Below are 224846 nucleotides of genomic sequence, written 5' to 3' on the forward strand. Positions count from 1 at the left end.
AATCGTCTGTTGCTTGACAATAGTCCCCGAAGATTCGTTTTTCGAACTAATCTTGTAAAAAGCAGCGATTTCAAGAGCGTTCAGATTCGACGGTTTTGGCGACGGTATTTTTTCAATGATATTTATTTTTACTTCACGATATCAATCGGTTACATGGCCTGTCGATAATCGAGTGGGAGTGAGATTGCGGATGTTCAGCCGCTTTCCACCGTCCTGGCGCTAAGGCTCCGTTCAGGCCGTGGGCGATATTCCACGCGCCTGCCCAAATCCCGCCGCATTGATGCGCTTATGGCGGGCAGCGCGTTCGCCTGCTAGGCAACCCGCGCCTTATTCGAGGACAACCGCCGTGTCGCAATCCCCCATGCTTTCGCCCGACAGCGCCGACGACGCCCGGCTGCCCTTCTGGAAACGGTCGCATTACCTCGACCGGATGGACCTCAAGCAGCTGTCGGTCGCCTATTTCCAGCACTACACGATCATGGCCTATCTGGCGCTGACCGCGCTGTGCGTGGCGGCGTGGTTCGCCTATCCGGCCGCTGCGCTGGCGACGGCGGGATCGGTGCTGGCGGGCGTGGTGATCTACCCGCTGGTGTGGCACCTGCTGCACCAGTACGTGCTGCACGGACGCTGGATGTGGCGGTGGAAGGTGCTGGCCCCCACGTGGAAGCGCATCCATTACGATCACCACCAGGATCCCAACCATCTCGAGGTGCTGTTCGGCGCGCTGCACACCACGCTGCCCACGATCGCGCTGGCGACGCTGCCGGTCGGCTGGCTGATCGGCGGAGCCGGCGGGGCCGCCGCCGCGTTCGCCACCGGGCTGCTGACCACCTGCTATTACGAGTACATGCACTGCATCCAGCACCTGGCGTTCAAGCCCAAGTGGAAGTGGGTGCAGACGATGAAGCAGCGCCACGTCGAGCATCACTATTTCGACGAGGACGGCAATTTCGGCATCACCAACTATTTCTGGGACCGCGTGCTGGGCACGTATTACGAGAAGAAGGATCGGCCCAAGCGGTCGGCCACGGTGTTCAACCTGGGCTATGACGAAGAGGTCGCCAAGCGCTGGCCGTGGGTGAAGGAGCTTTCGGGCGGTATCGCCTCGGGCCACCCGCGCCGCCGCGCAATGGGCAAGGAAGCCGCTGGCGAACCGTCGCGCCATCCTGGCGCGGGAGCCTGACGGCGTGGTCACGGGGGGCAACGGTGCGGCCAGTGTCACGATCTCACCGGTCACGATTTCGCCGGTCGTCGGCAAGGGCGATCTCGCCGCGTTCATCGATATCGCCTTTCGGCTGAACGCGAGCGATCCCGCCTGGGTCCCGCCACTGCGCGCCGAGGTGAAGGAACTGCTCACCCCGGGCAAGAACCCGTTTTTCGAGCATGCCGACGTGCAACTGTTTCTGGCGCGGCGCGGCGCCGTGGTCGTCGGGCGGATTTCCGCGCATATCGATCATCTGGCGATCGCCATGCCGCCCGAACAGGGCATGGGTCCGGGCACCGGCAACTGGGGCATGCTCGAGGCCGAGGACCGCGAGGTGTCCGACGCGCTGATCGCGGTGGCGGAAGACTGGTTGCGACAGAAGGGCATGACCCGCGTGCTGGCGCCGCTCAGCATGTCGATCTGGGACGAGCCGGGCCTGCTGATCAAGGGCCACGATCACAGCCCGATGGTCATGATGGGGCATCACCTGCCGCATTACCAGGACTGGATCGAGGGCGAGGGCTATGCCCCGGCCAAGCTGCTGCTGACCTACGATCTCGACATCACCAAGCCGTTCCCGCCGCTGATCCAGCGCATCGTCGCCTCGGGCGAGAAGAACGCCAAGATCAAGGTGCGCCGCGTCGACCTGAAGAACTTCGACGCCGAGGCATCGACGATCCTGCACATCCTCAACGATGCCTGGGCCGATAACTGGGGCTTCGTGCCGATCACCGACAGCGAGATCGCCTATGTCGGCAAGAAGCTGAAACCGCTGGTGCGCGAGGATCTGGTGATGATCGCCGAGCTGGAGGGCGAGCCGGTGGCATTCATGATGACACTGCCCGATGCCAACCAGCCGATCAAGGCGATCAAGGGCAAGCTGTTTCCGTTCGGCTTCATCAAGCTGTTGTGGTGGCTGCGCAAGCCGACCGATGCCGCGGTGCGCGTGCCGCTGATGGGCGTGGTCAAGCGGCTGCAATCATCACGGCTGGCCAGTCAGCTGGCCTTCATGATGATCGAGTACATCAAGCGCGAAACGATCGCCAACTACAACGGAAAGCGGGCCGAGATCGGCTGGATCCTGGACGACAACCAGGGAATGGTCGCGATTGCCGATGCCATCGGCAGCAAGATCAACCGCGAGTACATGATCTACGAAAAACCGCTCTAGCCATCAGGCCGGACGCGGGAACCGTCCGGACCGCGTCGACGTTTCCGGTTTGATTTTTCTGGCATTTTGCCAGTGCCGGGAGCGATTGCGACTATGGCGACGCGACACAAGCCAGCAACGACCCCCTCGCTCGGCCGCGCGCTGATCGTCGAGGACGATGCCCTGCTGGCCATGACCATCGCCGATGCGCTGACCGATGGCGGCGCCACCAAGGCGGTGATCTGCCCCAGCGTGGCTGCGGCGCTGGGCGAGCTGGAACGGCTGCGCCCTGATGTGCTGGTGCTGGACGTTCACCTGGCCGATCGCGACGATGGCTGGACCCTGGCCGAGCTGGTCATCCAGCTTAGCCCCAAGCCGCCGATCATCGTGTTTTCGACCGGCTCGCCCGAGAATATCCCCGCCGCCGTCGCGGGGATGGGGCACGTGCTGGTCAAGCCGTTCCTGCCCGAGACGCTGGTCACGCTGGTGCGCGAACAGCAGCACCGGCCGGGCCTGTTTGCCCGCCTGCGCGGCAAGCTTTGAGACGCCGCGCGGCAGGCGCTGGAGCCCGATGACGTTGGCATGGCCGATCGTGGTCGAGCGTGCGAGGGACGCGCGCCAAAAAAAAGGCCTCCGCCGAGAAACTCGGAGGAGGCCTTTCGGGATCGTATCACCAGCCGCTTGGACGGGAGGGGGGGTCTCGGCGGTGACATGACAACAATGTTCCGCCCGGACTGCGGTTCCCGGGTCGGTGAAAATTTTTTCGATGCCGCGGAAAAATGCTCAGATGAATACGCGAGGCCGCAATTGCGGGGCTTCGGCCTGGGCAAAATCGCGCGCGGCGGCGATGTCGGGAATGCGGATTTCGTTGGGCGTCCACGCGATGAGGCCGGATCGCCGCAACGTTTGCAGGCTGCGATTGGTGTGGACCAGGCTCAGCCCCAGCATGTCGGCGATCTGCGTCTGCGTGATCGGCAGTGCCAGCACGCCGTCGGTCGCCATGCCGGTATCCATGCCGCGCTGGACCAAAAATACCGCCAGGTTGGCGATGCGTTCGCGCGCGTTGCGCTGGCCAAGCGACACGAGATGATCCTCCAGCGCCGCTTCTTCCTGCGCCGCCAGCCACGTAAGCTCGAACGACAGGCGCGGCAGCGTCGTCGCGAGTTCGAAAAATCGCTCGCGCTGGAACACGCACAGCCTGGCCGGGATCACGGCTTCCACCCCGTGGGCGACTTCCTCGTCGAACGCGCCCTGCAGGCCGACGAGATCGCCCGGAAACATGAAGTTCAGGATCTGGCGGCGTCCGTCCTCGAGCAGGCGGTAGCGCATCAGCACGCCGGCCAGGATCGTGTAGAGATGATCGCTGCGCCGCCCCTGCACCAGCAACTGCCCGCCGCGTTCCAGCTGGACCTCGCCCTGCTTGAACACCTCCATGAACGATATCTGGTCGGGATCGAGCGGTCGCAGCCCCTCGCACCCCAGCAGCGGGCATTGACTGCATGGTGTCGCCGCCGCAGCAGACCCGCTTCCCCTCATCTTCAATTTCCCTCGTGTCGCAATCCCCGGCGACTGCCCACACGAAAACGATTGTCGGCGCTATGTCAAATGTTGGCGAAGTGTGGTCTGCCATCCGCTAGGCGGCGGAACGGGGCTGCGCGGAAGGGACTTCACATGAACCATATTGGAAGACCGACCGTGCTCGTGCTCGAGGACAGCGTGCTGATCGCGATGGCGATCGAGGCGGCCATCGTCGAGCGCGGATTTCAGGTGGTGATGGCGGGAAGCCTTGCCGCTGCGCGCGAACGCCTGGCCGGGATGGTTCCGGCGGCTGCCGTGCTCGATCTCGACCTGCCCGACGGCACTTCGGTGGACCTGGGCCGCGAACTGCACGCCAGGGGCTGCATCGTCGCCATCGCGTCGGGGCATGACGGCGATGCGGCGCCGGCCGAGATCGGCTTTGCGCGCCACTTTTCCAAGCCGACCAACGCCGAAACCCTGGCAGCGTGGGTGGTCGAGGCGCTGGCCTGACAAACAACGGGCTCGCATGGCGGGCCTTGCATGATAGCGACACGATTGCATTTGGTTCGGGAACCGATTGCAGACTACATGCGTTTTGGTCCGCGTTGAGGGTCCTTGAAGGGGTTTAAATGTCGCTTGGCGCAAAGGTTGCAGTCAATCTCCCGTATCTTCGTCGTTATGCCCGCGCCCTTACCGGCAGCCAGGCGACCGGCGATGCGTTCGTTCGTGCCACGCTCGAGGCCGCCCTGGCGGACGAAAGCCTGCGCGATCTCATCGGCAAGGGCCGCTCGGAACTGTATCACGCGTTCAACCGCGTGTGGGCCAGCGCGTTCGTCGATACGTCGGATCATTCGGGCCTGCCCGACAGCGATTCGCACGAAGCCGCGGCAAATTCCCGCCTGTCGCAGATCACGCCGGTCAACCGGCAGGCGTTGCTGCTGACCACGCTGGAGGATTTCACGGTCGATGAGGCGGCGTTCATCATGGACCGCGACCCGGTCGAGGTTGCCGGGCTGGTGCAGGACGCCATCGCCGAGATCGATCGCGAATCGACCACCACCGTGCTGATCATCGAGGACGAGCCGCTGATCTCGATGCAGCTTGAGGACCTGGTCCGCTCGCTGGGTCACGAAGTCTGCGGCATGGCGGCCACGCGCAGCCAGGCGCGCGAGATCGTCGCGCAGCAGACGCCGGGGCTGGTGCTGGCCGATATCCAGCTGGCCGACGGCAGTTCGGGTCTCGACGCGGTGGACGACATCCTCAAGATCGAGTCCGTGCCGGTCATCTTCATCACCGCGTACCCTGAGCGGCTGCTGACCGGCGACCGGCCCGAGCCGACGTATCTGATCACCAAGCCGTTCCAGGAATCGACGGTGCGCGCGGCGATCAGCCAGGCCTTGTTCTTCGGATCGAGCCGCCCGCTGGACTGATTGCCGGCTTGCCGTGATACCAAAAGGGCCGCGATCGGATCGCGGCCCTTTTTCGTTCCGGTCCGTCGTGCGTCCCCCGGCTACTTGCCCGGCCGCAACGAGAAGCTGGACGGCTGGCGCACCGGAATGATCAGGCTGCAGCGCACGCCGCCTTCCTCGAAATGCAGGTCGACCGGGTTGCGCAGTTCGTGCGCGACGATCTTTTCAATGAGGTCGGTGCCGAAGCCGCGCTTGCGCGCCACCGACAGGTCGATCACCGGACCGTTGAGTTCGATCCATTCGATCCGCGCCAGATCCTGCGTGATCGGCCGCCAGCGGACGATGACCTTGCCTTCCAGCACGCTGAGCGCGCCATACTTGGCAGCGTTGGTCGCCAGTTCGTGGATCGCCAGGCCCAGCGACAGCGCATCGTTCGGCGCCAGTTCCACCGCCGGCCCATCGAGTTCGAGGTCGCGATCGGTATCGAGCGCATACGGCGCCATTTCCGCCTCGATCACCGCGCGGATCGGCGTGGTGCCCCATTCGGACTGGGTGAGCAGGTCGTGCGTGGCCGACAGCGCCCTGATCCGCCCTTCCAGGCTGTCGGCAAAGCTCTGCAGGTCGTTGGATCGGCGGCGAGTGAGCGCAATGATCGACAGCACGTTGGCGATCGTGTTCTTGACCCGGTGGTTCAGTTCGCGCGTCAGCGAATTGCGGATCGAGGATTGCTGCTCGAACCAGTTCAGCGCCAGCCGGTCTTCCGCGGCCTGTTGCGCCACCAGCCGCGCCAGCACCAGCAGCAGCGTGGCCACGAGCAGTCCGAACAACAGCGTCACCACCGACAGCATGCTGAGCGTGGGCGACGGTGGGGCCTCTACTTCGAGCAGCCAGCTACGGTGGGCCAGGTCGATCTCGCGCTTCACGATCTTGCCCGAATGGGCGCTGAGCGGCAGTTCGGCCATCAGGTTGCCGGGCGCGGCGCTCTGATCGTAAAGCCGGATGCCCACGCCGTCGAGCCGATCGGCGTCGATCGAGGACCGGAGGAAACGTTCGGCGTTGAACGGACTGTAGACGAAGCCCTTGATGTCCCTGCTGGCTGGGTTGGCGTTCGCAGAGTTGGTGTTCATCGCATAGACCGGCATGAAGATCAGGAACCCGGGCGCCCCGCTGGTCTTGCCTTCCTGTACCAGCGTCACTTTGCCCGATGCCGTGGGCCTGCCGTCGCGAAGCGCCTGCAGCATTGCATCGCGGCGGACCGGTTCGGAAAACAGGTTGTAGCCCAGCGCGCGCCGGTTGCGGGGGGTATCTGGCTGGATATAGACCACCGGCACGGCATAGGCGTGGTCTGCCGCCGGCCCGGGATGGACGGTGAAGTCCTTCATACCCATCGTGCGCATCGCGCCTTCCAGCATCGGGATATCGCGCCGCTCCACGCGCATCGCCCAGCCGATCCCTTCGGCGCCGAGCAGATTGCCATCGAGCCGCAGCTGGCCGACGAACGTCTGGAACAGCGGCGCCGCGACAACCTGCTGGGTGGCGAACAGCGCCGCACCCGATCGCAGGTACGTGGCATTGGCAGTGGCGCGCCGTTCCAGCGACGAGGCGATCGACTGCGCGGTCTGGCCAAGCTGGGCACTGGCGCGCTGCGCCTCGGCGCGCTCGATCGCAAACACGCTGAGCAGCGTGACCAGCATGGTGAGCACGAAAATGCCCACTGGCAACGCGCGCGGATAGCGTTCGTACCAGCGTGGCGCATGGTCCTGCGGTGCAAAGAGCGAGTCCATCGCGGCGTGCCCTCCCCCCGCTTGATCGTCGACGTGCCTGGAAATCGCGCCCCGGGCGCCAATTGCCGATTGTGATTGGCTTTTTCAGGAACTCAATAGCGTTGTTTTCGTTCCACACCTGAAATGCGCCGGTTCTGGCGTGCGATCTCGCACATCGTCCGGCGACGCAATGAATGGTTATCGCTTCGCGAATTGGCTTGCGCCGCGCTGTCGATCCCGCAATCCGGGTGGATTGTGATCGGGGCGCGATTGGACGGGAACTCATGGGGGAAGGCAAATCGAAGCGGATGGCCAAGGATAAAAGGAAAAGCCCCGTGGTAAAGCAAGGCCAGGACACTGGCGCCCCGAACGCGCCCGAATGGGCCGCCGGCTTGCGGCGACTCTACGATGCGGTGGTGGAAGAACCGCTGCCCGACAGTTTCTCGCAATTGCTGGAGCAGTTGGACCGGAACGGCGAAAGCTGATGGCCGATGCCCCCGGCCCTTCGGCCTCCGTCGCTTTCAAGCGTGAGCTGACGCAAGTCATCCCGCATCTGCGCGCGTTTGCGCGCGGACTGTGCGGTCGCCCCGACATGGCGGACGATCTCGTGCAGGAAACGCTGCTCAAAGCCTGGGCCGCGCAAGAGCGGTTCGAGCCTGGCACGAGCATGCGCGCATGGACCTTCGTGATCCTGCGCAACGCCTACCTCACCGACATGCGCCGCAACCGCTTTCGCGCCGATTATGACGAGACGGTGGCCGAACGCATCCTGGTCGCCCCGGCGGCGCAGGAAGGACCGCTGCACTTGTCCGACATGCACCGCGCGTTGCTCACCCTGCCGCCCGAACGGCGCGAGGCGCTGTTGCTGGTGGGTGCCGGCGGGTTCAGCTACGAAGAGGCCGCGCAGATCTGCCAGTGCGCCGTCGGCACGATCAAGAGCCGCGTCGGTCGCGCCCGCGCCGCGCTGACCGCGATGATGGACAGCGGCGCGCTGCCCCGGCGCAGCACCGAGGATGCCGTGGCGCACGACGCGATCATGGACGAACTCGACTCCACGGTTCAGGCCGGGTCGGAATAAGCACGGTCCGGCGGCACGGCGCCGCTGCGCCGGAACTGTTGCCTGCCGCCGCCGTTGCCAGGACAGACCCTGATGGAGTTATGCCATGAGCACCGATCCCAAGACCGCCGAAAAGGGCGAAGGCAACTACAAGGCCACGCGCGATTACAACGAGCGGACCGAGCATTTCCTCGATGAAAACGGCAACAAGGTCGAAAGTCTTGCCAAAGACGCCGCCAAGGCGCTCGACGGCAAGGAAGGCGACGAACTGCGCAAGGCCGAAAGCGAAGGCAAGTCGCACGCCAAGTCCTGAACGCGCCCACAGACCCGCCATCCGGCAATGCGCTGGCGTGGCCTCGCGCTGCCGCAAACCGACCTTGCACGACGGCAGGGGGCTTGATCCCCTGCCGGCTCGCCGCCACAACGGCCAACCCTGGCAGCTGCGAGCATAGCGATGGACCAAGTCAGCACGGAACCGGCCAGCCGGCATGATGATCCGGCCAGCCGGGATGCGGGCGACGGTACCGCTTCGATTGCCGTTCCGCCCGAACCGGGCACCGATCCGCAGTCCCGGCTGATCTCCGCGCTGGTCCTGATGCTGGGCTTCGCGCTGTTTCTGGCGATGCCGTTCGTGCTGTCGGTGGGATCGGTCGTATTCCTGCCCCCGGTGACGGCGGTGATCTTCACGATCGTGCTTTCGCCACTGGCCGATCGGTTCATCCGGATCGGATTGCCGAATGTCCTTGCATCGTTCGTGGCGGTGATGGTCATGATCGGGGTGGTGGTGATCGCGCTCTCGCTGATCCTGCAACCGGCCTACGACATGGTCGATCAGTTCCCCTCGCTGGTCCAGCAAGTGGGCAACCGCTTTGTCGAACTGCGCACCAGCTTTACCTGGATCAACGACATCAACCGCCAGATCGCGCGGTTTTCCGGCCACACCGCGCACGAAGTCGTGCTGGCGTCGCCATCGGTGATCGAACAGGTCGCGTTCGCGACCCCCACGGTGGTGCTCGAAGCGCTGCTGACGCTGCTGATGACGTTCTTCATGATCGAATCGCGCATCCGCATGAAACGGCGTTTGCTGCTCGACCGGCACAGCTTCGGCGCCAGCCTGCGCGTGGCCCGCGTGATGCGCGACGTGCAGGATCGCGTCGCCTCGTACATCCTGACCGTGGCGCAGATCAATCTGGTGGTCGGCGTGATCGTGGCGCTGGGTGCGTGGGCGTTCGGGCTCACCGCTCCGATCATGTGGGGCGGACTGGCGTTCGCGCTCAACTTCCTGCCCTATCTTGGGCCACTGACCATGCTGGGCTTGCTCGGCATGATCGGGCTGGGCACGGCGCAATCGGTGTTGGTCGGACTGCTGCCGATGCTGGCCTTTCTGGGGCTGCATGCCATCGAATCGAACGCGGTCACGCCGTCGATCCTGGGCGCGCGGTTCACCGTGAACCCGGTCGCGATCCTGCTGGCGATCAGTTATTTCTCGTGGATCTGGGGCGTAGTTGGGGCGCTGCTGTCGGTGCCGATCCTGATCACCCTGACCGCCCTGTTCGAGCATCTCGCCCGCCCCAACATCATCGGCTTCCTGTTCGGCGAAGCGCTGTTCGAACCGCCGGCACAGTCGTTCGAAAACGAGTTCCAGTCGGGCTTTTAGCGTTCTGACACGTGCGGCACCGGCCCACGTCGGACCGATGCCGCATCGCTCAAATAGGCAATCGTTCAGGCAGGATACGTCCAGGCGGAACCGCGCGCCATGTTTTCGGCCGCAAAGTCCCACGCCAGATGCTGCGCGATGACCGCCTTCAGATAATCGGGTCGCAAGTTCTTGTGGTCGAGATAATAGGCGTGCTCCCACAAGTCGATCACCAGCAGCGGGTTGGCGTCACCCGTGGCGAACGTGGCCGCATCGTGCGTCTGTTCGACCGCCAGCTTGGCACCGTGCGCCACCAGCCACACCCAGCCCGAGGCGAAGTGATCCGCGCCTTGCGTCGCGATTTCGGTGTGCAGCGCCTCGAGCGAGCCGAACGAGGCGTCGATCGCGGTGGCGAGATCGCCCGACGGAGCCTGCACCTTGGGCGACAGGCTCATCCAGTAGAACCCGTGGTTCCATGCTTGCGCAGCGTTGTTGAACAGCTTCCTGTCGTCCTTGGCCTTGGCTGCGGCGATGATCTGTTCGAGGCTGGCATCGGCGAGGTCGCCGCCTGCGATCGCGGCGGTGGTCTTGTCGACATAAGCCTTGTGATGCTTGCCGTGATGGGTGCGCAGCGTCTCGGTGGAGATGGCCGGGGCCAGCGCGTCTTCGGCATAGGGCAATGGAAGAAGTTTGATCGGCATGGGTTTTCCAACTAGATGAGGGGTTCCTCGAGCAAACGGTCAGACAGGGCGTTGGTTGCAAGGCGTGGCCGCATTGGTCGCACCACGAGCACAGGTGATGCGGATGGCATTGGAGATGGCGATCGCCGTCGATATCGAAAGCAGCGAATTCGTCCGCACCATCGGGCCGCTTTCGGGTACGCTGATGGCATCGATGCTCGACCAGTCGAGCGACTGCGTGAAAATCCTCGACGCGGACGGTCGGCTGACCTTCATGAACCGCCAGGGCCGCTGCAGCCTGGAGATCGACGATTTCTGCGCGGTCGCCGGCCAGCGCTGGGACACGATCTGGCCCGAAGAAGCTCGTCCGCAGGTCAACGCCGCGATCGTGGACGCCCAGGCGGGCAAACAAAGCCGGTTCGAGGCATTCTGCCCCAGCGCCAAGGGCAGCGCCCGCTGGTGGGACGTGTCGGTCTCGCCGGTGTCGGGGCCCGACGGCACATTGTCTGCGATCATCTCGATCTCGCGCGATGTCACCGACCGGCACGTGGCCGATGAGGCCATGGCCACAATGGCGCAGGAAATGCGCCATCGCCTGCGCAACGCCTACGCCATTGCCGGCGCGATCACGCTGGCCAGCGGGCGCGAGGAGCCCGAACACGCCGACTTCGCCCGGTCGCTGGCGCAACGGTTTGCCACGCTGGCGATCGCGCAGTCCAAGCTGATCGACGGCGGCGGCGCGGAATCGCTGGGCGAACTGATCGAGGCGCTGGTCCAGCCGTTCGACCATGGTCGCGGCCTGTTCACGATCGCCCCGATCGCACCGCTGACGCTGACCGAGCAGGACGCGCGGCTGGTGGCACTGGTCGTGGCCGAACTGTGCACCAACAGCCTCAAGCACGGCGCGCTGGGCCAGGACCGCGCGATCGCGATTGCCGTGACGTGCGAACCCACCGCCACACCCGACCACACCCGCATCGCGATCGACTGGCGCGAGGCGCTGCAGGGCGAAACGCAGGAAAGCGTCCAAGGCAGCGGCCAGGGCCTGATGAAGCGGATGGCCATGGCGCACGGCGGCAGCTTCCAGCTGACGTTCGGCCCCGATGTGCTGCACGCGCGGCTGGAACTGGCCGAGCACTGACCCGCATCGGGCGCAAGGCCTCAATCGGGAGCTGAAATCCCCCGATCGACCGCCGCCGTAACCGCCACGTCCATCGTCACGTTGCCCAGCGTGCGCATCAGGTCGGGCAGGATTTCGACCGCCACCAGCAACGCCAGCGGCCCGACCGGAACGCCCATCGCCAGCGCGATCGGGCCGATCGACGAGACGAAGCTGATCGCGCCCGGCAGGCTGACCGCGCCCAGCGTGGTCAGCGTCGCCACGGCGAACCCTGCAAACAGCGTGCCGGGCGTCAGCGGCACGCCGAACCATTTGGCGACGTAGATCGCCACCGCCAGATTCATCGCCGGGCCGGTGGCGCGGAACAGCGCGACCGCCAGCGGCAGCACGAAGTCGGCGGTCGTTTCGCGCAAGCCCAGCTTGCGGCAGGTCGCCAGCATCGCCGGAAGTGTCGCCAGCGAGGACTGCGTCGACAGCGCCAGTGCCTGCGCCGGCAACATCGCGCGGGCGAATTCGGGCAGCGAGCGCCGCCCGCCCAGCACCGCCACGACATACGCCGCGACCAGCACCACGGTGCCGACCAGCGTCACCACCAGCACATAATGCGCCAGTGCGCCGATGGCCGCCGCGCCGCTTTTGGCCGCAACCGACAGGCTGAGCGCGAACACGCCGACCGGGGCCGCTGCCAGCACCCAGCCGATCACCACCAGCATCGCGCCTGCCATCGCTTCGAAAAACAGCGAAAGTGCTACACGCTGGGCAGTGACCAATCGCGTGGTTGCCAGCGCAAACACCGATACGAACAGGATCAGCGGCAACATCGCATCGCCCGCCGCCGCCGCGATCACGTTGCTGGGCACGATCGAGCGGAGGAATTCGGACAGCCCCGGCACCGTGGTGGCCGCGCCTTGCGCCAGCCCGCCGCGCAGCGCCTCTGCCGCCGTGCCCGGGATCGGCACCAGCGCAATCAGCATCGGGGTGCCGATCAGCGCCATCGCGGCGCCGCCCGCCAGCAGCGCAAAGAACCAGCCCAGGCAGCGCCGCGCCAGTGCTCCGGCCCGCGCCGCCGCCACGGTCTGGACAATCCCGGTGAACAGCAGTGCGGCGACCAGCGGCACGATCGTGGCCTGCAGCGCCTGCAGCCACAGCGCGCCGACCGGCCCCGCCACGGCCAGCACCGGCGCCAGCGTGGCGGGCGCAGCGAACGCCAGTGCCAGCCCGATACTTAGCCCCGCCACAAGCGCCCCCAGCGTCCAGCCCGCCGGCACTTGCGCGATCGCCGGCAGCGGAGATGCGGCAGGTGCAGCCGGATCGGACGAAAATGGCGGATCGTTAATCGGTTGGTTCATCTGGCGGTGACTTTAATGGTGTAGGGCGCCATGGCAATGTAGGACCGGCATCAACGTCGGAACACTGCATCGGGTTTCGCAACAGGGACGAGAGCTTTCAGCATGGCGCGCAAATTCTTCGGCACCGATGGCATCCGCGGCCGCACCAACGCCGGCGTGATGACCGCCGCCACCGCGATGAAAGTCGGGCAGGCTGCGGGCACCTATTTCCTGCGCGGCAACCACCGCCACCGCGTGGTGATCGGCAAGGACACCCGGCTTTCGGGCTACATGATGGAAAGCGCGATGGTGGCCGGGTTCACCAGCGTGGGGATGGACGTGGTGCTGCTGGGGCCGATGCCCACGCCCGCCGTTGCGATGCTCACCCGCTCGATGCGCGCGGACCTTGGCGTGATGATCTCGGCCAGCCACAACCCGTTCGAGGACAACGGCATCAAGCTGTTCGGCCCGGACGGGTACAAGCTGTCCGACAAGGACGAACTGGCGATCGAGGCGCTGCTGGGCGAAGAGCTGGATCTGGTCGATGCCAGCGAGATCGGCCGCGCGCGGCGGATCGACGATGCGCGCGGGCGCTACATCCACGCGGTCAAGGCCTCGCTGCCCGACGACATCCGGCTCGACGGGCTGCGGCTGGTGGTCGACTGCGCCAACGGCGCCGCCTATCACGTCACCCCGTCGGCGCTGTGGGAACTGGGCGCCGAAGTGATCACGCTGGGGGTCGAGCCCAATGGCAAGAACATCAACCTCAACGTCGGATCGACGCACCTGAACGCGATCAAGGCCAAAGTGCTGGAAACGCGCGCCGACATCGGCATCGCGCTGGATGGCGACGCCGACCGGCTGATCGTGGTCGATGAAAAGGGCCAGACGGTCGATGGCGACCAGATCATGGCGCTCATCGGCAGCCAGCTGGCCGCGCGCGGTGAACTCCGCGGCGGCGGCGTGGTGGCCACGGTGATGTCGAACCTGGGGCTGGAACGCTTCCTCAACGGCCAGGGCCTGGACCTTGTGCGCAGCGCGGTGGGCGATCGCTACGTGCTCGAGAAAATGCGCAGCGGCGGCTACAATGTCGGCGGCGAACAGTCGGGCCACATGATCCTGACCGACCACGCCACCACTGGCGACGGCACGATTGCCGCGCTGCAGGTGCTGGCCGCGCTGGTCACCGCGAAAAAGCCGGCGAGCGAGTTGCTCCACTTGTTCGATGCGGTGCCGCAACTGCTCAAGAACGTTCGCTTCTCGGGCGGAAAGCCGCTGGAGGCCGACAGCGTCAAGAAAGTCATCGCCGATGCCGAAGGTGCGCTTGCCGGGCGGGGCCGCCTGGTGATCCGTCCTTCGGGCACCGAACCCGTCATCCGCGTGATGGCCGAAGGCGACGATGCCGCCGAAGTGCAGCAGGTGGTCGACACGATCTGCGACGCCGTGCGCAAAGCCGCGTAAGATGCTCGAGATGCGCCCCGACTGCGAGCGCTGCGGCACCGATCTTCCGGCCGAAGTCGCGGGTGCGTTCATCTGCTCGTTCGAATGCACGTTCTGCGCAAGTTGCGCCGATGCGCTGGACGAACGCTGCCCCAACTGCGGCGGTGAGCTGCTCGACCGGCCGACGCGCGCCAAACCGCTTCACGCGAAGTTTCCGCCGTCCACTGTTCGGCACCACAAAGCCGGGCTCAACACGGACGGATGACCTTCCCGCCGCGCATCCTCTCGATCGCCGGGTCCGACAGTTCGGGCGGCGCGGGCATCCAGGCCGACATCAAGACCGTCACCATGCTGGGCGGCTATGCGATGACCGCGATCACCGCGCTGACCGCGCAGGACAGCACCGGCGTCCACGCCATCGAACCGGTGTCCCCGGCGATGGTCGTGGCGCAGATCGATGCCTGCGTCGGCGACATCGGGGTCGATGCGATCAAGATCGGCATGCTGGGGTCGGCCGCGATCGCCATGGCGGTGATCGAGCGGCTGGACCGGCTGGCGGTGCCGGTGGTGTTCGATCCGGTGATGATTGCCACCAGCGGCGCGGCGCTGGCGGACGCCGACACTGTGACAGCGTTCGAACGCCTGATGCAGCTCGCCACGCTGACCACGCCCAACGTCGCCGAACTCGCCGCGCTGGGCGGGGCCGAGGCGATGGAGGCGCGCGGCATCGCATTCCTGGCCAAAGGCGGCGATGCGCCGGGCGACCGGATCGAGGACCGGCTTTACGTTCCGCACGAAGGCTGGCGCACGTTTGCCGCACAGCGCATAGACACGCGCCACACCCACGGCACCGGCTGCACGCTGTCGAGCGCGATTGCCTTCGGGCTGGCGCGCGGCTTCGCGTTGCCCGAAGCGGTCGACCGCGGGCGTGCGTTCGTGCGGTCGGCGTTGCGGGCCGCACCCGGCTTTGGCGCCGGACACGGCCCGATGGGCCACGCGCAAGCGCGCGGAACGGCGTGAGGTTGCGATCCCCCGCACGCTTCAACGCATTTCCTAATCCAGCGTCGTCTGCACCGCACCAGCCAGTGCCGGCGGCACTTGTTCGGTGAGCACGTCCACCGTCTCGCTCTTGCCGCCGACCGAGCGGGTCAGGCGATAAAACAGGTTGGCGTTGACCGGCTTTTTCGCCGCGAACAGGCGATCGACTGCGGCCCGATCGCCTTCCGAAAGTGACGACCACGCCACCTGGCCACGCATGTGAACGTGTCCGCCGGGGCTGCCTGCCCCGACGAACCCGCCCATCTGCTCGATTGTAACGTCGGACATCGCGGCACCTTCTTGAACAGGCCGTTGCAGGGGCGCCGCTTCGTGTCCGCCGCTACAGGCCGACAGAAGTCCAAGCGCTATCGACGGCGGTATGGATCGAAGCATCATTGGGATACATGCTCGTGGCAAGCGACCGCGTCCTTGCGGCGAATTGCGACATGGTCATGTTGGGACTGGGGCCGAAGCCGGTCAAGGCCTTGTACCAGACGTGCCCGGCCTTTTCCCAGCTGTGCCCGCCGATCTTCTTGGCTGCCCGGGTGAACGCCAGGTTGGGCACGCCGCTGGAATAGTGCGGATCGAGGTTGCCGATGCCGGGGTAATAGTGATCGGGCTGCGGCGCCAGCGCGTGCGTATCCTTGGGATTGGCCATGTTGCGCAGGCATGTGTACCCTTTCTGCTTGGACATCGGCCCCATGATGTCGGCCCCGATCAGCCAGTCGGCGGTCAGCACGGTCTGGCTCTTTTCCCACTGGCGGAACATCGAGCCGAACACGTCGGACATGCTTTCATTCAATCCGCCGGCCTCACCGCTGTAGTTGAGCGCCAGGCTGTGCTGGGTGACGCCGTGGGTCAGTTCGTGGCCGATCACATCATCGCCCAGCGTGAAATCGACGAACACCTGCCCGTCGCCATCGCCATACGTCATCTGCGTGCCGTTCCAGAACGCGTTGTTGTACTTCACGCCGTAGTGGACCGACGAGATCAGCGTCATGTGATGCCCGTCGATCGAGTCGCGCTTGAAAACGTTCCAGTAGAACTTCGCGACCGATTCTTCCTCGACGTAGGCGCGCTTGATCGTGGCGTCGGCCGATGTGCCGGGGTTTGCCACCGGCGTGCCGGGCAATGTCGTGCCGGTATGGCAATCGAACACCTGGCCGGCGGGAAGGCGGTGCGGGCGGGGGATTGGGATCGGCGGAATCGGAAACGGCAGGCTGATCGTGGACAGCGTCAGCGCCGCGTTCTGGTCGCGCACCGCGCGCGTCTTCTGGCTGATCTCCACCGAGTGATGGAAGCTCTGGCGAAGTTCGGCGGACAGATCGGGATCCGCAGCGAAGCGCTTGAGCACATCGTCCGGGATGATGAAGCAAGTGCAGGTCATGGAAGGTCCCCTCCGGGAGCATCAATTTGACATGGATCAAGAACAGACCTTGAAAGGTTCATGTTCCGGTTGCGAATGCGACCCACTTTCCGGATCAGACTGTCAAGTCAAAACCGGTATCTTTTGGTTAACGCGGCCTTAATGGTATTGTCTATTGCTTGATGATTACACCGATTCTTTGGGAGTCAATTGTACGTATTCGACACGCCAATTGTGCGCCGCATCACGGCGGGCAGAATTTCCCAACGATTGCAATATGTCTTCAGACGATGCGGGTGCACACGACCGATCGCGGGCACGACCAGCCGTGCCGCACGCGCGATAAAAATTCACCAAATCCACCTCCCCAAAGAGACGTGGCGCATTCGGTCCGGTTTGAAAGCTATCTGGTGGCGGCGGCGCGAGCGTGCGAGTCGCGGTCGCGCTGCCCGGCTGCTGCCTCCGTCAGCAATCGAGGTCGTAGAACTCGACGATGCGATCCCAGGCCTGTTCGGCGGTTTCGACCAAGGTGAACAGGTTCACGTCCTCGGCGTTGATCACGCCTTCCTCGGCCAGCGCGGTGAAGTTGACCACGCGCGACCAGAAATCGCCGCCGAACAACAGGATCGGAATCGGCTTCATCTTGCCGGTCTGGATCAGCGTGAGCAGCTCGAAGAATTCGTCGAACGTGCCGAACCCGCCGGGGAACACCGCCACCGCGCGCGCGCGCAGCAGGAAGTGCATCTTGCGCAGCGCGAAATAGTGGAACTGGAACGACAGGTGCGGCGTGACGAAGCTGTTCGGCGCCTGTTCGTGCGGCAACACGATGTTGAGCCCGATCGATTCGGCGCCCGCCTCGGCCGCACCGCGATTGGCGGCTTCCATGATCGAAGGCCCGCCGCCCGAACACACCACGAACTGGCGCATGTCGTTTTCGACCACGGCGCACTCGCTGGCGATCGTCGCCAGCTTGCGCGCTTCCTCGTAATATTTCGACTTGGCGACCAGCCGCTCGACTACCGCCTTGCGCTCGGGCGTGGTCGCAGTCGCCAGCGCCGCCTCGACCTGCTCGGGCGCGGGGATGCGCGCGGAACCGTACATCACCAGCGTCGATCCGATATGCGCTTCATCGAGCAGCATCTCGGGTTTCATCAATTCCAGCTGGAACCGCACCGGGCGCAGTTCCTCGCGCAGCAGGAATTCGGTGTCGCGAAACGCTAGGCGGTACGCCGGATCCTGCTGCTGCGGCGTGGTTCGGGCGTGCGCCTCGACAAAGCCGGCTTCCTGCTCGGCCTTGTAGAACTTGCGGCGCGTGAGTTCCTTGTCGGTCATTCGGGCTCGGTCATCTGGAAAAATTCATCCGCTCGGCAAGTGTAAGATAACGCCTCGTCGAACTTTCGTTCCCATGGCCGGTGGATGGTGTCAATTCAGTCAGGCCGACCATCAACAACCATAGCGGTCTTCAAAAATACATAAAATACAAAAACATGCATTTACGCATGAGTATTGTCGCGTCGATAGTATGTGTAACAATTTAACCACCTTTTATAGCTATCAATCGAAGATCAAAATAAATTGATCGTCGCCATAACGGGGGAGGCGAACCAACGGAGACTTAAGATGACCGAGCGTAAGTTACTGATATTGGCAACTTTTGCCTCATCGCTGTGCCTCAGCGGGGTCGCTCAAGCTGCTGCGACCCGCTCTGCCGATCACCTGCCCGCGCTGGCTGCCCCGGCCAAGATTGCGACCGACCATGACAAGGACGAACACGGTCGCGGCCACGACAACGGCCATGGCGACGAACACGGGCACGACCACGATCATGACAACGATCACGGCCATGGCCATGGTCACCACGACAGCCCCGGCGGCTGAACGGCTGGCATGCGCCGGACTGCCCCGGATCATGCCACACTTCCTCTAGATCAATCGTACCAACGGGCACTGCAAGGGCGACCTTGCGGTGCCCGATCACGTTCGGCACGGCATCGGCGCCATCTTGCAGAAGGTTGTTTGGCGACCGTGCGAATTGTTCGAAAAAAATGCGACCGTGACCGCGGTCACGCGCAAGCGGCGCGGATCGGGCCCACTCCTGTGGCTGTCGAGGGGATGCCTCGGCAGACCAAATCCAGGAGAAAACCCATGACCAAGCTCTCATTCGCCCGCCCCGCCCTGATCATCGCCACCGCCATGATCGCCAGCATCAGCGTACCGGTCGCCGCACAAAGCGCCGACGCGGTCGAGCACACCCAGGTCCAGGTCAAGTTCGACGGCGTCGATGTTTCCTCGGACGCCGGTGTCGCCACCTTGCGCGGCAAGATCCGCCGCGCTGCGGAACAGGCCTGCCGCCCCGATGGCAACACCCCGCAGGAAATCCGGCTGAACAAGTCCTGCCTGCGGACCTCGATCGCCCAGGGTGACGCGCAGATCGACGCGATGCACCGCCAGGCGCTGGCCAACAACGGTGAAGCCCGCTCGCTTGCGGCCAATACGTCGCCCGCATCGCCCACCACGCGCTGACCCATGGGCGCGCTGACGGAACGCGCGCCACCTGCCAGCAGCAAGGGCGGGAAAGCCCATCGGCCACCACCGATGCGGACTTTCCCGCCCGCTGCCGTCACGGCACCAGGCCAGTCCTGCCCGGTCGCAGGGCAACCTTGAACCACGCGCAAGGGTTTGAATGATGTCCGCAATTCCTGCATACCTACCGGCCATGAACCACAGCGGGCAGGTCCCCACGCTTGCGAAGATTGTCACGGCCGCGCGGGCCGGCAGCCTCGATCACGCGTCTGCGCTGTTCCGTGCCGGTGGGTATGACCGCGCGATGGACGATCCCGCCGCGCTGGCGGTGGCCGGCCGGCTGGCCAAGGATCGCGCCCTGCGCGCCCCGCCTGCCGATCGCGCGGCGCTGATGCATCAGGCGGCGCAGGCTTATGCCCGTGCCTTCGCGATCGACCCGCAGCCTTACACCCGGATCAACGAAGCGACGCTGACGCTGCTGGCGGGCGACGGCGCGCGGGGTCAGGCGCTCGCGCGCGACCTGCTCGACTGGCTCGACAGCGGCGTACCGTTTGCCGAAACCCCCTACTGGCTGGCCGCCACCCGCGCCGAAGCCCACCTGCTGCTGGACGATCGCCCGCAAGCCGAAGCGAACCTGGCGCGCGCCGTGGCGCTTGCGGCCGACAGCCGGGAAGACCAGGCCACGACCGTGCGCCAGCTGTGCCTGATCCTGACGCAGGCCGGCGCGGACAGCGCATGGCTCGATCCCTACCGCCCCCCGCGCGCGCTCAACTACGCCGGGCATCTCGGCGTGGCCGAGGCGCAGATCGCGTCGCTGGCCGGGCGCGTGCGCGATGTGCTGGTGGACCATGCGATCGGCGCGGGGTTCGGCGCGCTGGCAGCGGGCGCCGACCTCGTCATCGCCGGGGCGCTGCTCGACCATGGCGCCGAACTGCACGTGGTGCTGCCCACCGCGCCCGCCACGTTCATCGAACAATCGGTCGCGCCTTACGGCCCGCACTGGCTCGCCCAGTTCGAGCGCGCCAGCGCCGAAGCCGCCAGTCTGCGCTGGGTCTCCAGCGTTTCAGGCGCGTACGAGCCGCTCGCCACCAATCTGTCCGCCGATGTCGCGATGGGGGCGTCGGTGCTCCACGCGCGGCGCATGGCGAGCGAGGCGGTGCAGCTGCTGGTGATCGACGACGGCGATGGGCCGTATGGCCGGGGCCGCGACACCGCCTATCTCGGCGAACGCTGGCGCGGCGGCCCGCCCCCCGACCCCATGCGCCATGATCGCCATCGCCAGCAGGTGTGCCTGGTCGCTCCGCGCAGCGCGGCGGTCGCGCCCTCGGGCGCCAAGCCGCCCGAGGGCCGCGCCGACCGCTGCCTCACCGCGATGCTGCACATCGCCTTCGAAGGGCTCGACCAGTTGGACGATGCCGGCTTTGCCCAAGCGCTAGACACGGTGATCGCGCCGTTCCGCGAGGCTGCCGACCGCATCCTGCCCCGGCCCGACGTGGTGCTGCCCAGCGGCAATGCGCGGATCGTCGCGTTCTTCGACCCCGATGCGGCATGGCAGTACGCCGCCGCCCTGCTCGCGCTGCCCGAAGCGGCGGGGCTGGTGCGGATCGCGGGCCATTACGGACTGGCGCACTGGCTGGGCGAGCCGCGCGCGCTGGTCGGCACCAGCGTATCCGCGCTGGCCGCGCTGGCCCCGGCGGCGCTGCCCGGCGTGGTCACCGCGACCGAGACACTGGCATCCGCGATCTTCGTCAACCAGGCCGATGCCGTCCATGCCGAGGAAATCGGCGAATGGCGCGGCGACCGGCTGTTTGCGCTGACGCCCGATGTCGGCACCCTGGCCGGGCAAGACGCCGAAGCGTCATGTCAGTAGATGAGATCTTCCAGCCGGTGCGGGGCGACCACCACCAAGGCCTCGCCGTCGCGGCGGATGATCCCGCGCTTTTCAAGGCCGCTGATCGTGCGCGAAACGGTTTCGCGGGTGCTGCCCACGGTGAGCGCCAGCCGGGCGAGCACCGGTGCCGGGGCGATCGTCATGGCGGAACCGGCCTTCGCCTGTCGCAGCAGTTCGGCGCAGATGCGCCCTTTGACCGAGAGTGTCGCACCCTCGGCCAGCCGCCGCTGCGCCGCATCGAGCCGCGCGACGAGGATGCGCGAGACCGCCAGCGCGACGCACGAATAGTTGCTCATCAGCCCCAGGAAATCGGGATTGGCGAACGCGCCCACGCGCGACAGGCGGACGGCGGTGACATCGTGCGCGGAGATCGCCTCGCCGAACAGCCCGCGCTCGCCGAACAGGTCGCCGTCGCGATAGTCCTCGATCACGCTCATCCGGCCTTCGAGGGCGAACGCCATCATCCGCGCGTGCCCCTCGATCACGAGGTAGACGTGCGCGGACGGGTCTTCGCTGTGGACGATGGCGGCGCGCGGCGGATGGTCGCGGATATGCGCCTTGTGGCCGATCAGTTCGGCCAGATCGTCGGTGCAGGCGAACGTGCGCGCCATGATCGCCTGGTCGGTGGGCGCCGGGGCCGTCGCTGCGGGCTGGATCATCGCCGGTTTCTCCGGGCCTTGCGCGCTGCGGCGCGGGCCTTGCGGGGCTGGCGTACCGCCGGCGCCGGCGCGCTGCAAGCGGGCGTGCTGCTGGCCATGCCAGTGAGCGCCGCCGCCGCGCCGCCGCGTCCGATCGTGGCGCCCCCGGTGGGCGGTTCCTATGGCGTCGATGCCGTCCGCGTGCGCCCGGTGCCGCAATCGACCACGCTGACGGGTGAGGTTTCGGGCTGGTCGAACGACGATGCCTTTGTCGCGGCGGCGGACAGCGACCAGCGGCGGCTGGTGATCTGGGACGTGACCAGTGGCCACCTCGTCAACCAGATCGCGCTTCCCCGCCCCACGGAGAGCCTGGCGGTCGGCTACGAGCGGCTGACGTTCCTGCCCGACGGCCTGCACATCCGCATCGAAGGCACCGCCGGGCTGGCGGAACGGCGCTTTGCGATCATGGTCGACATCGCCAAATCGCGGGCCACGATGGAAGACGCCGCGCCCGCTGCGCTGCCGGCAGGCGCTCAGGCAACCGACCTTTCCACGCCGCGCGCACATCATTCGGCACGGTGGTTCGCCAATGACCCGGGTGAACGCGCAGGCGGCCCCGCCGCGCCCTATATCACCGACCGGCCACCCTCTGCGGCCCCGGGCAAGGTGCTGGTCCGGCTGACGAGCAAGCCGCGCACCGGCCTGCTGTCGTCCGCGCTGTCGCCCGATGGCCACACGTTTGCGATGATAGGCGATGTCCGGCCTGCGCCCGATCCCGCGCGACCGGACCGCGCCACGGTGCGGATCGTGTTCTTCGATCTGCTGGCCGAGCGGTTCGCCGGATCGGCGACGATCGCATCGGCCAACGCCCAGAATTACAACCGCGTCGCCTGGATCGACGCCGGCCACGTGCTGCTGTCGCGCGACAGCCTGACACTCACGCGCGCCAGCATGAACACCGCCGACGATGCTGCCGATGACAACCTGCCCCCCGAACTGGTGATCGACGTGGCGACCGGAAAGCTTGCGGCACCGCCGCTGGCGCCGCACTGCAGCGTGGTGCCGCTCGGCAACATGGTGTTCGTCGGCGCGACCCCGGCCGATTGCGGCAGCGGCGCGGACAAGCCCGGCGGGCTCGAACGGTTCGATCCGGCCAGCGGCTGGCGGCCGTTCGCGACGGCAGTGCCCAAGGACGGCGTGGCGCGCATCGTCGTCTCACCCGATGCGATGCGGATCGGCGTGGTCACCGGGCTGGGGCACCTGCACCAGACCGTGCTGGTGCTCGATGCCGCGAGCGGTGCGATCCTGGCGAGCCACCCGTTTCCCGCGATCGCACTGGCCGCCGACGTCGCCTTTGCCGACCGGGCCGACCGGCTGGTGATCGCGGTGGGCGGCAAGCTGTTCCGCTGGGAGCCGGCCAAGGGGCCGCCGGTTCCTATGACGGGAGCCGGAGCGGCCGGCACGGCCGCGCCCGAAGTTGGAGAGGGCGAGGGGTTGTTCGATGCCATCGCGGGGGCTTTCGCGATCGCCGCCGTGGGCGATACGCTGTATCAGTTCGACGGCACGTCGGCGACGCATCGCTTCAGTCTGGCCACCGGCGCGCCGCAGCCCGATCTGCGCACCGGGCTGATCAACGGCCTCGGGCGGCTGGGATCGACCGGGCTGGTGTGGACGACCGACGGGCAGGAGATCAAGACGTGGTCGCCGCAGTCGGGCGAGATCGTGCTGCGCACCTTCCTGTTCGACGGCGATCACTTCCTCGCCACCACGCAGGAAGGCCGCTACGATACCGATCTCGGCCCCGATACCGACGAGTTCCGCTGGCTGGTATCCGATCACCCGCTGAGGCCGCTGCCCGCGCAGACGTTCATGCGGCTGTACTACGAGCCCCGGCTGTCGTCGCGCGTCATCGCCTGCACCGTCGCGCAAAGCTGCGACAGCGCCTTCGCCCCGATCGCAGGGATCGAAACGATCAACCGCGTGCTGCCCGAGATCGCCGCGCTGACGGTGACGCAAGGCCCCGCGCCAGGCATCGCGCACGTTGCCGTTACCGCGCGGCCGGTGGCGGAAGCAGGGCAGTCCTCCGGCCTTTACGACCTGCGGCTGTTCCTCAACGGGCGGATGGTCGCGCAAGGGCCCGCTGGTGCCGATCCGGCGAGCGGCTCGATCGAGGACTGGCGGCGGATCAATGCGCTGCCGCTGGGGCCTGACGGGCTGGCGCACGCCAGCTTCGACGTGCCGGTGCCGCTGCTGCCGCCTGCCACGCAGCGCTTTTCCGCCTATGTGTTCAACGCCGATCGGGTGAAGAGCGACACCGTCAGCGCGCCGGTGCCGGTCAGGGACATCCCGCCGCGCCAGCGCCACGCCTACGTCATCGCGGTGGGCATCGACAATTACGACGAGGCGCGGTTCCGCCTGAATTTCGCGGTGTCCGACGCGCGGTTGCTGGCCGAACGGCTGGGCGGCATCCGCGGCGGCTACGAAGTCGATCCGCTGGTCATGGCCGGCACGCCCGCCACGTCTGGCGGCGGTGCGGGCAAACGCGTGCGCGTGACGCGCGAGGCGCTGGGGCTGGTGTTCGGGCTGCTCGCGGGCAAGGACGTGGACAAGGCGCGCGTCCGGCTGGCGGCGCTGGGCTTCGATGCCGCGCACATCGCGCCGGTCGGCCCCGACGACCTCGTCATCGTCACGTGGTCAGGCCACGGCTGGACCAGCGCGGATGCACAGTTCTACCTCGTGCCGAGCGAGGGCAACTGGCCGTCGGGCGCCGCGCTGCCCGACGCCGGCACGCTCATTTCGGCCGACGATCTTACCCGCTGGCTGACCCCGATCAACGCGCGCGAGATCGCCATGGTGATCGATGCCTGCCATTCGGCGGCGAGCGTCGAGGCGCCGGGGTTCAAGCCCGGCCCGATGGGCGATCGCGGGCTGGGGCAGCTGGCGTATGACAAGGGCATTCGCATCCTCGCCGCCAGCCAGGCGAGCGACGTGGCGCTGGAGGATGCGCGGCTCAAGCAGGGCCTGCTGACCTACACGCTGGCGCGGCAGGGGCTGAGCGACAGCGGCGGCGCGGCCGATCTCGACCACGACGGCATCATCACGCTCGACGAATGGCTCGAATATGCGGTGGCGGCGCTGCCGGTGCTGAGCGAGCAGGTCGCGCGCGGGCAGGTTCCGGGCGGCGAAGTGATCACGCGCAGCCTGTTCATCACCGGCGTCAAACCCCCACCGCTGCGCCCGCAAGTGCCATCGCTGTTCGATTTCAACGCCAACCCCAGCGGCGTCGTGCTCAAGGTGGTGGCGCCATGATCCGCGCCCGCCTCCTTGCCGCCGGGCTGGCACTGGCAACGCTGGCCTGCGCAGCGCCCGCACACGCCGAGGTGCGCGCGGTGTTCGTGGGCATCGACACCTACAAGTATTCCGCAGTCCAGGAACCGGGCGACGAATTCAGCAACCTGCAGGGCGCGGTCAACGACGCGGTGCGGATGAAGGCCACGCTCAACAAGGCGTACCAGTACGGCTTCGAGGATGCCCCGAGCGGCACCTGCCCGCCAGCCGGCGTCCCGCAGCAGCGCGCCATCACGCTGCTCAACCAGTGCGCCACGCGCCACGCGATCCTCTCGGCGATCGCGCTGCAGACCAAAGCGGCACACGCCGGTGATACCCTGATCCTGTACCTTGCCGGGCACGGCGGGCGGCTGCTCGACATGGATTCGGACCAGCCCGGCTCGCAGCCATCGGGGCGCAACAGCACGTTCCTGCCCTACGATGCGCGCAATCCCGGCGACGTGGCGCAAGCCGACATCCTCGACATCGAGCTGGGCGACCTGATCGACGCGGCGCTGGCACGCGGGATCGACATCGTCACCATCGAGGATTCGTGCAATTCGGGTACCGGCACGCGCGATCTGGGACCGGACGAGCGCAACCGCTCGGCCCCCGACGTTCGCGGTCACCACGATGTGCAGCTGGCCGATCGTGGATCGTTGCCGGGTCCCGCAGTGGTGCGCGGCCGGGCGGTGGCGCTGGCCGCGTCGGAGGACGACGAGGAATCGCTCGAAGGGCCTTACGACGAGCGGAACCGCGTGGGCGGGGTGTTCACCACCGCGCTGGTGGCGGCGATCGCACAGCAGCCGGGCGGCACGTTCATCGACTTGATGACCGCAGTGCGCAACCAGGTGACGCTGGGCGGGCATCCGGACCAGCATCCGCAGGCGGAAGGCGAGATGAGCGCGGGCCTTACGCCGGCCGGACTGGGCACGCCCGCCGGCACCGCGCACGTGATCGACGCGACGTCGGACGGCACCGGGCTGACCCTGCCGACCGATGGCGCGGCCTCCGGGATGACTGCCGGATCGCAACTGGCGCTTTATGCCACGGCGCGCGCGGCGCTCGACCCCGCCGCCATGCCGCTGGCGACGGCCACGATCCGCACGGTCCAACCCTACCGCTCGGTGCTGGCGCTCGATGCCCAGCCCGCGCGACCGCTGCCGCCGCAACTGTACGCGCGCGAGACGCAGCATGTGTTCACCCGGCCGCAGATCGCGCTGAGGCTCGATGGGCGGCTGGAAACCCTTGCCGCCGCGGCCGACCGCGCGCGGATCGAGAAGGTCCTGAGCCAAGGCGGGCTCGCGCGGATCGGCGAGCCGGCACAAGTCGTGCTGGCGGTGCAGCCGTCGGATGGCGTCGCCAGCCTGCTCGATCGCACCGGCGGGCTGGTTGCGCCGCTGGGCCGGACCACCGCGCCCGATTTCGCGACACGGCTGGGCGCGGCGCTGGCGAAGCTGGCGCGGGTGGACGACCTCATCACCCGGCCGACAGGCCGCCCCGGCACGATCGCGCTGTGCCTGTCGCAACACGATATCGACCCGGCCGACTGCAGCCCGGCGAAACAACAGGCCAGCACCCGCGTGACGCTCGCGCCTTCCACCCCGGCGCATCTGGTGCTGGTGAACCTCGACACCGTGCCGCATTTTCTTGCGGTGCTGGCGATCGGTGCGGACAATTCCATCCGGGTGGTGGTTCCCCGGCGCGGCGGCCACGATATCGCGCTGGCGCAGAACAACCCGCTGGCGCAGACGATCCGGCTGGGTGCCGGGGGCACCGGCTGCCGCTATCTCGCGATCGCGAGCGACCACCCGCTGGACACTGCCGCACTGGTCCAGGACGGCACCCTACCCGGCGCCGACCCGGCAGCGTGCGGCGGCTCGGTCGAGCGCGGCGCCTCGCTGCGGGCCACCGGCGCGGCCGACGCCGCAACCCCCTCGGCGGCAGGGGATTTCTGGGCCATGATCGCGGTCGATGTCCGGGTCGCCACCACGAAAGGGCAGCAACGATGAACCGACCCCTGTTTCGTGGCATCCTGTCTCGCAGCGTCCTGTTGCTGGCGTCGGCCTTCGTGCTGGTCGCCGCGCAGGACGTGCCAGCGTCCCCGCCCGTGCCGCAGCCCGCCGACGATGCCTTGGCCACGCCGCCCTACATCGAGGACCAGGTCGGCCCGGAACCGCCAAGGGAACCCGCACCACCGATCGAACAGGCTGACCCTGCTGACACGCCGGACCAGCCGTCGTCCGATGCCGAGGCCCAGATCGGCGATACCCCACCGCTCCACCCACGGCCGCTTGTTCACCGCGTCGTCGGCGGACGGCGCGCGCCGTATCACAGCACGCCGTGGCAAGTGCAGCTGTTCGGCACCGCCGGCTATTCCCCGAAAGAAATCGCCGACGACGCGGCGCTGCCGGTCGCCAACGTCAACAAGATGTTCCTCGACAAGCGGGACGACTGGGATCGCGAACACCGCTGCGGCGGCGCGCTGCTGTCCGACGGCTGGGTGCTGACAGCCGCGCATTGCCTGTACTACAAGGGCGCAGACGGCCACATGATCGCCGACGACTTCTGGATAACGATCCGCCAGGCGCGACTGGGCACGCAGGATCTCACTTACGGCGGCGAAATCCGCGAAATCCGCTATGCCGTAATCCACAGCGGCTATGCCGGATACGAAAGTTCCGACCACCGGAACGACATTGCCCTGCTGCGGCTGTCACCCCCGCCAAAGCCGGGTCCGCACGATCCGAACGTGTTCGAGGCAGCAATCGACCTGCCCCGGGCGGACTATGTGCCACCTGACAACGCCCCGCTTGCGGTCACCGGCTGGGGGCGCACCGTGGCGCAGGCCAGCACCGGGCTGGGCATCGGCAACCTTTCAGTCCGCGCGATGGCTACCGCCACCACGTACAATCCGATGTCGTCGCTGCTCAAGAAGCTGTTGCTGAATTCGGTTCCGCTCGAGCAATGTGCACAGACGATGGGTTACGACCGGGCGAAGCTCGACACATCGATCTGCGCCATCGCCCAGCCCGACAAGCACGGCAATCTGCAGGACCAGTGCGGGGGCGACAGCGGCGGACCGCTCACCCGCACCAGGGGAACGGGCAAGGTCAAGCACTATGAACTGGTCGGGCTGGTGTCGTGGGGCCGGGGCTGCGCCCAGCGCAACCCGGCCGGAGTGCCCTATCCCGGCGTGTTCACCGCGGTGGCGCCCTATGTCGGCTGGATCGCCCAGGCACAGGCCTGGGCCGACAAGCAGGGCACCGCGATCGACAGCCACGTGAAATCCTTCCCCGAACCGCAAGCCATTGGAGCGCGCCATCGCTGAGCCCCTGCCTCCTTCCGCCGTTCCGTCTGCGCCCCCTGCTCCGCCCGACGCGCCGCAGCGCTCGGTGTTCGTCAGCTATGCGCGCGCCGACCGGCCGCGCGTGCAGCGCCTGATCGAAGCGATCGAGGGTGCGGGCATCGAAGTGTGGTGGGACGGGCTGATCGAGGGTGGCGAGGCGTTCGCCAGGACGATCGAGGCGCGGCTCGACAGCGTCGATGCGGTGCTGGCGGTGTGGTCCGCCGCGTCGATCGGATCGGACTGGGTGCGCGACGAAGCCGCGCATGGCCGCGATCGCCAGCGGTTCGTGGCGGTGGCGCTCGACGGCAGCATTCCGCCGCTGGGCTTTCGCCAGTACCACGCGGTCAACCTGGCCGGCTGGAACGGGCAGGCCGACGCGGCGGAACTGGCGGCGGTGCTGCGCGCGATCGACCTGGCCGCGCAAGGGCAGCGACCGGCAGGATCAGCAGGGAGCAACGCGGCCGGATCGGGCGCGCGCAAGCCCGTGCTGGTCTCGCGCCGCGCGGCGCTGGTCGGTGGCGGCGCGGCGGTGGTGGCGCTGGGCGGCGGGCTGGCGGCATGGCATCCGTGGTCGGGCACCGCGCTGGCCGACAGCATTGCGGTGCTGCCGTTCCGCAACCTCAGCGGCGATCCGCAGCAGGGGTATTTCTCCGACGGGCTGGCCGAGGAAATCCGCGCCCGGCTGGCGAGCGATGCGCATCTCGCGGTCGCCGCCCCAACGTCGTCCAACTTGTTCCGCGACAGCGCAGAGGACGCGCGCGTGGTGGCGCGCAAGCTGGGCGTGACCTACCTGCTCGAAGGTGCGGTCCGCCGGGAGGGCGAGATGGTGCGGATCAACGCCTCGCTGATCGAAGGCGCACGCGGCCTGACCCACTGGTCGCAAAGCTTCGACCGCGCGCTCAAGGATGTGTTCGCAATCGAGAGCGAGGTTGCGGGCACGGTCGCCGACCAGTTGGCCAGCAGCATGGGCGCCCGGACATCCGGCGGCGAAACCCCGCCCGCCGAAGTCGGCGGCACGACCGACGTCGCCGCGCACGATCTCTACCTTCAGGCCAAGGCGCTCTACGATCTCGACAAGGACGGTGACACCTATCGCCAGGCCGAAGCGATGATCGAGCGCGCGATCACCGCCGATCCGGGCTATGCCAAGGCCTATCTGCTCCAGGCCAACATCCTCATCCTGATCCGCAACGGCTACGTCGCGAACATGGCGGAAGTATCGGCGCTGTTCGTGCGCGCGCTGGCAGCGGTGCGCAAGGCGTTGGAACTGGCCCCCAAACTGTCGGCGGCGCACGTTACGCTGGCTTATGAGATGCTGGCCTACCAGCTCGACTTCCGCGTTGCGATGCCCGGGTACGAGCAAGGCTATGCGCTCAACCGCAACGATCCCGAAATCGCGCTCTTTTACGCCAACTTCATGTACAAGGCGGGGCGGTTCGACGACGCGCAACCGGCGATCAAGCTGGCGCAGGAGCGCGACCCGCTCAACCCCGCCGTGTTCCGCATCCATGCGATGATGTGCAGCTTCATGCGGCAGTTCGATGCGGCCAGGGCGCTGTTCGAACAGTCGCTCGCGCTCAATCCCAAGATCATCCTCGCGCATGTCGGGCTGGGTGACCTGCACCTTGCTGGGGGACGTTTCGCCGACGCACGCGCCGAATACCTCAAAGAGCCCGAAAACGAATTCCGCGTTGCCGGGCTCGCTTCGGCGGCAGCGCGGATCGGTGACCGCGCGGGCAGCGACGCGGCGCTGGCGAAGCTGGTCCGCGAATTCGGCGACCCGGCGATGTTCCAGCAGGCGCAAGTCCACGCCCAGCGCGGCGAAATCGACGTGGCGCTGGCGAAGCTGGAACGCGCGTATGTCCTTAAAGACTCAGGCTTGCTTTTGGCGCTGGGGGACATCAAGCTGGACCCGCTGCGGCAGCGGCCCGAATTCGGGCGGTTGCTGGCCCGGATGGGGCTGTCTGCAGCAGCCCAAAGGGGGACAAGACCATGACCAGAACTGCCACGATTTCCGCCGCACTCCTTGCCGGTGCCGCATTGCTCGCACTCGGCGGCTGCAAGAAGACCGACGACACCGTTCCTGCGGCGACCGACACCGCGACCGAAGCGGCCGCCGCAATGGCCAGCGAATCCGCGATGGCGAGCGATGCTGCACCTGCTCCTGCCGCCAGCGAATCCGAAGGCGACAACCACGGCAGCAGCGGCGGCACGGGCAAGTAAAAGATAGCGCCGGGCGACAGCGTCCGGCGCGGTCTTCTACCCCGGCAGCACCAGCGGGCGCGCGTGGTAGGCGTGCGTCCAGCTGGCCAGATCCTCAGTCAGCAGTGCGGTCGCGCGGCGGGTGCGGGTGAGCAGCGTGTCGAAATCGGGCGGATCGCTGGCGATCGCGGCGTGCAGCGCGCCCAGTTGCACTTCCATCGCGTGGCCGCGTTCGGCCACGCCCGCAAAATCGCCCTGCATGCGGATGCCGTAGATCGCCGCACCCAGCGCCGGGAACGCCGCCGTGGCGATGGTGACGTACAGCGCGGCGGTGTGCGCGGATTCGCCGGGGATCTCGCCGCCCACCACGTGCAATGCCGCCTCGACCGCCAGAAACCCGATGCACACCAGCGCGGTGCCGACGAACAGGATCGACCCGGCGCGGTGCAGCCGGTGATCGAGCCGGTGCATCGTCTGCGCCTCGCGCCGGAAATAGCCGCGCTGATCGGCCACCATCGCCAGCAGTTCGGACCGCACCGAGCCGAGCCACGCGTCGTCGGCGGTGCGGTTGGGCAGCCCGATACGCCGCGCCAGCACGCACGCCTCCGCCTGCACGCCGCGCGATGTTCCTGCCCCGTGCGCGCGCAAATCCAGATTGCCGAGCCGGGTGGCGATGGCCAGGCAGCGCAGCCGTTCGGCCAACTGGCGCTGCTCGATCCAGCGGCGGTGCCAGCCCAGCCGGTTGCCGAAGTGGGTGATCGCCAGGATCGCACCGATCAAACCCAGCTCGGTGGCCAGCAGCAACGGCTTGAACGCGATCGGCAGCACCAGCCCGCTCAGCGAGACCAGCACCGCCATGGCGGCAAAGCCGAAGTTGGCGACGTAAGCGCCGCGAAACACCCCGGCCGCCTCGCTCGCCTGCCGGTCGGCGCGGATGAAGCGCGCGGCCAGCGCGTCATGGCGCAAGTCGGCATCGGCGCCGGCATTGCCGCTGCCTGACCCCTTGGCCCGCGTCACGCCCAGCAGTGCGGCGTACGGCAGCCCCAGCAACCGGGCGAGGCGCGGCCGCAACGGCGCTTCCTCCAGACCGGGCGCCCGGCCGTCGATCCCGGCGAGCGCGGCCAGCACCGGGCCCAGTTGGTCGATCGACGCACGCGCCACGGTATCGACGGTTTCCTCGCCCAGATCGTGCGCGTTGAGACCGCTCCACAGCAGCATTTCGGGCGCCAGCCCGCGCGGATCGAGGTGGATCACCGGAATATCCGCGCCCACCGCCTCGGCGATGATCTGCGATGTGCCGCCGCGCCCGCGCGCGGGGCCGCCGTCCCAGATGCCCACCATGACGTCGCACTGGGCCAGCACGACGCGGCCCGCACGTTCGTAAGCCAGCGTGTCCGCCTCCTCGCCCTCGCGGCTGCAGTTGAGCGCGAACACGCGGTGCGCGGCGGCCAGTTCGGCATCGAACCGATCGCGTGGTTCGCCGGCCGGGAAATCATCGGCATAGATCGCGGCGGGAAACGGCAGCACCGCCTCGAACCGCCAGCCCCGCGCCATCGCGCAGCGCGCGGCGATGCTGTCGGCGCCCTCGGCCAGGCATGTGACGATTTCGATCTGCGGATGCTCGCCCGATGCCGCATTGCACAGAGCATGCCCGATTGCATCGAACAGCGCCCCCACCCGCGCCTCGAGCACCGCCAGATCCACCCCGTCGAGCCGCGCCTGGCGATGGCCGGTCACGCCGATACGGATATGTCGCGAATGTCCCATACGGCTCCGTGCGTGATCGAGAAGTTCCGACCCTAGCGGAACTGCCCGACCCAGCGCGAGCGGGAAAGCGCGAAATTGGCAGGATGGCCGGACCCGACCTGGTTCGCATCCGGCAAAAGGGGCCGGGCGTCAGCCGCCGGCGGGCACGCTCAGAACCGAAAGGAGAACCGTGTTGGCGGTGCTGTCTTCCTGCCGATGAAGATATGCGTCAGCGCCAGCAACTCCTCCCGACTGAACCCCTGAACCGACAGCCGCGCGTACAGATCGTCACTCAACACGGCGGGATCTTCCAGTTCCAGGTCGTTTCGAATGATTTCGATATCGTCGAGCGTGCGGCAGGCGTTGAGATAGCTCAGTGAAGGCCGCTTGTTGAACATCCCGTCGTGAAGCCAGTACCGGATTTCCGCTTCATGCGGAAAAGCACATGCTGCGTTGCCCTCGCGCCGACGGCGGTTGAACTCGATGATTTCGGCGGGCCGGTAAAGCAGGTGGGCCCATGGCAAGTCGTGGAACGCTTCGCCCCAGTGCGGTCCGTAACGCGAATTCCACAGCGGCGCGGAAGCGGAATAGACGATGCCGCCGGGTCTACACACACGCGCCATTTCTCGGAACGCCGAGTAGATATTCTGGACATGCTCAAGCGTGGCGTAGGCGAACACCAGATCGAACCGGTCCGTTTCGAACGGAAGCTCCTCCACCGAAGCGCAGACGTATGATGTCGATGGATGACGATAATCGACGCCGATCTCGTCGAGCAAATCGACGCCAACGACGCTTGCCGCGCCCGAATCCACGAAAATCCTGCAGTCCTCACCGCGATTGCAACCCACAACCAGCACATTCAGGATGCTTAGAGGCGCGTGCGACATCGCGACGTTGACGTGAAACCCTTTGAAGTCGCCAGCCTTGCCCAGCTCGATGGCCCAGGCCATCCGATTGTCCCGCAAGGTTTCTTCTTGTTGCATGCTGCCCGGGGACAACGGCCGAGGCGCCAAAGATATCCCAGATGAATCCGCCCCGGCATGTCGCCGCGCACCCGGACGGCAACACGTGCCGCGCAGGCCACCGCACAACAGATCGCGACGTTCACGGCAGGCGTGGACAGTAGCATCTGTTTCAGGAGAAATTTGGATGCCCCGCGAGGATTCGAACCTCGATTGACGGAGTCAGAGTCCGTAGTCTTACCGTTAGACGACAGGGCAGCCGGAGCGCGGTCCTCTAAGTCCGGGCCCGGCGCGAGTCAAGCAAGCGCGAGCCCTTAAACCACCCCTGCCCTTGCGGGTCATCGCGCGCACGGCTAGCATGGCGGCAAGTCCCCGGCACGCATGTCGCAATCCGGGAAAACATAAGCGAAGTAATTTCATGGCGGATTTCGAACCGCCGGATCGGGAGCGGAAGGCGGGAACCGTCGGGGCCAAGGACCAACCGCGGCCTTCGTCGCAACGCTCCGCACATGCGGCCCCGCCTTTCGCGCGATCCGGACACGCAGGAACGACCGATGGCGCCGGGCAGGCGACGTCCGCCGCTTGGCAAAAGCCCGTGCCGTTCCACCGCCAGGCCTATGCCGCGATCGATCTGGGCACCAACAACTGCCGCCTGCTGATCGCGCGTCCATCGGGCGAGAACTTCGTGGTGATCGATGCGTTCAGCCGCGTGGTGCGGCTGGGCGAAGGGCTGAGCCAGACCGGGTTGCTGTCCGAAGCGGCGATGGATCGCGCGCTGGGTGCGCTGCAGATCTGCGCCGACAAGCTGCGCAAACGCCAGGTCCACCTCGCCCGGTCGGTCGCCACCGAGGCCTGCCGCCGCGCCCACAACGGGGCCGCCTTCATCGATCGCGTCTATGCCGAAACCGGCATCCGGCTCGACATCATCACCGCGCAGGAAGAAGCGCGGCTGGCGGTGCTGGGCTGTCACATCCTGCTGGAACACGGCGAAGGGCCGGCGATGATCTTCGACATCGGCGGCGGCTCGACCGAACTGGTGCTGATCGAATCGGACGGCCCGGTCCCGCGCATCGTCGATTGGCAGAGCGTGCCGTGGGGCGTCGTTTCGCTGACCGAGAGCATCGGCGACATCGCCGATACTCCCGATGCGCGTGCCGCCGCCTATGCCGAGATGCGCCGCCGGGTGGATGAAAGCTTTGCCCCGCTGATCGAGCGCATCGCGCCGCGCCGCGCGATGGCGGTGGAGGACGGCGACGTGCGCCTGCTGGGCACCAGCGGCACCGTGACCACGCTGGCCAGCCTGCACCTGGAACTGCCGCATTACGATCGCAGCGCGGTCGATGGCCTGATCGTGCCCGCCGACGCGATGCGCGCGATCAGCCGCAGCCTGGGCGTGATGAGCACCGCCGAACGCATCGCGCTGCCATGCATCGGGCGCGAGCGTGCCGACCTGGTGGTGGCGGGTTGCGCCATCCTCGAATCGATTCTCGACATCTGGCCCGCGCACCGCCTGGGCATTGCCGATCGCGGCATCCGCGAGGGCATCCTGCGCAGCATGATGGCGGCCGGTGGCGAAGCCGAACGCAGCCGCGCGGCGCTGCGCAACTTGCGCAAGAACCTGTGACAGCCGCGGCACCGTGCGATTTGCGCGACAAAGCCTGCGAAACGCGTAAGACGCCGATCATGAGCATGACGCGATGAGCCGGTCCGGGCGCGATCCCAACGAGAAACTGCGCACCGGGAAAGGTCGCACGAACTCGTCTGCCCGCTGGCTGCAGCGCCAGCTGTCAGACCCGTATGTCCGCCAGGCCAAGGCCGATGGCTATCGCAGCCGCGCCGCCTACAAGCTGGCCGAACTCGACGATCGCTTTGCCCTGATCAAAAAGGCCAGCCGCGTGGTCGATCTGGGCATCGCGCCCGGCGGGTGGAGCCAGGTGGTGCGCCAGCGCAATCCGCGCGCGGGCGTGGTCGGCATCGACCTGTTGCCGACCGATCCGATCGAGGGCGTGACCATCTTCCAGATGGACTTCATGGCCGACGCGGCACCGGCGGCGCTGGAAAGCGCGCTCGACGGGGCGCCCGATCTGATACTGTCGGACATGGCCGCCAACACCGTGGGCCACAAGCAGACCGACCATTTGCGCACGATGGGGCTGGTCGAAACCGCCGCCGACTTCGCGATCGCAACGCTGGAACCCGGCGGCGCATTCGTCGCCAAAGTGCTGGCAGGTGGCACCGACACCGCGCTGCTAGGCCTGCTGAAACGGCATTTCACCGTGGTCAAGCACGCCAAGCCGCCAGCCAGCCGCAAGGATTCGTCCGAATGGTACGTGATTGCGCAAGGCTTCAAGGGGCGCGACTAGCGCATCGCGCGGCACAGGGTCAGCCCGCAAGCTCGGGCGATCGGGCCAGCGCCAGCAGCGCGCGGCCCAGCGCAGCGATTTCGTCCCCGCTCCGCGACCCGGCAAAGAACGAGGCGGAGAGGCAGAACCGCCCGCCCGGTCGATCGGGCAGCGCGATGCCCACCGAACAGACGCCGGCATGGCCCAGCCCATCGTCTATGGCAAAGCCATCGCGGTCCGCCCGCGCCACTTGTGCAAGGTAGTCGGCCAGCGCCAGCGGTTGCTGCCAGCGCACGGCGGCAAAGCGGCGCGCCAGTTCATCGGGCGGCAGCGCGTCGGCGGCGGCGAGCGCGCGCCCGGTGGCCCCGCCGCCCAGCGGCTGGCGCTGGCCCTCGACCATGTGGATGCGGGTGGCGGCATCGCTTTCGCCCAGCGCGACCAGCGCCAGCCGCTCACCGGGTACAGCCCGCCACAAGCCGGTCGCCGCTTCGTGCTGTGCCGCGAACGCGCGCAATGCCGGGCGCGTACGCATCACCATCCGGTCCACGCCTTGCGCCAGCACCCCCAGCGCCGCCCAGTCTTCGGCCAACCGATAGCGCTTGCCAGCGGGATCGCGCGCGATGGCACCTTCGGCCTCCAGCGTGCGCAGCAGGTTGAGGCAGCTGCTCGGGCTCAACCCCTGCGCGCGGCCGATATCGGACAGCGTAAGGCCGTCGGCGCGGTCGGCCCGCCGATCGGCGAGCAGGCGCAGAATCGCAAAGCCTTGCGACAGCGAGCGGACGGGACCGGACATCGCGCAACGATAGTTTTCACTATGTTGAAAAGCAATTCCCCATGTTGAAACCGGACTTGCCCAACGCTACCGCTGCGCGCAACGTCGCCGCAAGGTGAGTCGCCGCACGCTGCGGCAACCGGGAGAGAATGGACGATGGCTGGCATGCTCGAAGGCAAAGTGGTCGCGATCACCGGGGCGGGGCGCGGGATCGGGCGCGAGCTTGCGCTGCTGTGCGCAGCCGAAGGCGCGGCGGTGATCGTCAACGATCCGGGCGTGGCGCAGGAAGGCGACGGCGCCGATGCCGGCCCCGCGCAGACTACCGCCGACGACATCGTCGCAGCGGGCGGCACGGCCCACGCCAACCTTGCCAATGTCGCCGATCCCAAGGCGGCCGCCAGCATCATCGAGGATGCGGTGCAGCGGTTCGCGCGGATCGACGCGGTGATCAACAACGCCGGGATCCTGCGCGACACGATCTGGCACAAGATGAGCCACGAGGACTGGACGGCGGTGATCGACGTCAACCTGACCGGTCCGTACAATGTCTCGAAAGCGGCGACGCCTTATTTCCGCGAGCAGAAATCGGGCAGCTTCATACACTTCACCTCGACCAGCGGGCTGATCGGCAACATCGGCCAGGCCAACTATTCGGCGGCCAAGCTCGGCCTGGTCGCGCTGTCGCAGTCGATCGCGCTCGACATGGCGCGCGTCGGCGTGCGCTCCAACTGTATTGCGCCGTTCGCGTGGAGCCGGATGACCGCCTCGATCCCCGCCGACACGCCCGAGGCGCAGGCCCGCGTCGCCGCGATCAAGGCGATGAGCGCGGACAAGATCGCGCCGCTGGCGGTCTATCTCGCCTCCGATGCCTCGGCCGATGTCACCAACCAGGTGTTCGGCGTGCGCAAGAACGAGATCATGCTGTTTTCCAAGCCGCGCCCGATCAAGTCGATGATCAAGCTGGAAGGCTGGACCGCGCAGGCCATCGCCGACGAGGCGATCCCGGCGCTGCGCCCACTGTTCGCGAAGCCCGACGAAGTCAGCCGCGACGTGTTTCCCTACGATCCGGTTTGAGGGCGCGAGCATGACGACTGCGAATCCGGGCATGGACGCCGACATCTTCGAGCAGTTCCTCGACCAGCTCCAACGCTATGTCCGCGAACGCCTGATCCCGGCGGAGCCCGAGGTGATCGCCGCCGACCGCATCCCCGACACGATCCTTGATGAAATGCGCGACATGGGCCTGTTCGGGCTGACCATGCCCGAGGAATACGGTGGGTCGGGCATGAACATCGCGCAATATGTCGAGACGATCCGCGTGCTCAGCTATGCCCTGCCCGCCTACCGCTCGATCACCTCGATCAACCTCGGCATGGTCTGTTCGGCGATCAAGCATGCGGGCACCGAGGAGCAGCGCCGCGAATGGCTGCCCCGGCTGGCGACGGGCGAGATCGCCAGCTTCGGGCTGACCGAGCCGGGATCGGGATCGGATTCCGCCGCGATGCAGACCACCGCCGTCCGCAGCGGCAATGGCTATGTGCTCAACGGCACCAAGCGTTACATCACCAACGCGCCGTTTGCGCGCGTCGCGCTGATCATGGCGCGGACCGAGAAGGACGCGCTGCCGCGCAACGGCCACATCAGCGCATTCATCGTGCCAATGGACACGCCGGGCATTGCGGTGGGCAAGTCCGACCGCAAGATGGGCCAGGCGGGCAGCCACATCGCCGACATCGTAATGGACGACGTCCACATCCCCGGCGACGCGCTGCTTGGCGGGGTCGAGGGCAAGGGCTTCCAGACCGCGATGCAAAGCCTCGACAACGGGCGGCTCTCGGTCGGCGCGGCGAGCGCGGGCTATGCGCGGCGCATCCTCGACACCGCCACGCGCTATGCGACGGAGCGGAAGGCGTTTGGCGAGCCGATCGCGCAATTCCAGCTGATCCAGGCGATGCTGGCCGACAGCGAGGCCGAAATCTACGCCGCCGAATGCATGCTGGCCGACGCCAGCCGCCGTGCCGACGCGGGCGAGAAAGTGCTGATGAAGGCGGCGGCGGCCAAGATGTTCGCGTCGGAAATGTGCGGGCGCGTGGCCGATCGCTGCGTGCAGATCCACGGCGGCGCGGGCTATCTGGCGGAATACGAGGCCGAGCGGTTTTTCCGCGATAGCCGCATCTACCGCATCTACGAAGGCACCACCCAGATCCTGCAACTGGTGATCGCCAAGGCCATGCTGCGCGACTTCGCCGCCGGGGCAGCGTGATCGGAACAGATCAACCAGCCTCCGCTCGTGGTGAGCCTGTCGAAACCGCTCGTGGTGGGCCTGTCGAACCACGTACGCGCCGTCTGCCGGGCAGGACCATGAGGCGATCCTTCGACAGGCTCAGGATGAGCGGAGTTTGAGGATATGCGGAGTATGAGAAGGACCATGCCATGACTCTGAGACGCGCCGCCATCGTCGCGCCGTTGCGCACCGCCGTGGGCAAGTTCGGCGGTGCGCTCGCCCCGCTGAACGCCGCGCAATTGGGCGCGGTGGTGTTGCAGGCGCTGGTCGAGCGCACGAAGATCGATCCCGCCCGTGTCGACGACGTGGTGTTTGCGCAAGGCTATGGCAGCGGCGAGGCGCCGTGCATCGCGCACTGGTCGTGGCTTGCCGCCGGTCTGCCGATCGAGGTGCCCGGCTACCAGCTCGAGCGCCGCTGCGGATCGGGGCTGCAGGCGATCGTCAACGCCGCGATGATGGTGCAGACCGGCGCCAGCGACGTGGTCGTGGCCGGCGGCGTGGAGAGCATGTCCAACGTCGAGCATTACACCACCGACATCCGCAAGGGCGTGCGCGCGGGCAACCTGACGCTGCACGACCGGCTGACGCGCGGGCGGCTGATGTCGCAGCCGGTCGAACGCTTCGGCGTGATTTCGGGCATGATCGAGACCGCCGAGAATCTGGCCAGGGACTATGGCATCACCCGCGAGGCGTGCGACGCCTATGCCGTGCGCAGCCACCAGCGCGCCAGCGCCGCGTGGGACCAGGGCCTGTTCGCCGACGAGCTGGTCGCGGTGCCGGTACCGCAGAAGCGGGGCGAGCCGGTGCTGTTCGATCGCGACGAAGGCTATCGCACCGACGCGACGATGGCGAGCCTTGGCGCGCTGCGCCCGCTCGAAGGCGGGGTGGTGACGGCGGGCAACGCCAGCCAGCAGAACGACGCCGCCGCCGCCTGCCTGGTGGTGGCCGAGGACAAGCTGGAGGAATTGGGGCTAGAGCCGATCGCATGGTTCCATTCGTGGGCGGCGGCGGGTTGCGATCCCAGCCGCATGGGCATCGGCCCGGTCCCGGCGGTCGAGCGGCTGTTCGCGCGCAATGGCCTCGGCTGGTCGGACATCGATCTGGTCGAACTGAACGAGGCGTTCGCGCCGCAAGTGCTGGCGGTGCTGAAAGGCTGGGGCTGGAGCGACGACGACAGCCGCCACGCCATGCTCAACGTCAACGGATCGGGCATCTCGCTCGGCCATCCGATTGGCGCCACGGGTGGCCGCATCCTCGCCAACCTGACGCGCGAATTGTGCCGGCGCGGCGGGCGTTATGGCCTGGAAACGATGTGCATCGGCGGCGGCCAGGGCATCGCGGCGGTGTTCGAGAGGGCGTGAGGCGCGAAATTTCACGACCTCGGAAGCGGTGCGTTCCTACGTCGTAACGCGGCCGAACAGCTGCTGCAGCGAAGCCGCCATCCACGATGCGTCCACGTGCGCGAAATCGGCCGAGATCGGCCCGCCTTGGCTGAGCTTGTAGGGGCTGCGGTCGATTTCGTCGGCGGTCAGCACCGCGTGGCCGCTGTCGAGCGAGATGGCGATCGCGACGACGCGCATGCCATGCACTTTCAGGACGAACCGCTTGATATCGCTGGCCGAACGCTCTTCCGCCAGTTCGAATTCCTCGCGATCCTCCAGCGCGGCATGCGCGAAGGCCACCAGCTGCGCCAGCATCGGGCCTTCGTTGCGCGACCAGCGCAGCCGCTCGAACTGCGCCTGATCGACAACTTGCGAAAGCCGGTCGCATGCCAGATCGAGGTTTGTCTGGTTCACATCGTGTCTCCGGTTCCGCGGCGCCACGTCCACGGACCGGACGGGTGCCGGCCACCGCGCCATAGCGCGCGACATGCTAACAACTCGCCCTCGAGGCAACGGCCCGTCCCGCACGCGCCATCAGTCGTCGGGCAGCGGCCAGCTGACGCGCTTCATCTCGAAGCTGTCGGAATTGCGCACATACATGCCCGCGCCGTGCTGGCGGCCGATCAGCTTCATCGCCGGGGTATCGATGCGCGGCGGCCTGCCCGCTGCGCCGGGGATCAGAAACGCATCGTCGATGTGCATCGCCACGATCTCGCCCAGCACCACCGTGCTGCGTGGGCCGGCATCGATGATCTGCCAGGTGCGGCATTCGAAGCTGACCGGCGCCGAGGCGATTCGCGGTGGCGTGATCAGCAGCGAGGGCAGTGTCGCGATTCGCGCCAGTTCCAGTTCGTCGATGCCCGGCGGGGCATCGATCGCGGTCAGGTTCATGGCTTCCCCATCGGCCTCGCCCACCAGCGCGATGGTGAATTCGCCGGTCTCGCGGATCAGGCGGGCGGTATCCTTGGCGTCGCCGGTTGCGTGATTGGCCATCAGCCCCAGCACAATCAGCGGCGGATCATCACCCAACGCGTTGAAAAAGCTGAACGGCGCGCAGTTGCGCGTACCATCCTTGCCTTGTGTCACCACCCACGCGATCGGGCGCGGGGTGACCGTGTTGACGATCAGGCGATATCGTTCGGACGGGGTGAGGTCGGCCATGGTATAGTCCATGCCAACGATGGCTAGAGGCCCTGCATCGAACGGGCAAGGGCCGCGCAAGAGCAAGCACGGTTGCGCGAAAGCGGTTACAACTGTAACCGGTGCACCATAGCAGGAGTCAATGCGATGCGCGTCGGAACCGTCCGGGAAATCAAGAACCACGAATATCGCGTCGGCCTCACCCCCGAAAGCGCGCGCGAACTGGTCGTGCATGGTCACCAGGTATGGGTCGAGACCGGCGCCGGGCTGGGCATCGGCGCGGCGGACAGCGATTACGAAAGCGCCGGTGCCACGATCCAGCCCGACGCGAAAACCGTGTTCGATGGCTGCGAGATGGTGGTCAAGGTCAAGGAACCGCAGGCGGGCGAGCGCGCGATGCTGCGCGAGGGGCAGGTGCTGTACACCTACCTCCACCTTGCTCCCGATCCCGAGCAGACCGCCGACCTGATCAGGTCTGGCGTGACCGCGATTGCCTACGAGACCGTATCGGGGCCGGGCAATTCACTGCCGCTGCTGAAGCCGATGAGCCAGGTCGCCGGGCGCATGTCGATCCAGGCGGGCGCGACCGCGCTGGAGAAAGCGCACGGCGGGCGCGGCGTGCTGCTGGGCGGCGTGCCGGGCGTGATGCCGGGCCGCGTCATGGTCATCGGCGGCGGCGTGGTCGGGTTCAACGCGGCACAGATGGCGGTGGGCCTCGGTGCCGACACCACCATCCTCGACCGCGATCCCGAAGTGCTCGAAAAGCTCGGCATCCATTTCGAAAGCCGCGCCAAGACGCGCTTTTCCAACCGCGCCAACATCCAGCAGATGCTGTGCGAGGCGGACCTCGTGATCGGCGCGGTGCTGGTCCCCGGCGCCGCCGCACCCAAGCTGGTCACGCGCGAGATGCTGGGCTGCATGAAGCCCGGCGCGGTGCTCGTCGACGTCGCGATCGATCAGGGCGGCTGTTTCGAAACCAGCCACGCCACCACCCATGCCGATCCGACATACGTGGTCGACGGCGTGGTCCACTACTGCGTGGCCAACATGCCCGGCGCGGTCGCGCGCACCAGCACGTATGCGCTCAACAACGTGACCCTGCCCCACGCCCTGCGCATCGCCGATCTCGGCTGGAAGGCCGCGCTGAAGGCCAACCCGCACCTCGCCGACGGGCTCAACGTCTCGGGCGGCAAGGTGACGTATCAGGCCGTGGCGAGCGAGTTGGCGTATGACTACGTGCCGGTGGCCAACGTGCTGGGGTGAAAACGCTGCGTCCCCGCGCAGCTATGGCATAAACGGCGCCGCCACATCCTTCGGCACGCGCAGGATCCGCCCCGTCGCCCGGTCGATCAGCGCCCAGGTCGTGCGCGCCGAGACGATGATCTTGCCCGCGCCATTGGTGAAATCCACGCGCCGGTCGAACCGCGCGCCGCTGGGGGCATCGGGGATGAAGGTTTCGGCGACCACACTTTCGCCCGGACCGATGTTGCCGCGATAGTCGATCTCGTGACGCGTCACGACCCAGACGTAGGCAGCCTTGTGCGCCGCGCTCGCCACCGCATCCCAGTGCGCCACCGCGATGTCCTGCACCCATTGCAGCCACACCGCGTTGTTGACGTGGCCAAGCTCGTCAATGTGCTCGCGCCGTGCGGTGAAGGTCAGCGCGTGGCGGTTGCTCACCCGCCAACCCCCAGCTGCCACAGGATGAACGCGAACTCCTCGGCGGTTTCACGCAGGCTTTCGAACCGGCCCGACTTGCCGCCGTGGCCCGCGCCCATGATCGTCTTCAGCAGCAGCTCGTTATCGTCGGTCTTCTGCTCGCGCAGCTTGGCGACCCATTTCGCCGGCTCCCAGTAGGTCACGCGCGGGTCGTTGAGACCGGCGGTGACCAGCGTCGGCGGATAGGCCTGCGCAGTGACGTTGTCGTACGGGCTGTAGCTGCGGATCAGCTCGAACGCGGCCTTGTCCTCGATCGGGTTGCCCCATTCGGGCCACTCGCCCGGGGTCAGCGGCAGCGTCTCGTCGAGCATCGTCGCCAGCACATCGACGAACGGCACGTGCGCCACCACCGCGCCCCACAGCGCCGGGTCCGAATTCATCACCGCGCCCATCAGCTCGCCGCCCGCCGATCCGCCCGCGATGGCGATGCGGCCGGGCGCGGTATAGCCTTGCCCGATCAGCGCATTGGCCGCGTCAACAAAGTCGGTGAAGGTGTTGGTGCGGCGTTCCAGCTTGCCCGCCTTGTACCACGCGCGCCCCAGGTCATCGCCGCCACGGATATGCGCGATGGCATAGACGAACCCGCGATCGACCAGCGAAAGCCGCGTGGTCGAGAAGCCCGGCGGGATGGCGATGCCATAGGCGCCGTAGCCGTAAAGGTAGAGCGGGGCCGATCCATCGCGCGGGGTATCCTTGCGCATGACCACGCTGACCGGAACCCTGGTGCCGTCGCGCGCGGCGATTTCGAGCCGCTCGGTCACATACAGGCTCTCGTCGTAGCCCGACGGGATCTCCTGCACCTTGAGCGTTTCGAGCCGCCGGTCGAGCACGTGGTAGTCATAGACTGTAGCCGGGCTGACCATCGATTCGTACGAGAGCCGCAGCTTGTCGACCGCCCATTCGGGATTGTCGCCAAGGCCCGCGTCATAGCTCGCCTCGGGAAACGCGATCGGCTCGAACCGGTCGGGATCGCCGTACCAGCGCAGCTCGATCTGATCGAGCCCGCCGCGTCGCCCCTCGACCACGTAGAAGTCGCGGAACAGTTCGAACCCGGTGAGGTAGAACGCGTCGGTGCCTTCGACCAGCGTGGTCCAGTTTGCCGGATCGGCCAGCGATGCGGTGGCGAGGCGGAAGTTTTCGTGTGTGTCGTTGGCGTGGACATACAGCGTCGTGTCGCCGCCGTGTTCGTCCTCCCAGATGTCGACATCGTACTCCACGCCCGGCGCGCGCGGCTTGACCAGGATCGGTTCGGCGAGCGGATCGGCGGTGGGCCCCAGCCGCACTTCGCTGGTCTCGTGGTCGCTCGTGCCGATGATCAGCCAGCGCTCGTTGGCCGACAGCGCGGCGCCCACACGGAAGCCTTCGTCGTCCTCATGGTAAAGCTCAACGTCGCTTGAGGTCGGTGTGCCGAGCCAGTGCAGCCGGGCGTTATCGGTGCGCCATTGCTCGTTGGCGAGGCTGTAAACCAGTCCGGTGTCCTGCTTGACCCAGATCAGGCCCGACAGCGTGCCGGGGATTTCATCGGGCAGCATTTCGCCGGTGGCGATGATCTTGACCCGCGCGGTGAAGCGTTCCGAGCCGTTGTCATCGACCGACCACGCCAGCATGGTCCCGTCCGAGGACACGGACATCGCGCCGACGCGGAAATAGTCATGGCCCTCGGCGAGCGCGACTTCGTCGAGGATCAGCTCATCGGCGCTGCCATCATCCGATGAACCCACCGGGCGGCGCCACCACTTCTTGTACTCGGCGGCTTCCTCGAACTCGATCCAGTACAGCCAGTCGCCGTCCTTCTGCGGCACCGACTTGTCGGCTTCCTTGATCCGCCCGCGCATTTCGGTGAACAGCGTATCGACCAGCGGCTTCTGCGCCGCCATGCGCGCCTCGAACCATGCGTTTTCGGCGTTCAGGTGGGCCAGGATCGCCGGGTCGGTGACCTCGGGATAGCCCGGATCGCGCAGCCACGCGTAATCGTCCGTCACGGTCAGCCCATGGTGCGTGACGCTGGTGGACTTCTTTTGAGCGACGGGGGGGGCAGTCGGTGCGACCGGGAGCGATGCAGTGGTGGTAAGAGCCATCGACCGCATCTATGATCCCACCATGGCACCCGCAACCCGGAACCCGCAATCATGCTGATGAACACCCACGAAGCGCGGCTCGATGCCTTGCGCAAGGAACTCACCCGACAGGGCCTCGACGGCTTCGTCGTCCCCATCTCCGACGAACACATGAGCGAATACGTCGGCGGCTATGCGCAACGGCTGGCGTGGCTGACCGGCTTTGGCGGATCGGCGGGCACCGCCGTGGTGCTGAAGGACGCCAACGCCAGCCCCGGCGCGGCGATGTTCGTCGATGGGCGCTACACGCTACAGGTCCGCGATCAGGTCGATGGGCGGCTTTACGCCTACGAATCGGTGCCGCAGACCAGCATCGCCAAATGGTTGGGCGACCATGCCCCCGACGGCGCGCGGATCGGTTACGACGCGTGGCTGCACTCCAAGGGCTGGGCGCAAGGCGTTGCCGCCGCGCTGAGGGCCAAGGGCGGCGAGCTTGTCGCGGTTGAGGCCAACCCGGTCGATGCGGTGTGGCAGGATCGCCCGATGCCCTCCACCGCGCCCGCCGTGGTCCATGCCGACGAACACGCCGGCGCCTCCAGCCAGCAGAAGCGTGGCGACGTGGGCGAATGGCTCGCCGCCGAAAAGCTCGACGCGGCGGTGATCTCGGCGCTCGATTCGGTGGCGTGGCTGCTCAACATCCGCGGCGCCGATGTCGATCGCACGCCGGTTGCGCTGTCCTATGTCATCGCCAATGCCGATGGCACCGCCGACTTGTTCATCGCGGAGGAGAAAGTGACCCCGGGCTTGCGCGCGCACCTTGGCAACGCGGTGCGCATCCACCCGCGCGAGGCGTTCGTGCCCGGACTGCAGGCGCTGGCGGGCAAGCGCATCGCGGTCGATCCCGATCGCGCGGTGGCGGCGATATTTGCCGCGCTGGAAGGTGCGGGCGCGGTCACGGTGCCGTTGCGCGATCCCACCGTACTGCCCAAGGCGCTGAAGAACCCGGTCGAGCAGGCCGGCCACCGCGCCGCGCAGGCGCGCGACGGGGCGGCCGTCTCGCGCTTCCTGCGCTGGCTGGGCGAAACCGCTCCGAACGGCACCCAGACCGAACTCAGCGCCGCCGCCCGGCTGATGGGCGAGCGTGAGAAGGGCGGACGCTTGCGCGACCTGTCGTTCGACACGATCTCGGGCGCGGGGCCCAACGCGGCGATCCCGCACTATCGCGTGGACGAGGACAGCAACCTGCCGATCGCGCCGAACAGCGTCTACCTCGTCGATTCGGGCGGGCAGTACGCCGATGGCACCACCGACATCACGCGCACCGTGTGGATCGGCCCCGGTGCGCCGCCCGCCGAAGTGCAGGACCGCTTTACCCGCGTGCTCAAGGGCCACATCGCGCTGGCGCTGGCCGTGTTTCCGAAGGGCACCACCGGCAGCCAGCTCGACAGCTTTGCGCGCCAATTCCTGTGGTCCGCCGGGCTCGATTACGCGCATGGCACCGGCCACGGCGTGGGCAGCTTCCTGTCGGTCCACGAAGGCCCGCAGCGCATCGCCAAATCGGCGGGCGGGCAGGCGGGCACCGAGCAGGAGCTGATGGCCGGCATGATCCTGTCGAACGAGCCGGGCTATTACAAGGCGGGCGCATACGGCATCCGCATCGAGAATCTGGTGCTGGTCGAACCGCGCGCAATCGCGGGCGCGGAGGGCGAGTTCTTCGGCTTCGAAACGCTCACCAACGTACCGATCGACCGCAACCTGGTGGCGCTCGACCTGCTCACCCAGCCCGAGTGTGACTGGTGGAATGCCTACCATGCGCGGGTGCGCGAAATCCTCGAGCCGCAGCTGGAAGGCGCCGACAGGGCGTGGCTGCTGGCGCAATGCGCGCCCTTGTAGCACCACCGTTGTTCCTGTAATGTTCCAACTCACGAGTCGAAGGGAAAGACCATGATCGGTTACGTTACGCTGGGCACCAGCGACCTGCCCCGCGCCGCGAAGTTCTATGACGCCATCGCGGCCGAGATGGGCACGGCGCGGATGATGGACTATCCCACCTCGATCGCGTGGGGCACGCCCGGCGGCGGCGCGGGCATCGGCCTGACCAAGCCGTTCGACGGACAGCCCGCCAGCGTGGGCAACGGGGTGATGGTGGCGCTGGAAGCCAGTGACAAGGCGCAGGTCCACCGGCTCTACGACATCGCCATGGCGAACGGCGGCAGCGACGAAGGCGCGCCCGGCCCGCGCGGCGAGGCGGACGAGAATGGCATGGGGTTTTACGCTGCATACTTCCGCGACCCCGATGGCAACAAGCTCAATGCCTTTGTGATGGGGCCTTTGTGATGGGGCCTGTGTGAAGAGGTGACCGCAATGACCGTGCATTCGCTCGAAACCCACCCGATCCATCTCGGCCTTGGCGCCAAGGCGGTGGCGGAACCGGCATTCACCGGCATGGAATGGTATGGCGGCTACATCGATCGCCACGGGGTCGATGGTGCGGAAGGCCGCCTGGTCGGCATGCACACGTTTACCGAGGACTGGGACAGCTGGGAAATGCACCCGTCGGGCGACGAGGTCGTGCTGTGCCTGAGCGGGCGGATGGTGCTCCACCAGGAACACGCCGACGGCACCACCGCCACGGTCGCGATCGGGCCGGGCGAATATGCGATCAACCCGCCGGGTACGTGGCACACGGCCGACATCGCGGGCGAAACCAACGGGCTGTTCATCACCGCAGGCATGGGCACGCAGCATCGCCCGCGCTGACTGCGTCGGCTCGCCGCGACAAATTAAGACAAAGATCCGGCCAGCCGACATACTCGCGCGACAACCTGATCCTATATGCGTGTGCAGAAGCCGCGGCGCGTGACTTCCCCCGGCAAGGGTATTCCCCCCGTCCCTTGCATCCACGCGGCCGCGGCTTCATCCTGTGTATCTGGAGAGTCCTGCCATGAAGAAGATCACTCTGGCCCTGTCGGTTGCCGCGCTCGCGCTCGGCGCCGGGGCCGTTTATGCCGCGCCCGCGATGATGGGCGACGGCACCGTCACCTGGGCCGAAGCCAAGGCCAAGTCCGACGCCATGTTCGACAAGCTCGACGTCAACCACGACGGCGTGATCAACCAGGCCGACCGCGACGCCACGATGGGCGAAATGTTCGACAAGATCGACACCGACCACAACGGCGCAATCTCACGCGACGAGTTCATGGCGATGCACCGCGGCATGGGCGAGCATGGTATGGGCGAACATGGCGGGGGCGGTCACGAAATGGGCGATGCAGACGGCGACCAAGCCGGCATGGGCGGCATGCACGGCGATCGCCACGGCGGTCACGGCAAGGGCCATGGCGGTCATGGCATGGGCGGACGCGGTATGGGCATGATGATGCTGCACATGGCCGATGCCAACCACGACGGTCAGGTCACCCGCGCCGAGTACGATGTGGCGGTCAAGACGATGTTCGATCGCGCCGACACCAACCACGACGGCAAGGTCACCCGCGAGGAGCGCGAAGCCGCGCACGCCGCGATGCAGCAGCGCATGGACCAGCGTCGCGGTGCCGCCGATGGCGACGACATGGCGCCCCCGCCCCCGCCTTCATCTGAACCCTCGGGCAACTGACGCATGGCGACGGAACGCAGCCCCGAACCGTCGCAACTGCGGGTCCTGCTCGTCGATGACGAGCCGGCCCTGCGCGAGCCCTTGGCGGACTATCTGGTCCGCCAGGGGTTTGCCGTAACGCAGGCCGCCACCGCCGCCGAGGCGCGCAGCCGGCTGACCGAGGCCGGGTTCGACCTTGCGCTGCTCGACATCATGATGCCGGGCGAGGACGGACTGTCGCTGTGCCGCCACCTGGTCGAGGCGCGGCAACTGCCGGTGATTTTCCTGACCGCGCGCGGCGAAGCGACCGACCGCATCGTCGGCCTCGAAATCGGTGCCGACGATTACGTGGTCAAGCCGTTCGACCCGCGCGAACTGGTTGCGCGCATCCGCAGCGTGCTCCGCCGGGCGGGGCGCCAGCCGAGCGATCCCGACGACGCCATCGTATATGAATTCGAAGGCTGGAAACTCGATCCGCTCAAGCGCCGGCTGAGCGACCACGAGGGCGCGGTCGTGGCGATTTCGTCCGCCGAGTTTCGCCTGCTGATGGCGCTGCTCGACCATCCGCGCCAGGTGCTCGACCGCGACCGCCTGCTCGATATGGTGCAGGGCCGCGAGGCGCACCTGTTCGACCGCGCGATCGACAACCAGATCAGCCGCCTGCGCCGCAAGATCGAGGTCGACAGCCGCAACCCGCAGCTGATCCAGACGGTGTGGGGCGGCGGCTACATGCTCGCCGCCGAAGTGCGCAAACTGGCCGTCACCGGCTGATGGCGCAACCACCGACGGTGCCCGGCGCCAGTCCCCCTGCCGGATCCCGCCCGCGCTTCTGGCCGCGCAGCCTGCAGGGGCAGATTCTGCTGGCGATCGCGCTGGCGCTGCTGGTGGCGCAAGGGCTGTCCGCCGCGCTGATCTGGCGCGCGCAGCACGAGCGGCGCGAGGCCGCGCTGGTCAGTTCCGCCGCGTTCCGCCTGCTCGGCGGCGACAAGCCGGATGGCGACGGGCCCAATCCGGATCGGCCCAATTCGGATCGGCCGGATTCTGATCGCGACGCGCAACCGGCACCGGCCGCCGACGCGCCCCCACCACCCCCGCATGCGGGGGTACGCGACGACGATCGCCCACGCTTCATGCGCGTGCAGATCGAGCCGGTATCGCCTGCGCAACCCGGCGAACGCCACCTTTCGGGCGTGGAAGCCGCACTGGCACAAGTGCTGGCCGACCAGGGCGTGCGCGCAGGTGCGGTCGTGGTGGTCGAACGCGCGCCGCTCGCCGACCGTTTCGCGCGCGCCTGGATCGCGCGCCACCACCGGCGGCTGGTCGGCGTGGACCACCCGATGCCCGATCGCGTGGTGATAGCGGGCTACCAGCGCACGGACGGCCAATGGGTGTCGGCGCGGGTGTTCGCGCCGGGCGGCGAGCGCCAGTTCTTCCGCTCGCTGCTGCTGCAGACGCTGCTTCTTTATGCCGTGCTGTTCGGCGCGGTCGCGCTGATCCTGCGCCACATCGCGCGGCCGCTGGCGGCGCTGACCGTGCGCGTCGAGCAGTTCGCGCGCGCGCGCAATGCCGATGGCCAGCTCGAACCGACCGGCCCCGACGACATCCGCCGCCTAATCACCGCGCACAACGCGATGGAAGGGCGCATCGCCGCGCTGCTCGATGAAAAGGACGTGATGCTCGGCGCGATCGGCCACGACCTGAAGACGCCGTTGGCCGCGCTGCGGGTACGGATCGAGGCGGTCGACGACGATGCCGAGCGCGGCAAGATGGCCGCCGGGATCGAGGACATCAACCGCTCGCTCGACGACATCCTCAGCCTTGCCCGCGTCGGCCGCCCGTCCGATCCGCTCGAAACGACCGAGCTGTCGGCGCTGGTCGGCGCGGTGGTCGAGGAGTTCGAGGACATGGGCGAGGACGTGACGCTGGGCGATACCCAGCGCATCGTCCTGCCGCTGCGCGCGACATGGCTGCGCCGCGCGATGCGCAACCTGGTGTCCAATGCGCTGCGTTATGGCCAGCGCGCGCGGGTAACCCTGCAGCGCGAAGGCAAAGCGGCGGTGCTGCGGATCGAAGATGACGGTCCCGGCATTCCCGAGGCGGACGTCGCGCGGATGCTGGAACCGTTCACGCGGATGGAGCCGTCGCGCAACAGCGTGACCGGCGGATCGGGCCTGGGCCTGACGCTGGCGCGCGCGATCGCCGAACAGCACGGCGGCAGCCTGCAGCTTGCCAACCGCCGCAACGCCGACGGCAGCGTCGCGGGGCTGGTGGCGACGCTGCGGTTGCCGTTGAATTAATGCAGTTGTGATGCCCCGCGAAGGCGGGGTACTTATAGTGTGTGAACACTGTTCGCTTGAGCGCCTGAGGTCCCCGCCTTCGCGGGGACGCACATTCCCCTCTTCTACTTCACCGCCACCAGCGCCTTGGAAAACTCCGCGCCGCGTGCCTGCTTGAGCACGCCGCAGTCGCGCACGCGCTCGATCGTGCGTTCGAGTTCGAGTTCGCCCGTCTTGCCCGCGAACTTGGGGCGCAGTTCCTGTTCCATCTCGTCGGCACGCGCGGCAGAGCAGAAGCCGCTGAGCAGGCCGGGCAGGCGTGAGGCGAAGAAGATCCCGCCGCTGCCGCCGAGCAGTTCGGGCAGGTGGCGCTTCATCCACTGATAGCCCTGCTCGCGCGTTTCGGAGGTGGTGATCACGTCGCTGATCAGGCCCAGCCGCTCGCTGGCGCGCAGGCGATCGTCCTTGAAGCCGTCGAGCAGCCAGGTCGCGGTGTCGGCGTCGCCGCTGCTGCCGATGGCGCCCAGCGCATTGGGGCGGAACAGCGGATCCTGCGACGCCAGCGCCTTGTCCATCAGCGCCTTGGCGGCGGGCAGCTTGCCGGCCTGCACGTACGAAGAGAACCCGGGGTTGTAGTACGCGCGGTCGAGCGCGTTGGCGTCACCGCCCAGCCACGCGGCGGCGGCGGCCGCCAGCTTGGCGCGCAGCGCCGGGTCCTTGGCCTCCGATGCCAGGCGATTGACCACTGTGGCGCGGCGCTTGGATTTTTCGGGGGTGTCGGCGGCATAGGCGCCGCTGCGCGGATCGAAGCCGAGGCTGGCCAGTTGCGGCGCGAACAGCCGGTCCATCAGCCGCGCATACGCCAGCTTGGCGGGCGCATCGATCACGTCGCGATAGGCCAGCGCCTCGAGCAGGCCGGTGGCGTTGTCCTGCGCATAGCTGTCTGGGTTGGCGACGAGCGCGCGGCTGGCGGCAATCACTTGCATCGGGGTGGCGCGCCCGGCGTAGAAGCTGCCGATCAGGCTGTCGGCCAGCGCCATCGCCTCGCTGCCCGGCAGGGTCGCGGCGCCAGCGATCAGCGCGTCCCACTGCGCGGGCGGCAGTTCGAAGCGATAGTATCCCGTGCCGCCGGCGTTGGGCATGATCGGGCCCTTGCCCGCAAACGTCACGGTGGCGGTTTCGCCGGTCATCAGCTGGCACTGGCGCATCGCGGCTTGCCGCACGCACAGCGGGATGCCCCAGCGCGTCTGCGGCGCGTCGGTGCCGAGCCGGGCGTAGCGGCTTTGCGTGACGGTCCACTGGCCGGGCTTGCCCTTTGCCGGGCTGAACGTGACGAGCGGCACGCCCTGCTGGTCGGTGAAGCTCTGCATTGCCGGGATGATGCGCGCGTCGCCCGCCGCATCCGCCATCGCGGCAAAGAATTCGCCACTGGTGGCGTTGCCGTACTTGTGTGCGGCCATGTACTTGCGCACGCCGTCGCGGAACGTGGTGTCGCCCATGTAGGCCGCGATCATCGCCACGACCTGCCCGCCCTTGCCATAGGTGATGCCGTCGAACGCCGCGTCGATCTGCGCGTTGCGATCGATCTTCTGGTGGATCGGCCGCCCGGCGAGCAGCGCATCGGTGCCCATCGCGTTGAAGCCTTCCTCCACCGCGCCCGCGCCGATGGTCAGGTCGGGCCGCCATTCGTTGCCGATGCGGAAGCCCATCCAGTTGGCGAAGCTTTCGTTCAGCCAGATGTCCTCCCACCACGCCGGGGTCACCAGATCGCCGAACCACTGGTGCGACAGTTCGTGCGCCACGACCATGCCGAACACGCGCTTCTGGCTGGTCGAGGCGGTGTCATCCATTACCAGGATCGGATCGGCGTAAAGGTCCGCGCCCGCATTCTCCATCGCCCCGGGCATCACCGGCGAGGTGATCTGGTCGAGCTTGGGATAGGGAAACGGCTGGCCGAAATAGGCTTCGAGATGCTGGACGATGCCCTTGGTGCCGTCGAGCGCGAACGCCAGCTTGTCGGCATTCTCCTTGGTCGAGACCACCCGGATCGGCAGCGGCGTGGCGCGCTGCGGGGTGGCGGGCACGGTGCCTTCCAACGTGGCGAACGGCCCGACCATCATCGCCACCAGGTACGTCGGCAGCGGCAGCGTGGGGGCGAAGCGGTGCACGGTGAACGCGCCGTCCTGATCGGTGCCGGTCTCGGGCGCGTTGTTGATCGCTTTCAGCCCCGCAGGCGTGCGCAGCGTGACGGTGAACGGGGTCTTGAAACCGGGCTGGTCGAACCCGGGGAACGCGGCGCGCGCGTCGATCGATTCGAACTGGGTCCAGCTGTACCAGTCGTCACCCACCTTGATCCGGTACATGCCCGAAGGCCCGTCGTTGAACGGTGCGTCGTAATCGAACGCGAACTTCACCGGGCCGGCGGGCAGCGCATCGGGGAACGTGGCCAGCGCGACGCCGGTGACATCGACTTGCGCGAAGCTGCCGGTCCAGATCTTGCCGCCGGCGGTGGCGGTGACCCTGGAAACCTTCAGATCCTTGCCGTGCAGCCAGACGTAGCGGCTGGGCGCCTTCAGCGCGGCGTCGACTTCGGCATGGCCCGAAAAACGCTCCTTGGCCGGATCGACGGTCAGGTCGAGCCGGTAGGCCGAGGGCACCACCGCATCGCTCAGCCGGCCGAGCGGCACTGCGCCGGCTTCGGCGGGGGGCGTGACGGTTTGCGCCAACGCGGGGCTGGCGATCAGGGTCGAGGCAAAGGCTGTCGCAGCAAGGAGCAGGTTGCGCATGAAGGACTTTCGTTGACGAACGGAAACGATGCGCGGGGGATGCCCGGCAATCGTTTCGTTCGCAACTTCATTCGACCAAGGCGCGATGGGGTTCGATGAACGGCGATCGCCCTCCAGATCCGCTCGTCCTGAGCTTGTCGAAGGGCGTGCTGTTGCCCGATCCCATCGCGTTGGGCAGCGTCCTTCGACAGGCTCAGGACGAGCGGCAAGGGGTAGGCAGCCCCTACCGCCTACCGCAGCAGCCCGCCCAACAGCCCGCGCGCAAACCGGCCCAGCGCCGCGCCGCCCAGCGCGGTGCCGAGCGATCCGGCGACCGAGCTGGCCGCCGAGCCCAGCGGAGAGGCGCGCGATTTGCGCCCGGTCAGTTCGGCGGCGACGACCGCGCCCGCCGAGGACGCGATCGCGCCCATCGCAGCGCGGCCCATCTTGCCCCACATCGTCGGCGTGGCGCGGGCCTGCGCGCGTTGGGCGTCGGTGCCTTCGGTTTCGACGGTCTGCGCGGCGGCGGCGGCATCGACGGTTTTCTGCGCGAGCACTTCGGACGCGGATTCGCGGTTCACTGCGGTATCGTACTTGCCCGCAAACGGGCTGATCGACTGGATGATCGCGCGCTCCTTGTCGGTCACCGGCCCCAGCCGCGAGCGTGGCGGCGCGATCAGCGTGCGCTGCACCACGGTGGGCGCGCCCTCGTCGTCGAGCATCGAGACCAGCGCCTCACCCACTTTCAGCTCGGTGATCGCTTCCTCGACGTTCAGATCCTTGTTGATGCGGAAGGTTTCGGCGGCGGCGCGGATCGCCTTCTGGTCGCGCGGGGTGAACGCGCGCAACGCGTGCTGCACGCGGTTGCCCAGCTGCCCGGCGATCTTTTCAGGAATGTCGATCGGGTTCTGGCTGATAAAATAGACGCCCACGCCTTTCGAGCGGACCAGCCGCACGACCTGCTCGACTTTGTCGAACAGCGCCTGCGGCGCATCGTCGAACAGCAGGTGCGCCTCGTCGAAGAAGAACACCAGCTTGGGCTTGTCGGGATCGCCCACCTCGGGCAGCGCCTCGAACAGTTCGGACAGCAGCCACAGCAGGAACGTCGCGTACAGCTTGGGACTCTGCATCAGCTTTTCGGCGGCGAGGATGTTGATATATCCCTTGCCGGTATCGTCGAGCTTGAGGAAGTCGTTGATCTCGAACGCGGGTTCACCGAAAAACTTGTCCGCGCCCTGGCTTTCGAACGACAGCAGCTGGCGCTGGATCGTGCCGACGCTGGCCTTGGAAATGTTGCCGTACTTGGTCGCCAGCTCGCTCGCCTTGTCACCGCAGGTCATCAGCACCGCCTGCAGATCGGCCAGATCGAGCAGCAGCAGCGCGTTGTCGTCGGCATAGCGGAACGCGACGTTGAGCACGCCTTCCTGCGTCTCGTTCAGGCCCATCAGCCGCGACAGCAGCAGCGGCCCCATCTCGCTGATCGTGGTACGGATCGGATGCCCGGCCTCGCCATACAGATCCCAGAAGATCGCCGGATTGTCGCGATAGGCATAGTCGGTGATGCCGAGGTCTTTCGCGCGCTGCTCGAGCGAATCGGCGTGCTTGAAATCGTGGCTGCCCGCCATCGCAATGCCCGAAAGATCGCCCTTCACGTCGGACAGGAACACCGGCACGCCATCGGCGGAAAACTGTTCGGCGATGGTCTGCAGCGTCACCGTCTTGCCGGTGCCGGTCGCGCCCGCGACCAGCCCGTGGCGGTTGGCCTTGCCCAGCCGCAGCGTCTGCTTTTCGCCGTTCGACGCCTGCCCGATGTAGATATCGTCCATGATGATCCCTGTATGCGGTTGCGCGCGTGCCTGATGTTCGGGATCGAGGTCCCAAGCGTCATGCGTTCAACCCGGTCCGCTCGTCCTGAGGAGCCGCTGAGCTTGTCGAAGCGGTGTCTCGAAGGACCCGCCAGTCGAGCGGGGCGGTGGTTCGAGACGGGTCTTCGCCAAGCTCAGCCCCTCCTCACCATGAGCGGGTGGGCCTGTTGTCTTAGTCGCTGCTCTAGGGACTCGCTCCGCCCCGCGCCATGGGTTTTTGCATCCGGAGCGGGGGGGCGCTAGAAGCCGCCGCGTCCGATGCCCGCACCCTTCATCCTGTTAGACGACGCCCGCCCCCCTCGATCCGGCAAGGACGGTGCCAGCGAAGCGCGGCTTTACCGCGATCCGCTGGAGATCGTCATCGCGCGCCGCCCGGACGAGGTCGGCCCCGCGCTCGACCGGCTGACCGGCACCGGGTACTGGGCGGGCACGATCGCCTACGAGGCCGGGCTGGCGCTGGAACCCCGGCTGACGCCGCTGGCCCCTGCGCGCACCGGCGCGACCGGGCCGTTGCTGTGGTTCGCGCGCTTTGCCGGGTACGAAGCGATGGCCAGCGCCGACGTGCCCGCGTGGTTGGCTCGCCAGGCGCCCGAGACACATGGGACTCAGGCGCCCGCCCGGCTCGGCCCGCTCGACCCGCAGATTTCGCCGGGCGGATACGGCGCCGCGTTCGCCACGCTGGCGCAGGCGATCCGCGACGGCGACATCTACCAGGCCAACCTGACGTTTCCGCTCGGCGGCAGCTTTTCAGGCGATCCGCTGGCGCTGTACGCCGCGATCCGCGCCGATGCGGGCGCGGGCTATGGCGGGGTGGTGTGGGACGGATCGCACTGGCACCTCAGTTTCTCGCCCGAGCTGTTCTTCGCGCTGAAGGACCGCGTCGCCACCGTCCGCCCGATGAAGGGCACCGCCCCGCGCGGCCGCGACGCGGGTGAGGATACGATGTTGCGTGACGGCCTGTCCGCCAGCACCAAGGACCGCGCCGAAAACCTGATGATCGTGGACCTGATGCGCAACGACCTGAGCCGCGTGGCCGTGCCGGGCAGCGTGCGGGTGGAGGCGCCGTTCGCGGTGGAGAGCTATCCCACCGTCCACCAGATGACGAGCACGGTCCGCGCCCGGCTGTGCGATGGTCAGGATGCGCGATCGTTGCTGCGCGCGATTTTCCCGTGCGGATCGATCACCGGCGCGCCCAAGATCCGCGCGATGGAATTGATCGATGCGGTGGAACGCGATGCGCGCGGCGTCTACTGCGGCGCGATCGGGCGGATCGATCCTGCCGCCCCCGTTGGCCTCGATGCCGACGGCACTGGTGACGCCGCGTTCAATGTGGCAATCCGCACCTTGCGCCTCGATCCCAAGGGGGGACGCGCGACGATGGGGGTGGGGTCGGCGGTGGTCGCCGATTCCGAACACATCGGCGAATGGCGCGAATGCGTGGTGAAGGGGAATTTCTTGCGCCTGTCTGCCGGCTCCGCCGACCTGATCGAAACGATGGCGTTCGATCCCGCGCGCGGCGTGCCGCTGCTCGAACGGCATCTCGACCGGATGAAGGCCAGCGCGACCGAACTCGGTTTCGCGTTCGACCGCCATGCCATCAAGAACGCGATCCAGGCGCTGTGCTTCGAATGCGATGCGCCGTCGAAACTGCGGCTGGTGCTGGCCAGGAGCGGCGCGCACGCGCTCGAAGTTGCGCCGCTGCCGCCCGCGTTCGACCGGGCTGCCACATGCGCGGTGCTGCCGGTGCCGGTGGCGAGCGGCGACTGGCGGTTGCGCCACAAGTGCTCGGATCGCGGGTTTTACGAAGACGCGCTGGCCGCCGCGCGCGGTGCCGGCGCGGACGAGGCGCTGCTGTTGCGCGACGACGGGCTGGTGACCGAAGGCAGCTTCACCTCGCTGTTTATCGAGCGCTGCGGCGTACTGGCGACCCCGCCCCTCGCGCTGGGCCTGCTGCCCGGCGTGCTGCGCGCCTCGCTGATCGACGAAGGCCGCGCGGTGGAAGGCGAAGTGCGGCTGGACGATCTGGCTGGCGGCTTCTTCATCGGCAATGCCTTGCGCGGGCTGATCCCGGCGCGGCTGCTCGGCGCATGAGCGCGGACCGGCTGTCCGCCGCGCTGGAACGGATCGCGCCGTCGCGCACCACCGCGATGACCGACCGCGCGATCGCGTTGCGCGCCGAAGGGCGTGACATCATCTCGCTGTCGGTGGGCGAGCCCGATTTCGCCACACCGCCGCACGTCGTCGCCGCTGCCAAGGCTGCGCTCGATGCGGGCGACACCAAGTACACCGCCGTGGGCGGCACCGCCCGGTTGAAAACCGCCGCCGCGCTGCATTTCGCGCGCGACCTCGGCATCGTCGCGCCCCCATCGCAGATCACGGTCAGCGCGGGCGGCAAACAGGCGATCTTCCACGCGCTGCTCGCCACGCTCGATCCCGGCGACGAAGTGCTGATCCCGTCGCCGTGGTGGGTCAGCTATCCCGAGATCGTGCGCTTTGCCGGGGCAGTGGTGTTCGCGCTGCCGACCGACGCCGCTGGCGGTTTCCGCATCACCGCTGCGGAGCTCGAAGCCGCGATCACCCCCAACACGCGCTGGCTGCTGCTCAACAGCCCGGGCAACCCGACCGGCGCGACCTATCCGGCAGACGAACTGCGCGCGCTGGGCGAAGTGCTGCTGCGCCATCCGCGCGTGCTGGTGATGAGCGACGATATCTACGCGCCGTTGCGTTACGGCGCCGGGGCGCACGCCACGCTGGCGGTCGAATGTCCGGCGCTGGCAGACCGCGTGCTGACCATCTCGGGCGTGTCCAAAAGCCACGCGATGACCGGTTTCCGCATCGGCGTCGCGACCGGCCCCGAATGGCTGATCGCGGCGATGGAGCGGCTGCAGTCGCACTCCTCGGGCAATGCCTGCTCGATCAGCCAGGCCGCCGCGGCCGCAGCGTTCGAAGGCCCGCAGGACTTCCTGCGCGACTGGCGCGAACGCTTCCGCGCGCGGCGCGACATGGTCGTGAGCGCGATCAACGCCATCCCCGGCCTGTCCACCCCAGTGCCCGACGGCGCGTTCTACTGCATGGTCGATGCCGCACCGCTGATGGCGCGGTTCGGCGATGACGAGACGCTGGCGCTGCACTTGCTCGACCATGGCGTGGCGGTCGTCTCCGCGTCATCGTTCGGCGGGCGCAACGGGTTCCGCATCAGTTTCGCCGCCGACGAGGCCCGGTTGGCCGAGGCGCTCCGCCGCATTGAAAAGGCCGTTTCCTGATGTACCACAGTCGCCCGATGCACGACGGCGGCCTCGCCGACCGGATCCTGTTCGAAGACGGCGAGGCGCTGGTGATCGACAAACCCGCCGGCCTCGCGGTCGATCGCCCGCGCGCCGGGGGCGTCAGCCTCGACGATTATGCGCCCTCGCTGCGGCTGGGCTTCCAGCGCGATCCGGTGGCGGTGCACCGGCTCGACCGCGACACCTCGGGCTGTCTGCTGCTGGCGCGCAACCCCAAGGCGCTGAAACGCTTCGCCGCCGCGTTCGAGGCGCGCGAGGTGGACAAGCGCTATCTTGGCGTGGTCGCCGGGCTGCTCGAGGCGGATGAGGGCACGATCGCGCTGTCGCTGTCCAAGATCAGCAGCGCCGATGAGGGCTGGCGGATGATCGCGGCGAAAAAGGGCAAGCCGTCGGTCACCCACTGGCGCAAGCTGGCGGTGATCGGCGAACGCACGCTGGTCGAATTCCGGCCCGAGACCGGGCGCACCCACCAGATCCGCATCCACGCGCTGGCCGGGCTGGGCGCGCCGCTGCTCGGCGATCCGATCTACGGCAGCGGCGAAGGTGCATCGCGCACGATGCTCCACGCCGCCGGGCTGACCGTGCGGCGCGGCGAGAAACCGCCGATCGAGGCGGTGGCGCCGCTGCCGGCCGACTTTCTGGCGCTGGGCTTTACCGATCCGGATGCGGCCGGCTCACCCGAAGCGGTCGCTCCAGCCGATGTTGCCGCCCCTTCCGATGGCTGACGATACGCTGGTCCCGCGCGCGATCGCGCTGGCGAGCGAAAGCTTCATCGCCTCGGCCGGTCCCGGCGGGCAGAACGTCAACAAGGTGGCGACCGCGGTGCAGCTGCGGCTGGACGTGTTCGCGCTGCGCCTGCCGCCCGAAGTGTTCCACCGGCTGAAGGGTCTTGCGGGCAGCCGGATGACGGCGGGCGGCGAACTGATCTTCACCGCGCGCCGGTTCCGCACGCAGGAAGCCAACCGCACCGATGCCCGCGCCCGGCTCGCCGAAATGCTGGAAGACGCGCAGAACCTGCCGGTCAAGCGCGCCAAATCGCGCCTCAACCGCGTGGGCAAGGCCGCGCGGCTCGACGGCAAGAAGAAGCGCGGCGTGGTCAAGGCCGGACGGGGGAAAGTCAGCTTCGACTGAACGGCGGTAGAAGGAAGGACGATCCTTCGACAGGCTCGGATGAGCGGGATTGTTTGATATCCGCACTCTGAACCCCACCCACTCACAAGGGCTGGCCATCCTTGTCGCGATAGATGTCGCGGCGGCCGACGTGGTTGGCGGGGCCGACGAAGCCGTCCGCCTCCATTCGTTCCACCCATTTCGATGCGGTGTTGTAGCCCACGCCCATCTGGCGCTGGATCCAGCTGGCCGAGGCTTTCTGGCTTTCGAACACCAGCTGGCACACCTGCCGGTACTTGCGCTCGTCCGGGTTGTCGGACGCGGTCGCGTCGAGATCGTCGAAGCCGAAGCCGCCGTCCTCGGGTTCCTCGGTGACCGAATCGACGTATTCGGGGCTGCCCTGGCTGCGCCAGTGATCGGCCACGCGTTCGACTTCCTCGTCGCTCACGAACGGGCCGTGGACGCGCTTGATCGGGTCGGTGGCGGGCTTGTACAGCATGTCGCCCTTGCCCAGCAGCTGTTCGGCGCCCTGTTCGCCCAGGATGGTGCGGCTGTCGATGCGACTGGTCACGGCAAAGCTGATGCGCGTGGGCAGGTTGGCCTTGATCACACCGGTGATGACATCGACCGACGGGCGCTGCGTGGCCATGATCAGGTGGATGCCCGCCGCGCGGCTTTTCTGGCTCAGCCGCTGGATCAGCACCTCGATTTCCTTGCCGACGGTGACCATGAGATCGGCGAGTTCGTCGACGATCACCACGATCTGCGGAAGCACCTGGAAATCGAGCTGCTGTTCCTCGAACATTTCCTCGCCGCTGTCGGGATCGAAACCTACCTGGATGCGGCGGCCCAGCGGCTTGCCCTTGGATGCGGCGGCGCGGATCTTCTCGTTGAAGCCCGAGATGTTGCGCACGCCGATGCTGCTCATCATGCGATAGCGGCGCTCCATTTCCTCCACCGCCCACTTCAGCGCGCGCACCGCCTTGGCCGGTTCGGTGACCACGGGCGAAAGCAGGTGCGGAATGTCGTCGTAGCTTTTCAGCTCGAGCACTTTGGGATCGACCAGGATCAGGCGGCACTGCGCCGGCGTCAGACGGTACAGCAGCGACAGCAGGATGCAGTTGAGCCCCACCGACTTGCCCGATCCGGTGGTGCCCGCGACCAGCAAGTGGGGCATGGCCGCCAGATCGGCGACAATCGGCTCGCCCGAAATATCCTGCCCCAGAATGATCGGCAGCAGCGCGCGCGAATTGACGAACGTGTCGCAGGCCACGATCTCGCGGAACGAGACCATCTGGCGGTCGGCATTGGGCAGTTCGATGCCCATCACCGTGCGCCCCGGGATCGACGAGACACGCGCCGAGATCGCGCTCATGTTGCGGGCGATATCGTCGGCCAGCCCGATCACGCGGCTGGCCTTGATCCCCGGCGCGGGTTCCAGTTCGTACATCGTCACCACCGGGCCGGTGCGCACGGCGGTGATTTCACCCTTCACGTTGAAATCGTCGAGCACGTTCTCGAGCAGGCGCGCGTTGCGCTCCAGCGCCAGCTTGTCGATCTTCTTGATCGACCCGGCGGGCACTTCGTTGAGGATGTCGAGGCCGGGCAGTTCGTACTTGTCGAACAGGTCGCCCTGCTTGCTGCGCGCGTTGAGCTGCGCCGGCGACGGCGGGCGCGAGGGATCGGTGATTTCGGTGGTCTTGCGCGGGATCGCCTCGACCACGGGTTCGGGCTTCGCCGCCCTGGGCGCACGCAGCTTGCGGCCCGCGTCGGCCACGAACGGCAGGGCGCTTTTTTCGCCGCCTTCGCGTGGCGCACGGCGCAGCGAGAGCGGCAGCGCCATCAGCCCGGCCCAGTCGAACGCGAACACCCGGCCAACCGAGACCAGCCCACCGGCGAGGCACACCAGCGCCAGCGCCAGGATCGCCCAGCCTTGCGCCGCGTGGGGCAGCAGCCGCGTCATGCCATGGACCGCCGCCGCGCCGAGCAGCCCGGCCAGGCCGCCCAGCCCGGCGGGCAGCGTGCCGCCGGGTCCCGTGAACGTCAGCGACAGCGTGGTGCCGATCAGCGCCATCGCGAACAGCAGCAGCAGAGTAGGCCGCCACCAGCGCGTGGGCGGGGCGAGGTCTTCCTCCGCATCGATATCGGCGTCGATCGTGTCGCCCGCCGCGTCCCACAGGCGCTTGGCGAAAACATAGATCAGCGGCAGCAGCAGCACCGCGCAGAACCCGAACAGGAACAGCGCACGCTCAGCCGCCCACGCGCCGGGCAGGCCCATCCAGTTGGCGACCGTGCCGCCCGCCGCCGTGCTGACCGAGGGGTCGGTCTGGCTGTAAGTCGCCAGCGCGATGCCCAGAAACAGCATCGCCGCGAACAGCACCGCGCCGCCCGCCAGCTCAAGGCTGCGCTTCAGCCCGCGCCGCAGCACCGCGCGCCAGTCCGCGTTCGGTCCGCGCGCCGTGCCCTTCGCTGGTGTGATCGCCCGAGATGCCATGAACCCTACCCTTCGCGGCCCATCATGCGCCACGAGGGGAGTCACCGTCAAGAATCCATGGGAATCCGGCGAGTCCCGATACGACGAACCGATCAGGACAGCCCGTCGATCGCCGCAAAACCGTGGCATTGGAGCCGGGCAGCGCGGCGCGCGGTCATGCCGCCCAGCGCGATCACCGGGCGCCGCGACAGGCGCGCCAGCAGCTGGAACCGCAACGGCCCCAGCACGCGCCCGCCGGGATGGCTGCGCGTGGCGTGGACCGGCGAGAGCAGCACCGCGTCGGCACCGGCGGCGCGGCGCAACTCGCGGGGCCCGTGCGCCGTAGCCAGCCGCAGCCCGCCTGTCCGCCGCCCCAGCGTCGTCGCATCGCCATAAGCCCCATCGGCGCCCCACCGCTTGGCGAGCGCAGCAGAACCCGCCAGCACCAGCACCAATCCCCGCGTCCGACCCAGCTTGCGCAACGCCGCGAACCGCGCTGCCCGCGCCGCCGGATCGAGGTGATAGTGGCGGAAAATCACCCCGCTGCCGCGCGGCAGGCGGCGGATCGCGCGCGCCAGCACCGCATCGTTGCGCGCATCGCTCAGCAGCCACACGCGGGGAACGGCGGCGTTTCCAGACAGGCTATGGCGCTTCGACACGGCCCCGCTATAGCAGCGCGCCATGCCAGTAACACCACCCGGAACAGACCCCGCAACCGCCGCCGCCAGGCTCGTCAATGTCCGCGCGCGCATCGCCCACGCCGCCGCCATCGCCCGGCGCGAAGCCGGTGACATAACGCTCGTCGCGGTGTCCAAAACGCACCCGGCCGAGGCGATTGCGCCGCTGATCGCCGCCGGACAGCGCGTGTTCGGCGAGAACCGCGTGCAGGAAGCACAGGCCAAATGGCCCGAATTGCGCGACCGGCACCCCGACATCGCACTGCATCTGGTTGGCCAGCTGCAATCGAACAAAGCGGACGAGGCGGTGGCGCTGTTCGACTGCATCCATTCGCTCGACCGCCCCAGCCTGCTGACCGCGCTCGCCCGCGCGATGGACAAGGCCGGCCGCCGCGTGCCGTGCTTCGTGCAGGTCAACATCGGCGCCGAGGACCAGAAGGGCGGTTGCGCGATCGCCGACCTGCCCGCGCTGCTGACACAGGCGCGCGGCGCGGACCTGCCGCTCGCCGGGCTGATGTGCGTGCCGCCCGCCGGGATCGAACCCGCCCCGTTCTTCGCGCTGCTCGACAAGCTGGCGGTGGACCATGGCCTCACCGGCGCTGGCCTGAGCATGGGCATGAGCGACGATTTCGAAACCGCGATCCTGATGGGCGCCACCCATGTGCGCGTGGGCAGCGCGCTGTTCGGGGCGCGGGGGTGAAGTGTGCGGGAATGGCGTTGAAGACCAGCGGTCCCCGGTCAAGCCCGGGACGACGCGGGAACGGATGTATCGTCGAGGTTTCGTCGTCCCGGACCTGATCGGGGACGACGTTATCCAACCGCTACCCGATCAAACCACGTGCCGCTTCAGTTCGTCGCCCGACAGCGTCACGACATGCAGCAGGTTCGTCGCCCCAGGCGTACCGAACGGCACGCCAGCCAGCGCGATCAGGCGCGATCCGGCGGCCCCAAAGCCGTGGCGCAGCGCCATGCGCTTGCCCTTGCCGATCATCTCCTCGAAGCTGCCGATGTCGCGCGTCTGCACTGCAAAGGCGCCCCACAGCAGACCAACCCGGCGCGCGGTGCGCAGCGACGGGGTGAGCACCAGCATCGGCACCGCCGGCCGTTCGCGCGCCACGCGCCGCGCGGTCGATCCAGATCCGGTGAACACGATGATGCCCGAGATCGGCAGCGTTTCGGCGATGCTGGCGCACGCCTGGCTCAGCGCGTCGGCGGTGGTCGCGTCGGGGGTCATCTCGGTGAAGTGGATGCGCGCGGCATAGCCGGGGTCGCGCTCCACCTGGCTGGCGATGCGGTGCATGATCGTCACCGCTTCTTCCGGCCAGGCGCCAGCGGCGGTTTCGGCCGAGAGCATTACCGCGTCGGCGCCGTCATACACCGCGTTGGCGACGTCGGACACTTCGGCGCGGGTCGGCGCGGGGCTTTCGATCATCGATTCGAGCATCTGGGTGGCGACGACCACCGGCTTGCCCTGCCGCCGCGCCGATTCGACGATGCGCTTCTGCAGCGGCGGGACTTCTTCGGGGTTGAGTTCCACGCCGAGATCGCCACGCGCGACCATGATACCGTCGCTTAGCTCGATGATCTCGTCCAGCCGGGTGATCGCGGCAGGCTTTTCGATCTTGGCCATCAGCGCGGGGCCGTTGACCGTGGGGCCACCCATCAACCGCCGCGCTTCGGCCACGTCCTCGGGCCGCTGCACGAACGACAGCGCGATCCAGTCGGCGCCATGCTCGATCGCGAAGGTCAGGTCGCGGCGGTCCTTCTCGGTCAGCGCGGGCACCGGCACCACCGCATCGGGCACGTTCACGCCCTTGCGATCGGAAATCACCCCGCCCACTTCGGCGCTGCACAGGATTTCGTTATCGTCGGCGCGAATCACGCGCAGCCGCAGCTTGCCGTCGTCGATCAGCAGGCGCTGGCCCTTGTGCAGCACGCCGAACAGTTCGGGATGCGGCAGGCACACGCGCGTCTCGTCGCCGGGCTCGGGGTTGCGATCGAGCGTGAAGTGACCCGAATGGCGGATCACCGCGCGCCCGTCCCTGAACGTGCCGACGCGCAGTTTCGGCCCCTGCAGGTCGCACAGGATCGTGATCGGGCGGCCGATCAGCTTTTCCAGCGCGCGGATCGAGGCGATCGTCTCGGCATGGGTGGCGTGATCGCCGTGGCTCATGTTGACGCGGAACGCATCGACTCCGGCGCGATAGAGCCGCTCGAGCATTTCGGGCGAACGGCTCGCCGGGCCGACGGTTGCCAGAATCTTGACCTTGCGGCCGCGAAGATCGACTTTGGCCACGACCGGCTCCCTTGCTGTAACGCGCGGGGCTATGGCTCATCAGGCCGCAAAACCCAAGGACCACGTACCATGGATACGAATTCGCCAGAAACGCCCGAAGCCCTTGGCGATCCGCTCGACACGCTGCCCGATGCGGTCGCTGCCGCCGCGTTCCGTCGGCTGGTGCGCCACTTGCGCCACCGCCACGATGCGCAGAACATCGACCTGATGGGGCTGGCGGGCTTCTGCCGCAACTGCCTGGCCGACTGGATTATCGATGCCGGCGCCGGGCTGGATAAAGCTTCGGCCCGGGAGGTTATCCACGGGCTGCCCGCCGCGACATGGAAGGCGCGCTACCAGACCGACGCCACGCCCGAACAGCTGGCGCGGATGGAAGCGAGTGTGAAGCTGAACGCTGCGGAATGATCGTCGTCCCGGGCTCGACCCGGCACCGCCGGCCAGATCGACGCGACCTCCAGTCCGAATGCCACCGGTCCCGGATCAGGTCCGGGACGACGATGGCGGGGCCGGGAAGACGGGGCCGGGACAAGCTCGACCGCCATTCTATCCACAGCCCGCCGCTTCCCCGTGCCGGTCCGCGCCGCTATCAGCCCGGCCAACCGATTCACCTGCATCCTACGGAGAGCCACCGATGGCCGAAACCACCGACGACCGCCTGCGCCTGCTGATCGAGCGGGTCGAACGCCTCGAGGAAGAAAAGCGCGGCATCGCCGACGACATCAAGGACGTCTATGCGGAGGCCAAGGCGGTGGGTTACGACGCCAAGATCATGCGCCAGATCGTGCGCCTGCGCAAAATGAAGCCCGACGATCGCCGCGAAATGGAAACGATTCTCGATCTTTACAAAGCCGCGCTGGGGCTGGGCTGATCCGCGTCATTCTTACATAAGCGAAGCGCCGGGGAACCCGCCGGGGGTTCCCCGGTTCGTCTCATGTATCTGATTTTACATGGGACCAGGCCGATGAGCAGCGAGACCGCCACCGTTATCGCACCGATCCACGAAGATGGACTGCCCGGCAGTGAAGCGACGCTCGATCCCCAGCCCGAATGGCAACCGCGCTATCCCGGTTCGGGGCGGCTGGCGGGCAAGGTGGCGATCGTCACCGGGGCGGACAGCGGCATCGGCCGCGCGGTGGCGGTGCTCTACGCGCGCGAGGGCGCATCGGTCGCGATCGCCTATCTCAACGAGCACGAAGACGCCCGGCGCACCCGCCTGGCCTGCGAGGTCGAGGGCGCGGCAGTGGTCGGCTTTGCCGGCGACCTTGGCGATCCCGAAGTCGCGCAGGCGCTGGTCGACCGGGTGGTGGGCGAATGGGGCCGCCTCGACATCGTGGTCAACATCGCGGGCGAACAGCACCCCGACAAGGACATCCGCGACATCACCCCGCAGCAGCTGCAGCGCACGTTCCAGACCAACATCTTCTCGATGTTCTACGTGGTGCAGGCAGCGCGCGACCATCTCAAGTCGGGCGCCGTGATCGTCAACTGCACCTCGGTGACGATGTACCAGGGCGAGCCCGAGCTGCTCGACTATTCCAGCACCAAGGGCGCGATCACCGCGTTCACGCGCTCGCTGTCGGAAAACCTCGTCAAGGACGGCATCCGCGTCAATGCGGTGGCGCCGGGGCCGATCTGGACTCCGCTCAATCCCTCGGGCGGGGCCAGCCCGGAAAAGCTGGCCCACTTCGGCGAGAAGACGCCGATGGGCCGCCCCGGCCAGCCCAACGAAGTCGCGCCGGCGTTCCTGTTTCTGGCCTGCAGCGATTCGAGCTATATGTCGGGTCAGGTGCTGCATCCCAACGGGGGCACCATCGTCAACGGCTGAGCGCGCATGCTGTTTGCCGGAGCGCGGCGGGTGGCAGCGGTTGCCTTTAGACTGCGCGAAGGTGTAAGGGCGCGCCACTTTACCGCACCTTATTTCAAAAGCAGAAGCGCGAGCCATGGCAGGCCATTCCAAATTCAAGAACATCATGCACCGCAAGGGCGCGCAGGACAAAAAGCGCGCGGGGCTGTTTTCCAAGCTCAGCCGCGAAATCACCGTCGCGGCCAAGATGGGCATGCCCGATCCGGACTTTAACCCGCGGCTGCGTGCGGCCGTCAACGCCGCCAAGGCGCAGTCGGTGCCCAAGGACAACATCCAGCGCGCGATCGACAAGGCATCCAAGGGCGACGCCGAGAACTACGAGGAAGTGCGCTACGAGGGCTATGGCCCGGGCGGCGTGGCGATCATCGTCGAGGCGCTGACCGACAACCGCAACCGCACCGCCACCAACGTGCGCACAGCGTTTTCCAAGAACGGCGGCAATCTGGGCGCCAGCGGCGCGGTCAGCCACGGCTTCGATCGGCTGGGCCTGATCGAATACGGCGCCAAGGCGGGTGACGAGGAAAAAGTGCTCGAAGCCGCGATCGAAGCTGGTGCCGACGATGTCGAGAGCGACGACGACGGCCATGCGATCTGGACCAGCATCGACGTGCTCCACCCGGTCAGCCGCGAACTGGAAAAGACGCTGGGTGAGGCCGAAGCGGTCAAGCTGGCGTGGCGGCCCGGCCTCAAGGTCGACGTCAGCGAAGCCGACGCCGCCACGCTGTTCAAGCTGATCGACGTGCTCGAGGAAGACGACGACGTGCAGACCGTGTGGGGCAACTACGAAGTCAGCGACGCGGTGCTGGAGACGCTGGGCTGATCATCATCGGCCTCGATCCCGGCCTCGGCTGCACCGGCTGGGGGGTCATCGCCAAATCGGGCAACCGTCTCAGCCACATCGCCAACGGCCAGGTCAAGACCGACCCCGCGCAACCGCTGGCCGAGCGGCTGGTGGTGCTCGACCGCGAGCTGACCGACGTGATCCTGGCCCATCGCCCCGATGCCGGCGCGGTCGAGGAAGTCTTCGTCAACTCCAACGCGCAGTCCACATTAAAGCTGGGGCAGGCGCGCGGCGTGTGCCTGCTCGCGCTCGCCCGCGCCGGGCTGCCCGTGGCCGAATACGCCACGCGGCTGGTCAAGAAGGCGCTGGTCGGCACCGGCGCGGCCGAAAAGGCGCAAGTCCAGGCGATGCTCAAGGTGCTGTTGCCCGGCGTGAAGCTGGCGGGGGCGGACGCGGCCGATGCGCTGGCGGTGGCTATCACCCACGCGCACGTGGGGCGATAACCAACTGCGTCCCCGCGCAGGCGGGGACCTAGGGCCAACATGCACTTGATCCGCATGAGGTCCCCGCCTTCGCGGGGACGCACGAAACCGGCTTTCGCATATGGAATGGTTGTGCCAAGGAACAAAGCATGATCGCCAAGCTTTCCGGCCTGCTCGATGAAACCGGCGCCGACTGGGCGGTGATCGACGTGGCGGGCGTGGGCTACCTCGTCCACTGCTCGGCCAAGACGCTCGCTGCTCTCGGCATCCGGGGCGAGGGTTGCACCGTCTACACCGAGCTTCAGGTCTCCGAAAACGACATGCGCCTGATCGGCTTCGCCAGCGGAGCGGAGCGCGACTGGTTTCGCCTGCTAACGGGCGTGCAGGGCGTGGGCAGCAAGGTCGCGCTGGCGATCCTCTCGGCGCTGTCGGGCGAGGAACTGCAACGCGCCTGCGCGGGCGGCGATGCGGCGATGGTCGCGCGCGCCAACGGTGTCGGCCCCAAACTCGCCAGCCGCATCGTCAACGAACTGAAGGACAAGGCCGGCGGCATGGCCAGCTTCCCCGGCGCCCCCCCCGGAGCGCTGGCGCCCCCGCCCGGCTCGGCCAGCGCGGATGCGGTCTCGGCCCTGCAGAACCTGGGGTTCAAGCCCGCCATCGCCAGCGCTGCGGTGGCGCGCGCGGTGGAAGAACTGGGCGACGGAGCGGAGCTGGACGCGCTGGTGAGGGTTGCGTTGAAGAGGGCGGCGGGGTGAGCGCAACTACCTCGCCCCATCGTCATCCTGAACTCGTTTCAGGATCCATTTCTCGGTTTGCCCGGAGCAAGCGGAGGCAAGCCCAGCCCCATCGCAAGGTCCGCCCAATGCGGATTCCCCTCGTTGATCAGGTTGATCTTCCATGGACGATGCCAGTTCTTGAGCTGCTTCTCACGGACGATGGCGTGCTCCATCGTTGCATGGAACTCAAAGTGAACAAGGCAATAAGTCCGGTTGCGAGAGGAAAAGCCCGGCAAAGCCCCGGTCCGGTGCTGCCACATTCGCGCCGGGAGGTTGGACGTCACGCCGATGTACAGCGTGCCGTAAGTGCCGCTGGCGAGGATGTAGCTGCACGGAACGCGCTCTTGCCGCATGTGCCCGAGCTTGCGGTGAAATGGACCCTGAAACAAGTTCAGGGTGACGAAGATGGGATGGGTTTGGAGGTATCTGCACGCCTCCTCTCCCCCATCCGCCAACCGGACGACGCCGACGCGGCGTTGCGGTCCAAGACGCTCGCCGGGTTCGTCGGCCAGTCGGCGACGGCACGGTCAGGCACCTTGGCCGCAACCCAGACAACGCGTATGGTGACGCAATGACCGACCTCAGCTTATCGCTTCCCGACGACCTTGCCGGTCAGTTCAAGTCGCGCCTCGCCGATGGACATTACGCGAGCGCGAGCGATTACCTGCTCGCACTGATCCGCCGCGATCTTGAGGAAGCCGCCGATACGGCGTGGGTGCGCGAAAAGATCGCGGAAGGCGAGGCTTCGGGATACATCGATCGCGACGCGCGGGACGTCCTGAGGGAAATCGCCGCCGAGCGCCGCGCCCGGCGTGGCTGAAGTTGTCCTGAGCCGGGCAGCGGCGGCCGATCTGGTGGACATCGGTGAATATGGCGAAGCGCATTTCGGTGGAGCCGCTGCGGATGCTTACCAGGATGATGTGGATCGCTGCATGGCGCTGCTTGCAAGTCATCCCTACAGCGGCGAAGCGAAGCCGGGTTGGGGCAAGGAATTTCGCGGCCTTGTCTGCAACCGGCACAGGATAGTGTATCGGGTTGATGGACAGACCGTGCGCATCTCTCGCATCCTGCACCATTCGCGCGAAGTTTCCCGGCACCTCCCCAAATGACCGAACCCCTCCTCTCCCCCATCCGCCAGCCGGACGACGCTGACGCCGCGTTGCGGCCCAAGACGCTCGCCGAATTCGTCGGGCAGGAGGCGGCGCGGGACAACTTGCGGGTGTTCATCGAAAGCGCGAAATCGCGTGGCGAGGCGATGGACCATGTGTTGTTCTTCGGCCCGCCGGGGCTGGGCAAGACCACGCTGGCGCAGATCGTCGCGCGCGAACTGGGCGTGGGCTTTCGCGCCACCAGCGGCCCGGTCATCGCCAAGTCGGGCGATCTGGCCGCGCTGCTCACCAACCTTGAGCCCGGCGACGTGCTGTTCATCGACGAGATCCACCGCCTGAACCCGGTGGTCGAGGAAGTGCTGTATCCGGCGATGGAGGACCGCGCGCTCGACCTCATCATCGGCGAGGGGCCGTCGGCGCGGTCGGTGCGGATCGATCTGCCGCCGTTCACGCTGGTCGGCGCGACCACGCGGCAGGGGCTGCTGACCACCCCGTTGCGCGACCGTTTCGGCATCCCGGTGCGGCTGAATTTCTATACGATACCCGAGCTTGAACGTGTGGTGGCGCGCGGGGCGACATTGCTGGGCGTGGCGATGGAGCCCGACGGCGCACGCGAGATCGCGCGGCGTGCGCGCGGCACCCCGCGCGTGGCCGGGCGGCTGCTGCGCCGCGTGCGCGACTTCGCGCATGTCGCGGGCGATGGTGTGGTCACGCGCGCAATCGCCGATGCCGCGCTGACCCGGCTGGAGGTCGATGCGCTGGGGCTGGATGCGATGGACCGGCGCTATCTCACGATGATCGCGGACATCTACAAAGGCGGGCCGGTGGGCGTGGAAACGCTGGCGGCGGGCCTGTCCGAGCCGCGCGACACGATCGAGGAAGTGATCGAGCCGTACCTGATCCAGCTCGGCCTGGTTGCCCGCACCGCGCGCGGCCGCTGCCTCAACGACCGCGCGTGGGTGCACCTGGGACTCAGTCCGCCCACGGGCAGCCAGACCGGGTTGTTCGACGAGGGGGAGTAGTTCCGACGTCGAGTTTGGCGCCAAGTCCGTTTTCCGCCTCACGACGGGGACGCACGAAGACTCCCTCCAAGTTCGGTTCCAAATCGGGACACAGTTACCGCACCGCCCCCGGCACCTGCATTATTTCCCGATTCGCGGGGCTGAAACACGGTTAACACCGTTGTCGCGGGCGGAGTCATCTGCGTTCATCAGGCCATCAGGGAAGGCGAAAGGACCGTGTTAACGCACGATCCTGTACCCGCCCCCACAGTAGGCAATGAGAGCAAAGACCATGTCGATTCGGATGGCCCTGGCGAAATTGGCAGCATGCGCTGCAGGCGGCGCGATGCTGGGCGGCGGTGCCGTGCACGTGTCGGAAGCCCCTTCCACCGGGGAAATCCACCACACCAAATCGATCAAGTCGATCAAGACGGTGCACCGCGCACCGCACCATGTGGCGCAGCGCCGCGTGGCCGCCCGCCCGGTCCACCGGGCCCGCCGCGTGGTCCGCACCGTCACGACCAAGAGCTGCCAGGCGCCGCAGCAACTGGCGCTGGCGCCGCAGCCCTACCTGCCCCCGCTTCCTCCGCTGCCCCAGGGCGGCGGCGGTGGTGACGGCGGCTATCCGGTGGTCATCGGCGGCGGCCCGATCGGCGGCTTCGGCGGCGGGTTCTTCGGCGGCTTCTTCGGGGGCGGCGGCAGCGGTGGCGGCGGCAGCGTGGTCATCTCCTCGACCAGCACCGGCTCCAGTTCGACCTCGGGCGGTTCCACCTCCAGCTCGGGCGGTTCCAGCTCGACCTCGGGCGGATCGTCGTCGACCTCCACCGGCGGCCTCACCAGCTCCACTTCGAGCTCGACCGGCGGGCTGACCAGCTCGACCTCGACCAGCTCGGGCAACATCAGCTCGTCGTCGGGCAACGTCAGCAGCAGCACGGGCGGGGTGACCTCGTCCTCGGGCAATGTCACCAGCTCCACCGGCGGGATCTCGTCGTCGACATCGTCGTCGGGCAATGTCACCAGCAGCACGTCCAGCTCGACGTCCTCATCGGGCAACGTCACGTCCAGCAGCTCGGGCAATGTCTCGAGCAGTTCTTCGGGCAATGTTACCTCGTCGTCCTCAGGCAACGTCACCAGCTCGTCATCGGGCAACGTGACCTCGAGCACGTCTGGCAACAACACCACGTCGGGCAACACGACCTCGGGCAACACCAGCGGCGGGACCCCGGTTCCAGAGCCTTCGATGGTGCTGCTGTTCGGCGCCGCCGCCGCCGCGCTGGTCCTGCGCCGCCGCTACGGTGCCACGGCCACAGCCGCCGCCTGATCGAATTCCCCATCCGGCGCGCTCCCGTCGCGCCAAACGCGAAAGGGCGGCTCCGGGGGGAGCCGCCCTTTTTGGTTTGGGTTCATGCCCATCATAAGTCGAATGGCGTCGTCCCGGGCTTGATCCGGGACCGGTGGCCTGTGAGCCCGAGGTTACGCCGATCATGCCAGCGGTCCCGGATCAGGTCCGGGACGACGTTTGTTTCGGGCAAAGAAAAACCCCGCCGAACCCGAGTTCGACGGGGCTTCTCAATTCCGACCGCAGCGCCGGTCCCCCGGCACCGCGCTCACTCCATCACGCCGCCAGCTTGCGCAGCACGTAGTGCAGGATGCCGCCGTTGAGGAAGTATTCCAGCTCGTTGGCGGTATCGATGCGGCACAGCGCCTTGAAGGTGAAGCTGGTGCCATCGGGGCGCGTCACTTCGACATCGACCTGCTGGCGCGGTTCGAGGCCGGCGACGCCGGTGATGGTGAACATGTCGTCGCCGGTCAGCCCTAGGCTCTGGCGGCTGGTGCCGTCCGAGAACTGCAGCGGCAGCACGCCCATGCCGACCAGGTTCGAGCGGTGGATACGCTCGAAGCTTTCGACGATGACCGCGCGCACGCCGAGCAGGTTGGTGCCCTTGGCCGCCCAGTCACGGCTGGAACCGGTGCCGTATTCCTTGCCCGCGATCACCACCAGCGGCGTGCCATCGGCCTTGTGCGCCATGGCGGCGTCGTAGATCGACATCGTCACGCCCTTGTAGACCGACATGCCGCCTTCGATGCCGGGGACCATCTCGTTCTTGATGCGGATGTTGGCGAAGGTGCCGCGCATCATCACGTCGTGGTGGCCACGGCGCGCGCCGTACGAGTTGAAGTCGGCCTTGGCGACCTGATGCTCCATCAGCCACTTGCCCGCGGGGCTGTCGGCCTTGATCGAACCGGCGGGGCTGATGTGATCGGTGGTGATCGAATCACCCAGGATCGCCAGCGGCTTGGCATCGATGATGTCCTGCACCGGCGCAGGAGTCATGCTCATGCCCTCGAAGTACGGCGGGTTGGCGACATAGGTCGATCCGGCGCGCCACGAGTAGGTTTCCGAACCTTCGACGTTGATCGCCTGCCAGTGCTCGTCACCCTTGTAGACCGTGGAATAGCGCGCTTGGAACATCTCACGGCTGATCGACGAGGTCATCAGGTCGTGGACTTCGGCGTTGGTCGGCCAGATGTCCTTGAGGAATACGTCCTGCCCGTTGCTGCCCTGCCCGATCGGGGTGGTGGTGAAGTCTTCGGTCACCGTGCCCTTCAGCGCATAGGCGACCACCAGTGGCGGGCTGGCGAGGAAGTTGGCGCGCACATCGGGCGACACGCGGCCCTCGAAGTTGCGGTTGCCCGAGATGACCGAGGCGGCGACGATGTCGTTGCCGTTGATCGCGGCGCTGATCGGTTCGGCCAGCGGGCCGGAGTTGCCGATGCAGGTGGTGCAGCCGTAGCCGACGAGGTTGAACCCGATGGCGTCGAGATGGCTCTGCAGCCCGGCCTTGATCAGATAGTCGGTGACCACCTGCGATCCCGGTGCAAGGCTGGTCTTGACCCACGGCTTGGGCTTGAGCCCCAGTTCGTTGGCCTTCTTGGCGACCAGCCCGGCGGCGACGAGCACGCCCGGGTTGGAGGTGTTGGTGCAGCTGGTGATCGCGGCGATGACCACGTCGCCATCGCCGATGTCGTGGTCCTTGCCGGCAACCGCCACGCGCTTGAGCCCGTCGTGCTTGTAGATCGAGGCGAGATCGGCGTTGAACACGTCGTCCACTTCGGTGAGCACGACTTTGTCCTGCGGGCGCTTCGGCCCGGCGAGCGAGGGCACCACCGATGCCATGTCGAGTTCGAGCGTATCGGTGAAGATCGGGTCGGCCATGTCGGCCGACAGCCAGAAACCCTGCTCCTTGGCATAGGCTTCGACCAGCGCGATCTGGTCTTCCTCACGACCCGTCAGGCGCATGTAGTCCAGCGTCTTTTCATCGATGCCGAAGAAGCCGCAGGTTGCGCCATATTCGGGCGCCATGTTGGCCAGCGTGGCGCGATCGGCCAGCGTCAGCGAGGCAAGGCCGGGGCCGTAGTATTCGACGAAACGGCCGACCACGCCCTTGGCGCGCAGCATCTGCGTGGCGGTGAGCACGAGGTCGGTCGCGGTCACGCCTTCGTTGAGCGTGCCGGTCAGCTTGAACCCGACCACTTCGGGGATCAGCATCGACACCGGCTGGCCGAGCATCGCGGCCTCGGCCTCGATCCCGCCGACGCCCCAGCCGAGCACGCCCAGGCCGTTGATCATGGTGGTGTGGCTGTCGGTGCCGACGCAGGTGTCGGGATAGGCGACTGTCTGGCCGTTCTGGTCTTCGCTGGTCCACACGGCTTGCGCGATGTGTTCCAGGTTCACCTGGTGGCAGATGCCCGTGCCCGGGGGCACCGCCTTGAAGTTGTCGAGGCTTTTGGAGCCCCACTTGAGGAAGTCGTAGCGTTCGCCGTTGCGATGGTATTCGATCTCGACGTTCTGCTCGAACGCCTTGGGGTGGCCGAATTCATCGACCATGACCGAGTGATCGATCACCAGGTGCACCGGCACCAGCGGGTTGATCTTGGAGGTATCGCCGCCCAGCTTGGCGATCGCGTCGCGCATCGCGGCCAGATCGACCACGCACGGCACGCCGGTAAAATCCTGCAGCAGCACGCGCGCCGGGCGGTACTGGATCTCGCGCGCCGAACCCGACGGGTCCTTCTGCCAGGCGATCAGCGCCTCGACATCGGCGGTCGATACGGTGAAGCCGCCATCCTCGAAGCGCAGCAGGTTTTCCAGCAGCACTTTCATCGAGAACGGCAGGCGCGAAACGTCGCCGAATTTCTGCGCGGCCTTGGCCAGAGAATAGTAGGCAACTTCGCGGTTGCCCACTGTCATCGTGGTGCGCGTTCCGAGTGTATCGTGTCCGACCTGGGTCATGGCGTAACGTCTTCCCTCCTGAGAAGGCCGCCACGCACGCCCACACAATCCATCCCTGACCGCGGCATGACGAAGCGCGGCAAGCGATGAAAACGTCGGTTGTGTGGCGGCCCGAAAACACCGCGGCGATGCGCGTTTACGCCGCCGAGGTCAAGGGTGGGCTTAAGGGAAAATTGCCTCAAGGAACGCAACGCCACGTCAATCATTTCCCCCGATGGGGAATGACGAACGACATATCGGCGCGCGGACCACAGGTGCGCGGGTCAGCAGGGGCATGGCGACGATGATCAACGACCGCGAGCCGGGCCTTCCCGGCGCGATGGCACCTGGGTTTTCGGGCGCCGTGATGGCGCTGGCGCTGGCCGTGGCCGGTTCGTTCGGCGCGCTGTTCGCCGGACTGCAGGGGGTCTTGCCGGGCTGAGATAACACGGGTCGCTCGGCAAAGCCCGTCGTCCCGGACTTGACCCGGGACGGCGCGAATTCACCCCCTACCCCGGCTCCGGCAGAGGATGCGTGCCGCGCGCCGCGATCAGGCAGCCGGCGACGATCAGCACCACGCCCGCCATGGTGCGCAGGGTCAGCGGCTCATGGAACGCCACCCAGCCGACCAGCGCGGCCCAGATGAACGCGGTGTATTCCATCGGCACCAGCACTTGCGCTTCGGCGCGGGCATAAGCCCAGCCGAGCAGCATCAGCGATCCGGTCGACAGCACGGCGGCGGCGACCAGTTCGATCCAGGTGCCGGGGTGCGGCAGCGGCGCCAGCCATGGCGCGCCCAGCCCCAGAATGCAGAACACGATCGCGGTCTGGAAAAAGGCGATTTCCTCCGGTCGAGCAAGCTGCGCCTGCCGTCGCTGCAGCACCAGGTTCCACGCATAAAGCACCGCCGAGCCGAGGATCGCGAACAGACCCTTCACCGCCTCGGGTTCGTACGCGTGGCCCGCCAGCTTGCCCGCCGCGATCACCACCACGCCGACCAGCCCCAGCGTCGATCCCACGATCGCACGCCGGCCGATGGTCTCGCCCAGCGTCGCGGCGGCCAGGTACAGCGCGATCAGCGGGGCGATGAATGACAGTGCCATCGCATCGGCCATCGGCGTGCGCACCAGGCCATAGAAGAACAGCACCGCCATTACCGCCGCCACCGCGCTGCGCGTCAGGTGCAGCCGCAGCACCGCACGCGACGGCCAGCCCTGCCCGCGCCACAGCCACAGCGGCAGCATCAGCGCAGCGCCCACCAGCCCGCGCCAGAACATCGCGGCATAGGCGCCTTCAGCGATCGCGGCGGCCTTCATCGCGCCGTCCATCACCCCGAACAGGCACAGCCCGGCAATGGCCACCACGATCGGCAGGAAATGGGTGTGACGCGCCATTGGGCCCGCCCTAACCGCTGTGGCGCGTTTGCGCCACCGCCCGGAATTGCAGCCGGCGACCACCGCCTTCCACCGCAATTCAGGCTGGAGTCAGCCGCGCTGCTTGATCGGGGGACGGGCTTGGGGCAGGAATCATCGGTAACCGTGGCCGCGGTGCCGATACCGCCGCACGATGGCCAGTTGAAGGAACAGGGATTGCGCGTGATCGAACGGATGAAACTGGCCGTACTGCTCGGCCCAGTGCTTATCGGCCCAGTGCTGGGTGCCTCGCTGCTCGCGCCCCCGGCGCGCGCGCGCGCGCAAAGCGGCCCGGTGGACCTCACCGCGCAGGCACGCCAGGCGCCAAAACCGCTGCCCACCACCGCCGTCCCCGCCTCGACCGCCACGACCCCCGCGCTGCCCGGTGCGGATGCGACCGCAGCCACTGTCGTGGTGCCGCCGGCCCCGCCCGCGCCGCCGCCGCACTGGGCGCTGGCGGATGCGCAAGGCTTGCTCGAGGCGATCCAGGGCATCGGCAAGGAAGGCCTGTTCGCCAGGGATTACCAGCCCGCCACACTCGCCGCCGCGATCGCCGATGGCGAAGGGCCGTCGCTTGACGCCACGGCGACCAAGCTGTTCGGCTGGCTGGCCGAAGACTTGCGCGACGGGCGCACGCCGATGGACAGCCGCGCGCAGTGGTTCGTGGTCGATCCCGATGTCGATGCCAACCCCACGCCGCGACTGCTTACCGCCGCGCTCAACGCGCACAACGTCAAGGGCGTGCTGGCCGGGCTCGACCCGACCAACCCCGACTATGCGCTGCTGCGCGAAACGCTGCCCAAGGCGAAAGACCCGGCGATCGCCACGCTGATCCGCATCAACATGGACCGCTGGCGCTGGCTGCCGCGCGACCTGGGGCTGCAGTACCTGCTTACCAACGTGCCCGAACAGATGCTGAAGCTGACGGTCGATAACAAGATCATCACCAGCTACCGCACGATCGTGGGCAAGCCGGGGCGCACTGCCACGCCGCAGCTGGCGGTCAAGGTGCAGGGCGTGATCTTCAACCCCACCTGGACCGTGCCGCAGTCGATCGTGAAAGGCGAAGGCCTGGGCGTCAGGCTTGCCGCCAACATCCCCGCCGCGAAGCGCCAGGGCTATGCCGTGACCAAGTCCGCCGACGGCACGATCACCGTGGTGCAGCAGCCGGGGCCGAAGAACTCGCTGGGGCTGATGAAGCTCGACATGCCCAACGAGCATGCGATCTTCATCCACGACACCCCCAACCGCAGCCTGTTCGCCCTGCCCAGCCGGGCGTTGAGCCACGGCTGCGTGCGCACCGAACGCGCGAGCGAACTGGGCATGACCATGGCGATGCTCGGTGCCGACCTGACGCCGGAACAGGGCGTGGAATACACGCTGTCGGGCAAGTACACGCGCGTGCCGATGACCAAGACCTTCCCGGTCTACATCACGTACTTCACCATGGCGCGCGACGTGACCGGCACGATGCGCAGCTTCGACGACCTTTACGGCCGCGACGCCCCCGTCCTCGCCAGCTTCGCCGCCGCGCGCCAGCCGCACACCGGCCAGCGCACCAGCAAGGAAGAAGTGATCAAGCTGGACAATCCGTTGTGATGGCCAAGCTGGCATTCTTCAGGGGCTAGCGGCGCCCCCTTGCCCACCCAACTCCGCTCATCCTGAGCTTGTCGAAGGACGCGTCCGATACATGGCGTCGGGCGTGGGATCGACCCCACTTCCTGCGCCGTAACGGTGACTTTCCCGAAACCTTCGAGGTGGTGAGACAAGGTCCGCGAGGGATGGCGAGCATCCTTCGACAGGCTCAGGATGAGCATAGGGGGGAGCGGGGCTTTGGGGAAAGTAGCCGGGCCTTAGCGCCCGCTCAATAAATCCCCAGCCGGTCGGCGTACAACAACCTGCCGCCGGACAAGTGCCAAAGCGCCTCGTTGAAGTCGGCCTCGCCCATCGCGAAGCAGCCGTTGCTGCGGCCGAGCTTGCCCCATTTGGCGAGCATGTCGGGGTTGGAATACCACGCCGGGTGCAGCACGATCGCGCGTTCGAGCGCGTTGCTGTTGTCGGCATCGTAGCCCACCAGCCGGATCGAGGTGCCGTACTTGCCCTTGTACCATTCGTTGGTGACGAACGCGCCGCGGCTGGTAGCCAGGCTGCCGTCGGCGTTGGAGAAGGTCTTGAGGAAGCCATCGTGCTCGGGGTCCGAGCCGATGCCATGCGCCACCAGGAACGAGCGCACGGTGCCCTGTTCCATATCGGCAAAGTGCAGGCGCGGCAGCGACGAGGGCAGGCCGAAATCGGCCACGCCGACCACATCGGTGCGCCACAGTTTGGCGCGCATCCGCTCCATCTGCGTTTTGGCGACGTCGAGGATGCGGCGGTGCTGTTCGGGCACGGTGAATGGCTGCGCAAACGCGCGCGCGGGCGCCAGCGCCGCGATACCGGCCACCGTCGCGCCACCGGCAATGCCGGTTTTCAGCAATGTCCTGCGATCGAAGTTGCGATCCATGACCCGTCCTATCACACTCCGCCTAAGCGCTGCCTGAACGGCGATCATACCCCAATGCGACGGGATTTGCACGATTCGCGTTGGACGGGGGTGCCATCAGCCCTCGCCCGGTGTTCCGGCAGAACCCAGCCGCACCAGCGCTTCGCCATCCACGCGCATCCCGGTCCAGTCGGCCATGCCGCGCGCGCCGAGCTTTTCGTAGAACCCGATCGCGGGCGTGTTCCAGTCAAGCACCGACCATTCGAGCCGCGCACAGTCACGCGCCACCGCCAGCGCCGCCAGATGCGCCAGCAGCGCCTTGCCCAGCCCCGCGCCGCGCGCTGCGGGGCGGACATACAGGTCTTCGAGATAGATTCCCGGCTTGCCCTCGAACGTCGAGAAATTGTGGAAGAACAGCGCGAACCCTTGCGCCGTGCCATCGACTTCGCCGATCGCGACTTCGGCATAGGCGCCGCGCCCGCCGTTGGCGCCGAACAGCTTTTCGCCCAGCACGGCTTCGTCGAAGCGCACTTCATGGGCCAGCTTCTCGTAGTCCGCCAGTTCGCGGATCAGGGCACCGATCAGCGGCAGGTCGGCGCGGGTGGCGGGGCGGATGGTGACAGTCATGATGCTCATAAATCCGGCCCTAGCGGACCATCGCCGGCGCGCGCAATCCGCACGTCTCAGTCCGGGACGATCACCATGCGATCACCGCGCAGTTCGACTTTGCCGAGTCGCCGCAGCGCCGACTGGCCGAGCAAGTTGACCGACAGCCCGCGCACCACCACCGCCGGCACGTCGTCGAGTTCCTGCCCGCCGATCCCCAGTCGTTCCAGCCGCACCCGCGCGCCATAGCCCGCGCCCGAGGCGGAGCGCACGATCGGCTGGAAATCCTCGTCGCTGACCGCGATGCCCAGCCGTTCGGCATCGGCCACGGTCAGCGCCACGGTATCGGCGCCGGTATCGACCACGAACCGCGCATCACCGCCGTTGATCTCGCCATCGACGTGGAACTGCCCGCCGCCGTCGCGCGCGATCATCAGCGCTTCGCCCGGTGCGGATCCGGGAGCGGTGTCGGACGAGCGTGCCGTATCGCGCGACCATGGATTGTGCGCTTGGTGACTCGGTCTGGCCGAAGCCGCCTCGGCAGAAGCTGCGTCAGCCGGACCAGAACTGCCGGTCCGTCCCGCGCCAATGGCATAGGCCAGCAACGCCATCACCGCGATCGTCGCAAGGGCCAGGGACAGCAGGCGGTTCATCGCCTGCGTTGTACCGCGCAGAAGTTACCGCTTCGCCAATCCGCGCCGCGCAGCCGGAGGGTTATTCCGCTGCCTGCACAACCTCGGCCTCGCCCGCATCGGTCATCGCCGCCTCGATCTCGGCGGCCTTGGCCTCGACCAGCGAGACGATGTGGTCGAGCATGTCGGCGCTTTGCACATGGTGGTCGGTCACGCCCGACAGATACACCATGTGCTTGCCGTTGCCGCCGCCGGTGATGCCGATGTCGGTTTCGCGCGCCTCACCCGGGCCGTTGACCACGCAGCCAAGGACGGAGAGCGACAGCGGGGTCTTGATGTGGCTGAGGCGGCTTTCCAGCGCCTGTACCGTGCGGATCACGTCGAAGCCCTGCCGCGCACAGCTGGGGCACGAGACCACGCGCACACCGCGCGTGCGCAGGCCGAGCGATTTGAGGATCTCGAAGCCGACGCGCACTTCTTCTTCGGGCTCGGCCGAAAGCGAGACGCGGATGGTGTCGCCGATGCCCGCCCACAGCATGTTGCCCATGCCGATCGCGCTTTTGACCGTGCCGCCGATCAGCCCGCCCGCCTCGGTAATGCCCAGGTGCAGCGGGCAATCGACCACGTCGGCCAGCTGCATGTAGGCCGCGACCGCGAGGAACACGTCGCTGGCCTTCACCGCGACCTTGTATTCGTGGAAATCGTGATCCTGCAGCAGCTTGATATGATCCAGCGCCGATTCGACCAGCGCCTCGGGGCAAGGCTCGCCGTATTTTTCGAGCAAGTCCTTCTCGAGGCTGCCCGCGTTCACGCCGATGCGGATCGCGCAGCCATTGGCCTTGGCCGCGCGCACCACTTCGGCGACGCGTTCGGACGAGCCGATGTTGCCCGGATTGATGCGCAGGCAGGCGGCACCGGCGTCGGCGGCTTCCAGCGCGCGCTTGTAGTGGAAATGGATGTCCGCGATCACCGGGATGCGCGCGGCGCGGGTGATCTGGCGCAGCGCCGTGGTGCTTTCCACATCGGGGCACGACACGCGGATGAGGTCGGCGCCGGCATCCTCGCAGCGGCGGATCTGGTCGATCGTGGCCACCGCATCGGACGTGAGCGTGTTGGTCATCGTCTGCACGGTGATCGGCGCATCGCCGCCGACGGGGACACTGCCGACCATGATCTGGCGGCTCTGGCGGCGCGCAATATCGCGCCATGGACGAATGGAAGACATGCGCGTCCCTATAAGCCTTTATAGCCGCAGCGCGAACAGGAATTCCTCGTCGATCTGTTCGCCCACGGGGAAGTGGATGTCGGCGATCCTGGCGAAGCCGTAGCGCGCGTAGAACCGTTGCGCGGCGTGGTTGCCGCTCCACACCGACAGCTGCACTTCGTCCGCGCCGCGCTGCCGCGCCACGCCCAGCGCCCAGTCCATCAGGCCTGCGCCGATGCCGCCGCCGATGCTGTCGGGGTCGGTGTACAGCTGCTTGAGTTCCAGCGGGCGCGTCGCGGTGCCATGTTCGGCCAGCCCGCTGTCGAGCACCAGCTTGCAGAACGCCAGCATCTGCCCGTCGCGTTCCGCCACGCGGATCGCCATGCCGGGGTCGGCGAGTTCCTTGGCCAGCTTGGCGGGCGAATGGCTGGCTTCGAGGAACGCGGACAAGTCCTCCGCCCGGTACATATGCCCGAACGCCGCCACGAACGCGCGCGTGCCCAGGTCGGCAAGCGCGGCGGCGTCGGCGGGGGTGGCATCGCGCAGGGTGAAGGTGGTGGCGGTGGTGGTGTCGTGCATGGTCTTGGTGTTTTCCATTGTGCGGAATTTCAGTGGTCCCTCGGTCGAACAATATGAAACGCTCATGGTGAGGAGAGACTGAGCTTGTCGAAGTCTCGTCTCGAACCACCGGGTCCTTCGAGACGCCATTTCGACAAGCTCAATGGCTCCTCAGGATGAGCGAAATTGCTGAAACTCCCGCCCTACCGCGCCCCGTCGCCCACCAGCGTGAACGGCGCCCAGGCGTTGGGCGTGGCCCAGGTCGCGCCACCGGCATCGGCCGCCGGGTTGTCGCGGATTTCCTTCATCGCCCGCGCCAGCGCGCCCGCGCGCGTGAGGTCGGGATTGTCGCGCGCGATCTCGATGGTGCGCACGGTCAGCCGCGCGGCGACGTCGTCGCGCACCGGCCAGTGCGACACCAGCAGGTTGCGCGCACCGGCATAGAAGAACGCGCGCGCCAGCCCCGAAAGCCCCGGCGCGCCGCTGCTGCCGTCGCCGGCCGCGGTGTTGCACGCAGACAGGATCACCCAGTCTGCGGCCAGTTTCAGCCGCGCGACTTCGCTGGCGGTGAGCAGCCCGTCGTCGGTCGCATCGGGCGTGGCGGGCGGGGTCAGCACCAGCCCCGGCTCGACCGCACCGGTGACCTCGCCCGCCGTCAGCCCGTGCGTGGCGAACGCGAGGATGCCCGCGCCCGACAGGTCCGCCGCCTTGACCGCGCGCTCGGTCGCCGCGCCTTCCAGATGCAGGCTGCCGTCGGGCGCGGCAAACGCGCGCGCCATCGCGGAAAGCTCGTCAGCCGTGCCGGGCAGGCGCGCCAGCTTGCGCAGTTCGCCGATGTCGGCCAGCCCCGCGCCATCCGCGCCGCGCGCCGCGCCGAACACGCGCGCCATCGGCACCCCGGCGATTGTGCCGTCCGCCCCGGCCTTGCCGCGACCGCCGCGTGTTGCCGACCGGCCATCGAGCGTCGGATCGCCCCAGCCCGAAAAGCCCTTGCCCGCGTCGCGCCGCCCCGCGCTGCGCAACAGCGCCAGCGATTGCAGCGAGGGCACTTGCGTCAGCGCGAAATCGTCGGCCAGCCAGTGCGTGGCGCGCAACGCGCCCGGATCGTTGTCATCGCCTTGCGGATCGACGCTGACCAGCACCGCGAACGGCAGCGAGGCAAGCGCGCCGTCCGCCGCGATGGCCAGCTGGGTCTTGCCCTTCAGCGCGGGCAGCGCGGGTGCGATCAGTGCCTGCCACAGGCTGTAGGCCAGCTTGCGGTCGAACGCGTTGTCGCCCGGGACTTCGTCCTGCCACGTCGCGATTTCCGCGCCGGTGGGCGAAACGCCCGCGCCGGCAAACCACATCAGTCGCCGTACCGCGTCATTGACCTGGGCTTCGGTCATGCCAGTCTCGAACCACTGCACCCCGGCCTGCGTCACCGCCATGATGTGCGTGCCGGCTTCGCTGGGCACGATCAGCAGTGCCGCTTCCTGCGGCCCGAACAGCTTGGCGGCCTCGGCTTCGGCCAGCGGTGCGGGACGGACATAGGCGAAAAACTGCGGCGCCCCGGCGCGCAAGGCATCGTCGATGCCCTGCATCTCGCGCTCGACATCGGCGATGCGGGTGGACAGCTGCGGGTCGGCCGGGCCCGCGCCAATCGCCAGCACACGGGCGCGATCAAGTTCGCGCCAGCGCGCCACCAGCTCCTCGCGCCGCCGTGCTGCCGCGCCGAGCTGGGGCGAGACCGCTTCGGACAGCGACCGCGCCGCCAGTTGCGCGATGGCCTGGCTGGCGCTGCTCGCCTGCACCCGCTGCAGCGCGCCGAACGCCTCGGTCAGATCGCGCTTGCCCTCTGCCGCCTTGACCACCTTGCGCGACATCCACGCGTAATCGGCGAACGCCAGGTTGCGCCGCCGCGCGGTGCCCGCCGCCCGGCGCGAAGCCAGTTCGTCCTGCGGCAGAAAGCCCAGCCGGTCCGCCTGCAGGTTCACCGCCTGCATCAGCCCGCGCGCGCGGGCGATCTCGCTGCCCGGATCGTCAAGGTAGTGCACCGCAAAACGCACCAGCAGCTCATCGAACAGCGCCACATCCTCGCCATTGGCGCTGCGGTTGAACTGGTTGGAAAAGAACGCCAGCCGTTTGGAAAAGCTGTCATCGCTGCCGTTGGTAAACTTTTCGGTATCGTCGTCCTTCTTGTCCACCGAGTAGAGCAGGATAGCCGCGCCCAGCATGTATTTCTGCGCTTCGAGCCAGCGGTTCGCTTCGATCAGGCTGCGCGCCATGTACAGCGCGGGGCGCATGCGGAACGAAAAGCTGCCCTGTGCGGCGGCAGCGGTGGCGATGGCATGTTCGAACCGGTCGATCGCGCCGTCGTTGTCGCCCGCCGCCAGCCGCGCCCGGCCCGACAGCATCTGCGCCTGCATCAGCGCCAGCGAGGGCTTCTCGTGCGATTGGTCGATGATCGTATCGACCAGCGTGCCGGCTTCGGCGGTGCGCCCGGTATCGGCGAGTATGCGCGCGAGGCTGATCGCCACCAGCCAGCGTTCACCCTGCCCCGCCGTGGGCGATGCGGAGACGGTGGCGTAAGCCCGCCGGGCCAGCGTTTCGGCTTCGTCCGCCTTGCCTTCCAGCGCCAGCGCGCTGGCGAGGTTGCCCACGATCACCTGCAGCAGCGGATCGCCTTCGCCCAGAGTGGCGGTGGCCAGCTCGGTCGCCCCGCGCAGCCGCGCCTCCGCGCTCACCCCCAGCCCCAGATCGACATCGACCTGGCCGGCGCGATAGACGATCGACACCACCGTCCTGGCGTTGGTGAGCATCAGCGGCGCGGCATCGGCCACGCGGTCGCTCACCAGCTTGGCAAGATCGGGTCGCCGCGCAATCTGCGCCGCCACGCTGGCGCTGTGGAGTTCGGAAAAGGCGCGGTAGTGCTGCTTGTCGAGTGGCACGCGCGCGGCGAGCGCGGCCGCGGCGACTTTGTCGGTCACCAGCCTGGCGGGCGGCGGAATATCGGGCAGTTGCGCCGAGACGGCGGCGGCGTGGATCAGCCAGGCGACCGCTTCCTCGGGCCGGTGCGCCTTGGACAAGGTATCGCCCAGGAAATCCTCGGCGCGCGCATTCTGGGGCGGGGCCGCATCCTTGTTGGCCGCGATGCCCGCGACCAGTTTCTGCGCGGCGGCGATGGCAAGGTCGGGCTGCCTGGCGGCAAGCTGCCGATCGCGTTCGGCGATGAGATCGGCGGCGGCGGGCAACGCCGACCAAAGCGCCGCAATCAGGTCCGCGTTGGGTGAGGCGGCGGGCGCAGAAGCGCCAGAGGCAGAGGCAGCCGCCGGATTATCAGCCGCGCGGGCGGTGGAAAGCGGAAGCAGCCCGGGCAGCACCAGGCCCGGGACCGCGCACCAGCACAGGAAAGGCCACCGCACGCGGTCGCGGCGCAACAGGACGGATCGCAGCATGGCGCCCTACCTGCCGCCATGGCGCGCCTCGGTCCAGTCTAAATCCGGCAAACGCTGGCGTATCGCCCGGTCAATCGCCCGGTTAGTTGTGAGCGGATGCCACGCGAGTGTAGGGTACGAATTCGCCGAGCCCGACAAATCCCGAATTGAAGAACGTGGTGCGGTCATGCAGGTGCACGACATCGATGCTGCACAGTTGGGACGAGTGCAGATCGGTCACCAGCACATCATCATCGTCGAGCGATTCGGCGCCCGACCGCGGACGGTTGACGTACAGCGTGCGGCCCGACTCATACAGGATCGCGGTCTTGTCGAAGATGCGCGAGGATTGCACCGTGGGCATGTAGATGCAGTCCACCGGCTTGCCCGCAACGCGGCCTTCCAGCGCCTTGGCCAGCTTTTCCTCACCTGTCATCCGGGGCTTGGCATCGGCGGTTGCGCCCGCGAACAGCGTGGCGGCGGCGACCAGTCCCGTTCCCAGCTTCAGGAAGCCCAGCTTGCGTCCGATCATTCCCATGACGGCATCCTTTCGATTCGATCCGTGAACTCGATCGGGTGATCGATAGCCGATCCGGCCTGAACCGAGGATGACTTTGATGCAGACGAAGGAACGGGGATGCAGACAAAGGAACGGGGATGCCGACGAACGAACGCGGGGCGCATCCGGCCATGCAGCCCCGCTGCGCGCGGGGTCAGATCGCCAGGATCAGCGTATCATCGGATCGCGGCGTCGCCGCGTCGAACGACGGCAGGGGTTCGAAACGTTCGTCGAGCAATGCCGTGCCGCCCAGCCCGGCCAGCTTGAACTGGCCCAGCTTGCGCTCATCATCGGTCCGCCAGTCTTTGCTCATGTTCAGCGCGCTGACGAACAGATCGCCGCGCCGTTCGAACATCAGATGCGGCGCCAGCTTGATCTCGCTGCCGTTGTAGCGGGCCACGATCGCGCGCTTGCGGGCGATCGCTTCCATCAGGGTCAATCGGTTTTCATTCATCGGTTGGGTGCCGTTGCGTTGTCGGACAGTTCATTGTGCATTGCAGCATAATGCACGAGAAGGCCAGAGGTTGCAGCCTTCGTCACGCTAAAGGATGAGGTGGCGCAGAATCGACGGCGCCGGGCCGCGTGGTGGCCCGCTTTCTAGCCAGTGCCACCCACGGTCAGCCCTTCGACCAGCAGGGTCGGCTGGCCGACGCCGGCGGGCACGCTCTGGCCGCCCTTGCCGCAGATGCCGATGCCCTCGTCGAGCTCCATGTCGTTGCCGATGCCGATCACGCGGGTCAGCACGCTGGGGCCATCGCCGATCAGCGTGGCACCCTTGATCGGCGCGCCCAGCCTGCCGTTCTCGATCTTGTAGGCTTCTGTGCAGCTGAACACGAACTTGCCGCTGGTGATATCGACCTGTCCGCCGCCGAAGCTTTTGGCGAAAATGCCCGACTTCACCCGGCTGAGCAGCTCGGCCGGATTGTCATTGCCCGCGCGCATGAACGTGTTGGTCATGCGCGGCATCGGCGCGTGGGCATAGTCCTGCCGCCGCCCGTTGCCGGTGACGGGCACGCCCATCAGCCGCGCGTTGAGCCGGTCCTGGATATAGCCCTTGAGGATGCCGTCCTCGATCAGCACGTTTTCCTGCGTCGGTGTGCCCTCATCGTCGATCGACAGCGATCCGCGCCGGCCGACCAGCGATCCATCGTCGATCACGGTTACGCCCGGCGCGCCCACGCGCTCACCGATGCGGCCCGAGAACGCGCTGGTGCCCTTGCGGTTGAAATCGCCTTCCAGCCCGTGGCCGACCGCTTCGTGCAGCAGCACGCCGGGCCAGCCGGGGCCGAGCAGCACGGTCATCTCACCCGCCGGTGCGGCGACGCTTTCGAGGTTGGTCAGCGCCTGTTCCAGCGCCATGTCGATCGCGCGGTTCCACGTTTCGGGCGCGAACAGATCATCATACAGCCAGCGGCCGCCCATGCCGAAGCTGCCGGTTTCGCGACGCCCGTCCTTTTCCGCCACGATCGAGACGTTGAGCCGCACCAGCGGCCGCACATCATGCGCGACGAACCCGTCGGCGCGCACGATCTCGACCACCGACCAGCTGCCCGACAGCGAGGCGGACACTTGCGCCACGCGCGGATCGCGGGCGCGCGCAGCCGCATCGATCGTTTCCAGCAGCTTGACCTTGGCCTCGAACGGCACGGCATCGAGCGGCGAGGCTTCGGTATAAAGGTGGCGGTTGTTGTGGCGCGGCGGGGCGGGGCGGCTGGCGCTGGCCGGATCGAGCAGCTTGAGCGTCTCGCCCGCCCGCGCAATGGCGGCGGCGGAAATGTCGTTGGCGTGGGCAAACCCGGTCATCTCGCCCGAAACGCCGCGCAGGCCGAAGCCCGCGTCGCGAGAATAATCGGCGGTCTTGAGCCGCCCGTCGTCGAAGCCGAAGCTCTCCGACGCGATGAACTGGAGATACAGCTCGCCATCATCGCATTGGCCCAGCGCGTCGCGCGTCAGCCGCAGCGCCTCATCGGGGGTGAGCGAACCGGGGCGGTACAGCAGCGAACGGGGATCGGTGAGGTTGGTCATGCGCAGGGATATAGGCATCCCGTGCGGGCCGCGAAAGGCCAAGCTTTGCGTGCATCGTTCGACAGGCTCAGGATGAGCGGAGTTTGTGGGTTTCGCGGGGGTTGTGGGCATCGCCGTGTTGTGGGCTTGGCCGATTATAGAGACTTACGGGACCAAAGACCGCTCATGCTGAGCTTGTCGAAGCACGCACGCAGCGCCCCCGCCTTCCCCGCGATCCGTTACGCGACCGAGGCATCCCCCGGGGTGGGCAGATCGCCCGCAAACACTTCGTCGATCCCCGGATGCGCCGGACCGCCCCTGAGCACGAAGCGACGGTCGCAGTAGCCGCAGTCGACATGGCCGGTCTCGTCGATTTCGAGCCACACGCGCGGGTGGCCTAGCGCGGCGGCGGTCACGCCGTTGCGCGAGCGGATGGCAGTGGCGCCGTCGCACATCACGCGGGCGCTGTCGGTCATGACGGTTTCGGGAGGCTGGATCATGGCCGTTGCCGTTAGCAAGCCGGGCCAGCCGGGACAAGCGGCGCGGCGTCGCTTGCGTCCATTACCCGGACCCCCGTTATCCCGGCACGCGCTTTACCCCCCAACGCGCCCTTTACCCCGGCGCGCGCTTGGGGCAGGCACGCGCGATGGATTCCCCCTCGCCCGCAGCCCTTCCCGCCCCACCGCCCGCCCCACCGCCGGCCATCGTCATCCGCGACCTGGTCAAGCGCTATGCCCCCACGGGCAAGGGCGCGAAGTCCGACGGCGGCAAGTTGGCGCTCGACGGCGTCACGTTCGACGTGCCGCAAGGGCAGATCTTCGGCCTGCTGGGCCCCAACGGCGCGGGCAAGTCCACGCTGATCAACATCCTGGCCGGGCTGGTGATGAAGACGTCGGGCAGTGCGGAGATCTGGGGCTTCGACATCGACCGCGACCGGCGCAACGCCAGCGCATCGATCGGCATCGTTCCGCAGGAAATCGTGTTCGACCCGTTCTTCACCCCGTTCGAGGTGCTGGAAAACCAGGCCGGGCTCTATGGCGTGCCCAAGGCGCTGCGCCGTTCGGCCGCGCTGCTGCGCGAGGTGCACTTGTCCGACAAGGCCAACGCCTATGCCCGCACGCTGTCGGGCGGAATGAAGCGGCGGCTGCTGATCGCCAAGGCGATGGTCCAGTCACCGCCGGTGCTGATCCTCGACGAGCCGACCGCCGGCGTCGATGTGGAACTGCGCCGCCTGCTGTGGGAACTGGTCGGCGAACTGAACGCCGAGGGCGTCACCGTGGTGCTGACCACGCACTACCTCGAGGAAGCCGAGCAGCTGTGTGACCGCATCGCGATCATCAACCACGGCAAGCTGATCGCCAACAAGCCCACGCGCGAAATGGTCGAGATGGCGCGCGAGAAGATCGTGGTGCTGTCACTCGATCGCGACATTGCCGAGGCACCGGCGCACCCGGCGTTCCTCAAGACGCGCCTGTCGGGCGAACGGCAGGTCGAGATCACGTATGACAAGGACCGCATGAACGCGGGCGAGGTCATGGCGGTGGTGCAGGGCCTTGGCTATGCGATCCAGGACGTGTCGACGCGCGAGGCCGATCTGGAAGACGTGTTCGTCAGCCTGACGAGCGATCCGCACGGCTGAGAACCGGGCGGGGCGGAAGGCCTTCGCCACCCTCGGCCCGGGGGTGGCTTGGCGACGGACGGTCACGCGTCGACGCGGGTCCAGGCCCGCCACTTGCCCTTGCCTTCACGGCGCAGCTGGCGGCCGCACGCGCGGCACGGCGCAACCGTCTCCACCCCGACCCAGCGGACATCGGTGCGATTCGGAAAATGGCGGCCAAACAGGCAGGCAATGCGAAGCAGGAACATGAATCGGCGCACTCCGGAAAAAAATCCGATTTGGAGGTTTCTAGCTTTGTGCGACCGCGAAGTAAAAGGAACTATCGGTAATGCAGGGAATTTTTCCCCAAGCGCCTGGGCCAAATCATTGTTCCTGCTGCGATTGCACGCAGCGAACCAGGACCAGCGTCACCGCTTCCCAAATGCGCGGCGGACGGGCAAGGTCGCGGTCGTGACCCTGCCCGATTACTTTACTACCGCCCGGTCGGGACCCTCGCCAAACGATCTTGCCTGCAGGCGATCGATCGCATCCCCATTGCACGCAGAGGCTACACCGCGATGACACACGACGTGCTGATCATCGGCTCGGGCGCCGCCGGGCTCACCGCCGCGCTGGTGCTGGCCGAACAGGCGCGCGTGCTGGTGCTGGCCAAGGGCGCGCTCGACGCCGGGTCCACGGCCTGGGCGCAAGGCGGCATCGCCGCTGTGCTCGATGAAGGCGATACGTTCGAGGACCATGTGCGCGACACGATGGTCGCGGGCGGCGGCCTCAACCGGCGCGAGACGGTGGAGTTCGTGATCGAACACGCCCCGCAGGCGATCGAGCGGCTGATCGAACTGGGCGTGCCGTTCAACGTCGATCCTGCGGTCGATGGCGGGCTGCACCTGACGCGCGAGGGCGGCCATTCGCACCGCCGCATCGTCCACGTCAACGACGCCACCGGCTGGGCCGTGCAGGAGGCGCTGCTGAAGGCCGCGCACGCGCATCCCAACATCACGATGATGCCCGACATGGTCGCGGTCGACCTGATCACCGACCGGCACCGCACCGCGCCCACGGGCGAACGGCGGGTGTGGGGCGCCTATGCACTCAACGGCCAGACCGGGCGGGTCGAATGCTTTGCGGCCAAGGCGACAATCCTGGCCACCGGCGGCGCGGGGCGCACTTATCTGTTCAGCACCGCCCCGCGCGGCGCGACGGGTGATGGCATCGCGATGGCGTGGCGCGCGGGCTGCCGCATCTCCAACATGGAATTCATGCAGTTCCACCCGACCTGCCTCTACAACCTCGAGGTGAAGAACTTCCTGATCACCGAGGCGGTGCGCGGCGAAGGCGGGCATCTGAAGCTGCCGCCCGGCGTGCCCGGCGGCGGCGAACGGTTCATGCCGCGCTTCGACCCGCGGGAGGAACTGGCCCCGCGCGATGTCGTCGCCCGCGCGATCGATCATGAGATCAAGCGGCTGGGGCTCGACTATGTTCACCTCGACATCAGCCACAAGGATCCCGAATTCGTCCGTGGCCACTTCCCCAACATTTACGAACGGCTGATGGGGCTGGGCATCGACATGACCAAACAGCCGATCCCGGTGGTGCCCGCGCAGCATTACACCTGCGGCGGCGTGCTGATCGACCTGACGGGCCGGGCCGACCTGTCCGGGCTGTATGCGGTGGGCGAATGCTCCGAAAGCGGGCTGCACGGCGCCAACCGGCTGGCGTCCAACTCGCTGCTCGAATGCTTCGTGTTCGGCGATGCCGCCGCGCGCGACATTCTGGCGCGGTGGGACCAGTTCGCCCCGCCGCCGGAGCTGCGCGCGTGGGACGAAAGCCGCGTCGCCGATTCGGACGAGGAAGTCGTGATCAAGCAGAACTGGACCGAGCTGCGCCGGTTCATGTGGAACTACGTCGGCATCGTGCGCACCACCAAGCGGCTGGAACGCGCGGCGCACCGCATCAAGCTGCTGCAGGGCGAGGTCAACGAATACTACGGCAACTTCCGCGTCACCGCCGACCTGATCGAGCTGCGCAACCTGCTGCAGACCGCCGAGCTGATCGTGAAGGCGGCGCGCGCGCGGCACGAAAGCCGGGGGCTGCACTACAACCTCGATTTCCCGCAGACCGACCCCGCCGCGCGCGACACCATCCTGGTGCCCAAGGTCCGCTGACCCCGCGACTTGCGACAATGTCGCAGGCTCGGTCGCGGAACGCAGGCGAGGGCCTGTCGTTGTTCCTGTCGTCAACGGCAATCAACGAGAGGTTCCCATGAAAAAGCTGTTTGCAACGATTTTTGTGGCGGGCGCGGCGCTCGCCACCGCGTCCGTAGCCGAAGCGCGCCAGGGCTGCGGCCCGGGCGGCCATCGCGGGCCCTATGGCCATTGCCGGCCCAACAACGGCGGTCGCGTGATCGCGCCGGGACTGGTGATCGGCAATTTCTACCACGGCCGCGGTTACTGGGATGGCCGCCGTTACTGGCAGCACCGCAACCGCGATCACCGCCGCGGCTGGCGCTATTATTGACGCGTGAGTGAGGCGGGGGGCAGGCAACCCGCGTCGCACGTCCGATCGGGCTGGCCTGCCCACCGCCAGCTCCTCCCCTCAAGCGGGAGGGGCTGGTGGCGCGCCTTACATCGTCAGGCCGAGTACACGGCCCAGGAAGATCAGCACGACGGCGCCGATGATCGAGGCGAGGCAGCCGGCGCGGTGGAACTGGCCGCCCGTCTGGCCGCGCGTGGTGATGAGGCCGGCCAGCAGCGAGCCGGCGATGCCCAGCCCGATGGTCGAGATCCAGCCGAGATGGACCGCGCCCGGATAGAAGAATCGGGCGAGCACGCCGATCACGGCGCCGGAAAAAATAATCGAGATCAGGTTGATCATGTGCGGTCCCTCCAGTTTGTGCGCCCGCTGCCGGGCCTTGCCTGGCCAAGCGGGTGCGCAACGCCCCCTTGTCCACAATTATGGTTGCAACTGCAAAAATATTTTGCGGCACGCAGTTTCCCTCTTGCGGGGCGAAAAAGCTCGGCTCGACCCGCGCGTCGCTGCACTGCAACATAAACCTGCGCGCGACGAAACGAATCGCACTTGCGACGAACCGCATGGTCAAGACCGCATTTACCCTCTTGTGTCGGATTCGCGTTGAGGCACTATGGGTAGTGGTCGGGTTGCCAAGGGGCCTCTAAACCTTGTTTGGAGGGGCGAAGTGCCTATATAGGCACGAACTGCTGCTGATGCCGTTGGGCGCAGCCGCAATCCCGACCCGAATGGGGGTCTGGGGATAAGTTTTTCCATCCATCCGACCCAATGCTGCTAGGATCGGCGCTTGCCCGCCGATTCGAACGGATGCAGAACATCGGGTCTCCCGGTTTTCTGCGGATGACGATCAATGACCGCTTGTCCGGCTGCCTTCGCGCCGGGGCGGTGACGGGGGGTACAGGCGTGGATTTCAGGACTGGGGACGATTCCATGGCGGCACAGGATGTGTTGGATCTGGACAATGATGCGGCTTCGGCCCGGCAGGAAGGTATCGCGAAAGATGACGTGTCCACAGGCCGAAACGCCCGCACCGCGCAAGGTAGCGCCGTGGGCATGACCGCGCAGGATCGCGGCAGCGAAGCGCTGGTGGCCGATGGCGTGGACGCCAATGCCGCAGCCGACGCGCTCGCGTCCGGCGCGGCTGCCGCGCTGGCCGCCGCCGCCACGCCGGTGGAAAGCGATTCCAAGACCATCCACGCGCGCCGTTTCACCATCGTGACCGATCCGTCGCGCGATGCGCTGCTGACCGATTTCGGCAAGGATACGCTCGACGACCGCTATCTGCTGCCGGGCGAGGCGTATCAAGACTTGTTCGCACGCGTGGCCGATGCGTATGCCGATGATCAGGATCACGCACAGCGGTTGTACGACTACATTTCCAAGCTGTGGTTCATGCCGGCCACGCCGGTGCTGTCAAACGGCGGCACCGGGCGCGGCCTGCCGATCTCGTGCTACCTCAACTCGGTCGATGACAGCCTGGAAGGCATCGTCAACACCTGGAACGAGAACGTGTGGCTCGCCAGCCGGGGCGGCGGCATCGGCACGTACTGGGGCAAAGTGCGCGGCATCGGTGAGAGCGTGGGCCTCAACGGCAAGACCAGCGGCATCATCCCGTTCGTGCGCGTGATGGATTCGCTGACCCTGGCGATTTCGCAGGGCTCGCTGCGGCGGGGTTCGGCGGCGTGCTATCTCGACGTCTCGCACCCCGAGATCGAGGAATTCCTCGAGATCCGCAAGCCGTCGGGCGATTTCAACCGCAAGGCGCTGAACCTGCACCACGGCGTGCTGCTGACCGACGCGTTCATGGAAGCGGTGCGCGACGGGACCGAGTTCCACTTGCGCAGCCCCAAGGATCAATCGATCCGCGCCACGGTCGATGCGCGCTCGCTGTTCCAGAAGCTGGTCGAAACCCGCCTTGCAACAGGCGAGCCCTACATCGTGTTCTCCGACACGGTGAACCGGATGATGCCAAAGCATCACCGCGAGCTGGGGCTGAAGGTTTCGACCTCGAACCTGTGTTCGGAGATCACCCTGCCCACGGGTCGCGACCATCTGGGCAACGATCGCACCGCGGTGTGCTGCCTGTCGTCGCTCAACCTGGAAACCTGGGACGAATGGAACGGCGACAAGACGTTCATCGAGGACGTGATGCGCTTCCTCGACAACGTGCTGCAGGACTATATCGACCGTGCCCCGCCCGAAATGGCGCGCGCCAAGTATTCGGCATCGCGCGAACGCTCGGTCGGCATGGGCGTGATGGGCTTCCATTCGTTTCTGCAGATGAAGGGCATCGGCTTTGAAAGCGCGATGGCCAAGGCGATGAACATGAAGATGTTCCGCCACGTCGCCGCCAAGGCCAACGAGGCGTCGATGCTGCTCGCGCAGGAACGCGGCGCGTGCCCCGACGCCGAGGAACGAGGCGTGATGGAACGGTTCAGCTGCAAGATGGCGATCGCGCCGACCGCGTCGATCAGCATCATCTGCGGCGGCACCAGCGCGTGCATCGAACCGATCCCCGCCAACATCTATACGCACAAGACGCTGTCGGGCAGCTTCGTGGTCAAGAACCCGTACCTGCAGAAGCTGCTCGCCGCCAAAAGCAAGGATTCCACCAACGTGTGGAACACCATCCTCGAGCAGGGCGGTTCGGTGCAGCACCTCGACTTCCTCAGCCCTGAGGAAAAGGCGGTGTACAAGACCAGCTTCGAGATCGACCAGCGCTGGCTGCTTGAATTCGCGGCCGACCGCACGCCGTACATCGACCAGGCCCAGTCCCTGAACCTCTACATCCCTGCCGACGTCGACAAGTGGGATCTGGCGATGCTGCACTTCCAGGCATGGGAAAAGGGCATCAAGAGCCTGTACTACTTGCGCTCCAAATCGGTGCAGCGCGCCGGTTTTGCCGGCGGGGTGGAGGCGGACAACACCGCCGAACCCGCCAAGTACGAACTGCCGACCACCGACTACGACGAGTGTCTCGCCTGCCAGTAGGCACCCCGTACATGCAAGGCCGCCCGCTGCACCATTCCGCGACACTTTGCGGCTTGCAGCGGGCGCGGCGACGGGCTGTCGAGTTGCGAGTGATTCGCAACTGAAGGGATTTCAATCAATGCGTAAATGGCACCGCTGGCTGGTCGTGTTCTTCGGGGTGTTCCTGCTGTGGATCGCAGGCACCGGCGTGGCGATGCAGGCGATCGACCTGTTCAAGGGCGATGACGATCACGACAAACCGGCAGCCGCGCAACGCGGTCCTGGCGCCGCAGCGGTAACGCTGGCGGTGGGCACGGCCGAAATGCCGCCGCCCGCCGACGCGCCGCGCAAGCCGAAGAAGGCCGACCTGCGCCACACCATCCAGCACATGCATTCGGGCGAATGGTTCGGGCCGTTCGGCGTGTTGGTCAACACGCTGTCGGGGCTGGCGCTGCTGTTCTTCAGCTTTTCGGGGCTGTGGATGTACATCCAGATGTGGCGCAACCGCGCGCACCGCAACATCAAGCCCGGCTGGTTCTGGAAATAATGCGCGCCGCCCGCGCCCTTCCACCCATCTGCGGGTCAGCCGCCAGCCTCGCCCGGGGCCGGCGCGCTGTCTCGCCCGGGCACCCTGTGCAGGCATCCTGTGGGTGCCGAAGCGGGGGAATTCGCGGGGGAGCGGGCCGGAACCGCACGCTCCGGCCGGATGGCCGGGGCGCACCCGCCAAAACGAAGAACGCCCCCCTGCATCGCAGAGGGGCGCCTTCCGGCCGTCGGCCACGGCCTCGTCCCGAAGGGGGCGGGATGTCGGCCGCTACGGCGACGGCTGAATTACTTCTCTTCTTCCATGGCATAGGCGTTGGCGCCGCTGGTCGAGAGGCGGACCTTGTCGCCCTCCACGCCGGCGACCAGCCCGATCGACAGGTAGTGGTGGTGCCCTTCGTGGCCGCCTTCGCCGCTGTCGTGCTTGGTCAGCTTCATGCGGTCGCCATCGACATGGTCGACGACGCCGACATGCGCGCCATCGGCGCCGATCACTTCCATGTGTTCGCGGATCTGCGCGCCATAGTGATTGCTCTGGGTCGGGGTATCGGTAGCCATCGGGCTTCTCCTGAAATTTCAGAGGGATATTGCCGGCAGGGGCGCGCCGGTTGTCGTGTTTGGTTAACGAACCCCACGCCAACGCGTTCCCGCCGTTTCGCGCATCATTCGCGCCCTGCGCCGGCCCGCGCGGCACCGGCGACGAACCGCCGCACCGCTATTTTATCGTCCGCCCGCCGCACCGCCGCTTTATCGCCCGCCCGCCGCCCTATGCGCGCGCGCAACGCTGCCCTATTCTGCAAATTCGCCTGAAGGACCCACGCCCATGTCACTCCTCGAAGCCCGCAAGACCTACAAGCCGTTCGAATATCCGTGGGCCTACGAGTTCTGGAAGCGCCAGCAGCAGATCCACTGGATGCCCGAGGAAGTGCCGCTGGGCGAGGATTGCCGCGACTGGGCGCAGAAGATCTCGGACCATGAGCGCAACCTGCTCACCCAGATCTTCCGCTTCTTCACCCAGGCCGATATCGAGGTGCAGGATTGCTACCACGACAAGTACGGCCGCGTGTTCAAGCCGACCGAGATCAAGATGATGCTGGCAGCGTTTTCCAACATGGAAACGGTGCACATTGCCGCTTACAGCCACTTGCTCGACACCATCGGCATGCCCGAAAGCGAGTACGGCATGTTTCTGGAATACCAGGAAATGCGCGACAAGCACGATTACCTGCAGCAGTTCGGCGTCGATAGCGACCAGGACATCGCGCGCACGCTGGCGATGTTCGGCGGGTTCACCGAAGGGCTGCAGCTGTTCGCCAGCTTTGCCATGCTGATGAACTTCCCGCGCTTCAACAAGATGAAGGGCATGGGCCAGATCGTCACCTGGTCGATCCGCGACGAAAGCCTGCACTGCGAAGGCATCATCAAGCTGTTCCACGCCTTCACCAAGGAGCGTGACTGCCTGACCAAGGGCGTGATCAGCGACATCCGCGACGCCTGCCACACCACCGTGGCGCTGGAAGACGCGTTCATCGACCTGGCGTTCGAACAGGGCCCGGTGCCCGGCATGAGCCCCAAGGAAATCAAGAAGTACATCCGCTACATCGCCGACTGGCGGCTGGGCCAGCTGGGCATGAAGCCGATGTTCATGATCGACGACCACCCCCTCCCCTGGCTCGCCCCGCTGCTCAACGGCGTGGAGCACGCCAACTTCTTCGAAACCCGTGCCACCGAATACTCCAAGGCCGCCACGCGCGGCAGCTGGAACGACGTGTGGTCGAGCTTCGACTCGCGCCGCAAGGCCAAGGCGAACGACGGGGTCGAGGATGTTGGTTCGGGCGAGGCGGATGTGGATATGTTCGCGGCGGCGGGGATCGCGGCGGAGTAGGGGCGAGCATCGCCTAGGGGCGTGGCACTCGTGGCTAAGCTACGAAGCGATGATATTCACGATGCCACGTCAGAAAGCGCACATGCGGACGCAAATTCTCGTTTGCAGGTAATCTTGCTCTCCGATCCGGGTGCAGCAGCTTAGTCACGCCGTCTATGTCGTTGATCTTGTTCGACAGCAGAATTTCGCCCGAATCGCTAAGTGAGATCAACCCTCTGTCGAACATCCAGTGGACGGTACCCGAGAGCGCAATTCCGTTTGCCACGGTGTCAGGTCCGCCAGCCTCGACACTCATGATGTGAGCTGCTTGCGCTTCGGCGCGACCGCCACCGTTGATGAGTTGCATACCCGTGAGAGCGCAACGACGGTCATACACATCCAAAACGCGCTTACGGAATTGGCGGTTGCGCACGACGCGATTGACCAGCATCGTAGCGCGATCAATCGGACCGAGCCACGGCTCATGCTGTTCGTGCACTCGATCGAGCAACGGTTTGTCCGCATCCTCACGCGGCAAAAACTCATCGTCCTCGATCAAGCCCAACTCGACGATGCGGTTAAAGTCGTCGTCCGAGATCGGGCGGATCGACTGGATGGCACGATCATTGTTCAGCCGACCATAGGCGCCAAGTAACCCGCGCTTGACCGCTTGGCCCTCCAATTGAACCGCCACGTCACGCCCAAGTTCCAGATATGTACCGGGTTCAATCAACGCCAGAAACATATCGGCGTCATCCGGATCGCGCACTACCTGCTCAACCCGTGCAACGGCATGGTAACCGCGTGGCCCCGCACGTCGAGGTTCCTGATATACGATCCATTGGCCAACTGATCGCGCCGCTGCGCGGAGCCATTGCGGTCCGAAGCGATAAAAGCGTTCGGGCACATCCCCGTAGATAGAGTGCGAGCCTACCACGAACACGCACTTTCCCCGGTCGGCTTGCGGCAATTTAAGAGCGACCTCGCGAAGCCGATAATGCCCTGGGGTCAAAAATTCGATCCCTCCGCGATCCCGCAGCTGCTGTAGTTCGCGGCTGAGCGTCATCTCGGGCGTCGCGCCGCGCGAGCCGACTTGGCGGACGATCCTGCCAAGTTCTTCCTCAATCATTTGCTGGCGGGTAAAGTCTGCGCTCCCGGATCGCGCGACCAGACGCCGGACAGCAATCTCGACCGCATTGGACCAATCACTGCCCGCCAACTCTTCCCTCCCGATCGAATGTTGCCATCATGCGGGAATGGCAAAGACTAGGAAAGAGCCGAGAATTCGGATCGTCTGCGGGACGTGCGGGTCCGATGACGTCTCGCGTGATGCGTGGGGCGATTGGGATGTAGACAAGCAGGAGTGGGTGTTACGCTGCGTATTCGACTACGCCCATTGCCATGAATGCGATGGCGAAGCACGTCTTGACGAATTGCCTTTTGAAATCCGCAAGACCAAGGGTAAATCCCCGTCGCCCCAGCGTAGGCTGGGGCCTATCTGAGCTATCGGTGACGATGCGACGCTCGTCTCCGGTCGTTAGCTCGGTTGGGCCCCAGCCTGCGCTGGGGCGACGGGGTGAGGGTGGCGACGCGGCGCTGTCCGGCCGTCCGCTCGGCGCGGTTCGTCGATCGCTTGGCCATCGCGCTGTCAGTCCTGCGGCCTCGGGCGTCTCGCCAAGGCTCTTGCCCGCGCGCGCGCGCGATCACGAACAGGATGTGGCCAGTACGGTCGGTGGCGCGGTCGATCGGTTCGGGCGGGACTGTTTGCGGCTCACCCCCTAATCCGTCGCCCCAGCGCAGGCTGGGGCCTATCCCGGCTCTCCGCAACGACGCAACCATCGCGGCCGGTCGGGAGGTCGGTTGGGCCCCAGCCTGCGCTGGGGCGACGGAGTGTGGGGCGATGGTGGGGGAATGAACGCGGTGGGCCGGGCGAACATCCGCGCCGGCTAGAGGCCGTTGATGTCTTCCCACAGATCGCGCCAGTCGGGGTTGTGCCGGCGGATCAGGCGCAGTTTCCATTGGCGTTTCCACGCCTTCATCGCCTTTTCGCGTGCGATGGCGTCTTCGATCCGGTCGTGCCGTTCTACGTAGACCAGCCGGGTCAGGCCATATTCGGCGCAGAACTCCGAGCCGCGTCCTGCGCGGTGCTGGCCGATGCGCGCGGGCAAGTGGGCGGTCATGCCGATGTACAGCGTGCCGTGCGCGCCGTTGGTCATGATATAGACCCAGCCGCCCTGCATCCGCCGCTCCCGCCCCTGCCTGTGCGTCGGGCAGGATAGGCGGCGAAGCGCGCGGGGGCGATGGCGTTACGGCGCCATGTTGGCGGGAATGGCCAGAACCCGCCCACCCCCAACCCCTCCCGCAAGCGGGAGGGGAGGCGTCAGGCTTAGCGGCTGGCGGGGGTGGTGGCGAAGCCCAGGCGGGTGACGGGGCGGCCTTCGGCAGCGGCGTGGCGGGCGTTGGCGAGCTGGGCCTTGGCCTGGGCCAGCGTATCGGCGCGGCAGGCGCGGGCGGGACCGTCGTAATAACCGGGGATCTGCGGCTGTTCGGCCGAAATGTCGCACAGCTGGGCGGCACCGTTGCTGACGCGCGAATTGATCTTCGACCAGCCTGCTGCGGTGGTGGCATCGAGATCGGCGATGTCGATGGCGACCGAGTAGCGGCCTTGCGCGTCGGGACCGGCGGTGGTCAGCCAGCCCTGGCGGTGCTGATGGCCGACGACCGAGTATTCATGGCTCAATGCTTCGCCGGCCGAAGCGATCGTGGGCAGCGCCGTCAGAGCGGTGGCGGCAGCGGCAATGGTGAGAAGCCCTTTATGCATGGCAGTGATCCTTTTTCCGTTCATCCCTCGCGATCGGTTCGACGGGCTGCACCAAGACGGTTTTGTTACAGTTTTTGTCATTGTGTCGCGAAACTGTAATATTGGTGACACGCAAATCGCGACTCCGCAATGGCCGGATCGTCACCGTCAAACTTGGGTCACGAATTCGGGCGCGCGATGGTTTCCCCGGCTGACCGCGCGACGGGCGATGCGCACCGGTCCGGGCCGAAATATGCTTCCCGGCGGACCGCGCACGGCGCTAGGGTCTGGCGGGATGCGATGGGGGACGGGTATGGCGCGTGATAACGGGGCGATACGGCTGGCGATGGTCGCGGTCTCGATGATGCTGCTCGGCGGCTGCGGGGCCAAGGCGCCGGCGGGCGAGCTGGCGCTGATCGACGGCAAGCAGGGCCAGCCCGCGCCGGGCAAGGGCCTGCGGGTCACCAACCTCACCCTGCAAAAGCCGCATGCGGCGGGTTCGGCCTATGTCACGCTGGCGATGGACATCGCCGCCGCGCCGGGCACCGCGTTCCCCGGCGATCTCAACGTCGATGTGATCCTGCTGGACACGGAGCGCAACGTGGTGGGGCAGAACGGCACCGGCAAGTTGACGCTCAACCCCGACGGATCGCGCCACGCGGTGATCGAGCCGGGGTTTGCCGGCTTCGGCTGCCATGCGCCGACGCAAGTTCCCGGGTGCCCGGCATCGACATCGGAGCCGCGCTGCCCGCCGCCGCTCCTGCCCCGGCAGGCGATCCTGCTCACCTGGGGCGGTGGACGCCAGCAGCAGATCGAACTGCCCGAATGGACAGCGCTGCCCGCCGGTCCGCCGCAGGAATGCGGAGCCTAGATTTTTCCGGCCAGTTTTGCGGTCAGGAAGCCGGCCAGCCCCAGCAACAGCGCGTAAACCGCCAGCCACATCAGCACTCGTGGCGGGCGCGCCAGGTCGGGCCGGCCTTCGGGGTAGGCGAGCATGACCGCCGTCCCCTCGGGCGGACGGCGCACGGTCGAATGGACGGCATCGACCACTTCATGCGCTGCGCCGCCAATGCTGAAGGTGTAGACTGCGGCAAAGCTGATGCCGTCGGAATCGCGCAAGCTGCGAAAGCCGGTGACGCGCGCCTCGACCCGGCATGACCGGCGGGTCAGCCGCAGCCAGTCGTACCGCCCGATCGCCCACAGCGAAAAGAGGCACAACGCGATACTGGCGCACAGGAAATACGTCTTCATCGCCGCGCATCGTGCCACGGCCGCGTTAAGGTCTGCCCAACGTCGCCGCTGGTGTCGCCATCAGCACCAGTTGCGGCGGTGGCCATGCCAGTGTTCGGCCAGGCCCTCGTCCTCCAGCACCGCACCCAGGCTGGCGCCGTTGCGCACCACCACGCGCAGCGCGCGGCCGTACTTGTCGGTCTCGCGCCCCTCGGTGACCAGGCTGAACGGGCCAGCGTTGAGCAAATCAGTCAGCCGCGTGGTCGCCGCTTCGGCCAGCGCCGCTTCATACGGACAGCCCGGGTGGCCCAGTTCTGGGGCATTGATATCGGCGATGCGGATCTTGGTGCCGAGATACCAGAACGTGTCGCCATCGACCACGCAGGTAACCCGATGCGCGCCGTGACAGCCGACAAAGGCGGCGCTTTCGTGGTCGGCGGGATCCGGATCGGCGGCGCGCGATGGTGCCGCAAGGGCAAAGGTGAGCGACAGCGCAGCAGCAAGCGCAAGGCCGGCGAGCGCGAGGGCGAAGCGGGGATGGGAACCGTTCATCGCGCGAGGATGCGCGCAGAACAGGCCGGGAACGACTAGGGGCCGCTACGATCAGGCGTGCTGCTAAGGGCGATTACGTGTGCCGATCGCCCGATTGCAGCCGTTCCGGCTACAATTGCTTAACCAGACCGGCGTAGATTCAAGTCATGTTCGGACCACGAATCACCACGATTTTCGCCAGCCGCTGGAAAGCGTTGTGGTGGGCCGCCGGGATGATCGTGACCACGATCTCGCTGGTGCCGAGCGCGGACGACAAGGATGCCGCCGGCAACGCACCCGGGTCGCCGCCGACCGGCCACCACAATCCCTGGTCGAAAAACTGATCGGGCGGCAGCCTGACAACGCCGGGAGCGCACGCCGCGCTACTTGCCCACGAACAGGAACGCCACGGCACCCATCAGGCAGGCAAATGCGGCCAGATGTCGCCAGTGCAGCGGTTCGCCCAGCACCAGCACCATGAACACCCCGAAGATCGCGAGGCTGATCACCTCCTGCGTGACCTTGAGCTGTCCCGCGCTCCAGCCGTGCGCGAAACCGATGCGGTTGGCCGGCACGGCCAGGCAGTATTCGGCGAACGCCAGGCCCCAGCTGATCGCGATGACCACGCCGATCGGGCGCGCTTCGGCCACCGCCGGGCCACCCTTGAGGTGCCAGTACCACGCGGTGGTCATGAAGATATTGGACAGAGTCAGCAGCAGGATGGTCGGCACGCGGCTCTCCGGTAGAGACCATTGAACCGAGAAATGCCGAGCGGCGCGATCGTCTGCAGTCGACCGCGCCGCCATGGGATCCGCTCGATGCGACCGGCCGGTTGGTTGCGGGGGTTGAAGCCGGACTGCAAGGAGCGACCTTGTTGTCGGTCCGATTCGTCAGGCATACAACTCAGTATGACTACGTAGCACCCGCCGTGCGAAGCCGAACGCTGCCATGCGCCACGGCGGGAGCGGTTCATTCGGCGCCGTGGGGAAAATCGTCTTCCATCCCGCTTTCGCCCAGCGCGCCGTCTTCGTCATCGTCGCTGCGTTCGCCCCGGAACGCGCCCATGTCGATGCGGCCGCTGCTGACCATCTGCTTCATGTGATCGACCAGGTCGGGGGTGCTGCCGCTGTCGTCGTCGTCGCCTTCGGCATGGTCGCTCTCGTCGTTGGCGCCGAACACCGAAGTGGCGCGGCCGAGTGCTTCATCAGCCAGCGTCTGGGCCTGTGCACCCTCGTCGTCCTGTTCCTCGTTGTGCGCCTCGGGCGCCAGCGTGGCATCGGCCGCCTGTTCTTCGTTGGCTTCAAGTTGCTTGCGGGTGGAATCGGTCATGGGAACCTCCGGGAAGAGCGTGCCGCGAACGCGCGATCCTGCTCTGGCCCGAACACTACGCGCCGCAGGCACCGACAGTTCCCGCAACCCCCGCAAAGGACGGGCCGGGACGCGCGATTCAGCGCGTGGGCACCGGAACGTCGCCCGAATAATCGTAGAACCCGCGCCCGGACTTGCGCCCCAGCCAGCCGGCCTCGACGTACTTCATCAGCAGCGGCGCTGGGCGGTACTTGCTGTCGCCGGTGGTGTTGTACAGCACCTTGACGATGTCGAGGCAGGTATCCAGCCCGACGAAATCGGCCAGTTCCAGCGGCCCCATCGGATGGTTCAGGCCGATGCGGCAGCCTTTGTCGATATCGGCGATGTTGGCGGTGCCCTGGCCCAGCACGAACACCGCCTCGTTGATCATCGGCAGCAGGATGCGGTTGACGACGAAACCGGGCTCATCCTCGGTCTGGACGATCTGCTTGCCCAGCGCATCGGCAAACGCGCGCGTGCGGCTGACGGTGTCCTTGGCGGTGGCCAGGCCGGGAATGACCTCGATCAGCCCCATCACCGGCACCGGGTTGAAGAAGTGCAGCCCGATGAAGCGCGCCGGATCGGGCGAGCTTGTCGCCATGCGGGTGATCGGGATCGAGCTGGTATTGCTGGCCAGGATCGCGGTGGCGGCGAGCACTTTGCCCGCGCTTTCGAAGATCCGACGCTTGACCTCCTCGCGCTCGGTCGCGGCCTCGATGATCAGCTGCGCGTCGGCCATCGGCGCGTAATCGGCCACCGGCACGATCCGCGCGAATGCGGCGTCGGCCTCGTCCGGGGTCAGCTTTTCGCGCGAGACGAGCTTGGCAAACGCCTTGCCGATGCCGTCCTTGGCCTTTTCCGCCAGCGCGATATCGACATCGGACAGCAGCACTTTCATGCCCGCCTGCGCCACGACTTGCGAGATGCCCGAGCCCATCTGGCCTGCGCCGATCACCCCGACTGTCTGCATGGCTTCAACCCCTTCGCACGTGCGGCATATCTGTCGCTAAACGACAGCCACTAGCGCAGCAAACCGGGGTTGACCAGACTTCGCAACTGCGAAATTTGATCCGCTGCAGACGTCAGCGGTTGGCGCCGGGCATCCACTGTACATCGCCGCCGGCACCCGCGTTGATCGCGCGCGCCAGCACGAACAGGTAGTCCGACAGGCGGTTGAGATAGGCCAGCGCCGCCGGATTGACCGGCTCGATGGCGGCGAGCGCGGTGGCCGCCCGCTCGGCCCGGCGAGCAATCGCGCGGGCGAGGTGGACGCGTGCCGCCGCCTCGCTGCCGCCGGGCAGGATGAAGCTGGCCAACGGCGCCAGCGGCGCGTTGGCGCGGTCGATCATGGTTTCCAGCCACGCGGCCTGCGCCGGGACGATGCGCAGGACCATGGCCGAAGGCGTGAAATCCGCACCACCGACGTCGCCCAGCGGGGTGGCGAGGTCGGCGCCGAGATCGAACAGGTCGTTCTGGATGCGATGGAGGTCCGCCGCGACGTCCTGCGCCACGGCCACCACGGCCAGCCCGATGGCGCTGTTGAGTTCGTCCACCTCGCCGATCGCGGCCATCCGCGCATCGTGCTTGGCGCGGCGCGAACCATCGACCAGCCCGGTGGTGCCATCGTCACCGGTGCGCGTGTAAATCTTGTTGAGCTTGACCACGAAGCGTCAGCGCTGAACCGGAGTCAGGATTTCGAGCCCGAAATCGCCAGCAGGATCACCACCGCGATCACCGCCAGCGCCTGGTACTTGATCCGCGCGAACATCATGCGGTTCTGCATCAGCTGCGATTCGGTGGCACCGGTGCCCGGTCGCTCCAGATCCTCGCGCGTGGTTTTCAGGAACGCGGCGATACCGCGCACCAGCGAGAACACGGCCATCCCCATGAAGATGAGGATCAGCGGGACGAGGATGAAGAACTTTGCGCTCATGGTTCCCGATCTAGGTAGTCCGACAGCGAAATACCAGCGGGAAAGCGGTGCGCGCGCAGCGCCTGCGCCAGGTCGGGGCCGTGCTCACCGGCATGGCGACGATCCGCCAGCGAGGGGGCGCCACGCCGCTTGGCCAGCTTGCGCCCGTCGGCCTCCACCAGCAGCGGATGGTGATGCCACACCGGCACCGGCAGGCCGAGCAGCGACTGCAGCAGGCGATGGACATGCGTCGCCGCGAACAGGTCCGCCCCGCGGGTGACGCAGGTGATCCCGTCCGCCGCATCGTCGAGCGTGGCGGCCAGATGGTAGCTGGCGGGCGCATCCTTGCGCCACAGCACCACGTCGCCCGTAAGGCCGGGTGCGGCGCGCTGCACCCCGGCGCGCTTGTCGGTCCATTGCAGCGGCCCGGCGAGCGTCACGGCACGCGCGACGTCGAGCCGCCATGCCACGGCATCTTCGGGTTCGACCGCCTGATCGCGACAGGTTCCGGGATAGACCGGCCCGTCCGGCCCTGTGGTCTGCGCTGCCGCCGCGATATCGGCGCGCGTGCAGCGGCAGGGATAGAGCAACCCCATCGCGCGCAGCCGGTCTGCCGCCATTCGATAGCTGGCGATGCGTGCCGATTGCGGCGCAACCTCGCGCCACGCCAGCCCCAGCCAGGCCAGATCGGCGCGGAACTCGTCGGCGAGCGCCGCCCGGCTGCGCGCACCGTCGATATCCTCGATCCGCAGCACGAACGTGCCGCCGTCCCGCACCGCGCGATCATGCGCGATGATCGCGGCCAACGCGTGGCCCAGATGCAGGGGGCCATTGGGGCTTGGGGCGAAGCGCGTGACAATCACGCGCCATGCCTAGCGCTGGTTTCAGCAAAGCTGAAGCGGCACCGGCCCGTTCCCCCGCCCGGCCACTCGACAGGCTATCTTAGGGGTGGCCGGGCGGGGGAGCGGGCCGGTGCCGTACTTGTTTCAGTCTCGCTGGAACAGCTCAATACAGACGTGACCCAAATCCCACGCTGTTGTGGAGATCGCCCGGGCGGCCTTGACGTCGGCGGGCCTGCATGTTCCATATCGGTTGCCATGCGTCACGAAGCAGTCACGCGATCCCGCCAGAACGCTCCCGTCAGGAGCGAGGGAACCCGTATGGGAGGCCGGACCAGAGCATGCTTCACCAGGAGCTGATCGAGCGGGCGGCGCGCGCGCGGCCCCACAGCGGCGATGCCGCGCATCATGCCATTGCTGCCCGCGATATCACCCGCCATTTGTCGAGCTGCCCGGCGCTGGTGCTCAATGCCGATTACACCCCGCTGAGCTATTACCCGCTGAGCCTGTGGCCGTGGCAGACCGCGATCAAGGCGGTGTTCCTCGAGCGTGTCGACATCGTGTCCAGCTACGAACGCCACGTCCACAGCCCGTCGCTCGACATGAAGATCCCCTCGGTCATCGCGCTGCGCCAGTACGTGCGGCCCAGCGAATTTCCCGCGTTCACTCGCTTCAACCTGTTTCTGCGCGACCGCTTCATCTGCCAGTATTGCGGCAGCCCCGACCAGTTGACCTTCGATCACGTGATCCCGCGTCGGCTGGGCGGCAAGACCACGTGGGAAAACGTCGCCACGGCTTGCGCGCCGTGCAACATGAAGAAGGGCGGGCGCACGCCCCGGCAGGCCAAGATGCCGCTGCTGCTCGAACCGATCCGCCCGACCAACTGGCAGCTGCAGGAACGCGGCCGCGCCTTCCCGCCCGGCCACTTGCACGAAAGCTGGCGCGACTGGCTGTACTGGGACGTCGAGCTGGAAAGCTGAAAGGGCGTTTTAAACGGCCTGCCGCCGCAGCTCCGCAGCGCCCTTCAGGAACAGTCCCAGCGCCACCAGCGAGATCGCGGCAGACACCAGCATCGGCATGCCCGGCAGGTCCAGCGCTGCGTCAGGCCCGCTGAACCGCGCCAGCGTATAGGCATAAAGCGGCGGGCCACCGATCGCGGCGATGCTGCCGACCGCCTGCACCGCGCCCTGCAGTTCGCCCTGGCTGCGCGCATCGACCGCGCGGCTGTTGAGCCCCGAGATCGACGGCTGGACGAAGCCCTGCAGTGCGCCGACGGCGATCGCGAGGTAGACCACGCCGGTGCTCTTCGCGATCGCGTAAAGCACGGCGGCCGCGCACAACCCGCCGATGCCGATCGCGACCGCCGCGCGCTCGCCGATCTTGGGCAGGATCAGGCGCAGGCCCACGCCTTGCACCAGCGCGCTCGTCAGCCCGACCATCGCCAGCGCCAGCCCGACCTGGCGCGCGCTGAAGTGGTAGGCGGCGATGGCGAAGTACGACCACACCGCCGGATAGACGATGTGCGCCAGCTGCCACATGCCGAGCGCGGCGACGAACCACAGCACGGTGGCGTTCTGCTTGCTCAGCGCCTTGAGCGCGGCGAACGCGTTGGCCCGCCGCCAGTCGAACGGTCGGCGGTTCTCGGGCGCCAGCGACTCGCGCAGGAATACGAGGCCGAAGAGGAAGTTGGCGAACGCCAGCACCGATGCCGCGATAAACGGCAGGCGCGGCCCGATCGAGCCGAGCAGCCCGCCCAGCGCGGGCCCGGCGACGAAGCCGAAGCCGAACGCGATGCCCATCGTCCCGAAGCTCGCCGCGCGCTTTTCGGGCGGGGTGACGTCGGCAATGTAGGCGTACGCGGCGGAATAACTCGCGCCGGTGGCCCCGGCCACGATTCGTCCGATCACCAGCCACCACATCACCGGCGCGGTCGCCTGGAGCAGGTAGTCGAGCGCCATCGCCAGCACCGCGGCGAGCAGCACCGGCCGCCGCCCGAACCGGTCGGACAAGTTGCCGATCAGCGGCGCGAACACGAACTGCGCCGCCGCATAGCCCGCGCCCATCCACCCGGCATAGACTGCGGCGGTATCGATGGTGACGTGCGCCAGCCGCATGATCAGCCCCGGCAGCACCGGGATGACGATGCCGAAGCCGAGCATGTCGATCAGCACGATCGCGAACACGAAGCCGAACGAGGTGCGGCCAGCTCCGGAGCCGGGGGTCGCGGTGGAGGCTTCCCGGCCCATCGTTCAGCGCCGGTCGAGCGCCGTTTCGCACTCGGCCATCAGCGTGGCGATGATATCGGCGACGGGTTCCTCCTGCGTCACCATGCCTACCGATTGCCCGGCCATCAGCGAGCCGCCCTCGACATCGCCGTCGATCACCGCGCGGCGCAACGCGCCCGCCCAGTAGTGTTCGATCTGCAGCTGTGCCTCGTCCATCGCGATGCCATCTTCATCCAGCGCGCGCGCAACTTCAAGCTGCTTGGCGGTGAACGCCTCGGTGCCCTTGTTCTTCAGCGCACGCACCGGGATCACCGGCAGGCGCGGATCGACCTGCACGCTGGCCACCGCGTCGCGCGCGGAAGCCCGGAAAAACGCTTTCTTGAAGTTGGCATGCGCGATCGATTCGGTGGCGCAGGCAAAGCGGGTGCCCAGCTGCACGCCCGCCGCGCCCATCTCGAGATAGCCCGCGATCGCCTCACCCCGCCCGATCCCCCCGGCAACGAACACCAGCGCCTCGGAAGCGAGGTTGGGCAGGATTTCCTGCGCGAGCACGCTGGTTGAAACCGGACCGATGTGGCCCCCCGCCTCGCTGCCCTCGATCACCATCGCGTCCGCACCCGAGCGCAACAGCTTCTTGGCCAGCGCCAATGTGGGCGCAAAGCAGATGACTTTCGCCCCAGGTTTATCAGCAGTTCCGGCTTTGATCGCCTCGACGCTGCCCTTGGGCGGGATGCCGCCGGCGAGCACGACGTGGCTCACGCCGTGACGCACGCACACGTCGATCAGGTCGAACAGCTGCGGGTGCATGGTGATCAGGTTCACGCCGAACGGTGCCTTGGCCAGCGCCTTGGTCGCGGTGATCTCGGCATCGAGCAGCGCGGGCGTCATCGCCCCGCACGCGATCACCCCGAACCCGCCGGCATTGCTGATCGCGGACACCAGATGCCGCTCCGACACCCAGCTCATCGCCCCGCACAGGATGGCGTATTGCGATCCGAAGAACTCGGCGCCGCGCTGCATCAGGTGGGTCGTGCGGGGGTAAGTGGTCATTCGCAGATCTCCCCCCTCCCGCGTGCGGAAGGGGCCGGGGGTGGGAAGGAGCAAGGCGCGGTGCGGATCGTGTGTGCGGTGGTCGGCCCACCCCAACCCCTCCCGCAAGCGGGAGGGGCAGGCAACGTCAGGCCGCGTCCACCGCATCCAGCCCATAAGCGGTGTGCAGCACGCGCACGGCGAGTTCGGTCTCGTCCTCGTCGATCAGCACCGACACCTTGATCTCGCTGGTGGTGATCGCAAGGATGTTGATGCCGCGATCGGCCAGCGCCTTGAACATCGTCGCGGCCACGCCCGCATGGCTGCGCATGCCGACGCCGACAACGCTGATCTTGGCGACCTTGGCGTCCGAGATCAGGCGGTTGAAGCCCAGCTCGCCCTTGCGCCCTTCGAGCATCGCCAGGCTGCGCGCCAGGTCCGCGCGCGGCACGGTGAAGGTGACGTCGGTCTCGCCCTTGTCCTTCGAGATGTTCTGGATGATCATGTCGACGTTGATCGACGCGGCGGCGAGCGGGCCGAAGATCATCGCCACCACGCCCGGCCGATCGGGCACGCGGGTCAATGTGATCTTGGCTTCGTTCTTGTCGGCAGCGATGCCCGTGATCAGCTGGCGTTCCATCTGAAGTCCTTCCAGTTCCCCGATGAGTTCATCTTCGCTCACGATCATCGTGCCGGGGATCGTGTCCGCCGGCGGCGCGTCGTCGTCGATGAACGATGACAAGACCTGCACCCGCACGCCTTCCTTCATGGCCAGGCTGACCGAGCGGGTCTGCAAGACCTTCGAACCGACCGAGGCCAGCTCGAGCATTTCCTCGTACGTCACCTGCTTGAGCTTGCGCGCCTTGGCGACGATGCGCGGGTCGGTGGTGTAGACGCCGTCGACATCGGTGTAGATGTCGCAGCGGTCCGCCTTGATCGCCGCCGCCACCGCCACTGCCGACGTATCCGATCCGCCGCGCCCCAGCGTGGTGATGCGGTTGTCGTCGGTCAGTCCCTGGAAACCCGGGATCACCGCGATCTCGCCGCGCGCCATCGAGGCCAGCAGCGCGTCGGAAGCGATGTCCTGGATGCGCGCCTTGGCGTGGGCGGTATCGGTGTGGACCGGCAGCTGCCAGCCCAGCCACGAGCGCGCCTTGCAGCCCAGCGCCTGCAAGTGCATCGCCAGCAGGCCCGAGGTGATCTGTTCGCCCGCCGCCACGACCACGTCGTATTCGGCCGGGTCATACAGCGCATTGGCTTCGCGGCAGAACGTCACCAGCCGGTCGGTTTCGCCCGCCATCGCCGAGACGACCACCGCCACCTGATGCCCGGCGGCCTGCTGGCGCTGCACGATGCGCGCGACGCGACGGATCCGCTCGGTCCCGGCCATCGACGTGCCGCCGAATTTCATCACGATCCGGGCCACGCGTGCGCTCCCACCTCAAGCTCATGCCCTGCGGCAACAATATTGCCCGTGCGACCCCTCGCCGCGCGGCGGCGGCCCTGTTAGGGATGCGCCATGAGCAATGCAACCTCCGCAACGCCAGCGGGCGCCGCGATTCCTGCCGCGACCGGCCCGACGCCGACCATCCGCCCCGAGGAAGCCGCGCACTTCGGCAAGCTGGCGGCGGACTGGTGGGACCCCAGGGGCAGCTCGGCCATGCTTCACCGGCTCAACCCGGTGCGGCTGGGCTTTATCCGCGCCGCGATCGATTCGCACTGGCACGGCAACACGGCCACGCTGAAGCCGCTGGCGCGCCGCCGCGCACTCGATGTCGGCTGCGGCGCCGGGCTGCTGGCGGAACCGCTGGCCCGGCTGGGTGCCGCGGTCACGGCGGTCGATGCGGCGGCGGAAAACATCGCGGCGGCGCGCGACCATGCGGCGGGCAGCGGACTGGCCATCGACTACCGCCACGGCGAACTCGGCGCGATGGACTTGGGCACCTTCGATCTGGTCACCGCGATGGAAGTGATCGAACACGTGGCGGACAAGCCCGCGTTCGTCGCCGCGCTCGCTGCCACGCTGGCGCCCGATGGCCTGCTGGTGCTGTCGACCCCCAACCGCACCGTTTCCTCGCGGCTGCTGCTGGTCGAAGCCGCCGAACGCATGGGCCGCATCCCGCGCGGCACGCACCACTGGGATGATTTCATCACGCCGATCGAACTGCACGACCTGCTCGCCGAAGCGGGCCTGACCATGGGCAACCCGCGCGGCATAGCGTTCAGCCCGAGCAAGGGCCTGCACCTGTCGGACAACCTCGCGCTGGACTACATCGTCACCGCGACAAGGGTTTAACTGCGCGCGAGTTCACGCTCGATCGCCGCCACCGCCTGCGCCTCACGCGCGGCCCAGTCGCCCGCAATGCGCTCGAACGGCATCCCGCTCCGCACCAGCATCTCCTCGGCCAGCGCAGCGAACTGCGCGCGCGCCGCAGCGGTCCCGAAAAACCGCGTGCCGTCGGCGACCCACGGCACATCGGGCGCGAACAGCAGGTAAAGATCGGCCTTGGGATAGGCCAGCAGCTCCGGCGGCACCTCGCCGAACAGCATCTGCGCCCAGGCGGCGGTCATCAGCGGGTCGGTATCGAGCAGCAGCACCCCGGGTTCGCCTTGCGCCACGACCGCGCGCGCAGCCGCATCCTGCCCTTCGGCGATCGCGAGAAGGTCGGCCAGCGTCAGGTCGGTGCCGTGGGTTTCGCAATATTCACGCCCGAATTCGGGCACCACCGGCCAGCCGAACCGGGCGTGGAGCCGCGCCGCCAGCACCGACTTGCCCGTGCTTTCGGCCCCGTGCAGGCACACGCGGATCACGCCTGCGCACCATGCGCCGCTGCGATCCATGCACGCAGGCCGACGACAGAGAGCACCCCGAACGCCACATAAAGCACCGCGAACAGCACCAGGCCGCGGTTGAGGTAGAGCGCGACCGAAGCAACATCGATCGCGATCCACAGCACCCAGTTCTCGATCCGGCGGAACGACAGCAGGAACTGCGCGGCGATGCTGGCCCCGGTGATCGCCGAATCGGCGAACGGCAGCGCGGCGTTGGTGAAGCGGTGCATGACCCAGCCCAGCGTGAGGCTGAGCGTGGCGGTCCCAGCCAGCCAGGCAACGCGCGCGGGCCAGGCCATCCACGCCACAGGCACGTCGTCCGCCGCACCCCGCGCCTTGCTCCACAGCCGCCAGCCATAGGCGTTGACCACGAAGAAGAACGCCTGCAGCCCGGCCTCGCTGTACAGCCGCGCGCCCGCCAGCACCACGCCGACCAGCGCGACCATCGCCATCGCCACGGGGAAGTTCCACACCGAACGACGCACCAGCAGCACGATGTTGACCAGCCCGAGCAGCGATCCGGCCAGTTCCAGCGGGTTCATGGCGGCTGCCTCAGGTCAGTTCGCCCGACAGCGCGGTGGACCACGCCTGCGGATCGAACCCGACCAGCAGGCCTCCGCCGTCCTCGTTGGCGTACTCCACGATCGGCCGCTTGATCGCCGAAGGATACGCCGCCATCAGCGCCACCGCCTTCGCCGCATCGAGATCGCTGCGCAGCGCCTCGTCTAGCTTGCGAAACGTGGTGCCCTGCCGGTTGAGCACCTTTTCCCAGCCGGCCTGCTCCACCCAGCCGCGCAGGCGTTCGGGCGCGATCCCGGCCTTTTTGTAATCGTGGAAATGGTAGGTCAGCCCCATCCCGTCGAGCCAGCCGCGCGCCTTCTTCACGGTGTCGCAGTTGGGGATACCGTAGAGGGTGATGGTCATGCGTCGGTCCTGCTGAAACGGTGCACGCGCGATGGTTCGCCCGCGAACAGTGTGTAGTCCTCGTAATAGTCCGCCCGCCCGCGCGCCTGCACCGCCGCGTGCTCGGCCTGCCGCCGCCAGCCCAGCGCGGCGTCCTCGCTTGCCCATTCGGACAGCGCGATCACTTCGCCGTCATCGGCGACGTAGCTCTTGAACGCCACGAAGCCCGGCTGCGCGCGCGCCAGCGCCTCCATCCGCTCGGCATCGGCCGCATACGCAGCAGCATCGAGGCCGGCGCGCTTGCGGTTGCGGAAAACGACGAGGTACATGGTGCCAGCGTTACCCCGACCTGTCCCGATCGTCATGCTGAACTTGTTTCAGCATCCATTTCGGCATTGCAGAGCCGGAGGCCCGAACGATCCTGAAACGGGTTCGGGATGACGTAAATGGGGGTCGGACTGGACAATCGGGCGTAATACGACAAAAGCGCAATCCCATGAGCCTGAACAGCTTCGGACATGTCTTCCGTTTCACCACCTGGGGCGAAAGCCACGGGCCGGCGCTGGGCGCGGTCGTCGATGGGTGTCCGCCGGGACTGGCGTTGAGCGAGGCCGATCTCCAGCCGTTCCTCGATGCGCGACGGCCGGGCACATCGCGTTTCACCACGCAGCGGCAGGAACCCGATGCCGTGAAGATCCTATCCGGGATCTTCGAGGGCAAGACCACCGGCACGCCGATTTCGCTGATGATCGAGAATGTCGACCAGCGCTCGAAGGACTATTCCGAGGTCGCCAAGGCCTATCGCCCCGGCCATGCCGACTATGCCTACGACGCCAAGTACGGCTTTCGCGACTATCGCGGGGGCGGGCGCAGTTCGGCGCGCGAGACGGCGGCGCGGGTCGCGGCGGGCGGCGTCGCGCGGCTGGTGATCCCCGAGGTGACGCTGCTGGGCTATGTCACCGAGATCGGCGGTGATGCGATCGATCCGGCGAACTTCGATGCCCAAGAGATAGCGCGCAATCCGTTCTTCTGCCCCGATCCCGCCGCCGCCGCGCGCTGGGAAGCGCTGGTCGACGGCGCGCGCAAGGCCGGGTCGAGCCTTGGCGCGGTGGTCGAATGTGTCGCCACGGGTGTTCCCGCCGGCTGGGGCGCGCCGCTGTATGCCAAGCTCGACGCCGAACTGGCGCACGCGATGATGGGCATCAACGCGGTCAAGGGCGTGGAAATCGGCGACGGTTTCGCCGCCGCGCGCAACACCGGCGAAGGCAACGCCGATCCGATGCGCCCGGGCGAGGCGGGCGACGGCCCGGCGTTCCTCGCCAACCACGCCGGCGGCATCGCGGGCGGCATTTCCACCGGGCAGTCGGTGACCGTGCGCGTGGCGTTCAAGCCGACCAGCTCGATCCTCACCCCGGTGCCCACCATCACGCGCGACGGTGAGGCGTCCGACATCCTGACCAAGGGCCGCCACGATCCGTGCGTCGGCATTCGCGGTGTGCCGGTGGTCGAGGCGATGATGGCACTGGTGCTGGCCGATCAGAAGCTGCTGCACCGCGCGCAGTGCGGGTGAGATCTTAGCCCACCTGCGTCCCCGCGAAGGCGGGGACCTTGTGCCCGCAAGTGCTTAACCGCCTGAGGTTCCCGCCTTCGCGGGGACGCACGACTTTGGTTCGCGGCCGACCGTTGCCCCCGCCTCCCAGCCCGGTTAGTCTCGACCGCAACAAACTTGCGGGGAGTACCATGTGGCGCGGCGCCTGACCCTTTTCATAATGATCGGCATGGTGCTCGGCATCGCGGTCGGCTTCCTGCTCAACCAGACGTATCCGGCGGGCGACGCGCGGCTGACCGAATACGCCGACATGCTCAAGCTGCTGCCCGAAGTGTTCCTGCACCTGATCAAGATGATCATCGCGCCGCTGGTGTTCGCCACGCTGGTCAGCGGGATCGCCGGGATGGGTGATAGCAGCGCGCTGGGCCGCATCGGCGGGCGCGCGCTGGGCTGGTTCGTCAGCGCCAGCCTGATCTCGATCGGGCTGGGCCTGTTGCTGGTCAACCTGTTCAAGCCCGGCGTGGGGCTGGCGTTCACCGCCGCCGGGCCGGTGGGCGATCTGGCCGTGGCGGACTTCACGCTGCGCCATTTCGTGCTGTCGGTGTTCCCGACCAGCGTGCTCGATGCCATGGCGCGCAACGATGTGCTGCAGGTGCTGGTATTCTCGCTGTTCTTCGGCGTGGCGCTGTCGGCGCTGGGCCAGGGCGGCGAGATGATCGTGCGCGGGTGCGACAAGCTGGCGCAAGTGATGCTGACGATCACTGACTACGTCATGCGGTTTGCCCCGTTCGCGGTGTTCGGCGCGCTGGCCAGCGTGGTCGCGAGCAAGGGGCTGGCGATCATCGTGACGTACGGCAAGTTCGTGGCCGAATTCTATTTCGGGCTGCTGCTGCTGTGGGTGATCCTGCTGTCGCTGGGCGGCGTGTTCCTGGGCAGGCGCGTGCTGGTGCTGGCGCGCTACATCCGCCAGCCGCTGCTGCTGGCGTTTTCCACGGCGAGCTCGGAAAGCGCACTGCCGCGCCTGTTCGAACAGCTCGACCGGTTCGGCGTGCCGCGCCGCATTTCCGGCTTCGTGCTGCCGCTGGGCTATTCGTTCAACCTCGACGGGTCGATGATGTACACCAGCTTCGCGACGATGTTCATCGCGCAAGCCTACAACATCCCGCTGTCCGCCGGCCAGCAGATCGCCATGCTGCTGACGCTGATGGTGACGTCGAAAGGCATCGCCGGGGTGCCGCGCGCCAGCCTGGTGGTGATCGCCGCCACGCTCACCCAGTTCGGCCTGCCGCTGGAAGGCGTGGCGCTGTTGCTGGGCGTGGACACCTTCCTCGACATGGGCCGCACCGCCACCAACGTAGTCGGCAACGCGGTGGCGACCTCGGTCATCACCAAGTGGGAGGGCATGCTCCAGCCGCCGCTCGACCCCGACGCGGAACCGCCGCACGCCCCGCACGATACGCCCGAGCATGGACGCAAGGGGTTGCACCTCGATCCGGGGGCTTGAGTGCAGTTACCTGCACAAACCATCCGTTCATCCTGAGCTTGTCGAAGGACGCTCGCCACCTCAGACGAAACGGATGTTCACGCGCCCTTCGACAGGCTCAGGATGAACGGGTCTTGGAGGGGCGGGAGGTTGCGGCGGCAGGCGCCAGCACCTTCCCCTTGAACCCGCACTGCTCCACCACCGCACAGCGCCAGCACTCGGGCGTGCGCGCCTTGCAGGTGTAGCGGCCCAGCAGAATCAGCCAGTGGTGCGCATCGCGGCGGAACGGCTGCGGCACGCGTTTTTCAAGCAGCGCCTCGACTTTCTCGGGCGTCTTGCCTTTGGCCAGCCCGGTGCGGTTGCCCACGCGGAACACGTGCGTATCGACCGCGAACGTCTCCGCCCCGAACGCGCAGTTGAGCACGACGTTGGCGGTCTTGCGGCCCACGCCGGGCAGCGTGACCAGCTCCTCACGCGTCCGTGGCACCTCGCCGCCGAAATCGCGCACCAGCAGCTCGGCCATCGCGATCACGTTCTTCGCCTTGGAGTTGAACAGGCCGATGGTCTTGATGTGCTGCTTCAGCCCCTCCTCGCCCAGCGCGAGCATCTGCGCGGGCGTTGTCACATGCGCAAACAGCGCACGCGTCGCCTTGTTGACGCCGACGTCGGTCGCCTGCGCCGACAGCGTCACCGCAACCAGCAGCTGGTAAGTGTTGCCGAATTCCAGCTCGGTCACCGGCGCGGGATTGTCCTCTGCCAGCAGGCGGAAGAATTCGAAGATGTCGGCTTTGGTCAAAGGCCCAAAAACCTTTAAAGACCGAGAACTTGCGGCATGGTGTAGCGCCCCGCCGGCTTGCCCAGCAGCCAGCCCGCCGCGCGCACCGCGCCGCGCGCGAAGATCGCGCGGTTTTCAGCGAGGTGCTTCAGTTCCAGTCGCTCGTTATCGGCCAGGAAATGCACGGTGTGATCGCCCGCCACGCTGCCCCCGCGCAGCGAAGCAAAGCCGATCGCGCCGGGCTGGCGCGCACCGGTGATGCCGTCGCGGCCGCGCACCGCTACCTGCGCCAAAGCCACCTCGCGCCCCGCCGCCGCCGCTTCGCCCAGCAACAGCGCGGTGCCCGACGGCGCATCGACTTTCATGCGGTGGTGCGTCTCGACGATCTCGATGTCCCAGTCCTCGCCCAGCCGGCTTGCCGCCTCGCGCACCAGATGCGCCAGCAACGTCACGCCGAGCGAGGTGTTGCCGGTCTGCAGCACGGCGATCCTGGCGGCGGCGTGATCGCACAGCCAGTGGTGGCGCTCCTCGAGGCCGGTGGTGCCGACCACGATCGGCACGCCTGCGGTCGCCGCTGCATCGAGGTTGGCTTCCAGCGCGGCGGGTGCGGAAAAATCGACGAGCACGTCGCTTTGCCGCGCCAGCGCGAGCGGATCGTCGCCCTGGTCGATGCCGCCCGCCAGCTCATGCCCCGCCGCCACGATCGCGTCGGCCAGCGCCTGCCCCATGCGCCCCTTGCTGCCGATGATGCCGATTCTTGCCATGTTCGAACCTTATGCCCACGGCCGTCATGCCGAACTTGTTTCAGCATCCATCGTGCCCCAAACTCTGCCGTCGCCTTTGCGGCACAATGGACCCTGAAACAAGTTCAGGGTGACGGATGATGGGCAAGTGATGGACCTCCGCAATATCGTGATCCTGACCGGCGCCGGGGTTTCCGCCGAAAGCGGGATCGACACGTTCCGCAGCGCAGGTGGACTCTGGGAGCAGCACCGCGTCGAGGACGTCGCCACGCCCGAGGCCTTCGTGCGCGATCCCGAGCTGGTGCTGCGCTTCTACGACATGCGCCGCGCCGCGATCCAGACCAAGGTGCCCAACCCCGCGCACGAGGCGCTGGCCCGGCTCGACCACGCGTGGGAGGGCGATCTGCTCATCGTCACGCAAAACGTCGATGACCTGCACGAACGCGCCGGAGCGCAACGTGTGCTGCACATGCACGGCGAGCATCTCAACGCGTGGTGCACCGCGTGCGATGTGCGCAGCCGCTGGACCACCACGCTGATTGACTGCCCGCCGTGCCCCGCTTGCGGCGCGACGGCGCTGCGCCCGGATGTCGTGTGGTTCGGCGAGATGCCCTATCGCATGGACGAGATTTTCGCGGCGTTGCGCAGCGCCGACCTGTTCGTCTCGATCGGCACCTCGGGCGCGGTCTATCCCGCCGCCGGGTTCGTGCGCAACGCGCGCGACATGGGCGTGCACACGTTGGAACTCAACCTCGAGCGCAGCCAGGGTTCGGCATGGTTCGACGAAACGCGCCTCGGTCCGGCCAGCGAACTGGTGCCGGCGTGGGTGGAGGAAGTGCTGGAGTCCTGTCCATTGCCGTGGAAGCGGCACCGGCCCACTCCCCCGCCCGGCCACCCCTAACATATCCTGTCGGGTGGCCGGGCGGGGGAGTGGGCCGGTGCCGTAACCGTTCAGTGCGACTGAAACGCGATCAAGGCACGCCCGACACACACCCGTTGCACCCCGGATCCTGCGCAATCCGCATCGTGCGCAACGACGGTTTCAGTCCGTCGAACACATGGAGCTGGCCCCATTGCGGATCACCCAGCGTCGCCACCCCGGCCAGCAGCGCGCGAAGCCCGTGCATCGCGGCGAACGCGCCGACCCAGCCGACCATCGCGCCCAGCACGCCGTCGGCCGCGCACGTGTCGCAATCCTCGGCATCGAACGCATCGCCGACGAAGCAGCGGTAGCAGGCCTCACCCGGCAGGTGCCCGGCAAAGTTCGCCACCTGCCCCTGAAACCGCCCCAGCGCCGCGCTGGTCAGCGGCACGCCCGCCGTCACGCAGGCATCAGACACGGCGAGCCGCGTGGCGAAGTTGTCGCAGCCATCGAGCACCAGATCGGCGCCCGCGATCAGCGCAGCGGCGTTGGCGGCGCCAATGCGCACCGTCACCGCGTTGACCTCCAGCACGGGGTCGAACCGCTGCACCCACTCCGCTGCGGCTGCCGCCTTGGCGCGTCCGATGTCGGCGGGGGTGAACAGCGTCTGGCGTTGCAGGTTCGACGCCTCGACCACGTCGTCGTCGATCAGCGTCATCCGCCCGATGCCCGCGCCCGCAAGATATTGCAGCGCCGGGCAGCCGATCCCGCCGATACCGACTAGCACCACATGCCGCCCGGCCAGCGCTGCCTGCCCCGCGCCGCCCACTTCGGGCAGCACGATGTGCCGGGCGAAGCGGTCAAGCCGGTCGGGGCCCAGATGGTCGGGCGAACCGCTCACTCGGCTTCCGCCGCACGTTCCTTCTTGAAGCCGTGCAGGCCGTTCCACCACTGCGCCGCGATGATCGCGCCCTTCACCGGCTGGAGCATCCCCAGCATCATTGCCACCGCCAGCGGCACGATGATCGCCAGCAGCGCCAGCGAGCCGAGGTCGAAATCGGTCACCAGCCAGATAATCAGCGGCGCCATCAGGTGCCCGGTCACCAGAATCGCGACGTAGGCGGGAAAATCGTCGGCCTGCTGGTGCGTCCAGTCCTGCCCGCAAGTGGGGCACGAGGCGACGGGCTTGAGCCAGGCGCGGAACAGCGAAGCCTCGCTGCAGCGCGGGCACTTGCCTTTCAGGCCGCGCGACGCAGCCTGCCAGAAGCTGGCGGGAAGAATAAGTTTGGACATCGCGCGCGCTTAGCCGGGTGGCGCGCGCCGCGAAAGCCCCCTCGGTCTTCCAGTCGGCCCGAATCAGTCTTCCAGCTGGCGCAGCAGCGTGCGCACATCGCCGTCCATGTCGGCATCGCGCGTGCGCAGTTCCTCGATCAGGCGCACCGCGTGGATCACGGTCGAATGATCGCGCCCGCCGAACTTGCGGCCGATTTCGGGGTAGCTGCGCGGGGTCAGCACTTTGGCGAGATACATCGCCACCTGGCGCGGGCGCACCACCGCGCGGGCGCGGCGCTTGCTGGCCATTTCGGTGCGGTCGACGCGGTAGAACTGGCAGACGGTGCGCTGGATCTCGTCGATGGTGATGCGGCGGCGGTTGGCCGACAGGATATCGGTCAACTGTTCCTCGGCCAGTTGCAGCGACACCGGCTGCCCGGTCAGCTGCGCGAACGCGATCAGCTTGTTGAGGCCGCCGACGAGCTCGCGCACGTTGCGGTTGATCGTGCGGGCGAGGAATTCGATCACGTCCGACGGCACCGGCGTGGCGCTGAAGCGGGCAAGGCGATGCTCGAGGATCTTGCGGCGCAGTTCGATGTCGGCAGGCTGGATATCGGCGACAAGACCCATCGACAGCCGCGACAGCAGCCGCTGCTCGACCCCGTCGAGGGCCTGCGGCGCACGGTCGGCGGCAACCACCAGCCGCTTGCCCGCGCTCATCAGCGCGTCGATCGTGTGGAGGAATTCCTCCTGCGTGGAAGACTTGCCGATGATGAACTGGATGTCGTCGACCAGCAGCAGGTCGAACCCGCGCAACCGCGCCTTGAACTCGATCATCTCGTTCGAGCGCATCGCCTGCACGAACTCGATCATGAAGCGTTCGGCCGAGCAGTAGAAAATCCGCGCGCCGGGGCGGTTGGCGGCAAACGCATGGCCGATGGCATGCAGCAGGTGCGTCTTGCCCTGCCCGGTCGAGGCCTTGAGATACAGCGGCGAGAACTGCGGCGTCTCGATCGCGGCCATGCGCTGGGCGGCGTTGAGCGCCAGCACGTTGGCGGTACCACTGACGAATTCGACGAACGTGAGCGAGGGGTCGAGTCCGCTGGTCATCGCGTCGGCCACGCCTTGCGCGGCCAGCGCGCGGGCGCTGGTCTGCAGCGTCGAGGGATCGGGGGCGCCGATGCGCAGTTCGGGCAGCGCGCGGCGACGCGGGTGCACGGTGATGCGCACCTGGCGCACTTCGGCGCGGGCGATCTTCCAGGCCAGCGACAGCCGGTCGGCGAAGCGGTCCGCCACCCAGTTGGCCGAGAATTCGGTGGGCAAGAACAAGTCGAGCGTGCCGGTGTCCTTGCAGAAGCTGCCGAGCTGGATCGGCTTGATCCATTGCGCATGGAGCTGGGGCCCGAGGTCTTTTTTCAGGCCTTGGCTGATGTCCGACCAATCGGCGGCGAGATCGAGTGCGTCCTGATCCTCGACCGGGGCACCCTCGCGGGGCTTCTTGTGCTGACCGCCGGTCGCCGGCCGCGCCGTGTCACCGGCTCCGGCAGCAGCCCCGGCCGAAGCTCCGACCGACGCCGGAGCAACGGCGAATGCGCCGCGTGCGCCTTGCGGCACGTTCATACCATCCATGTTCACAGACTGCCTGTCCCGCTATGATGGCCCCCAACCCTCCCCCCAAAGGCGGTCCGAAGGCGCAAAAATACACCACCGACGGACATGCGACCCGCCAGCCTAATTCTCGAAAAGAGTGTTGCCGTGACACCGGACGGGCAGATGCCGCTGCCGGTGAGGCCTGTGTATGAAGCGGTGGCCCGGCGAAGCAAGTCTGCGCCCGCAAAAAAACTGAAATAAATGGCCTTGACTCGCAGAGCGCCGCAGCAATCAATTAAGCTATTGTTTTTTATATATTAATCAGAATTCCGGATGCGAATCGCGATATTTCCGCGATTTGCTGCGACCGCACATTGTCACATTCCAGAATGTGTGCGGCGCAAACGAAAATGGCCGGCGAAACGGCGCCGGCCATGTTCTGTTTTTGTACCTGACTGTGGGCGATCACCCTGTCGCTTTCGCGAATCACCGCCGAAAACCTATCCGATCCGGTGGTTTCCCGATTCGCGAGGTGGGCGCCGCAGGTGACCTGCGATTCGCCAACCTGTAACAATCAGAGCGAGGCGACGCGCTTGGTCAGACGCGACAGCTTGCGCGACGCGGTGTTCTTGTGGAGCACGCCGCGCGCGACGCCGCGCATCAGTTCGGGCTGCATCGCAGCCAGCGCCACGGACGCGGCATCCTTGTCGCCACCTTCGATCGCGCTCTCGACCTTCTTGACGAAAGTGCGGATGCGACCGATGCGGTTCCCGTTGATCAGGGCACGGGCTTCGTTGCGACGGATGCGCTTGCGGGCTTGCGGCGTATTGGCCATGTTTGTCCTCTGTCGGGCCGCGGTCAGCAGCCGGATCTGGTCTGAAAGCGTCGTGGAAGGCAGGGCAAGCCCCGCCGGAAAGCGCGGCCCTTAACCGGCGAAGCGCGAATCGTCAACCGTTAGCGGGGTCAAGGTCACCTGCAGCCCGTCCTTGGGCTTGGGGATCGGCCAGGCTTGCCACGCCGGCTCATAGCCCGGCGCGATGCCGATGGCGTAGCGCGTCAGCAGGTGCGCCATCAGCACCTTGATCTGCATCGTCGCGAAATGGAGGCCGATGCACATGTGCGCGCCGCCGCCGAACGGGATCCATGCGTATTTGTGACGCTTTGCCGCATTGTCGGGCGTGAAGCGCAGCGGGTCGAACACGTCCGGCTCGGGCCAGTAGCGCGGATCGGCATGCGTCGCCGCGCCGTTGATCGCCACCGGCGTGCCCGCCGGGATGCAGAAGCCCATGTAGGTGAAGTCGCGCAGCGCGCGGCGCGGGGTGGTCGGCACCGGCGGCACCATCCGCAGCGCTTCCTTGAATGCCATTTCGGTCAGCTCCATGCGGCCCAGATCGTCGTAGGCGAGCGGCCGGCCGGCTCCGCCGGTCACGGCCAGCGCCTCTGCCCGCAGCTTGTGCTGCCATTCGGGATGGCGCGCGAGCAGCCACACCAGCGAGGTGGCCGAACTGGTGATCGTGTCGTGCGCGGCCATCATCAGGAAGATCATGTGATCGACCACGCGCGATTCTTCGAGCAGCGCGCCGTCCTCGCGCGTGGCCAGCGCGAACTGGCTGAACATGTCCTGCCCCGGCGCGTCGCGGCGCTGGCGCAGCAGCTTGGTGAAATAGGCGACCATCATCTTGCGGCCCGCCACACCCTTGCCCATCCGCGTGAACGGCAGCGGCCGCCGCACCGCGCCGACCGAGGCCGCGACCATATCGACGAACGCCTTGTTGAGCGCGTCGGCCTCGGGCCCCAGCGGCAGACCGAGAAAGCTGGTCGCCGCGGTATCGAGCGTCAGCGCCTTGATCGCGGGGTAGAACCGCATCGCGGTCGGCGCGCCAGACGGCGCCCACCCGGTCAAGGCGGTGGCGATCCCGGCGTTCAGCGTATCGGCATAGTGGCGCATCGCGTCGGGCTTGAACGCCACCGACAGCGCGCGGCGATCGACGCGGTGTGCCTCGAAATCGAGCAGCATCAGCCCGCGCGGAAACAGCAGGTTGAGCACCGGGCCCCAACCCTGTTCGGACGAAAACAGCTTGTCGCGATCGAACAGCACCAGTTCGTTCGCCTCCGCGCCCAGCAGCGTGACTTGCCGCCGACCGAACGTGCGGCTGCGGTGGACCGGGCCATACGTGCGCGCCATGCGGTTGCCGAAACCGGTGGGATCGGCCAGCACGCTGAGCGTCGTGCCGACCACCGGCCAGCCGTCCTCGCCCGGAATATGGTCGAGCGCAGCCTCGTCGCCCAGCCGCGTCCAGTGCGGGTTGGCGCGTTCGGTGTGGAGACGGGTGGCGTTTGCAGGTCGATCAGGGGCGAGGCTGGCCATGGGACTCCCGGGTTGCTCTGCGGCTTACTTACCCTTGTGTAAGCAACTGCGTGCGCCGACGCAATGGCCGCCTCAGATCCAGCCCGAAAGCTCGCGCCGCGCCAGCGATTCCAGCAAGTCCATCCCGGCCGCGCCATCGTTGAGGCAGGCGAGCGAGGCAAACTGCTCTCCGCCCGCGCCAAGAAACTGCTCGCGCCCACGGATGCTGAGCTCCTCGAGCGTTTCGAGGCAATCGGCGGAAAACCCCGGCGCGGCCAGCGCGATGCGCCGCGTGCCTTTGGCCGCCTCGGCCACCAGCACCGCGTCGGTCGCGGGTTCGAGCCACTTGGCCCGCCCGAAGCGCGACTGGAACGCGGTGCCGACGCGCATGGCAGGATGCGTCACGGCAAACGCCTCGCCCAGCAGGCGCGCGGTCTTGCGGCAGTGGCAGTGGTACGGATCGCCCAGCGTCAGCGTGCGTTCGGGCATCCCGTGGAAGCTCAGCAGCAGCACCTCGGGCACGAAGTCCAGCGCCGCGACCTGCTGCGCCAGATCGGCGTGGAGCGCGCCGATATAGGCCGGATCGTCATGGTAGGGCGGCAGCGTGCGCAGTGCGGGCAGGCGGCGCTGGGTCTTGATCCAGTCGGCCAGCGCATCGAGCGCGCTGGCGGTCGTCGCGCCCGAATATTGCGGATAGAGCGGGGCGACGAGGATGCGTTCGCATCCCGCGGCCAGCAGCGCATCGAGCGCGCCCGCCATCGCGGGGCGGCCATAGCGCATCGCGTGGCGCACGATCGCCGCATCGCCCAGCCGGGCCTGCAGGGCGCGCGCCTGCAGCGCGGTAATCGCGGCCAGCGGTGAACCGTCCTCGCGCCAGACTTGCGCATAGGCGTGGGCGGATTTCTTGGGCCGGGTGTTGAGGATGATCCCGCGCAGGATCGGCTGCCAGGCGATCGCGGGGATTTCGACGACGCGCTTGTCCGACAGGAATTGCAGCAGGTAGCGCTTCACTGCCTTCGGCTCGGGCGCGTCGGGGGTGCCGAGGTTGACCAGCAGCACCCCGACTTTGCCGGTGGCGACTTGCGGGTGGTCGGCCGGAACGTGCAAGGCAGGCGGTAGCATCTACAAACCTTCTGACAGCAGCGGCAGGCGGCGAAAACGCAGGCCGGTGGCGGAAAACAGCGCGTTGGCGATGGCCGGCGCCACCGCGACCACGCCCAGCTCGCCCGGATCGAACGGCGGCTCGGTGCTGTCGGCGAAAGCGATCTCGATCGTCGGGCAATCGGCGAGCAGCGGCAACCCCAGTTCGGACAAGCGCCCCGCCAATGGCAGGCCGCGTTCGTAGCCGGTCGCCCCGCCGATCGCCATGGCCAGCCCGAACACCATGCCGCCCTCGATCTGCTGGCGCGCGATATCCATGTTCACGATCCGCCCGATGTCGACAAAGGCGCTGAGCTTGTCGACCTTGACCGCGCCTTCCTCGTTGCGCGCGGTGGCGACAACCGCGATGCGCCCCGACCGCTCGCCCAGGTCGATGCGGTGGCAGGCGATGCCCTGCCCCGACGCATCGACGCCGCCGCCCCACGTCGCCAGCTTGGCCACGCCGCTGAGGCAGGCGACCAGCCGCGCATCGCCGCCGAGCATGCCGATGCGGAACGACAGCGGCTCGGCCCGCGCGAAGTGGGCGAGTTCATCGACGAAGCTTTCGTTGAAGAACGCGGTGTAGCCATGCGCGTTGCCGCGATAGCGCGCGGTGGGCAGCGCCAGCGCCACCGGCACGTGATCGACCGCCATCACCGGCACGGTGTAGGGCGGCCGGGCGCCTTCGCAGGCGTGCGGATCGGCCTGTACGCCGCTGGTCTCCAGCGCTTTGAGCGCGCCGGTGCCATCGAGCAGCCGTGCGCCCGCTTCGATCGCGGTGGGCGGCAGCGCCAGCCGCGCCTTCCAGCCCAGCACCTGCTTGCGATCGGGTGTGGTCACCGCCGAGAGCAGCGCGGCGACCGGCGTGCGCGGGAACCCGGCGAGCGCTTCCTGCCAGCGCGACCAGGTCAGCTGCACCGGCTTGCCGATGCGCTTGGCGATGACCGCGACTTCGCCCGCGATGCGCGTGTCGAGCCGCGCGTCGAACGATCCGCCGGCGTGCATCGGGTAGAGAATGACGTCGCCCACGCCCATTCCGGCGGCGCGCGCGGCGGCGCGGCGTGCCTGTTCGGGCGCCTGCGTGGCCATCCACAGCTCGAGCTTGCCGTCGCGCAGCCGCGCGGTGGCGCTGGCGGTTTCGAGCGGGGCGTGGACGGCGGCGTCGATGTCATAGCGCGAGGCCAGCGTCGGCTTGGCCATCAACCCGTCGACATCGCCATCGGCATACAGTCGCACCAGACCCCCGCGCCGGATCGCTTTGTCGAGCTGGTCCTCGATGACGTTGGTGTCCGCCAGCGGCCCGGCGACGCGAAAGCGCGGCGCCATCGCCTTCAGCGCCTTTTCGGCAGCGAAGCTGTTGCTGGCCACCGCCGCGAGCCAGCGCCTGGATTTCACCACGCCGACCAGCCCGGCGATGCCGGCGGCGGCAGCCTTGTCGAATTCGCCGAGCACGCTGTTGCCCAGCGGGCCGTGGCGGATCGCGGCATAGACCATGCCCGGCAGCCGCACGTCGGCGGCAAAGGTCAGGCCGCCGTCGACCATCGCGGGCAGGTCGAGCCGGGGATAGCGCGGCGGCGCGCCATCGGAAAACAGCGCGGGCTTTTCGCGCGCGGGTTCGGGGCGCAGCACCGGCGGATCGGGTGGGGTGATCAGCGCGGCATCATCGACCAGTTCGGCAAAGCGCAAGCGCTTTTTCTCATGGACGATGTGGCCGTCCTGCGCCGCGCATTCTTCCCAGTGCACGTCCCACCGCGCGGCCGCTGCCTTTGCCAGCATCGCGCGCGCAGCGGCGGCCGCAGCGCGCGCGCGATCCTCGAACGCGGCCAGCGCGCTGCCGTCGGCGGTGACCATCATGCGGTCGCGTTCGGCATGGAGCCGCGCCAGCGCGCTGTCCGGCGTCTGCGCCATCCCGGCCAGCCACCCCGGCGCCCACAGCGAAGCCCAGTGCGCGGCCAGCACCGGATCGGCATAAGCGGGGCTGACCGGCGCGGGCGCGATCGCGACCAGCTTCCAGTCGGCGCCCAGTTCCACCGCGACGACTTGGGCGAGCACGGTGGCAATGCCCTGCCCCATCTCGCACGCCGGGATCGCCACGGTGACCACGCCGTTGCGCGCGATCTTGAGCCAGGCGTTGAAGCCGTGCTCGCCTGCGGCGATGTCGGCAGGGAACGGATTGGCATAGCGGCGCGGCACGAACGAGAAGGCCGCCAGCAGGCCGCCGCCCGCCGCCGCGCCGATCAGCAATCCGCGCCGCGTCAGCTGCATCGGGTCAGTTCTCGCCCATTACGCGTCACGCTCATTTCTGCCGGTTCATTTCTGCCCGCCTATTTCTGGTTATCGAGCCAGGTGGCGACGCGCCGGGCGATCGCGGCAAACGCCTCGGCTTGAGGCCCGTCGCCTGCGGCCGGCGGACGTCCGGCATCGCTGTCGGTGCGGATCGCGATGTCCAGCGGCACGCGTCCGAGGAACGGCAGGCCCATGGTGCGCGCCGCCGCTTCGGCGCCGCCGTTGCCGAACGGATCGCTTTCCTCGCCGCAATGCGGACAGACATAGCCCGCCATGTTCTCGACCATGCCGATCAGCGGCACGCCGCCCTGTTCGAACAGCTGGATCGCGCGCGTTGCATCCATCAGCGCCAGATCCTGCGGGGTCGAGACGATGACCGCACCAGCCGGCTTGTGGCGCTGGAGCATGGTCAGCTGCACGTCGCCGGTGCCGGGCGGCAGATCGACCACGATGATCTCAATATCGCCCCATTCGGCGTCCATCAGCTGGCCCAGCGCGTTGCCCGCCATCGGCCCGCGCCAGGCGATCGCCTGCCCGGGCTCGACCAGGTGACCCATCGACAGCAGCGGCACACCCCACGGACTGGGCACCGGGATCATCTTGCTGTCGCGCGCCTCGGGACGACGGCCTTCGTTGGCGAGCAGGCGCGGTTGCGACGGGCCGTAGATATCGGCATCGACCAGCCCGACCTTGCGCCCCAGCCGGCTCAGTGCGACCGCGAGGTTGGCCGACAGCGTCGACTTGCCGACACCGCCCTTGCCCGATCCCACCGCGATGATCTTGCGGACTTTCTTGTCGGCGGTCATCGCCACGCGGACATCGCTGGCGCCCGCGATCCGGGCGGCGTCGCGCACCGCGATTTCCAACCGGTCGCGCTCGATCCGGTCGAGCCCGCCGACTTCGAGCACGATCGTGGCCACACCGTCGGCCAGCCGCAGCGATTGCAACCGCGCGCCCGCAACTTTGGCGACCGCTTCCTTCATTTCCGCTTCGCCGACGCTCACATTATGCCCTGTTGTTGCCAGATCGCCGCCCTAGCAGAGGAATTTCGGGAGGAGACACTGTTTTTCAGCGCCCGGTGTTCCTATAACGGTCTGCATGACAAAATTGGGCGGGCGTATCACGCGCATCGGATGGGCCATGGCCGGTAAACGCAGTCCCTGGGGTACACCCGGTGGCGATGGCGAACCCGAGGGTGCCGACCCGTCGGCCGGCGACAGCGCAGGCGAGGGCACTCCGCCGAACAAGCCACGCGCCGGTGCTCCCAAAGGCGACGGCCCCAAGGGTGATGGGCCCAAGGGTGATGGGCCGCGCAATCCGTGGTTGCCGCCGGGCGATGCCGAACCGCCGCGACGCTCGGCCAGCATCGAGGACATCTTCCGCGCCCGGACGAACAAGGGCGGCGGTCCCGGTGGCGGCGGCGGCATGCCACGCCTGCCGCGCCTGCCCGATGGTCGCAGCTGGCTGCCGATCGCCATCGCGGTGCTGGTCGTGCTGTGGCTGGGCAGTTCGATGGTCCACCGCATCGCCCCGCAGGAAAAGGGCGTGGTCACCACGCTGGGCAAGTTCTCGAGCGTGCTCAGCCCGGGCACCTCGCTGACGCTGCCGTGGCCGATCCAGAACGTGGCGATCAAGGACGTCACCTCGATCCGCCGCGATTCGATGCCCGATGGTGAGGGCGAGCGGCTGATGCTGACCGCCGACCAGAACCTGATCGACTTGTCCTATCTCGTTCGCTGGAACATCAAGGACATCAAGCTATACTCGTTCCAGCTGGCCGAACCCGACGCCACGGTGAAGGAAGTGGCCGAGGCGGCGATGCGCCAGTCGATTGCCGAGGCGACGCTCAACGATGCCATGGGCAGCGGCCGCGCGCTGATCGAACAGAACGTGCGCGAGCGGATGCAGCGCATCCTCGATGCTTATCGTTCGGGCGTGAAGATCCAGGGCGTGGAAATCAAGAAGACCGATCCGCCGACCAAGGTGGTCGATGCGTTCAAGGACGTGCTCGCCGCGCAGCAGGATGCGCAAAGCCGCGTCAACCAGGCCGAAGCCTGGGCGCAGCAGCTGACCGCGCGCGCGCAGGGCGATGCCGCCGCGTTCGACAAAGTCTATGAGCAGTACAAGCTCGCGCCCGAAGTCACCCGCCGCCGGATGTATTACGAGACCATGGAACGCGTGCTGAGCCAGACCGACAAGGTGATCATCGAAACGCCCGGCGGGGTCACCCCGTACCTGCCGCTGCCCCAGATCAAGGCGGCGCCGCAACCGGCATCGTCTGCGGCACCGGGTGAGGAGCGTTGACCATGGAACAGTTCTGGGAAGAACAGAAAGCCGCGATCATCGCCGTGGTCATCGCCATCGTCGCGCTGGCCAGCTGCCTCGTCGTCGTGCCCGAAACCAGCCAGGCAGTGATTGTCCGGCTGGGCGATCCGGTGCGCGTGGTCAACCGCTTCCGCCCCAATGCCGATTTCGGCCAGACCGGCGCGGGGCTGGTGCTGCGCATCCCGTTCTTCGAGCAGGTCGTGTGGGTGGACAAGCGCGTGCTCGATGTCGACATGGAGCGCCAGCAGGTGACCTCGCTCGACCAGCGGCGGCTCGAGGTGGACGCCTACGCCCGGTTCCGCATCATCGATCCGGTCAAGATGTATGAAACCGCCGGCACCACCGATCGCGTGTCGGAGCAGCTGCAGCCGATCCTCAACTCGGTGCTGCGCCAGGAATTGGGCAAGCGCACGTTCGGGGCGCTGCTCACCGCCGATCGCGGCATGGCGATGGCCAACATCCGCACCAACCTTGATCGCGAGGCGCGCGAATACGGCGCGCAAGTGATCGACGTGCGGATCAAGCGCGCCGACCTGCCCGATGGCACCCCGTTGGAAAGCGCGTTTGCCCGCATGTCGAGCGCGCGCAACCAGGAAGCGACCACGATCCGCGCGCAAGGCGAGAAAAGCGCCCAGATCATCCGCGCGCAGGCCGAGGCGGACGCGTCCAAGACCTATGCCGCCAGCTTTGGCAAGGATGCGCAGTTCTACGACTTCTACCGCGCGATGCAGAGCTATGACGCGACGTTTGCCAAAGGCACCGCCAACACCCAGATCGTGCTGTCGCCCGACAACGAATATCTGCGCCAGTTCCGGGGGAAATGAGCCGGTACGAACCGCTGTCATTCAAATTCCGTTCATGCGACGAAGCGTGAATCACGCATCCGCCGGGGCGGCGGAAATCGCCGCAAACGTGTGCTGCAAAGAGGACTGAACAACGTGCGATATGCTTATGGAGTAACGTCGGCGCTGCTGCTGGCCGGAAGCGCGCTCACCCTCGTGACCGGACTTCCCGCCGGGGCCCAGGTGGCGCAGAATGATCAGTCGCAGATACAGAACGTCGTCCCGCGCGCCGGCGCGCCCGCCAGCTTTGCCGACCTGACCCAGCAGTTGCAGCCCGCCGTGGTCAACATCTCCACCCGCCAGCGCGTGAAGGTGCCGACCAACCCGTTCGCGGGCACCCCGTTCGGCGATCTGTTTGGCGGACAGGGCGGAGGCGCGCCGCAAGGCGGAGGCGGATCGACCACGCGCGAAGCACAGTCGCTGGGATCGGGGTTCATCATCTCGGCCGACGGCTATGTCGTGACCAACAACCACGTCATCACCGCCGATGGGCAGGGCGAGGTCGAATCGATCTCGATCACCATGCCCGATGGCACCGAATATCCGGCCAAGCTGGTCGGGCGCGACGCCGCGTCGGATCTGGCCGTGCTCAAGATCACCGCGTCCAAGCCGTTCCCGTTCGTGAAATTCGGCGATTCGCACAAGGCGCGCGTGGGTGACTGGGTGATCGCCATCGGCAACCCGTTCGGTCTGGGCGGCACCGTCACGCAAGGGATCATCTCTGCCGTGTATCGCAACACCGGCACCGGCAGCGCCTATGACCGTTACCTGCAGACCGACGCCTCGATCAACCGCGGCAACTCGGGCGGGCCGATGTTCGACATGGCGGGCAACGTCATCGGCATCAACAACGCGATCTTCTCGCCCACCGGCGGCAGCGTGGGCATCGGCTTTGCCATCCCTGCGGAAATCGCGGCCCCGATCGTGGAAAAGCTGCGCAACGGCCAGGCGATCGAGCGCGGCTATCTCGGCGTGCGGATTTCGTCGCTGAGCGAAGACCTTGCCGCATCGCTGGGCATCCCAAAGAACCGTGGCGAATTCATCCAGGGCGTCGAACCCGCGCAAGGCGCGGCCAAGGCCGGGCTGCAGGCGGGCGACGTGGTGCTGAAGGTGGATGGCAAGGACGTCACTCCCGAACAGACGTTGTCGTTCATCGTCGCCAACACCGCGCCGGGCAAGCGCATCCCGATCGACCTGATCCGCAACGGCCAGCACCTCACGGTCAACGCCGTGGTCGGCAAGCGCCCGAGCGAGGAGGAACTGGCCAAGCAGACCTTCGATCCCGACGCGCAACAGGATCCCGACAGCTTCGGCAAAGGGGACAGCCAGCAGGCGCAGGGCGGCAGTGCGATCGAGAAGTCGCTCGGCATGGCGGTGATCCCGCTGACAGCGCAGATCGCGCGGCAGCTGGGTGCGGCGGACGGCACCAACGGCGTGGTGGTGACGGCGGTGGACGATTCGTCCGATGCCAGCGCCAAGGGCCTGCAGCGTGGCGACATCGTGCTGTCGGCCAACAACCGCCCGGTGGCATCGCCCGCCGATCTCGATGCGGCGATCCGCACCGCGCGGACCGACGGGCGCGGTGCGGTGCTGCTGCGGGTGCAGCGGCGCGGCCAGCCGGCCGTCTACATCCCGGTACGCTTGCGCTAAGCTGAAACAGGTCGGGGCTCACATCCCCAAACAGAAACCGCGCCGGATCGCTCCGGCGCGGTGTTGTTTTGCCTGTGCTGCGCTGTATTGCGCGCGCGGTCAGTAGGTGGCGGGCGGATCACTGGCGGGGAAACTTTCATCCATCGCCTGGTCTACCTTGTCCCAGCCCGGCGGGTTGGAGCGCATGCCCTCTACCCCGGCGGTGCGCACTTGCGAAAAGTTGCTGCCCGCGTGTTCGCCGGGCGCAAACGCCGACGGTGCGGTTTCGGCATTGCGGTTCTGTACCGCACGGTAGATGGCGTAGCCGGCCGCGCCAACGGCGGCCCATTGAAGCAGACCCATGGTTCGTCTCCTGATTGCACGGGCTCATCGCCCGCTCGACAGGTTCAACGAACGAATGCCGAAAAGGTTCGCCGGTCTGTTCAGCGAGATGGGAGCAGCGACACCAGCCCGCTGCTCCAGGCTTACTGCTCGATCAACCCATCCTGCTGCGGCGGCGCGGCCGGGCGCTGGCCGGTAGCCGGTGGGGCCGCGTTCTGGCGGCCGCGCGGCGGCGTGGTTCCGGGCGGCGCGCCGTTCTGGCGCCCGGTCGCCCGGTCGAGGAAATCGTCGTTGGCCGCAGGCGGAGGTCCAGCCGGAACCAGCCCGCCGCCTTCGTCCACCGGCGCACCGTTGCCGGGCCGCGCCGGTTCATCGACATGCTTGGGATCGATCAGGTTGCCCTGCTCGTCGACATAGACGTAGTTGCCCGGCGGCCCCATCATCGCCTCGTTGTCGGGCTCGAGCTGCCAGCTGGGCAGCGTCACTTCGGTATCGAACTTCTGGATCGGGCGCTTGGCCGTGGCGAAGCGCATGTACAGCGCGAACGCGCGCGCCGGGGCGGTGCCGCCCTGCAGGCCCGGAACGGTCTTGGCATCGTCGCGGCCCATCCACACGCCGGTGGTAATCCCGCTCGAAAAGCCGAGGAACCAGCCGTCCTTGTTCGAGCTGGTGGTGCCGGTCTTGCCCGCCACCGGCCGCCCGATCTGCGCGGCGCGTCCGGTGCCGATGTTGACCGCGGTCTGCAGCAAATCGGTGATTTCGGCCGCGACGTAGCTGGGCACGAGGTTCTGTGGCGGATCAACCTTGTGCTCATACAGCACCTGGCCATCGGTGGTCGTCACCTTGCGGATGCCGAACGGGGTGATCGCGCTGCCGCCGGCCTGCACCCCGGCGAACGCGCGCACCATGTCGATCACGCGCACGTCGGACGTGCCCAGCACCATCGACGGCAGCGTGTTGATCGGCGTGGTGATGCCGAACCGCCGCGCCATGCCCGCCACCGACGCAAAGCCGACTTCGTTGCCGAGTTGCGCCGCGACGGTGTTCTTGGAATAGGCAAACGCGGTGCGCACGTCGATCGGCCCGGCATACGTGCCGCCCGAATTGCGCGGCGTCCAGCCGTCGATCGTCACCGGTTCATCGACCACGCGATCGCCCGGCTTGTAGCCCGCTTCCAGCGCGGCGAGATAGACGAACAGCTTCCATGCCGATCCCGGCTGGCGCACCGCGTCGGTGGCGCGGTTGTAGTTCGATGTCACGTAATCGGTGCCGCCGACCATCGCCAGCACCGCGCCGTCGCGATCGAGGCTGACCATCGCACCTTGCGCGCCGGTGGGCACGTTGGCCTGGATCGCGGTGGTCGCCGCGCGCTGCATGCCCAGGTCGAGCGTGGTCCACACCTCGATCGGCTGGTCGTTTTCGGGCAACAGGATATCGAGCTGCGGCAGCGCCCAATCGGTGAAGTACCGCGCCGAGTTCTGGCCTTCCTCCGCCGCCAGCTTGACCGCCTTGAGATCGACCCCGGCCGCCTCGCTGGCGGTGATCGCACCGGCCGACTGCATCACGCCCAGCACGACTTTCGCGCGATCGACCGCCGCCTGCTGGTCGGCGGTGGGCGAATACCGCGACGGCGCCTTGACCAGCCCGGCGATGATCGCGGCTTCGGGCAGGGCGATCCCCTCTGCCGGATGACCGAAGAACTTGCGGCTGGCCGAATCGATGCCGTAGGCGCCGCCGCCGAAATAGACCTTGTTGAGATACAGCTCGAGGATCTGGTGCTTGCTGAACTTCTGCTCCAGCGCCAGCGCCAGCACGATCTCACGCACCTTGCGGTCGAAGGTTTTGGAATTGTTGAGGAAGATGTTGCGCGCCAGCTGCTGCGTAATGGTCGAGCCGCCCTGTCGCCAGTGCCCGCTTTCCACGCGCACCCACACCGAACGCGCGATGCCCAGCGGATCGACGCCCCAGTGTTCGTTGAAGCGCCGGTCCTCGACCGAGACCATCGCGGCCTTCATCACTTGGGGGATCTGCGCATAGGGCACCCATTTGCCGTAGCTGGGACCGAGCGTCTCGATCTCGGTGCCATCGGCGGCGCGCACCACGATCATCTGGCCGGTCTGGGTCGACTTCAGCTTTTCATAGCTCGGGAGCGACCGTTCGGTCATCGCCACCGCCACACCCATGATCGCGGCGAACAGCAGCACGCCACCAATGCCCCAGACGAACGCACGCTTGACCCAGCGGCCCAGTGCCGACGGTGCTGACGCCGAAGCTTTAGGCGCGGGCGTGGGCCGTCCCCGTTGAGGGCGGCGCGGATCGTCCCGTCTGGCCATACGTGGTGTTTCTGATCCCTCGCGGACGGAACGCCCGAATTTCGCCCTCATGCATAGGCGATTTGTAACGCAGGGTTAATCGGAAGTTGCGAACCGCCCCGGCAGCGGCGGCCGCGTGCTGCATTTCAGATCTGTTGTCTGCCTGCGTCAGTCCTTTGGCTTGAACTCCAGCGAGGCGCTGTTCATGCAGTAGCGCAAGCCTTCGGGGCCGGGACCATCGGGAAACACATGGCCCAGATGGCCTTCGCACCCGGCGCAGCGCACTTCGGTGCGGACCATGCCGTGCGCCATGTCGCGATGTTCGTCGACCGCATCGGCAGCGACCGGGGCGGTAAAGCTGGGCCAGCCCGACCCGCTGTCATATTTTTTCTCGGACGTGAACAGCGGCGCGCCGCAGCCGGCGCAGACATACTCGCCCGCCGCCTTGTTCTTCTCGTATGCGCCGGTGAACGCGCGCTCGGTCCCCGCCCGACGCAGCACCTGGTACTGTTCGGGCGTCAGGCGTTCGCGCCATTCGGCATCGGTCAGCGCAATCTTGTCGGGCATCGAAATTCTCCTTTACGCCGAAGACAGGGCACACCGAAAAAACGGGGCACGCCGGAATATGGGTGCGGGACGGTCGGATTTCCAGCGCCGGTCGTTGCTGCGTTGCGATTGCCCGCGCGACGTCAATAGTGCGACTTGGGATCGGGCCGGGCCAGATCGTAGCAATGCGCGATGTCGTATTTCTCGATCGCGCCGCCATCGCCGCCGGCCTTGTCGGTCTGGGCAAAAGCTTCGGCCAGCAGCGCATCGTGTGCCTGGCCCAGCGCGCGGTCCGCCTCCTCGCCGCTTTTGCCGCCGGCCACCAGCGCTTCGTGCTCGCGCGCGGTCAGCACCGAGGCCAGCGTCCTGAGGTCCTGCGCCGCCGGGGTCAGGCCTTCGCTGGCATGGAGTTGTTCATAGGCGACCTGCAGGATCGCGGAACACTGCAGCAGATCGGGCCGCACCAGCGGCGCCACTTCCTTGTCGAGCCGGGCAAGGCAGGGCTTCACCACGTTCGACAGTTCGGTTGCCGGATCGCCGATCGCGGCGGCCTGCTGCTGCATTTCGGCCACGTTGCGCACGAGGATATCGCGCACCGCCTCTTTCGACAGCCCGGCCTCGTCCTCCACCCGCGCGCTGACGCGGACGAAGTATTCCTTCCCGCGATAGCCGAGCGGGGCATAAGCCAGCGCATCCTGCACCCCACGCTGCTGTTCCGACGCGACGATGGCAAACGCGGCGGCGCAGCGCAGGTCTGCGGTGTGCCCTTCGGTCAGCCGGGACAGATCGGGGGCGGCGGTTTGGGGCGCCGTCGCGGCATTGGCCGAAGCAGACCAGCCGGCAGAGGTGAGGGCGAACGCGGCCAGCGCAGAAACATATCGCATCGCGCCGCTATAGGCCGCAGCGTGCCGGTGGTCATGCGCAAAAAAAGAGGACCGCGACAGGGGTTCACATCCCGTCGCGGTCCTTCGAAGGTGCGCGCACCCGCCTGAAGCGGGGGGCTGGTGGATGCACGCGCTGGAGCAGGTTCAGCTGGCGCCGTTGCACTGGGTGAGATCTGCGGCCGCCAGATCGCCCTGCGGCGTGGCGAAGCGCGAGACCGGGCCCAGCTTGCGGACAAGCCGCGCGCAGACGTTGGCGGTGCGCGAACCATCGCGCGGGGCGATGCATTCGGTGCCGCTGCAGTTCCACATCACCCCGTCGACGATGACGTGCTGCGGCGCGGACACCGGCTTGACCAGCGCGGCGGTGTAGAACGTGGGCGTGGCGGCGTGGGCCGTGCCGGTGATCGCGCCGAAGCTGCCGACCGTGCCGATCAGGGCAAGCGCGGCAAACATCAGCTGGCGGGCGGGCGCGGATTGCTGGAAACGAGTCATGAGTATTCCCCTTTGATCGAGCAACCGAAATGCGGGGTCTGGAGAGGGTGCGGATTTCAGTTGCGAATCACTACCTATCAAACTAGGTTGTAAGTTGCAACTAGAAACTTAAATAGCGGTGTGTGATAGCCGCGAGATGGGATACGCAAGAGACTCCATGGAAAAGCTGCGCGAACCCCTTGCCGATCTTGTCCAGTGCGGGCTGCCCGTGGCGCTGGAAGCGATGGGCGAAAAGTGGTCGTTCATGATCCTGCGCGCCGCATTCAACGGCATCCGGCATTTCGAGGATTTCCTCGACGCGCTGGGCATCGCCCGCAACATCCTGTCCAACCGCCTGTCGCGGCTGGTCGAAGCCGGCATCCTCAAGCGGGAGCACTGCTGCGACGATCGCCGCCGCATCGAATATCGCCTGACGCCGAAAGGGTTCGACCTGCTGCCGGCGATGCTCGCGCTGCGCCAGTGGGGCGAAAAATGGGAACTGGGCGTGCCGGCCAACCCGGTGCTGTGCGATGAACGCGACGGCGCGCCGATCGCGCCGATCACCATTCGCGCGGCAGACGACCGGGTGCTGGGACCGCAAGATTTGCGCTGGCGCGAACGGGTCGAGTTGGAAGCGGACAAGGCAACAGGCCCGGCAACGGTGCGGGATCTGGCCGGCACCGCTCACTGAGCCCTGGCTTTGCGCGCTCGGCGCGCAGCAACGACACCAGAAACTGACAAAATTGGTCCGAAGCCGGGGCTGGAATTCCGGCTCCGGACCAGGTTCGACCGGGACTTACCGGCCGGGACGACGCGTGGTGCCCGCCGAAGCGACCGCGACACGCGCCGATGACAGGGCCTTGCCGTAGCAGCGGCTCGCGGCGGCCTGGTCGGCGATGGACGTCACGCCCTCGTCGGTGCGGCACACCAGCGCGGCGGCGGCGCGGAGCCGGCCATCGAGGCGGGCTTGGCCGGCCGAGGTCGACAGGTCGAGGTCGCGATAGGAAACGGCGCGGGTCTGGGCAAAAGCCGGCTGCGCGGCGAGGGACAGGCCAACGAGGCCGGTTGCGAAGATGAGCTTGGCGTTCATGGCGATTTCCTTGGGTTCGTTTCGCAGAAGGGATCAAATCAGGGTCTGCGGCGGTGTGCGGGTTTCGGGGGGTTTCGATCACCGCCGCATGCCAGTTTGATACGCCTCGCCCGCCGCTCCCGCGCGCCGGGATCGACCGGCAAGCCCGGATGACCGACCAGCCGCCAGGCACCACGACGAAGCGCTCATCCCGTCCGCCGAACGACATGCGGCAAGGATTCATCGCGACTGACAACCGGCGAAGTGCAGCCTATCGTGACAGTCAGATGGCGATTCTCATCACTTTCCTGCTGGGAATCGGCAACTTTGCCCTGCACCGGGCGGTCATGGACAGCCGCCACCCTCTGCTGGGCCGCGTGCCGTGGTTCTATCACCATCTTGGCGGCCATTTCAGCCTGGCGGTGGAGTTCCTGATGCTGCTGGCGACGCTGCTGTTCGCGGCGCAGAGCATCGTGTGGGCGCCGATCTGCTATGTCGTCTATTCGATGCTCAACAGCTTCTCGGCGTGGCTGATTCTGTCGGGACGCGTGTGATCGGGCAACTGACGGGGCGACCCGCGCGGGGAACCGTCACCCGATCCACGCTTTGAGCGCGGATGGACGATGGACAGACATGGCTGGTGGTCAATGCGGCCAGCGGCAGCAACACCCCCGAAGCGCTGGCGAATTTGACCTCGGCGTTGCGCGCGATCGATCGCGCGCCCGGCCGGGTGATCCGTTTCCCCGACGAAGCCCTGCCCGACCCGGCCAAATTGCGCGCGCATGGTGTGGGCACGGTCGCGGTATTTGCCGGCGACGGCACGATCAATGCGCTGGTCACCGGCCTCTATGGCTGGGATGGCGCGGTGCTGGTGCTGCCCGGCGGCACGATGAACCTGCTGGCGCTGCGGTTGCACGGCGATGCCGACGCTGAGGCCATCGTCGCGCGCGTCGGCGCGGCGCCGGTCCGGCGCAAACGCATCAGCGTGATCCGCTCGGCCCACGGCGATGCGCTGGGCGGCCTGCTGCTGGGCCCCGGCACAGCGTGGAACGATGTGCGCGAGGCGTTGCGATCGGCGGACATCCGCGGCGTGGCGGAACACACCGCCGCCGCGATCGGCCAGTCGACCACGGGGCCGATGGTGGTGTGTTCCGCCCCGCCGCTGGGGCGGCCCGAGGGCTATCCGCTGGTCAACCTGACCCCCACGGCCGAGGGCATCCGCGTCGAGGCCTATTACGCCGCTTCCATCGCCGATTATGCCCGGCAAGGTCTGGCGTTGCTGCGGCGCAGCTTTCGCGATGGGCCGCACGATGACCTGGAGTTGCACCGCGAGCTCGAATTGTCGTGCCTGTACGGCGCGCCGATCGAATTGCTGGTCGATGGCGAACCGGCGGAAGGCACCACCCGCGAAACCTTCATGCTGGCGCAGTGTGAGGTCGATCTGATAGCGACGCGCCATGCCGACTGATCCGCCCGCACCAACCGTCACCCGCATCTTCCATCTCAGCGATATTCATTTCGGGCTGCAGGACCAGCGCGCGCTCGACTGGGTGGCAGAACGCATCGTCGCCGAACAGCCGGACGCGGTGGCGATCACCGGCGACCTGACAATGCGCGCGCGGCATCGCGAATTTACCGCCGCGTGCGAATGGATCCTGGGGCTGGAATTGCCGGTGACGGTCGAAGTGGGCAATCACGACCTGCCCTACTTCAATCTGGCCGAGCGCTTTCTCGATCCCTACCGCCGGTTCCGCGGGATCGAGGCGCTGGTCGAGCGCGAGATCGACATGCCGGGCGTTGCCATCGTCCCGCTCAAGACCACCGCGCGCGCGCAGTGGCGTTTGAACTGGTCGAAGGGCTGGGTCACCCCGGCTGCGCTCGACAAGACACTGGCGGCCATCGACGCGCTGCCATCCGGCACCCGTGCGCTGGTGACGGTGCACCATCCGCTGGTCGAGGCCGGGACGAAAGGCAACGCGCTGACGCGGGGCGGGGAAAAGGCGCTGGCCGAACTGGCGCGGCGCAACGTGCTGGCGGTGTTGTCCGGCCATGTCCACGATCCGTTCGACATCACGCACCAGACCGCGAACGGCCCGGTGCGGATGATCGGCGCGGGCACCTTGTCACAGCGCGTGCGATCGACCCCGCCCAGCTTCAACGAGCTGACGCTGAGCCGCGACATGGTGACGGTGCGCGTGCGCAACCTGGAGCATGTCACCACGCACGACATGCAGATCGACGATATTCCTGCCAACGCCAAGCCGCCGCGCCTCGAAGGCGAGCCGGTCGCGCCGGTAGGCGCCGTGCCCGAGGTCGATCCGCCGGTGTACTGAATCTGGCGGGTCTAACCGGTCCGCTCGTGTCGAGCGAAGTCGAGACACGTCAGGCAACAGATGAGCGGGAACGGGTTGGGGCATCTGTCGATCAGTTCTCGCGAACCACCGCCGTTCCGGCACCAGCCGCCCCAACGCCAAACCCCTACTTGTCCTTCATCACCCACACCCCGTCCCACTCACCCACCGGGGGCGCCGCCTGCAGCACGCGGCAGCGGTCGATGTAGGTGTGCGACAGGGTGTCTGCTGGATTGAGCGCAAGGCACTTTTCGAAACGCGCGATCGCCGCATCCCATTTGGCGGCACGATAGGCGGCGATGCCGTCGCCGAAATGGCCGACCACTTCGCCCAGGTTGGGGAACGAGGCGGCATCGTGGTAATCGAGCAGCTCGAACACCCGCACCGGCTGGGTCTTGCCCTTGACCACCACCAGATCGATGTCGCGCAGGCGGTAAGTCCCACGCAGCTTGTTCACCGTGGATTCGCTGGCGAGGATCCGCGCCGAATAGGCCTTGCACGCGCTTTCGAGACGGGAGGCGAGGTTCACCCCGTCACCGATCACGGTATAGTCCATGCGCTTGGGGCTGCCGATGTTGCCCGACACCACCATATCGGTGTTGAGTCCCACGCCCATGTCCACCGTCTTCAACCCGCGCGCGCGACGCCCGACGTTCCATTCCCACAGCTCGCGGATCATCGAAACGGCCGCGCGCGCCGCGCGATCGGGATCGTCGTCGTGCGCCATCGGCAGGCCGAAGCAGGCCATGATCGCATCGCCGATGAACTTGTCGAGCATCCCGCCTTCGCGGGTGATGCAGTCCACCATCATCGTGAAGTAGTCGTTGAGGAACGAGACGGTGCCTTGCGCGCCGTATTCCTCGGTAATGGTAGTGAACCCGCGCACGTCGGTGAACATGATCGTCGCCTCGGCGCTGACCCCGCCGAGCAGATCGAGCGCGTCGACGTCGAGCATCTGCGCCGCGATCACCGGGTCCATGTAGCGCGACATCGTCGATTTCATGCGCTTTTCGATGCTGATATCCTCGAACATCAGCATCGATCCCAGGTCCTTGTCGCCTTCGGCAGCGAGCAGGGGCATGAACGCGAGGTTCACCGATTTCTCCACCCCGCCCAGCGTGACTTTGGCATCGGGGATGAGATCGCTGGCGTGGCTGGCCTGAACCGCGGCAATGCGGTCCATCACCCAGGCGCTGTCCTCGCCCAGCAGATCGGCCAGCAGACGTCCGGACAACGCATCGGCATCGCATTCCCAGATCCGCGCGGCGGCGGCGTTGCAGGTCACGATCGCGCCCGCCGGATCGAGCGTGAGCACGCCGTTCGACATGCTTTGCAGCATGCTCTCGTTGTAGTTCTTGACCCGCTGGACGTCGTCGAACAGCTTGGAATTCTCCAGCGCGATGGCGATTTGCGCGGTGAATGCCTTCAGCCGCTGCTCGTCCTCGTCGGTGAAGATGCCGCCGATCTTGTTGAGCACCTGGGTCACGCCGATGACCGTGCCGGACTTGTTCACGATCGGCACGCACAGGATCGATCGGGTGAAGAACCCGGTCTGCTTGTCGAACGCCGGATTGAACCGCAAGTCGGCGTAAGCATACGGGATGTTCATGCTCGCGCCCGAGGTGAACACCGTGCCCGCGATCCCGGCGTGCGACGGGATGCGGATTTCGGCGATGTCGCCACCCGCCGTCACGCGTGAAAACAGCGTGTCGGTCACGGTATCGTGCAGGAAGATCGTGGCGCGTTCGGCGCTGAGCATCTGCGTCGTCTCGCGCACCACGCGCCCCAGCAGGCGCGACAGGTCGAACTCCGAATTGATGTCGGACACCAGTTCGAGGAACGACATCTCCTTCAGCCGGATGCGGTCGATCTGTTCGACATATTGCAGGCTGCGCAGCACGATCGCCGCCTGGCTGGTCATTTCGGCGAGCAGGCTGAGGTCGTCCTCGGAAAATTCGCCATCGATCTTGTTGAGGCACTGCATCACGCCGATGCTTTCGCCCGCCATCGTGCGCACGGGCACGCACACGATGTTGCGCGTGCGATAGCCGGTGCGCTGGTCGACCGAACTGTTGAAGCGCGGATCGGAATAAGGATCGTCGCTGAGCACCCATTCGCCGGTCTGGAACACGTGGCCCGCGATGCCGGTGGAATTGAGGATGCGGATCTCGCGGTTGAGGCCGCCTTGCGCCACGCGCGAATAAAGTTCGCCGCGCGCATCGTCGTTGAGGAACAGAGTGCCGCGCTCGCACGCCAGTTCGCGCGTGGTCAGCTCGACCAGCTGGTTCAGCACGCCGTCGAGGTTGCCGATCGCGGCGCAGCGTTGCGATACTTCCAGCAACACGTGCGCCCGCCGCAACGCCGCATCCTTGCGCATACGGCGGATCCGGGCCGGTGAAATTCCGGCATCGGCGAGCGAGGTGACGATGCTCATGCGCGGGCTCCGGCAGCCGCGGCAAGCACGGTGCGATCGTCGATCTGCGTGCGCAGCGCCTGGACCTGCTGCTGCAGCGTCGCGCGTTCGGCGGCGAACTGCGATTCGGCGCGGACCATGGCGCGCTCGGCTTCGGCGCGCACCCGTTCGAGTTCGCCGCGCAACTGGCCGATCGCATCGCGCAATTGCGCCGCTTCGGCCGCCCCCGTCGCGCGCGCAACCTGCCCAGCCGCCTCCGCCTCGATCTCGCGCCGCTCCATTTCCTCGCGCATGGCGTGCACCGTCGCGCGCATCTGGGCCACTTCGTCGGAAGCATCCGCCCGCGCGCGCTGCACCGCCGCCAGGCTGGCCGCTTCGTGCCGTTCAAGGTCCTGCCGCAGTTGGGCGATGGTGGCCTGCAGTTGCAGGTTCTGCGCGCGCAAGTCGGACACCATGCGCACGTCGGGTCGTCCATCCAAATCCGAAGCGGCTGCGGAATCGTGTCCGTCCGCGCCGCGCATTACCGTCGCCATGCCTGTCTGCCCCCAAGCGCTGTCCAAGTCTGTGCCGCAACCCCGCCCGCCCCGGCGGTGGGTCATCGTATCGTTCTGTCGGTAAGCGAACCCCGACTGCAAACTTTGCCTGCCCGGCAGCATTTGTCCAGTGCATGAACCATTTAACGCAAACGCCGCGATCCGTTGTGCGGCGCATCACGGCGCGGCCCAGCTGCGGCAAGGGCGTTGCACCCGCGCAGCAAAAAGGGCCGGCGATCGCTCGCCGGCCCCTCTGGCCATCCCCGCGAGGGGACGAATGGGTTGGTAAATCTTAGCGCTTCGAGAACTGGAAGCTCTTGCGCGCCTTGGCCTTGCCGTACTTCTTGCGCTCGACCACGCGGCTGTCGCGGGTGAGGAAGCCGGCGGTCTTGACCGCAAGCCGCAAGGCAGGCTCGAACTTCGACAGCGCCTGCGCGATGCCGTGCTTGACCGCGCCGGCCTGGCCCGAAAGCCCGCCGCCCTTGACGGTGCACATGACATCGTACTGGCCCGAACGATCGGCCACGTCGAACGGCTGGTTGATCACCAGACGCAGCGTGGGACGGGCGAAGTACACTTCCTGATCGCGGCCGTTGACGGTGATCTTGCCCGAACCGGGCTTGATCCACACGCGCGCCACGGCATCCTTGCGGCGGCCGGTAGCATAAGCGCGGCCTTGCGCATCGATTTCCTGATCGCGCAGCGGCGCCAGCGGACCACCGCGCGGCGGCGGAGGAGGAGCGGCATCTTCGCCGAAACCGGCATCGCCGAGGGTGGGCGAATCGGTGGACGAAGCAGCGGCGGTCGCAGCGGCAACCGGCTCGGCGCTGGTCAGCGCCTTGAGATCGGCCAGGCTCGACACGGTTTCGGTGGCGTTAGGGGTATCGGACATCACGCACCCACCTTGTTCTTGCGGTTGAGTGAAGCAACGTCGAGCGAAACGGGCTGGTTGCCCGCATGCGGATGCTCGTCGCCGGCGTAAAGGTGCAGCGCGCGCATCTGCGCACGGCCGAGCGGTCCACGCGGGATCATGCGCTCAACCGCCTTTTCAAGCACGCGTTCGGGGAAGCGGCCATCCAGCACCTTGGCTGCGGTCACTTCCTTGATGCCGCCGGCATAACCGGTGTGCTTGTAATAGATCTTCTGCTTGAGCTTGTTGCCCGTCAGCCGCACCTTGCCGGCGTTGATCACGACAACGTGATCGCCGCAATCGACGTGGGGGGTGAAGCTGGGCTTGTGCTTGCCGCGCAGGCGGTTGGCGATGATGACGGCGAGCCGGCCGACCACCAGGCCATCGGCATCGATCAGATGCCAGTTCTTTTCCACCTCGGCCGGTTTGATCGACCGGGTGACCTTGCTGAGAGCCTTCATGGCTGGGTCTGTTCCCTGATTGGTGCGACGCAAGTCTCGCGAAAATGCGAACCCCGTGGCGCGGAAGCGGCGTCTCTGTTCGAATTGGGCCGATAAGTCAAGCAATCCGCCACTTTGCGAAGAGGTAACATAATACCTTGATGGTTGCGGTGCGCTTCGGAACACCTTCCGCGCAAGGTATCGGGGTGTCGTGGAGATATGAAAACTGGATGCGCCTACCCGTCCCGATCAGATGGGGTGCGCAGTCCTTCGAGCCTGCGCGCCCTGCCCGTGTGCGCCCCACGTCGTTGCGGCGACGAGCAGTGCGCCGACCAGCTGGTGCAGCACCGCCAGCGGCAGCGCCACTCCGCTGTAGACCGTCGCCACGCCGAGCAGCACTTGCGTCCCGAACGCCACGTGGATCGCGACCGAGGCCGACCGCTCGCTGCGACGCACCTTGCGCGCCAGCACGATCAGCGCGGCGACCACAGCCCAGGCCCACCAGCGATGGAGGAAGTGGACCAGCAGCGGATCGCCGGTGAACGCATGGAGCATACCTTGGCGCCAGTCGATGCCGTCGGGAACGAACGCGCCCTGCATCAGCGGCCACGCAGTCCAGTTGAACCAGCCGCCGCCCGCCACCGTCCCGGCGCGCATTCCGGCCACGAACGCGCCGAGCAGCAGTTGGACGAACAGCATCGCCAGCACCAGCGCCGCGAACGGCGTCAGCGGCGCCCGCGCCTCGCCCCGGGCCAGCGCGCGCAAATCGAGCGCGGTCCAGACCAGCCCCGCCAGCGTGAACAGCGCGGTCAGCAGGTGTGCCGCCAGCCGCAAGTGGCTGACCTTGATGTCATGCACGATGCCCGACTTGACCATCCACCAGCCGATCGCGCCCTGCAGCCCGACCAGCGCGATCAGCGCCAGCAGGCGCGGCTTGTAGCCCGGCGGGATGCGCCCGCGCACCCAGAACAGCGCGGTCACCGCGATCAGCACCGTGCCGATGGCGCGCGCCAGCAGGCGGTGGACCCATTCCCAGAAGAAGATCGTCTTGTACGTCGCCAGCGTCATCCCTGCCGGGCCGTTGACCAGCTGGAACTGCGGGGTCTGGCGATAGGCGTCGAATTCAGCCTGCCACTGCGCGGCGGACAATGGCGGCAATGTGCCCGAGACGACGTTCCATTCGGTGATCGACACGCCCGATTCGGTCAGCCGGGTGATCCCACCGACGACGACGATCCCGGCGACCAGCGCGGCGACCAGCAGCAGCCAGCGCGCCAGCGCAAGCGGGGCCGCACCGCGCCCTGCGGCAGCGCGCGAAACCGTCGATGCGGAAGGGGCAACAGCGTCCATCGGCTTGAGCCTGTGCGTCTGCGTCCCGCCCAGTGCAAGTGCAAATCGGGCGCGGATCGTGGCGCAAACGGCAACGGTTGCGCGATGATACAACATTACATATATATCCGCCACGATGACCGATGTCCCCACCGCCTCCAATTCCCGGCTCGACCGGCTCGGCGTGCTCCTTTCGGGGTTGTGCGCGGTGCATTGCGTGGCGGGACTCGGGCTGGTCGGCCTGCTCGGCGTGGGGGGCGGCGTGCTGCTCAATCCGGCGATTCACCGCATCGGCCTGGCGCTGGCGATCTGCGTCGGCGCGGCGACGATCGGCATGGCGGCCTTGCGCCACGGCCACAAGCTGCCGCTGGCGATCGGCAGCGTCGGCCTGGCGTTGATGGCCACGGCGGTGATCACCGGCCACGGGTCGGCCGAAGCGCTGCTGACCATCACCGGCGTCGCCTGCGTGGCCACCGCACACGTCATCAACATCCGCCGCGGCGCCTGCTGAAACGACGCGCACTCTTGCGCAACGGACGTTGCGTTGCGCGCCTCTCCCGTTAAGACGCAGGCCATGGCCAGCTCCCCCCACCCGCAGACCCTGTCGCTTACCGTCAACGGCGAGCAACGCCGCGCCGATCCCGGCACCATCGCCGATCTGGTGCGCAGCCTCGATCTGGAACCGACCAAGGTCGCGGTGGAACGCAACGGCGAGATCGTGCCCCGCTCCACGCTGGGCAACGTGATGCTGGCCGATGGCGACGTGCTGGAAATCGTCCATTTCGTGGGCGGCGGACAGGGCGCCATCGACGTCGCGACCGACGACGATTCGTGGGAGGTCGCCGGGCGCCGCTTCACCTCGCGGCTGATCGTGGGCACCGGCAAGTACAAGGATTTCGCGCAGAACGCCGCCGCCGTCGCCGCATCGGGCGCCGAGATCGTCACCGTGGCGGTGCGCCGGGTCAACATCTCGGACCCCAAGGCGCCGATGCTGACCGACTTCATCGACCCCAAGAAGATCACCTACCTGCCCAACACCGCCGGCTGCTTCGATGCTGACAGCGCGATCCGCACGCTGCGGCTGGCGCGCGAGGCAGGCGGCTGGGATCTGGTCAAGCTGGAAGTGCTGGGCGAGGCCAAGACGCTCTACCCCGACATGCGCGAGACGCTGAAGGCGACCGAAGTGCTGGCGAAAGAAGGCTTCCTGCCGATGGTCTACTGCGCCGACGATCCGATCGCGGCGAAGCAGCTGGAGGAAGTCGGCGCGGTGGCGATCATGCCGCTGGGCGCACCGATCGGATCGGGCCTGGGCATCCAGAACCGCGTGATGATCCGCCTGATCGTGGAAGGCGCCAGCGTGCCCGTGCTGGTCGACGCCGGCGTCGGCACCGCCAGCGATGCGGCAGTGGCGATGGAACTCGGCTGCCACGGCGTGCTGATGAACACCGCCATCGCCGAGGCCAAGGACCCCGTGCGCATGGCCCGCGCGATGAAACTGGCGGTCGAAGCGGGGCGCGAGGCGTACCGCTCCGGGCGGATGGCGACGCGCAAGTACGCCGATCCGAGCAGTCCGCTGGCGGGGTTGATTTAGGGGGTAAGGCGTTTAACCAAGCCCCGCATCGAGTGCGGGGCGACGGGATGGAGGAGCAAGCCCGCCCCTCCCCCGTCGCCCCGTGCTTGACACGGGGCTTGGCTAACCCTGACCGCTATCCGCCGCGAACCACTCTTCCCACAAGTCGCGCCAGTCCGGGTTGACCGCCTCGATCAGTGCGAACTTCCAGTCGCGCTTCCATTTCTTGACCAGCTTTTCGCGCGCGATCGCGGCCTCGATTGTGTCGTGGCGCTCGGCATGGACGAGCATCGTCTTGCCGAAATCCGCCACGTGCGCGGAGCCCCTGCCCTCGCGGTGCTGGTGGACGCGGCGGATGAGATCGGACGTGACGCCGACGTATAGGCCGCCACGGTAGCGGTTGGCCATGATGTAGACCCAGCCGCCCTTTGCCATGTTACGTTTATGCGCAAGCGCTGGGTGGAAGGAAAGCCAAGCCCCGCATCAAGTGCGGGGTGACGGGGGTTGAGATGGCGAGCGCGGCGCCATGACCGCTAGCTCAGCACGCAACCCCCGCCGCCGCGAGCACCGCCAGCGTCAGCACATCGCTCGCGTTCGATGTCATCGCCGCGACCTGGACCGGCTTTTCCATGCCGATCAGCATCGGGCCGATGGTGGCGTTGCCTGCCAGTTCGCGCAGCAGCTTGGCCGAAAGGTTGGCCGATTGCAGCCCCGGCATGACCAGCACGTTGGCCGGCGCGGACAGGCGGCTGAACGGGTAGTTGGCCATGACCAGCGGGTTGAGCGCAGCGTCGGGCGCCATTTCGCCTTCGTATTCGAAGCCCGGCGGATCGGCATCGAGCAACGCCACCGCCTCGCGGATGTTGTCCAGCCACTTGCCCGACGGGTTGCCGAACGTGGAGTACGACAGGAATGCGACGCGAGGTTCGTGGCCCAGCTTCTTGGCCACTTCCGCCGTGCCGCGCGCGATGTGCGCGAGGTCCGCTGCGCTCGGGCGTTCGTTGATCGTGGTGTCGGCCAGGAACACGGTATAGTTCTTGCCGATCATCAGGTGGATGCCGAACGGCACCTTGCCCGGCGCCGGATCGAGAACCTGGCGGATTTCCTTCATGCTTTGCGCGAACGGACGCGTGATCCCGGTGATCATCGCGTCGGCCAGCCCCAGCTTGACCAGCGCGGAGGCGAACACGTTGCGGTCCTGGTTGACCATGCGGCGCACGTCGCGCTCCATGAACCCGCGCCGCTGCAGCTTGGTGTAGAGCATGTCGACCATCGCGGGCACATGCTCGCTGATCGCCGAATTCTCGATATGGTAGCTGTCGGGGTTCTCGATGCCGAGTTCGATCAGCTTGGCCTTCACCGGCTGGTCGCGCCCGACCAGGATCGGTTCGCCATAACCGCCGCTGCGGAACTGGATCGCCGCGCGCAGCACGATCTCGTTTTCCGCTTCGGCAAACACCACGCGCTTGGGGTTGAGCCGCGCCTGGGCATAGACTTGCGTGAGCACCGAGGTGGTCGGGTTGAGCCGGCTTTTGAGGCTGTGGCGGTATTCGTCGAAATCGGCGATCGGCTTTTGCGCCACGCCCGATTCCATCGCGCCCTTGGCCACGGCGGACGACACCACTTCCATCAGGCGCGGATCGAACGGCGCGGGGATGATGTAGTCGTGCCCGAACTGCATGGACTTGCCGCCATAGGCCGCGGCGACTTCCTCGGGCACCTGCTCGCGCGCCAGTTCGGCGATGGCGCGGGCGGCGGCGATCTTCATGTGATCGTTGATCGCGGTCGCCCGCACATCGAGCGCGCCGCGGAAGATGAACGGGAAGCCAAGCACGTTGTTGACCTGGTTGGGATAGTCCGACCGGCCGGTGGCGACGATGCAATCGGGGCGGATCGCCTTGGCATCGGGCGGGGTGATTTCGGGATCGGGGTTGGCCATCGCGAAGATGATCGGCTGCGGCGCCATCTTGGCCATCATCTCGGGCTTGAGCGCGCCGGCGGCGGACAGGCCCAAGAAAATGTCGGCGCCGACCAGCGCTTCTTCCAGCGTGCGCGCATCGGTATCGATCGCGTGCGCCGACTTGAACTGGTCGATCCCTGCGCGTCCGCGATAGATCACGCCCGTGCGATCGCACATGGTGACGTTGTTGTGCGCCACGCCCATCGCTTTCAGCAACGCGGTGCAGGCGATCGCCGCCGCGCCGGCACCGTTGACCACGACCTTGACCGTGGCGAAATCGCGTCCGGTCAGGAAACAGGCGTTGAGCAGCCCGGCGGCGGAAATGATCGCGGTGCCGTGCTGGTCATCGTGCATCACCGGGATCTTGAGGCGATCCTTCAGCGCCTGTTCGATCAGGAAACATTCGGGCGCCTTGATATCCTCAAGGTTGATGCCGCCGAAGCTGGGTTCCATCAGCGCGACCGCTTCGATGAACTTGTCGGGGTCTTCGGTGTCGAGCTCGATGTCGATCGAATCGACGTCGGCAAAGCGCTTGAACAGCACTGCCTTGCCTTCCATCACCGGCTTGGACGCCAGCGCACCGAGGTTGCCCATGCCGAGAATGGCGGTGCCGTTGGAGATCACCGCCACGAGGTTGCCCTTGGCGGTATAGTCGTATGCCGTCGCCGGATCGTCGGCGATGGCGCGAACGGGAACCGCGACGCCGGGCGAATAGGCCAGGCTGAGGTCGCGCTGCGTCGCCATCGGCTTGGAAGCGATGATCTCGATCTTGCCGGGGCGGCCGGTAGAATGAAAGAACAGCGCCTCGCGCTCGGTGAACCGGACGTTGCTTTCGTCTTCCATGCCGCGAGACTCCCCCAAAACTGCCGTTTAAAGCTGACTAAGCCTCCAGCCCGCAAAACCCAAGGGCTTCACCGCAAAAAGAATGCTTCGTCCATCCTGCCAGACGATGCGCAGCCGCGGATCGGGGCTGTGCGGCAGGCCGGTATCGATCAGCCAGACATAATCGACCAGATCTATCGGCGCGTGGCGCAGCGCCGTGTCGACGCTGCGCAGGCGGCCGCCTTGGCACGCCGGCGACCACACGAACTCCGACGGATCGGCCGCGAAGTTGGGTCCGGGGCGGAAGCGCGGGACGACCATGTCGAGCCCGGGAACCGCCCAGTTGTCGTTCACCCAGGCCTGGCGATAGATGCTGGCCATGCTGGCAAGGTGATCGCGGCGGGTGTTGCGCCAGCTTTCCTCGATGCAGCTGTGTTCGACAAACGCGAGCACGCGGCTGCCGGGTTCGACGTGGTGCAGCGCCGACAGCTGCTTGTTATAGTCTTGCGCATAGTCGGCAAAGCTGCCGGCGGTAACCAGCAGCCGGATCGCCAGCAGCGCTGCGCCCGACACCGCGATGAAGCGGGCGCGATCGCCCGGGGCGCGGCTCCAGTCCTGCAGCCCGAGCGCGAGCATCGCCGCCACCGGCAACAGCCGGATATCGACGAAGGCACTGCCGTTGATGTCGCTGGGGATGGCCACGAACAGCACGAACACCGCGAGCGGGGGCAGCGCCTGGCGCGGGCTCCACCGTGCGCCCATCAGCCGCGCGAACACGATCAGCCCGCCGCACGCGGCAGACGTCGCAATGTCGAGCAGCTGCCACTGATCGCGCAAGGTCAGCGCAAACGACCATGCCTTCTGGTCCCAGCGCCAGCGCAGGAACCCGCCGTGCCCGGGGACCACGAACTTCCACACCAGGATCGTGACCAGACCCATGCCCAGTGGCCAGCACAGGCGCAGCAGCGCGCGCGCCATCGGTTCCAGCAAGGCAGGCCGACGCGGCACCTCGCGCCAGTCGACCGGATGCTCCTCGATCACCTTGCCCAGCGCGTACATGCCGATCAGCAGCGGCAGCAGCACGCCGCCGATGGCGTGGCACAGCAGCGCCACCGGCTGCAGCACGATCAGCATGGCGGCGCGCTTGCGCGGCTGGTTCTCAAGGTAGATCGAGGCGGCGAACGCGCTCAGCGACAGCCCCACCGCCAGGATATAGTTGAGGAACCCGGTCAGCAGCGGAAAGCTGAACACGAACATCAGCGCCCAGGCTGCGGCATGACCGCCGCGCGGGTTCAGCACGCGCACCGTGGCGAGGCAGCCACCGGCGAACAGCGCAGTGGCCAGCACCGCGCTCCACCAGCCGGCCGCCAGCAGCCCCAGCGGCGCGGCCAGCAGCTTCATCAGCACTTCGCCACCCAGATTGAGCGTGAACATCCAGCGCCAGCCGAAATACTGCTGCAGCGGGCTGCCGGGATCGGCCTGTTCGATCGCGGCGGCGCCCATGTGGCCGGGAATGTCGATCAGCGGCGGCACTTCGACCAGCACGAACGGCAGGCACACCAGCAGCACCAGCAGCCCGATCGCGGGCGCGCGCAGCCACGGCAGCGAACCGGCTTGCCAACCCCAGGGCGTGACGTGTTGACGGCTGTGCATGAGCCCCTGACAAATTCCGGCGTCGATATCCGGATACGATGGTTTGAGAAACGCCAACGCTTGGTCTAGCCACCTGCGCTGTGACGCCCTCTGCCCCAACTCCGATGATGACGCAATATCTTGCTCTCAAGCAAGAGGCTGGCGATTGTCTGCTGTTCTACCGGATGGGGGACTTTTTCGAGCTGTTCTTCGACGATGCGAAGATCGCGGCCCAAGTTCTCGACATCGCGCTGACCAGTCGCGGCGAACACGGCGGCCAACCCATACCGATGTGCGGCGTGCCGGTCCACGCGGCGGAAGGCTACCTGGCCCGGCTGATCAAGGCCGACTGCCGCGTCGCCATCGCCGAACAGATCGAATCGCCCGAAGAAGCGCGGAAACGCGGCGGTTCCAAGACGCTGGTGGCGCGCGCGATCGTCCGCTTCGTCACGGCCGGCACGCTGACCGAGGAAGCGTTGCTCGAACCGCGCCGCGCCAACCTGCTGGCGGCAGTGTGCGAGCTGCGCGGGCTGGTCGGCATCGCCGCGTGCGACATTTCCACCGGGCGGATGGAGCTGGAGGAATGCGCCGCCGCCGGCCTGCCCGCCGCGCTGGCACGGATCGGCGCGAGCGAACTGGTCGTGCCCGAAGGCTGGGACGGCGCGGGGACGGCCATCGGTGACGAGGCGATTCGCCGTCCGCCGCACGGCTTCCAGAGCGCACAGGGCGAGGACCGGCTTAAGACGCTGCACGCGGTCGCCACGCTCGATGGTTTCGGCGCGTTCGGGCGCGCCGCGCTGGCGGCGGCGGGCGGGCTGATCGCCTATCTCGAGCACGTCGGGCGCGGCCGGCTGCCGTTGCTGCTGCCGCCGGTGCTGCGCGAGCCCGGCCTGCACATGGCGATGGACGAGGCGACGCGCGCCAGCCTGGAAATCCTGTCGAGCAGCGCGGGCACGCGCAAGGGCAGCCTGGTCGATGCGATCGACCGTTGCGTGACCGGCGCGGGCGCGCGCCAGCTGGCCGAAGACCTGTCCGCTCCGCTGACCGACGCCGGCCGCATCCGCGAACGGCTCGAACTGGTCAGCTGGCTGCACGACGATCCGCTGCTGCGCGGCGATCTGCGCGGCGCGTTGCGGTCGCTGCCCGACATCGGCCGCGCGCTGGGCCGGGTGGTGGCCGGGCGCGGCAGTCCGCGCGATCTGGGCCAGCTGCGCGACGGGCTCGATTGCGCGTGGCGGCTGCACCACCAGCTCGGCCAGCGCAGCAACCTGCCCGCGTTGGCCCACAGGCTGGTCCCGGACCTAGCCGGACATGGCGCGCTGCTCGATCATTACGCGCGCGCGCTGGTGCCGTCGCCGCCCACCGAACGATCGCAGGGCGGCTACATCGCGCAAGGGTACGATGCCGCGCTCGACGAACTGCGCCGCATCTCGGGCAATGCACGCCGCGCCATCGCCGCGCTCGAGGCGCAGTACCGCGACCAGACCGGGATCGCCGCGCTCAAGATCCGCCACAACGGCGTGCTGGGCTATTTCATCGAGGTGCCCGCGCGCCATGCCGACCGGCTGATGGTGGCCGATTCGGGCTTCACCCACCGCCAGACGATGGCCGGCGCGGTGCGCTTCAACGCGCTGGCGCTGCATGAGGAAGCCAGCCGCATCGCCGAATCGGGCGGCCACGCGCTCGCCGCCGAGGAAGCCCATTTCGAGGAACTGGTCGGCGAGGCCGTGCGCGTGAGCGGGGCCATTGCCGCCACCGCCGCCGCGCTCGCCCGGCTCGACGTCGCCGCCGGACAGGCCGAGCGCGCGGCCGAAGGCGGCTGGGCTCTGCCCCGCGTGGTCGACGAACCGTGCCTCGCCATCGAAGGCGGGCGGCACCCTGTGGTCGAGGCGGCGCTCAGCGCGCGCGGCGAGCGGTTCGTCACGAATGATTGCAGCCTGTCGCCCAACAACCGCCTGTGGCTGGTCGGCGGGCCGAACATGGGCGGCAAGTCCACGTTCCTGCGCCAGAACGCGTTGATCGTGCTGCTGGCGCAGGCGGGCGGCTTCGTGCCCGCGACAAGCGCCACCATCGGCATGGTCGACCGCCTGTTCAGCCGCGTCGGCGCATCGGACAATCTGGCGCGCGGGCGCTCCACGTTCATGGTCGAGATGGTCGAGACCGCCGCGATCCTCAGCCAAGCCACGGAGCGCAGCTTCGTCATCCTCGACGAAGTCGGGCGCGGCACCTCGACCTATGACGGGCTGGCGCTGGCCTGGGCGGTGGTGGAGGCAGTGCACGAGGTCAACCGCTGCCGCTGCCTGTTCGCCACGCACTACCACGAACTGGCGCGGCTCGCCGAAACCTGCAGCGCGCTGTCGCTCCACCACGTCCGCGCGCGCGAATGGAAGGGCGAGCTGGTGCTGCTCCACGAACTGGCCGAAGGGCCGGCGGACAAAAGCTATGGCCTGGCGGTGGCGCGGCTGGCGGGGGTGCCCGCGCCGGTGGTCAAGCGCGCCCGCGCGGTGCTCGACAAGCTGGAAAAAGGCCGCGCCGCTACAGGCGGCCTCGCCGCCGGGCTCGACGACCTGCCGCTGTTCGCCGCCGCGCTGGTGGCCGAGGAAGTTCAGCGCGATGCCGTGCGCGAGCAGTTGAGCGCGCTGGAAGTCGATGCGCTGTCCCCGCGCGAGGCGCTCGATCTGCTGTACCAGTTGAAGCGCGACGCTGCGGTTTGATCTGCTCCCCCGCCCAGGCGGGGATCTCATGCCGACAATGCACCGCCAGCAGGCCTGAGGCCCCCGCCTGCGCGGGGGAGCAAGCCGACATTGCTCGCTAAGCCAACCCCAGAAACAGCCCCGCCAGCGCCGCGCTCATCAGGTTGCTCAGCGACCCCGCCGCGAGTGCCTTCATCCCCAGCCGCGCGATCACCGGGCGCTGGTTGGGGGCCAGGCCGCCGGTCACCGCCATCTGGATCGCGATCGAACTGAAGTTGGCGAAGCCGCACAGTCCGAACGTGACCAGCGCCACGGTGGTTTGCGACAGGCCCCCCGGTACACCCGCGACTTTGCCCAGTTCGATGAACGCGACGAATTCGTTGAGCACCAGCTTGGTCCCGAACAGGCCGCCCGCCTGCAGCGCTTCGGCCCAGCTGGGCGCGCCGAGCAGCCAGAACACTGGCGCGAACACATAGCCGGTGATCTGCTGGAACGAGAGGTCGGGATAGCCGAACCAGCCGCCGATCCCGCCGAGCAGACCGTTGGCCAGCGCGACCAGCGCGACGAACGCCAGCACCATCGCGCCGACCGCCACCGCCAGCTTGACCCCGGTCTGCGCGCCCTGGCTGGCGGCCATGATCAGGTTGGCGGGCCGTTCCTCGTCGCTCTCCACGCCCTCGACCTCGACGATGGCCGGGCGGATCGAGGCCGGGTCATGCGGGTTGGGCAGGTCTTCTGACGCGATCGCGGGCGGCGCGGGCGGTTCGTCGGGCATGATCATCTTGGCCATCAGGATGCCGCCCGGCGCCGACATGAACGCCGCGGCGACGAGATAGTCGATGCGGATGCCCATGCTGGCATAAGCCGCCAGGATCGTGCCGGCGACGCCCGCCATGCCCACGGTCATCACGCAGAACAGCTGCGACGGGTTCAGCGCGGCCAGATACGGGCGGATCACCAGCGGCGATTCGGACTGGCCGACGAAGATGTTGGACGCCGCGCACAGGCTTTCGACCTTGCTGATGCCCGTGACCTTTTCCAGCGCGCCGCCGATCCAGCGGATCACCAGCTGCATCGCGCCAAGGTAGTAGAGGATCGAGATCAGCGCGGCGAAGAAGATGATCACCGGCAGCGCCGAGATGGCAAAGCTGTGCCCGCCGATTTCGGGCGCGGCGAGCGGGCCGAACAGGAACGCGACCCCGGCCTTGGCGAAACCGAGCAGGCTCTCCACCCCGTGCGCCGCGCCCTGCAGCGCGGCGTTGCCCGGCGGGAAGTACAGCACCAGCGCGGCGAAGCCGACCTGCAGCGCGAATGCAGCCCCGACCACGCGCAGCCGGATCGCGCGGCGGTTGGACGAGAGCAGGAACGCGACAAGCAGGATCAGCGCCATCCCGGCGAGACTGGAAAGGATGTGCATTGGAAGGGCGGCCCCGCAGCTTGGGAGAAATCCGGTTTCGATCGGTCCTAGTGACCAATTGGCGCGCGGTCAAAATGCCGCTAACGCCTGTCCGATGCCCGATCCGACGATGCCCGACCAGACCCCGCTGCAATTCCCCCGCTCGCTGTTCGTCCTGTCGCTGTTCTACGGCGGCATGGTCACGCTGGGCGGCGTGCTGGGCGCCAAGCAGGTGGCGCTGGGGCCGCTGGCGGTCGAGGCCGGGATTTTTCCGTTCCTCACCCTGGTCGGTATATCGAGCGGTGTCGCCGAACTGCATGGCAAGGCGGTGGCGGACCAGCTGGTGCGGTATGGCTTCCTGCCGCTGATCGCTGCAATCCTGCTGACGTTCTTCGTGCTGCAGTTGCCGACCGACCCCGGCATGTATCCGCCTGCCAAAGATGCCTTCCCGATCATCCTGGGGCAAAGCTGGCGGATGATGGGCGCGGGCATCATGGCCTATGGCGTGTCGGTCACGCTCAACTTGTGGATCTTCGACAAGCTGCGCGCCGCCACCGGCAGGTTTGCCGGTTTGCGCGGGTTCATTGCGGCGGCGCTGAGCCAGGTGGTCGACACGCTGATCTTCATCACCGTGTCGTTCGTCGGCGTGCGGCCGATCGGTTCGCTGATCGCGGGGCAGATGCTGGCCAAGGTCGTGCTGTCGGCGGTGCTGGTGCCGCTGATCATCGCGGCGGTGCTGCGCATCGGCAAGCGGCTGGATGGCCCGGCAGCGTGAAGCAGGAAAACGGTTCACTTTTCCGCCTGTCGAGCTAAGGCGACGCGCCATGGCCGATCTCGAAAACCCCGCGTCGCCCGACGCTGCGCACAACGCCGCGATGCTCGCCAAGGCGGAAACGCTGATCGAGGCGCTGCCGTATCTGCAACGCTATGCCGGCAAGACGTTCGTGGTCAAATACGGCGGCCATGCGATGGGCGATCCCGGCCTCGCGCGCGATTTCGCCGAGGACGTGGTGCTGCTGCAGGCGATCGGGATCAAGCCGGTGGTGGTCCACGGCGGCGGCCCGCAGATCGGCGCGATGCTGAAGAAGCTGGGCGTCGAATCGCGCTTCATCGACGGGTTGCGCATCACCGACCAGGCCACCGCCGACATCGCCGAGATGGTGCTGTCGGGCGCGATCAACAAGGAACTGGTCGGCTGGATCGCGCAGGCCGGCGGCAAGGCGCTGGGCATTTCGGGCAAGGATGCGGGCCTCGTCACCGCCACCAAGGTCGAGCGCACGAGCAAGGACCCCGACAGCCACATCGAACGCGCGATCGACCTGGGCTTTGTGGGTGAACCGTCGCACGTCGACACGATGATCATCGACACCGCCTGTGCCGCCGGGATGATCCCGGTCATCGCCCCGATCGGCGCGGGCGCGGACGGGCAGACCTACAACATCAACGCCGATACGATGGCGGGCGCGATCGCGGCGGCGCTGGGCGCGGCGCGATTGTTCCTGCTGACAGACGTGGCCGGCGTGCTCGACAAGGACAAGCAGCTGCTGAGCGACTTGCGCCCCGCCGACGTCGAGCGGCTGCAGGCCGACGGCACGATCAGCGGCGGGATGATCCCCAAGCTGGAAACCTGCATCCACGCGGTCGAGGCCGGCTGCGAGGCGGCGGTCATTCTGGATGGCCGCGTACCGCATGCGATGCTGCTCGAAATCTTCACCTCGCGCGGGGTCGGCACGCTGATCCGCGCCTGATCGGTGGCTGATCGGTGGCCGACCGCGCCTGCGGGGCGGGAACCAATCGGCGGGCGGCGCGTCGCTAGGACATGCCCCTTCGCCATTCTTTCCGTTCCGGCCTGGTCGGCGCCTGCGCCGCGCTGGCCGCGCTCGGCCTGTCCGCCTGCGACCGCAAACCCGCCGCGCCGGCCGACCCCGCACTGACCGCGCAAGCCAGCGCGATCGCATCGGAGACTGCGGCGGGCACATACGTGGCGCCAACGCCCGCGCCCTCCGTGCCCGAGCCGTCCGCCACCCCGACCCCCGACGTCAACACGCCTTCGGTCCCGTCCGCGTCGCGCGATCCCGGCGAGGTGCTGGCCGCCTGGGCCAAGGCGATCGAAGCGCGCGACTGGGCCACGGTGCGCAGCTACTGGGGCGACCATGGCGCGCGCAGCGGCCTGTCACCCAAGGCGTTCGCCGCCAAATGGAGCGACCTGCTCGATCCGCGCGTGAGCATCGCGCCGGGCACGCAGGAAGGCGGCGCCGGATCGCTGTACTACACCGCACCGGTCACGATCACCGACGGCAAGCGCAAGATCGCGGGCGAAATCACCATCCGCCGCGTCAACGACGTCGATGGTGCCAGCCCGGAACAACTGCGCTGGCACATCGAGAGCACTACGCTGCGCTGGTAGATCACCCTGTGAAATGGCGGCGGGGAGCGCAGTGTATTATCCGGTTGATACGCCTGCCACCGCTCGGCTAAACGGACGCTCCGTTCCCCAGCGAAAAGGGCACCGTTCGTGCTGTTATACACCCTGGTTGCCATGATCGGCTATCTGGTCAAGATCGTTACCATCGTCGTGATCGTCCAGTTCGTGCTGGGCCTGCTCATTGCGTTCAACGTGGTCAACACCCACAACAATGGTGTCGCCGCGATCTGGAAGGCACTGAACGCCATTCTCGATCCGCTGCTCAACCCCATTCGCAAGATCATGCCCGATACCGGATCGATCGACCTGTCGCCGATGGTGCTGATCGTCGGGCTCAACCTCATCATCATCCTGCTCAGCGGGATCGCGGCTTCGGGATACTGACATGACCGCCGCGATTATCGACGGAAAAGCCTTCGCCGCAGACTTGCGCGGGCGCGTGGGCACACTGGCGCGGGCGTTCGAGGCCAGCGCCGGGCGCAAGGCCGGGCTCGCAGTGGTGCTGGTGGGCGAAGACCCCGCCAGCCAAGTCTATGTCCGCTCCAAGGGCAAGTCGACGCTCGAGGCCGGCATGGCCAGCTTCGAGCACAAGCTGCCCGCCGAAACCCCCGAGGCCGACCTGCTCGCGCTGGTCGAGCAGCTCAACACCGATCCCGCTGTCGACGGCATCCTCGTCCAGCTGCCGCTGCCCGCGCACATGAACGAGGCGAAAGTCATCGCCGCAATCAACCCCGACAAGGACGTCGACGGGTTCAACGTGATCAACGTCGGGCGGCTCGCGACCGGGCTGAACGGGTTCGTCCCCTGCACTCCGCTGGGCTGCATCATGCTGCTGAAGGACCGGCTCGGCAGCCTGTCGGGGCTCGATGCGGTCGTCATCGGCCGCTCCAACATCGTCGGCAAGCCGATGGCGCAGTTGCTGCTCGCGGAAAGCTGCACGGTGACGATCGCGCACAGCCGCACCAAGGACCTGCCCGAGGTGGTCCGCCGGGCCGATATCGTCGTCGCCGCCGTGGGTCGGCCCGAAATGATCAAGGGCGACTGGATCAAGCCGGGCGCGACCGTGATCGACGTGGGCATTAACCGCGTGCCCGGCAAGGTCGAGGGCAAGACCCGGCTGGTCGGCGACGTGGACTTTGCCGGCGCCAGCGAGGTGGCCGGGGCGATCACCCCGGTGCCGGGCGGGGTCGGACCGATGACCATCGCGGTGCTGCTGCGCAACGCGCTGGTCGCCGCGCACCGCAACGCCGGGATCGCGCTGGCGAAGGACGCGATCTGATGCTGCGGCGCGGTGCCCTCATGCTGTGCGTCGCACTGGCAGCCGTGCCTGCCGCCGCGCGCGATCGCGATGCCTTGCGCCCCGCCGCCAACCCCAGCGCACTGATCGCTGCCGAAATCGGCTTCAACCAGCTGGCGCAGGACAAGGGCCAGTGGACCGCGTTTCGCACCACGGCCGCCGACGGCGCGGAAATGTTCGTGCCGATGCGCGTGCTCACCGCCGTGTTCCTCAAAGGCCGCGCCGATCCGCCGGTCTCGGTCAAATGGCAGCCGACGCAAGTCTGGTCGAGCTGCGACGGCAGCTACGGCGTGACCAGAGGTGCATGGCAGCGCCCCGATTCGGTCGGCTATTTCACCACCGTGTGGCAGCGCCAGAAGAAGGGCGACTACAAGTGGGTGCTCGACCAGGGTGATGCACTGACCACCCCGCTCGCCGCGCCCGAGATGATCGAGGGCAAGGTCGCCGATTGCCCCGCGCGCAACGCCGGCCCGTATCGCGAACCCAAGCGCAAGGGCAACGTGCCCGTCGTCCTGCCGCCGCTGCCCGGCCCTGTGCCGCCATTGGCGCCGCGCGCGATGACCGTGCTCGACAGCAAGGACGGGCGCAGCGATGACGGTACGCTCGTCTGGCGGTCGACGGTGGATGGCGCCGGCGCGCGCGATTTCACGGTGTGGACGTGGAAGGATGGCACGATGCAGCAGGTGATCGCCAGCAAGGTCGCGGCCCCCGGGCGCGTCTGAGACGATGCTCGACCTGTTCCTTTCGGCATTCGTCACGCTGTTCGTCGTGATCGATCCGCCCGGCTGCGCGCCGATCTATGCAGGCCTGGTCGCGGGCGCGAGCCATGCGCAGGCGCGGGCCATGGCGTTGCGCGCCACGCTGATCGCCACCGGCATCCTGCTGGGGTTTGCGCTGTTCGGCGAGCAGCTGCTGTCGGGCCTGCACATCGAACTGGCCAGCTTCCGCATTGCAGGCGGGATCATGCTGTTCCTCATCGCGCTCGACATGGTGTTCGAAAAGCGCACCGAACGCCGCGAACAGCGCGCGGAAAAGGTCAAGGCCACGCCGGAAGTCGAGGACGTGTCGGTCTTCCCGATGGCCATGCCGATGATCGCCGGACCCGGCTCCATCGCCACGATCATGCTGCTGATGAGCCGCAGCGAAGGCACCGCGCAAACGCTGGTGGTGCTCGCCGCGCTGGCGGCGGTGATGGTACTGACCGCGCTATCGCTGATCGCCGCCGGGCCGCTGATGAAGTTGCTGGGCGCGCGCGTGGAAGCCGTGATCACCCGGCTGCTCGGCGTGCTGCTGGCCGCGCTGGCCGCGCAATATGTGATCGATGGGGTGAAAGCGGTGCTGCGCTGAAGTCAGCGTGCGTGCTTCGACAGGCTCAGCACGAGCGGATGCTTACTCAAGGTCTAAACCCAAAGCTCGCTCATGCTGAGCTTGTCGAAGCACGTAAGCCAAGATCTGCGTCGAAATCTTTCCAACGCACCTACTGCAGCGTCACCCGGCTATCATCGCCATCGCGCCGCCCGAAGAACTGCATCAGCTGCACCAGCAGCTCGCACCGTTCGCCCAGCGTATTGGCTTCCAGCAATGCCTGCTTGGCCGCCGCATCGAACGGCGCGATCTGCGAGACGCCGTTGATCAGCGCCACATCGTCCAGCCGCGCAACCGATTCCCAGTCCACGCGATAGCCTTGTGCATCGGCGAAATGGCGCGCCTCACGCTCGAAACTGGCGCGTTCGACGGCGCTGAGCGCTTCGTCCTGCGCATCGACCAGCAACGCGCCCTCGACCTGGCGGAATGGCGTGGTCACGTCGAGCTCGCGCAACAGCCGGAAGCGGGCGATGCCTTCGAGCACCACGTTGAACCGCCCGTCGTCGAGCGCCTCGACCTCGCCGATGTGGCCGACGCAGCCCACCGAGAACAGCTGGTCGCCACCCGCCTGCGGCTGGATCATCGCGATCCGCCGGTCGCGCGCCAGCGCATCGGTCACCAGCGAGCGATAGCGCGGTTCGAAGATGTGCAACGGCAACTGCAGCCCGGGAAACAGGATCGCGCCTGCCAGCGGGAACACCGAAAGCCGCGTGGAATGGATCGTGCCGCCCATATCAGTCGCCCGTCAGCCGAACAGGACTGTCGAAAGCTTGCGCCGCGTCGCCGCGACCCACGGATCTTCCAGCCCGGTCGCCTCGAATATCTGCAGCAACCGCGTGCGCGCCGCGCCTTCGTTCCATGCACGGTCCGCCGCGACCATGGCGAGCAGGCAGGCCGCCGCCGCATCGCGATCGCCGCTGGCATAAAGCGCGTTGGCGAATGCCAGCTGCGCATCCATATCGGCCGGACGCTCAGCCGCCGCAGCACGCAGGGCGGCCAGTTCGCTCTCTTCGGGGGCGTCTTCGGCCAGCGCCAGCGCCGACCGCGCCTGGGCCAGCGCCGGATCGGCGGCCAGCTTGGGGTCGAGCGCATCGAGCGCGGCCTGCGCCTCGTCGCGATGGCCCGCCGCGATCAGCGCGCGGATGAGGCCAGCGTGCGCGGCGGCACTGTCCGGCGCCATGTCGATGATCTGGGCGAAGATGCCTGCCGCACGCTCACCGTCGCCGCCCGCCAGCACTTCGTCGCCCATCGCCAGCAACGGCGCGATATCCTGCGCCGGTTGGCCGCCTGGCGTGATCGGCAGCTTCTCGAGGATCTGGTCGAGCATCTGCTTCAGCTGCGTTTCGGTGCGCGCGTTGGTGAGATCGGCCACCGGCTGGCCCTGGAACATGGCATAGACCGTGGGGATCGAGCGCACCTGGAACTGCGCCGCGATGAACTGGTCCTCGTCGACGTTGATCTTGGCCAGCACCACGCCCTTGTCGGCATATTCGGCCGCGACCTTTTCCAGCAGCGGCGTCAGCGCCTTGCACGGCCCGCACCATTCCGCCCAGAAATCGAGGATGACGAGCGCCGCCATCGACGGTTCGACCACGTCCTTGCGAAAGCGGTCGACGGCCTTCTGTTCGTCGAGATTGAGGCCAAGGCTTGCCAATGAGGGTCTCCGGTACTGCAGGTTCGCCGGCGCGGGTCCGGCAGGATCGATCATGGCCACCATGTGGGAACGCGGCGCGGTTCGGCAAGGGCTTTATCCGCAGGCGGTGTTCCGCTGCCCAGCCAGGGCCAGCCCAGCCCGGCAACCGCTGCAGGCATGCGCTGGGTAAAGCCGGGCCATGGCGTCCATGGAGCATCCTCGGTTTTTGCGGCGTTTTCCGGTTGCGGGTGCCAAACCCTCATGCTAACGGCGCGCCTCACCCCGACCCGGAGAGCTTCTGCGGCCGGGTTTGAAACGCTCGAGCGGGCGTAGCTCAGTGGTAGAGCACAACCTTGCCAAGGTTGGGGTCGAGGGTTCGAATCCCTTCGCCCGCTCCAGTTTCCATAGAAAAATCAATAACTTTGGAACCTGCGCCGTTTGCGCCAAGGGCTCTCGCTAGCTTTGGTCAACACCTGGTCAACACGGGTGCCATGCGTGTTGACCAGGGAATTCTCTGTCTACGAGACTTCAGGAACCACATTTCACCAATTGCTTACTGCGAGGGGAATGCCTTCCCCTGACCCGGAATCGGCATTGCTGTTTCCGGCTACCCCATCATGCGGGGATACCCCGCAACGCCCCGGCAAGAAGAGCGTGGCTGTCGACGCGCTCTGTCCCGCAGGCCGTTCGGCCTACTCCTGAGGGCGCAGCTTTGATGAGAATGGCCCCGCACGCACTCTGAATCGGCCGGCATGGGATCACCGGCAGGCTTAGAAAGCCGACAAGCCCCGGCTTTCCATCTGCTCGGGACGGGTCACGAACTCCGCCTCCTTTCAGGGTGCAGTTTCTTGTTCTTGTGATCTCGCTGGTCGCTCGTGCATCTGTAAGCACGAGTAGGTCAAAGTGAGAGGCATGCGGGCTTCGCCGTGACGGATTGAGAATGGCAGAGGGAGAGGCCCGCTGCCGGTCCGTCGCGGAGATTTTGCCATGACCGAGACCCGAGCCGACGTCTATTCCCGCATCACCGATCAGATCATCGCCGCCGTCGAGGCCGGTGCGGTTTCGTGTCGTATGCCTTGGCACCATGATGGGACGGCCACGTCCCGCCCCATCAATCTGGCTTCCGGCAAGCCCTACCGCGGCATCAACGTCCTGGTCTTGTGGGCGACAGCCGATGCCCACGGTTACACGCAAGGGCTCTGGGGCACTTATCGCCAATGGCTGGCCGTTGGCGGACAAGTACGGAAAGGCGAACGCGGCTGCGTTGTCGTCCTGTGGAAGCAGATCACCAACGGCGACGATGGCGATGAGCGCATTGAGGGCGAAGGCCACGGCCGTCGCGCCTTCGCGCGGGCATTCACCGTTTTCAATATCGCTCAGATCGATGGCTATACGTCCGAGCCTATGGAGGCCTGTTCCGAACCAGAGAGCCACGCCAACGCGGAAACCTTCATCGCAAATCTTGGCATTTCGACGATCTTCGGCGGCAACGAAGCCTGTTACCTGCCCTCGAAGGACGAAATTCACATGCCGCACCGTGCGCAGTTCGATGACGCCGCTTCATTCTATGGAGTCATGATCCATGAATGCGGTCACGCCTCTGGTGCCAAGCATCGACTCTCGCGCGATCTCAGCGGTCGCTTCGGGTCCGAGGCATATGCTGCCGAGGAAATATGCGCCGAGCTGACCAGCGGGTTCGTGCTGGCGGATCTCGGCATCGCCCATAATCCCCGGCCCGACCATGCAGCGTATATCGCCTCCTGGTTGAAAGCCCTGAAGCATGATCCCCGTGCAATATTCCAGGCAGCGAGCAAGGCACAAGCTGCTGCGGACTGGATGCACGCACAGCAAGTGGGGGCTCTCGATCAGGCCGCGTGACTGCCATCTGTTGATCCGGGCAATGCCCGGGGGAGAGTAAGAGGGGGGCCTTCGGCTTTGTGACGGGTCAGGGTCGGGAGAGAGGCTCCTGGCGGCCCGTCATGGAGAAAATACCATGGCAAGTTCTGTTCCCAAGCTCCGCCTGAGCAGTTCGCGCGACATCCCGTTCGACAAGCTCGTTCTCAGCCAGTCCAACGTCCGGCGCGTGAAATGCGGCGTCTCTATCGGCGAACTGGCCGATGACATCGTCCGCCGCACGCTCCTCCAGAGCATCAACGTCCGGCCCATGCTCGATGATGATGGCAAGGAAACCGGCATATTCGAGGTTCCCGCCGGCGGCCGGCGCTTCCGCGCCCTCGAACTGCTGGTCAAGACCAAGCGGATGGCGAAGACCCAGCCAGTGCCCTGCGTGGTGCGCGAGGGTGGCAGTGCGGAGGAGGATTCCCTCGCCGAGAACGTCATGCGCGAGGCGTTGCACCCTCTTGACCAGTTCCGCGCGTTCAAAGCGCTTCGCGAGCAAGGCACGTCCGAGGATGAGATCGCGGCGCGATTCTTCGTCACTGCCAGCATCGTCAAGCAGCGCCTGCGCCTGGCCTCGGTGTCCGAAGCCTTGCTCGAAGTCTATGCCGAGGACGGCATGACGCTCGACCAACTGATGGCGTTCAGCATTTCGTGCGATCATACGCGCCAGGAGCAGGTCTGGGCCGATGTTGGGCAGACATACTCCAATCAGCCTTACAATATCCGCCGTCTGCTGACCGACGAGGCCGTGCCGGTGAGCGATCGCCGTGCCCGCTACGTCGGTATCGCGGCGTATGAGGAAGCTGGCGGCACGATCATGCGCGATCTGTTCACCATCGACCAGGGCGGCTGGATGCAGGATGTTGCACTTCTCGACCGGCTGGTTTCCGAGATCCTGAGCGAGACGGCCCATGCGATCGCCAAGGAAGGCTGGAAATGGATCGAGGCTGCATCCGATCTGCCTTACGGCCATGAATTCGGCCATCGCCGAATCACCGGCACGGTCGAGGCGTTGAGCGAGGTCGATCAGGCTGCTTGCGACGTTCTCATGGCCGAGTTCGACGAGTTGACCGGACAATATGACGGCGGGGATGATCTGCCCGAGGAAGTCGACGCCCGGCTCGGCGAATTGGAAACCGCCATCGACGGCTACCTCAATCGGCCTGCCACCTATGACAAAGCTCAAATGGCGCGGGCAGGCGTTTTCATCTCGCTGGCCGGCAATGGCGTGCTGCGGATCGATCGCGGTTATGTCCGGGCCGAAGACGAGCCTGTCGTTGATGCCGAAACTGGCGAATTGGCGGATGATGCCAGTGCAGTCGGACCGCAGCAGCCGAACGTGACCATTGGCGGATCGGCGTTCGCTGCCGAACCGGTCGAGGAGGAAGACGATGTCATCCGGCCATTGCCAGAACGGCTGGTGACCGAACTGACGGCGGAGCGCACCCTGGCGCTTCGCAATGCCCTGGCCGAAGCTCCGGAAGCTGCGTTCATCGCGCTGCTCCATGCGCTGTGCCGTTCGGTCTTCACGCCGCATGCCGCCTCGGGCTGTGTCGAGATCTCTGTGCGGCACGCCTTTCTTGGCAATGTGGCTCCGGCCCTCGGCGATAGTGTCTGGGCGCAGGCAATCCAGCAGCGTCATAAATCCTGGGGTGACATCCTGCCTGATGATCCCGACCATCTCTGGGACGTGCTGAGCTCAATGGACACGGGCGATCACATGCGGCTGCTGGCGCATTGCACCGCGCTCAGCGTCAATGCGCTCTACGAACCAGCGAACCGCTACAATCAGGGCCATGTGTCGGCGCACGGCGTCAGCAAGCGACTTGCGTCAGCAGATCATATCGCCCGCACCATCGGACTCGATATGGCACGGGCAGGCTGGCAGCCGACCATCGCCAACTACCTCGGCCGGGTCACCAAGCCGCGCATACTTGACGCGGTGCGCGAAGCCCGGGGCGAAGAGATGGTCGGGCTGATCGATCATCTGAAGAAGGGCGACATGGCGAAGGAGGCCGAACGCCTACTCGACGGCAGTGGCTGGCTACCTGAACCGTTGCGGGTTGTTGCAGTCGAGGCTGAGCAGGTGACCGATGTGACGACGGTCGAAGACCTGCCAGCCTTCCTCGCTGACGACGATGCTGGCGATGGCGATGAACCGACTGACGAAGAACTCGACCCTGAGCATTACGCCATCGCGGCTGAATAGCTCCCACTGATCCGGGGCGGCTTCCGACGCTCCGGCATCTATTTCACCTTGCGCCCTCGGCCCCATCAGCCGGGGGCGTTTTCATTTCAAGGAGCCAATCATGGCCAATTATTACACACCCATTGTTGTCCAGCAGGCAATCCCTGCCATCGACCTCACGGCCCTGGAACGCCTGTTGCTTGCTGAGATCTTCGACATGCAAATCGATGACGACGCCCTCTACCTCTGCAGCGACGAAGGCGTATCCGACATGCTCTATCTGGATGTCGAAAAGCTGCGGCCTTGTCTTGATGATCCCGCTGCGGAGAGCACCACGGCATGGAAACAGATCGTCGACCAACATGGCACAGCCGTGCTTGGCGACGGCGAGATCGAGATCGACGCATCAGGCGGCTGGTGGGAAAACATCCTTCAGGACGTGGTCCGCCGCTCCGACACGCTCGACCATCTCTCGGTGATCGCGTCGTTCACCTGCGACAAGATGCGCCCCGATGGCTTCGGCGGCATGGCCATCTTGATAACCGCTGACCAAACTCGCGGGCAATCGACCCATGATCTGATGGCGCAGTTCATCGCCGAGGCTGTCGCTGCGGGCGAAATGCAGCCGATCTGACCAGCCCTCTATTACAGGATTTTAATCGCGTTCGCCCGGCCCTGTGCCGGGCTTTTTGCGTTTTATGGAGACCAATCATGTCCGCACTGCATATTTTCGAGCACGCACCCCTTGGCGCGCTCATCCGTTTCTCGGACGGCGAACCTCGGCCGCCTGCGCGCTTCAACCGCAAGCTCTCCGCATGGGAGAATTATAACGGCACGGGCAGGTTGACCGCGAAGCAACCGCGCCGACTGATCGGCAGTCACTGGATGCCAGCGGGATTTCAGCTTCATCTGGGCGACTATGGCAGCGGCGGTATTACGATCATTGTCGTCACCCGCCATTACCAGCTTGCCAGCCCGCTCGCCTTCGAAATAGTCGAAGTTCCGCTAGCCGGCATGGTCCGTGTACTGACCGAATGGAACGGCGCTATCGAGATGCGGCACCTGGCCGCCAACATGGCGTCCGCCGAGGCCTGGGCAGCTGACCACCGCTATTCCGACATGCGTTTCGAGGTCGTCGAAGCCGATGAAGCCAATCGCTTCGATCAACTGCGGAGGGCGGCATGAGCAACGCACCGTCCATCACGGCCATGTTCGCACGAACCGCCGAAGGTCATCTCGCAGCGCAGGTCGATGATCTGGGCTGGCTCGCCATTCCCGTGGTGGGCGGCCTACGGATGGCGAGCGCCTGGCGTTTGTCCAAACCTATCGGCACATGGGTGTCTGCCGACTTCTATGGTGCCGACGGGTTCGTAGCCGACGAGATAGCCTTCCGTACCCATGTTGAGGATGTCGCCCAGCACAAGCGCGAATTGGCTGTGCTGTCTCGCCCTGAAACGGGGATGCGGGTCGGAACGCCGTGGGGAACCTCACAGCAGAGTTACCACTACGCTGACGGCATTCTCTGCCATTCGACGGCAGGGCATGGCGGATTTTACCTCGGTAGTGAACGCAACGCATCGGTTCATGCCATGTGGCGAAACGGCGATGGCTGGTATGAGGAGGATGCTGAATGGGCCAAAGTCGCATTCAGCTTTCCTCGCCTGTTCACCACCCGCGAGCGGCGATGTGCGGCTGAAACGCTGTGCAATGATTATCCCGATGTCTGGGAGCACATTCACGGCGTGACGCTGGCACCGGGTGAATCCCGGGTGAAGGATGAACGGCAGTTCCGGCAGCGCCATGCGGCCGACTGGATTGTCGTCTCCGCGATCCAGTCGGATCGCCATCCCGGTTTCATTGAATGTGTCGCCAAAATTGGCGGCAATCGGTCACTGGCAGACGAACGGCTCTATCTGGTGCCTGGACACGAATATCAGGCCGGACGCTTTGGCTTCGTGATCGACGAGCGCGAACATCAGCGGTTCGAACCGCAGGCGGCTTGAACAAGTCCAACAACATATCCTTGATGCCCGCCATCGGTTTCCGGTGGCGGGCATTTCTGTGTGTGCCGATCCGCGGCCGCATTGCGGCCGCGGCCAGAGCGAGAGGGATGCCCCGGAAGGGCGAGCCTGCCGGTTGAGAGAAAGACCGCGCGGGCTTGCCCGTTCACCGCTCTTTCAAGGGACTTCCCACATGACCAATTCTGCCTCTGCCGCCGCACCGGCGGCCGCTTCGCTCGCGCCTGCAGTTTTCCCATCGTCCTCCGATGCGATCATCGCGGCTGCATCAGCTCTTTTGCCCCACCTTGAGCGCGGTTCTGCCATCAATGCCGCGACATTGCGGTCCGCCATGGAAACTGCCTTTGGCGGCTCCGATGCTGAGGGGCGCTGGGACTGGAAAACCGCCTATGAGGCCTGCGAGGTTGCGCAGATACTGTTTCTCCGCAAGTTCGGCCCGGCGCTCGCCCGACATTCCGGCAATCCTGCCGCACTGCTCGCGATGATCGAAAAGATCACGCGGCTGTTCCCGACGCACACGCGCCGTTCGCAGTCGGGGCAAGCACTCCAGCAGTTCAGCACGCCGGTCGGCCTTGGCACGGTTGCTGCCATTGCCGCCGCCATCACACCGACCGACGTGGTGCTCGAACCTTCAGCGGGAACGGGCCTGCTGGCGATCCATGCCCAGCGGGCAGACGCATCGCTGGTGCTCAACGAATTTGCCGACACGCGGGCCGAACTGCTGGAACACCTGTTTGGCGGGGTGGTTGTCACCCGGCACGATGCCGCGCAGATCGACGACTATCTCGACCCCGCCATTCGTCCCAGCGTCGTGCTGATGAACCCGCCATTCTCCGCGATGGCCCATGTCAATCACACGATGAAGGATGCGGCACTTCGCCATCTGTCGTCGGCTTTGGCACGGCTCGCCGAGGGTGGCCGTCTCGTCGCCATCACCGGCGCAGGTTTCGGCCCAGAGATGCCTATATGGCGCGATGCGTTCATCAAGCTGCAGGAGCGCGGACGCGTGCTGTTCAGCGCCGCCATCGACGGCCGGGCTTACGCCAAACACGGCACCTCGGTTTCAACCCGGCTGACCGTGATCGACCGCGTTCCCGCAGGTGATCCCGCTGTCTTCCCGGCATCACCCGGCACAGCACCGGATACGGCCACACTCCTCACCTGGGTTCTGGAACATGTCCCGGCGCGTCTCGAAGTGTCGGGTGCAGTCTGTGGCCGAGTGCCGGCATCAAGCATTCTGCCGGTGCCCGCAAAAGCGGCACGAGCAGGAAACCCGCCAACCCCGCAGCCAGTGCGGATCATCCCGCCGACCGAAGCCCACGAGCTGGACTATGCGGTCAAGGATTGGGTGCCGGAACAGACCGTCCAACTGACTGATGCTATTTACGAGCCCTATGCGCTCCAGTCGCTCAGCATCATCGGCGCGCATCCGCATCCGACCGCTATGGTGCAATCAGCGGCCATGGCGTCCGTCGCACCGCCCAAGCCGACATATCGTCCGCATTTGCCAGCGCGAATCGTAAGCGATGCCATGCTGTCCGATGCGCAGCTTGAATCGGTGATCTATGCCGGTGAAGCGCATTCCGGCTTCCTGTCCGGCGCCTGGACGGTCGATGCGACCTGGGACAAGATCGAGGCTGCACCCGACGATTCCGAAGCCGCGGTCCAGTTCCGGCGTGGCTGGTTTCTGGGCGATGGCACCGGGGCTGGCAAAGGTCGTCAGGTCGCCGGGATCATCCTCGACAACTGGCTGAAAGGCCGCCGGCGCGCTCTGTGGATCTCGGTGTCCGACCGCCTGCTCGAAGATGCGCAGCGCGATTGGTCGGCGTTGGGGCAGGAGCGCCTGCTGGTCACGCCCTTGTCGCGCTTCAAACAGGGCAGTCCGATCAAACTGGGGGATGGCATCCTGTTCACCACTTACGCGACTCTGCGTTCGCAGGATCGTGGTGACAAGGTCAGCCGTGTCCAGCAGATCGTCGATTGGCTGGGCGCTGACTTTGACGGCGTGATTATCTTCGATGAAGCCCACGCCATGGCCAATGCGGCGGGCGGCAAAGGCGGCAGGGGCGATCAGGCTCCCTCCCAGCAAGGCCGCGCAGGGCTGCGGTTGCAACATGCGCTTCCGGGCGCTCGCATTGTCTATGTCTCGGCGACGGGCGCGACCACGGTGCAGAATCTGGCCTATGCCCAGCGGCTCGGGCTTTGGGGTGGCGAGGATTTTCCCTTCGCGACACGGCCCGAGTTCGTCGCGGCAATCGAGGACGGCGGAGTGGCGGCGATGGAAGTTCTCGCCCGCGACCTCAAGGCACTCGGGCTCTATGCGGCACGTTCGCTGTCGTTCGACGGAGTTGAATATGAGATGGTCGAACATGCCCTGACCGAAGAGCAGACCCGCATTTACAATGCCTATGCCGGGGCGTTCCAGGTGATCCACAGCAACCTCGACGAGGCGCTGGGCATCACCAACGGCAATCTCAATTCTCAAGCCAAGTCGGCGGCACGTTCGGCCTTCGAATCCGCCAAACAGCGCTTCTTCAACCACCTTATCACTGCGATGCAGACGCCGACGTTGATTGCCAGGGCCGATGCGGATCTGGCAGCGGGCCATGCCGCCGTCATCCAGATCGTCTCGACCGGAGAAGCCCTGATGGAACGGCGGCTCGCCGACATCCCGACCGATGAGTGGGACGATATTCAGGTCGATATAACTCCGCGTGAATATGTGCTCGATTACCTGGCGCACAGCTTTCCGGTGCAACTCTACGAGCCCTTCACCGACGGCGAGGGCAATCTGTCCTCGCGTCCGGTCTATTCGGATGATGGGCAGCCGGTTGAATCCCGCGATGCAGTCGAACGGCGTGACCGCATGATCGAAAAGCTCGCCAGCCTGCCGCCGGTGCCTGGCGCGCTCGATCAGATCGTCCAGCGTTTTGGCACCGACATGGTGGCCGAGGTGACGGGCCGGTCTCGGCGTATCGTTGCCCGCACCCGCGATGATGGCACCACGCGCTTTGCCGTCGAGAACCGGCCTGCTTCCGCCAATCTCGGCGAGACCCAGGCGTTCATGGACGATGAGAAGCAGATCCTTGTCTTTTCCGACGCCGGCGGCACGGGCAGATCGTATCATGCCGATCTCGGTTGCCGGAACCAGCGCTTGCGGGTCCACTATCTGCTGGAATCGGGCTGGAAGGCCGACAGTGCGATCCAGGGCTTCGGGCGCACCAACCGCACCAATCAGGCGCAGCCGCCGCTGTTCCGTCCGGTCACAACCAATGTGAAAGCGCAGAAGCGCTTCATCTCGACCATTGCCCGGCGGCTCGACACGCTCGGGGCCATTACGCGCGGCCAGCGGCAGACCGGCGGACAGAACATGTTCCGCCCGGAGGACAATCTGGAATCGCATTACGCTCGCGATGCTCTGCGTCAGCTCTACCAGCTGATCGTGCGCGGCAAGGTCGAGGGCTGCTCGCTGGGGCAGTTCGAGGCGGCTACCGGTCTCCAGCTGATCGATGGCCAGGATGGCGGTCTGCGCGATGAACTTCCGCCGATCACCACCTTCCTCAACCGGATGCTGGCGCTCACCATCGACATGCAGGACATCTTGTTCACCGCGTTCGAGGGCTTGTTGGCCACCCGGATCGAGGGCGCGATGGCCAGCGGCACCTATGAAATGGGGCTGGAGACGCTAATCGCAGAGAGCTTCACTGTCACCGACCGGCAGACCATCTATACCCATCCCGGCACCGAGGCCGAAACGCGGTTGCTGACCATCGAGCAGAAGCATCGCAACGCACCGCTGTTGCTGGCCGAAGCGCTCGACCATGCCCGCGAGCCGGGAGCGGTATTACTGGTCAACAGCCGCTCGGGCCGGGCTGCCGTGCAGACCGGCGCGCGCAGCGTGATGCTGGATGATGGTGCGGTCGAAAAGCGTGTCCGGTTGATCCGTCCAATGGAAAGGACGAACATTCCCCGCGAAGCCATGGACCAGACCCATTGGGAACATGCCGATCAGGCTGCCTTCGCTAAAGCCTGGAATTCCGAGGTCGCCGATGTGCCCGAGTTCGTGACCAGTTCGCTCCACATCGTGACCGGCTTGCTCCTGCCAATCTGGAAGAGCCTGCCGAATGAATCCTCGCGGGTGTACCGCCTCCAGGCCGAGAGCGGCGAGCGCATCGTCGGCAGGCGGGTATCGCCCGCATGGGTGGCGGCAACGCTTGGTGCCAAAGCCCCCGAACTTACTGCCGATCAGGCTTGGACAATGCTGATGGCGGGGGAAGCCGCACTGCATCTGGCCGAGGGGCAAGTGCTGTCCCGTGTCCGGTCGATGGGCACGCCGCGCATTGAACTCACTGGATTCAACGACCTCGGCGTCGAGCGCTTGAAGGCGCTGGGGCTGATCTCCGAGATCATCTCGTGGAAGCTGCGTCTGTTCGTACCGACGGGCGCTGATGGGCTGCAGATCCTCGCCAAACTGATCGAACGCTTCCCCATCCAGAAAGTCACTGACCGCCGCAGCGACGCCAGAGCCGCCTAACGCCGCCGATTTGCTCATCGTCAAACGACCAGCATAATCGGGAAGGTCATCATGGAAAAACCCGCAACCCAGATCGCACACCGTCTCGGCCAACAGGCCGAGGCGGTGTGTCGTCATTATCTCTCCAAGGGCTACCGCGAGGGGCGCTATTGGCTGGTTGGCGATGTTCGCAACCAGCCGGGGCGCAGCCTCTATGTCCGGCTCGTCGATATGGAAAAGGGACCAGCCGGAAAATGGACCGACGCGGCCACCGGCCAGCACGGCGACCTGCTCGACATCATTGCCCTGGGTCAGGGGTACCACCAGCTACGAGATGCGCTCGATGAAGCCCGCCGCTTTCTGAGCCTGCCCATGCCGACAGTTGACGCAGACCAACATCGGGATCGGCCCAAATCCAAAGTGCCAGCGGGATCGCCAGCCGCAGCACAGCGGCTGTTCGCAGCATCCAAGCCAATGCGCCGCACAGTTGCAGAAACCTATCTTCACCGCCGGGCGATCATGACCCTGCGGGCGACAGACCCGCTGCGCTTCCACCCGCATTGCTACTACCGGCCCTCGAAAGACGATGCGCCGGGCACCCGCACGGCATGGCCAGCCCTGATTGCAGCGGTCACCGATCTGGATGGCAATACGACCGGCGTGCATCGGACGTGGATTGATCCGGACGCTTTGATCAAGGCCCCGGTCGCATCACCGCGCCGTGCGATGGGCAATATCCTCGGACACGCCATCCGGTTCGGCATTGCGGACGATGTCATGATCGCGGGCGAGGGCATCGAGACCATGCTGTCGCTACGTGAGGTCATGCCCGCTATGCCGCTGGCTGCAGCCACGTCATCCGCACATCTCGCGGCCATCCTGCTCCCGGCAACGCTCAAGCGCCTCTATGTCGCACTCGACAATGACCCGGCAGGCCATGCGGCAGTGACGACATTGACGCAGCGCGCAGAACCAATCGGGATCGAGGTCATTCCTCTGGTGCCGCTCCTGGGCGACCTCAATGACGATTTGCAGGAGCGAGGTTCCCGCCAACTGGCGCTCGATCTTGTCGCCCAGCTTCACCTGGCGGATGTAGGGCGATTCCTCGAATGACCGGGCAATGGCCGGGAAGGGAAGAGAAGTTTCGGGTCCGGGTCTGTGATTACCTGGCTCCGGCATCTTGCCTGCCTGAGAGAGCCGCGCGCACGGCCTTCTGCAAGGGCGATCTGAGAGACCGGATGGGCCGGGCCTGCAACGGCGGGCGGCCACTATTTTCCGTCGGCGCAAACGCGCCTTTACACCGCGAAGCAAAATAGCCGCCGCCCGCCGTCCTTCGCTGACGCTGCGGCCGCAAGGGTGCAGGCCCGTCCCATCCGGCCAAGAGGATCGCCACGAAGGCCGAGCGTGACGCGCGGTCACAGCAGCGAAGGATCAGCCGATGGGAACCGATATTCACGAAGATTTTGAACCCGAACACGAGGCATCCCCGACCAGCCATTTGCTCGACGAACTCAGCCTCTATGGCTACCGGCCCTTCTCCGATGAAGCTGACACAAGACCGCTGCCAGAAGAACGGATGGTCGCAGGTGCCATCTCCGACATCTTTGACGCCCTGATCGCGACAATGCTCGACACCAGGCTCGAACCCGATCTGGAAGATCTGTGCTGGTCGGTCACCAATGTCTTCCATCGCGCAGGCAGCCGTATCCAGCGCGAGCTTGACGACAATGAAGATGCGCAGAAGCGTAGCCAGAAGGAACAGGATGGCTCCGAAGTGCGATCGGTCGAACTCGAGCGGCACTTACGCGAAGGTCTGGGGCTCATCGAACGCCGCAACAGCATGGAGTTCATGCGCGAAGCCGCTGGCGATCAGTTCGAACGTCATTTCCGCAAGAGCTGGGCACCGTATAGCGGCTCACTCGTCAATCATCGCACTATGACCGCATCGATGGTCGACAGCCGGGATTTTCTTGCCGCCAAGCGCAAGTCCGAAATCGAACCACTGCTTCCCACGGGCACGCGGGTCGCATTCACCGCAGGGCCGGCCTATGACGATCACCGCAAGATCTGGGCAACGCTCGACAAGGTGCTCGCCAAATATCCCGACATGGTCCTGTTCCACGGCGGCAATCCTACTGGCGGCGAACATATCGCAGTGCTCTGGGCCAACGCCCGCAAGATCACCCACTATCCGTTCCGGCCGAACTGGGACCGCTTCAAGAAAGCCGCGCCGTTCAAGCGCAATGACCAGATGCTCGAAGCCCTGCCCAAGGCGGTGATTGCCTGCCCTGGCAATGGCATCAATGCCAATCTGGTCGACAAGGCCCGCAAGATGGGGATCAAGGTTTGGTCGATCGAGAAGGGAGGGTGATGGATCTGGACCTTGAAAGTACCACCGAGCAAATTTGACTATGTGGTTTGCTCGACGAAATAATGCTGTCGTGTGGGCGCTCCTGTACCGATGCTGTCCCATCAATTACTGGGACAAGCCCCCTAGCCCAATACAACTGCGACTGGCGCATTCTCGCGATCCTTGAAGGCGAGAAGCCGCAACGCGTTGAACACGACCACCAGTGTCGAGCCTTCGTGGGCAAGCACTGCTGGTCCGATACCCAGGCCCAGGATTGTCGCCGGCAGCAGCACCGTAACGACACCAAGGCTCAGATACAGGTTCTGGCGTATGATCCGGCTCGTCTGGCGGCTTAGTCCCACCGCGAAAGGTAAATGTGCGAGGTCGTCTGCCATAAGGGCGACGTCCGCAGTCTCAAGGGCCACGTCCGATCCGGCCGCTCCCATCGCGATGCCAACTGTGGCGTTCGCCATCGCCGGCGCATCGTTGACTCCGTCGCCGACCATTGCGACCTTGTCTTGCGCCTTCAGCTTCTTGATGGCGGCAACCTTGTCCTCGGGCATGAGTTCGCCCCAGGCTTCGTCGAGCCCCACCTGCTTCGCAATCGCGTCGGCAACGCGCTGGTTGTCGCCCGAGATCATGATCATGCGTGTTATGCCGAGTTCGCGCAGGCGCGCGAGCGTCGCGATCGCCGCGCTGCGCGGCGTGTCCATCAACCCGATCACGCCAAGATAGCGCGTCCCCTGCCTGACGATCATGGTCGTTCGGCCTGCCTCCTCGAGGCGCTGGCCTTCATCTCGCAACCCTTGGGGAAGCGGCTCGCCTGCTACTTCGCCGAACAATTTGGGGCTGCCGATGAAGACTGTCTCGCCTTCTACCGTCGCCTGCACGCCGCGACCGGTAATGCTGCGCAACTCCGTGGCCGTTGGAATGGGTATTTCGCCGAGCCGCTCGCGCCCCCCGACGGCAACCGCAGCGGCGAGCGGGTGGTCGCTCAATCCCTCGACCGCGACCGCAATGCGAAGCAGATCGGCTTCAGTCGTGTCTCCCATCGGGATCACATCGGTGATGCGCGGTCGACCTTCTGTCAGCGTGCCGGTCTTGTCGAAGGCGATGGCGCGCAAAGTGCCGAGATTTTCGAGTGGGCCGCCACCTTTGACGAGCACCCCGCCACGCGCGGCCCGGGCGATACCCGAGAGAACCGCGCTTGGCGTCGCGATTGCCAGCGCACAGGGACTTGCCGCCACCAACACAGCCATTGCACGGTAAAAGCTGTCGCGGACTGGTTCATCAACCACGACCCACGCGAACAGCAGCAGACCGACGAGAGCCAGTACGGTCGGCACGAAAATGCGCTCGAAGCGATCCGTAAAGCGCTGTGTCGGCGATTTCTGCGCCTCGGCCTCGCCAACCATCTGTACGACCTTGGCGAGCGTGGTGTCCTTGGAAAGCCGCGTTACCTGCACTTCGATTGCGCCCGCGCCGTTGATTGTGCCCGCGAAGATCCGATGCGCCGCCGCAACCTTGTCCGGCTGCGCCGTTGCCGCAGGCAGGTCATCAACGGGACTCTTGTCTACTGGAATACTCTCGCCAGTTACCGGCGCCTGATCGACGCTCGATTCGCCGACCACCACGAACCCGTCCGCAGGCATGCGTTCATTGGGCTTGACGACTACGACGTCGCCGACTGCAAGCGCGTCGACGGGGATTTCCAGAGTTAGGTCGCCGCGTCGCACGAGCGCGGTTTGCGGCGCCAGTTCGGCGAGGGCCTCGATAGCCCGCTTGGCCCGGCCCATCGCATAATGTTCGAGTGCGTGGCCGAAGCTGAAGAGAAAAAGCAGCAACGCGCCTTCCGCCCATGCGCCGAGCGCTGCCGCGCCGGCTGCGGCGACAAGCATCAGGCTGTCGATTTCGACCTGGCGGTTCCGGAGCGAGTCAATTGCCTCGCGCACCGTAAAGAATCCGCCAAAACCATAAGCGGCGACATAGAAGCCAAGCGGCAACCATTCAGGGGCGGCGGTCGTCACCGAGATCAGAAAGCCCACGCCGAGCAAGGCACCACAGATCAACGCGAAAATCAGTTCGGTATTGGACCCGAATACCCCGCCATGGGCGTGTGCGTGGTCGCCATCTTCCGCGCCGGCGCCATGGTCATGCCCCGCATGGGCCGTGTCAGCGGCGTGCGTTGCCGGGGCTGCCGACGGAGCCTCACCAGATAGGGTGCTCGCATAGACGCCCAACTTGCCGAGCAGCCGTTCGATTTCGACTTCGGAGATCTTGTCGCGGTCGAAATCGATGCGCACCACACCAGCTGCCGATGCATCGGCCTCAACTATGCCAGGTGCGCGGAGTAGCCGTCCGGCGACGGTGCGGGCGCGCCGCGGGTTGGACAGCCCATCCACATTCCAGAGCAGATGACCAAATCGCTCGGTAATCTTCACGCCCTCGCTTTGGGCAATCTCGCGAATTCTTGGTAACGAGAGCAGGTCGGGATCATAGTGGACGCAAAGCCTCGCCGGCTCTTCGCCTGCCGCCGCTACTATATGGGCGTTGCGGACGCCCTCTCGGGCGCTCAAGCTCTTCACCAGCCGCGTAACGCATGCGTCCGCCGCGCCATCGATTTCAGGTAGCAGCAGCGGCAGTTCGAGACGGAGCTTTGCGGTCATCTGCCCACTCCATCGTGATTGTTTGGCCAGAGGTCATGCGCGTCAATGCGCAGCCGTGCGATCGACCGTAAAGCGGCAGCACGCGCCGCACTCTCGGCGCGTGCTGCATCCTGTGCCTGACGTTCGGCGTAGAGCAGGTCTGTCAGATCAATGCCGCCCAGCCGGTAGCCCTCACGCAAGCGGTACGCGGCGCTCTCGCTGCTGGCACGGGCCGCCTGGCTGCTTTGCCATGCCCGCCAGTTGTTGCTCGCTTCGACATAATCGGATGTAGCGGTTTCCTGCGCGGTGAAGCGCGCGGCGATCAGCTCGGCAGCTGCCGCGCGGGCTTCCGCTTCGGCCTGGCCGGCCAAACCGGAGCGATATTTCCCGCCGAACGGTATTGAGGCAACAACACCGGCACCGCGCTCGGCACCGCTGCGTTCACTGAACAGGCGAAAGCCGATAGTGGGATCGGGCATCCGATCCTTGTTGGCCCGCGCGGCAAGCGTAGATTGCCGGTCGGCTTCGGCCTGTGCGCCCGGCACTCCGTGATTTTGCATGATGACAACATCGCGCAGCCCTTCAAGTCCTTGCACTGGCAGAACCGGCTCAGGTAAATCGGGAGCATCAACGGGAAGCGGTAGTGACGGGAATTGCACAGCCATCCGCGACCTTGCGATCTCGGCGCGTGTCCGGGCCTGCTCCAGTTCGACTTGCGCCGTAGCGAGCGCGGCTCGCGCGCGATCGGCATCTGCGACCGCGGCATCCTGCACGGCCACCTGGCGCTCAACCCCTTGCAGGGCGGACGAAAGATTGCTGACCGCAGCCGCAGCCATTTTAACCTCGGCTTCGGCAGCCAGCCAGTCGAGCCACAAATCGCTCACCAGCAAAGTGGTCCGGTGACGAACGTCGGCCGCGCGGTAATCCGATGCGGCTATCCCGAAGTCACCAGCCTTGCGATCGAGGCTGGCTTTGCCGGGCAGGCGAATGGGCCGTTCAAGCGTGGCGTCATATTCGTCATACTGCCCCTCACGGTCGATACTGCGCCGGTTATAGGAACCGCTCACCGCAAACTCATAAGGGCCAGCACGCAGCGCCGCAGCGTTCTGGCGGGCGGCGTCGGTACGGGCGAGTGCCGCCTGCACCTGAGGATGCTCTTCAATGGCGCGGGCCACAGCTTCGTCGGGCGGTAAATCAGCCCCGCTATTGGCCAAGGCCGTACTGGAGAGAAGCAGAGTGGACAGGATCAGGATATATTTCATGGGTTAATCTCATCTCGGGCCGCATCGCTGGGCTGGGCGTCGCGTTCGGCAACAGACTCGCCAAACCGCTCATAGAGCAGCGGCAAAAGCACCAGCGTCAGCAGGGTTGATGTGATCAGGCCGCCGATCACCACGATTGCGAGCGGCCGCTGGATTTCGGAGCCGGGGCCGGTGGCGAAGAGCAAGGGCACCAGCCCGAAGCCGGTGATCGTCGCGGTCATCAAGACCGGCCGCAATCGCCGTTCCGCCCCGCGCCGCACAGCTTCAGCCATCGACAGACCAGCCTCGCGCAATTGCCGGAAGTAGGACACCATCACCAACCCGTTGAGCACCGCGATGCCAAGCAAGGCGATGAACCCGACCGAGGCTGGCACCGACAGATATTCACCCGTCACGAACAAGGCGACGATGCCTCCCACCGCCGCAAACGGGATGTTGGCAATGATCAGCAACGATGCACGGAAGGATCGCAGCGTCACGTAGAGGACAATGAAGATCAGGATCAGCGCGATCGGCAGTACGACCGCCAATCGGGCCGATGCCCGCTGCTGGTTCTCAAACTGCCCGCCCCATTCAAGCCGGTATCCGGCAGGAAGCGGCACGGTTTTGGCAAGGTCAGCCTTGGCTTCATCGACAAAGCCGACCAGATCGCGGCCCGACACGAACGCCTGGATCAGTGCAAAGCGTGAGCCGTTCTCATGCTCCAGCTTCACCGGTCCTTCGGTGCGGGTGACTTGCGCAACGTCGCTCACGCGGACGCTCGTCCCATTAGGGCTGAGCATAGTCTGGTCGGTGAACAGCGTCGGATCGCTCGCCAGCGCAGGATCGCCGCGGATGACGATCGGCACGCGGCGATTGCCATCGGCGACAACTCCTGCACGCACGCCTTCAACTTGCGCGCGCAGAGCGTCCTGCAAGTTCTGCACGGGCATTCCGGCACGGCCAGCTGCCAGCCGGTCGATGTCGATCTGGAGATATTCGACGCTATCGTCCGCCACGGTAATGACTTCGGTCGCACCATTGATCTTGCGGAGGCGACCGTCGATTTTGGAAGCCAGCCCGCCGAGTGTCTTAAGGTCGGGTCCGAACAGCTTGATCGCCAGATCGCCGCGTGAACCGGTCAACATTTCGGAGACACGCATTTCGATGGGCTGGGTAAAGGCATGCTCAAATCCGGGCAGTTCCTCCATCGCCTCCCTGATTTGCTCGATCAGCCAGTCCTTGTCCTGAACCCGCCACTCACTCCGCGGCTTCAGTCTCATGAACGTGTCGGTGTCATTGAGTGACATGGGATCAAGTCCGAGTTCATCGCTGCCGACCCGGCCAACGATTTCGAGGATCTCCGGAACCCTTTCCATCAGCAGTTTCTGGACGCGCAAATCGCCGTCGATGCTGTGCTGGAGGCTGATGCTCGGATGCTTCTCGATCTGCAACAGCACCGAGCCTTCATCCATCGTCGGCAGAAAGGTCTTGCCAACAAACGAATAGGCCACAACCGCAACGAGCAAAGCGGCACCGGCCGTGCCATAGACCGCCGTCTTGCGTGCAAATGCCCAGCCCAGCAGGCTGTGATAACGCGGCGAAAGCTGCCGCATCAACCAAGGCTCCTTGTGATCTCCATCCGCCTTCAGGCCGTAAGACGCGAGCACGGGAACCAGGGTCAGCGCCAGGACGAGCGAACTGGCCAGCGCCAACACGATCGTCATCGCAACCGGACCGAACAACTTGCCTTCAAGGCCTTCCAGCGTGAGGAGCGGCAGAAATACGAGCGCGATGATGAACAGGCCTGAAGCGACCGGCACGACGACTTCGCTGGTAGCAACCAGAACGCGGTTGAGCTTGCTGGCATGGCTGTGCTTGGGATCGGCCAGGCGCTCGACGACATTTTCGATGACGACCACGGCGCCGTCCACCAACATCCCTATGGCAATCGCCAGCCCGCCAAGGCTCATCAGATTGGCCGACATGCCGAATTGCTTCATCAGGATGAAGGTCACCAGCGTCGCCATTGGCAAGGCGGAGGCAACGATCAGCGAAGCCCGGATATCGCCGAGGAACAGGAGCAGCAGGATAACCACCAATATGGTTGCTTCCAGCAAGGCTTCCTCGACCGTCCCGACGGCACGTTCGACCAGTTCCGAACGGTCATAGAAGACATTGAGCGTCATCCCTTTGGGCAGGCTGCGCTGGATCTCGGCGGCGCGTACCTTGACCTCGCGCACGACCTTGCTGGCGTCGGATCCTTTCAAGGCGATCACAATGCCCTGCACGGCCTCTCCGGTGCCGTTGCGCGTTACCGCGCCGTAGCGGGTCAGGCTGCCCGTGCTGACCGTGGCGACATCGCTCAGCCGCAGCACCCCATCCTTTTGCGCCTTGACGACTACCGCCCGTAAATCGTCCTCGGACTGGATCGCGCCGACCGCACGCACGATCAGCGCTTCGTCGCCAACCGAGAGGCGGCCTGCGCCGTCGTTGCGGTTCCCCGCTTCGATCGCCGTGCTGATGTCTTGATAGGTGAGGCCAGCCGCTGCCATCAGATTGGGATCGGGACGGACCTCAAACGTCTCGGCCCGTCCGCCCAGTGAATTGACGTCGGCAACACCCGGCACAGTGCGCAGCGCCGGCCGGATCGTCCAATCGAGGGCGCGCCGCTTCTCGGCGAGACTCTGCGGCCCTTCGAGCGTGAACATGTAAACATCGGTCAGCGGCGTCGCGATAGGCGCAAGTCCACCTTCGACCGACGGCGGCATGTCTTCCATGATGCCCGACAAGCGTTCGGTCACCTGACTGCGCGCCCAGTAAATGTCGGTGCCGTCGTGAAAATCGATAGTGATGTCGGCAATGCCGTATTTGGCGATGGAGCGGAGGATCTGCTGCTTGGGAATGCCCAGCATCTCCATCTCGATTGGCGTGATAACCCGGCTTTCGACCTCTTCGGGCGTCATGCCCGGGGCCTTCAGGATGATCTTCACCTGTGTCGCTGAAATGTCCGGGAAAGCATCAACCGGCAGATTGAGGAAAGACCAGCCACCGATGCCGGCCAGCGCAAGCGCGAGACCAAGCACTGCAAGCCGGGCGGAGAGCGAGAGTTCGACGAGGCGGCGCAACATGGCTTATTCGCCGCCTAGCGTCATCTTGATCTCGGTCAGTCCCGAAATCGCAACTTCTTCACCTGCTGCCAGGCCTTCGGTTATGACGGTTTCACCGCCTGCGCTGCCGCCCACGACAACCGCGCGCTGCGCAAAGCCCTTGGGCGTCTTCACGAACACCACATCGTTGCCCTGGGCGCGGGTAATCGCGCTAGTCGGAACCCCGATGACTTGCTGTCCTGCGCCAGCTTCAATCGAGACCATGATCGACTTGCCGGCGATCAAACCGGAGGCAGCCCCGATGCTCGCCTTGGCGAGAACGCTGCGCGTATCGGGATCGATCGCCGACCCCACCGACAGGATGCGTCCGGAAACATTGCCGGCAAGCGTCACAGTCATTCCCGGTTTGACCAGTCCGGCCAGACGTTCGGGCAACTGGATGTCGAGCTGATAGGTATTGCTGGCATCGATCACGAAGGGTGCGGCCATACCATCGACAGGGCCACCAGTCTGGACGGCAACCGAGGACACCCGGCCGCTGATCGGCGCGCGCAAGGTGATCGAACCATCACCACTTGCGCCCGCAATATTGAGGATACGCGCGCTTTCCGAAACATCGGCTTCGGCCTGGCGCAGAGCTGCATTGGCTTCCTGCCCCCGCGCACCTGCAACTACGCCGGCATGCACGAGTTGCTGTGCCCGGTTGGCAGTGGCGCGCGCGAGGCCCAACTGCGCCCGTGCGCGGGTCAGGTTTGATCCGATCTGCAATGCATCCCGGCTCACCATTGTTGCCAGCGGTTGCCCGCGCGTCACCGACTGCCCGGCGATCACGAACACTTGCCGAATTGCACCGGGAAATGGTGCCGTCACCGCAACACGGGCTTCCGGGGGAAGCGTGACAGTTGCTGGCATGGTCCCGAGGGGCACACCGCTGGCGATCTTGGCCGTGGCAGTTCTCACGCCCATGCGTTCCAATTGATCAATTGTGAGAGGCCTGGACCCGCCCTCAGGCTGTTCCTTCACCGCGATTGCGGCCGGACTTTCAGGGCGAAATATCCACCAGCCAGCCAGAAGAAGGAGCGCGGCGGCCGCCAACGCAGCGATCTTGATGCGCGGGCTCATGATGCGTCCGCCTTCGCTGCCAGAGGCGCGGACGCGACTGCATCCTGTGCAGCGCAAAACTGTAGTGACATTTTGGGAAAGCTCCTGACCAGACATGGAACTTCGCTGCGGGAAACTCCGCGCGCGAAGGCGTGTCGGTCAGGCGGAAGGTGGCTGTGTCGGGGGGGCCGAATTCAGCGACTTGAGCATCATGGTCGCAGCCATGAAGCGCAAGGTGCCCGAAGGCGCGAGGCCCGGCAGATCATCAAGCGCGGTAATCTTCAGTGCGTCAGTGCCGTGATGATGGTGCCCGGCATGACCGACCATATCGCGCGGCGTCTTCTGGGAGCCTTGATCGCCGTCTGCTTCTTTTGCATTTTCTTCGACGATTTCGAGTGCATGTCCGACCAGCCCATCATGCACATGCGCCAGAGCCGGCAGCCCGCTGCCGCCGAGCAATACGGCAAAAACCATAAGAAAGAAGGTGAGGCGGCGAAGCATTGCCCGCTTGCTAACAGGCGCCCTGCTGCGGCGCAACACGCAAGGCGAAGTCATGCAGGAACCTCGCGTAATTCTTCGCGGGCGTGCCGAAGAATTTGCCATCCCCCGCTGATCGCCAGAGCAGCCATCATGCCTGCCACAACAAGATCGGGCCATGCCTGGCCTGTCCCGAATACGCCCAGAGCTGCAACCATCACGGCAATGTTGCCGATGGCGTCGTTGCGCGAGCATATCCAGACCGAACGCATATTCGCGTCGCCCGTGCGGAACTGGTAAAGCAATAAGGCAATGCCAAGGTTCGCCGCCAGCGCCAACATCCCGATTACACCCATCGTCCGGGGCTCAGGTGCAGCGCCATGGAGCGCCGCGAGAATTGCGGTTGCCAGCACCCAGACACCAAAGGCCAAGAGCGTCAGTCCCTTCACAAAGGCGGAGCGCGCACGCCAGGCGAGGGCCATGCCCGCGACCGTCAGGCTGACAAGATAATTGGCGCTATCGCCCAGAAAATCGAGCGCATCGGCTTGCAGCGCATGCGAATCCGCACTGGCACCCGCCAGAAATTCGACGACGAACATCACGACATTGACGCCAAGCGCGATCCACAGGGCGCGGCGCCAGCGGGGATCATTGAGCGTTTTCGTACTCCCGCACGCGCTCGCACAGCAATCATCCGCCATCGCATTCCTCCTCGACACGTCCGAGTCGAAACCCCATATGCACCCTGTAGCAACTACAGGGTCAAGCGATGCAGATCGGTGCACTGGCAAAAGCGACTGCGACCAAAGTGGAAACCGTCCGCTTTTATGAAAAGGCGGGACTACTGCCGCCGCCCGCGCGGACCGATGCCAATTATCGCAGCTATGGCTCTGCGCACCTCCAGCGCCTGTCCTTCATTCGCCGCGCGCGCGATCTGGGGTTCAGCCTCGATGCCGTGCGCGACCTGCTTGAGCTGGCCGATGATCGCGCCAAACCGTGTGGTGCGGTTGATGCGATTGCCAGCGGGCACTTGACCGAGGTCGAACGCAAAATCGCCGACCTTTGCGCGATGCGCGACGAGCTGAAGCGGGTGATTGGAAGCTGTCAGCGCGACACGGTCGCCGATTGCAAGATCATCGAAACATTGGGGCCGCGCGTTGCTGCGGACGCAGGAACACCAGCATGATCTCAGTCCTCGCCAATCGCACCTACCGCCATCTACTCGGTGCCCAGATAATCGCCCTGATCGGCACGGGGCTGGCGACCGTGGCGCTCGGGCTGCTGGCCTATGACCTCGCCGGGGGCGATGCCGGTGCCGTGCTGGGAACAGCGCTCGCAATCAAGATGGTCGCGTATATCGGCATCGCGCCGGTGGTTGGTGCCTTCGCCGACCGCTTGCCGCGCCGCGCCTTTCTCGTCGCAATGGACCTGGTGCGCGCTGCCGTCGCGCTCAGCCTGCCGTTCGTCGACCAGATCTGGCAAATTTATGTGCTGATCTTTGTGCTGCAATCGGCCTCAGCCGCGTTCACCCCGACCTTCCAGGCAACGATCCCCGACGTGCTGCCCGATGAAGCCGACTATACCCGTGCGCTGTCGCTCTCTCGGCTGGCCTATGACATGGAGAGCTTGATCAGCCCGATCCTTGCGGCAGCGCTGCTCTCGGTGATCAGTTTCCACTGGCTGTTCGCCGGAACTTCGATCGGCTTCATCTGCTCTGCCCTGCTGGTCGTATCGGTCGCGCTGCCGCGCTCGCCTGCCAAACCGCGCGCGGGTGGCATCTGGACCAAGACCACGCGCGGCCTCAGGATTTACCTCAAGACGCCGCGGCTCAAGGGCTTGCTCGCACTCAGCCTGGCCTCGGCGGCGGCAAGCTCGATGGTGATCGTCAACACCGTCGTCATTGTGCGGGGCAACCTCGGCTTTGGCCAAAAGGAAGTGGCGCTAACGCTCGCGGCCTATGGCTTCGGCTCAATGCTGGCCGCGTTCTTCATCCCGCGCTTGCTGGACAAGGTCAGCGATCGGACCTTGATGGCGAGTGCGGCGGCGCTGCTGACCACCGGCCTCGTCGCGATGGCGGTGCTTACCTCGCTGTTCGGAAAAACCGCAGAGTATTGGCCGCTGCTGCTGGCGGGCTGGTTCGTCCTCGGTATCGCCTATTCAATGAGCGTCACGCCGTCCGGTCGGCTCCTGCGCCGCTCGGCCAATGCCGATGACCGCCCTGCCGTCTTCGCTGCCCAGTTCGCGCTCAGTCACGGCTGCTGGCTGATCTGTTATCCAATAGCCGGGCAAATCGGGGCGGGCGTCGGTCAGGTCGCGGCATTCGGTGTGCTCGCACTTGTCGCGGGCGTCGGAACCGTCGCGGCCCTATGGATTTGGCCCGCGCACGATCCCGAACTGGTGGCGCATAGCCATGATGACCTTGCGCCGGGCCATGCGCATCTGCGTGAAGATCATGGGGCTGGGAAGGTGGCGGCTCATGCGTTCGTGATCGACGACATTCACCCAGATTGGCCGCGCGTGGCTTGAGTCTGAGCTAACAGCCAGTTCACGCCGCCCTGACTTCCTTCATGACAAACGCGACGACAGCACCCGACGCGAAGGTTAATCCGCCAACGGCCAAAATGGCCGCGCCAAATCCATAAGCGTCCGCGATCAATCCTGCCCCCAAAGCTCCCACGGCATAGCCAAGATCACGCCAGAAGCGATAGACGCTGAGCGAGCGGGCACGCCATTCGGGGCGGGAAGCATCGGATACGGCGGCGATCAGGCTTGGGTAAACCATTGCAGTGCCAATGCCGAGCAACAGGCTCGCAATGATCCAGATATGAAAATCATGGGTCATCGCAGTCAGTGACAGGCCCACCGCCTGAACCCACATCCCCGTGACGATCAGCCCCTTGCGACCGAGGCGATCACTCAAGGGGCCGGTGACAACCTGCAATAAGCCCCATGTTACGGGGTATACGGCTTTGAGAATGCCGATGCGCTCAACGCCAAGACCTAAACCTGAGAAGAAGAGCGGGAAGATGCCCCAGCTCATCCCGTCGTTGAGATTGTTGACCAGCCCTGCTTGGGACGCTGCAAACAGGTTGCGATCCCGGAATGAGGTCAGGGCAAACACTTCGCGGAAACTGATTGTCTGAGGTTTTTCCGCTTGGGCTGCCGATTCCAGTGCGACATGCCCACGAGTATCACGCACCAAAAACACCGAGAGGATAGCGCCCAATGCCGCATAGCCGATACCGAGATAGATCGGCACAGGCCGCAGCCCATAGCGCGCCGCCAGATAGCCCGTCGCAAGCGCAGTCAATCCAACCGCAACATAGCCCGCAAACTCGTTCAGCCCCACTGCCAGCCCGCGCGACTTGGGACCGACAAGATCTACCTTCATAATCACCGTCATCGACCAGGCCAGCCCCTGATTGATGCCGAGCAGCGCATTCGCTGCGATGATCCAGCCCCAGCTTGGTGCCCAGATGATCAGGAACGGCACTGGCAGACCAAATGCCCAACCCAGGATCAGAACCTTCTTGCGACCCCAGCTATCCGCCAACTGCCCCGAAACCAGATTTGCGAACGCCTTGACCAGTCCGAAGCTGACGATGAACGACGTGATCAGCGCGGTGGAATCGAGCTTGAACGTCTCCGCGCCAATCAGCGGCACGACCGTTCGCTCAATCCCCACCATCCCGCCAACAAAGGCATTGATCAGGATCAGCAGCGCAAATTGCCGCCAATTCTGGCGCAGACCAAGGGCAATGCCGTTCTGGCTGGTTGCATGCCTTTCGGCGCTCACACCAGCGCCGCCGCTTCGCCCGCATTGACGCGGCGGATTTGATCGGCCTGTGGCGGCGGCGCGGGAATATCGGCGAGCATCGCAGCAACGAACTCCGCTTCGCTCTCAATCCGGAATGCCTTGTTGAAGCGCCGTTCAAAACCGATAGTCGAGCTCGGCTTACCACTGAGGCTGCGCCCACACACCGATCCAGAAAAAGCACCGGGCAGGATTTCCATATAGTCAGGCAGTGCCTTCAATCGCTGGATGCTCTGGAACAGGTCGCGCGCACCCTGTTCGGCGTCAACGGCCAATTCGGTGCGGCCAAGATCGCCAACCATCAGCGTATGCCCCGTCAGCACAAACCAAGGCTCCTCCCCGCGCGAGCGATCGGTGACGAGAAGCGAGATATGTTCGGGTGTATGCCCCGGCGTATGCATCACCTGTAGCTGGACGTTGCCGAGGTCCAGCCAGTCGCCATCAGCGACGCCGTGGAAATCAAAGCCTGTCTTGCTACCCGCGAACAGAACGTATTTCGCGCCAGTCGCCTCTGCGAGTGCGCGCCCGGCAGAGAGATGATCCGAATGCAAATGGGTATCGACGACATACTGGATCGGCAGGCCAAGCGCCTCCGATGCCTTAATATAGCGGTCGATGTCGCCCACCGGATCAATCACCGCGCCCTTCGCCTTGCCCCCGCAACCCAGCAGATATGAAGCAACCACAGGATCGGTATCAAGAAACTGGCGCAGGATCAGAATGGCCTCCTTGGCTTGACATATGCGCGATCATATTCAATGATTCGCTTGAATGATTAAACGAGGGCGCGAGCATCGTGTCAAGCCACGGACCAAAACAGCAATTATTTGAGCAATTTGCGCTAATCGCAAAGACGCTCGGCCACGCTCATCGCCTCGCCTTGGTGGAACATCTGGCGCAAGGCGAACAAAGCGTTGACGTGCTAGCGCAAAAAGCTGGGCTCTCGGTCGCCAACGCATCCCAGCATCTCCAGCAATTGCGACGGGCTGGCTTGGCCGCGACCAGGCGGGACGGGAAATTCATTTTCTATCGGCTAGCCGATCCCTCTGTGCTGGATTTGCTCACCGCGCTCCACCAAATCGGAGAACGTAACCTGTCCGAAGTCCAGGTTGTATTGAGCGGCTATTTCCATGATCGCGATGCGATGGAAGCAGTCACGCGCAAGGAATTGCTCAAGCGATCACGAGCCGGAGCGGTCACGATACTGGATGTCCGCCCTCACGATGAATTTGCGCTCGCTCATGTGGCGGGGGCGATCAACATTCCGATGGGCGATCTTGAAAGGCGGATGGCCGAACTCGATCCTGCAATCGAGATTGTCGCTTACTGCCGGGGGCCGTATTGCGTATTCTCCTTTGAGGCGGTCAGCTTGCTTCGCAAGCGCGGGTTCCACATCCGGCGCTTGGAAGACGGGTTACCCGAATGGCAGGCGGCGGGATTGCCCGTGGAGCGTGTCTGATTAACTCGATGTAGCGCGAACACAGGCGACTTCCTCGTTCCAAAAGTCACTGCATTGCAATGATCGACTTCTTGTCTACCATTCCCAACAGGCTTGCGAGCAGGTGCAGGCGGCGGCGGGAACTCAAAGCCAGGTCCTGATCCCAAGCACGAGGCTGCTGTTCTGCATCCTTTCAACCGTGTGAAGCTGTAACCTGCGGGCGCTTTGCTCCGAATTGACATTCAGCCCCCTCAGGAGCATTTCGACGCCACTATGAAAATCCTGTTTCGCCATTTCCTGTTGCTCGGGGTCATTCTTGGCCTTGCCGGGCAGGGCGTGGCAGTTGTAGCCTCGCCGTGCGCGGAGATGAACGAGCAACAGTCGATCGCGATGGCCGGGCCGATGGCTGGAATGGCTGATTGCGCGATGGGTCAGGAAACACCCAGTAAGGCACCGGCTCCTCGCAAGGACATGACGCCGGGTTGCTTTGCGATGGCGGGATGTGCGTCGCTTGCGACGCTGGATGTATCTTCGGATCCGGTCTTTGCTCCAACCACACTGGCGTTGACTGCACAATGGCCCGCTACGCCCATTCTGCTCGGGCGCAACATCGCGCCTGACCCCGATCCCCCTTCCCACCTTGGCTGAACCTGCTGCGGTTGGCGACTGAACGGTCGCCGACCGCACGTTTGCGTTTCAACCAAGGAGTTCTCCATGAACAGGATCGGTGCGGCTGCGATTGCGGCTGCCATATCCGCAATTGCGGGATCAGCCTTCGCTGAGCCTATGACCTTCGATGCCGCGCTCGAACGCGCAGTACGCGGAACGCCGTCGCTTGCAGCGAGCGAGGCGGGGGTTGAAGCCAAGCGTTCGGCGGCCATTGCCGCCGGTCGGCTGCCCGATCCGACGTTGTCTGTCGGTATCGACAATTTCCCAATCTCAGGGCCACCCGCGTTCACCTTCAATCGCGACGAAATGACGATGGCGCGCGTCGGCATCGAACAGGCGTTTCCCAATCCCGCCAAGCGCCGCGCACAGCGCGGGCGGGCGCAGGCGGACATTGGCGTGGCTGAAGCCGATGTGGCGGTCGAGGCGCAGAATGTGCGGCTCGAGACTGCGCTCGCCTGGGTCGATCTCTATTATGCCAAGCGGCAGCTCGCACAGTTGGAGCGGCTCGACGAAAGTCTCGGCGATCTTCAGTCGACTGTGTCCGCCCGACTGGCATCCGGTTCGGCCCGACCCTCGCAAGCTCTTGAGCCCGAGCAGCTGCGCGCAGCCGTCAACGACCGTCGCAGCGAACTCACGGCCGAGGTTGCCAAGGCCAAGGCCAGGCTTGCGCGCCTGACCGGCGACCCCGACGCGGACGTTTCCGGCGACCCGCCTGTTCTTGAGGTGGACGGACCTGCCTTGCGGGCGCATGTCGCCTCGCTGCCCCACCTGCGGGCGCTCGATGCCCAGACCGGCGTTGCCGACGCTGATGTCACACTTGCCCGCGCCGACAAGCGCCCGGACTGGCGGGTCGGCACCTCCTACGGTCGCCGCGATCCAGCCTATGGCGACATGGTTTCGGTAACTGTTAGCATCGACCTGCCATTCTTCGGAAAGCGCCGACAAGATCCCTTGATCGCCGCACGCGAGAGCGAGGCGAACCGGGCGCGGCTGATGCGCGATGCCGGAGAACGTGACGTCCTGGCCGCGCTCGATAGTGACCTTGCCGATCATGCCATGCACCACCAGCGCCTGATGAACGCGCGGCAAACACTGGTTCCACTGGCCAAACGCCGGGCCGAACTCGACATGGCGAGCTATGCGGCAGGCAAGCTCGATCTCGGCAGCGCCTTGCTCTCAACGCTGGCGCTGGCCGAGGCCGAAGTCGATGCCTTGTCGCGCGAGGCCGATGTCGCGCGCGATGCGATCCGGATTAATTATACTTATGGGGAGATGCGGCCATGAGCATGGACGTGACAACGGCCGCGCGCTGGCGTGCTGGAATAGTGGCGGCTGTGCTGATCGCGGGCGGCGGCGGATATTGGCTTGGGCAGCGCGGCGGGCCTGCCACCGAGGCTTTTTCAGGCCAATCGGGGCGGAAAATCCTCTACTGGTATGATCCGATGGTGCCGCTGGAGCATTATGACAATCCCGGCGCGCTCTCCTCGATGGGGATGAAGACCCAACCCAAATATGCCGACGAAGGCGGCGCACCCGGCGAAGCACCGGGGGTAACGGTCAATCCCGCCGCCATGCAGAATCTCGGTGTCCGCGTCGTCGCGGCGCAAATGGGCAGCCTTGCCGCGACACTCAACGTGACAGGCAGCATCGACTTCAACCAGCGCGATGTGGCGATAATTCAGGCGCGTTCGGGTGGGTTCGTAAGCCGCGTTTACGCCCGCGCTCCCGGCGATGTGATTCGCGCGGGCGCGCCGATTGCCGATGTGCAATTGCCGGAATGGGGCGGCGCACAGACCGAGTTTCTGAGCGTGAAACGGCTCGGTCGTCCTGAACTCACTGCCGCCGCGCGTCAGAGATTGCGCCTGATGGGTATGTCCGACGGACTGATTTCCAGCGTCGAACGAAGTGGTCGCACCAACGGAACGATCACGATCACCTCGCCAATCTCGGGGGTGATCCAGACGCTCGACGCCCGCGCCGGGGTGACACTGGCTCAAGGGCAGACCTTGGCGCAAGTCACCGGACTTGGCACCGTCTGGCTCAATGCGGCCGTTCCTGAAGCGCAGGCAGGAAGTGTTCGCATCGGACAGAGCGCCAGCGCCACGCTTGCCGCCTTCCCCGGCGAGACGTTCAGCGGTCGAATCCTCGCCGTCCTGCCAACCGCGCAAGCCGATAGCCGGACGCTCACTGTGCGGATCGAACTCGCCAATCGCGGCGGTCGCTTGCGCCCCGGCATGTTTGCGAGTGTGGCGCTCGGCGACGCGGCCAACACGGCGCTGTTGGTGCCAAGTGAAGCGGTGATCCGCACGGGAACGCGAACGCTGGTGATGCTGGCAACAGGCAATGGCCGCTATCAGCCTGCCGAAGTCCGCGCGGGCCGCGAAGTTGGCGGGCAGACCGAGATACTTGAAGGACTGGCCGCCGGTGAAAAAGTCGTCGCCTCGGGCCAGTTCCTGCTCGATTCCGAAGCAAGTCTGACCGGCATTGCCGCCCGCAAGCTAGGGGCCGCGAAGTGATCGAATGGATCATTCGCGCGTCGGTCAAGGCACGCGGGCTGGTCGTGGTCGCCGCGCTCGTTCTGACGCTCATCGGCATTGCAGCGGTGCGGACAACCCCGGTCGATGCGCTTCCTGACCTTTCGGATGTCCAAGTCATCATTCGCACCACTTATCCGGGGCAGGCTCCGCAGATAGTCGAGAACCAGGTCACATATCCGCTTACGACAACGATGCTCTCGGTTCCCGGCGCGCGGGTGGTGCGGGGATATTCGTTCGTTGGCGACAGCTTCGTCTATGTGCTGTTCGAAGACGGCACCGACCTCTATTGGGCGCGCAGCCGGGTGCTGGAATATCTCAGCCAGGTGCAGGGGAAGTTGCCGGCGGGCGCAACCGCCTCGCTCGGCCCCGATGCAACCGGCGTGGGCTGGATTTACGAATATGCACTGGTCGACAAGACCGGGCGGCATGATCTGGCGCAACTGCGCAGCATTCAGGACTGGTTCCTGCGCTACGAACTGAAATCCGTTCCCGGCGTTGCCGAAGTCGCCAGCATTGGCGGCATGGTCAAACAATATCAGGTCGTGGTCGATCCGCAGAAGCTGGCTTCTTACGGGGTGACAGCGGGGGACGTGTCCGACGCCCTCAAGCGCGCTAATCAGGAGGTCGGCGGCGGTGTCGTCGAAATGGCTGAGGCCGAATATATCGTTCGCGCCACTGGCTATCTCAAAACCCTGAATGATTTCCGCGCTGTGCCGATCCGCACCGCGGCGGGCGGCGTGCCGGTGACCTTGGGCGATGTCGCCACAGTGCAGGTCGGCCCCGATATGCGGCGGGGCATTGCCGAACTGAATGGCGAGGGCGAAGTTGCAGGCGGCGTGATTGTTATGCGCCAGGGCAAGAACGCCCGCGAAGTGATCGAAGGCGTCCGCACCAAACTCGCGGAGTTGAAGGCCGGCCTGCCGCCCGGTGTCGAGGTGGTCACCACCTATGATCGCTCCGGTCTGATCGACCGTGCGGTCGAAAACCTGACCGGCAAGCTGTTCGAGGAATTTCTGGTCGTCGCGCTCGTCTGCGGCCTGTTCCTTTGGCACGCGCGGTCGGCGCTGGTAGCGATCCTGACGCTGCCCTTGGGCATCCTTCTCGCTTTCATCGTCATGCGGATTCAAGGGCTAAACGCCAACATCCTCTCATTGGGTGGCATTGCCATCGCCATCGGCGCGATGGTCGATGCGGCGGTCGTGATGATCGAAAACGCCCACAAGCACCTTGAACGCTGGGCGCATGATAACCCTGGCAAAGAGCTGGAAGGCGCAGAGCGATGGGATGTCGTCACCGATGCGGCGGCAGAGGTCGGCCCGGCGCTGTTCCTCAGCCTGCTCATCATAACCTTCTCGTTCATCCCGATCTTCTCGCTGCAAGGTCAGGAAGGCCGGCTGTTCGCGCCGCTGGCCTTCACCAAAACCTATGCGATGGCGGGCGCGGCCTTGCTTTCGATCACGCTGATTCCGGTGCTGATGGGTTGGCTGATCCGGGGACGCATCCCGAGTGAGGATAGCAATCCCATCAACCGCTTCCTCACGCGCATCTACCGCCCCGCTCTCGATTGGGTGCTGGCGAAGCCGAAAGCGGCACTGCTGATCGCGGTGCTGGTGTTCGCCTCCAGCATCTGGCCAATCAGCCAGACCGGCGGCGAATTCATGCCGCAAATGAACGAAGGCGACTTGCTCTATATGCCTTCGGCCTTGCCGGGAATTTCGACGGCCAAGGCGTCGATGCTGCTCCAGCAAACCGACCGGCTCATCAAGACCGTGCCGGAAGTCGAAAGCGTATTCGGCAAAGCGGGCCGTGCCGACACCGCAACCGACCCCGCCCCCTTGGAAATGTTTGAAACCACGATCCGCTTCAAACCCAAGAGTGCATGGCGCAGCGGCATGACCCAGGCGAAGCTGATCGACGAGCTGGACAAGACCGTCAAAGTCCCCGGCCTCGCCAACTTCTGGATACCGCCAATCCGCAACCGGATCGACATGCTGGCAACCGGCATCAAAAGCCCGATTGGCATCAAAGTATCGGGAGCGAACCTCGACGACATAGACCGCACCGCGCGGCAAATCGAAGCGGTGGCGAAGACCGTGCCGGGGATCAGCTCCGCATTGGCGGAACGGCTCTCGGGCGGGCGGTATATCGACGTTGCCATCAACCGGGCTGCGGCGGCGCGCTATGGTCTCAACGTCGCCGATGTGCAGACTGTGGTATCGGGCGCGATCGGCGGCGAAGCGGTCGGGCAAACCGTCGAAGGGCTCGCCCGCTATCCGATCAGCGTGCGCTACCCCCGCGAAATCCGGGATAGCGTGGACGACATTATCAATCTGCCGGTCCTCACCCCGTCGCGCCAGCAAATCACGCTGGGGACGGTTGCCGATGTGCATATCAGCAATGGCCCGCCCATGCTCCGCAGTGAAAATGGCCGTCCCGCTACATGGGTCTATATCGACGGGCGAGGCCGTGCGCTCACCGAGATTGTCGGCGATCTGCAAAGGGCAGTGGCACAAAAGGTCAAACTGCCTACCGGCATCAGCGTCGCGTATACCGGCCAATTCGAGTTTCTCGAACGGGCAACACAGCGATTAAAGATCGTCGTTCCGGCAACGCTGCTCATCATCTTCGCCCTGCTCTACGCGACGTTCCGGCGCTGGGACGAAGCCGCGCTCATCATGGCGACGCTCCCGTTCGCGCTGACCGGCGGGGTCTGGCTGCTCTACCTGCTGGGGTACAACCAGTCGGTCGCCACCGGCGTCGGGTTCATTGCGCTCGCGGGCGTCTCTGCCGAGTTTGGCGTGGTGATGCTGATTTACCTGAAATCGGCGCTCGCAGAGAACAGCGACGTGGAAGCCGCCGTCCGTGCGGGCGCGCTCCTCCGCGTCCGTCCCAAGGCGATGACGGTGGCAGTGATCCTGGCGGGCCTGTTCCCCATCCTGATCGGCACCGGCGCGGGCTCCGAAGTTATGAGCCGCATTGCCGCGCCGATGATCGGCGGGATGCTCACCGCGCCCTTGCTCTCGATGCTCATCATCCCCGCCGCCTATCTGCTAATGCGGCAGCGCACCCAAGTTCAACCCCAAGGAGAACCAACGTGAAGAAGACTATGATACTGACCGCGCTGATCGCACTGCCCTTCGGCCTGTCCGGCTGCGACAAGAAGCCGGAAGCGGCAAAGGTTGAAGCCCCCACGGCCGCTGCAACTGCCGATGCTATGTCGAACATGGCGATGCCTGTTGGCGCCAAGATGGGCAAAGGTTCCGGCACTGTCACCGCCATAGATCCCACAGCAGGCAAGATTACGCTCGATCACGGCGCGATACCTGCGGTTGGCTGGCCCGCGATGAAAATGGGTTTTTCGGCCAAGCCCGATCTGCTCAAGGGCGTAGCCGTGGGCGACAAGGTTGATTTTGACGTGACCGTGACCGGCAGCGCCGGAGAGGTGACAGCGATCAAGAAGCAGTAGTGCAGCTGCAAGCGGGGGAGGAAAGCCGGGCCTTCCGTCCCCCGTATGACTTAGCCGTTCAGCTTGTCCTTGACCGCCTTGGCGACTGAGAAGCTGAGCTTGCGCGATGCGGCAATTTGCATCGACGCACCGGTAGCAGGATTGCGGCCTTCGCGCGCCGGGCTGTCCTTGACCTTGAACTTGCCAAAGCCCGGAAGCGAAATCTCATCACCTTTGGCGGCAGCATCGGCAATAGCGGCAAAGACGCCATCTACGATCTTCTTGGCATCAGCCTTGGTCAGTCCGTTTGCGGCTCCAATCAGGTCCGCGAGGTCACTGCTATTCATCAAAAACACTCCTGAACTTTGGGTGATATTACCCCTGCGACGCTGCTTACGAGCGCAGATTCTACCGGTCAATCGCCGCACATGTTCCCCCTGCTGAGGGCAAATGGAGCAACTGGATGGACTTCGACTCAGCACAGCGTGGCGTGGGGCAATGCTGGAATGCTCCAGCCTGGCCGGAAGGCGAAGACCATCCCCGCTCTTTGAGGCTGTCCTTGGCCCCTTCGGTCCCTTTGCGTTCAACCCGTAAAGGGTCCGCTACGTGTACCACGTGCGGCCGCTCGGGCTTTGCCTGTCGCGGTGATCGCGGTCCCGAACGGTCCTGTCGGTTGCCTGTCGAGCGGGAACGGTTCCCGCTCCCGGACAGGAGATCGGGACAATGCCCCTCAACATCGCACAGCGTCACGCCTGGAGCCTCGCAAGAACCCTGATGGTCTGCATCACCCTGTTTCACACCGGCGAAAATTACGGTGTCATGACCAGCGACGAATATGATGGTGACACCAGCAACATTGTCCAAGTCTATGACCCATTCTCTCGCTGAGCCTCGGATGATCTACATCGCAACTGACCGGAGACTGGAAACGGTCTTCCGGCCTTGTTGCTATCCTGCTATCAAGAGGACACATATTGCGCTGTGGAGGTGGTGGAGAGCGCGTCCGACGACCAGTTCGTCAAGGAGGACGCCATGATACTCGCCGCCATTGTTGCCATCATCGCAATCGCAATGCTCTGTTCGCTGCTGCTCAATCTGATCATCTACGCCTTGCCGCTCTATGTGGGCACCACCGCTGGACTATGGGCCCATGCGTCCGGAACCGGTGTCTTGGTGTCAGTCATCGCAGGGGGCTTAACTGCCATCACGGTGCTGGTCATCGCGCAGTGGCTGCTGGCAGTAGTCCGCTCACCCTTGCTCCTTGCCGTTGTTGGTCTGCTCTTTGCCCTTCCGGCAGCCTTCGCCGGATATCATGCCGTTTACGGGATCGTCGGACTGGTCATGCCGCCCAATGCGGGATCGATCGTCTTGTCGAGCATCGGCGCTTTGGCCGTCGGGATCATGGCGTGGGTGAGGGTGCCGACCACCGGCCACAATCGTTGATTTTTATGAAAGCCCCGTCCGGCAGAACCGAGCGGGATGATCGCGCAAGGTCTGGGGCCACTGGCTGAGGCGGGCACGATCAGAGGCTCGATTGACATTCGCATCTGCGACATGGGGTCGAGATCAGGGTGCGTTGTGGAACCCCGTTGCCCGATGACAAATGCGGCGGAAACGAGCGATGCTCGGCAGCGCCGGTATCAGCGCAGCATTACACATCGGCGGGAGGTGTGGACGGCAGTGGTGCCTACGGTGAGGGCGACTGTTACTCCTGACGCATCGGACGCGATCACACCCTGGAATTGCCTGTTTTTTGAGCATGGCACTCGATTGATGCCAGTTCTCCTTGGAATCTGAGGTCAGGCACAGGCGCTCATACGGACCTCGTCAATGGCTTGGGTTGGCAGGGACCGGCTGCGCCTGACTTGCCCTTGCCGCAACGGTTCGGGCCAGCTTTCTTCCCCTGCGTGTGCCACGCATTCCTCGCGAAACAAGAAACCCGTCCCTTCACCGTCCTCCGCTTTGCTGCGGCCCTACGGGTGCGGCAGGCAAATCCCCCCGCCTTGCACCAGCCATCGAGGCCGCGATGAGCGCGGGCTCGACCAACTCAAGGAGACGTAACATGGCAAACATCGGTTCATTCAAGAAGGTCGGCAATGACTACCAGGGCGAAATCGTCACGATGAGCGTGCAGACGAAGAACGTCCGCATCATTCCCGAAGCCGCAACCGACAACGAAAACGCCCCCTCGCACCGGGTCTTCGTGGGCCGCGCGGAAATCGGAGCTGCCTGGACCAAGCGCTCGAACGAAGGCCGCGACTATCTCTCGGTCAAGCTCGACGATCCCAGCTTCACCGCTCCGATCTTCGCCAACCTGTTCGACGACGAAGACGGCAAGACCTTCAACCTCATCTGGTCGCGCGCCCGCAAGTCCAACGGCGACTGAGACCGCCTCACACCCCGCCCGGCACCGCCGGGCGGGGCATTGGTGTGCCAGAAATCCTCAGGCGAGCGGTTTCTGCAGGAGATCGACCGGATCAACGCCAAACACTTCCGCAATCCGCTCGATCACATCGATCGAAGCGCCATAGCGGCAGCGTTCGAGCGAACTGACATAGGTGCGGTCTATGCCGGCCCGATGAGCAAGCTCCTCCTGTGACAGCCCTTGAGCCTGCCGAAATGCCTTCAGATTTTGCGCCAGAACCTCTCGAAGTTTCATCCTCGGGAGAAAGCGACCTTGTAGAGAATTCAACCACGGAGTATTCTCTACAATTCGACATGATTGACTGGCGCCGTGGTGTCCCAGGGCGTGACTAACAAAACTGCAAGCATTGCGGAGTATTTGGGAAGGCAAGGTGGCGGAGAACCGCTGGCACATTGTCGCCAGTTCAATCCAGATCGCCGAAGTCGGGTCTGTTTGAATACCATGCGCGCGGAGATGCTGTTGCCAAGCATCATCCCATGAGACGGTGCCTGTCATAGCCGGGCGGGTATAAGCATTCGGCCCATTGTGGTGTATACTCTCGCCGATTGAGCGAGACACGTCCTTGAATGGGAGTGACTGCACATGGCCGATCCTGCGTTCGAAGACCGGCCACCGGGTGGTGACCAGGTGACGGAATATGACCGACAGCACCACCGGAGCTATTGGCGTATTCTCGACGCGGAAGCCGAACGGGCGGATTGGCGCGAGGTAGTCACGATCATCTTCGGCATCGATGCAACGACGGAACCCGATCGTGCCCGGTCTGTCTATGATACCCACCTTGCCCGCGCGCGGTGGATGAGTGATTCTGGTTATCGGCAGTTGCTCTGATTCCGGCCGAACTCGAAGAATAGTGCCTCTGCGCTATGCCGTGAAGGCTATGCCGTTCACTGCACGACGGCAGTTCCCAACAATTTCAGGCGATTCGTAACTCTGCGCCGCCTGCCGCCATCTCCCGCAGCGGGCGCGCAGGAGAGTATCCATGCCAGCGACAAGGGATTGGCGCGATCCCATCACTGGTGATGAGGACGCTGCGCTGCAAAGCTGCGATATCGCAGTCGGCTATCTCAGCCGAAACCCTCGTTATCTCCGCGATTATGAAGCCGCCCTGGAGGCCGTTGGCAGGAGCGATATTTCTGCTGAAGCAGCGACAGAGGCGCTGATCGAGACGTGGGGCTTGAGCTTCGTCGTGTCGACGGCAAATCCCTACGATCCGAAGGCTGTAATTGCGCGACCGGACGTTGCACCTGCCAATGTCGTCTTGGTCGAGGCGCCCGCCACGCTTCCCGAGGCATGTCCGATCGATCTGACCTTGACCGGGTCGATCAGAACTCAACTGGAAGTTCCGCGCGGGATCTACACGGTCCTCGCCGATCCGCAGGGCGATCATCATGTCTGGCAACTCGCACCTGCTGGTGCGCCATTGGCGCTGCTGATCCCGAATGGACCTTACCGCGGGATCCGCCTGGCTGCGGCCCAGAGACTACATCGCCACCTGCGTGGCCTTGTCTCGGGACAGCCGCCCCTGTTGCTGAGCGACAAGGCGCGAGACCACCATCGCTGGTTGTTCCGCTCCCTTGATGCCCGGCTTGCCGGGGCAAAGCCGCGCGAGATGGCCGCGATTATGATCGGCGATTATGTGAGCGGCTTTAACGCGGCGGAATGGTGCGATTCCCGCGAGCGCCGAAAAATCAGCCGTTGGTGCGCCGCCGCCACGAAGCTGATGACGGGCGGCTACCTTCGGCTCCTTTGCGAACGCTGATCTGGGACACCTGCGGCACCACTTACGGGTGTCCATTCCGGGACGCCCGCAGCACACCCATTATCCCCTCCTGTTCGCCGCAGCCGCACGCAAGCGGCCGGTGTTTGCCGGAGGATCACCCATGTCACTTGCCCTTGCCGTTGCTACGCCGCGTTACCTCAAGACCCCGGATGCCGCCGTCCATCTCGGTCTTTCTGCCCGAACGCTTGAGAAGCATCGCTGCTTCGGCACCGGCCCCATTTATCGCAAACTGGGCGGTCGGATTGTCTACGCCATCGATGACCTCGAAGCCTGGACGGAGCTTGGTCTGCGCCGCTCGACTTCCGATCCCGGCAAGGGTGTGGTCCACCCAGCCAAGCGCCTGCCTTCCGACGTCGTGCGGCGCTGATTGCCCGTGCCACCGCAATCCAACGCCATCAGCGCCGTGCATGAGCGCGCGCAGCTCGATTTATTTCGCTCTATCCCTGGCGACCTTGCGCCCCGCGATGCGCAGGATCTCATGGCATGGCCGTTCTTCAGCCTAGCCAAGACCAAGCGCCTTCAGCCCATCGACTTTCGCATGGGTGACACCTGGATCAAGGTTGAGGCAACACCGGAACATGGCATGGCGAGCATCTGGGATGCCGACATTCTCATCTGGGCCGCCAGCCAGATCGTCGAGGCCCGCGATGCTGGGCGCCCCACGTCGCGCCTCATGGCGACGACGCCGCATGAAGTGCTGACCTTCATTGGCCGGGGCACGTCCGCGAGGGACTATGACCGTTTGAAAGCCGCACTCGACCGGCTTCAATCGACGACGATCGCCACTTCGATCCGGCAACCGCATCAGCGCCACCGTCATCGATTTTCATGGATCAACGAATGGAAGGAGCGGCTTGACGGCAATGGCCGTCCGCTCGGGGTGGAACTGATCATTCCGGACTGGTTCTATGCCGGCGTGGTCGACCAAGCCTTGGTGCTCACTATCGATCGCGCCTATTTTAGTCTGACAGGCGGGATCGAGCGATGGCTCTACCGGATCGTGCGCAAGCATGGCGGGCGGCAGCGTGGTGGCTGGAGCTTTGACGTTTCTCACCTTCACCTGAAATCCGGCGCGCTATCGCCTCTAAAACGCTTCGCATTCGAACTGCGCGACATCGTGCAGCGCCAGGCACTGCCGGGATACAAGCTCACGCTCGAAACCACCTTCGGCCGCGAGCGCCTGATCTTCACGCCGACACCCCCTGATCTGTTCGATGTTGCGATGCGCCGTGCCGGTCTTCGGCCTGTGGATAAGCGCTGATGCGGCTCGTGCTATCAGGAACCGGCGGAGTCGTGCCATCAGGAACTCCAGAGTCGTGCTATCGGGAACCGAAATCGCCTCGAACGCCGCAGAACTCCTCGCCATTTGGCGGCCCTAACTATGCTAACAATGAATCCTACGGATTCTATCTAACGCATCAGCGGACTGTGGATGAAATGCCAGAGCGGCGCGATCATGCCGCCAAATGGCGTCATGGACAGGCTCTGCAGGACCGGGGTGATAACCCTGATGACCTGACCGCAGTCTCGCTCACCTGGATTGCCGGGAAGAGGGAAGAATGGCTGCGTTTTGGCCGCCCGGTCGGGGACCGTATCATCAACCGTCGGACACGCATCGCCTCGTTCCGGCCAGATGCGATTTTCGCGCTGGTGCGCTGGGAGGCCAACGACTTCGGGACGATCGCTTCGCATATCGATGTCGTGCGGGCTGTGAGCCGTCACGAAGCCTTCACCACATTGCCCTGTATCGATCCCGGCGGGGAACTGCTGCTACATATCTCAAGCTGGCCAAAGGTCAGCCAGGTGCTGCGCGCGATCGATACGGTTGAAGCCATCGGTATCGACGCCTGCGACGCGGATGCCGATCATTGGCGCCAGATCCATCATCAGATCGCCGCCGGACAGACGCCATCGGAATATACCTCCTGCCGTCACCGTGCCTGGCTCAAGCGCAAGGCGGTGTGGCAATGAAGCGCAAGTCTTGCATCGCACTGATGCTGGCTGCTTGCGGCGCGATTGCCGTGACGGCTGTCAGCCATCCGTCACCACGTTTCATCTGGAACGCCAGTGCCAGCGCGCCGATCGGGCTCTATTCTGTCAGTCCCATTGATCAGCCGACTACCGGTCAGCTGGTGGCGATTTCGCCGCCGCCGCACTGGGCGCGGTGGATGGCCGAGCGCCATTATCTGCCGGTCGGCGTACCGCTTCTCAAACATGCAGCCGCACTCCCGGGGCAACTCGTCTGCCGCGCGGGTCGCGCCGTGAGTGTGGACGGGGGGGTGATCGCATTCGCCCTGTCACGCGACCGACTGGGTCGTCCGCTGCCCGACTGGCAGGGCTGTCACCAGCTCCGAAACGACGAAATATTCGCCGTAAATGCTGCCGTCCCGGACAGCTTTGACGGCCGGTATTTCGGGCCACTGCCTGCCCGTTCGGTGATCGGCGCTGCGTCGCCGATCTACACTCAGGCGGCGCCTGGCAGGCCATTCATCTGGCGAAACTCAGCAGACCCGATTGCCCCTCAACTACTCGATGAAAGGACCACCCCATGAGCAATATCGGCAGATTCCGCCGCACTGGAGACGGCTTCGAAGGCCGCCTTCATACACTGACCCTCGACGTGGAATTACGCATCACTGCGAGCGCTGAATCCGACAACGAACATGCACCGGCTTGGCGCGTAATAGCCGGCGATGCCGCTGCCGGACTGGAAGTCGGCGCGGCGTGGAACCGCATCGGTGAGAAGGCCGGTGCTTACCTCTCACTGGTGATCGACTGCCCGTCACTGACTCAGCCAATCCGTGCCAATCTCTTCCCGGCCCATGACGATACTGGCGAACACGTGCTCGTCTGGAATCGGCCCTCGCGTGAAGCGCGGCACGGTTGAGCCGATGCGCCTGCTTTGCACATCGATCGCCGCGCTCTTGCTGGCCGTCGTCAATCCTGCTTGCGCGGGAACGCCTGACGAAACCGATGCCATCGCTCCGCCCTCTAGCCGATATGTCGAGGAAGCCGCCCGCCGTTTCGGCATCCCGGAACACTGGATCTGGGCGGTCATGCGTGTCGAGAGCGCCGGTCGCGTGCAGGCACGCTCGTCAGCCGGAGCAATGGGACTGATGCAGATCATGCCTGGCACATGGCAAGGTTTGCGCGCGCGTCATGGTCTGGGATCGGACCCCTATGACCCGCGCGACAACATCTTGGCCGGTGCTGCCTATCTGCGAGAAATGCATGACCGCTACGGCGAATATGGCATGCTGGCAGCCTACAATGCCGGCCCCGGACGCTATGAGGACTATCGCTCGCGCGGTCGTCCTCTGCCTTCTGAAACCGTCGCCTATGTCGCAAAGCTGATGCCGATGATCGGTGGTCAGCCTGCAACAACCCAAGCGATGCGGCAGCCAATTGTAGCGCCGACCTGGACCGATGCCTCGCTCTTCGTTGTGCGCGCTTCGGCGGCTCCGCGTACCTTGCCCGACACTGCATATGCCGCCCCACCTCGTGCTTCAGCGTCGCTCTTTGTCGCCGTTTCCGGGCCAAATCCGCGATGATCTTGGCTGATACCTCAATTCGCATCGCAACGTACATTCTCGTATTTTGGCGAAGGAATAGGTCAATTGGCCGGAAGGGGAAGGAGGGAGGGCAGGATAAAGGGCGGCGATGTGCGGTGCCCCCTTCGCCCGGTCGGTGCCTTGTTTCACAAGGCTTTTTTGAGATGTTTTGCGATGTGCGCGGAAACTCCGCGATGTGCATGCTTCCTGAAAACCGGGGAATTCTGCGTCTCTGGCGCACATTGCAGTCAGGATCGTGAAACGAGACGACAGCGATTTTCGCGTCCGTCCTGGCCGCATCAGGTCGCGCGGCGACGAGCGATCACGTCCGGCCATTGTCCAGGCGCTCACCGCCGCCCAGCGAGCTGGCGGCATCGTGTCGACGAATGGAAAACTCAGCAGCTCGCGAAATTCTAAATTCGGCAGGGGTAGATCGGCCAGCCTTCGGGCTGGGCACAGGCTGGGCAGCAGCGCGCGCAGTGCAGTGATCAAGGCTCGTGTCGTCAGGCACGTCAGCGCGCCCTCGCTCGGTGCCCATCTCAAATATCTGCAACGGGACGGCGTTACGCGCGATGATGCGCCCGGCAAACTGTTCGGGCCGGATGGCGCCGAGATCGATCGCGACGCCTTTGCCGAACGCTGCCAGCAGGACCGGCATCATTTCCGCTTCATCGTCTCGCCCGACGACGCATTGGAGATGGCCGACCTGAGAGAGTTCACCGGAGCGCTCATGGCCCAGGTCGAGAAGGATCTCGGCACACGGCTTGACTGGGCGGCGATCGATCACTGGAACACCGAGCACCCGCATGTTCACATCATCGTGCGCGGCGTTGGCGGTGATGGGCAGAACCTCGTCATCTCGCGCGATTACATCCGCGAAGGCTTGCGCGGCCGCGCTGGCGAACTGATCACCCGCGAGCTGGGGCCGAAGACCGAACTCGACATCAGGCGATCATTGGAACGGCAGGTGGAAGCGGAACGCTGGACGCAGATCGACCGCGACCTTGTCCGCCGCCAGCAGCGCCATGGCATGATCGACATGGCACCTGATCCTGACGTTCGCGCCGATGCAGATCACGCCCTGAAACTCGGGCGTCTGCGCAAGCTCGAGCGCCTGACTCTGGCCGAACAGGTCAAGCCCGGCCTTTGGGTCATCGCCGACAATGCCGAGCCCGCCCTGCGCGAACTTGGCATGCGCGGCGACATCATCAAGCGGATGCACCGTGCCATGCAGGAGCGTGGCATCGAGCGGGGCGTGTCGAGCTACTCCCTCGCTGGCGAAACTGCCCAGCCAATCGTCGGGCGCTTGGTCGAGCGCGGCCTCCATGACGAGCTGACCGGCTCTGCCTATGCGATCGTCGATGGGATCGATGGCCGGACGCATCACCTCACCTTGCCCGGTCTTGAGGAAACCGGCGACTGTCGGCCCGGCGCGATCGTTGAGCTGCGCCGGTTCGACGACCGGCGCGGCCGAGCCCGCATGGCATTGGCAGTCCGCTCCGATCTCGACATCACAGCCCAGATCGAGGCGCCCGGAGCAACCTGGCTCGACCGGCGCAATCTCGACCGGCAAAGAATCGACCTCGGCGGCGGTTTCGGTGCCGAGGTGGCGGGTGCAATGCAAGCCCGCGCAGAATATCTCGTTGGTCAAGGATTGGCCCGGCGCGATGGGCAACGCATCGTATTCGCGCGCAACTTACTCGACACGCTCAATCGGCGCGATCTCGACGCCGCCGGCGAGCGAATGGCGAAAGAGTTCGGGCATCCCTATGCCCCGGCGAAGTCCGGCGAATTCGTCGCCGGTTCCGTGCGGCGGCAGGTGCAACTTGCCTCAGGTCGCTTTGCCATGATCGACAATGGTCTGGGCTTCGCGTTGGTCCCATGGACGCCGGCGCTCGACATCCGGCTTGGCAAACATGTCTCCGGTGTCATGCGCGGTGACGGCGGGGTGGACTGGTCGATGGGCAGGGGCCGTGGGCTCGGAATTTAGCCGGCCAGCACGATGTTAACCTAGCCCGTCTGCTGGACAAATTGCGGCCTTCCGACCATTGCTGTTCGCCAATTGAAACCGAAGCGAGACCGATGAACGCAGTAGAGATCGAACAGGCTATTTCCGACCTCGCTGCCCAGCCTTTTGACCGGGCGGAGTTCCCGTTCGCGTTTCTGGAAGCCTTCGGAAACAAGGCGACGACGATCAAGAAATTGCGTTCCGGTGCTTCCAATGCGTCGGACGTTCCGGGCGGGCTGCTTCAGCGCAGCAACATCCATATCGCCACTTGCGACACCGGCACCGTCGACAACACCCTGAAGGCACTGCGCGACAGCCCGAAGACCGCTACCGCCAAGGCCAAGTTCATCCTCGCCACCGATGGCGATCAGTTCCAGGCGGAAGACCTTGCCAGCGGCGAGACGGTTTCCTGTGCCTATGCCGAGTTCCCCGATCACTTCGGCGTGTTCCTGCCGCTGGCGGGCATCACCACCGTCAAGCAGATCCGCGAAAGCACCTTCGACATCCGGGCGACGAGCCGCCTGAACAAGCTTTATGTCGAGCTGCTGAAGGACAATTCCGACTGGGCAAGCGCCGAGCGGCGGCCGGACATGAACCATTTCATGGCCCGGCTGATCTTCTGCTTCTTTGCGGAAGATACCGACATCTTCCATGGCGAAGGCCTGTTCACCAGGACCGTCGAGCAGATCAGCGCGCGCGATTCATCGGACACGGCTCATGTGATCAGCGAAATCTTTCGTGCCATGGATACCAAGCTCGACGATCGTGCCGGCGCCAATATCCCGCGCTATGCTGGTGGCTTTCCCTATGTGAACGGCCAGCTGTTCTCAGGAAGCACGGAAACGCCGCGCTTTACCCGCATCGCGCGATCCTATCTGGTCCATATCGGCAATCTGAACTGGAAGAAGATCAACCCCGACATCTTCGGCAGCATGATCCAGGCCGTTGCCGACGATGAGGAGCGCGGCGCGCTCGGCATGCATTACACCAGCGTGCCCAACATCCTGAAAGTGCTGAACCCGCTCTTTCTCGATGATCTGCGCGCCAGTCTTGACGAGGCGTGCGACAATGGCCGCAAGCTGCTGAACCTGCGCCAGCGCATGGCGAAAATCAGGGTGTTCGATCCGGCCTGTGGATCGGGCAATTTCCTGGTCATCGCCTACAAGCAGATTCGCGAGATCGAGGCGGAGATCAACCGGCGGCGCGGGGAGCCGGACCGGCGCAGCGAAATTCCCCTCACCAATTACCGGGGCATCGAACTGCGCGACTTTCCGGCGGAGATCGCACGCCTTGCCCTGATCATCGCCGAATTTCAGTGCGACGTGACCTATCGCGGGCAGCAGGAGGCGCTGCTCGAATTCCTGCCGCTCGACAGCCAGAACTGGATCACATGCGGTAATGCGCTGCAATACGATTGGCTGAAGCTATGCCCGCCGACCGGTACGGGTGTGAAACTTCAGGCCGATGACCTGTTCAAGACTGACCTGAATCAGGCCGAAATCGATTTTGAGAATGAAGGCGGCGAGACCTACATTTGCGGCAATCCACCGTATCTCGGTTCCACTTGGCAGTCAGCGGAGCAAAAGGCCGAACTTGAAGCTCTATTTGGTCACCGAACGAACAGCTGGAAGTCTCTCGACTATGTCGCCGGATGGTTCATGAAGGCGGCCGACTACGGAACCCAGACAAATGCGGTGGCTGCTTTCGTGTCGACTAACAGCATCTGTCAGGGCCAGCAGGTTCCAATTCTCTGGCCACTGATCTTTCGCACCGGGCATGAAATTGCCTTTGCACACACGAACTTCAAATGGGCCAATCTCGCCAGTTATAACGCCGGCGTTACCGTCGTGATTGTTGGGATTTCGAACCATGCCGGCAAATATCGTCGGCTTTATGTCAGCGCGGAAGCCGATCAGACTGTTGTTAGGGAAGGTGAAAATGTCAGCCCCTATTTGGTCTTGGGGCCGAATGTGATTGCAAACAAGTCAGCCAAGCCCCTCAATGGCGTTGATGAAATGACATTTGGCAGCAAACCGGTTGACGGAGGGAATTTACTTCTCACTTGGGACGAAGTGTCCGAACTGCGCCTTGATCGCCACGAGCACGAGAAGTTCATTCGGCCAATTTTTGGTTCCGACGAGTTCATCAGCGGAAAGCGTAAGTTTTGTCTCTGGATAGATGACTGCGACGCACAAACGGCAGCCTCTCATCCGACAATCGGGCCGAGACTAGCTGCTGTCAGAGAAATGCGCCTTCAAAGCACAAAGCAGGCTACGCAAACTGGTGCGCAATGGCCTCACCGCTTCGACGAACGCCGTCAAACCGGTGAGGAGGCTGTCATCGCCATAGCAGCCATTAGCTCGGAAAATCGAGAATATCTGCCCTGCGGGCTTTTGCCCAAAGGCACCATCATCACCAATAAATGCTTCGCGATCTTCGATGCCCCTTTGTGGAACATGGCGCTCATCGCTTCTCGTCTGCATTGGGTGTGGATCGGCACGGTCTGTGTGCGCATGCGCACCGACTTCTCCTACTCCAACACGCTTGGCTGGAACACATTCCCTGTCCCCAAGCTGACCGAACAGAATAAAGCCGATCTCACTCGCTGTGCCGAGGACATCCTTCTTGCCCGCGAAGCGCATTTCCCGGCGACCATCGCAGACCTCTATGAGGTAAAGGGCGGCGAAAGCAAAATGCCCGAAAACCTCCGCCACGCACATGAGCGCAATGACGAGGTGCTTGAGCGCATCTACATCGGTCGCCGCTTCAAGAACGACACCGAACGGCTCGAAAAACTGTTCGAACTCTACACAAAGATGACCGGCGCGAAGGTGGCGGCATGAGGGTGCGTCCGCCCGCCGATTCAGATAGGGATGGCACCATGATTCCTGACAAGACCATCCCCGCTGTATCCTTCACCACCGCGCGCACCGGCGCGTCGGCGAAGTCGAATGAACTGGGCATGCGCCCGATGCAGTCGCGCGCCTATGACAAGCGCGGCGAGCAATACCTCCTCATCAAGTCGCCCCCGGCATCGGGCAAATCGCGCGCGCTGATGTTTGTCGCGCTGGATAAGCTGGCCAATCAGGGCGTGAAGCAGGCCATCATTTGCGTGCCGGAACGCTCGATCGGCGCCAGCTTTGGCAGCGAACCGTTGAGCAAATACGGCTTCTTCGCCGATTGGGAGGTCGCCCCGCAGTGGAACCTGTGCAACACGCCGGGTGCCGATGATCCCAAGGTCGCCAAGTCGAAGGTCAAGGCCGTCGCCGAGTTTCTGGCGAGCGATGCCAAGGTGCTGGTCTGCACCCATGCCACCTTCCGCTTCGCCTTTGACGAACTGGGCGTCGAGGCATTCGACAACCGTCTGGTGGCTATCGATGAATTCCACCATGTTTCCGCCGATGCCGGCAACCGCCTGGGCGCGCAGCTCGCCCAGCTGATCGGGCGCAACAATGCACATATCGTCGCCATGACCGGCAGCTATTTCCGCGGCGACGCCATCCCCGTTCTGGCACCCGAGGACGAGTCGAAGTTCGAGACCGTCACCTATACCTATTACGAACAGCTCAACGGCTATGAGCACCTGAAGGTGCTGGACATCGGCTACAGCTTCTACACCGGCCCCTACACAGACAAGATCTCGGCGCTGCTGGACCCGAAGGTGAAGACCATCGTCCATATCCCCTCGGTCAATTCCAGGGAGAGCCTGAAGGACAAGCACCGCGAAGCCGAAGACATCATGCAGCACCTCGGCGAGTGGGAGGGCGTTGATCCCGTAACCGGCTTCCACCTGATCCGCACCATTGATGGCGACGTGATCCGTGTTGCCGATCTGGTCGATGACGATCCGGTGAAGCGTGATCGAGTGGTAACAGCTCTGAAATCACCACAGGGGCGCGCGGACAAAGAATTTGTCGACGTAATCATCGCGCTGGGCATGGCGAAGGAAGGCTTCGACTGGATCTGGTGCGAACACGCGCTGACCGTCGGCTATCGCTCCAGCCTGACCGAAATCATCCAGATCATCGGCCGCGCCACCCGCGACGCGCCGGGCAAGACCCGCGCACGCTTCACCAACCTGATCGCGGAACCGGCGGCGGACGACCCGCAGGTGGTGGAGGCGATCAACGATTACCTGAAAGCCATCGCCGCCAGCCTGCTGATGGAACAGGTACTGGCGCCCCGTTTCGATTTCACGCCCAAGGACGCAGGCCCGAAGGAAGGCTTCGACTATGGCCCCGACGGCTATGTGGAAGGCAAGACCAATTTCGGCGTCAACGACCACGGCCAGATGCACTTCGAGATCAAAGGCCTGAAACTGCCCAAGAGCATCGAGGCGACGCGCATCTGCCGGGAAGATTTGAACGAGGTGATCGCCGCCTTCGTGCAGGACAAATCCAATGTCGAGCGCGGCATGTTTGATCCCGAAGTTGTGCCCGAGGAGCTGACCCAGCTGCGCATGGGCAAGATCGTCCGCGACAAGTACCCCGAACTGAACGACGAGGATCAGGAATCCGTTCGCCAGCACGCCATCGCCGCAATGACCGTGACACAGCAGGCAAAAGCCGCATTGATGGGTGATGGCGAGGAGTTGTCGGCGAGCACCGCTTTTATCGATGGTGTCCGCAAATTCGCGCTCAGCGTCACCGATCTGGACATCGACCTGATCGACAAGATCAATCCATTCAGCGCCACCTATGCAGTGCTTGCCAAGGCGATGGACGAAAAGACGCTGTTGCAGGTGCAGGCGGTGATCAATGCCAAGAAGGTCAACCTCAGCTACGACGAGGCGCGGGCGCTGGCCGAGCGTGCCCTGGAATTCAAGCGTGAGCGGGGCCGCCTGCCGTCGCTGACATCGCAGGATGCCTGGGAACGCCGGATGGCGGAGGGCGTCGCCTATCTCCAGCACCATGCCAGCAAGGCTGCTGCCGATGGCTGATCTGAGCGATCTTGAACTGCTGTCCGAGCTTGGCGTCGATACTGCGCCCGAAGTGAAGCGGGCGCTGACGCCCCGGCAGGAGCGGGTCATTGCCGGGTTCGAGGACATCCAGCGGTTTGTCGCCGAACATGGTCGCGCGCCCCAGCATGGTGATGACCGGGACATCTTCGAGCGCCTCTATGCCGTGCGCCTGGATCAGCTGCGCAAGCAGCCGGAATGCCGGGAAATCCTTGCTGACCTCGACAGTGACGGTCTGCTCGATGCATCGCCCGTTACCCAGGATGCCCCGACAGATCTGGCCGACGATGCCTTGCTGAAGGAGCTGGGCATCGAAGCCGATCCGGTCTCCGATATTTCCCAGCTGAGACACGTTACGTCACGAGCGGAAAAACGCGCCGCCGAGGAAATCGCCAACCGGGAGAAGTGCGAGGATTTCGAGGCGTTCAAGCCTTTGATCGAAGCTGTCCAGGCCGATCTGGCCAGTGGCGCGCGGGTGACCAAGCCGATAGTCCAGACCGAAGTGACACTGGCGGAAATCCACCCAGGCGGCTTCTTCATTGTCGGCGGTCAGCTGGCCTACATCGTCGATGCCACCGAGGAATTCGTCACCCAGTACGAACGCAAGGATCGCCGCCTGCGCGTCATCTATGACAATGCGACCGAGAGCAACGTACTGGCTCGATCCTTCCAGAAGGCACTCTACCGCGACGAAACGAGCCGCCGCATCACCGAGCTGTCAGCAGGCCCGCTCTTCGGAAATGCCGCCGAGGACGATGACCTGGGCAGCGGTACGATCTATGTCCTGCGCAGCCGTTCATCGCACCCCTATGTCGCCGAGCATCGGGAGCTGATCCACAAGATTGGCGTAACTGGGCAGGCTGTCGAAGCCCGCATTGCCAACGCTGTGAACGACCCGACCTTCCTGCTGGCCGATGTCGACGTGGTCGCCACTTACAAGCTCTACAATATCAACCGGACAAGGCTGGAAGGCCTAATCCATCGGGCGCTGGCCGCAGCCCAGCTCGACCTCTCAGCCGATGATCGGTTCGGCAAGGCGGTCCAGCCCCGGGAGTGGTTTTTGGTGCCGTTCCCGATGATCGACGAACTGGTCGACAAGATCAGCGACGGGACCATCACGCAATTCCGATATGATCCTGCCTGCGCTAATTTTGTGGAGATGTGAGAATCCAAAACGCGGCGAGTGTCCGTAGGCATTTGTAGACTCTCAGCAATGCATGACAACGGAAGCTTTAACTTGGGCTACTTCCGTTAACCGGGGTTTCCAAGGCTCCGTTGCATCAAATCAAACGTGTCATCTGTTGGTTCTTCGTCATCCTGATTTCGCCAAACGGCACGGCCAAGATGAAGTAGCGAGAGCGTGAAATCGTAGTGGTCAGATGCGAGGGCGATTTCTTCGCAAGACTCGGCGAACCATACATTTTCATCGTGTTCGATTGCATTTGCACCGGCAAGCAGTGAAGGGCGCGCGGCAAGTGACAGTTCCGGTATTGGAATTGGCGATCGCCCGACAGTCTTGAAGTAAGCACCGGTTCGCAGCGCTCGGTCACTGGAACGTGCCCAGAGGATGAAGCCGTCCCGGGAAACTACCAGTACCGACCGGCGCTCCGTATACTGCAGCCACCGCAAAGTCGCGGCAATCAGCGAGACATCATACCGCTTTGCGCAAGCCCCTATTTCTTCAAGGCTAGGTTTGGCCTTGGGGCCGATCTGCCGACGGAAGTCATCGAGGGGCATCAGTAGCCCTACGGCGAACTCATTCGCTTGCTGCTCCAGTTGGGCATAATCGCTATCCCAACGCACCATATCCTGGTCGCCGCATTCGATTCCATCGGGATGGGACAGGCGATGGATAAGGTAGTGCCCGAATTCGTGTCCGAGCGTAAAATTTATGCGGCCCGCAGATTTGATGGAATCGTTATACACGATGCCCCAACCCTTCTTGGCTGCAGGAGCGCGATAAAGGGCGCCATCGAAACCAGGGAGAGTGGCCCCTTTCACCAGTGTGATCGGATCATCGGGAAAGCGCTGATGCGAGTACTCTTTTGCGACAAGGGTCACGTTGACGGGGAAGCGTTCCGGGGTGGTTCCGTACACGGCGTTGAGCATCTTCGTGATCGAATTCGCCCAACGAAGCGGCGACCATGGCAGTGTCACGAATCTTCGTCCCATAGCTTAATGATTTGCCGAACCTTCGCTTTGGTGTTCGAGTCCATCTTTCGGTACTGCCGATAGAAACGTGCGTCAGCTGCGTCTTCTTGCGTTACATCCTCGCCCTCATGGAGAAGAAATTCCAGAGTAGTCTCCAGCTGTTCGGCGATCTTTGTGAGCTTATCAGCCGAAGGCCTTGGGGGATTCTTGTTTTCAAGCTCCCAAATATAGCTCTTGCTCGAACCCGATAGCTCCGCCAGCTTATCGAGCGTCAATCCTTTGTCTTTCCGCAACTTGCGGATCTTATCTCCCAGCGTGTTGGCCAAATGGGTATCTCCCTCTATAGACCGTGTTCGGCGTAGGCGCATTTTATAGCCTTGACTAGCGGATATCAACCGCGGCAGTTTGTTCGGAGTAGGCGCACTTATTGAACCTCTTTGATGTTAGGAGCAAGCATATGAGCAAAGGACCAGAATCTCACCATGTCGTGCCGAACCCCGACGGCGGTTGGGACGTGAAGCGTGGCGGTGCGAGTCGCGCCAGTGTTCATACAGAGACCAAACAGGAAGCGATCGACCGTGGTCGCGAAATCAGTCGCAACCAGGGTACGGAATTCCGGATCCACAACAAGGACGGCCGCATCGCAAGCAGCGATAGCCACGGGAATGATCCCAACCCTCCCGAGGGCTGAGATCAAGACGACGCGTCGCAGGGTATTGCAGACACTACCAATTCTATCACCGCAGTGAGCGGCACGAGGCAAAGACAATGCAGAAGCTTTCAGCGGTACCGCACGAAGAATTCAATGCACCCAAAGGCATCCAGCGTGTCCGGCAGCTCCCCGATCCCAAGCTCGGTGCACTGTGGGACTCGATCGTGCTGGATGATCACCTGAAAGCACAGCTCGTGTCCCAGGCGATGCTGAATTTTACGATGCGCGGTAAAGTGGACCGTAGTGTCATTCCGCTTCACGGCGTGATCTTGCTGGTTGGTCCACCTGGAACGGGCAAGACCTCGCTCGCACGCGGTCTGGCTCACCGCACCGCAGAATCGTTCCCCGGTGCGGGGTTCCGCCTGTTGGAGGTTGAACCGCACGCATTGACGAGTTCGGCGATGGGGAAGACGCAGCGTGCGGTGTCGGACCTATTTTCGCAGTCGATTGCGGAATCGGCTGCAGCTGGGCCAACCATCGTGCTTCTCGATGAGGTCGAAACTCTCGCGGCGGATCGGTCGAAGATGAGTCTCGAGGCAAATCCCATCGATATCCACCGCGCGACGGACGCAGTCCTGGTCCAGCTCGATGCTCTTGCCGAGCAGCACCCAAACCTCCTGTTTCTCGCAACCAGCAACTTTCCCCAGGCCGTGGATGCTGCGTTCACGTCGCGCTGCGATCTTGTCATGCACATTCCTTTGCCGGATCGCGAAGCCTGCGCTCGCATCCTCAAAGATTGCCTGGTCGGCCTCGGTAAAACTTATCCCGCCATTGCGAAATTGCCGAATGGCGCAGGATTTGAGCGTTGCGCAGCCGAGTGCGTTGGCCTTGACGGCCGCGCTATCCGAAAGATGGTGGCAAACGCTTTGGCCAGCAGCCCGCAGACCGCAATGAATCCGGAACGGGTCACGCTTGATGACCTGTTTGTCGCTGCCCGCGCCGCCAAGTCAGGACGCCTGCCGGGAGGCGTAGCGCAATGAGCACCGTTGCCAGCCGCACCTTCAAGAGTACCCCCCAGCGCGACGCCGCCGGAACATGGACCGCGATTGTCGACCTGCTGACCCAGGGGAAAGTCGGTGACACGCGCTCAGAGCTTCTCGCTGTGGCCGGCATCGCCGCCAGCGTGATTGCTGATCAGGCACCGAAAGATGCGGCGATTACCGTCACCTGTGATGGTCCTCGCACCCGTATCTACTGCCTCTATGACGAGGACGCGATCGACGGCTCGGAAGCAAATGAGGACGCACTTGGCTTCGACCCGCTCAAGGGCAACTGGGAGGTTTCGCTTCCCTGCCTGGCCGACGATCTGCCTTGGGTGCAAAGCGCGCTGAAGAAATATAGCACGCGCATTACGGCGCGCGACCTTGGAACTGCAGTGTCCAGTGGGGTCGGTGACGCGGCGACAGATTCGCAAGCTCTCGTTTTTGATCCAAAGGGGTTTCTCGGGTCATGACCAGCGTCGCCGTTAACACCTACACCCATTCCGTCACCTATGTGGCGGACAACATCCTCAAGAGTTTGAAGGACATCATCCGACTGAGCGGCCTCGATCCGTCCGAGTTTGTGGGCGACTGGGAGTTGAACATGCGTGGGGTCCAGACATGGCTCAACACGGGCGATCTCGAATCGGTAGAACTTGAAATCTACGACCCGAAAACGGACGCACTTATTTTCCGGTGGGATATCAATATCTCATACGGCTGGTCCGGCGGCGATGGCAACTTCTGGACAGATACAGAGCAGCTCAAATACGCGATTAGGAAAGCGGGACTGGTTCCAAGCCAGGCCCGTTACCGGTTTCTGGTTCATACCAAGCTGGGGCGCCCCGATGTGATCGGCTGGAGTAAGGCGACGGCGCGTTCGACAGTCGGAATGGTTCGGCAAAGCCTTGGTACGACCGTGGAGCACAGCGGTCTAGGCGCCAGCACGTCATATTTGAGGAGGGCCTGATGCTCACGGTGGATGAGGCATTTCGGAAGTTCAAAAGCCGTCTGGAGTTGAACGACAAGGAACAGGCCAACGCTTCCGCACGGCAGAAAGAGGTTCGGGATTATCTAGATACCAAGTTCAAAATTGATCGGAGCTTCCTGACTGGATCCTATGCGCGCTGGACCAAGACCAAGCCGCTGAAGGACGTTGATATCTTCTTCGTCCTCAAGTCGTCCGAGGATCACTATCAGGCAAAGGCACCTTCGGTGGTGCTCACCGACTTCCACAACGCATTGGCCGAGAAATATGGCGACAAGGCGAAAAAGCAGAACAGGTCCATCAACGTCGATTTCGGCGTAAAGGCCGACGTTGAAGACAACACGGACTATCGGGTCATTAGCGTCGATGTCGTACCCGCCTTCGATCAAGATGGTGACTTCGAGATCCCTGACAACGAACTTGGCAAGTGGATAAAGACCAACCCGCAAACACATGCTGCGGAGGCAACTGCCGCACATCAGGCCTATTCCAAGGAATGGAAGGGGTTGGTGCGCATGGCCAAATATTGGAACAACAATCCGAAGCATGGCGAGAAGCCCGTGAAGCCGTCGTTCCTTATCGAGGTCATGGCGATGCAGTGCCTTTATGGCGGTTGGGGAGGTAGCTTCGACCGGGAAATACAGGGATTTTTCGCGACCCTTGCTGACCGGATTCACGACGAGTGGCCCGATCCGGCCGGGCTTGGCCCTGCGATCAGCAATGGCATGGATGATGTGCGAAGGGGACGGGCACGTGACCTCCTGCGTGCCGCCGAACGTGAGGCCACGCTTGCCATTGACCACGCACGGCGTGGTCGCAACGGTGAGGCGCTGCGTGCCTGGCGAGACCTGTTTGGTCCTAAGTTTCCGTTGTCCTGAGTGGCAGGCCCAAGAAATGCAATGAGGTTTTAGCGATGTCCGAATGGTCCCTTTCCCAGCTTCTTGCCTCTTTGCATGAGGACATTCAGCAGCGTTTGGCGACCGTGCGTAAGGCCTTCAACCATCCAGGCACGAAGGGAGATGCCAGCGAGCAAGTCTGGATCAGCATGTTGGAGACCTATCTACCAAAGCGTTACGAGGCAGCGAAAGCCCATGTGGTGGATAGTCTCGGAAATTTCAGTCAGCAAATCGACGTCGTGATTTTCGATCGCCAGTATTCGCCGTTCATTTTTACATATGAGAACGAAACGATCATTCCCGCAGAAAGTGTCTATGCTGTTTTTGAAGCGAAGCAGACCGCAGATGCCAGCCTGGTGGCGTATGCGCAGGAGAAGATTGCAAGTGTTCGTCGCCTGCACCGAACGAGCCTTCCGATCCCTTATGCCAAGGGCGTGTATCCGCCGAAACCTTTGATTCCGATTTTGGGTGGTTTGCTGACCTTTGAGAGCGAGTGGAAACCACCGCTAGGATCGTCGCTTGAAAAGGCATTGTGTGCGAATATCGCTGACGGACGCCTCGATATTGGCTGTGTCGCCAACCACGGACATTTCTTCTTCGACCAGGCGGATTCAAGCTACGCGTTTGTCACTGAAGCCAAGGCGGCGACAGCATTCCTGTTCAAATTGATTTCTCAGCTTCAGTTCAGTGGCACCGTGCCGATGATTGACATCGAGGCATATGGCAAATGGTTGACCCCACCGGATGTCGACGGTGGAGGGCAATTGCCGCGCGTCAGATCTTTGTGATTCTGATTTTGGACGCGTGATCTCATTCGTCGACGATCCGCGCCGGCAGCACTCCGCTGGTTACTCAAGCTCGGAAAGCCCAAGCCTTGTCTCAGATTTGCGGGCCAGCAATTGCGGGACTGTCAGTTCACGCAGGTCGGAACTTCTACGCCGTTCCCTGTATTTCCGCGCTATTCTGCGATGATCGCCAGTGCCCGCTTGTATCTGATCGCTCAATAATCCGACTGCCTCCCGAACGGAGGAACACATCATGTCAGCATCTCGCGTATTATGGGGCCAGATCATCGTCGTGCTGGCCATGGTCGTGGCGGGCATATGGTCCGCAACCCAATGGACGGCAGCGACATTGGCCTATCAGCCGGAACTGGGTTCACCATGGTTCACGCTTGGCGATCAATATATCTATCCCCCGCCAGCCTTCTTCTGGTGGTGGTTCTCGTTCGACGCCTATGCGCCGCAGGTCTTCCAGCGCGGCGCCTATATCGCCGTATCGGGCACGTTCGCTGCGATAATCGCGGCTATGGCCATGTCGATCTGGCGCGCAAAGGAAGCGCGGAAGGCAGAAACCTTCGGATCGGCGCGCTGGGCGACACGTTCCGAAATCCGCGCTGCCGGTCTGCTCGATGACAAAGGCGTGGTGTTGGGCAAACAGCTCAACAGCTACCTGCGCCACGACGGCGCCGAACATGTGCTGTGCTATGCTCCCACCCGCAGCGGCAAGGGCGTCGGCCTCGTGGTGCCGACGCTACTGAGTTGGCCGGGCAGTTGCATCGTCCATGACATCAAGGGCGAGAACTGGGGGCTGACGGCAGGATTCCGGGAGACGTTCGGGTCGGTCCTGCTGTTCGATCCGACCAATACCGCATCGGCCGCCTACAATCCCCTCCTCGAAATCCGGCGCGGCGAATGGGAAGTGCGCGACGTGCAGAATGTCGCTGACGTGCTGGTCGATCCCGAGGGCAGCCTCGAAAAGCGCAATCATTGGGAGAAGACCAGCCATTCCCTGCTGGTCGGCGCGGTCCTCCATGTGCTGTACGCCGAGGCGGACAAGACACTTGCGGGCGTTGCCGCCTTTCTTTCCGATCCCCGGCAACCGATCGAGTCTACGCTCCAGGCCATGATGACCACGCCGCACCTCGGCGATGAAGGTGTGCATCCCGTGGTCGCGTCGGCTGCGCGCGAACTGCTCAACAAGTCAGCCAATGAGCGCTCAGGCGTGCTGTCGACGGCCATGTCGTTCCTGGGTCTCTATCGCGATCCTGTCATCGCCCGCGTCACGAGCTGCTGCGACTGGCGGATATCCGACCTGGTCGATGGACCTCGCCCCGTGACGCTTTATCTCGTGGTTCCGCCATCGGACATCAGCCGCACCAAGCCGCTGATCCGGCTTGTGCTCAACCAGATCGGCCGGCGCCTAACCGAAGACCTTGATGCGGGGAACTCCCGCCAGCGATTGCTGCTCATGCTCGATGAGTTCCCGGCGCTGGGACGGCTCGACTTCTTCGAAAGCGCGCTCGCATTCATGGCGGGCTACGGGATCAAGGCATTCCTGATCGCGCAAAGCCTCAACCAGATCGAGAAGGCTTACGGCCAGAACAACTCGATCCTCGACAATTGCCATGTCCGGGTCAGCTTCGCGACCAATGACGAACGCACCGCCAAGCGGGTTTCCGATGCACTCGGCACCGCTACCGAAATGCGGGCTATGAAGAACTACGCCGGACACCGGCTAAGCCCCTGGCTCGGCCACCTGATGGTTTCCCGCTCGGAAACCGCCCGCGCATTGCTGACGCCGGGTGAGATCATGCAACTGCCACCAGATGATGAAATCGTCATGGTGGCGGGGGTGCATCCGGTCCGCGCCAAGAAGGCCCGTTATTTTCAGGATCGCCGACTGGCCGCTCGCGTTCTTCCGGCACCGATTACAAGGAAGTCGTCATCCGAGCCTCGGCCCGATGATTGGAGCCACCTTGCCCCCATCGAACCTCGCGGTGAACCAATCCCCGATTTTGAGGGCGAGGATACAACGGCGGAGGAGGCCGGAAAGGGAGGGGGAAGTCAGGCTGGCGGCGATGCGGACAGCGAGGGCGTGCGCCGCGAGCCGGCGATGGAGCGCCACATTGATATTGCGCCGTCCCTAGCGCCGCCCCCCACAAATGAATTCGATCCGGATGAACCGGACACTGCTTCGGCGACGAGCGCGCAGCAGCGGGCGATTGATCTGGAGCAACGCGCCGCTGCGCGACGCGCCAGCCTCGATCCGTCGGACGGGATCGAACTCTGACATGCCAGCCAAAGCGCGGCTCTCGGTCTATCTCGATCACGACATCATGGAGGCGCTGGCGAGCTTTGCCGACCGGCGCGACCGATCACGATCCCTGGTCGCCGAGGCCGCGATCGCGTCGTTTCTCTCGCCCGATGGCGACGAACAGCGCGAGGCGGCGCTCATCAAGCGTCTTGACCAGATCGACCGGCGACTGACCCGGCTTGAGCGCGACACTGGTATCGGCGTCGAAATGATCGCCATGTTCGTGCGTTTCTGGCTGTCGAACAGTCCGCCGCCGCCCGAGGCCGAACGTGCAGCGTTGCGGCGGCAGGGCGGTGATCGCTATGATGCGTTCATGGCGGCGCTGGGCCGTAGACTGGCGAAAGGCCCGAAGGTCCGGCAGGAGATCGTTGAGGATATTCCGGCCTCGGGTGACGATTGAACTACTTCCAGCACTGCCCGTGTGGTGGCCGGATTGCGCCTGATGTCAGCCGTTCAGCCATCTATCGCTGATACTTGAAAGCGGATGGTCAAGTTGCTTGGTGATCAGCCAGCGCCGCGCCTGAGATCAGGGCAGTTCTTGGAGGAGGGGAAGCGGAAAGCGACCATGAGAGCGTTACCCCGACAGATTTTGGTGCCGCGAGATCATTTATTTAGGGCCGATATCCGAGGTCGGCAGGACACTTCTGTCTGCAAGGACAGTCGCGCCAAAGGCAATCCATAGCGCAACTGGAATGAGCAGTGCCCATCGGAAATTCGAGCCAAGGACGAAGTTGGTATAGGCCATCAACAGGGCAGACAAAGCGCCGCATGCCAGCAAAAAGGTGCGGTCCGCGCGCTTCAATCCATCCAGGCTGCAACGACTGACGATGAGCAGAGCACAGCCGAGGGCCGCCATCTGGCCGCCCATGACATTGAACACGAGATCAAGCCATGTCCGAAGGCCGGAAGACGCCTGACTTATATAATGCAAGTCCTCGGGTAACAGGGGTGGCCGCAGCACCATGAACCACCCACCCAGGGAAAGTTGGTATAAGCCCAGCAGGCGGAGGATATGCCGGGCGAGCATGGCCCGGCGCGTGCTAACCGCTTCGTTGGGTTCAGGCGCCATGATGCGCGTAAACCCGCGTACCGGCATGTCCGAAGGCAATCACGTCGTAGGGTTGCTCGTGCATTCCCGGCATCTCCATGCCAGGTGACCCCATCGGCATCCCGGCAACTGTAAGCCCCGTAATCCCGTGCGGGCGCTCGCGCAGCACACGCTGCATATCGGCGATGGGCACATGCCCTTCGAAGACGAGCCCATCGATCACGGCAGTGTGGCAGGACGCTAGGCGCGCAGGCACGCCAAGACGTGCCTGGTAAGCAGAGCGCTTGGCATCGTCGATCATCTGGATATTTCGGCCAAATTGTTGCCGCACGAGCGCAACCCACTTCTCGCAGCAGCCGCACCCGGGATCGCGGTGAACAACCCCGGTTGTAGCTGCGAGAGCAAGGGATGGAACCGCGGCGGCAAGTATGACCGCAAGGCGTAGGGATTTTCTCATCCCGGTTCCTCCCGCTGACGCTGTTACTGCGCTGTCTTGCCGTTCCTGCTCAACCAGGCCTGAAGGCCGGCGACGTCGCGCGTCTGTGCCGCGATATCCTGGTTAGCGAGTCGCTGGACGCGGGCATCCTTGGTGCTGGTGAGGACAAGGCGCGACATTGCAATCGCGCCGCGATGATGCTCGATCATCTTGCGCACATAGGTCTCGTTCGCATCGGCACCGGTCGCATGCATCATCGCCATGTGCATTTGCATTTCAGCTGGCGGAAACGGGTTAGCTGCGGTTGGCTGCATCATAGGCATGTGCTGCATGTCGCCCATGCCCGACATTCCGCCCATACTTGGCTTGCCCTCCATCCCCTTCATACCGCCCATTCCGGACATGCCTTCCATCCCCTGCCCTGCCGGAGGTGCGGGCGAGACTGGAGTCGCAGGGGGCGGTGCGGGAGGAGTGGCCGCAGGCGCGGCGGCCGCGCCATGTGTATGATCATGTTCAGCGCCGGTCGCGGCCTGAGTCTGGGCCAGGACGCTTGTCCCCGTCATGGTAAAAGCGACGGTCGTTGCAAGTGCCAAAATCTTCATGATGCTTCTCCTGAACGGGGGTCTTGCAGGGCCATACGCACGCGCCGCAATGCCCCCTCGCAATCTGATCAAAATAGTCGCCGCTACCGAATGCTTCGCGCTCAGAACCAGAAACGGATGCCGGCAACGAAGCTCGTCGAGGATACGTGCTCGCCAGCCACGCGTGCATAGCGCGCCGTGTCGCCAAATTTGCGATCCCAGGACACGCCAACATAGGGCGCGAATTCCCTGGCGACCTCATACCGCAGCCGCAGTCCGAGTTCGAGGTTGGACAAGCCTGAGCCAATCGCATTTTCGGGAATATCTTGCGCCGCGAAATTGGCTTCCAGCCGCGGCTGCACGATCAGTTTCTGGGTGATCCGCTGATCGATATCGCCTTCGATGCGGGCAAGCACATCGCCCTTGGTCGAGACATAGGCTGAGGCACCAAGATCGAACCAGTAGGGGGCAAGCCCCTCGATCCCCAGCACTGCATAGGTCCGGTCCGGTCCCCTGCCAAAATCCCGTCGGACGCCGCCCTGAAGGTTCCAGTAGGGATCGACTGCGTGCGACCAGAGCGCCTGAACTTCACCATGATCGATGGGCTCTCCAAAGCTGCCTTCTCCCTCCGACTTGATCGCGAGCCGATTGATGTCGCCGCCGAACCACGCGCTGGCGTCCCAGCGATATCCGTCCCGGCCATTGCGGGCCTGATATTCCGCAAGGTTGAACAGCACTTTATGGAAAGTCATACCGCCGTGTTCGCCCAGCAGCGTCGCCTGAGCCTCGGCCATCGCTTCCGGATCGTAGAACCGGTCGGCCGGGCGATCGCTCGCGATCGGCGGTGGCGACGCGCTGCCTGGCTCCTGGTCGGTGCCGCTCGGACCGGTCGCACCAGCATGGACTGCCGCCGTAACTGGAGCCGGAGTGATCGGCGGCTCGGGCATTGTCATGCCTTCCATGCCCTGCATATCATGACCCGCATGGGGATCGACAGGCGCAGGAGCCGGCACCGGCACCGGCACCGGCATTGGCATGGTCGACATGCCGTGTCCTTGATGCGCTGCTTGATCCGTCGGCGCACCGGTTGCCTGAGCTGAAACCGAGGCCGCCAGGACGAGCGGGGACAGCCCCAGTAAAGCGAACCGGCTCATGCAGCTTCTCCCGCGCCGCGCACCTGGACCACGCGGATCATGCCCGCATGCATGTGGAGAAACATGTGGCAGTGGAACGCCCAGTCCCCGTAAGTTCCGGTGACGTCGAAGCTGACCTTGCCGCCGGGCGGCACGTTCACCGTGTGCTTGCGCGGACTATGATCGCCGTGCCCTGTGACCAGCTCGAAGAAATGGCCGTGGAGATGGATCGGATGGTTCATCATTGTGTCATTGATGAGCGTCATCCGGACCCGCTCGCCAGTCCGCAGGGGGATCGGCGTTTTTGACTCGGACAAAGTCTGCCCGTCGATGGACCACATGTAGCGCTCCATATTTCCGGTAAGGTGCAGCTCGATTTCCCGGCTTGCGCCGCGCACATCGGGGTTGCGTTCGAGTGCGACGAGATCGCGGTAAACCAGAACCTTGTGTCCTGTGTTTTCCAGACCAACGCCCGGCTCTCCGGTGCGGTCGACCGGCATCGGGGCAATGGTCTGCACTCCCGGTCCGAGCACGACCTGCGGGGCATTGGCGCCGTCCCGCATGTTCATGTTCATCGAATGGCCTGACGCGCCATGGTCCGTGCTGGCATACGCAGCCGACATATCCATGCCCGCCATGTCGTGGCCGGCATGATCGGTCCCTGTGGCGGGCGCATCCATCGCGCCCATGCCCATGTCCTTCATCGTCAGCAATGGACGCTCGCGAAGGGCGGGCACTGCCGCCACCATCCCCTCGCGCGGCGCAAGCGTTGCGCGGGCCAGGCCGGATCGGTCGATCGCTTCGCCAACGATCGTGTAGGCGCGATCTTCGGCCGGCGTGACGATCACATCGTAGGTTTCCGCGATCGACATCTGCAATTCGTCAACCGCGACCGGCCGAACCGGAAGGCCGTCGGCCGCCACCACTGTCATTTGCAGGCCTGGAATGCGGACGTTGAAGATCGTCATCGCCGCGGCATTGATTAGCCGCAACCGGACGCGCTCGCCCGGCTTGAACAGCGCCGTCCAGTTGTCATTTGGGCCATAGCCGTTGACGACGTAGGTATAGACCGAACCGGTCACATCGAGGATGTCGGTCGGATCCATTCGCATCCGCGCCCAGGCCAGGCGATCGGCGTGCGACTGGTCCTTGCCGGCGAGCAATCCGGCTAGTGTCTGCTTCTGCTGGTTGTAGTAGCCGGATTCCTGCTTGAGCTTACTGAACAACATGTGCGGATGTACGAAGCTGTGGTCGGAAAACATAACCACATGCTCGCGGTCGTAGCCGATCGGATCGGCATCCTTGGGATCGATCACAATCGGGCCATAGTGGCCCATCGCTTCCTGCAGCCCGGAATGGCTGTGATACCAATAGGTCCCCGACTGCTCGATCGGAAATTCATAGGTGAACGATGAGCGCGGTTTGATGCCAGGGAAACTCAGTCCAGGCACGCCGTCCATCTGGAACGGAACCAGCAGTCCGTGCCAGTGCAGCGAGGTTTCCTCATCCAGCGCGTTGTCGACCGTGATCTTGACCGTCTGGCCCTCGCGCAGGCGCAGGAGCGGCGCTGGCACCGTGCCATTCATCGCGATGACATGGGCCTCGCGCCCGTCAACACGTACCCGCTCGTGGGCGACCCGAAGGGCAATGGTGTCACCGGAAAGCTCCGGCAACGGTCGGGCGATGCCGCGGGACACCGGCTGTGCCC

Annotated in this window: 217 protein-coding genes and 2 tRNA genes (1 of these 219 running past the window's edge); 120 read left to right on the forward strand and 99 right to left on the reverse strand. The window is 65.7% G+C overall.

All coding sequences use genetic code 11. The annotated features are described in order from the left end of the window. The first annotated feature begins 361 nt into the window (after window positions 1-361). The 3 genes from NL2_RS01450 to NL2_RS01460 all read left to right on the forward strand — a co-directional run bounded on the left by NL2_RS01450 (window position 362) and on the right by NL2_RS01460 (window position 2897). Window positions 362-1183, forward strand: a complete 822-nt coding sequence (locus NL2_RS01450; protein WP_068070985.1) for a sterol desaturase family protein — start codon at window positions 362-364, stop codon at window positions 1181-1183. 4 nt (window positions 1184-1187) lie between these two features. After that, complete coding sequence (locus NL2_RS01455) at window positions 1188-2375, forward strand: N-acetyltransferase (RefSeq protein ID WP_245647522.1); 1188 nt, start codon at window positions 1188-1190, stop codon at window positions 2373-2375. Between the two features lie 93 nt (window positions 2376-2468). Then, window positions 2469-2897, forward strand: coding sequence for a response regulator (locus NL2_RS01460; RefSeq protein ID WP_068070987.1), 429 nt, complete (start codon window positions 2469-2471; stop codon window positions 2895-2897). 240 nt (window positions 2898-3137) lie between these two features. Here NL2_RS01460 and NL2_RS01465 read toward each other — a convergent pair whose 3' ends face one another. Beyond that, on the reverse strand, window positions 3138-3890 hold the full coding sequence (locus NL2_RS01465; protein WP_084355781.1) for a Crp/Fnr family transcriptional regulator: 753 nt from the start codon (window positions 3888-3890) through the stop codon (window positions 3138-3140). A gap of 135 nt (window positions 3891-4025) precedes the next feature. Here NL2_RS01465 and NL2_RS21335 point away from each other — a divergent pair, with 135 nt between their 5' ends. Beyond that, complete coding sequence (locus NL2_RS21335) at window positions 4026-4382, forward strand: response regulator (RefSeq protein ID WP_169799448.1); 357 nt, start codon at window positions 4026-4028, stop codon at window positions 4380-4382. Between the two features lie 119 nt (window positions 4383-4501). Continuing rightward, window positions 4502-5302, forward strand: a complete 801-nt coding sequence (locus NL2_RS01475) for a response regulator (RefSeq protein WP_068070993.1) — start codon at window positions 4502-4504, stop codon at window positions 5300-5302. Window positions 5303-5382: 80 nt separating this feature from the next. On the opposite strand, the gene NL2_RS01480 is transcribed toward NL2_RS01475, so the two are convergent. Continuing rightward, complete coding sequence (locus NL2_RS01480; RefSeq protein WP_068070995.1) at window positions 5383-7065, reverse strand: CHASE domain-containing protein; 1683 nt, start codon at window positions 7063-7065, stop codon at window positions 5383-5385. A 173-nt stretch (window positions 7066-7238) separates the two neighbouring features. Here NL2_RS01480 and NL2_RS21565 point away from each other — a divergent pair, with 173 nt between their 5' ends. The 4 genes from NL2_RS21565 (at window position 7239) to NL2_RS01500 (ending at window position 9758) form a co-directional block, all read left to right on the forward strand. After that, window positions 7239-7529: a NepR family anti-sigma factor gene (locus NL2_RS21565; RefSeq protein ID WP_157082979.1), complete on the forward strand. Its 291-nt coding sequence runs from the start codon at window positions 7239-7241 to the stop codon at window positions 7527-7529. Beyond that, window positions 7529-8122, forward strand: coding sequence for a sigma-70 family RNA polymerase sigma factor (locus NL2_RS01490; RefSeq protein WP_068070999.1), 594 nt, complete (start codon window positions 7529-7531; stop codon window positions 8120-8122). The genes NL2_RS21565 and NL2_RS01490 overlap by 1 nt, the downstream gene beginning before the upstream one ends. 85 nt (window positions 8123-8207) lie before the next feature. Then, window positions 8208-8414, forward strand: a complete 207-nt coding sequence (locus NL2_RS01495; protein ID WP_068071001.1) for a hypothetical protein — start codon at window positions 8208-8210, stop codon at window positions 8412-8414. Between the two features lie 141 nt (window positions 8415-8555). After that, window positions 8556-9758: an AI-2E family transporter gene (locus tag NL2_RS01500; protein ID WP_084355782.1), complete on the forward strand. Its 1203-nt coding sequence runs from the start codon at window positions 8556-8558 to the stop codon at window positions 9756-9758. Window positions 9759-9823: 65 nt separating this feature from the next. On the opposite strand, the gene NL2_RS01505 is transcribed toward NL2_RS01500, so the two are convergent. Then, window positions 9824-10438, reverse strand: a complete 615-nt coding sequence (locus NL2_RS01505; protein ID WP_068071003.1) for a superoxide dismutase — start codon at window positions 10436-10438, stop codon at window positions 9824-9826. A 97-nt stretch (window positions 10439-10535) separates the two neighbouring features. Between NL2_RS01505 and NL2_RS01510 the strand changes: the two genes are divergently transcribed. Then, window positions 10536-11558, forward strand: a complete 1023-nt coding sequence (locus NL2_RS01510) for a PAS domain-containing protein (protein ID WP_068071005.1) — start codon at window positions 10536-10538, stop codon at window positions 11556-11558. Between the two features lie 20 nt (window positions 11559-11578). Here the strand turns inward: NL2_RS01510 and NL2_RS01515 are convergent, their stop codons facing one another. Beyond that, a complete protein-coding gene (locus NL2_RS01515; RefSeq protein ID WP_068071006.1) occupies window positions 11579-12886 on the reverse strand; it encodes a dicarboxylate/amino acid:cation symporter in 1308 nt (435 codons plus the stop codon). 102 nt (window positions 12887-12988) lie between these two features. Between NL2_RS01515 and glmM the strand changes: the two genes are divergently transcribed. From glmM to thiD, 3 genes are read left to right on the forward strand one after another with little or no spacing between them, the layout of a single operon-like run. After that, window positions 12989-14326: a phosphoglucosamine mutase gene (gene glmM / locus NL2_RS01520; RefSeq protein WP_068071007.1), complete on the forward strand. Its 1338-nt coding sequence runs from the start codon at window positions 12989-12991 to the stop codon at window positions 14324-14326. A gap of 1 nt (window position 14327) precedes the next feature. Further along, complete coding sequence (locus tag NL2_RS01525) at window positions 14328-14570, forward strand: DUF1272 domain-containing protein (protein ID WP_068071009.1); 243 nt, start codon at window positions 14328-14330, stop codon at window positions 14568-14570. Then, entirely contained in the window at window positions 14567-15325 is a 759-nt protein-coding gene (thiD, locus tag NL2_RS01530) for a bifunctional hydroxymethylpyrimidine kinase/phosphomethylpyrimidine kinase (protein ID WP_068071011.1), read from the forward strand. Before NL2_RS01525 ends, thiD begins: the two co-directional genes overlap by 4 nt. 33 nt (window positions 15326-15358) lie before the next feature. Here the strand turns inward: thiD and NL2_RS01535 are convergent, their stop codons facing one another. From NL2_RS01535 to NL2_RS01545, 3 genes are all read right to left on the reverse strand, one after another. Continuing rightward, window positions 15359-15631, reverse strand: a complete 273-nt coding sequence (locus NL2_RS01535; protein ID WP_157082980.1) for a hypothetical protein — start codon at window positions 15629-15631, stop codon at window positions 15359-15361. Window positions 15632-15683: 52 nt separating this feature from the next. Beyond that, window positions 15684-16730 (reverse strand): M4 family metallopeptidase, encoded by a 1047-nt coding sequence (locus tag NL2_RS01540; protein ID WP_068071015.1) that lies wholly within the window; start codon window positions 16728-16730, stop codon window positions 15684-15686. Between the two features lie 444 nt (window positions 16731-17174). Then, the gene (locus NL2_RS01545) at window positions 17175-18041 is read right to left on the reverse strand and encodes an LOG family protein (RefSeq protein ID WP_068071017.1); all 867 of its coding nucleotides are present in this window, start codon (window positions 18039-18041) and stop codon (window positions 17175-17177) included. Window positions 18042-18329: 288 nt separating this feature from the next. On the opposite strand from NL2_RS01545, the gene NL2_RS20595 reads away from it, so the two are divergent. From NL2_RS20595 to NL2_RS01560, 3 genes are all read left to right on the forward strand, one after another. Then, window positions 18330-18587, forward strand: a complete 258-nt coding sequence (locus NL2_RS20595; RefSeq protein ID WP_157082981.1) for a hypothetical protein — start codon at window positions 18330-18332, stop codon at window positions 18585-18587. Between the two features lie 267 nt (window positions 18588-18854). Next, window positions 18855-19232: a UrcA family protein gene (locus NL2_RS21345; protein WP_068071021.1), complete on the forward strand. Its 378-nt coding sequence runs from the start codon at window positions 18855-18857 to the stop codon at window positions 19230-19232. Between the two features lie 193 nt (window positions 19233-19425). Further along, a complete protein-coding gene (locus tag NL2_RS01560; RefSeq protein WP_068071023.1) occupies window positions 19426-21102 on the forward strand; it encodes a TRAFs-binding domain-containing protein in 1677 nt (558 codons plus the stop codon). On the opposite strand, the gene NL2_RS21350 is transcribed toward NL2_RS01560, so the two are convergent. Then, window positions 21096-21782, reverse strand: coding sequence for a Crp/Fnr family transcriptional regulator (locus NL2_RS21350; protein WP_169799449.1), 687 nt, complete (start codon window positions 21780-21782; stop codon window positions 21096-21098). The two genes, NL2_RS01560 and NL2_RS21350, sit on opposite strands and share 7 nt — an antisense overlap. Window positions 21783-21821: 39 nt before the next feature. Between NL2_RS21350 and NL2_RS21355 the strand changes: the two genes are divergently transcribed. The 5 genes from NL2_RS21355 to NL2_RS01590 all read left to right on the forward strand — a co-directional run bounded on the left by NL2_RS21355 (window position 21822) and on the right by NL2_RS01590 (window position 30660). Beyond that, window positions 21822-25070, forward strand: coding sequence for a caspase family protein (locus NL2_RS21355; protein WP_169799450.1), 3249 nt, complete (start codon window positions 21822-21824; stop codon window positions 25068-25070). Then, window positions 25067-27100 carry a caspase family protein gene (locus NL2_RS01575; protein WP_068071029.1) on the forward strand — a complete coding sequence of 678 codons (2034 nt, stop codon included), beginning with the start codon at window positions 25067-25069 and terminating at the stop codon, window positions 27098-27100. The genes NL2_RS21355 and NL2_RS01575 overlap by 4 nt, the downstream gene beginning before the upstream one ends. Beyond that, a complete protein-coding gene (locus NL2_RS01580) occupies window positions 27097-28419 on the forward strand; it encodes a S1 family serine peptidase (protein ID WP_068071032.1) in 1323 nt (440 codons plus the stop codon). Before NL2_RS01575 ends, NL2_RS01580 begins: the two co-directional genes overlap by 4 nt. Before the next feature lie 64 nt (window positions 28420-28483). Further along, a complete protein-coding gene (locus NL2_RS01585; RefSeq protein WP_068071034.1) occupies window positions 28484-30433 on the forward strand; it encodes a TIR domain-containing protein in 1950 nt (649 codons plus the stop codon). Then, a complete protein-coding gene (locus tag NL2_RS01590; RefSeq protein WP_157082983.1) occupies window positions 30430-30660 on the forward strand; it encodes a hypothetical protein in 231 nt (76 codons plus the stop codon). Before NL2_RS01585 ends, NL2_RS01590 begins: the two co-directional genes overlap by 4 nt. A gap of 36 nt (window positions 30661-30696) precedes the next feature. Here the strand turns inward: NL2_RS01590 and NL2_RS01595 are convergent, their stop codons facing one another. The 3 genes from NL2_RS01595 to NL2_RS01605 all read right to left on the reverse strand — a co-directional run bounded on the left by NL2_RS01595 (window position 30697) and on the right by NL2_RS01605 (window position 33608). Further along, a complete protein-coding gene (locus tag NL2_RS01595) occupies window positions 30697-32406 on the reverse strand; it encodes a hypothetical protein (RefSeq protein ID WP_068071038.1) in 1710 nt (569 codons plus the stop codon). A 149-nt stretch (window positions 32407-32555) separates the two neighbouring features. Next, on the reverse strand, window positions 32556-33338 hold the full coding sequence (locus NL2_RS01600) for a class I SAM-dependent methyltransferase (RefSeq protein WP_169799451.1): 783 nt from the start codon (window positions 33336-33338) through the stop codon (window positions 32556-32558). Window positions 33339-33534: 196 nt separating this feature from the next. After that, window positions 33535-33608, reverse strand: a tRNA-Gln gene (locus NL2_RS01605). A gap of 160 nt (window positions 33609-33768) precedes the next feature. Between NL2_RS01605 and NL2_RS01610 the strand changes: the two genes are divergently transcribed. Continuing rightward, window positions 33769-34974 carry a Ppx/GppA phosphatase family protein gene (locus NL2_RS01610; protein ID WP_084355788.1) on the forward strand — a complete coding sequence of 402 codons (1206 nt, stop codon included), beginning with the start codon at window positions 33769-33771 and terminating at the stop codon, window positions 34972-34974. Window positions 34975-35047: 73 nt separating this feature from the next. Next, window positions 35048-35713: an RlmE family RNA methyltransferase gene (locus NL2_RS01615; RefSeq protein WP_068071044.1), complete on the forward strand. Its 666-nt coding sequence runs from the start codon at window positions 35048-35050 to the stop codon at window positions 35711-35713. A gap of 19 nt (window positions 35714-35732) precedes the next feature. Here NL2_RS01615 and NL2_RS01620 read toward each other — a convergent pair whose 3' ends face one another. Next, window positions 35733-36485: an IclR family transcriptional regulator gene (locus NL2_RS01620; protein WP_068071046.1), complete on the reverse strand. Its 753-nt coding sequence runs from the start codon at window positions 36483-36485 to the stop codon at window positions 35733-35735. 135 nt (window positions 36486-36620) lie between these two features. On the opposite strand from NL2_RS01620, the gene NL2_RS01625 reads away from it, so the two are divergent. The 3 genes from NL2_RS01625 to NL2_RS01635 all read left to right on the forward strand — a co-directional run bounded on the left by NL2_RS01625 (window position 36621) and on the right by NL2_RS01635 (window position 40109). Continuing rightward, entirely contained in the window at window positions 36621-37538 is a 918-nt protein-coding gene (locus tag NL2_RS01625; protein ID WP_084355789.1) for an SDR family NAD(P)-dependent oxidoreductase, read from the forward strand. A gap of 10 nt (window positions 37539-37548) precedes the next feature. After that, entirely contained in the window at window positions 37549-38727 is a 1179-nt protein-coding gene (locus NL2_RS01630) for an acyl-CoA dehydrogenase family protein (RefSeq protein ID WP_068071050.1), read from the forward strand. A gap of 170 nt (window positions 38728-38897) precedes the next feature. Next, a complete protein-coding gene (locus NL2_RS01635; protein WP_068071052.1) occupies window positions 38898-40109 on the forward strand; it encodes an acetyl-CoA C-acetyltransferase in 1212 nt (403 codons plus the stop codon). A 36-nt stretch (window positions 40110-40145) separates the two neighbouring features. Here the strand turns inward: NL2_RS01635 and NL2_RS01640 are convergent, their stop codons facing one another. Next, entirely contained in the window at window positions 40146-40544 is a 399-nt protein-coding gene (locus tag NL2_RS01640) for a hypothetical protein (protein WP_157082985.1), read from the reverse strand. A gap of 120 nt (window positions 40545-40664) precedes the next feature. Next, the gene (locus tag NL2_RS01645; protein WP_068071055.1) at window positions 40665-41303 is read right to left on the reverse strand and encodes a flavin reductase family protein; all 639 of its coding nucleotides are present in this window, start codon (window positions 41301-41303) and stop codon (window positions 40665-40667) included. A 114-nt stretch (window positions 41304-41417) separates the two neighbouring features. On the opposite strand from NL2_RS01645, the gene ald reads away from it, so the two are divergent. Further along, a complete protein-coding gene (gene ald, locus NL2_RS01650) occupies window positions 41418-42533 on the forward strand; it encodes an alanine dehydrogenase (RefSeq protein ID WP_068071056.1) in 1116 nt (371 codons plus the stop codon). A 21-nt stretch (window positions 42534-42554) separates the two neighbouring features. Here the strand turns inward: ald and NL2_RS01655 are convergent, their stop codons facing one another. Next, entirely contained in the window at window positions 42555-42950 is a 396-nt protein-coding gene (locus tag NL2_RS01655; protein ID WP_068071057.1) for an acyl-CoA thioesterase, read from the reverse strand. Continuing rightward, on the reverse strand, window positions 42947-45076 hold the full coding sequence (locus NL2_RS01660) for a S9 family peptidase (protein ID WP_068071059.1): 2130 nt from the start codon (window positions 45074-45076) through the stop codon (window positions 42947-42949). Before NL2_RS01660 ends, NL2_RS01655 begins: the two co-directional genes overlap by 4 nt. Window positions 45077-45118: 42 nt before the next feature. On the opposite strand from NL2_RS01660, the gene NL2_RS01665 reads away from it, so the two are divergent. From NL2_RS01665 to NL2_RS01690, 6 genes are all read left to right on the forward strand, one after another. Continuing rightward, window positions 45119-46939, forward strand: coding sequence for an aminopeptidase P family protein (locus NL2_RS01665; protein WP_068071061.1), 1821 nt, complete (start codon window positions 45119-45121; stop codon window positions 46937-46939). Window positions 46940-46990: 51 nt separating this feature from the next. Continuing rightward, window positions 46991-47383, forward strand: a complete 393-nt coding sequence (locus tag NL2_RS01670) for a VOC family protein (protein ID WP_068071063.1) — start codon at window positions 46991-46993, stop codon at window positions 47381-47383. A gap of 27 nt (window positions 47384-47410) precedes the next feature. Continuing rightward, window positions 47411-47806, forward strand: coding sequence for a cupin domain-containing protein (locus NL2_RS01675; RefSeq protein ID WP_068071065.1), 396 nt, complete (start codon window positions 47411-47413; stop codon window positions 47804-47806). Window positions 47807-47990: 184 nt separating this feature from the next. Beyond that, on the forward strand, window positions 47991-48662 hold the full coding sequence (locus NL2_RS01680) for an EF-hand domain-containing protein (protein ID WP_068071067.1): 672 nt from the start codon (window positions 47991-47993) through the stop codon (window positions 48660-48662). A 3-nt stretch (window positions 48663-48665) separates the two neighbouring features. Further along, window positions 48666-49412, forward strand: coding sequence for a response regulator (locus NL2_RS01685; RefSeq protein ID WP_068071069.1), 747 nt, complete (start codon window positions 48666-48668; stop codon window positions 49410-49412). Continuing rightward, window positions 49412-50938, forward strand: coding sequence for a sensor histidine kinase (locus NL2_RS01690; RefSeq protein ID WP_068071070.1), 1527 nt, complete (start codon window positions 49412-49414; stop codon window positions 50936-50938). The genes NL2_RS01685 and NL2_RS01690 overlap by 1 nt, the downstream gene beginning before the upstream one ends. Window positions 50939-51042: 104 nt before the next feature. Here NL2_RS01690 and NL2_RS01695 read toward each other — a convergent pair whose 3' ends face one another. Both NL2_RS01695 and NL2_RS01700 read right to left on the reverse strand, forming a co-directional pair. Next, window positions 51043-53703: a M1 family metallopeptidase gene (locus NL2_RS01695; RefSeq protein WP_068071072.1), complete on the reverse strand. Its 2661-nt coding sequence runs from the start codon at window positions 53701-53703 to the stop codon at window positions 51043-51045. 230 nt (window positions 53704-53933) lie between these two features. After that, window positions 53934-55508, reverse strand: coding sequence for a helicase HerA-like domain-containing protein (locus NL2_RS01700; RefSeq protein ID WP_068071074.1), 1575 nt, complete (start codon window positions 55506-55508; stop codon window positions 53934-53936). 297 nt (window positions 55509-55805) lie between these two features. Between NL2_RS01700 and pabB the strand changes: the two genes are divergently transcribed. Genes pabB through arfB form a run of 4 tightly spaced genes read left to right on the forward strand, consistent with a single transcriptional unit; the run spans window position 55806 to window position 59962 of the window. Next, the gene (pabB, locus tag NL2_RS01705) at window positions 55806-57638 is read left to right on the forward strand and encodes an aminodeoxychorismate synthase component I (protein WP_068071076.1); all 1833 of its coding nucleotides are present in this window, start codon (window positions 55806-55808) and stop codon (window positions 57636-57638) included. Further along, a complete protein-coding gene (locus NL2_RS01710) occupies window positions 57635-58810 on the forward strand; it encodes a pyridoxal phosphate-dependent aminotransferase (protein WP_068071078.1) in 1176 nt (391 codons plus the stop codon). The genes pabB and NL2_RS01710 overlap by 4 nt, the downstream gene beginning before the upstream one ends. Next, the gene (locus NL2_RS01715; RefSeq protein WP_245647523.1) at window positions 58810-59556 is read left to right on the forward strand and encodes an RluA family pseudouridine synthase; all 747 of its coding nucleotides are present in this window, start codon (window positions 58810-58812) and stop codon (window positions 59554-59556) included. Before NL2_RS01710 ends, NL2_RS01715 begins: the two co-directional genes overlap by 1 nt. Next, complete coding sequence (gene arfB / locus NL2_RS01720) at window positions 59549-59962, forward strand: alternative ribosome rescue aminoacyl-tRNA hydrolase ArfB (RefSeq protein WP_068071079.1); 414 nt, start codon at window positions 59549-59551, stop codon at window positions 59960-59962. The genes NL2_RS01715 and arfB overlap by 8 nt, the downstream gene beginning before the upstream one ends. A gap of 82 nt (window positions 59963-60044) precedes the next feature. Here arfB and NL2_RS01725 read toward each other — a convergent pair whose 3' ends face one another. Together NL2_RS01725 and NL2_RS01730 are read right to left on the reverse strand one after the other, a co-directional pair. Beyond that, a complete protein-coding gene (locus tag NL2_RS01725) occupies window positions 60045-62435 on the reverse strand; it encodes an FtsK/SpoIIIE family DNA translocase (protein WP_068071080.1) in 2391 nt (796 codons plus the stop codon). Between the two features lie 92 nt (window positions 62436-62527). Then, window positions 62528-63097: a thiamine phosphate synthase gene (locus NL2_RS01730; protein WP_174522578.1), complete on the reverse strand. Its 570-nt coding sequence runs from the start codon at window positions 63095-63097 to the stop codon at window positions 62528-62530. Here NL2_RS01730 and NL2_RS01735 point away from each other — a divergent pair. Continuing rightward, the gene (locus NL2_RS01735; protein ID WP_068071081.1) at window positions 63096-63791 is read left to right on the forward strand and encodes a YggS family pyridoxal phosphate-dependent enzyme; all 696 of its coding nucleotides are present in this window, start codon (window positions 63096-63098) and stop codon (window positions 63789-63791) included. The two genes, NL2_RS01730 and NL2_RS01735, sit on opposite strands and share 2 nt — an antisense overlap. A 129-nt stretch (window positions 63792-63920) precedes the next feature. Here NL2_RS01735 and pyk read toward each other — a convergent pair whose 3' ends face one another. Next, window positions 63921-65387: a pyruvate kinase gene (gene pyk, locus NL2_RS01740; protein WP_157082987.1), complete on the reverse strand. Its 1467-nt coding sequence runs from the start codon at window positions 65385-65387 to the stop codon at window positions 63921-63923. Window positions 65388-65456: 69 nt separating this feature from the next. Here pyk and NL2_RS01745 point away from each other — a divergent pair, with 69 nt between their 5' ends. From NL2_RS01745 to ruvA, 6 genes are all read left to right on the forward strand, one after another. Continuing rightward, on the forward strand, window positions 65457-65792 hold the full coding sequence (locus NL2_RS01745) for a DUF1244 domain-containing protein (RefSeq protein WP_068071085.1): 336 nt from the start codon (window positions 65457-65459) through the stop codon (window positions 65790-65792). A gap of 226 nt (window positions 65793-66018) precedes the next feature. Then, complete coding sequence (locus NL2_RS01750; protein ID WP_068071087.1) at window positions 66019-66255, forward strand: DUF2312 domain-containing protein; 237 nt, start codon at window positions 66019-66021, stop codon at window positions 66253-66255. Between the two features lie 93 nt (window positions 66256-66348). Next, window positions 66349-67212: an SDR family oxidoreductase gene (locus tag NL2_RS01755; protein WP_068071089.1), complete on the forward strand. Its 864-nt coding sequence runs from the start codon at window positions 66349-66351 to the stop codon at window positions 67210-67212. Between the two features lie 115 nt (window positions 67213-67327). Next, on the forward strand, window positions 67328-68071 hold the full coding sequence (locus NL2_RS01760; protein WP_068071092.1) for a YebC/PmpR family DNA-binding transcriptional regulator: 744 nt from the start codon (window positions 67328-67330) through the stop codon (window positions 68069-68071). After that, a complete protein-coding gene (gene ruvC, locus NL2_RS01765; protein ID WP_068071461.1) occupies window positions 68068-68535 on the forward strand; it encodes a crossover junction endodeoxyribonuclease RuvC in 468 nt (155 codons plus the stop codon). The genes NL2_RS01760 and ruvC overlap by 4 nt, the downstream gene beginning before the upstream one ends. Window positions 68536-68663: 128 nt before the next feature. Beyond that, window positions 68664-69269, forward strand: coding sequence for a Holliday junction branch migration protein RuvA (gene ruvA, locus NL2_RS01770; RefSeq protein ID WP_068071093.1), 606 nt, complete (start codon window positions 68664-68666; stop codon window positions 69267-69269). 38 nt (window positions 69270-69307) lie between these two features. Here ruvA and NL2_RS01775 read toward each other — a convergent pair whose 3' ends face one another. Continuing rightward, complete coding sequence (locus NL2_RS01775; protein ID WP_068071094.1) at window positions 69308-69643, reverse strand: GIY-YIG nuclease family protein; 336 nt, start codon at window positions 69641-69643, stop codon at window positions 69308-69310. A gap of 218 nt (window positions 69644-69861) precedes the next feature. On the opposite strand from NL2_RS01775, the gene NL2_RS01785 reads away from it, so the two are divergent. The 4 genes from NL2_RS01785 to NL2_RS20610 all read left to right on the forward strand — a co-directional run bounded on the left by NL2_RS01785 (window position 69862) and on the right by NL2_RS20610 (window position 72721). Next, on the forward strand, window positions 69862-70110 hold the full coding sequence (locus tag NL2_RS01785) for a ribbon-helix-helix domain-containing protein (protein ID WP_068071098.1): 249 nt from the start codon (window positions 69862-69864) through the stop codon (window positions 70108-70110). Further along, complete coding sequence (locus NL2_RS01790; protein ID WP_068071103.1) at window positions 70103-70399, forward strand: type II toxin-antitoxin system RelE/ParE family toxin; 297 nt, start codon at window positions 70103-70105, stop codon at window positions 70397-70399. The genes NL2_RS01785 and NL2_RS01790 overlap by 8 nt, the downstream gene beginning before the upstream one ends. Continuing rightward, the gene (ruvB, locus tag NL2_RS01795; protein ID WP_068071105.1) at window positions 70396-71421 is read left to right on the forward strand and encodes a Holliday junction branch migration DNA helicase RuvB; all 1026 of its coding nucleotides are present in this window, start codon (window positions 70396-70398) and stop codon (window positions 71419-71421) included. Before NL2_RS01790 ends, ruvB begins: the two co-directional genes overlap by 4 nt. Window positions 71422-71692: 271 nt before the next feature. Then, complete coding sequence (locus NL2_RS20610) at window positions 71693-72721, forward strand: PEP-CTERM sorting domain-containing protein (RefSeq protein WP_084355790.1); 1029 nt, start codon at window positions 71693-71695, stop codon at window positions 72719-72721. Between the two features lie 294 nt (window positions 72722-73015). Here NL2_RS20610 and acnA read toward each other — a convergent pair whose 3' ends face one another. Continuing rightward, on the reverse strand, window positions 73016-75694 hold the full coding sequence (gene acnA / locus NL2_RS01805; RefSeq protein ID WP_068071108.1) for an aconitate hydratase AcnA: 2679 nt from the start codon (window positions 75692-75694) through the stop codon (window positions 73016-73018). 283 nt (window positions 75695-75977) lie between these two features. Here acnA and NL2_RS20980 point away from each other — a divergent pair, with 283 nt between their 5' ends. Beyond that, complete coding sequence (locus NL2_RS20980) at window positions 75978-76115, forward strand: hypothetical protein (RefSeq protein ID WP_157082988.1); 138 nt, start codon at window positions 75978-75980, stop codon at window positions 76113-76115. A 67-nt stretch (window positions 76116-76182) separates the two neighbouring features. On the opposite strand, the gene NL2_RS01810 is transcribed toward NL2_RS20980, so the two are convergent. Then, window positions 76183-77067, reverse strand: coding sequence for a DMT family transporter (locus NL2_RS01810; RefSeq protein WP_068071109.1), 885 nt, complete (start codon window positions 77065-77067; stop codon window positions 76183-76185). Window positions 77068-77187: 120 nt separating this feature from the next. Here NL2_RS01810 and NL2_RS01815 point away from each other — a divergent pair, with 120 nt between their 5' ends. Beyond that, entirely contained in the window at window positions 77188-78684 is a 1497-nt protein-coding gene (locus NL2_RS01815) for a L,D-transpeptidase family protein (protein WP_500797112.1), read from the forward strand. A gap of 265 nt (window positions 78685-78949) precedes the next feature. Here the strand turns inward: NL2_RS01815 and NL2_RS01820 are convergent, their stop codons facing one another. The 10 genes from NL2_RS01820 to NL2_RS01865 all read right to left on the reverse strand — a co-directional run bounded on the left by NL2_RS01820 (window position 78950) and on the right by NL2_RS01865 (window position 89043). Then, window positions 78950-79588, reverse strand: a complete 639-nt coding sequence (locus NL2_RS01820; protein ID WP_068071110.1) for a murein L,D-transpeptidase catalytic domain-containing protein — start codon at window positions 79586-79588, stop codon at window positions 78950-78952. A 96-nt stretch (window positions 79589-79684) separates the two neighbouring features. Then, window positions 79685-80194 carry a GNAT family N-acetyltransferase gene (locus NL2_RS01825; protein ID WP_068071464.1) on the reverse strand — a complete coding sequence of 170 codons (510 nt, stop codon included), beginning with the start codon at window positions 80192-80194 and terminating at the stop codon, window positions 79685-79687. Window positions 80195-80250: 56 nt separating this feature from the next. Further along, a complete protein-coding gene (locus tag NL2_RS01830) occupies window positions 80251-80826 on the reverse strand; it encodes a retropepsin-like aspartic protease family protein (RefSeq protein WP_068071112.1) in 576 nt (191 codons plus the stop codon). A gap of 61 nt (window positions 80827-80887) precedes the next feature. Then, window positions 80888-82030, reverse strand: coding sequence for a flavodoxin-dependent (E)-4-hydroxy-3-methylbut-2-enyl-diphosphate synthase (ispG, locus tag NL2_RS01835; protein ID WP_068071114.1), 1143 nt, complete (start codon window positions 82028-82030; stop codon window positions 80888-80890). Between the two features lie 18 nt (window positions 82031-82048). Next, window positions 82049-82606 (reverse strand): GNAT family N-acetyltransferase, encoded by a 558-nt coding sequence (locus NL2_RS01840; RefSeq protein ID WP_245647524.1) that lies wholly within the window; start codon window positions 82604-82606, stop codon window positions 82049-82051. A gap of 164 nt (window positions 82607-82770) precedes the next feature. Beyond that, window positions 82771-86001 (reverse strand): CHAT domain-containing protein, encoded by a 3231-nt coding sequence (locus NL2_RS01845; protein ID WP_068071115.1) that lies wholly within the window; start codon window positions 85999-86001, stop codon window positions 82771-82773. A gap of 82 nt (window positions 86002-86083) precedes the next feature. After that, window positions 86084-86518, reverse strand: a complete 435-nt coding sequence (locus NL2_RS01850; protein ID WP_245647525.1) for a hypothetical protein — start codon at window positions 86516-86518, stop codon at window positions 86084-86086. Between the two features lie 175 nt (window positions 86519-86693). After that, a complete protein-coding gene (locus NL2_RS01855) occupies window positions 86694-86969 on the reverse strand; it encodes a WYL domain-containing protein (RefSeq protein ID WP_245647543.1) in 276 nt (91 codons plus the stop codon). A gap of 167 nt (window positions 86970-87136) precedes the next feature. After that, window positions 87137-88564, reverse strand: a complete 1428-nt coding sequence (tldD, locus tag NL2_RS01860; RefSeq protein WP_068071121.1) for a metalloprotease TldD — start codon at window positions 88562-88564, stop codon at window positions 87137-87139. A 218-nt stretch (window positions 88565-88782) separates the two neighbouring features. Beyond that, entirely contained in the window at window positions 88783-89043 is a 261-nt protein-coding gene (locus NL2_RS01865; RefSeq protein ID WP_068071123.1) for a zinc-finger domain-containing protein, read from the reverse strand. Window positions 89044-89189: 146 nt separating this feature from the next. Between NL2_RS01865 and NL2_RS01870 the strand changes: the two genes are divergently transcribed. Then, a complete protein-coding gene (locus tag NL2_RS01870) occupies window positions 89190-90182 on the forward strand; it encodes an ABC transporter ATP-binding protein (RefSeq protein WP_068071125.1) in 993 nt (330 codons plus the stop codon). A gap of 62 nt (window positions 90183-90244) precedes the next feature. Here NL2_RS01870 and NL2_RS20985 read toward each other — a convergent pair whose 3' ends face one another. Next, window positions 90245-90409: a hypothetical protein gene (locus tag NL2_RS20985; RefSeq protein WP_157082989.1), complete on the reverse strand. Its 165-nt coding sequence runs from the start codon at window positions 90407-90409 to the stop codon at window positions 90245-90247. Between the two features lie 309 nt (window positions 90410-90718). On the opposite strand from NL2_RS20985, the gene nadB reads away from it, so the two are divergent. Continuing rightward, entirely contained in the window at window positions 90719-92323 is a 1605-nt protein-coding gene (nadB, locus tag NL2_RS01875) for an L-aspartate oxidase (RefSeq protein WP_068071127.1), read from the forward strand. Between the two features lie 97 nt (window positions 92324-92420). Next, the gene (locus NL2_RS01880; protein WP_068071129.1) at window positions 92421-92675 is read left to right on the forward strand and encodes a GCG_CRPN prefix-to-repeats domain-containing protein; all 255 of its coding nucleotides are present in this window, start codon (window positions 92421-92423) and stop codon (window positions 92673-92675) included. Window positions 92676-92780: 105 nt separating this feature from the next. Here the strand turns inward: NL2_RS01880 and NL2_RS01885 are convergent, their stop codons facing one another. Further along, on the reverse strand, window positions 92781-93032 hold the full coding sequence (locus tag NL2_RS01885; protein WP_068071142.1) for a GlsB/YeaQ/YmgE family stress response membrane protein: 252 nt from the start codon (window positions 93030-93032) through the stop codon (window positions 92781-92783). A gap of 708 nt (window positions 93033-93740) precedes the next feature. On the opposite strand from NL2_RS01885, the gene NL2_RS01890 reads away from it, so the two are divergent. Both NL2_RS01890 and NL2_RS01895 read left to right on the forward strand, forming a co-directional pair. Then, a complete protein-coding gene (locus NL2_RS01890) occupies window positions 93741-95678 on the forward strand; it encodes a ribonucleoside-diphosphate reductase subunit alpha (RefSeq protein ID WP_439646879.1) in 1938 nt (645 codons plus the stop codon). Between the two features lie 118 nt (window positions 95679-95796). Then, window positions 95797-96204 carry a PepSY domain-containing protein gene (locus NL2_RS01895; protein WP_068071144.1) on the forward strand — a complete coding sequence of 136 codons (408 nt, stop codon included), beginning with the start codon at window positions 95797-95799 and terminating at the stop codon, window positions 96202-96204. A gap of 284 nt (window positions 96205-96488) precedes the next feature. Here the strand turns inward: NL2_RS01895 and NL2_RS01900 are convergent, their stop codons facing one another. Beyond that, window positions 96489-96758: a DUF2171 domain-containing protein gene (locus NL2_RS01900; RefSeq protein ID WP_068071146.1), complete on the reverse strand. Its 270-nt coding sequence runs from the start codon at window positions 96756-96758 to the stop codon at window positions 96489-96491. Between the two features lie 265 nt (window positions 96759-97023). Between NL2_RS01900 and NL2_RS01905 the strand changes: the two genes are divergently transcribed. Beyond that, the gene (locus NL2_RS01905; RefSeq protein ID WP_068071152.1) at window positions 97024-98085 is read left to right on the forward strand and encodes a ribonucleotide-diphosphate reductase subunit beta; all 1062 of its coding nucleotides are present in this window, start codon (window positions 97024-97026) and stop codon (window positions 98083-98085) included. Between the two features lie 34 nt (window positions 98086-98119). Here NL2_RS01905 and NL2_RS01910 read toward each other — a convergent pair whose 3' ends face one another. The 3 genes from NL2_RS01910 to NL2_RS01920 form a co-directional block, all read right to left on the reverse strand. Further along, window positions 98120-99283, reverse strand: a complete 1164-nt coding sequence (locus NL2_RS01910; RefSeq protein ID WP_245647526.1) for an HNH endonuclease — start codon at window positions 99281-99283, stop codon at window positions 98120-98122. 727 nt (window positions 99284-100010) lie between these two features. Then, the gene (locus NL2_RS01915; protein ID WP_068071153.1) at window positions 100011-100304 is read right to left on the reverse strand and encodes a GIY-YIG nuclease family protein; all 294 of its coding nucleotides are present in this window, start codon (window positions 100302-100304) and stop codon (window positions 100011-100013) included. Between the two features lie 146 nt (window positions 100305-100450). Continuing rightward, window positions 100451-100885 (reverse strand): UrcA family protein, encoded by a 435-nt coding sequence (locus NL2_RS01920; RefSeq protein ID WP_068071154.1) that lies wholly within the window; start codon window positions 100883-100885, stop codon window positions 100451-100453. A gap of 292 nt (window positions 100886-101177) precedes the next feature. On the opposite strand from NL2_RS01920, the gene NL2_RS01925 reads away from it, so the two are divergent. After that, complete coding sequence (locus tag NL2_RS01925) at window positions 101178-101735, forward strand: hypothetical protein (protein WP_068071155.1); 558 nt, start codon at window positions 101178-101180, stop codon at window positions 101733-101735. Here the strand turns inward: NL2_RS01925 and NL2_RS01930 are convergent. Then, a complete protein-coding gene (locus tag NL2_RS01930) occupies window positions 101732-102115 on the reverse strand; it encodes a hypothetical protein (RefSeq protein WP_068071156.1) in 384 nt (127 codons plus the stop codon). The genes NL2_RS01925 and NL2_RS01930 overlap by 4 nt on opposite strands. Window positions 102116-102175: 60 nt before the next feature. Next, window positions 102176-102646: a thermonuclease family protein gene (locus NL2_RS01935; protein WP_068071157.1), complete on the reverse strand. Its 471-nt coding sequence runs from the start codon at window positions 102644-102646 to the stop codon at window positions 102176-102178. Window positions 102647-102792: 146 nt separating this feature from the next. Between NL2_RS01935 and NL2_RS20990 the strand changes: the two genes are divergently transcribed. After that, the gene (locus tag NL2_RS20990) at window positions 102793-102969 is read left to right on the forward strand and encodes a hypothetical protein (protein ID WP_157082990.1); all 177 of its coding nucleotides are present in this window, start codon (window positions 102793-102795) and stop codon (window positions 102967-102969) included. Between the two features lie 39 nt (window positions 102970-103008). On the opposite strand, the gene NL2_RS01940 is transcribed toward NL2_RS20990, so the two are convergent. The 6 genes from NL2_RS01940 to gluQRS all read right to left on the reverse strand — a co-directional run bounded on the left by NL2_RS01940 (window position 103009) and on the right by gluQRS (window position 106747). Continuing rightward, complete coding sequence (locus NL2_RS01940) at window positions 103009-103356, reverse strand: DMT family protein (protein ID WP_068071158.1); 348 nt, start codon at window positions 103354-103356, stop codon at window positions 103009-103011. 238 nt (window positions 103357-103594) lie between these two features. Next, a complete protein-coding gene (locus NL2_RS01945) occupies window positions 103595-103954 on the reverse strand; it encodes a hypothetical protein (protein WP_068071159.1) in 360 nt (119 codons plus the stop codon). A gap of 118 nt (window positions 103955-104072) precedes the next feature. Then, window positions 104073-104942 (reverse strand): 3-hydroxyacyl-CoA dehydrogenase NAD-binding domain-containing protein, encoded by an 870-nt coding sequence (locus NL2_RS01950; protein ID WP_068071164.1) that lies wholly within the window; start codon window positions 104940-104942, stop codon window positions 104073-104075. Between the two features lie 112 nt (window positions 104943-105054). Next, entirely contained in the window at window positions 105055-105636 is a 582-nt protein-coding gene (locus tag NL2_RS01955) for a cob(I)yrinic acid a,c-diamide adenosyltransferase (protein WP_068071166.1), read from the reverse strand. Window positions 105637-105659: 23 nt separating this feature from the next. Beyond that, entirely contained in the window at window positions 105660-105905 is a 246-nt protein-coding gene (locus NL2_RS01960; protein ID WP_068071168.1) for an HIG1 domain-containing protein, read from the reverse strand. Continuing rightward, window positions 105902-106747, reverse strand: a complete 846-nt coding sequence (gene gluQRS / locus NL2_RS01965) for a tRNA glutamyl-Q(34) synthetase GluQRS (RefSeq protein ID WP_068071170.1) — start codon at window positions 106745-106747, stop codon at window positions 105902-105904. The genes NL2_RS01960 and gluQRS overlap by 4 nt, the downstream gene beginning before the upstream one ends. A 317-nt stretch (window positions 106748-107064) precedes the next feature. On the opposite strand from gluQRS, the gene NL2_RS01970 reads away from it, so the two are divergent. Beyond that, complete coding sequence (locus NL2_RS01970) at window positions 107065-107703, forward strand: HNH endonuclease (protein ID WP_068071171.1); 639 nt, start codon at window positions 107065-107067, stop codon at window positions 107701-107703. A 9-nt stretch (window positions 107704-107712) separates the two neighbouring features. Here the strand turns inward: NL2_RS01970 and NL2_RS01975 are convergent, their stop codons facing one another. The 3 genes from NL2_RS01975 to NL2_RS01985 all read right to left on the reverse strand — a co-directional run bounded on the left by NL2_RS01975 (window position 107713) and on the right by NL2_RS01985 (window position 111403). Further along, window positions 107713-108969 carry an MFS transporter gene (locus NL2_RS01975; protein ID WP_068071172.1) on the reverse strand — a complete coding sequence of 419 codons (1257 nt, stop codon included), beginning with the start codon at window positions 108967-108969 and terminating at the stop codon, window positions 107713-107715. Window positions 108970-108972: 3 nt separating this feature from the next. Further along, window positions 108973-109998, reverse strand: coding sequence for an NAD(P)H-dependent flavin oxidoreductase (locus NL2_RS01980; RefSeq protein WP_068071173.1), 1026 nt, complete (start codon window positions 109996-109998; stop codon window positions 108973-108975). Between the two features lie 127 nt (window positions 109999-110125). Then, window positions 110126-111403: an aspartate kinase gene (locus NL2_RS01985; protein ID WP_068071175.1), complete on the reverse strand. Its 1278-nt coding sequence runs from the start codon at window positions 111401-111403 to the stop codon at window positions 110126-110128. Window positions 111404-111496: 93 nt separating this feature from the next. Between NL2_RS01985 and ubiG the strand changes: the two genes are divergently transcribed. Then, the gene (gene ubiG / locus NL2_RS01990; protein WP_068071177.1) at window positions 111497-112273 is read left to right on the forward strand and encodes a bifunctional 2-polyprenyl-6-hydroxyphenol methylase/3-demethylubiquinol 3-O-methyltransferase UbiG; all 777 of its coding nucleotides are present in this window, start codon (window positions 111497-111499) and stop codon (window positions 112271-112273) included. Here the strand turns inward: ubiG and NL2_RS01995 are convergent. From NL2_RS01995 to NL2_RS02010, 4 genes are read right to left on the reverse strand one after another with little or no spacing between them, the layout of a single operon-like run. Next, complete coding sequence (locus NL2_RS01995; protein ID WP_068071179.1) at window positions 112270-112818, reverse strand: AAA family ATPase; 549 nt, start codon at window positions 112816-112818, stop codon at window positions 112270-112272. The two genes, ubiG and NL2_RS01995, sit on opposite strands and share 4 nt — an antisense overlap. Further along, a complete protein-coding gene (pnuC, locus tag NL2_RS02000) occupies window positions 112785-113351 on the reverse strand; it encodes a nicotinamide riboside transporter PnuC (RefSeq protein WP_068071181.1) in 567 nt (188 codons plus the stop codon). Before pnuC ends, NL2_RS01995 begins: the two co-directional genes overlap by 34 nt. Before the next feature lie 10 nt (window positions 113352-113361). Further along, complete coding sequence (locus NL2_RS02005; protein WP_068071183.1) at window positions 113362-113733, reverse strand: arsenate reductase; 372 nt, start codon at window positions 113731-113733, stop codon at window positions 113362-113364. Then, complete coding sequence (locus NL2_RS02010) at window positions 113730-114041, reverse strand: antibiotic biosynthesis monooxygenase family protein (protein WP_068071185.1); 312 nt, start codon at window positions 114039-114041, stop codon at window positions 113730-113732. The genes NL2_RS02005 and NL2_RS02010 overlap by 4 nt, the downstream gene beginning before the upstream one ends. Before the next feature lie 167 nt (window positions 114042-114208). Between NL2_RS02010 and aroC the strand changes: the two genes are divergently transcribed. Both aroC and NL2_RS02020 read left to right on the forward strand, forming a co-directional pair. Then, window positions 114209-115282, forward strand: coding sequence for a chorismate synthase (aroC, locus tag NL2_RS02015; RefSeq protein ID WP_068071187.1), 1074 nt, complete (start codon window positions 114209-114211; stop codon window positions 115280-115282). Window positions 115283-115454: 172 nt separating this feature from the next. Beyond that, window positions 115455-116765: a dicarboxylate/amino acid:cation symporter gene (locus NL2_RS02020; RefSeq protein ID WP_157082991.1), complete on the forward strand. Its 1311-nt coding sequence runs from the start codon at window positions 115455-115457 to the stop codon at window positions 116763-116765. Between the two features lie 97 nt (window positions 116766-116862). Here the strand turns inward: NL2_RS02020 and nth are convergent, their stop codons facing one another. Together nth and dapB are read right to left on the reverse strand one after the other, a co-directional pair. Beyond that, window positions 116863-117540, reverse strand: coding sequence for an endonuclease III (gene nth / locus NL2_RS02025; RefSeq protein ID WP_068071191.1), 678 nt, complete (start codon window positions 117538-117540; stop codon window positions 116863-116865). Between the two features lie 14 nt (window positions 117541-117554). Beyond that, window positions 117555-118283: a 4-hydroxy-tetrahydrodipicolinate reductase gene (gene dapB / locus NL2_RS02030; protein WP_068071193.1), complete on the reverse strand. Its 729-nt coding sequence runs from the start codon at window positions 118281-118283 to the stop codon at window positions 117555-117557. 127 nt (window positions 118284-118410) lie between these two features. On the opposite strand from dapB, the gene NL2_RS02035 reads away from it, so the two are divergent. Next, window positions 118411-119163: an NAD-dependent deacylase gene (locus tag NL2_RS02035; RefSeq protein ID WP_157082992.1), complete on the forward strand. Its 753-nt coding sequence runs from the start codon at window positions 118411-118413 to the stop codon at window positions 119161-119163. Window positions 119164-119233: 70 nt separating this feature from the next. Here the strand turns inward: NL2_RS02035 and NL2_RS02040 are convergent, their stop codons facing one another. The 8 genes from NL2_RS02040 to NL2_RS02075 form a co-directional block, all read right to left on the reverse strand. Continuing rightward, window positions 119234-120025 carry a HesA/MoeB/ThiF family protein gene (locus NL2_RS02040; RefSeq protein ID WP_245647527.1) on the reverse strand — a complete coding sequence of 264 codons (792 nt, stop codon included), beginning with the start codon at window positions 120023-120025 and terminating at the stop codon, window positions 119234-119236. Next, on the reverse strand, window positions 120022-120417 hold the full coding sequence (locus NL2_RS02045; protein ID WP_068071194.1) for a DUF983 domain-containing protein: 396 nt from the start codon (window positions 120415-120417) through the stop codon (window positions 120022-120024). The genes NL2_RS02040 and NL2_RS02045 overlap by 4 nt, the downstream gene beginning before the upstream one ends. 63 nt (window positions 120418-120480) lie before the next feature. After that, window positions 120481-122025: a chromosomal replication initiator protein DnaA gene (gene dnaA / locus NL2_RS02050; RefSeq protein WP_245647528.1), complete on the reverse strand. Its 1545-nt coding sequence runs from the start codon at window positions 122023-122025 to the stop codon at window positions 120481-120483. 535 nt (window positions 122026-122560) lie between these two features. Then, on the reverse strand, window positions 122561-122821 hold the full coding sequence (gene rpsT, locus NL2_RS02055) for a 30S ribosomal protein S20 (RefSeq protein ID WP_068071195.1): 261 nt from the start codon (window positions 122819-122821) through the stop codon (window positions 122561-122563). Window positions 122822-122911: 90 nt separating this feature from the next. Then, window positions 122912-124354 carry a cytochrome P450 gene (locus NL2_RS02060; protein ID WP_068071202.1) on the reverse strand — a complete coding sequence of 481 codons (1443 nt, stop codon included), beginning with the start codon at window positions 124352-124354 and terminating at the stop codon, window positions 122912-122914. A gap of 72 nt (window positions 124355-124426) precedes the next feature. Beyond that, complete coding sequence (gene hemH, locus NL2_RS02065; protein ID WP_068071204.1) at window positions 124427-125455, reverse strand: ferrochelatase; 1029 nt, start codon at window positions 125453-125455, stop codon at window positions 124427-124429. After that, complete coding sequence (locus tag NL2_RS02070; RefSeq protein ID WP_068071206.1) at window positions 125456-127738, reverse strand: molybdopterin cofactor-binding domain-containing protein; 2283 nt, start codon at window positions 127736-127738, stop codon at window positions 125456-125458. A 59-nt stretch (window positions 127739-127797) separates the two neighbouring features. After that, window positions 127798-128742 (reverse strand): Mrp/NBP35 family ATP-binding protein, encoded by a 945-nt coding sequence (locus NL2_RS02075; RefSeq protein ID WP_174522582.1) that lies wholly within the window; start codon window positions 128740-128742, stop codon window positions 127798-127800. Window positions 128743-128899: 157 nt separating this feature from the next. On the opposite strand from NL2_RS02075, the gene hflK reads away from it, so the two are divergent. From hflK to NL2_RS02090, 3 genes are all read left to right on the forward strand, one after another. Beyond that, complete coding sequence (gene hflK, locus NL2_RS02080; RefSeq protein WP_068071209.1) at window positions 128900-130063, forward strand: protease modulator HflK; 1164 nt, start codon at window positions 128900-128902, stop codon at window positions 130061-130063. Window positions 130064-130065: 2 nt separating this feature from the next. Continuing rightward, window positions 130066-130908, forward strand: coding sequence for a protease modulator HflC (gene hflC, locus NL2_RS02085; RefSeq protein ID WP_068071211.1), 843 nt, complete (start codon window positions 130066-130068; stop codon window positions 130906-130908). A gap of 114 nt (window positions 130909-131022) precedes the next feature. Continuing rightward, entirely contained in the window at window positions 131023-132576 is a 1554-nt protein-coding gene (locus NL2_RS02090; RefSeq protein WP_084355793.1) for a Do family serine endopeptidase, read from the forward strand. Window positions 132577-132675: 99 nt separating this feature from the next. Here the strand turns inward: NL2_RS02090 and NL2_RS02095 are convergent, their stop codons facing one another. The 5 genes from NL2_RS02095 to NL2_RS02115 form a co-directional block, all read right to left on the reverse strand. Beyond that, on the reverse strand, window positions 132676-132918 hold the full coding sequence (locus tag NL2_RS02095) for a hypothetical protein (RefSeq protein ID WP_068071215.1): 243 nt from the start codon (window positions 132916-132918) through the stop codon (window positions 132676-132678). A gap of 122 nt (window positions 132919-133040) precedes the next feature. Further along, entirely contained in the window at window positions 133041-135230 is a 2190-nt protein-coding gene (locus tag NL2_RS02100; RefSeq protein ID WP_084355794.1) for a transglycosylase domain-containing protein, read from the reverse strand. A 147-nt stretch (window positions 135231-135377) separates the two neighbouring features. Continuing rightward, window positions 135378-135776: a peptide-methionine (R)-S-oxide reductase MsrB gene (msrB, locus tag NL2_RS02105; RefSeq protein WP_068071216.1), complete on the reverse strand. Its 399-nt coding sequence runs from the start codon at window positions 135774-135776 to the stop codon at window positions 135378-135380. A gap of 122 nt (window positions 135777-135898) precedes the next feature. Then, window positions 135899-136639, reverse strand: a complete 741-nt coding sequence (locus NL2_RS02110) for a hypothetical protein (RefSeq protein WP_068071217.1) — start codon at window positions 136637-136639, stop codon at window positions 135899-135901. A gap of 144 nt (window positions 136640-136783) precedes the next feature. Then, window positions 136784-137131, reverse strand: a complete 348-nt coding sequence (locus tag NL2_RS02115) for a CC_3452 family protein (protein WP_068071219.1) — start codon at window positions 137129-137131, stop codon at window positions 136784-136786. Window positions 137132-137288: 157 nt separating this feature from the next. Here NL2_RS02115 and NL2_RS02120 point away from each other — a divergent pair, with 157 nt between their 5' ends. Further along, window positions 137289-137801 (forward strand): winged helix-turn-helix transcriptional regulator, encoded by a 513-nt coding sequence (locus NL2_RS02120; protein ID WP_174522579.1) that lies wholly within the window; start codon window positions 137289-137291, stop codon window positions 137799-137801. Window positions 137802-137906: 105 nt separating this feature from the next. On the opposite strand, the gene NL2_RS02125 is transcribed toward NL2_RS02120, so the two are convergent. Continuing rightward, window positions 137907-138200, reverse strand: a complete 294-nt coding sequence (locus tag NL2_RS02125) for a UrcA family protein (protein ID WP_068071221.1) — start codon at window positions 138198-138200, stop codon at window positions 137907-137909. Window positions 138201-138349: 149 nt separating this feature from the next. Here NL2_RS02125 and NL2_RS02130 point away from each other — a divergent pair, with 149 nt between their 5' ends. The 3 genes from NL2_RS02130 (at window position 138350) to NL2_RS02140 (ending at window position 140512) form a co-directional block, all read left to right on the forward strand. Then, window positions 138350-138733 (forward strand): hypothetical protein, encoded by a 384-nt coding sequence (locus tag NL2_RS02130; protein ID WP_245647529.1) that lies wholly within the window; start codon window positions 138350-138352, stop codon window positions 138731-138733. A 62-nt stretch (window positions 138734-138795) separates the two neighbouring features. Continuing rightward, on the forward strand, window positions 138796-139647 hold the full coding sequence (locus NL2_RS02135; RefSeq protein WP_068071223.1) for a diacylglycerol kinase family protein: 852 nt from the start codon (window positions 138796-138798) through the stop codon (window positions 139645-139647). Then, window positions 139637-140512, forward strand: coding sequence for a metallophosphoesterase family protein (locus tag NL2_RS02140; RefSeq protein ID WP_068071225.1), 876 nt, complete (start codon window positions 139637-139639; stop codon window positions 140510-140512). Before NL2_RS02135 ends, NL2_RS02140 begins: the two co-directional genes overlap by 11 nt. A 145-nt stretch (window positions 140513-140657) precedes the next feature. Here NL2_RS02140 and NL2_RS02145 read toward each other — a convergent pair whose 3' ends face one another. The 5 genes from NL2_RS02145 to NL2_RS02165 all read right to left on the reverse strand — a co-directional run bounded on the left by NL2_RS02145 (window position 140658) and on the right by NL2_RS02165 (window position 146176). Beyond that, window positions 140658-142964 carry a GAF domain-containing protein gene (locus tag NL2_RS02145; RefSeq protein ID WP_068071227.1) on the reverse strand — a complete coding sequence of 769 codons (2307 nt, stop codon included), beginning with the start codon at window positions 142962-142964 and terminating at the stop codon, window positions 140658-140660. Continuing rightward, window positions 142961-143476, reverse strand: coding sequence for a hypothetical protein (locus tag NL2_RS02150; protein WP_218006080.1), 516 nt, complete (start codon window positions 143474-143476; stop codon window positions 142961-142963). Before NL2_RS02150 ends, NL2_RS02145 begins: the two co-directional genes overlap by 4 nt. Window positions 143477-143768: 292 nt before the next feature. Beyond that, window positions 143769-144368, reverse strand: coding sequence for a 30S ribosomal protein S9 (gene rpsI, locus NL2_RS02155; protein WP_084355795.1), 600 nt, complete (start codon window positions 144366-144368; stop codon window positions 143769-143771). Continuing rightward, a complete protein-coding gene (rplM, locus tag NL2_RS02160; protein ID WP_068071231.1) occupies window positions 144368-144847 on the reverse strand; it encodes a 50S ribosomal protein L13 in 480 nt (159 codons plus the stop codon). Before rplM ends, rpsI begins: the two co-directional genes overlap by 1 nt. Before the next feature lie 228 nt (window positions 144848-145075). Next, on the reverse strand, window positions 145076-146176 hold the full coding sequence (locus NL2_RS02165) for a COX15/CtaA family protein (RefSeq protein WP_068071486.1): 1101 nt from the start codon (window positions 146174-146176) through the stop codon (window positions 145076-145078). A 115-nt stretch (window positions 146177-146291) separates the two neighbouring features. Here NL2_RS02165 and NL2_RS02170 point away from each other — a divergent pair, with 115 nt between their 5' ends. Together NL2_RS02170 and thiS are read left to right on the forward strand one after the other, a co-directional pair. Further along, a complete protein-coding gene (locus tag NL2_RS02170) occupies window positions 146292-146666 on the forward strand; it encodes a MerC domain-containing protein (protein WP_068071233.1) in 375 nt (124 codons plus the stop codon). Between the two features lie 63 nt (window positions 146667-146729). Beyond that, entirely contained in the window at window positions 146730-147746 is a 1017-nt protein-coding gene (gene thiS / locus NL2_RS02175) for a sulfur carrier protein ThiS (protein WP_084355796.1), read from the forward strand. A 102-nt stretch (window positions 147747-147848) separates the two neighbouring features. On the opposite strand, the gene NL2_RS02180 is transcribed toward thiS, so the two are convergent. The 3 genes from NL2_RS02180 to NL2_RS02190 all read right to left on the reverse strand — a co-directional run bounded on the left by NL2_RS02180 (window position 147849) and on the right by NL2_RS02190 (window position 152160). Beyond that, complete coding sequence (locus NL2_RS02180) at window positions 147849-148160, reverse strand: GIY-YIG nuclease family protein (RefSeq protein WP_068071235.1); 312 nt, start codon at window positions 148158-148160, stop codon at window positions 147849-147851. Window positions 148161-148263: 103 nt separating this feature from the next. Continuing rightward, window positions 148264-150528: an NADP-dependent malic enzyme gene (locus tag NL2_RS02185; RefSeq protein ID WP_068071236.1), complete on the reverse strand. Its 2265-nt coding sequence runs from the start codon at window positions 150526-150528 to the stop codon at window positions 148264-148266. 27 nt (window positions 150529-150555) lie between these two features. Further along, the gene (locus tag NL2_RS02190; protein ID WP_068071237.1) at window positions 150556-152160 is read right to left on the reverse strand and encodes a hypothetical protein; all 1605 of its coding nucleotides are present in this window, start codon (window positions 152158-152160) and stop codon (window positions 150556-150558) included. 104 nt (window positions 152161-152264) lie between these two features. Between NL2_RS02190 and mutS the strand changes: the two genes are divergently transcribed. After that, on the forward strand, window positions 152265-154853 hold the full coding sequence (gene mutS / locus NL2_RS02195; RefSeq protein WP_068071238.1) for a DNA mismatch repair protein MutS: 2589 nt from the start codon (window positions 152265-152267) through the stop codon (window positions 154851-154853). Window positions 154854-154950: 97 nt separating this feature from the next. Here the strand turns inward: mutS and NL2_RS02200 are convergent, their stop codons facing one another. Continuing rightward, entirely contained in the window at window positions 154951-156249 is a 1299-nt protein-coding gene (locus NL2_RS02200) for a NupC/NupG family nucleoside CNT transporter (RefSeq protein WP_068071240.1), read from the reverse strand. Window positions 156250-156343: 94 nt separating this feature from the next. On the opposite strand from NL2_RS02200, the gene NL2_RS02205 reads away from it, so the two are divergent. The 7 genes from NL2_RS02205 (at window position 156344) to NL2_RS02235 (ending at window position 161297) form a co-directional block, all read left to right on the forward strand. Further along, window positions 156344-157003, forward strand: a complete 660-nt coding sequence (locus NL2_RS02205) for a queuosine precursor transporter (RefSeq protein WP_245647530.1) — start codon at window positions 156344-156346, stop codon at window positions 157001-157003. 49 nt (window positions 157004-157052) lie between these two features. Further along, window positions 157053-157976, forward strand: coding sequence for an acetylglutamate kinase (argB, locus tag NL2_RS02210; RefSeq protein ID WP_068071242.1), 924 nt, complete (start codon window positions 157053-157055; stop codon window positions 157974-157976). A 71-nt stretch (window positions 157977-158047) separates the two neighbouring features. Beyond that, on the forward strand, window positions 158048-158635 hold the full coding sequence (locus tag NL2_RS02215; protein ID WP_068071244.1) for a hypothetical protein: 588 nt from the start codon (window positions 158048-158050) through the stop codon (window positions 158633-158635). A 108-nt stretch (window positions 158636-158743) separates the two neighbouring features. Continuing rightward, window positions 158744-159037: a YggT family protein gene (locus tag NL2_RS02220; RefSeq protein WP_068071246.1), complete on the forward strand. Its 294-nt coding sequence runs from the start codon at window positions 158744-158746 to the stop codon at window positions 159035-159037. A gap of 1 nt (window position 159038) precedes the next feature. Beyond that, on the forward strand, window positions 159039-159932 hold the full coding sequence (gene folD, locus NL2_RS02225; protein WP_068071248.1) for a bifunctional methylenetetrahydrofolate dehydrogenase/methenyltetrahydrofolate cyclohydrolase FolD: 894 nt from the start codon (window positions 159039-159041) through the stop codon (window positions 159930-159932). Then, a complete protein-coding gene (locus NL2_RS02230; RefSeq protein WP_245647531.1) occupies window positions 159932-160672 on the forward strand; it encodes a hypothetical protein in 741 nt (246 codons plus the stop codon). The genes folD and NL2_RS02230 overlap by 1 nt, the downstream gene beginning before the upstream one ends. A gap of 4 nt (window positions 160673-160676) precedes the next feature. Further along, window positions 160677-161297 (forward strand): MarC family protein, encoded by a 621-nt coding sequence (locus tag NL2_RS02235; RefSeq protein ID WP_068071250.1) that lies wholly within the window; start codon window positions 160677-160679, stop codon window positions 161295-161297. A gap of 130 nt (window positions 161298-161427) precedes the next feature. Here the strand turns inward: NL2_RS02235 and NL2_RS02240 are convergent, their stop codons facing one another. Both NL2_RS02240 and NL2_RS02245 read right to left on the reverse strand, forming a co-directional pair. Then, window positions 161428-162048: an LON peptidase substrate-binding domain-containing protein gene (locus NL2_RS02240; protein WP_068071252.1), complete on the reverse strand. Its 621-nt coding sequence runs from the start codon at window positions 162046-162048 to the stop codon at window positions 161428-161430. A gap of 12 nt (window positions 162049-162060) precedes the next feature. Then, window positions 162061-162969 carry a tetratricopeptide repeat protein gene (locus NL2_RS02245; protein WP_068071494.1) on the reverse strand — a complete coding sequence of 303 codons (909 nt, stop codon included), beginning with the start codon at window positions 162967-162969 and terminating at the stop codon, window positions 162061-162063. A 302-nt stretch (window positions 162970-163271) separates the two neighbouring features. Here NL2_RS02245 and NL2_RS02250 point away from each other — a divergent pair. From NL2_RS02250 to NL2_RS02290, 9 genes are all read left to right on the forward strand, one after another. After that, window positions 163272-163346, forward strand: a tRNA-Gly gene (locus NL2_RS02250). A 589-nt stretch (window positions 163347-163935) separates the two neighbouring features. Next, a complete protein-coding gene (locus tag NL2_RS02255; RefSeq protein WP_068071254.1) occupies window positions 163936-164826 on the forward strand; it encodes an ArdC family protein in 891 nt (296 codons plus the stop codon). Window positions 164827-164941: 115 nt separating this feature from the next. Then, window positions 164942-167056 (forward strand): ParB/RepB/Spo0J family partition protein, encoded by a 2115-nt coding sequence (locus NL2_RS02260; protein WP_068071256.1) that lies wholly within the window; start codon window positions 164942-164944, stop codon window positions 167054-167056. Between the two features lie 100 nt (window positions 167057-167156). Continuing rightward, entirely contained in the window at window positions 167157-167669 is a 513-nt protein-coding gene (locus NL2_RS02265; RefSeq protein ID WP_068071258.1) for a hypothetical protein, read from the forward strand. Window positions 167670-167746: 77 nt separating this feature from the next. Then, window positions 167747-168220, forward strand: coding sequence for a UCP036055 family protein (locus NL2_RS02270; RefSeq protein WP_068071260.1), 474 nt, complete (start codon window positions 167747-167749; stop codon window positions 168218-168220). Continuing rightward, window positions 168217-169038, forward strand: a complete 822-nt coding sequence (locus NL2_RS02275) for a DUF7007 domain-containing protein (protein WP_068071262.1) — start codon at window positions 168217-168219, stop codon at window positions 169036-169038. Before NL2_RS02270 ends, NL2_RS02275 begins: the two co-directional genes overlap by 4 nt. A 190-nt stretch (window positions 169039-169228) precedes the next feature. Beyond that, window positions 169229-173587, forward strand: coding sequence for a bifunctional class I SAM-dependent methyltransferase/DEAD/DEAH box helicase (locus tag NL2_RS02280; RefSeq protein ID WP_068071264.1), 4359 nt, complete (start codon window positions 169229-169231; stop codon window positions 173585-173587). 51 nt (window positions 173588-173638) lie between these two features. Beyond that, window positions 173639-174679 (forward strand): DUF7146 domain-containing protein, encoded by a 1041-nt coding sequence (locus NL2_RS02285; protein WP_068071266.1) that lies wholly within the window; start codon window positions 173639-173641, stop codon window positions 174677-174679. Window positions 174680-175004: 325 nt separating this feature from the next. Continuing rightward, window positions 175005-175937 (forward strand): DUF2493 domain-containing protein, encoded by a 933-nt coding sequence (locus NL2_RS02290; protein WP_068071268.1) that lies wholly within the window; start codon window positions 175005-175007, stop codon window positions 175935-175937. 122 nt (window positions 175938-176059) lie between these two features. On the opposite strand, the gene NL2_RS02295 is transcribed toward NL2_RS02290, so the two are convergent. The 6 genes from NL2_RS02295 to NL2_RS02325 form a co-directional block, all read right to left on the reverse strand. Further along, entirely contained in the window at window positions 176060-178582 is a 2523-nt protein-coding gene (locus NL2_RS02295; protein ID WP_068071270.1) for a heavy metal translocating P-type ATPase, read from the reverse strand. Continuing rightward, the gene (locus NL2_RS02300) at window positions 178579-179823 is read right to left on the reverse strand and encodes a TolC family protein (RefSeq protein WP_084355797.1); all 1245 of its coding nucleotides are present in this window, start codon (window positions 179821-179823) and stop codon (window positions 178579-178581) included. Before NL2_RS02300 ends, NL2_RS02295 begins: the two co-directional genes overlap by 4 nt. Then, a complete protein-coding gene (locus NL2_RS02310) occupies window positions 179820-182933 on the reverse strand; it encodes an efflux RND transporter permease subunit (protein ID WP_068071276.1) in 3114 nt (1037 codons plus the stop codon). Before NL2_RS02310 ends, NL2_RS02300 begins: the two co-directional genes overlap by 4 nt. 3 nt (window positions 182934-182936) lie before the next feature. Further along, window positions 182937-184034: an efflux RND transporter periplasmic adaptor subunit gene (locus NL2_RS02315; protein ID WP_169799453.1), complete on the reverse strand. Its 1098-nt coding sequence runs from the start codon at window positions 184032-184034 to the stop codon at window positions 182937-182939. A 138-nt stretch (window positions 184035-184172) separates the two neighbouring features. Further along, a complete protein-coding gene (locus NL2_RS02320; RefSeq protein WP_157082994.1) occupies window positions 184173-184514 on the reverse strand; it encodes a hypothetical protein in 342 nt (113 codons plus the stop codon). A gap of 50 nt (window positions 184515-184564) precedes the next feature. Continuing rightward, window positions 184565-185191, reverse strand: coding sequence for a cation efflux transmembrane domain-containing protein (locus tag NL2_RS02325; protein ID WP_068071282.1), 627 nt, complete (start codon window positions 185189-185191; stop codon window positions 184565-184567). A gap of 68 nt (window positions 185192-185259) precedes the next feature. On the opposite strand from NL2_RS02325, the gene NL2_RS02330 reads away from it, so the two are divergent. Together NL2_RS02330 and NL2_RS02335 are read left to right on the forward strand one after the other, a co-directional pair. After that, window positions 185260-185676 (forward strand): MerR family transcriptional regulator, encoded by a 417-nt coding sequence (locus NL2_RS02330; RefSeq protein ID WP_068071284.1) that lies wholly within the window; start codon window positions 185260-185262, stop codon window positions 185674-185676. Beyond that, a complete protein-coding gene (locus tag NL2_RS02335) occupies window positions 185673-187016 on the forward strand; it encodes an MFS transporter (protein ID WP_068071286.1) in 1344 nt (447 codons plus the stop codon). The genes NL2_RS02330 and NL2_RS02335 overlap by 4 nt, the downstream gene beginning before the upstream one ends. A 19-nt stretch (window positions 187017-187035) precedes the next feature. On the opposite strand, the gene NL2_RS02340 is transcribed toward NL2_RS02335, so the two are convergent. Beyond that, the gene (locus NL2_RS02340) at window positions 187036-188286 is read right to left on the reverse strand and encodes an MFS transporter (protein WP_068071288.1); all 1251 of its coding nucleotides are present in this window, start codon (window positions 188284-188286) and stop codon (window positions 187036-187038) included. Next, the gene (locus NL2_RS02345) at window positions 188283-188990 is read right to left on the reverse strand and encodes an MBL fold metallo-hydrolase (protein WP_218006081.1); all 708 of its coding nucleotides are present in this window, start codon (window positions 188988-188990) and stop codon (window positions 188283-188285) included. Before NL2_RS02345 ends, NL2_RS02340 begins: the two co-directional genes overlap by 4 nt. Before the next feature lie 110 nt (window positions 188991-189100). Here NL2_RS02345 and NL2_RS02350 point away from each other — a divergent pair, with 110 nt between their 5' ends. The 6 genes from NL2_RS02350 to NL2_RS02375 all read left to right on the forward strand — a co-directional run bounded on the left by NL2_RS02350 (window position 189101) and on the right by NL2_RS02375 (window position 196414). Beyond that, entirely contained in the window at window positions 189101-189763 is a 663-nt protein-coding gene (locus tag NL2_RS02350; RefSeq protein ID WP_068071292.1) for an ArsR/SmtB family transcription factor, read from the forward strand. Between the two features lie 252 nt (window positions 189764-190015). After that, on the forward strand, window positions 190016-190390 hold the full coding sequence (locus NL2_RS02355; RefSeq protein ID WP_068071293.1) for a hypothetical protein: 375 nt from the start codon (window positions 190016-190018) through the stop codon (window positions 190388-190390). Between the two features lie 138 nt (window positions 190391-190528). After that, window positions 190529-191695, forward strand: a complete 1167-nt coding sequence (locus tag NL2_RS02360; protein WP_245647533.1) for a TolC family protein — start codon at window positions 190529-190531, stop codon at window positions 191693-191695. Further along, complete coding sequence (locus NL2_RS02365) at window positions 191692-192927, forward strand: efflux RND transporter periplasmic adaptor subunit (RefSeq protein WP_068071297.1); 1236 nt, start codon at window positions 191692-191694, stop codon at window positions 192925-192927. Before NL2_RS02360 ends, NL2_RS02365 begins: the two co-directional genes overlap by 4 nt. Further along, window positions 192924-196046, forward strand: coding sequence for an efflux RND transporter permease subunit (locus NL2_RS02370; protein ID WP_068071299.1), 3123 nt, complete (start codon window positions 192924-192926; stop codon window positions 196044-196046). The genes NL2_RS02365 and NL2_RS02370 overlap by 4 nt, the downstream gene beginning before the upstream one ends. An 8-nt stretch (window positions 196047-196054) precedes the next feature. Further along, window positions 196055-196414: a copper-binding protein gene (locus tag NL2_RS02375; RefSeq protein ID WP_068071301.1), complete on the forward strand. Its 360-nt coding sequence runs from the start codon at window positions 196055-196057 to the stop codon at window positions 196412-196414. Window positions 196415-196464: 50 nt separating this feature from the next. Here NL2_RS02375 and NL2_RS02380 read toward each other — a convergent pair whose 3' ends face one another. After that, complete coding sequence (locus tag NL2_RS02380) at window positions 196465-196740, reverse strand: HU family DNA-binding protein (RefSeq protein ID WP_068071303.1); 276 nt, start codon at window positions 196738-196740, stop codon at window positions 196465-196467. Between the two features lie 376 nt (window positions 196741-197116). Between NL2_RS02380 and NL2_RS21360 the strand changes: the two genes are divergently transcribed. The 3 genes from NL2_RS21360 to NL2_RS02390 all read left to right on the forward strand — a co-directional run bounded on the left by NL2_RS21360 (window position 197117) and on the right by NL2_RS02390 (window position 198779). Continuing rightward, entirely contained in the window at window positions 197117-197281 is a 165-nt protein-coding gene (locus tag NL2_RS21360) for a hypothetical protein (RefSeq protein ID WP_169799454.1), read from the forward strand. A gap of 144 nt (window positions 197282-197425) precedes the next feature. Continuing rightward, window positions 197426-197836 (forward strand): hypothetical protein, encoded by a 411-nt coding sequence (locus NL2_RS02385; protein WP_157082995.1) that lies wholly within the window; start codon window positions 197426-197428, stop codon window positions 197834-197836. Between the two features lie 619 nt (window positions 197837-198455). Then, window positions 198456-198779, forward strand: a complete 324-nt coding sequence (locus tag NL2_RS02390) for a DUF736 domain-containing protein (protein WP_068071307.1) — start codon at window positions 198456-198458, stop codon at window positions 198777-198779. 57 nt (window positions 198780-198836) lie between these two features. On the opposite strand, the gene NL2_RS21575 is transcribed toward NL2_RS02390, so the two are convergent. After that, the gene (locus tag NL2_RS21575; protein WP_245647534.1) at window positions 198837-199313 is read right to left on the reverse strand and encodes a helix-turn-helix domain-containing protein; all 477 of its coding nucleotides are present in this window, start codon (window positions 199311-199313) and stop codon (window positions 198837-198839) included. A gap of 87 nt (window positions 199314-199400) precedes the next feature. On the opposite strand from NL2_RS21575, the gene NL2_RS02400 reads away from it, so the two are divergent. From NL2_RS02400 to NL2_RS02450, 12 genes are all read left to right on the forward strand, one after another. Next, window positions 199401-199649 (forward strand): DNA -binding domain-containing protein, encoded by a 249-nt coding sequence (locus NL2_RS02400; RefSeq protein WP_068071313.1) that lies wholly within the window; start codon window positions 199401-199403, stop codon window positions 199647-199649. A 151-nt stretch (window positions 199650-199800) separates the two neighbouring features. Further along, on the forward strand, window positions 199801-200580 hold the full coding sequence (locus NL2_RS02405; RefSeq protein WP_068071315.1) for a DUF2285 domain-containing protein: 780 nt from the start codon (window positions 199801-199803) through the stop codon (window positions 200578-200580). A gap of 121 nt (window positions 200581-200701) precedes the next feature. Beyond that, a complete protein-coding gene (locus tag NL2_RS02410) occupies window positions 200702-200968 on the forward strand; it encodes a helix-turn-helix transcriptional regulator (RefSeq protein WP_068071317.1) in 267 nt (88 codons plus the stop codon). 6 nt (window positions 200969-200974) lie between these two features. After that, on the forward strand, window positions 200975-201862 hold the full coding sequence (locus NL2_RS02415; protein WP_068071319.1) for a replication initiator protein A: 888 nt from the start codon (window positions 200975-200977) through the stop codon (window positions 201860-201862). A 176-nt stretch (window positions 201863-202038) separates the two neighbouring features. Then, window positions 202039-202572 (forward strand): DUF2840 domain-containing protein, encoded by a 534-nt coding sequence (locus NL2_RS02420; RefSeq protein ID WP_084355800.1) that lies wholly within the window; start codon window positions 202039-202041, stop codon window positions 202570-202572. Further along, window positions 202569-203153: a S26 family signal peptidase gene (locus tag NL2_RS20615; protein WP_084355801.1), complete on the forward strand. Its 585-nt coding sequence runs from the start codon at window positions 202569-202571 to the stop codon at window positions 203151-203153. Before NL2_RS02420 ends, NL2_RS20615 begins: the two co-directional genes overlap by 4 nt. Further along, on the forward strand, window positions 203150-203488 hold the full coding sequence (locus NL2_RS02425) for a DUF736 domain-containing protein (RefSeq protein ID WP_068071321.1): 339 nt from the start codon (window positions 203150-203152) through the stop codon (window positions 203486-203488). Before NL2_RS20615 ends, NL2_RS02425 begins: the two co-directional genes overlap by 4 nt. Continuing rightward, a complete protein-coding gene (locus tag NL2_RS02430; RefSeq protein WP_245647535.1) occupies window positions 203469-204152 on the forward strand; it encodes a lytic transglycosylase domain-containing protein in 684 nt (227 codons plus the stop codon). The genes NL2_RS02425 and NL2_RS02430 overlap by 20 nt, the downstream gene beginning before the upstream one ends. Before the next feature lie 256 nt (window positions 204153-204408). Further along, window positions 204409-206142, forward strand: a complete 1734-nt coding sequence (locus NL2_RS02435; protein ID WP_068071325.1) for a relaxase/mobilization nuclease domain-containing protein — start codon at window positions 204409-204411, stop codon at window positions 206140-206142. A gap of 92 nt (window positions 206143-206234) precedes the next feature. Next, window positions 206235-209003, forward strand: a complete 2769-nt coding sequence (locus tag NL2_RS02440) for a class I SAM-dependent DNA methyltransferase (RefSeq protein WP_068071327.1) — start codon at window positions 206235-206237, stop codon at window positions 209001-209003. 2 nt (window positions 209004-209005) lie between these two features. Then, window positions 209006-211099 carry a DEAD/DEAH box helicase gene (locus tag NL2_RS02445; RefSeq protein WP_439646878.1) on the forward strand — a complete coding sequence of 698 codons (2094 nt, stop codon included), beginning with the start codon at window positions 209006-209008 and terminating at the stop codon, window positions 211097-211099. Continuing rightward, entirely contained in the window at window positions 211092-212282 is a 1191-nt protein-coding gene (locus tag NL2_RS02450) for a GIY-YIG nuclease family protein (RefSeq protein ID WP_068071498.1), read from the forward strand. Before NL2_RS02445 ends, NL2_RS02450 begins: the two co-directional genes overlap by 8 nt. A gap of 86 nt (window positions 212283-212368) precedes the next feature. Here the strand turns inward: NL2_RS02450 and NL2_RS02455 are convergent, their stop codons facing one another. After that, a complete protein-coding gene (locus NL2_RS02455; protein WP_068071331.1) occupies window positions 212369-213274 on the reverse strand; it encodes an ImmA/IrrE family metallo-endopeptidase in 906 nt (301 codons plus the stop codon). Next, on the reverse strand, window positions 213271-213594 hold the full coding sequence (locus NL2_RS02460; protein ID WP_084355814.1) for a helix-turn-helix domain-containing protein: 324 nt from the start codon (window positions 213592-213594) through the stop codon (window positions 213271-213273). Before NL2_RS02460 ends, NL2_RS02455 begins: the two co-directional genes overlap by 4 nt. Window positions 213595-213725: 131 nt before the next feature. On the opposite strand from NL2_RS02460, the gene NL2_RS20620 reads away from it, so the two are divergent. The 8 genes from NL2_RS20620 to NL2_RS02500 all read left to right on the forward strand — a co-directional run bounded on the left by NL2_RS20620 (window position 213726) and on the right by NL2_RS02500 (window position 220340). Continuing rightward, window positions 213726-213959 carry a DUF2188 domain-containing protein gene (locus NL2_RS20620; RefSeq protein ID WP_084355802.1) on the forward strand — a complete coding sequence of 78 codons (234 nt, stop codon included), beginning with the start codon at window positions 213726-213728 and terminating at the stop codon, window positions 213957-213959. Window positions 213960-214036: 77 nt separating this feature from the next. After that, entirely contained in the window at window positions 214037-214960 is a 924-nt protein-coding gene (locus NL2_RS02470) for an AAA family ATPase (protein WP_068071337.1), read from the forward strand. Continuing rightward, entirely contained in the window at window positions 214957-215433 is a 477-nt protein-coding gene (locus NL2_RS02475) for a CBASS system Cap8 protein (RefSeq protein ID WP_068071339.1), read from the forward strand. Before NL2_RS02470 ends, NL2_RS02475 begins: the two co-directional genes overlap by 4 nt. Further along, window positions 215430-215930: an HORMA domain containing protein gene (locus NL2_RS02480; protein ID WP_068071341.1), complete on the forward strand. Its 501-nt coding sequence runs from the start codon at window positions 215430-215432 to the stop codon at window positions 215928-215930. Before NL2_RS02475 ends, NL2_RS02480 begins: the two co-directional genes overlap by 4 nt. Next, window positions 215930-216826, forward strand: a complete 897-nt coding sequence (locus NL2_RS02485; protein WP_068071344.1) for a CBASS oligonucleotide cyclase — start codon at window positions 215930-215932, stop codon at window positions 216824-216826. The genes NL2_RS02480 and NL2_RS02485 overlap by 1 nt, the downstream gene beginning before the upstream one ends. A 35-nt stretch (window positions 216827-216861) precedes the next feature. Beyond that, window positions 216862-217632, forward strand: coding sequence for a DUF6602 domain-containing protein (locus NL2_RS02490; RefSeq protein ID WP_068071346.1), 771 nt, complete (start codon window positions 216862-216864; stop codon window positions 217630-217632). Between the two features lie 250 nt (window positions 217633-217882). After that, window positions 217883-219916, forward strand: a complete 2034-nt coding sequence (locus tag NL2_RS02495; protein WP_068071348.1) for a conjugal transfer protein TraG — start codon at window positions 217883-217885, stop codon at window positions 219914-219916. A gap of 1 nt (window position 219917) precedes the next feature. Continuing rightward, on the forward strand, window positions 219918-220340 hold the full coding sequence (locus NL2_RS02500; RefSeq protein WP_068071350.1) for a ribbon-helix-helix domain-containing protein: 423 nt from the start codon (window positions 219918-219920) through the stop codon (window positions 220338-220340). A gap of 207 nt (window positions 220341-220547) precedes the next feature. Here NL2_RS02500 and NL2_RS02505 read toward each other — a convergent pair whose 3' ends face one another. From NL2_RS02505 to NL2_RS02525, 5 genes are all read right to left on the reverse strand, one after another. After that, window positions 220548-221009, reverse strand: a complete 462-nt coding sequence (locus NL2_RS02505; RefSeq protein WP_068071352.1) for a hypothetical protein — start codon at window positions 221007-221009, stop codon at window positions 220548-220550. Then, the gene (locus NL2_RS02510; RefSeq protein ID WP_068071354.1) at window positions 220999-221445 is read right to left on the reverse strand and encodes a DUF411 domain-containing protein; all 447 of its coding nucleotides are present in this window, start codon (window positions 221443-221445) and stop codon (window positions 220999-221001) included. Before NL2_RS02510 ends, NL2_RS02505 begins: the two co-directional genes overlap by 11 nt. Before the next feature lie 23 nt (window positions 221446-221468). After that, on the reverse strand, window positions 221469-222026 hold the full coding sequence (locus tag NL2_RS21580; RefSeq protein WP_245647536.1) for a DUF305 domain-containing protein: 558 nt from the start codon (window positions 222024-222026) through the stop codon (window positions 221469-221471). A gap of 101 nt (window positions 222027-222127) precedes the next feature. Further along, on the reverse strand, window positions 222128-223159 hold the full coding sequence (locus NL2_RS02520) for a copper resistance protein B (protein WP_084355803.1): 1032 nt from the start codon (window positions 223157-223159) through the stop codon (window positions 222128-222130). Further along, window positions 223156-224846, reverse strand: partial view of a copper resistance system multicopper oxidase gene (locus tag NL2_RS02525; RefSeq protein ID WP_068071358.1) — the 3' portion only. The gene runs 106 nt beyond the window's last position; 1691 of the gene's 1797 nt are visible here — the last part of the coding sequence; its start codon lies beyond the right edge, outside the window — the gene reads right to left on this strand; its stop codon occupies window positions 223156-223158. The genes NL2_RS02520 and NL2_RS02525 overlap by 4 nt, the downstream gene beginning before the upstream one ends.

The organism is Novosphingobium lentum NBRC 107847 (assembly GCF_001590965.1).
In the GTDB taxonomy this organism is placed as follows: domain Bacteria; phylum Pseudomonadota; class Alphaproteobacteria; order Sphingomonadales; family Sphingomonadaceae; genus Novosphingobium; species Novosphingobium lentum.

Bases quoted from the DNA above. Each gene is read 5' to 3' on its own strand.
- NL2_RS02355 (WP_068071293.1), top strand. From the start codon at position 190,016: ATGAAAATCCTGTTTCGCCATTTCCTGTTGCTCGGGGTCATTCTTGGC.
- NL2_RS01775 (WP_068071094.1), bottom strand. From the start codon at position 69,643: ATGCGGCAAGAGCGCGTTCCGTGCAGCTACATCCTCGCCAGCGGCACT.
- NL2_RS02230 (WP_245647531.1), top strand. From the start codon at position 159,932: ATGCTGCGGCGCGGTGCCCTCATGCTGTGCGTCGCACTGGCAGCCGTG.
- NL2_RS02285 (WP_068071266.1), top strand. From the start codon at position 173,639: ATGGAAAAACCCGCAACCCAGATCGCACACCGTCTCGGCCAACAGGCC.
- ispG (WP_068071114.1), bottom strand. From the start codon at position 82,030: ATGTCTTCCATTCGTCCATGGCGCGATATTGCGCGCCGCCAGAGCCGC.
- NL2_RS02260 (WP_068071256.1), top strand. From the start codon at position 164,942: ATGGCAAGTTCTGTTCCCAAGCTCCGCCTGAGCAGTTCGCGCGACATC.
- NL2_RS01590 (WP_157082983.1), top strand. From the start codon at position 30,430: ATGACCAGAACTGCCACGATTTCCGCCGCACTCCTTGCCGGTGCCGCA.
- NL2_RS01685 (WP_068071069.1), top strand. From the start codon at position 48,666: ATGGCGACGGAACGCAGCCCCGAACCGTCGCAACTGCGGGTCCTGCTC.
- NL2_RS21360 (WP_169799454.1), top strand. From the start codon at position 197,117: ATGCCCCTCAACATCGCACAGCGTCACGCCTGGAGCCTCGCAAGAACC.
- NL2_RS01450 (WP_068070985.1), top strand. From the start codon at position 362: ATGCTTTCGCCCGACAGCGCCGACGACGCCCGGCTGCCCTTCTGGAAA.
- NL2_RS02290 (WP_068071268.1), top strand. From the start codon at position 175,005: ATGGGAACCGATATTCACGAAGATTTTGAACCCGAACACGAGGCATCC.
- NL2_RS02400 (WP_068071313.1), top strand. From the start codon at position 199,401: ATGGCCGATCCTGCGTTCGAAGACCGGCCACCGGGTGGTGACCAGGTG.
- NL2_RS01680 (WP_068071067.1), top strand. From the start codon at position 47,991: ATGAAGAAGATCACTCTGGCCCTGTCGGTTGCCGCGCTCGCGCTCGGC.
- NL2_RS20595 (WP_157082981.1), top strand. From the start codon at position 18,330: ATGACCGAGCGTAAGTTACTGATATTGGCAACTTTTGCCTCATCGCTG.
- NL2_RS20615 (WP_084355801.1), top strand. From the start codon at position 202,569: ATGAAGCGCAAGTCTTGCATCGCACTGATGCTGGCTGCTTGCGGCGCG.
- NL2_RS02390 (WP_068071307.1), top strand. From the start codon at position 198,456: ATGGCAAACATCGGTTCATTCAAGAAGGTCGGCAATGACTACCAGGGC.
- thiD (WP_068071011.1), top strand. From the start codon at position 14,567: ATGACCTTCCCGCCGCGCATCCTCTCGATCGCCGGGTCCGACAGTTCG.
- NL2_RS02130 (WP_245647529.1), top strand. From the start codon at position 138,350: ATGACCGACCAGCCGCCAGGCACCACGACGAAGCGCTCATCCCGTCCG.
- NL2_RS02500 (WP_068071350.1), top strand. From the start codon at position 219,918: ATGCCAGCCAAAGCGCGGCTCTCGGTCTATCTCGATCACGACATCATG.
- NL2_RS02475 (WP_068071339.1), top strand. From the start codon at position 214,957: ATGAGCACCGTTGCCAGCCGCACCTTCAAGAGTACCCCCCAGCGCGAC.
- NL2_RS01635 (WP_068071052.1), top strand. From the start codon at position 38,898: ATGACTCTGAGACGCGCCGCCATCGTCGCGCCGTTGCGCACCGCCGTG.
- ald (WP_068071056.1), top strand. From the start codon at position 41,418: ATGCGCGTCGGAACCGTCCGGGAAATCAAGAACCACGAATATCGCGTC.
- NL2_RS21580 (WP_245647536.1), bottom strand. From the start codon at position 222,026: ATGAAGATTTTGGCACTTGCAACGACCGTCGCTTTTACCATGACGGGG.
- NL2_RS02005 (WP_068071183.1), bottom strand. From the start codon at position 113,733: ATGACCATCACCCTCTACGGTATCCCCAACTGCGACACCGTGAAGAAG.
- NL2_RS02110 (WP_068071217.1), bottom strand. From the start codon at position 136,639: ATGCGATATGTTTCTGCGCTGGCCGCGTTCGCCCTCACCTCTGCCGGC.
- NL2_RS01525 (WP_068071009.1), top strand. From the start codon at position 14,328: ATGCTCGAGATGCGCCCCGACTGCGAGCGCTGCGGCACCGATCTTCCG.
- NL2_RS01495 (WP_068071001.1), top strand. From the start codon at position 8,208: ATGAGCACCGATCCCAAGACCGCCGAAAAGGGCGAAGGCAACTACAAG.
- NL2_RS01730 (WP_174522578.1), bottom strand. From the start codon at position 63,097: ATGGCGCGCTGCTATAGCGGGGCCGTGTCGAAGCGCCATAGCCTGTCT.
- tldD (WP_068071121.1), bottom strand. From the start codon at position 88,564: ATGACCAACCTCACCGATCCCCGTTCGCTGCTGTACCGCCCCGGTTCG.
- NL2_RS01710 (WP_068071078.1), top strand. From the start codon at position 57,635: ATGAGCGCGGACCGGCTGTCCGCCGCGCTGGAACGGATCGCGCCGTCG.
- NL2_RS01620 (WP_068071046.1), bottom strand. From the start codon at position 36,485: ATGTCCGGTCCCGTCCGCTCGCTGTCGCAAGGCTTTGCGATTCTGCGC.
- ruvB (WP_068071105.1), top strand. From the start codon at position 70,396: ATGACCGAACCCCTCCTCTCCCCCATCCGCCAGCCGGACGACGCTGAC.
- pnuC (WP_068071181.1), bottom strand. From the start codon at position 113,351: ATGAACCCGCTGGAACTGGCCGGATCGCTGCTCGGGCTGGTCAACATC.
- NL2_RS02275 (WP_068071262.1), top strand. From the start codon at position 168,217: ATGAGCAACGCACCGTCCATCACGGCCATGTTCGCACGAACCGCCGAA.
- NL2_RS01975 (WP_068071172.1), bottom strand. From the start codon at position 108,969: ATGGGCCGGGAAGCCTCCACCGCGACCCCCGGCTCCGGAGCTGGCCGC.
- NL2_RS01510 (WP_068071005.1), top strand. From the start codon at position 10,536: ATGCGGATGGCATTGGAGATGGCGATCGCCGTCGATATCGAAAGCAGC.
- NL2_RS02095 (WP_068071215.1), bottom strand. From the start codon at position 132,918: ATGGGTCTGCTTCAATGGGCCGCCGTTGGCGCGGCCGGCTACGCCATC.
- NL2_RS01575 (WP_068071029.1), top strand. From the start codon at position 25,067: ATGATCCGCGCCCGCCTCCTTGCCGCCGGGCTGGCACTGGCAACGCTG.
- NL2_RS01500 (WP_084355782.1), top strand. From the start codon at position 8,556: ATGGACCAAGTCAGCACGGAACCGGCCAGCCGGCATGATGATCCGGCC.
- NL2_RS20990 (WP_157082990.1), top strand. From the start codon at position 102,793: ATGTTCGGACCACGAATCACCACGATTTTCGCCAGCCGCTGGAAAGCG.
- NL2_RS01905 (WP_068071152.1), top strand. From the start codon at position 97,024: ATGTCACTCCTCGAAGCCCGCAAGACCTACAAGCCGTTCGAATATCCG.
- NL2_RS02385 (WP_157082995.1), top strand. From the start codon at position 197,426: ATGATACTCGCCGCCATTGTTGCCATCATCGCAATCGCAATGCTCTGT.
- nadB (WP_068071127.1), top strand. From the start codon at position 90,719: ATGACACACGACGTGCTGATCATCGGCTCGGGCGCCGCCGGGCTCACC.
- NL2_RS01465 (WP_084355781.1), bottom strand. From the start codon at position 3,890: ATGAGGGGAAGCGGGTCTGCTGCGGCGGCGACACCATGCAGTCAATGC.
- NL2_RS02485 (WP_068071344.1), top strand. From the start codon at position 215,930: ATGCTCACGGTGGATGAGGCATTTCGGAAGTTCAAAAGCCGTCTGGAG.
- NL2_RS01725 (WP_068071080.1), bottom strand. From the start codon at position 62,435: ATGGCATCTCGGGCGATCACACCAGCGAAGGGCACGGCGCGCGGACCG.
- NL2_RS20620 (WP_084355802.1), top strand. From the start codon at position 213,726: ATGAGCAAAGGACCAGAATCTCACCATGTCGTGCCGAACCCCGACGGC.
- NL2_RS02315 (WP_169799453.1), bottom strand. From the start codon at position 184,034: ATGAGCCCGCGCATCAAGATCGCTGCGTTGGCGGCCGCCGCGCTCCTT.
- NL2_RS02235 (WP_068071250.1), top strand. From the start codon at position 160,677: ATGCTCGACCTGTTCCTTTCGGCATTCGTCACGCTGTTCGTCGTGATC.
- NL2_RS01540 (WP_068071015.1), bottom strand. From the start codon at position 16,730: ATGACCTGCACTTGCTTCATCATCCCGGACGATGTGCTCAAGCGCTTC.
- NL2_RS02255 (WP_068071254.1), top strand. From the start codon at position 163,936: ATGACCGAGACCCGAGCCGACGTCTATTCCCGCATCACCGATCAGATC.
- NL2_RS01490 (WP_068070999.1), top strand. From the start codon at position 7,529: ATGGCCGATGCCCCCGGCCCTTCGGCCTCCGTCGCTTTCAAGCGTGAG.
- NL2_RS02165 (WP_068071486.1), bottom strand. From the start codon at position 146,176: ATGGACGCTGTTGCCCCTTCCGCATCGACGGTTTCGCGCGCTGCCGCA.
- NL2_RS02270 (WP_068071260.1), top strand. From the start codon at position 167,747: ATGTCCGCACTGCATATTTTCGAGCACGCACCCCTTGGCGCGCTCATC.
- NL2_RS01995 (WP_068071179.1), bottom strand. From the start codon at position 112,818: ATGGATCGCAGCGGCGCATGGTGCGCAGGCGTGATCCGCGTGTGCCTG.
- NL2_RS02075 (WP_174522582.1), bottom strand. From the start codon at position 128,742: ATGAAGGAAGCGGTCGCCAAAGTTGCGGGCGCGCGGTTGCAATCGCTG.
- glmM (WP_068071007.1), top strand. From the start codon at position 12,989: ATGGCGCGCAAATTCTTCGGCACCGATGGCATCCGCGGCCGCACCAAC.
- NL2_RS02170 (WP_068071233.1), top strand. From the start codon at position 146,292: ATGACCGATGTCCCCACCGCCTCCAATTCCCGGCTCGACCGGCTCGGC.
- NL2_RS01825 (WP_068071464.1), bottom strand. From the start codon at position 80,194: ATGACTGTCACCATCCGCCCCGCCACCCGCGCCGACCTGCCGCTGATC.
- NL2_RS01630 (WP_068071050.1), top strand. From the start codon at position 37,549: ATGACGACTGCGAATCCGGGCATGGACGCCGACATCTTCGAGCAGTTC.
- NL2_RS01670 (WP_068071063.1), top strand. From the start codon at position 46,991: ATGATCGGTTACGTTACGCTGGGCACCAGCGACCTGCCCCGCGCCGCG.
- NL2_RS02045 (WP_068071194.1), bottom strand. From the start codon at position 120,417: ATGTCCAAACTTATTCTTCCCGCCAGCTTCTGGCAGGCTGCGTCGCGC.
- ubiG (WP_068071177.1), top strand. From the start codon at position 111,497: ATGAGCAATGCAACCTCCGCAACGCCAGCGGGCGCCGCGATTCCTGCC.
- NL2_RS02115 (WP_068071219.1), bottom strand. From the start codon at position 137,131: ATGACTCGTTTCCAGCAATCCGCGCCCGCCCGCCAGCTGATGTTTGCC.
- NL2_RS01900 (WP_068071146.1), bottom strand. From the start codon at position 96,758: ATGGCTACCGATACCCCGACCCAGAGCAATCACTATGGCGCGCAGATC.
- NL2_RS02295 (WP_068071270.1), bottom strand. From the start codon at position 178,582: ATGACCGCAAAGCTCCGTCTCGAACTGCCGCTGCTGCTACCTGAAATC.
- thiS (WP_084355796.1), top strand. From the start codon at position 146,730: ATGGCCAGCTCCCCCCACCCGCAGACCCTGTCGCTTACCGTCAACGGC.
- NL2_RS02180 (WP_068071235.1), bottom strand. From the start codon at position 148,160: ATGGCAAAGGGCGGCTGGGTCTACATCATGGCCAACCGCTACCGTGGC.
- dapB (WP_068071193.1), bottom strand. From the start codon at position 118,283: ATGGCAAGAATCGGCATCATCGGCAGCAAGGGGCGCATGGGGCAGGCG.
- NL2_RS01915 (WP_068071153.1), bottom strand. From the start codon at position 100,304: ATGCAGGGCGGCTGGGTCTATATCATGACCAACGGCGCGCACGGCACG.
- NL2_RS01735 (WP_068071081.1), top strand. From the start codon at position 63,096: ATGCCAGTAACACCACCCGGAACAGACCCCGCAACCGCCGCCGCCAGG.
- NL2_RS01750 (WP_068071087.1), top strand. From the start codon at position 66,019: ATGGCCGAAACCACCGACGACCGCCTGCGCCTGCTGATCGAGCGGGTC.
- NL2_RS02480 (WP_068071341.1), top strand. From the start codon at position 215,430: ATGACCAGCGTCGCCGTTAACACCTACACCCATTCCGTCACCTATGTG.
- NL2_RS02330 (WP_068071284.1), top strand. From the start codon at position 185,260: ATGCAGATCGGTGCACTGGCAAAAGCGACTGCGACCAAAGTGGAAACC.
- NL2_RS01830 (WP_068071112.1), bottom strand. From the start codon at position 80,826: ATGAACCGCCTGCTGTCCCTGGCCCTTGCGACGATCGCGGTGATGGCG.
- NL2_RS21565 (WP_157082979.1), top strand. From the start codon at position 7,239: ATGGTTATCGCTTCGCGAATTGGCTTGCGCCGCGCTGTCGATCCCGCA.
- NL2_RS01545 (WP_068071017.1), bottom strand. From the start codon at position 18,041: ATGACCGACAAGGAACTCACGCGCCGCAAGTTCTACAAGGCCGAGCAG.
- NL2_RS01625 (WP_084355789.1), top strand. From the start codon at position 36,621: ATGGCTGGCATGCTCGAAGGCAAAGTGGTCGCGATCACCGGGGCGGGG.
- NL2_RS02380 (WP_068071303.1), bottom strand. From the start codon at position 196,740: ATGAATAGCAGTGACCTCGCGGACCTGATTGGAGCCGCAAACGGACTG.
- NL2_RS01695 (WP_068071072.1), bottom strand. From the start codon at position 53,703: ATGCGCAACCTGCTCCTTGCTGCGACAGCCTTTGCCTCGACCCTGATC.
- NL2_RS01700 (WP_068071074.1), bottom strand. From the start codon at position 55,508: ATGGACGATATCTACATCGGGCAGGCGTCGAACGGCGAAAAGCAGACG.
- NL2_RS02505 (WP_068071352.1), bottom strand. From the start codon at position 221,009: ATGGCGCCTGAACCCAACGAAGCGGTTAGCACGCGCCGGGCCATGCTC.
- NL2_RS01840 (WP_245647524.1), bottom strand. From the start codon at position 82,606: ATGGAAAACACCAAGACCATGCACGACACCACCACCGCCACCACCTTC.
- NL2_RS02140 (WP_068071225.1), top strand. From the start codon at position 139,637: ATGCCGACTGATCCGCCCGCACCAACCGTCACCCGCATCTTCCATCTC.
- NL2_RS20980 (WP_157082988.1), top strand. From the start codon at position 75,978: ATGATCAACGACCGCGAGCCGGGCCTTCCCGGCGCGATGGCACCTGGG.
- NL2_RS02010 (WP_068071185.1), bottom strand. From the start codon at position 114,041: ATGTACCTCGTCGTTTTCCGCAACCGCAAGCGCGCCGGCCTCGATGCT.
- NL2_RS01755 (WP_068071089.1), top strand. From the start codon at position 66,349: ATGAGCAGCGAGACCGCCACCGTTATCGCACCGATCCACGAAGATGGA.
- NL2_RS02265 (WP_068071258.1), top strand. From the start codon at position 167,157: ATGGCCAATTATTACACACCCATTGTTGTCCAGCAGGCAATCCCTGCC.
- NL2_RS01745 (WP_068071085.1), top strand. From the start codon at position 65,457: ATGGATACGAATTCGCCAGAAACGCCCGAAGCCCTTGGCGATCCGCTC.
- NL2_RS01810 (WP_068071109.1), bottom strand. From the start codon at position 77,067: ATGGCGCGTCACACCCATTTCCTGCCGATCGTGGTGGCCATTGCCGGG.
- NL2_RS01925 (WP_068071155.1), top strand. From the start codon at position 101,178: ATGGCGCGTGATAACGGGGCGATACGGCTGGCGATGGTCGCGGTCTCG.
- arfB (WP_068071079.1), top strand. From the start codon at position 59,549: ATGGCTGACGATACGCTGGTCCCGCGCGCGATCGCGCTGGCGAGCGAA.
- NL2_RS02470 (WP_068071337.1), top strand. From the start codon at position 214,037: ATGCAGAAGCTTTCAGCGGTACCGCACGAAGAATTCAATGCACCCAAA.
- NL2_RS01560 (WP_068071023.1), top strand. From the start codon at position 19,426: ATGAACCACAGCGGGCAGGTCCCCACGCTTGCGAAGATTGTCACGGCC.
- NL2_RS01675 (WP_068071065.1), top strand. From the start codon at position 47,411: ATGACCGTGCATTCGCTCGAAACCCACCCGATCCATCTCGGCCTTGGC.
- mutS (WP_068071238.1), top strand. From the start codon at position 152,265: ATGATGACGCAATATCTTGCTCTCAAGCAAGAGGCTGGCGATTGTCTG.
- NL2_RS02360 (WP_245647533.1), top strand. From the start codon at position 190,529: ATGACCTTCGATGCCGCGCTCGAACGCGCAGTACGCGGAACGCCGTCG.
- NL2_RS01515 (WP_068071006.1), bottom strand. From the start codon at position 12,886: ATGAACCAACCGATTAACGATCCGCCATTTTCGTCCGATCCGGCTGCA.
- NL2_RS02300 (WP_084355797.1), bottom strand. From the start codon at position 179,823: ATGAAATATATCCTGATCCTGTCCACTCTGCTTCTCTCCAGTACGGCC.
- NL2_RS02310 (WP_068071276.1), bottom strand. From the start codon at position 182,933: ATGTTGCGCCGCCTCGTCGAACTCTCGCTCTCCGCCCGGCTTGCAGTG.
- rpsI (WP_084355795.1), bottom strand. From the start codon at position 144,368: ATGTCCGATACCCCTAACGCCACCGAAACCGTGTCGAGCCTGGCCGAT.
- NL2_RS02190 (WP_068071237.1), bottom strand. From the start codon at position 152,160: ATGCACAGCCGTCAACACGTCACGCCCTGGGGTTGGCAAGCCGGTTCG.
- NL2_RS01615 (WP_068071044.1), top strand. From the start codon at position 35,048: ATGAGCCGGTCCGGGCGCGATCCCAACGAGAAACTGCGCACCGGGAAA.
- NL2_RS01845 (WP_068071115.1), bottom strand. From the start codon at position 86,001: ATGCTGCGATCCGTCCTGTTGCGCCGCGACCGCGTGCGGTGGCCTTTC.
- NL2_RS02125 (WP_068071221.1), bottom strand. From the start codon at position 138,200: ATGAACGCCAAGCTCATCTTCGCAACCGGCCTCGTTGGCCTGTCCCTC.
- NL2_RS01865 (WP_068071123.1), bottom strand. From the start codon at position 89,043: ATGATCCAGCCTCCCGAAACCGTCATGACCGACAGCGCCCGCGTGATG.
- NL2_RS01820 (WP_068071110.1), bottom strand. From the start codon at position 79,588: ATGGATCGCAACTTCGATCGCAGGACATTGCTGAAAACCGGCATTGCC.
- NL2_RS02510 (WP_068071354.1), bottom strand. From the start codon at position 221,445: ATGAGAAAATCCCTACGCCTTGCGGTCATACTTGCCGCCGCGGTTCCA.
- NL2_RS01475 (WP_068070993.1), top strand. From the start codon at position 4,502: ATGTCGCTTGGCGCAAAGGTTGCAGTCAATCTCCCGTATCTTCGTCGT.
- NL2_RS02520 (WP_084355803.1), bottom strand. From the start codon at position 223,159: ATGAGCCGGTTCGCTTTACTGGGGCTGTCCCCGCTCGTCCTGGCGGCC.
- NL2_RS01920 (WP_068071154.1), bottom strand. From the start codon at position 100,885: ATGCATAAAGGGCTTCTCACCATTGCCGCTGCCGCCACCGCTCTGACG.
- NL2_RS02495 (WP_068071348.1), top strand. From the start codon at position 217,883: ATGTCAGCATCTCGCGTATTATGGGGCCAGATCATCGTCGTGCTGGCC.
- NL2_RS02135 (WP_068071223.1), top strand. From the start codon at position 138,796: ATGGACGATGGACAGACATGGCTGGTGGTCAATGCGGCCAGCGGCAGC.
- folD (WP_068071248.1), top strand. From the start codon at position 159,039: ATGACCGCCGCGATTATCGACGGAAAAGCCTTCGCCGCAGACTTGCGC.
- NL2_RS01660 (WP_068071059.1), bottom strand. From the start codon at position 45,076: ATGCGGTCGATGGCTCTTACCACCACTGCATCGCTCCCGGTCGCACCG.
- acnA (WP_068071108.1), bottom strand. From the start codon at position 75,694: ATGACCCAGGTCGGACACGATACACTCGGAACGCGCACCACGATGACA.
- NL2_RS20610 (WP_084355790.1), top strand. From the start codon at position 71,693: ATGTCGATTCGGATGGCCCTGGCGAAATTGGCAGCATGCGCTGCAGGC.
- NL2_RS02450 (WP_068071498.1), top strand. From the start codon at position 211,092: ATGGCTGATCTGAGCGATCTTGAACTGCTGTCCGAGCTTGGCGTCGAT.
- NL2_RS01880 (WP_068071129.1), top strand. From the start codon at position 92,421: ATGAAAAAGCTGTTTGCAACGATTTTTGTGGCGGGCGCGGCGCTCGCC.
- NL2_RS02205 (WP_245647530.1), top strand. From the start codon at position 156,344: ATGCCCGATCCGACGATGCCCGACCAGACCCCGCTGCAATTCCCCCGC.
- NL2_RS02185 (WP_068071236.1), bottom strand. From the start codon at position 150,528: ATGGAAGACGAAAGCAACGTCCGGTTCACCGAGCGCGAGGCGCTGTTC.
- NL2_RS02375 (WP_068071301.1), top strand. From the start codon at position 196,055: ATGATACTGACCGCGCTGATCGCACTGCCCTTCGGCCTGTCCGGCTGC.
- rplM (WP_068071231.1), bottom strand. From the start codon at position 144,847: ATGAAGGCTCTCAGCAAGGTCACCCGGTCGATCAAACCGGCCGAGGTG.
- NL2_RS01600 (WP_169799451.1), bottom strand. From the start codon at position 33,338: ATGGCCTGGGCCATCGAGCTGGGCAAGGCTGGCGACTTCAAAGGGTTT.
- NL2_RS02200 (WP_068071240.1), bottom strand. From the start codon at position 156,249: ATGCACATCCTTTCCAGTCTCGCCGGGATGGCGCTGATCCTGCTTGTC.
- NL2_RS02215 (WP_068071244.1), top strand. From the start codon at position 158,048: ATGCCCCTTCGCCATTCTTTCCGTTCCGGCCTGGTCGGCGCCTGCGCC.
- NL2_RS21335 (WP_169799448.1), top strand. From the start codon at position 4,026: ATGAACCATATTGGAAGACCGACCGTGCTCGTGCTCGAGGACAGCGTG.
- NL2_RS21575 (WP_245647534.1), bottom strand. From the start codon at position 199,313: ATGACAGGCACCGTCTCATGGGATGATGCTTGGCAACAGCATCTCCGC.
- NL2_RS01535 (WP_157082980.1), bottom strand. From the start codon at position 15,631: ATGTCCGACGTTACAATCGAGCAGATGGGCGGGTTCGTCGGGGCAGGC.
- argB (WP_068071242.1), top strand. From the start codon at position 157,053: ATGGCCGATCTCGAAAACCCCGCGTCGCCCGACGCTGCGCACAACGCC.
- NL2_RS02410 (WP_068071317.1), top strand. From the start codon at position 200,702: ATGTCACTTGCCCTTGCCGTTGCTACGCCGCGTTACCTCAAGACCCCG.
- ruvA (WP_068071093.1), top strand. From the start codon at position 68,664: ATGATCGCCAAGCTTTCCGGCCTGCTCGATGAAACCGGCGCCGACTGG.
- NL2_RS01895 (WP_068071144.1), top strand. From the start codon at position 95,797: ATGCGTAAATGGCACCGCTGGCTGGTCGTGTTCTTCGGGGTGTTCCTG.
- NL2_RS02070 (WP_068071206.1), bottom strand. From the start codon at position 127,738: ATGCAGCTGACGCGGCGCGGATTGCTGATCGGCGCGGCGGCGGGCGGC.
- NL2_RS02335 (WP_068071286.1), top strand. From the start codon at position 185,673: ATGATCTCAGTCCTCGCCAATCGCACCTACCGCCATCTACTCGGTGCC.
- NL2_RS01870 (WP_068071125.1), top strand. From the start codon at position 89,190: ATGGATTCCCCCTCGCCCGCAGCCCTTCCCGCCCCACCGCCCGCCCCA.
- NL2_RS02425 (WP_068071321.1), top strand. From the start codon at position 203,150: ATGAGCAATATCGGCAGATTCCGCCGCACTGGAGACGGCTTCGAAGGC.
- NL2_RS02280 (WP_068071264.1), top strand. From the start codon at position 169,229: ATGACCAATTCTGCCTCTGCCGCCGCACCGGCGGCCGCTTCGCTCGCG.
- NL2_RS01855 (WP_245647543.1), bottom strand. From the start codon at position 86,969: ATGGAAGCGATCGCCCGCAAGCGCGCGATCGTGGCCCGCTACAACGGC.
- pabB (WP_068071076.1), top strand. From the start codon at position 55,806: ATGCCCGCACCCTTCATCCTGTTAGACGACGCCCGCCCCCCTCGATCC.
- NL2_RS02405 (WP_068071315.1), top strand. From the start codon at position 199,801: ATGCCAGCGACAAGGGATTGGCGCGATCCCATCACTGGTGATGAGGAC.
- NL2_RS01610 (WP_084355788.1), top strand. From the start codon at position 33,769: ATGGCGGATTTCGAACCGCCGGATCGGGAGCGGAAGGCGGGAACCGTC.
- NL2_RS01945 (WP_068071159.1), bottom strand. From the start codon at position 103,954: ATGACCGATTCCACCCGCAAGCAACTTGAAGCCAACGAAGAACAGGCG.
- NL2_RS01645 (WP_068071055.1), bottom strand. From the start codon at position 41,303: ATGGACTATACCATGGCCGACCTCACCCCGTCCGAACGATATCGCCTG.
- NL2_RS01930 (WP_068071156.1), bottom strand. From the start codon at position 102,115: ATGAAGACGTATTTCCTGTGCGCCAGTATCGCGTTGTGCCTCTTTTCG.
- NL2_RS01960 (WP_068071168.1), bottom strand. From the start codon at position 105,905: ATGAGCGCAAAGTTCTTCATCCTCGTCCCGCTGATCCTCATCTTCATG.
- NL2_RS01980 (WP_068071173.1), bottom strand. From the start codon at position 109,998: ATGACCACTTACCCCCGCACGACCCACCTGATGCAGCGCGGCGCCGAG.
- NL2_RS01580 (WP_068071032.1), top strand. From the start codon at position 27,097: ATGAACCGACCCCTGTTTCGTGGCATCCTGTCTCGCAGCGTCCTGTTG.
- NL2_RS02150 (WP_218006080.1), bottom strand. From the start codon at position 143,476: ATGGCGACGGTAATGCGCGGCGCGGACGGACACGATTCCGCAGCCGCT.
- hflK (WP_068071209.1), top strand. From the start codon at position 128,900: ATGGCCGGTAAACGCAGTCCCTGGGGTACACCCGGTGGCGATGGCGAA.
- NL2_RS02240 (WP_068071252.1), bottom strand. From the start codon at position 162,048: ATGGGCGGCACGATCCATTCCACGCGGCTTTCGGTGTTCCCGCTGGCA.
- NL2_RS01885 (WP_068071142.1), bottom strand. From the start codon at position 93,032: ATGATCAACCTGATCTCGATTATTTTTTCCGGCGCCGTGATCGGCGTG.
- NL2_RS01715 (WP_245647523.1), top strand. From the start codon at position 58,810: ATGTACCACAGTCGCCCGATGCACGACGGCGGCCTCGCCGACCGGATC.
- NL2_RS01595 (WP_068071038.1), bottom strand. From the start codon at position 32,406: ATGGGACATTCGCGACATATCCGTATCGGCGTGACCGGCCATCGCCAG.
- NL2_RS02145 (WP_068071227.1), bottom strand. From the start codon at position 142,964: ATGAGCATCGTCACCTCGCTCGCCGATGCCGGAATTTCACCGGCCCGG.
- msrB (WP_068071216.1), bottom strand. From the start codon at position 135,776: ATGCCCGACAAGATTGCGCTGACCGATGCCGAATGGCGCGAACGCCTG.
- NL2_RS01665 (WP_068071061.1), top strand. From the start codon at position 45,119: ATGCTGATGAACACCCACGAAGCGCGGCTCGATGCCTTGCGCAAGGAA.
- NL2_RS02325 (WP_068071282.1), bottom strand. From the start codon at position 185,191: ATGGCGGATGATTGCTGTGCGAGCGCGTGCGGGAGTACGAAAACGCTC.
- NL2_RS01785 (WP_068071098.1), top strand. From the start codon at position 69,862: ATGACCGACCTCAGCTTATCGCTTCCCGACGACCTTGCCGGTCAGTTC.
- aroC (WP_068071187.1), top strand. From the start codon at position 114,209: ATGAGCCTGAACAGCTTCGGACATGTCTTCCGTTTCACCACCTGGGGC.
- NL2_RS01690 (WP_068071070.1), top strand. From the start codon at position 49,412: ATGGCGCAACCACCGACGGTGCCCGGCGCCAGTCCCCCTGCCGGATCC.
- dnaA (WP_245647528.1), bottom strand. From the start codon at position 122,025: ATGGATGGTATGAACGTGCCGCAAGGCGCACGCGGCGCATTCGCCGTT.
- NL2_RS01505 (WP_068071003.1), bottom strand. From the start codon at position 10,438: ATGCCGATCAAACTTCTTCCATTGCCCTATGCCGAAGACGCGCTGGCC.
- NL2_RS02420 (WP_084355800.1), top strand. From the start codon at position 202,039: ATGCCAGAGCGGCGCGATCATGCCGCCAAATGGCGTCATGGACAGGCT.
- NL2_RS01850 (WP_245647525.1), bottom strand. From the start codon at position 86,518: ATGGGAATGATCGGACGCAAGCTGGGCTTCCTGAAGCTGGGAACGGGA.
- hflC (WP_068071211.1), top strand. From the start codon at position 130,066: ATGGAACAGTTCTGGGAAGAACAGAAAGCCGCGATCATCGCCGTGGTC.
- NL2_RS21345 (WP_068071021.1), top strand. From the start codon at position 18,855: ATGACCAAGCTCTCATTCGCCCGCCCCGCCCTGATCATCGCCACCGCC.
- NL2_RS21350 (WP_169799449.1), bottom strand. From the start codon at position 21,782: ATGATCCAGCCCGCAGCGACGGCCCCGGCGCCCACCGACCAGGCGATC.
- NL2_RS02365 (WP_068071297.1), top strand. From the start codon at position 191,692: ATGAGCATGGACGTGACAACGGCCGCGCGCTGGCGTGCTGGAATAGTG.
- NL2_RS02100 (WP_084355794.1), bottom strand. From the start codon at position 135,230: ATGGCCAGACGGGACGATCCGCGCCGCCCTCAACGGGGACGGCCCACG.
- NL2_RS02060 (WP_068071202.1), bottom strand. From the start codon at position 124,354: ATGGCCAGCCTCGCCCCTGATCGACCTGCAAACGCCACCCGTCTCCAC.
- rpsT (WP_068071195.1), bottom strand. From the start codon at position 122,821: ATGGCCAATACGCCGCAAGCCCGCAAGCGCATCCGTCGCAACGAAGCC.
- NL2_RS02490 (WP_068071346.1), top strand. From the start codon at position 216,862: ATGTCCGAATGGTCCCTTTCCCAGCTTCTTGCCTCTTTGCATGAGGAC.
- NL2_RS01950 (WP_068071164.1), bottom strand. From the start codon at position 104,942: ATGCAGACAGTCGGGGTGATCGGCGCAGGCCAGATGGGCTCGGGCATC.
- NL2_RS01935 (WP_068071157.1), bottom strand. From the start codon at position 102,646: ATGAACGGTTCCCATCCCCGCTTCGCCCTCGCGCTCGCCGGCCTTGCG.
- hemH (WP_068071204.1), bottom strand. From the start codon at position 125,455: ATGCTACCGCCTGCCTTGCACGTTCCGGCCGACCACCCGCAAGTCGCC.
- NL2_RS01460 (WP_068070987.1), top strand. From the start codon at position 2,469: ATGGCGACGCGACACAAGCCAGCAACGACCCCCTCGCTCGGCCGCGCG.
- NL2_RS01970 (WP_068071171.1), top strand. From the start codon at position 107,065: ATGCTTCACCAGGAGCTGATCGAGCGGGCGGCGCGCGCGCGGCCCCAC.
- NL2_RS01480 (WP_068070995.1), bottom strand. From the start codon at position 7,065: ATGGACTCGCTCTTTGCACCGCAGGACCATGCGCCACGCTGGTACGAA.
- NL2_RS01760 (WP_068071092.1), top strand. From the start codon at position 67,328: ATGGCAGGCCATTCCAAATTCAAGAACATCATGCACCGCAAGGGCGCG.
- NL2_RS01890 (WP_439646879.1), top strand. From the start codon at position 93,741: ATGACCGCGCAGGATCGCGGCAGCGAAGCGCTGGTGGCCGATGGCGTG.
- NL2_RS02120 (WP_174522579.1), top strand. From the start codon at position 137,289: ATGGAAAAGCTGCGCGAACCCCTTGCCGATCTTGTCCAGTGCGGGCTG.
- NL2_RS20985 (WP_157082989.1), bottom strand. From the start codon at position 90,409: ATGTTCCTGCTTCGCATTGCCTGCCTGTTTGGCCGCCATTTTCCGAAT.
- NL2_RS02320 (WP_157082994.1), bottom strand. From the start codon at position 184,514: ATGCTTCGCCGCCTCACCTTCTTTCTTATGGTTTTTGCCGTATTGCTC.
- NL2_RS02440 (WP_068071327.1), top strand. From the start codon at position 206,235: ATGAACGCAGTAGAGATCGAACAGGCTATTTCCGACCTCGCTGCCCAG.